Raw genomic sequence first — 230,686 nt, 5'->3', positions numbered from 1 at the left:
ATTTCATTCTGTCATCCTCGTATTAACGACGTTTTGCCATCATTTCATCGACGATCTCGCCCAGACGTTGCAATTTAGGCGCGGAAACATCACGTAGCATCAGCTCGGTATCCGGTAAACCAATTACTGATGACCAGACCGCGCGTCCCGCCAGGAACCCGGATGCGCCAGCTTCCATGGCGACCCTGACTGCGCGAGGGAACAGTTTTTCGTCCACACCGGAAGAGAGGATGACCCACGGCATATTGATATGCCCATTCAGGCGTTGTGAGGCGGTAAGAAGATCGGAACGTGCGCCTTTGCCGTAGAGCGGCATTTCAACTTTGTAAAGATCGGCGCCGCTGTCGCCCAGCTCTTTGGCCGCATCGATAATCGCCTGCTCGCGATCGAACTTGTCGCCGCAGCGCGGCGGACGTACAACCGGTTCGATAATGCTCAGCAAACCATTGGAGTGACATAATTCATTGAATTCTTTGACCATATTCAGACGCTGCTGCGCGTCTTCGTCGCTGCGCCACAGCACCAACAGTTTTAAGGCTTTCGCGCCGTCCCGTTTTACCGCCTGCGCATTAATTTTTTTATCAAGGACCACGTTATCAACGGGAATACCGTTGCCCGGGATGAAATCATCCGCCGCGACGATCATGGCGCAGCTTTTAGCGACCGCGTTTTGTTCTACGGCCTGGCGATAACAGAACTGCTGATCCAGCAGAACGGCAGAGGCATACGGGGAAAGAATTTTCGCCGCATTCACTTTGAAATCCGTCAGCACGCTATCGGCAACGGGTGTTTTCGCACCAGCAGCAGCAAACATTAAACGCATCGCCTCGCGCTGATCGACAGCCAGCATGGCAAACCCGCCGGACGCTCGCGTAATGTCTTTGATGGTGTAGTTGTTCATTCAATTTTCCTTTATACAGTCGTTACTTTTTTACGTTGGCGGTCAGCCCGGCGCTGATGCGCACCTGTTCCAGGATGGCGCTCCAGTCTTCCCGACCGCGGCCTGCGGCCCGCGCCAGGTTATAAACTTCACGGGAGGCGGCGCCGAGCGGCATCGGTACGTGCAGTTGATTGGCGACATCCAACGCGATGCCAAGATCTTTGTGCGCCAGATCGATCATGAAGGCGGGAGACAGATCTCCTTTCATCACTTTATTCGGCCAGGTGGTGGTGAAATGCCCTTTGCCTGCGGCAGTGCCGCTCATCACTTTTAAAGCCACGTCGAAGGAAAGCCCCAGCGCTTCACACAGCACGGCGGCTTCGGCGGAGAGCGCATTTAGCGCAATACTCATGTAGTTGTTGATCAGTTTTACGCGAATACCCATTCCCGGGCCGCCGGTGTTGACCAGCTCATTACCCATCGCCATCAGAACAGGGGTAGCACGCTCTACTTGCTCCGCCGTACCGCCTGCCAGCAGCAACAATGTGCCGGTAATCGCGTTGTCGGATGTCCGGCCTACCGGCACATCCATCATGCTGAACCCTTTGCTCTGCATGTCGGCAATCAGATTATCGGTTTGCAACGGATGAATAGTGGACATATCAATGACCAGCGCTTCACGGGAAAGAGTTTCACAAACGCCTTGCTCGCCAAACAAAACGGAACGAACCAGATCGCCGTTCGGGAGCATGGTGATAACAAATTCAGCGCCGATGGTTGCCTGAGCCGGGCTGCTTGCAGGTTGCGCGCCTTTGTCTACCAGACGCTGTACGGCGTCGGGATTAACATCGAAGACGCTGAGTTGATGGCCCTGCTTTAGCAGATTGCTCGCCATAGGGGAGCCCATCTGTCCCAACCCGATAAATGCTATAACTGCCATATCGTTCTCCTGAACACGGTGGTGTCATTTTTTGTCATTAATGAGCATTTTTCTGTCTGTTTGTGATCGTATTTGTAATTTATAGTCAAAAAATTGACAGCCGTCACTTTTTAAACATTTCGTGAAATTAAAATGAGCACATCGAAAATGCTTGAGGAATGACCATGGTTCGTATTGCTTGTGTAGGTATTACCGTGATGGATCGCATCTATTACGTGGAAGGATTACCGACAGAAGGGGGTAAATATGTGGCGAAGCGCTATACGGAAGTGGGCGGCGGGCCTGCGGCGACCGCTGCCGTGGCTGCGGCGAAATTGGGCGCACAGGTGGACTTTATTGGCCGTGTGGGCGATGACGACACCGGAAACAGCCTGCTGGCGGAACTGGAATCCCTGGGGGTAAATACCCGCTATACCCGCCGCTACACGCAGGCCATGTCGTCGCAGTCAGCGATTATGGTGGATGCCAAAGGAGAGCGGATTATCGTTAATTATCCCAGCCCGGATTTATTACCTGACGCCGACTGGCTTAACGACATCGATTTTTCGCAGTGGGATGTGGTGTTGGCGGATGTGCGCTGGCATGACGGCGCAAAACAGGCGTTTACGCTGGCGCGTCAGGCTGGCGTCATGACTGTTCTTGATGGCGATATTACGCCGCAGGATATTAGCGAGCTGGTGGCGTTAAGCGACCACGCCGCCTTCTCCGAGCCAGGGCTGGCACGCCTGACGGGGATGAGCGAAGCCATTGATGCGCTAAAAAAAGCACAAATGCTCACAAATGGACATGTCTATGTCACGCGAGGCAGTGAAGGCTGCAACTGGTTGGAAAAAGCGGCGGTACGCCACCAACCGGGTTTTACCGTGGAGGTGGTGGATACTACTGGCGCGGGCGATGTTTTTCATGGCGCACTGGCATTTGGCCTGGCAAGCGGATACGCCATCGAAGAGGCTGTCAGATTCGCCAGCGGCGTTGCCGCGCTGAAGTGTACGCGCCCGGGTGGCCGGGCGGGTATCCCTGATTGTGAGCAAACCCGATCTTTCTTGTCACTTTTTGTATAATATGAGCAGTAGGAAGCTTTTAGAGGAATGCTCATGAGTCTTACCGAACTGACCGGTAATCCGCGACACGATCGGCTGTTAATGCTAATTGATGAGCGCGGCTATATGAATATCGATGAGTTAGCCAGTTTGTTGGAGGTCTCTACCCAGACGGTTCGCCGCGATATTCGTAAATTAAGCGAGCAGGGGCTGATTACGCGTCATCACGGCGGCGCTGGCAGAGCGTCCAGTGTGGTCAATACCGCCTTTGAGCAGCGAGAGGTCTCCTGGACGCAAGAGAAAAAAGCCATTGCGGAAGCCGTGGCTGACTATATTCCGGATGGCTCCACGATATTTATCACGATTGGAACGACGGTTGAGCAGGTGGCGCGCGCGCTGCTCAACCATAATCATCTGCGCATTATCACCAATAGCCTGCGCGTCGCGCACATTCTTTATAATAACCCTCGTTTTGAAGTGATGGTGCCTGGCGGCACGCTGCGCCCGCATAATAGCGGCATTATCGGGCCATCCGCGGCGGCGTTTGTGGCGGGGTTCCGGGCTGACTATCTCGTCACCAGCGTAGGCGCGATAGAGAGCGATGGCGCGTTACTGGAGTTTGATGTCAACGAAGCCAGCGTAGTGAAAACCATGATGGCCCACTCGCGACATATTTTGCTGGCCGCCGATCATACGAAATACCATGCTTCTGCGGCGGTTGAGATCGGCAATGTGTCACAGATTACCGCTCTGTTTACGGACGAGTATCCCGGTCCGGCATTACAGAATTTACTTCAATCCCAGCAAATCGAAGTGGTTCAGGTGAGTCCTTCGCTGGACGACGCCGTTTCAGCGTGACAAGCGCCCTTGCGCCGGAGGGTCGCGTCAGCGCTTTATCCGGCCAATAAAACGGCGCTGTGATGCAGGCGATATTGAACATCGTCTGCGTTTCTATTGTCTTTTTGTTAATTGATTTATAAAGGGATACATAGTCAAACTTCTCCTTTCCCGCTACAGTTATTCATCCCCGGTTAGCAAGGAGAATGACATGCTCTACATCTTTGATTTAGGTAATGTGATTGTCGACATCGACTTTAACCGCGTATTAGGTGTGTGGAGCGATCTGAGTCGAGTACCGCTGGCTTCGCTGAAGCAAAAATTTACGATGGGCGAGACTTTTCACCAACATGAACGCGGTGAGATAACGGACGAAGCGTTTGCTGAAGCTTTCTGTCATGAAATGGCGTTATCGCTCAGTTATGAACAATTTGCGCACGGCTGGCAGGCGGTATTTGTCGGATTACGGCCCGAGGTGATTGCTATCATGCATAAACTGCGCGAGCAGGGGCATCGCGTGGTGGTGCTATCCAATACTAACCGACTGCATACCCACTTCTGGCCGGAGGAATACCCGGAGGTGCGCGCTGCCGCCGACCATATCTATTTATCGCAGGATTTGGGAATGCGTAAGCCGGAAGCGCGTATTTATCAGCACGTCCTGCAGAAAGAAGGTTTTTCCGCTGCCGATGCGGTCTTTTTCGACGACAATGCCGATAATATAGAAGGGGCCAACCAGTTGGGGATCACCAGTATTCTGGTGAAGGATAAAGCCACCATCCCTGACTATTTCGCGAAGCTGTTATGCTAAAAACCGTTCACCAAAAAGCTGGACGCCATACGCGCCCTGTTCGGGCCTGGCTCAAGCTATTATGGCAGCGTATCGATGAGGATAATATGACGACTCTGGCGGGAAACCTCGCCTATGTCTCATTACTCTCCTTAGTACCGCTTATTGCCGTCGTTTTTGCCCTTTTCGCTGCTTTTCCGATGTTTTCTGATGTCAGCATTCAGTTACGCCATTTTATTTTTGCTAACTTTATGCCAGCCACCGGAGACGTGATTCAGCGCTATATTGAGCAGTTTGTCGCTAATTCCAACAAAATGACGGCGGTGGGCGCCTGTGGACTGATTGTGACGGCATTGCTGTTGATGTACGCCATTGATAGCGCCTTAAACACTATCTGGCGCAGCAAACGCACACGGCCAAAAGTGTACTCTTTTGCGGTGTACTGGATGATCCTCACGCTCGGCCCGCTTCTCGCTGGCGTCAGCCTGGCGATCAGCTCCTACCTGCTTTCTTTACGCTGGGCCAGCGATCTGAATACGGTCATCGACAATGTATTGCACATCCTTCCGCTGCTGCTCTCGTGGATCTCATTCTGGTTACTTTACAGTATTGTCCCAACGACTCGCGTACCGAACCGTGACGCCCTTGTCGGCGCGTTTGTCGCAGCGTTGCTGTTCGAGGCCGGAAAGAAAGGTTTCGCGCTTTATATCACCATGTTCCCGTCATATCAGCTCATTTATGGCGTACTGGCAGTGATCCCTATCCTGTTTGTCTGGGTATACTGGACCTGGTGTATAGTCTTGCTTGGCGCAGAAATAACTGTCACTCTCGGGGAATACCGAAAACTCAAACAAGCCGCAGAACAAGAAGAAGCTGACCAACCATGATTGCATTAATTCAACGCGTAACCCGTGCCAGCGTCACCGTGGAGGACGAGGTGACGGGTAAAATCGGCCCAGGACTTTTGGTGTTATTGGGTGTCGAAAAAGAAGATGACGAACAAAAAGCGAATCGTCTGTGCGAGCGCGTGCTGGGATACCGTATCTTCAGCGATGCTGACGGCAAGATGAATCTGAATGTACAACAGGCTGGCGGCAGCGTGCTGGTGGTGTCGCAGTTTACGCTGGCGGCAGATACCGAGCGCGGTATGCGGCCAAGCTTTTCCGGCGGGGCTGCGCCGGATCGCGCGCAGGCGCTTTATGAATATTTTGTCGAGCGCTGCCGCCAGCAGGCGATAAACACGCAAACCGGACGCTTCGCTGCCGATATGCAGGTTGAGCTGGTTAATGACGGCCCCGTGACATTCTGGCTCCAGGTATGAGTCAGCTTCCGGCGTGGCCGCGGATAACAAGAGAGAGTACGGCTATGTATCACCTTCGAGTTCCGCAAACAGAAGAAGAATTAGAACGTTACTACCAGTTTCGCTGGGAGATGCTGCGTAAACCGCTGCACCAGCCGAAAGGGTCGGAACGGGATGGCTGGGATGCGTTGGCGCACCATCAAATGGTGGTGGACGAAGAAGGAAATTTAGTTGCAGTGGGCCGCCTTTATATCAATGCAGATAACGAGGCGTCTATCCGTTTTATGGCTGTACATCCCTCGGTACAGGATAAAGGGCTGGGGACATTAATGGCGATGACCCTGGAGTCTGTTGCCCGCCAGGAAGGCGTTAAGCGCGTCACCTGCAGTGCGCGCGAAGATGCGGTTGAGTTCTTTGCCAAACTCGGGTTTGTCAATCAGGGGGAGATTACTACGCCCACAACCACGCCAATCCGCCATTTTCTGATGATTAAACCGGTAGCATCGCTGGATGATATCCTGCATCGCGGCGACTGGTGCGGGCAGCTTCAGCAGGCCTGGTATGAGCACATTCCATTGAGTGAAAAGATGGGGGTGCGCATTCAGCAGTACACCGGGCAAAAATTTATCACCACGATGCCGGAAACCGGTAATCAAAATCCGCATCACACGGTGTTTGCCGGCAGCCTGTTCTCCCTGGCGACGCTGACCGGATGGGGACTTATCTGGCTGATGCTCCGTGAACGCCACCTGGGCGGGACGATTATTCTTGCTGACGCCCATATTCGCTACAGTAAACCCATTAGCGGAAAGCCAAACGCCGTGGCTGATTTGGGGTCGCTAAGCGGTGATTTGGACAGGCTGGCGCGGGGTAAAAAAGCGCGTGTCCAGTTGCAGGTTGAACTGTTGGGCGGCGAGACCGCCGGAGCAATTTTCGAAGGCATTTATATCGTACTACCTGCGAAACCGTTCGGCCCGTATGAAGAGGGCGGGAATGAGGAGGAGTAGCTGGACATATCCAACTACTCGATGAAGGCATCTGCTGGTAGTTTGAAGCGTTGTGTAAGCGCTTTAATATGATTAACCGTTAGTGCTCTGCGGCCATTTAAGATGTTGCTGACGTTCGATTTAGAACCAAGTTCGTTGGCAAGATCTGCTGCTTTGAGACCGTATTGATCCATGAGCGTTCGCAATACTGAAACGCCAGGGGGCGTTTTCTCCAGGTGTTGGTTGAGTGCTTTGAATTCCGGCGCATGTTTTTCGTATTCACTGATTCGGGCACAGAGCAATTCAAATAGTGGGTTTTCAAGATCGTCGTGGTCGACCAGAAACTCCACTAGCGCTAGTGCCCTGCGATACTCATTGTCATTTCGGTCTTCCCCCATCAGTGGGACGGTTTTTACCGCATCGCTGAAGGTATCAACGATCTTTTTTGCGCTGGTTGCATCCATCTGACGATGAGTTCTCATTCTTTATTACCCCGATAGTATGCGGTCAGTTTGTCATATTCGGCATGGGAAACGATATGTTTCACAAATATCTTATGTAACCTGAAATCTATGTAGGAAATGAGTCTCAGGCTGTTACCAGAAACATCAATCACCCACCATTTATCTCTGTACTTAAAATTATCCAGTGAAGGAATATACCGCTTCATCTCTTCAGGCTGAGTGAATGTTTTTTTCTCCAGAACATTCAGCAACTCAGTGAGAGCAAGCTCATGGTTTGGATACATGAGCATCGCTTCATTGAACGGTTTTCGGCTGATAACATGCACAATGTAGTTCCATTACAAAGTTTTCAACCTGAAAACAATTTAGCGCAACGTTATCCAGTTTTCAAGTTGAAAACAAAATTGAATTTTAGGTCATTTTGCCTGTTGATGGACTTACAACACGCCAGGCCACATCTCGCATGGCGCTTCGTGCCGCCTGGCTCACGCCTCCGAGCTGGAAAAAGCCATGGATGACACCGAGATAGCGCTGGCAAGTACATTCCACACCCTGTTCCTGGAACCGTTGATACAGGGCCTCGCCCTCATCGCGCAGTGGGTCGAATTCGGCAGTAATGATGTGCGTGGATGGCAGTCCGGCGAAGTCCTCACGCCAGAGCGGACTGGCTTCAGGATGCAGTGGATCGGTTCGCGGCATATACATCTCGTAGCCTGAAAGCAGCGTGTCACGCGTGATAATGTAATCCAGCCCATTACAGGTGTAGCTCGCAAACCTGGCGGTTGCGTCCAGCATGGGGTAGATCAGAATCAGCTGTGCAGGTTGCCATTGACGGGCGGCTTTCAGGCGTAGCGCGGTGACCAGCGCCAGATGCCCACCCGCGCTGTCACCAGCAAGCGTAATGTTCTCGCGATCTATCCCCAGTTTCTGGGCATATTTCCAGATAGTATTGGCTCCGGTTTCGGCATCGTTATGTGCGGCCGGGAAGGTGTGATCTGGTGCAAGTCGGTACTGTGCCGCAATCACGCGACAACGGCTGTAAAAAGCTAACTGCCTTAACTGGTTATCGTGAGTGGCAAAACCGCCGCTGACAAAGCAGCCACCATGATAATAAATGATGCAGGGTAATTTCCCTGTGGCATTGAGCGGCGAAACCACGCGAAACGTCATGGCATCGAGTTCAATATCTTCAACCTGGACGCGGGTTTCTGTTTCTCCTGCCAGTGTCGTGCTGGCGATGTAGCCCGCCCTCCGGTCATCAATATTCTGTTCGCGAGAAGAGGGGCGGCCCGCGGCGATAAACCCAGCGACCAGTTCGGCAATTCCTTTTTCCAGTGGCATATAACGCTCCTTTGACTGTATGTATGTACAGTTTATAACCTGGTTCGTTGGGGATGGAAAGTGGTGAAACGAGGGGATAATGATTCTGGATAGAGGTTCGCAAAAAATGGAATGCGGTTGGCGCTGGGTTTTTAATTTTTGTACTGTGAAACGATGATGCTATACGCCATTGACGTATAGATTATTTTCACTACTATAAGCCAATGGCGTATGGAATATGCAATTTATAGAAACGGAACTCTTTACTGAAGATGTTAAAAAACTGCTCGATGATGATGAATACCATAAGCTTCAGGTTTTTATGGCTCAGCATCCAGATTGTGGTGATGTCATTCAGGAAACGGGCGGCCTGAGAAAAATGCGCTGGGGAGCGCGAGGCAAAGGAAAGCGTAGTGGCGTGCGAATTATCTATTTTCACCGTAGTCAACGGTATGAGATTCGCTTGCTTCTGATTTATCAAAAAGGCATTAAAGATGATCTCACGCCGCAGGAAAAAGCGGTGCTTCGTATGCTGAATGAGAGGTGGTAGATGGATAAAGTGTTATTTGAGCGATTAACTCAAAGTATGTCTCAAATGAATGAAATCATTGAAGGGACCCGTGAACCTTCTCGTACCTTTCATATTGATGCAATGAAGATTAAAGAAATACGGCAGGCATCTGGGTTGTCGCAATCTAAGTTTGCAGAGCTGATTTCGGTCAACGTGGATACGCTGCGCAACTGGGAGCAAGGAAGACGTTCACCGACAGGGCCAGCCAAAGCGTTACTTCGCGCCATTGCCAACGACCCGAGAAACGTTATACAAGCATTGCGTTATTGAGCAATGATCCGGCTAACGTAGATTGCTAGCCGGTATACCAGAGAACTTATTCCCCTTCCCCCGGGAACAGGAACGGGTTGATGGAACTGCGGGCGAAGCCCTCCTGTTCCATGCGCGCGTCCAGCACCAGCGAGGCGAGGTCGTCGGCCACTGCTTCTACTTTCGGGTCTTTTTCCTGATAGAGAATCTTCAGGTAAGTCCCGCAATCGCCGCAGCTTTCGGCTTTCACCGCAGCCTGCTCATTTTCCAGCGACCAGTAGTGTAAGTCGCGGCTCTGTTCGCAGTTACTGCATTTTACGCGCACGACATGCCATTCGGTTTCGCACAGGTTACAGTGCAGATAACGCAGCCCCTGCGTGGTGCCGATCTGCACCATGCTGGAGACCGGCATCGAACCGCACACCGGGCAATACTGGCGCGCTTCACCGTATTCCGCGCGGGCTTTGCCTGGAATCAAGCTGGCCATTTGCGCCCAGTAAAGGGAGAGCGCGGCCCAGATAAAGGGGGCTTTATCGCTGCTGACGGAGGCAAAATCCGAGGCAAACAGCGCGCTGGCCATCTGCTCCAGCTCCTGCTCTGAGGCTTTCTCCAGGTTCTCGATCACCGCCAGCGCGGGGCCGCTCATCTCGGGTTTTAGCTCGGCAATTAACGAATGCAGCAGTTTTTGCCAGTGCTTATCACGCGGCAGCACGTGGATATCCAGCGGCGGCTTGCCCTGGTCGTTCGCTTCTTTAATACGTGCGGTCAGATCCATCTCCAGCGGATGGTCGTACAGCACCACTTCCTGCGCGTGCGCGATAAGCGCGGCAAAGCGCAGGTAATCGCCCAGCGGGTTATTTTCAGCCAGCTCGCGCAGACGTTCGGCGCGGCGGTTGTAGACGTTTTTGAGTCGGGGGAACAATAACGGCGGAATCATATCCGCCGTACGTTTCTCGCTCGACCCCAGCTCATCTTGCGGGATTATGCGAATACTCATTCAGTTTCTTTTTCCGTTGTCTTGCGGACTTCTCGGTACCAGCGCGGGTGATGTTTCTTCGCCCACGACCGGGTTACCCAGCCTTCCACCATCGCGGTAATGGTGCCTTTCACCCAAAGGGCGGCGTAGATATGCACCATGATAACCACAATTAACGCTACTGCGGCAAAAGAATGCAACATTAACGCGAATCGGATCACCGGGATTGAGAAAGCAGGCGCAAAGTACGGACGCCAGATAATTACCCCGCTCACCAGCAGCAGCACCAGGAAGATAATCGCCGCCCAGAATACGCATTTCTGACCGAAGTTATAACGCCCGGTGTCACCCACTTCCTCGTTGACGACGATCTTACGAATATTCTTCGCCCAAAAGATATCATCCCGATTGATTAGATTGTGGTGCCAATAACGGAAAAACATGATGATGAACGAGGCAAACATAACCACGCCCACAAACGGGTGCAGAATTCGCGCCAGTTGCGGGGTGCCCAGGATATGCATCAACCAGTTGAAGGATGGGAATAAAAAGCCCAGCCCGCTCACCGCCGCCAGCACGAAGCAGAAAGCGACGATCCAGTGGTTGATGCGTTCCGGCGCCGTATAGCGCACGATGGTGTCACGTCGTTTCATTTGCGCACCTCGTCTTTCTCTTCATGCAGGTTGTCATCTTCCTCTTCCGCGCGGTTCGGGCCGACGCCGACATAGTGGAAGACGCTGGCGGCAAAGGTCGCGGCAAAACCGAACGCGGCGAGCGGTTTCCAGACGCCTTTCCAGAACTTAACGGTTTCGCTGATTTCCGGGTTTTCCGGCAGACCGTGATACAGATTCGGCTTGTCGGCATGATGCAGCACGTACATGACATGCGTACCGCCTACTCCCGCCGGATCGTACAGACCCGCGTTGTCATAACCACGGGTTTTTAGTTCCGCCACACGCTCGCCCGCCAGCGTTTTCATATCCTCTTTCGAGCCAAAATGAATGGCGCCGGTTGGACAGGTCTTCACGCAGGCCGGTTCTTGCCCGACGGTCACGCGGTCAACGCACAGCGTACATTTATAGACGCGGTTGTCTTCCGGGTTGAGGCGCGGCACGTTGAACGGGCAGCCAGCGATACAGTAGCCGCAGCCGATACACTGCTCGGACTGGAAGTCGACAATACCGTTAGCGTACTGAATGATCGCCCCTTCCGCCGGACAGGCCTTCAGGCAGCCTGGATCGGCGCAGTGCATACAGCCATCCTTACGGATCAGCCACTCCAGTTTGTCGTTCTGTTCCACTTCCGAGAAGCGCATCACCGTCCAGGATTTCGCGGTTAAGTCCGCCGGGTTGTCATACACCCCGACGTTATTGCCCACTTCATCACGGATGTCGTTCCACTCGGAGCACGCCACCTGACACGCTTTACAGCCGATACAGGTGGTGACGTCGATGAGTTTCGCCACCTCTTCCTGGTGGTCCCGCGCCTGGGGCGCGGGGGTGAAACCGTTAGTGGCGGAACGACGAATGATGTCTTGCGATTGATAAGCCATAGGTCGTCTCCGTTACACCTTTTCCACGTTCACAAGGAAGGATTTAAACTCCGGCGTTTGCGTGTTCGCATCACCGACGAAAGGCGTTAACGTATTGGCGATAAAGCCTTTTTTCGCCACGCCTTCGTAGCCCCAGTGAATAGGAATACCGATGGTATCGATATCCTTGCCGTCCGCTTTCAGCGTGCGAATACGCTTGGTCACCACCGCTTTGGCTTTGATATAGCCGCGGTTCGAGGAGACCTTCACGGTATCGCCATGCGCGATACCGAGCTTATTCGCCAGCTTCTCGCCAATTTCCACAAACTGTTCCGGCTGGGCGATAGCGTTAAGCAACGCGTGCTTGGTCCAGTAGTGGAAGTGCTCGGTCAGACGGTAAGTAGTTCCGACATACGGGAACTTATCCGCTTTACCCAGCGCGTCGGCATCGTCTTTAAAGATACGGGCGGCAGGGTTAGAGATAACGTTCGGGTGCAGCGGGTTAGTGCCCAGCGGCGTTTCAAACGGCTCGTAGTGTTCCGGGAACGGCCCTTCCGCCATCTTATCGATAGCAAACAGGCGACCCATCCCTTCCGGCTGCATGATAAACGGTCCGACGTCGCTGCCGGGCGCGGCGGCGCTGTAGTCCGGAATATCCCATCCGGCCCATTTTCCGCCTTCCCATTTCAGTAGCTGACGTTTCGGGTCCCAGGGATTACCCTGCGGATCGGCGGAGGCGCGGTTATAGAGGATGCGGCGGTTAAGCGGCCATGCCCATGCCCAGCCCAGCGTGTTGCCGAGACCAGACGGGTCGGCGTTATCACGACGCGCCATCATGTTGCCTTCCGGCGTCCAGCTACCGGCGAAAATCCAGCAGCCGCTGGACGTCGTACCGTCATCGCGCAGTTGCGCGAACGAACTGAGTTGTTGGCCTTTCTTCACCACCACCGCGCCGGTTGCCGGATCGATAAGATCGGCCAGCGCTTTACCGTTACTTTCCATCGCCACTTCTTCAGAGGCGGGTTCGTATGGTTTGGTGTAGTTCCAGGTCATATTCAGCACCTGTTCCGGGTTGGCGCCGCCCTGTTCAGAGTACATCTTACGCAGGCGTAAGAAGATACCGGCGAGGATTTCGCCGTCGGTCATGGCAATTCCCGGGGCGTCCGCGCCCTTCCAGTGCCACTGTAACCAACGACCGGAGTTAACGATGGAACCATTTTCCTCGGCAAAACAGGTGGAAGGCAGACGGAACACTTCGGTCTGGATTTTTGCGGGATCAACGTCGTTCGACTCACCGTGGTTTTGCCAGAAGGTGGACGTTTCGGTGTTGAGCGGATCGATAGTCACCAGGTACTTCAGTTTGGAAAGCGATGCGACCACTTTGTTTTTGTTCGGGAATGAGGCCACCGGGTTAAAGCCCTGGCAGATATAGCCGTTGACCTTGCCCTGTTTCATCATCTCGAAGTACTGCAGTACATCGTACCCTTTGTCCCACTTCGGTAGCCAGTCGAAGCCCCAGCTATTTTCCGCTGTCGCTTTATCACCAAAGAAGGCCTTCATCATCGAGACGAAGAATTTCGGATAGTTGCCCCAGTAGTTGACCTGATCCTTCAACAATGGCTTCGGCGTATTGGCAGCCAGATAGGTTTGCAGGTCGGTCTGTTTTTCGCTCGGCAGCGTCAGATAGCCCGGCAGACTTTGCGACAGCAGTCCTAAGTCGGTCAGTCCCTGAATGTTGGAGTGACCGCGCAGGGCGTTAACGCCGCCGCCCGCCATCCCCATGTTACCGAGCAGAAGCTGGATCATCGCCATAGTACGGATGTTCTGCGCACCGATGGAATGCTGCGTCCAGCCCAGCGCGTACAGGAACGACGCTGTTTTATCTTTTGCGCTGGTTTCTGCAATGTACTCGCACACTTTCAGGAAGTCCGCTTTCGGCGTACCGCAGATATTTTCTACCATGTCCGGCGTGTAGCGTGAGACATGCTGTTTCAACAGATTCCAGACACAGCGCGGGTGTTGCAGTGTCGTATCGTGTTTGGCAAAACCGTTTTCGTCCAGCTCATAGTGCCAACTGGTTTTATCGTACTGACGCTTGTCGGCGTCATAGCCAGTGAACAGACCATCATCGAAGCCAAAATCTTCACGCACGATCAGGCTGGCATTGGTATAGGCCTCGGTGTATTCACGGTTGTATTTTTCGTTGGTCAGCAGATACAGCATCACGCCTGACAAGAAGGCAATGTCAGTACCAGAGCGTATTGGCGCATAGAAATCGGCCACCGACGCGGTACGCGTAAAGCGCGGATCGATCACAATCAGCTTCGCGCCGTTGTGAATTTTGGCTTCCATCGCCCAGCGGAACCCGACCGGGTGAGCTTCTGCGGCGTTACCGCCCATCACCACGACGAGGTTGGCGTTCTTGATGTCGACCCAGTGGTTGGTCATCGCACCGCGACCAAATGTTGGAGCAAGACTTGCTACCGTTGGTCCGTGTCAGACACGCGCCTGGTTGTCGACCGCGAGCATACCCAGCGCGCGGGAGAATTTTTGCGTTAAATAACCCGTCTCGTTACTGGATGCGGAAGCGCACAGCATCCCGGTGGTGAGCCAGCGGTTAACGGTAACGCCTTCGGCGTTCTGCGCCTGATAGTTGGCGTCGCGATCTTCCTTCATCAGTTTAGCGATGCGGTCAAACGCTTCTTCCCAACTGATTTGTTGCCACTTATCTGAACCCGGCGCGCGGTATTGCGGGAATTTCAGGCGGCTTTCAGAGTGGATAAAGTCCACCAGACCGGCCCCTTTCGGGCACAGCGCGCCACGGCTTACCGGATGATCCGGGTCCCCTTCGATATGGAAAATAGATGCTTTGGCGTTTTTCGCACCGTCGCCGAGGCTGTACATCAACAGCCCGCAGCCAACGGAACAGTAGGTGCAGGTGTTACGGGTTTCGCGGGTGCGCAGCAGTTTATATTGCCGTGTTTCCGCTAGCGCTACGCCGGGCGCGAAGCCCAGTGCCGCCGCCGTGGTGCCTGCCATACCGCCAGCGCAGATCTTAAAGAACTGCCTTCTGCTGACCTGCATGGTTTGCTCCTTGTTTCGACATTGTCACTTCTCTTTCACATTTCTCTATCCGAAACGCTCAGGGAGTGGTTGTTATTTTTCTTTGCGGACGGGCCCGCAAAGGTTCAGAATTGGATAAATTTTCCTCCATCCGGGAGGAGTTGTAACAGAATACCATAATGTTGGTGTGTGTGTTCTTATATGGTTAAAAGAAAGTGAACAATATACTGTCTGAAGAAGTCCTAAATGTGACTGATTTCACAATCTCACGCCAGTTGACTCTCTGGAAACGCGAGGATTTGCAGTCCCCCCAACTTGATGATGTTGCCGAGGAAGTGCCAGTGGCACTGGTGTATAACGGCATTTCGCATGTCGTTATGATGGCCTCTCCGAAAGATCTGACGCATTTTGCAATGGGGTTTTCTCTGTCGGAAGGGATCATTGACAGCCCGCGTGAAATCTATGGCATGGACGTTGTACCGTCCTGTAACGGACTTGAAGTGCAGATTGATCTTTCCAGCCGTCGATTTATGGGGCTGAAAGCGCGTCGTCGCGCGCTGGCCGGACGTACCGGTTGCGGCGTATGTGGCGTGGAACAGCTCAATGACATCGGTAAGCCGGTGCAACCGCTGCCGTTTAGCCAAACGTTTAATCTCGGTAACCTTGATCGCGCGTTAAAACATCTGAATGATTTTCAACCGACGGGTAAGCTGACGGGTTGTACGCACGCTGCGGCATGGGTCATGCCGTCGGGTGAACTGGCGGGGGGCCATGAAGATGTCGGACGCCACGTTGCGCTGGATAAACTGCTCGGCCGCCGCGCTACGGAAGGTGAGGAATGGCGGCAAGGCGCGGCGCTGGTTTCCAGTCGCGCGAGTTACGAAATGGTGCAGAAGTCCGCGATGTGCGGCGTTGAAATTCTGTTTGCCGTCTCTGCCGCAACGACGCTGGCGGTCGAGGTGGCTGAACGCTGCAATCTGACGCTGGTGGGGTTCTGTAAGCCGGGTCGGGCGACGATTTATACCCATCCGCAGCGGTTAATCGCAGACTAAAATAGTACCCTCTACATTTGCGTAAAATATATATTTTCTCAATTTTACAGCCTCTCTTGATAACGGAATCACGTATAGTGGCGAGGCCATACAGGTTTTAATCGTTTTTATGCTGGACCGCAGCTTATTCCAGCCATTCACGAGGCGCTTGCTACCCGGTAATACTTCGAACGAAAAAAGCGCCCCTGGGGCGCTCTTTTGGCAGTCGCTAACGACTTATTTGCTCAGTTTAGCGGTTATATGCACGCGATTTGCAGCGTGAAAAGCTTAGAACTCACGCTCAAGATGATAGCCATTATAGGTGTCGATGAGTTCGTTATAAGCTTTAACCACAGCCTCATAAGAACCATCTACCATATCGCCGCTGCCGCTATTGAGGTAGTCCTGCTCATGCGAGGTATACGCCACGTTATCGCGCACGCGCCGAATGCGTTTTTTCACCTTGCCCTGGAATTTTTCCAGCTCAGAAATAAAGCCAGGGAAGCTACGATGTTTATCTATATCAACGTTGATCTTCTCGTTTAGCTTCTGAGTATGCTCTTCAAAATCAGCGAGCTGTTTGCTTACTGCCGCCACATCAAAAGAATCATCAGCTACAGCGTCATTAAGCGTCTCGGCTTCCTGCATCGTCAAAAGCGTATAGTACTTAATGGATTTACCTTCTTTCTTCTCGGTCGCCTTAATTTCATTAGCCGCATGCTGCCCACTCATAATGGTAATCTCGGCGATATATTTCTTCGCAATGGGATCAAACTCATCGAACTGTTTTATAAACGTTTTATGGAACGCTTTAGCGCCAGCAAAGGCATCATCCTTGAAGTTATCTTGATCATAGTATTTATTCATACTATTGATTGTTTCAGCTAGTGGCCCAGCCGCATTAATAAATGCCAGAGCAGCACTATCCAGAGAGGCAAACGCCGGCTTTAATTCAGCCGCCGCCTTGATGTCTTTCCGGCAGTCCTGGATAAATGCAGGATACACAGGAACCAGCGGAGAGGGATCGTCTTCCTTACCGGTAGGGCCGGTGCGGAAATCGTCGAATGTGTTAGCATAACGATTTACAGCACGGTAAATATCTGCCTGGAGATTATTATAACAATCAATGTAAACATTCAGCTTTTGGTTAAGAACATCGTTCGCATCTGCGCTTTCCGCTGATGTGGGTTGTGTATTGCTCGCTGATGAGTCCGCACTCTGAGCTACAGGTTGTTCGTCCGCTTTTTTTTCATCACAAGCGCTTAGCCCGGCAGTCATCAGCATAGCGATAATAATTGATGATAACAAATCCTTTTTCATTAGAATAACCTATAAATAATATCATTGAAATTTACAGATTCATTTTAATGAAAAAAAACAGGTATGTGATTTATTCAACACAAAAAATACTTAATGCATATTTCATTATAATTAACATTATCAATATCAATGTGTTCGTTAAAATAAGAGAACCCCAACGTAAATATACAAAAGGCAATTAAATGAAAAGGAATTTATTATCCTCAGCGATAATCATTGCGCTAATGACCCTGGGCGCAACAGGATGTGATGACAATAATGTTAAAACCGAGGCGACGCCGGCCGCCAGCAGTCAGCCTGCGACGCCAGCGCCTTCTCAGACGCCGGAAACGCAATCTGGCGAAAGTCCAGCGCAGCCCTCAGCAGCGAAGCCAGAAACGGCAACTCAGCCCCCGGTGGCGAAACCAGAAACGCCAGCTCAGCCGGAGGTTGACGCTGAAGAAGTTTATAGTGAAAAAATGGATGTCTATATCGATTGTTTTAATAAACTTCAATTGCCCGTTCAGCACAGTCTGGCGCGTTACGCGGATTGGGTGAAAGACTTTAAAAAAGGTCCGACAGGGAAAGAGAGCCTGGTTTATGGCATTTATGGTATTACGGAGTCTTACATAACGAATTGCCAGAAAGAGATGAAACAGGTGGCCGCCTTAACGCCATTACTTGAGCCTATTGATGGCGTTGCCGTTAGCTATATTGATAGCGCCGCCGCGCTGGGTAATACCATTAACGAAATGGAAAAATATTATACCCAGGAAAACTATAAAGATGATGCCGGTGATGCTGCCAACTTACTGATTTAGTGTATGATGGTGTTTTTGAGGTGCTCCAGTGGCTTCTGTTTCTATCAGCTGTCCCTCCTGTTCAGCTACTGACGGGGTGGTGCGTAACGGCAAAAGCACTGCCGGACATCAGCGCTATCTCTGCTCTCACTGCCGTAAAACATGGCAACTGCAGTTCACTTACACCGCTTCTCAACCCGGTACGCACCAGAAAATCATTGATATGGCCATGAATGGCGTTGGATGCCGGGCAACCGCCCGCATTATGGGCGTTGGCCTCAACACGATTTTCCGCCATTTAAAAAACTCAGGCCGCAGTCGGTAACCTCGCGCATACAGCCGGGCAGTGACGTCATCGTCTGCGCGGAAATGGACGAACAGTGGGGATACGTCGGGGCTAAATCGCGCCAGCGCTGGCTGTTTTACGCGTATGACAGGCTCCGGAAGACGGTTGTTGCGCACGTATTCGGTGAACGCACGATGGCGACGCTGGGGCGTCTTATGAGCCTGCTGTCACCCTTTGACGTGGTGATATGGATGACGGATGGCTGGCCGCTGTATGAATCCCGCCTGAAGGGAAAGCTGCACGTAATCAGCAAGCGATATACGCAGCGAATTGAGCGGCATAACCTGAATCTGAGGCAGCACCTGGCACGGCTGGGACGGAAGTCGCTGTCGTTCTCAAAATCGGTGGAGCTGCATGACAAAGTCATCGGGCATTATCTGAACATAAAACACTATCAATAAGTTGGAGTCATTACCGATGATGCCTTTGCTAAAGGTAAGGCGCTGCATCAGACATTACTGAAGAATATCGAGGATTTTAAACCCGTCTCGGAAAAATATCATGAGGCTATTCAGGAAATAAATGACAGGCGGCAATTGACACAGTTGAAGAGAATAGAAGAAGCGGAAGGCAAAACATTTAACTATTATTCTCTGGCTGTCATGATTTCGGCAAAGCAGATCAACAAGGTTATTTCTGCCGATACCTTTGATGCCGAAGCGATGATGAAAAAAGTCGCGGAACTGGAAACAATGATTGCGCAATTGAAAGAAGTGAATACTGATGGCCGTAATTCTTCTTTCATCAGCTCTGCGGCTGATTATCAGCTACAAGCTAAAAAATATATTCGTCGCATCAGAGACAATGTTGAGTATTCTGATTTTGAAAAGAAACGGGTGCAGGACCCTGCAACAGGATGGATGGTTGCGGATTCTTATCCGGCGTCGTTGAGAAGTTATAACGAGATGGTGGATGATTATAACCGCCTGCGTTGAGTGACGGCACATTAACTGCGCACAGGCTGGCGCAAGTGCCTATAAAATTACGCGATAACGCCAATAAAAAGCGCCGATCAGGCGCTTTTTTCGTTCATGTATTCTTCATCAGGCAATATCCGTAAAAATAGCTGACGTAAACATTAACTAAAGAGAGTTATTAGAAAAACCAGTAATCTGAAGCTATCACAAGATGTTGACGTCACGCTGGAAGGTACTGGTAGTGTCATTGAGGATCGGCATTTATATGGAAAGCATTTATCCCCCTGATGCGAAAATTCTGAGCTACTTCAGCATAGGGCGGCCCAGCCTTCATCACTTATAGGGTGTCACGTCCAACTGTTCTGTAAGACGTTAATTAATACCTGCCAGCCGCAACAGTGCTGTCACTACCGCAGCGGCGATAATCACCACAATAAGCGGCATTTTACGCCAGGCTAAAAATACGGCGAAGCCAACCCCAAGAACGCGCGCCATTCCGGCAAAATGTTCGCCTTCGTAAAAGGTGGTCGCCAGCGCGACGGAGAATAGCAGCACCGTTGCCGCATCCGAGAGCAGCGCCTGTGAACGCTCAGACAGCGCCAGACGGCTGCCAAGTTTCGCGCCGCCGAGGCGCATCAAATAGGTTCCCGCAGACAAAAGAGCAATACCGATAATAAATAGCGTCATATTGCCCATTATTTTTTCCTCGCCAGTAGGCCAAGCAGCGAAAGCAACACCGGCAATCCGGCAGCCACAAAAGGAACGGCGGCAAGCGACAGCGCGGCGCCGCTGCAACCACGAATCAATGTGGTGCGGTTTTTAAACGCCGGGATCACCAGCGCCAGTAAGATTGCCGGGAATACGGCATCCAGACCGATGGTTTCTGGGGCCGGAAGCAGTTTGCCGACACCAGCGCCAATCAGTGTGCCAATCGGCCAGAATAGGGCGACGCCCAGACCGCATAGCCAGTAGGCGGCTTTACGTTGTTCGGGTGTTTTTTGCGACAGGCCGAACACCACGCTCTCATCATTCATAATATGGCAGCCGAAAAAGCTGGCGGCGCGGGTGCCAACCAAATCGCGCACCGTTACGCCAAACGGCACGTGGCGCGCATTCACCAGCAGTCCTGCCGCCGCCGCCGCTAACGGATTGCCGCCGCTGGCAACAATGCCGATAAACATAAATTCGGACGCGCCCGCCAGCACAAAAATAGAGAGGACAAACGGCACCCACAGTGGGAAACCGTAGGCCATCGCCAGTGAGCCATAGGACATGCCGACGACGCCCACGGCCAGGCACACTAAAAATATCGCTTTTATCGTGTCTCCCTTGAGACAGGAAAAATAGTGTTTCATCTTCTTTAGTCATATCGAACGAATTTTCATTATAATGAACGGAACAGATTTGCTTTACAAGACGAACATTTCGTTCGTTATAGTGAACGTTGGATGCTTTATGACACAACCTATTAGCGTCATTGCCAGAAGTCTGGTACGCGAACGCCAGCGAACCGGACTGTCGCTGGCGGAGATTGCGCGGCGCGCAGGCATCGCTAAATCTACGCTTTCACAACTGGAAGCAGGGAACGGCAACCCCAGCCTGGAGACGTTATGGTCGCTATGCGTCGCGCTCGACATTCCCTTTGCCAGGCTGCTGGAGCCGCAGGTACAAAAAACGCAGGTGATTCGCCGCGGAGAAGGCACCAAAGTGGTGGCGGAGCAGGCGCATTATCAGGCGATATTACTGGCGGCGTGTCCGCCCGGCGCGCGGCGTGATATCTATCTGCTGTTGACGCAGCCGGGGGCCGACCGGATCTCTCATCCGCATCCGCCGGGGTCGGTGGAGCATATTATTGTTACGCAGGGAAAAGCCCTCGTCGGCTTAACCGAGGCGCCGGAAGAGCTGGCGGAGGGCGATTACATTTGTTATCCCGGCGACCAGGCGCATATCTTTAAAGCGCTGGAACCGGATACTCAGGCTATCCTGGTAGCGGAGCAGAATTGAAATTGCCGGATGGCGGCGTAACCGCCTTATCCGGCCGACAAAAAATAAAACCGTAGGCCCGGTAAGCTTGCGCCATCGGGCACACGACTTACTGCAGATAGAACACCTCTTTTAGCTCTGCGCTGACCGGGCTGTTATCCGGATTCGCGGGCATAACGTCACGCATATGTTTCCACCAACGCTGGCAAACGTCGGTGCTGGCAACGGCGTTCCAGCGCTCCTCGGATTCAATCTCAACGGTGGCGAACAGCAGATTGCGCTCCTGATCGAGATAAATCGCGTAGTGATGCGCGCCGTGAGATTTTAATACGGCTTCCAGCTCCGGCCAGATTGGGTTATGACGACGCTGATACTCCTCGTGCGCGTCGGCATTTACCTGCATCACAAAGGCTTTGCGGATCATAACGCCTCCAGGTACAGCCCGCGAACTTCATCGCGGCTGGCGGTGCGCGGGTTACACGGCGCGCACGGGTCGGCGAGGGCTTTATCCAGCCAGCCTTCGATATCTTCTTTTGTGACGCCCAGCTTGCTGAAACCTTCTGGAATGCCGACGCGTTTGCTCAGCGTACGGATAGCGTTAATCGCTTCCTGACTTGCGGCTTCGTCAGACATACCGCGCGTCTCTACGCCCATCGCCTGTGCGATACGGGCAAAACGCGCGACGGCGTTCGGACGGTTAAAGTTCTCGACAATTGGCAGCAGGATAGCGTTGCAGACGCCGTGCGGCAGGTTGTGAGTTGCGCCCGGCTGGTGCGCCAGCGCGTGAACCAGCCCCAAACCGGCGCTGTTGAACGCCATACCCGCCAGGTACTGGCCGAATGCCATTTGCTCACGGGCTTCGAGGTTATGGCCATCGTCAACCGCTTTCGGTAGCCACAAATTGATTAAGCGAATCGCTTCCAGCGCGTTAGCGTCGGTAAGCGGATGCGCGCCAACGGAGACATAGGCTTCCACCGCATGGGTCAGGGCATCCATGCCGGTTGCGGCGGTCACAGACGCCGGGATTTCCAGCATGACGCTGGCGTCATCCACGGCAATATCCGGGATGATATTCGGGTCGATGATCACCTCTTTGACCTTACGGGCAGAGTCGATAATCACCGCGTTGCTGGTCATCTCGGCCGCGGTACCTGCCGTAGTATTAATCGCTACCAGCGGTACGCCGGCGTTTTTCACTTTGCCGACGCCGGAGTAGGCGGTGGAAGGGCCAGGGTTGGCGGTGAGGATTTTCACCGCTTTTGCGGTATCGATCGGGCTGCCGCCGCCGAAGGCGATAATGTAGTCACATTCTGCGCTCTGATACGCCGCAAAACCTTTCTGCACCAGCTCTTCTGTCGGGTTTGGGAACACCTCATCAAACAGGTGGTAAGACATTTGATGTTCATCCAGTGCGCTAAACAGGCTATCCAGCAGGCCCAGCTTTACCAGTTGACCATCGGTAACGATCAGCGCTTTGCCCCATTGCTTATTCGCCACGAGGTTCACCATATCGGCAATCGCTCCAGCGCCATGCAGGCTAATTTTTGGCAGTGCCAACATAAAGCTCATCACTATTCTCCTTAAAAAAATTCCCTGTTGCCCGATGGCGCTACGCTTATCGGGCCTACGGTAAAATGCGCACCGTCCTGTAGGCCGGATAAGGCAAAGCCGCATCCGGCGTTGAGTTGGGAGGTATCAGTACAGCGCTACGGCGCTGGCCAGCGGTGTCACACCAAAACGTTTGCCGAGTGCGACCAGTTCTTCGCGCGTGATGGTCTGCTTCATACCGCCCATCGAATAGATTTTGACTAATACCTCAGCGGATTTCTCTGCGGTATCTATCAAACCGAAGGTTTCATCCAGCGTAGGTCCGCTTCCGAACACGCCGTGGAACGGCCACAGTACCAGCGAATGTTTCTGCATTTCTTGCGCGGTAGCCTGGCCGATTTCATCGGTGCCTGGCACCATCCACGGCAGAATGCCGACACCGTCCGGGAATACCACCAGGCATTCGGTGCTGCCTTCCCACAGTTTGCGGGTGATCAGCGCAGTGTTGTTTTCCAGTACGTAGGTGAGGGCGATCAGGTTAGTCGCATGGCAATGCATAATGACGCGGTCTTTGCCGTGGGTGGCTTTGATGCGTTCGCAGTGGGAGAGGAAATGCGCCGGGAGTTCAGAGGTGGGTACCGCGTCGTGGGTTAAGCCCCACAGAATGTGGTAGCCTGCGCCGTCACTGTCGATTTTGACCACGCCTAAATTGGCTGCCGGATCGAGCTGCACGTTGCGGAAGAATTTGCCGGAACCGGTAACGATAAACGGCGTATTCGCCAGCAGCGGCATGGGTTGACTTAGCGCGATGTAGCGCGGTTTTTCGTGGAAATTAGCTGCAAACGGTGCGATATCGGCTTCATCCAGACGCAGCGTCAGGTTACCGCCATTACGTTCGTCCCACCCTTTCAGCCACGCATCAGACGTGGCTTTAATCATGCCCTGGACGAACCAGGAATCGGTAATATTTTGCATGTTCGTGTTCCCATTTATTGCCCGAAGGTTATTCGGGTCTTACGTAGGCCGGATAAGCGCAGCGCCATCCGGCAATCGTGTTTCATTTATTGCCGGATGGCGACGCGGGCGTCTTATCCGGCCTACAGATCAGGTGTCGCTGTCAGCTACGTTTGCTCAGGATCTCTTTTTCATAGACGCGAACGCTGTCCAGCCACTGGCTGCCAGCCGGCGTGTCGTGACGCTGGCAATACATTTCCCAGACGGCCTGCCACGGCAGAGATTTTTGCTCTTCCAGCAGCGCCAGACGCGCGGTGTAATCGCCGCTGGCCTCAAGCTGACGCAGTTGATCTGTGGGTTCCAGCAGAGCGCGCAGCAGCGCTTTTTTCATGTTGCGGGTACCGATAACCCACGCGGCGACACGGTTGATAGAGGCGTCGAAGAAATCCAGACCGATATGCACACGGTCGAACAGGTTATGACGGACGATTTCGCTGGCAATTGCCTGGGTTTCATCGTCCAGGAGTACCACGTGGTCGCTATCCCAGCGTACCGGGCGGCTGACGTGCAGCAGCAGCCGTGGCACATAGAGCATGGCGGCGGAAATTTTGTCGGAAATCACTTCAGTGGGATGGAAGTGGCCCGCATCCAGGCACAGCGCGGTCTGACGGCTGGTGGCGTAGCCCATGTAGAACTCATTGGAGCCGACGGTGTAGCTTTCCGCGCCGATGCCAAACAGTTTGCTCTCAACGGCGTCGATGTGGTGCGCCGGGTCGAATTTCTCGCTAATGACCTCATCCAGCGCTTCCAGCAGGCGCTGGCGCGGGGCTAAACGGTCGACGGTAATGTCTTTCATGCCGTCCGGAATCCAGATGTTCATCACCGACGGCGTACCGAGCTGCTCACCAAAGTATGCCGAGACGCGGCGGCTGGCTTTGCAGTGATCGATCCAGAACTGGCGAATTTTCGCGTCTGGATGAGAGAGGGTAAAACCGTCAGCGCTCAGTGGATGAGAAAAACAGGTGGGGTTGAAATCCAGCCCCAGCCGGTTCGCTTTCGCCCACTCCACCCAGTTTTTAAAATGCTCCGGTTTGATCTGGTCGCGAGCAACCGGCGTATCCGACTCAAGGTAAATGGCGTGTAGGTTCAGCCGTTTTGGGCCTGGGATCAGACGCAGCGCCTGTTCCAGATCGGCGCGCAGTTCGGTGGCGTTACGCGCTTTGCCCGGATAGTTGCCGGTCGATTGAATTCCGCCCGTCAGCGAACCTTCCGGGTTCTCGAATCCGGCAACATCGTCGCCCTGCCAGCAGTGCATGGAAACCGGCAGGCGATCGAGCTGGCGCAGCGCCTCCTCGACATCAATACCTACTGCGGCGAAACGTTGTTTTGCCAGTTCCCAGGCTTGTTCCAGTTGAGTGGTCATGCGCAAAGCTCCTTTGTCTGTCGTTTGGGTTGAAACTGCGCAACGTGGCGGGCAATTTCACTATCAGGATTAGGGATATAGGTTGTCAGGTCGTAGTTAGCGCTGACGACCTGACGGAAGTCATCGACGTTGTTTAATTCGTCGAGGGTCATAAGCTGAATACCAATATTGCCAAGGGTGGAGGCTTCAACCGGCCCGGCCATCACGCGAATGCCACATGCATCGGCGCACAACTGGTTGAGTAGCGAGTTTTGGCATCCGCCGCCGACAATATGCAGTTGGGTAAATTTTTCGCCGCGCAGATTTGCCTGTTCGTGCAGAATGTCGGCATACAACAGCGCCAGACTGTCGAAAATGCAGCGCGCCAGTTCGGCATCGCTGACGGGAACGGGCTGGTCGGTCTCGCGACAGGCTGCCTGGATTTCAGCGCGCATATCGTCAGGATTGATAAAGCGATCGTCATTCGGGTTAATCAGGAAACGGCAGGCCGGCAGCGCTTCTGTTTGGGCGATAAGCGCAGGCAGATCGGTAATGCGCCGTTCTTTCAGCACACGCTGGAGCAGCCACAAACCCATAATGTTTTTCAGTACCCGATAACGCCCTTCCGCGCCGCCTTCGTTGGTGATATTGGCGGCCAGCGCCTCATCAGTGGTGTAGGGCATTTTGCTTTCAAAACCCATCAATGACCAGGTGCCTGAAGACAGGTAAGCGCTATGTTTATTTGCCAGCGGAGAGGCAATAACGGCGCTGGCGGTATCGTGGCTGGCGACGGCTACCACCGGAATACGGTTGCCCTGCGGGCAAATCCAGTCGCCGATAACATTGCCAGGGTGCGAGGGGCGACCGAACCAGCTCTTTTTCGCGCCAGTCCACGCCAGCAGGGTATCGTCCCAGTCATCGGTATTGATATTGACCAACTGGGTGGTCGTGGCGTTGGTGTATTCCCAGTTCATTTCACCGGTCAGGCGGTAGCTGAAATAATCGGGCATCAGCAGCGCATGAGCGACCTGCGCCGTTAACTCAGGCTGTTGTTTCGTCAGCGCGCGTAGCTGATAGATGGTGTTAAACGGCAGAAACTGAATCCCGCTGCGGCGATAGATTTCGCTTTTGCCGATCTGGACCAGCGCTTGCGGCATGATGCCCGTGGTACGGTTATCGCGGTAGGAGACCGGCAGGCCGACACGCTGACCTTGTTTATCCAGCAGGACATAATCGACGCCCCAGGTGTCGATGCCGATGCTGTCGATAAGAATGCCTTCATTGCAGACTTTCTTCAGACCAAGACGGATATCCTTTTCCAGACTGTCGATGTCCCAGGTGTCAAACCCGTCTGTTTTTTGTAGGCAGTTCACAAAACGGTGAATTTCACGTAGCGTCAGGGTACGGTGTTTGCTGTCGTAACGCGCCAGCATCACGCGCCCGCTGGATGCGCCGAGATCAACCGCGACACAATGGCGAAAAGTCATAATCAGGTCCTTCTTAGAGTCATTGCGCACAGTCTAAAAAAGCCCTCAAAGACCTACCTTCTCGTTACTGACAGGAAAATGAGCCGCTGGCAACAAGGCAAAGATGAACGTGATAGCGTTCACAGTTTCTACTAATAGGCCGGTGTGATGTCGTCCGCATTTCCCGCTTTTTCCCGCCTTTTCTTGAAAAAAAGACCATGTTTGCGCGCTTTAGCGTCAAAAATTTAAGGTGAGGCCGATAACCCTTAATTACTATTCGGACATGTTGAATTCAGGAGGAAGCAACCATGACCGTACTGCATAGCGTGGATTTTTTTCCATCAGGTAAAGCGCCCGTGGCGATTGAACCTCGTCTGCCGCAAGCCGCTTTCCCTGAACATCATCATGATTTTCATGAAATCGTGATTGTGGAACACGGTACGGGCATTCATGTATTCAACGGGCAGCCGTATACCATCAGCGGCGGTACCGTGTGTTTTGTTCGCGATCACGACCGGCATTTATATGAACATACCGACAACCTATGCCTGACGAATGTACTGTGGCGTTCACCGGACGCCTTCCAGTTCCTGGCGGGGTTGGATCAATTGCTGCCGCAGGAGCAGGATGGTTACTATCCTTCTCACTGGCGGGTGAATCAGAGTGTGTTGCAGCAGGTGCGCCAGTTGGTCGGTCTGATGGAGCGCGCCGGAGACGGCATGGATGCGCCTGCCGTGGCGAATCGCGAAATTTTGTTTATGCAACTACTGGTGTTGTTACGCCGCAGTAGCCTGATGGAAGGCGCGACCAATAACGACGCCAAACTCAACCAACTGATGGCATGGCTGGAAGACCATTTTGCGGAGGAGGTCTGCTGGGAGGCGGTAGCTGAACAGTTTTCGCTGTCGCTACGCACGCTGCATCGTCAGCTTAAACAGCATACCGGGCTGACGCCGCAACGTTACCTTAATCGCCTGCGTTTGATCAAAGCCCGGCATTTATTGCGCCATAGCGATCATAGCGTGACAGAAATCGCGTACCGCTGCGGTTTTGGCGACAGTAACCACTTTTCGACTCTGTTTCGCCGAGAATTTAACTGGTCGCCGCGGGATATCCGTCAGGGACGCGATGCGATAATCCAGTAACGCGAACGCTATCAACGTTTTCGTCGCCAATATGCTGATAATTATACCCTTTAATACCGGATGGCGGCTGCGCCTTACCTGGCCTACGGCGGCGAGCGGTAGACAGAATAAGCGTAGCGCCATCCGGCAAGCATTCAACATGAGGTGCTGCGGTGGCAAATCAGTTAATCCTTTTGAAAAAAGATTTTTTTACTGATGAGCAGCAGGCCGTTACGGTTGCCGATCGCTATCCACAGGATGTTTTTGCGGAACATACGCATGAGTTTTGTGAACTGGTGATGGTCTGGCGGGGCAATGGCCTACACGTTCTTAATGAGCGCCCATACAGAATTACCCGCGGCGATCTGTTTTACATTCGTGCTGAAGACAAACACTCCTATACTTCCGTTAACGATCTGGTGCTGCAAAATATTATTTACTGCCCGGAGCGTTTGAAACTCAATGTAAACTGGCAGGCGATGATTCCCGGCTTTCAGGGAGCGCAGTGGCATCCTCACTGGCGGCTGGGCAGTATGGGAATGAATCAGGCGCGGCAGGTCATTAACCAGCTTGAACATGAGAGTAATGGACGCGATCCGCTGGCGAATGAGATGGCGGAATTGCTGTTTGGTCAACTGGTGATGACGTTAAAACGGCATCGCTACGCGACCGACGATCTTCCGGCAACCTCCCGAGAAACCCTGTTGGATAAATTAATTACCGCTTTGGCTAATAGCCTTGAGTGTCCCTTTGCGCTGGATGCGTTTTGCCAGCAGGAACAATGCAGCGAACGGGTGCTGCGGCAGCAGTTTCGCGCCCAAACCGGGATGACGATTAATCAATATTTACGCCAGGTCCGTATTTGCCACGCGCAGTATCTGCTTCAGCATAGCCCGCTGATGATTAGCGAGATTTCGATGCAGTGCGGTTTTGAAGATAGTAATTATTTTTCAGTGGTGTTCACGCGGGAAACCGGGATGACGCCGAGCCAATGGCGTCATCTCAGTAATCAAAGCGATTAACTGGCCATGCCTAAACCGACAATATTCGCCGCGATAATAATTACCACGCAGCCGAGGCTTAATACAGCAACGGGACGGCGGCCAGCATTTTTCCACTCTTTTAGCACCAGACCGACAAGCCCCCCGCACAGCACATAGAAGCTCATGTGCAGCATCCAGCTCATGTAGTCATATTGCGCTGGAATGCGCGCGTGACCCCAGGCATAGAAAAAGAACTGCAAATACCACATCAGACCGCCAAGCGCGGACAGCAGAATATTGCTGATAATCAACGGTCTTGCCAGCGAGAAGTCGGCTTTTATCGACAGATTTTGTACTTTTGCCAGGCGGATAAAACAGAAACCGAGGTTCACCAGCGCGCCGCCGCCCATAATCACCACGTAACTCGGCAGCGCGACATAGAGCGGGTCAACGCCAAGCGCGGCAGCAGCTTCATGCATCGGTTTCGCGGCGTTCATGGCAAAAGACATTCCCGCCGAGAAAATACCGCACATCACTGCCAGCAGAAGCCCTTTCTTCAGATTGAACTCCTCCGCTTTAATGCCCATTTTGCGTTCTTTTAACTGTCCGGCGCGCGTCACAATCCCGACGCCGATCAGCGCGACAAAAACGCCAAGTAGCGTCATGCGTCCCCCTTCGGTATGAATTAACACATCGAAGTTACCGTTGATGATAGGCGTCATCAGCGTGCCGACGATAAGCGTAATGCCGATAGCGATGCCGATACCCATCGACATGCCGAGATAACGCATGGTCAGGCCGTAGTTAATATTGCCGATGCCCCACATGGCGCCGAACAGAAAAACCGGTAAAAGGGTGGAGAGGTTAAACTGCCCATAATAGGCCCAGAAATCAGGCAGTAACAGAGCGCTAATTGTCCACGGCAGAATAAGCCATGAGACGATGCCGCCCACTGACCACATGGTTTCCCATGACCACTGTTTCACTTGCTTGAACGGGGCATAGAAGCAGGCTGCACTGGCCGCCCCTATCAAATGCCAGAAAATACCCATCGTAATCGCGTTACTCATGACATGTTCCTCATTATTTTTTATGGACGGGATACCCCTTCCGTTTGCATGAGTTTAAAAATTACGCAGCCTGGTAACCTTATAACGATTGCCGCCGTTGGGTGTATTCTGGCAATCAGCACGTTAATGAAGTGATTAACTTCACGTTTTAAAAAAGTCGGAGCGCATCGTGACCGTCTGGATGTTATTTAAATCAGTGGGTAATATTTGTTTTCTAAAATACCTTCATCATAACGACACGAAACGACTTAGCTGGCAACAATGCAAAGAAAACGCTGCGTGAGGTCACATAATGGGAATAGTCTGACTTACCGTTTGATAAAAGGGTAGTTATACAGTAATTATTTGGTTGTTTTATTTGTATTTACAATTTAAATATATTGAAATTAACGTTAGGAATCAATTAAATATAAATATAAGGAAATCCCTATATTGGCGTTGTTGATGGTGTTTTGATTTTTATTTTATATGACGAATATGAATTTCATTTATTTTATTTTGCTTTTTGAACATTATCCCAATTTTAAATTAAAGATCTTTGTCTATATTGTCGCCATTCACATTGCGTATTATGGTTGTAACGGTCTGACATGAAACAACGTTTTAATTTTAAATTAAATGGATTCTGTTATGAGAAAATCTCTTTTCTTACTATTACCTCTTGTTGTAACAAATGCGCATGCAGTATATGTCGATGTTCGTCATGAATATCTTGATGACAGTAAAGCTAACTATGACCGTGCGTATATTTCTCATCGGTTTGCGAATGGTGTTGGTTTTGCGATAGAAGCTATCTCAAAATCAGGCGGGGATGACACCAATAAAGCGTTTAATGACCTAGAAACACAGGGCAACGAATATACGATAAGCTACCAATTTAAAACCGGTGATGTCGCCTGGCAACCGGGTTTCGTGCTGGAAACAGGCAACGGTTACTCTACCTATAAGCCTTACTTCCGCGCGACGTGGACATTAAATGAAAGCTGGTGGGTTGGCGCGCGCTATCGTTTTGAATATGTACGCCGTTCTTCTGATATCCGTGATGATGATACCATCAATCGTATGGATGTCTGGGCGGGTTATAAATGGAACAACTTTGACTGGACAATCGAAGGAATTTATAAGAAAGCCGATAAATATGATCTTTACGATGGCGGCAAAGATAACTATGAATATAACTTCAGAACTGCCTATATTATTGACCAATGGTCGCCATTCGTTGAGGTAGGTAATGTTTCCGTCAATAGCAACAGCGATGAAAGACAAACCCGTTTCCGCGTGGGTATAGGCTACACATTCTAATCATTATCCCTGTTTATTATTTATTCCCTTTTCCGGCTACTTTATAGGTAGCCGGTTTTTTTTACCTGGTGATGACCTGCGGATAATTATTATCGCGCGTTGGCCGGATAAGACGCGAATCGCCATCCGGCAACGAGATGTGCAGGAAACTATGCGCTTACATGATGCCCAGTAGACGGGGTAAGAACAGTGTGATTTCCGGAATGTAGGTAATTAATAACAGAACGCCGATAATCGCGCCGTAAAAAGGCAGCAACGGTTTAATCACTTCCTCAACTTTGACCTTACCGACGCTCGCCCCGACATATAAACCACTGCCAACTGGCGGCGTAATGGTGCCAATCGCCAGGTTATAGATCATGATAATGCCGAAATGCACCGGATCGACGCCCAGTTTAGCCATGATTGGCAGCAGAATCGGGGTAAAAATCAGAATGGCCGGACCAATATCCATAAATGCGCCGATAATCAACAAAAAGACGGTAATGACTAACAGGATAACCAGTTTATTGGCGGAAATACCGAGGATCATATCGCTCAGCGCCGCAGGAATATTGGTGATCGACATCGAGAAGGACATCGCCGAAGAGGTTGCCAGCAGGAACATGATGACCCCGGTCATTACCACTGTCTGGAGCAAAATCGAAGGCAAATCCTTAATTTTCAGCGTGCGGTAAAACACCATCGTCAGCAATAACGTATACACCACGGCAATCGCGGAGGCTTCAATGGCGGTGAAAATCCCCTGCACAATGCCGCCGACAATAATCACGATCAGCAGCAGGCTGGGAATGGCCTCAACGGCAACTTTTAGCGCCATACCTTTTTGGACGGTGAAGAAAACCCGATAATTTCGACGCTTAGCGACCACCAGCGTGACCAGCATACAGCCAACGCCCCACAGCACTCCCGCGACCAGACCGCCGGCGAACAGAGCGGCAATCGATGTTCCCCCGCTTGCCAGCGCGTAAAGGATAAAAGCCGTGGTGGGCGGAATTAACATTCCCGTCGGCGCGGAGGCGATATTCACCGCGGCCGCAAAGCCGCGATCGTAACCTTCGCGCGCGCTCATCGGCACCATCACGCCGCCGATGGAGGTTGAGGCGGCAATCGCCGATCCGGAAATTGCACCGAACATCATATTGCCGACGATGTTGGTATAAGAGAGCGAGCCGGGCAGTTTGCCAGTAAACAGTTTGGCAAAATTGACCAGCCGGGCGGCAATTCCCCCGCTATTCATGATCACCCCGGACAAAACGAAGAACGGCACGGCCAGCAAGGCAAAACTGTCCAGGCTGGAGAACATTTTTTGCGCGGTGGCGAACATCGAAATATCGAAAGGCAGTACCAGCATCATGGTGCTGAAAGAGGCGATAACGATGCAGATCCCGATAGGCGCGCCCATGGCCAGTAAAACAACAAAGACGGCAATTAGCGTACAGGACGCAAAAATAGGGTCAATCATGTGATTTCTCCAGAGTGTGCTCAGTGGTATCCGTGGCGGAATGGATAGCTTTCAGGGCGTCAACGATATTCAGCAGCCCATAGAGGATGATCAGTACGCCCGCGCAGGGGAGCGCGTAATAAATTTTTCCCATCGGAATGCCCAGCGCAGGAGAGATTTGCAGCATAGAAATCGCAGAAATCTTTAAGCCGCCGATAATCAATACCCAAATGGAAAACGCGATAAAAATGACCTGCAGGATAATATCCCACCAGCCGCGAATCGTCGGCGACACCTTATCCAGTAAGAGAGTCAGGCTAATATGCTGTTTCTGACCGGCGACAAAAGCCATGCCCAGCATTGATACCCACACCAGGAGAAATCGCAGCATCTCTTCGGTAAGGGTGCTGGGAACGCCCAGAATGTAGCGGCTCACCACCTGCCAGCAGGCGATGCCAACCATTATCGCCAGCACCAGGCAACAGATAGCGCCCAGCAATAAATCAAGTCCTTTTCTGAATGTGTTCATCTTAATTTCCTGATTAGATTAATTTTTTGCTGTCTGGATACGTTGATACAGCCCGTAAAGCCGCGGTTTGTTTTTCAGACCGTCGTAAATAGGCTGTACTGCCTCCTGGAAGGGTTTTTTGTCGATCTCGTAGAATTCAACGTTGAAATCTTTTACCGCCGCCAGCCTGGTTTTCTCTATTTCCTTGTCCCATGCGGCTTTCTCAAATTCGATCGACGCCTTGATGGCGGCTTCGACGATGCGCTGCTGTTCCGGCGTCAGCTTTTCCAGCGTGAGGGTACTCATTAGCAGGATATCGGGAATGCGGGTGTGCATATCGTAGGTGTAATAACGGGCGACTTCGCCGTGGCGGGCGATGGTGAGAGCGAACTCATTGTTTTCCGCGCCGTCGAGAATGCCTTGTTGTAATGAGGTATAGACCTCCGCCTGGCTCATGGCGATAGGCGAAGCGCCCAGCAGTTTGAGGGTTTGGATCGCCGTCTCACTCTGCATGACGCGGATCTTTTTCCCGCGTAAATCCTCAATGCGTTTAATCGGCGCTTTGCTCATATAAAAATTACGCGCGCCGGAATCATACCAGCCTACGCCGATAAACCCCTGCGCGGCGGTGGACTGATAAACAGGCTCCATCACCTGCGGGTTATCCATTACGCGGTAGTATTCCTCGACGGTGGCAAACAGGTAGGGAAGTGAGAACACGCCGTACTCAGGCGAAAAACTCTCCATCAGCCCGGACGACACTTTAGTGATGTCGACGACGCCGACCTGCGTCAACTCCACCAGTTCGCGCTCGCCGCCAAGCTGTCCGTCCGGGAAGTACTGTACTTTGATATCGCCGCCCGTTTTCTCTTCCACTTGCTGCCCCAGGAAGTGCAACGCATCTTTTACCGGCTGGCTATTTTCAGCGTAGGCCAGGCGCAAAATGGTTTCGCCGTGGGAGAAGAAAGAGAGTGTGGAGAGTAAGGCCAACGTAGCCAGACGTATAAAACCAGGTTGCTTCATGATTCCCTCGCAATTGTAATAATTTACCGGGAATGTAATTGCAGTGTGAAATTATAACCTTCTTGATTTTGCCACCGCTGACAAAATTTGGCACCAAAAGAAAGATTTTGAAACCCTGTTTCACATTTCATGATTTCCAGGAATTCATCAACAGGCGGTTTCGGTTGGAGGCGTAAAAAACGGTTTTTTTCAGCGGATGCCGTAACGTTTATAACCCTGGAAAAAGTACGGCATTGATAATCATTTTCAATATCATTTAATTAACTATAATGAACCAACTGCTTACGCGGCGTTAACACTGTGCCGCTCGACAATAATGGAGATGATTATGAGTTATACACTGCCATCCCTGCCGTACGCTTATGATGCACTGGAACCGCACTTCGATAAGCAGACGATGGAGATTCACCACACCAAACACCATCAAACCTATGTCAACAACGCTAACGCGGCGCTGGAAAACCTGCCTGAGTTTGCCAGCCTGCCGGTTGAAGAACTGATTACTAAACTGGACCAGGTGCCAGCGGACAAAAAAACTGTGCTGCGTAACAACGCGGGCGGCCATGCTAACCACAGCCTGTTCTGGAAAGGGCTGAAAAAAGGCACCACTCTGCAGGGCGATCTGAAAGCGGCTATCGAGCGTGACTTCGGTTCCGTTGACAACTTCAAAGCTGAATTCGAAAAAGCAGCAGCAACCCGTTTCGGCTCCGGCTGGGCGTGGCTGGTGCTGAAAGGCGACAAACTGGCTGTGGTTTCTACCGCAAACCAGGATTCCCCGCTGATGGGTGAAGCCATTTCCGGCGCTTCCGGCTTCCCGATCCTGGGCCTGGACGTGTGGGAACACGCTTACTACCTGAAATTCCAGAACCGCCGCCCGGACTACATCAAAGAGTTCTGGAACGTGGTGAACTGGGACGAAGCAGCAGCGCGTTTCGCCGCTAAAAAATAATTTGCATTGCACGTCTGTAGAAGCGAGTCTGATGACTCGCTTTTTTTGTATCCGCGTAAGGAGCAGCAGATGCATTATCCGGTTGACGTGTTTATTGGCAAAATTCGTGACTATGACGGCAGCCGCCCGAGCGCTATCGCCAAGGTGCAAATCGACGGCGAACTCATGCTGACCGAGCTCGGTCTGGCAGGCGATCAGCAGGCCGAAAAGAAAATCCACGGCGGCCCCGACCGCGCGCTATGCCATTACCCCCGCGAACACTATGCTGATTGGATTCGCCAGTTCCCCGAGCAGGCGACGCTGTTTTGCGCCCCGGCGTTTGGCGAGAATCTGTCGACGAACGGAATGACCGAACACAACGTGTTTATTGGCGACATCTACCGCTGGGGCGAGGTGTTGATCCAGGTCACTCAGCCGCGCTCTCCATGCTTTAAACTTAATTTCCACTTTGCCATCAGCGACATGGCCCTCCTTATGCAGAACAGCGGAAAAACCGGCTGGCTGTATCGGGTCATTGCGCCAGGTAAGGTCTCCAGCGATGCGCCGTTGGAACTGGCGTCGCGTCTGAGCGATGTCTCGGTTCATGAAGCGGGTGTTATCGCCTGGTCTATGCCGTTTGATGACGAACAATATCACCGGCTGTTGAGCGCCGCCGGGCTGTCGGCGAGCTGGAGCCGCACCATGCAGAAGCGTCGTTTGAGCGGCAAAATTGAAGATAGCGCCAGACGACTGTGGGGGGATAAAACTCCGCCAAAATGAAAGGAAGGATTATGACTGAAGCTGAAAATGCGGTGGCGATCGTAAAAGAATTTTTGGTGGCCTCGATGATTCCCGATGCTGAACGCGCCGCAACGTATATGCACCCGGAGGTGAAAATTACCTTCACCGGAGGCCGGGCAATGGCTGGCGCGGCAGATATCGCGCAGTTTAACGGCGCTCGCTACAAGTGGGTGAAGAAGGCGCTGGGCGAGTTTGATGCGGTGCAGCATGATCATTACGTTGTGATTTATTCCAACGGTACGCTGTATGGGGAATGGCCCGACGGTCGCCCGTTTGCCGGTAATCGCTTTATCGATCGTTTCGAAGTGCGCGATGGCAAAATTACCCGGATGGACGTGTGGAACGACAGCGCCGAGTGGATTCTGGTGCCGGAAATCTCCCGGTAAATCTCGACGGCGAGATAAAAAATCGGCCTGCATTCGCAGGCCGATGGTTTTTAGGTTCGCTTGTACAGCGGTAGCCACAGCGTAAGCCGCAACCCACCCAGCGGGCTATCGTCAGCCTTCACCCAGCCGCGGTGCTGCTGCATGGCGCTTTCGACAATCGCCAGCCCCAGCCCGGTGCCGCCAGACTCGCGGTCGCGCGCCTCATCAGTGCGATAGAACGGACGGAAGATCTGCTCGCGGTCTTCAGGGCTGACGCCCGGCCCGTCGTCATCGACCGTGATCGTAATACCGTCTTTATCCACCGAGAAGCCGACTTCAATCTTCGTATGTGAATAGCGCAGCGCATTACGAACTATATTTTCCAGCGCGCTTTCCAGCGCGTTTGGGTTGCCATAGAGCGGCCACGGCCCCGGCGGATAATTTACCGTTAACGACTTGCCCATCTGTTCGGCTTCAAAGGCGGCGTTATCCAGCACTTCGCCCCATAGCTGATTGGCTTTCATCGTTTCGCTGACCAGCGCATTTTTCTGTTGGTTACGCGACATCACCAGCAGGTCATTGATCATGCTGTCCAGACGCTGCGCTTCGGTTTCAATACGCTCCAGCTCTTTGCTTTCGCCGCCACGACGACGCAGCAGCGCGGTACCCAGTTGCAGGCGCGTAAGGGGCGTTCGCAGCTCATGGGAGATGTCTGACAGCAAACGCTGCTGCGAGGTCATCATCCGTTCCAGCGCCGTCACCATCTGGTTAAAACTGGCGCCAGCGGCGAGGAACTCCTGCGGACCCGCCTCCAGCTCCGGATGCTGACGCAGGTTGCCTTGCGCCACTTCATCAGCCGCGTTTTTCAACTTACGCGCCGGTTTCGCCAGACTCCATGCCAGCCATAGCAAGAGCGGCGAACTGACCAGCATCGTGACAATGAGCAACAGAAGCGGGCGGTCAAACAGCAGATTAATAAAATCGGATTGCGAACTGCTGGCCGGTCGAATCAAGTAAAGCTGGTAATTATCCTCTCCGTCGCGAACGGAGAACGGCCCCACCATCTCTACGCGGCCATATTTTTTCTTCTGCGGATGATCGGCGTTATCCGCCTGACCAATGAAGTTACGAATGATCTGCATTTCGCTGCGTTCAGCGCCGATCACGCGTCCTTCAGAGGTCACCAGTAATAACCGCTGTCCAGGCGGCGCCCACTTATCGATCGCGCGGAACAGGCGACGCCACCACATCAGGTCGTTGGGCGGATCGTTCGCAAGTTCAGCTTCTACATGTTGCTCTATCATCAATCCCTGGCGCTGTTCGCTGTCCAGCAGCTCGGTCATCTGGCGTGAATCGAGCTTGGGCAACATCAGGACCAGCATTAGCACCAGCGCCAGCGTCAACCAGAAGATGGCGAAGATGCGCGCGGTTAAACTTCCTATCATGAAGCGGAAACCATCAGATAGCCGCGACCACGCAATGTTTTAAACCACGGGTGACCGTCTTTGCGTTCCGGCAGTTTGCGGCGCAGGTTAGAAATATGCATATCAATGGCGCGATCGAACGGCGTCAGGCGCTTACCCAGCACTTCCTGACTTAAATGTTCACGGGAAACCACCTGGCCGAGGTGTTGCGCCAGCAAATAGAGCAGGGTGAATTCCGTACCGGTCAGCTCCAGCGTTTGGCCATCGAAACTGGCTTCCTGGCGACCCGGATTAAGGCTTAGCGCATCGACTTCCAGCGTCGGCGAGCCGTTGTCGCTGCTCTGCTGCTGTTCGCTCCAGTGGGAACGGCGCAAAATAGCCCTGATGCGCGCTACCAGCTCGCGGTCGTTAAATGGTTTGGGTAAATAGTCGTCCGCGCCCAGCTCAAGGCCGAGAACGCGATCCAGCTCGCTGCCGCGCGCGGTCAGCATAATGACAGGCGTCTGGTGTGTCTGGCGAAGCGCTTTCAACGTATCGATACCGTTTTTCTTCGGCATCATGACGTCAAGCAAAAGTAAATCGATGCTGTCATCCAAAAGCTCAAGCGCCTGCTCGCCGTCGTGGGCCACCAGGACATTAAAACCTTCCATTTCGAGGAGCTCTTTTAACAGGGAAGTCAGCTCTCGGTCATCATCAACTAACAGGATTTTATTCATTGTTTACGTACCTCCGAGGCAGAAATTACGTCATCAGGCGTCGCTAATCCATGACTTTACGTTGTTTTACACCCCCTGACGCATGTTTGCAGCCCGAATCGTAAACTGTCTCTCGTTGAATCGCGACAGAAAAGATTTTGGGAGCAAGCGATGCGCAAAGTTACCGCTGCTGTTATGGCCTCAACGCTGGCATTCAGTTTTTTAAGCCACGCAGCTGAAGTTGTTACAAGCGATAACTGGCACCCCGGTGACGGGGCCACGCAGCGTAGCGCGCAAAATCATATGTTTGACGGCATAAGTTTAACCGAACATCAGCGTCAGCAGATGCGAGATCTTATGCAACAGGCAAGGCACGAACAGCCTCCTGTTAATGTTAGCGAAATGGAGACAATGCATCGGCTTGTCACCGCAGAAAAATTTGATGAAAGCGCTGTGCGCGCTCAGGCAGAAAAAATGGCGCAAGAGCAGGTTGCCCGCCAGGTCGAAATGGCCCGCGTGCGTAACCAGATGTATCGCCTGTTAACGCCGGAGCAGCAAGCGGTTTTGAATGAAAAGCATCAGCAACGAATGGAGCAACTGCGCGACGTGGCGCAATGGCAAAAAAGTTCATCGTTGAAATTATTGAGTAGTAGCAACTCACGTTCCCAGTAACAACCCTGTTTTCCTTGCCATAGACACCATCCCTGTCTTCCCCCACATGATGTGGGGGTTTTTTTTATCTCCAGTTTGTCATTCTGTTATTAGCTTACTGTTTTAAACCATCCGTTATACTACCGGCAGAAGATAGCGGGAGTATTTATGAATCAAACCTATGGACGGCTGGTTAGCCGGGCGGCTATCGCGGCAACGGCGATGGCATCAGCGTTACTTTTGATCAAAATTTTTGCGTGGTGGTATACGGGATCGGTGAGTATTCTGGCGGCGTTGGTGGACTCGCTGGTGGATATTGCCGCGTCATTGACGAATTTGTTGGTCGTGCGTTATTCGCTGCAACCCGCAGATGATGAACACACGTTTGGGCACGGTAAAGCGGAGTCGCTGGCGGCGCTGGCGCAAAGTATGTTTATTTCCGGTTCGGCGTTGTTTCTGTTTTTGACCAGTATTCAGAATCTGATTAAGCCGACGCCAATGAACGACCCCGGCGTGGGGATTGGCGTTACCGTCATCGCTCTGATATGCACTATTATACTGGTCACGTTTCAGCGCTGGGTGGTACGCAAGACCCAAAGTCAGGCGGTACGGGCGGATATGCTTCATTATCAGTCTGATGTTATGATGAACGGAGCGATTCTTATCGCGCTGGGGTTATCCTGGTACGGTTGGCATCGTGCGGATGCCCTGTTTGCGTTAGGTATCGGCATCTATATTTTGTATAGCGCGTTACGTATGGGGTATGAGGCGGTGCAGTCATTATTGGATCGCGCGCTGCCCGATGCGGAACGACAGGAAATTATTGATATCGTGACGTCATGGCCGGGAGTCAGCGGCGCGCACGATCTCCGCACGCGGCAGTCAGGGCCGACTCGCTTTATTCAGATTCATTTGGAAATGGAAGATAATCTGCCGCTCGTTCAGGCGCATTTTGTGGCTGACCAGGTAGAGCAGGCGATTTTACAGCGTTTTCCGGGTTCAGATGTCATTATTCATCAGGATCCCTGTTCAGTCGTTCCCAGGGAAGGCAGGAAGTTCGAGCTTGTATAATTGATTGTTAAAAAGTGAGCCAGGCCAGCATTTTGTGTATAAATTACCGCCATTTGGCCTGACCTGAATCAATTCAGCAGGAAGGGATTGTTATACTATCTGTATATTCGTTGGATCGTTTCGAAGTGCGAAATCGGCTTCCGGCAATAGATTTCATTTTGCATTCCAAAGTTCAGAGGTAGTCATGATTAAGAAAATCGGTGTGTTGACAAGCGGCGGTGATGCGCCGGGCATGAACGCGGCAATCCGCGGTGTTGTGCGCGCAGCGTTGACGGAAGGGCTGGAAGTCATGGGCATTTATGACGGCTATCTGGGCCTGTATGAAGATCGTATGGTTCAGCTTGACCGTTACAGCGTATCTGACATGATCAACCGTGGCGGTACTTTCCTCGGTTCTGCCCGTTTCCCGGAATTCCGTGACGAAAATATTCGCGCTGTCGCGATCGAAAACCTGAAAAAACGCGGTATCGATGCGCTGGTAGTTATTGGCGGCGACGGTTCTTATATGGGTGCAAAACGTCTGACTGAAATGGGCTTCCCGTGCATCGGTCTGCCAGGCACTATCGATAACGACATCAAAGGCACCGACTACACTATCGGCTATTTCACTGCTCTCGGCACTGTAGTGGAAGCGATTGACCGTCTGCGTGACACCTCCTCTTCTCACCAGCGTATCTCTATCGTTGAGGTGATGGGCCGTTATTGCGGCGACCTGACGTTGGCGGCGGCTATTGCTGGCGGCTGTGAGTTTATCGTGGTGCCGGAAGTTGAATTTAATCGCGAAGATCTGGTGGCCGAAATCAAAGCCGGGATCGCGAAAGGGAAAAAACACGCTATCGTCGCTATTACTGAGCATATGTGCGATGTTGACGAACTGGCGCACTTTATTGAAAAAGAAACGGGCCGTGAGACGCGTGCGACGGTGCTCGGCCACATTCAGCGCGGTGGTTCCCCGGTACCTTACGATCGCATTCTGGCTTCCCGTATGGGCGCGTATGCTATTGACCTGCTGCTGGAAGGCCATGGCGGTCGTTGTGTCGGTATCCAGAACGAGCAGCTTGTTCATCATGACATCATCGATGCGATTGAAAACATGAAGCGTCCGTTCAAAAGCGACTGGATGGAGTGCGCGAAAAAACTGTACTGATTGTTTTTGCGCGCCTGATGGCGCTACGCTTATCAGGCCTACAGGTTGCAGAAACGTGTAGGCCGGATTAGGCGCTAGCCGCCATCCGGCAATCCCTCAGATTTATTCCTCGAAGTTATAGCCAATCTTTTTTTATTCTTTAATGTTTGGATCTCTTTCTGGCACGCTTTGCTCATCACAACACAACATAAGCGAGTCGGGCGATGAAAAAGTGGGGCGTGGGGTTCACATTATTGCTGGCGTCAACCAGCATTCTGGCAAAGGATATTCAGTTACTTAACGTATCATACGATCCAACGCGTGAGCTGTACGAGCAGTACAACAAAGCGTTTAGCGCGCACTGGAAGCAGGAAACCGGCGACAACGTCGTGATCCGTCAATCGCACGGCGGTTCGGGTAAACAGGTGACTTCCGTTATTAACGGCATTGAAGCCGATGTCGTGACGCTGGCGCTGGCTTACGATGTGGACGCTATTGCGGAACGTGGTCGTATCGATAAAAACTGGATCAAGCGTCTGCCGGATAACTCAGCACCTTACACCTCCACCATCGTTTTCCTGGTCCGCAAAGGCAATCCAAAACAAATTCATGACTGGAACGATCTGATTAAACCCGGTGTGTCGGTGATTACGCCAAACCCGAAAAGCTCCGGCGGCGCACGCTGGAACTATCTGGCGGCATGGGGCTACGCCCTGCACCACAACAATAACGATCAGGCCAAAGCGCAGGACTTTGTCAAAGCCCTGTTTAAAAACGTTGAAGTGCTGGACTCCGGCGCGCGCGGCTCAACCAATACTTTCGTTGAACGCGGTATCGGTGATGTGCTGATTGCCTGGGAAAACGAAGCGCTACTGGCGACGAATGAACTGGGTAAAGATAAATTCGAGATAGTGACCCCGAGTGAATCTATTCTCGCAGAGCCGACCGTGTCCGTGGTGGATAAAGTCGTTGAGAAGAAAGGGACGAATGCGGTGGCGGAAGCGTATCTGAAGTATCTCTACTCGCCGGAAGGGCAGGAGATAGCAGCGAAAAACTTCTACCGTCCGCGCGATGCTGACGTGGCGAAAAAATACGACGATGCGTTTCCGAAGCTGAAGCTGTTCACCATTGACGAGGTGTTTGGCGGCTGGGCGAAGGCGCAAAAAGATCACTTCGCTAATGGCGGTACGTTCGACCAAATTAGCAAACGCTAAACCGTTTATAAACCCGGTAACGTATTATGTTACCGGGTTTTTTCTTTGCCACAATTTTGCGTTACTCTTCCCCGTCTATGGGTCACAGGGAACGCATATCATGAAAAAAACAGGCTACTTTTTACTGGCGGTGATAGTGATTGTCGCCGCGGCGGGCGTCGGTTACTGGAAATTTTCCGGCAATCCTGATGCATTACGGGAAATCGTGCTTGAACAATGCCTGCCCGATCAGTTACAGCATCAAAACCCAGCGCCTTGCGCGGAAGTCAAACCTCGCGCCGGCTATGTCGTCTTTAAAGATCGTCACGGTCCGTTGCAATATTTATTGATGCCCACCTACCGTATCAACGGTACAGAAAGCCCGCTATTGCTGGAACCCGCTACGCCCAACTTTTTCTGGCTGGCCTGGCAGGCTCGCGGCTATATGAGTAAAAAATACGGGCATGATATTCCGGATAGCGCGGTCTCGCTGGCGATTAATTCGCGGCTTGGTCGTTCACAGGACCATTTGCATATCCATATTTCTTGCATCCGTCCTGACGTTCGGGAACAACTGGATAACGATCTCACGCGTATCAGCACTCGCTGGCTTCCGCTACCGGGCGACCTGATGGGGCATGAATACCTGGCGCGCCGGGTAACCGAGAGCGAACTGGCGCAGCGTAGTCCGTTTATGATGCTGGCGGAAGAGGTGCCGGAAGCGCGCGATCATATGGGACGCTATGCGCTGGCGGTGGTACGCCAAAGCGACGACTCTTTTGTTCTGCTGGCGACCGAGCGTAATTTATTGACCTTCAATCGCGCATCGGCGGAAGAGATCCAGGACCATAGTTGCGCCATTTTGTCTTCCCGCTGATTTTCGTTACACCCCCTGCTCATTATCTTATTGATTCTTATCCCGGTTTAAAACTGGGGTAAGATCGTGTCTATAAAAATATGTGAAACCGATCAAAAGATATAAAGGTATACCTTTATATCTTTTGATGGTTAGTTACACTCTCTTCATAGCCTCCATAGATTGTCTGGTGGATGGCTTATATATAAAAACGTTTTTATTTCATGTAGTGACATCATTAATTGTTCACCAGATTTGCGCTGCTAAGCGTAAAGGAATATCAACATGAAACTTTCTATCGTGGAAAAAATCGGCTTCGGCGCGGGAGATATGGCGATAAACGTTGTGATTATCGCCATGCAGCTGCTCCTCGCCTATTTCTATACCGATATCTACGGCCTGAGCGCCGCTGATGTTGGCGTACTGTTTGTGGTTGTGCGGATGATTGATGCCATTATCGATCCGGCCATGGGGGTTCTGACCGATAAACTGAATACGCGCTGGGGGCGTTACCGCCCGTGGCTGCTGTGGTTTGCCATTCCTTTTGGTTTCGCCGTGTATTTGATGTTTATTACGCCTGATATGGCTTATATGGCCAAGCTGGCGTGGGCCTATGGCACCTATATTCTTATGACCCTGGTCTATACCGCGATCACCATTCCCTATATTTCGATGATTGGCGTGATTACCAGCGACCCCGTCGAACGGTTAAGCGCCAACGGTTATCGTTTTGTGATGACCAAGATTGCCGCTTTCCTGGTGACTATCGTCGTACCGATGCTTGCCGTCTGGCTGGGGCAGGGCAACAAGGCGCTGGGTTACCAGTTTTCGATGGGGCTGATGGGGGCGATGGGCGCCTTGCTGTTTATCTTCTGTTTTCTTACCACGCGTGAACGCAGCGAGCCGGAAATTACCTCGTTATCGGTGGGGAAACAGTTTAAGTATCTGTTACGCAACGATCAGTGGATTATTCTCGGCGTTGTTATTCTGCTGCTGATGTGCGGTTATGTTATTCGCGGTTCCGTTGCCGCTTATTACGCTAAGTATTATCTGAACGGCGGAGATAGTCTGATTTCACCCTTCCTGACCACCGGCGTCGTGGCCTCTATTTTAGCGATGATCGCCACCACCTGGATAACTAAATTCTGGGACAAAATTAAGATGTTCCGCTACACCCAGATTATTACCTTTATCCTGAGCGCTCTGATGTATTTCTCCGTCGGGCGTGAAAATCTTGTCCTCGCCTTTGCGTTCTATTTTCTTATTAATTTCTTCTGCGATATGCAAATGCCGGTGTTCTGGTCCTCTATCGCCGAAGCGGTGGATTACGGCGAAAAGAAAACCGGTCTGCGCGTTTCCGGGTTGGCGTTTGGCGGCATCCTCTTCTTCCAGAAGTTTGGGATGGGGATCGCGGGCGGGATACTCGGATTCCTGCTGAGCCACTTTGGCTATCAGGCCGATGTTGAACAGAGCGCGCGTTCGCTCACCGGTATTGCGCTGATGATGACGCTCATTCCGGCTCTGTTTCACCTTGTGGTTGGGCTGCTTATGAAAAAGTATCTGATTAATAATGAATATTATCGAGATATTCAGCTTGCCCTGGCGCAGAAACAGGCATAAGGAGGCGCAAATGAAGGCCATGAATAAGGTTTGGGTTATCGGCGATGCCTCCGTTGATCTGGTGCCGGAAAAACAGAACAGCTATCTGAAATGCCCCGGCGGAGCGTCGGCGAACGTGGGGGTATGCGTTGCCAGGCTGGGCGGAGAGTGCGGTTTTATTGGCTGTCTTGGTGACGATGACGCCGGCCGCTTCCTGCGCCAGGTTTTTCAGGATAACGGCGTGGATGTCACGTTTCTAAGGCTGGATGCGGACCTGACCAGCGCGGTGCTGATCGTCAACCTGACGGCTGATGGGGAGCGCAGCTTTACCTATCTGGTGCATCCGGGGGCTGATACCTACGTTTCGCCGCAGGACCTGCCGCCGTTCAGGCAGTACGAATGGTTTTACTTCAGCTCAATTGGCCTCACCGACAGGCCCGCTCGCGAGGCGTGCCTTGAGGGAGCGAGACGCATGCGAGAAGCCGGTGGCTACGTGTTATTCGACGTCAACTTACGCAGCAAAATGTGGGGGAATACTGATGAAATCCCTGAACTGATCGCCCGGTCCGCCGCACTGGCTTCTATCTGCAAAGTCTCGGCAGATGAGCTGTGCCAGCTCAGCGGGGCCAGTCACTGGCAGGATGCGCGTTATTACCTGCGCGATCTTGGGTGTGACACCACGATCATTTCGCTGGGGGCCGATGGCGCGCTGTTGATTACCGCCGAGGGGGAGTTCCATTTTCCCGCACCACGCGTCGATGTTGTCGATACCACGGGAGCCGGTGATGCTTTTGTCGGCGGACTGTTGTTCACCCTTTCCCGCGCAAATTGCTGGGATCATGCCCTGCTGGCGGAAGCCATCAGCAATGCCAATGCCTGCGGCGCTATGGCGGTGACGGCAAAAGGCGCAATGACCGCTTTACCGTTTCCTGACCAACTCAACACTTTTCTTTCCAGCCATTCGCTGGCACAAGCCATGACCGTGAAATAAGGAGTCATCATGCACGTTGATCGAAACAAAATACTGGGATGCCTGGTGGGCGCCGCCGCCGCGGACGCGATGGGAGCCGCGACGGAAGTACGCACCCAGCAGCAAATAAAAGACTATTTTGGCGGCTGGGTGACGACCTTTCAAAAACCGCCAGCGGACACGTTTGGCCGCTGCAACGAAGCGGGGATGTGCACGGATGATTTTATTCAGGCGAAGTACATCATGGATGCGCTGCTGCGCCATCAACGCCAGGTCAGCGACGAGGCGATGCGCGAGGCTTTCCAGCAGTGGCTGGATTACCCGTACTACGCCAACTTTACCGGCCCGACGACGCGTGCGGCAATGAAGGCAATATTCAATGATAACCGCGCCTCTTTACAGGGTGAGCTGGAAGGCGAGAAACAGTCGGTACAGATTATTAATAAGGGTAACGCGGAGGCAACGAACGGCGCCGCCATGAAGATTTGGCCAGCGGCGGTGCTGCACCCGGGTGATATTGACGCGGCGATTGAATGCGCGCTACAGATTTGCCGCTTTACCCATAATAACGTGCTGGCGATGTCCGGCGCAGCGGCGATGGCGGCGGCAACCAGCGAGGCGTTAAGAGCGCAGACCAATGCAGACAGCATTATTGCCGCCGGTATTTACGGTGCGCAAAGGGGCTATCTGCTGGCGCAGGAGCAAGGGGCGATGATGGTCGCCGGGCCTTCCGTTGCCCGACGCATTGAGCTGGCCGTAGATATCGGTAAACGTCATCGCCATTGGGAAACGGCGGTGGTGGAACTTGCTGATATTATTGGCTCCGGGCTGCACGTGAGTGAAGCGGTGCCGGCGGCCTTTGGCCTGTTCGCGTGTTGTCCGAATTCTGCCGTAGATGCTATTATCTCCGGCGTTAATATCGGCAATGATACTGATACTGTCGCCACCATGGTCGGGGCGATTTCCGGCGCATTCCATGGCGTGGAGGCTTTTCCCGCCGATTATTTAACGACTTTGGATCGTATGAATCATTTCGATTTGGCAGAACTGGCCAGGCAAATCGCAGGGTAGCGACTTCACCCTGCCGGGGACGGTAAAACGTCCCCTGCTGGCGAAGACGTGAGGTGCGCAGCTTGCAGGTTGATAAAACGAGCTTTACTCCGCTTTATAAGCAACTATTTTTTATCATCTGTCAGCAGATCCAGAACGGGTCTTTGCCTTTGGGTAGCCAACTACCGACGCAAAAAGAGATTGCCAGATCCTACAACGTCTCGCTGATTGTGGTTAAACAGGCCTGGAGCGAATTAATCAATGCGGGCATTATTTCCTCCCAGCGCGGAAGTGGTTCGGTGGTGTGCTCGGTGCCGGAAGGCGTGAGCTACGGGCACACGTTTCGCGGTATTACCCGCGATCTCCAGGACGCCAGCGTGGCGATTGAGAACCGTATTCTGGAAATCGCGCCGCGCCGCGCGCGCGACGCTCAGGCAGACGGCTTGAGCCTGCCCGCACAGCATCACTATCTCTATATTTCGCGTATTCGTTGCCTGAATAACCGCCCATTTAACCATGAGAAAATATATCTCGATCTCAGCTTCTTTCCCGGCCTGGAACTCACACCGCAGGCGCTGGAGCATACGTCGCTTTATTCGTTATTAAACGTCACAAGCGACTCGGCGATAGAAAAAGTTGAGGCGATTTTACCTTCCGCTGACCTGTGCGAAAAATTGCAAATCGCCGCCAATAAACCGCTGTTATCCGTCGCCAGACAGACGTTTCAGGCCGGGAAGGACAGCCCTTTTGAGTATTGCCGCTATTACGTGCTGTCTGAATACTTTGGTGAAATTCATTATCACTGATCTGTCCACTTAATCCTGCGATAACCCCACCATATCTGGCGTTTACCTGCCTGACTGTCCGTCGTATTCTTGCTGAAAAAATCGTCAGGAGACAGGTATGTCGCTCTGGTTGTCCCATCCTCTGTTCCTCCCGTCCATCATCGTTGGCGTTACTATCCTTCTGTGGGCGACTTCGCCACTGCCGGAGTTTATGACCGCACTGCTATTTTTTGCTGTGGCGATGGGACCAGGGAAAGTTCCTGCGCGGGCGGGGATGCTGTGATGTATCGCGCTGGCGGTGATACGCCAAAGCGATGGCTCTTTTGTCCTGCTGGCGACCGAGCGTAATTTACTGATCTTCAATCGCGCTTCTGCCGAGGAAATTCAGGATCATCAGTGTGATATCTTGAACCAACAGGTCATCAAATGACAGCTTGATATTGCATTAACGAATACCGTTTGGAGGCCGGACAAGGCTCTCGTGGCGCTATCCGGCAAAATCTGGCGATGGCGCGGGCGTTACCAGGCCGGTGGATCTGCGGGGTGGCTGTCATTTTCCAGATGCGGCGATTTAATAAACACGCCTTTCCAGGGTTTATCGCCGTTATTAATGAGATAATGCGCCTCCCCAGGTTCGCACTGTAAAACATCTCCAGTTTGCAGGATATGAGGTGTTCCTTCCAGATACAGGCACACTTCACCGCTTAGGGTATAAAAAATCTCACAAGCGGTATTATGGCGATGGTTAGGGAATGACTGCCCTGGTTGTAGTATGACGACGCCCATATCGCAGCCCGGCCCACGGATTAAGTATTTAGGGCCATTATCGCCAAAGCGGTATTCATGATTCTTCTCATTCGTTTTTTGCATGCTTATTCTCCTGTTACAGGCCTGGCGCTTTCCAGAGGGATGTCGTTAAGCCACCATCGACCAGCGCGCGTTGATCCTGATAAACGGCCTGCCATTTTTCTCTGGCCTGCTGATAGACAGCGAAATTTTCAGGATTAGGTTTATGCTCCCGATCCCAGCGCACTAGCTTTTCTCCCGTTTCCGCCAGCGATGGCCAGACACCCACGCCAACGCCTGCGGCAATAGCGCACCCTAGCGCGGTAGCTTCTTTGACGACAGGTACGTGAACGGTGAGTCCCGTAACGTCGGCAAGGATTTGGCTCCATAATTTGCCTTTAGATCCTCCGCCAGCAAAAACCAGCGAGTCGGCCTGTACGCCGGAAAACGCGGCAATTTGCTGTAAATTGCAGGCGGAAACAATGGCGGCATTCTCTTCCAGCGCGCGAAATAGGGTCGCTTTATTACACTTTTCAGGATCGATAGACAGATTGATAAACGACGGCGCGGCATGGTACCAGCGTTTAAAACGCATAACGTCAGAGAAGATGGGCATCACACCGTACGCGCCGGGAGGCACCCGGCTGGCCATATCTTCCAGCAGGGAATACGCATCAATACCTAACCTTTCAGCGATTAGTTTTTCCTCGGCGCAAAAGGCGTCGCGGAACCAACGCATCGTTAACCCAGTAAAAAAGCTAATAGACTCGGTTTGTACCATACCGGGGATCACATGAGGATTGATGCGAACGTTCATGTTTGGGTCGGTGACCGGCGCGGGAAGATTGACGACCTGTTGCCAGAAGGTTCCGCCCAGCACGGCCGTTTGCGCCGGGCGTACGACGCCCAGCCCCAGACAGCCTAACTGCACATCGCCGCCGCCAACGATGACCGGCGTACCCGCTTGCAGGTCGCACTGTTCAGCCGCTTTCTGTGAAATGTGACCGAGCAGCGTCCCGGTTTCTTTTACCGGCGAGAGAATGTCAGAACGCAGGCCCGCCATCTGTAACAGACTACGTTTCCAGTTGCGGGTCACCAGATCCAATAACCCCGTCGTGCCTGCGTTGGAGGGATCGACCGCCAGTTCGCCGCTGAGCATAAAGGCCATCCAGTCGCTGATCATAGTGACGGTTGACGCGCGATGATAAATATCCGGACGATGGTGGGCAAGCCAGAGCAGACGCGGAATAGCGCTGAGCGCCAGCGTTTGCCCGGAGCAACGATAAACTTCCTCCTCAAAGGTGTTATCGTGCAGCTCTTTTAATTCACTGACTTCGTGCGCCGCGCGGGCGTCAACATTAGCGCAGGCCCAAATTGGTTCGCCGTTACTGTCATAAATAACAATGCCTTCACGCATCGAGCAGGCCGATACGGCAGCGATAGCCGTTGCAGGGATGGCGGCTTTCTGTAGTGCCTGACGGATACACTGGCAAGCCAGTTGCCAGTTTTTGGCAAGATCAAACTCCATCGAACCAGGCACATCCGGCACGGCCAGATGCTGCCATTCCGCTTGACCGACAGCTATTTGCTTTCCTTGTAGATCAAAAATTACTGCTCTGACGCTACCGGTACCGGCGTCAAGAGCCATCAGGTAATGTCCTGATTCAGTATGGGTACAGAGTCGAGCCATTTTTTTATCCTCGGCTATTTTTACATCGTTACATAAAATCCTGTCAGTTATTGTTTATTGAATTGAGGTAAGTGTTATTTTATTTTTTTATTTTTCAATAATTTGAATTATTTTCCCTGCGGTTTTCTGATCGGTAACCAGTGCATTGATATAGTTACCGCGCATAGCGGCAATAATAGCTTCTGCTTTTTGTTCGCCGCCGGCGACGCCAATCACGGTTGGGATCGTGGAAAGTGAATTTAACTTCAGGCCAATTAATTCGTTATGGATTTTGATGTCTGGAATAATTTCGCCATGAGCATCAAAAAAATAGCCCAGAATATCGCCTACTGCGCCTTTGCGGCCAATCATGAGTTGTTCACCCTGAGTGATATAACCGGATTTTAAGATACTGGCTTGATCTTTCTGGTTAATTGCCCCAATCCCCACGATGGCGGCATCGGCAGCTTGCGCTGTGAGCATCACATCCCGCACGCTATTTTCATTGCGCAGCGTGCAGGCAATTTCCTGCGATGATGCGCGCAGCGGCGCGGGCATAATACTTACGCTACAAGCGGCATCAAGCTGGCCTATTCCGGTCATATACGGCCCCACGCCGCCGGATAACGTGACCAGTCGGATTTGTTGCGCCGAGATAAATCCGCTGAGGCGTTTTAATGTGGTCATCGTGGCTTCGCCAAAGCCGACGGCCAGCAGTTGCTGTGGCCGCAGTGACTCCATCAACATATGGGCGGCGCCGATTCCTAAGCGCAGACCAATATCGGCATCGGGTAATGCCGGCAGCACGCGGATATTCTGCAATGCGAAGTGGTTGCGCAAGGCATTTTCATACTCAAGACACCCTTCGAAGCGGGAGTTGATTTGTACGCGAATAATACCGGACTGATGCCCTTTCTCCAGCAGACGAGAAACCTTTAGCCGGGTTAGCCCCAGACGCTCGCTGATTTCACTCTGCGTCAATCCATCGTGATAGTAGAACCAGGCAATACGCGCCACCTGCTCTTCTTCGCACATTCCATAATCAGATACCAACGTATTATCGCTCATTGTCATAACCTGGCTTTACTTTGAACATTTCTAAATCATTAACACAATTGTTCAGTTATCACTCCGAAATAACCGTGATTAACGCCACAAAAACGCGCCAAATCTGAACATTTATCATCTAAAAATTCATTTATTCAGAAAACGTGATCTGGATGAGAGTTTTTTGACCAAATAACTACTACCGTTTTGAACAATTTCTTTTTCAAAAAACATTTGTTCAGTCCCGTCAGTCAACATTGAGGGAGCGGAGGCAACATGCAAATCAGTCACAATACTGCATCCCCTCTGATTTGTGTGCAGAACATTTATAAAAGTTATTCCGGCGTCGAAGTACTAAAGGGAATTGACTTTACTCTGCATGCGGGAGAGGTGCACGCATTGCTTGGCGGCAATGGTGCGGGTAAATCAACATTAATGAAGATTATTGCCGGTATAGTCCCGCCAGATGGAGGGACTATCGATATTGCTGGTGTGCGTTGCAGTCATTTAACGCCTCTGAAGGCGCACCAGTATGGCATTTACCTGGTTCCCCAGGAGCCTCTGTTATTTCCGAGTTTATCTGTGCGGGAAAATATCTTGTTTGGCTTGCAGGGACGTCAGGCCTCCACGGAAAAAATGCAGCAGCTATTAAAGGCGATGGGATGCCAACTCGATCCGGCGAGCGCTGCGGGTACGCTTGATGTTGCAGACCGCCAGATCGTTGAAATTATGCGCGGCTTGATGCGCGACTCGCGAATCTTAATTCTTGATGAGCCCACGGCGTCGTTAACGCCAGCCGAAACTGATCGGTTATTTACGCGTCTGCAAGAGTTGCTGAAAAAGGGTGTCGGAATTGTATTTATTTCTCATAAGCTACCAGAAATTAGACAGTTAGCTCACTGCGTTAGCGTGATGCGTGACGGTAAAATCGCATTATTCGGAAAAACGCATGACCTTTCTACCGACGAGATTATTCAAGCTATCACCCCGGCAACGCAGGGCGTCAGTCTTTCCGCGAATCAAAAGTTGTGGCTGGAATTGCCTGGCAGCCGCCCGCAGAACGAACGCGGCGCGACAGTATTAGCGCTGGAGTCACTGACGGGCGAAGGTTTTATGAATATCAACCTTGAGGTGCGGGCAGGCGAAATCCTTGGTCTGGCCGGGTTGGTCGGCGCGGGACGCACAGAACTGGCTGAAACGCTGTACGGTATTAGACCGGTCAATGCGGGGCGGATGCTGTTCAATGGTCAAGAAATTAACGCCCTGACAACCCAACAGCGGTTGCAGCTCGGCCTGGTCTATTTGCCGGAAGATCGGCAGTCATCCGGGCTGTATCTTGACGCTTCCCTGGCATGGAATGTCTGTTCGCTGACCCACAACCAAAAAGGATTTTGGATAAAGCCCCAGCGGGATAACGCCACCCTTGAACGTTACCACCGCGCGTTAAATATCAAACTCAATAATGCCGAACAGGCGGCGCGTACTTTATCCGGCGGTAACCAGCAAAAAGTATTGATTGCCAAATGCCTGGAGGCCTCTCCGCAATTACTGATTGTCGATGAACCGACCCGCGGTGTCGATGTCTCCGCCCGCAGCGATATTTATCAGCTGTTGCGCAGTATCGCGCAACAAAATGTCGCGGTGCTATTTATTTCCTCCGATCTGGAAGAGATAGAGCAGATGGCCGATCGCGTATATGTCATGCACCAGGGGGAACTGGGGGGGCCTGCGTTATGCGGCGAGGAAATTAACGTTGATACCATCATGCACGTTGCGTTTGGCGAACATGGTGCGTCGGAGGCAACATGTTGAAATTCATCCAAAATAACCGGGAAGCGACGGCACTGCTGGCAATAGTCTGTTTATTCGTGTTTCCTGGCGCGCTGGATAGTCAGTATTTGAGCGTGCAAACGCTGACAATGGTTTTCAGTAGCGCGCAAATTTTGATGCTGTTGGCGATTGGCGCGACGATGGTAATGCTCACCCGCAATATTGATGTATCGGTGGGCTCGACGACAGGAATGTGCGCGGTATTGCTGGGAGTGATGTTAAACGCCGGCTATAGCCTGCCGGTCGCCTGCCTGGCCACACTAATATTAGGAATTGTCGCCGGATTTTTTAATGGCGTACTGGTTGCCTGGTTGAAGATACCCGCCATTGTCGCCACTCTGGGAACGCTGGGCTTGTATCGTGGGATCATGCTGCTATGGACAGGGGGGAAATGGATTGAAGGATTACCCGCAGGCTTAAAGCAACTCTCTGCTCCGGTGTTTCTGGGAATTTCCGCAATCGGCTGGTTTACCCTGGTGTTAGCGCTGCTTATGGCCTGGCTCCTGGCGAAAACCGCCTTTGGCCGCAATTTTTACGCCACCGGCGATAACCTGCAGGGCGCCCGGCAATTGGGTGTCCGTACCGAGATGGTACGCATCATGGCATTTTCACTTAATGGCGGTATGGCGGCATTGGCTGGAATCGTGTTTGCCTCGCAGATTGGCTTCATTCCCAATCAAACCGGCACGGGGCTGGAAATGAAAGCCATCGCGGCCTGCGTATTGGGGGGAATTAGCCTGTTAGGCGGGTCAGGCACGGTCATCGGCGCTATTCTCGGCGCTTATTTTCTTACGCAAATCGATAGTGTGTTAGTGCTGCTGCGTATCCCCGCCTGGTGGAACGATTTTATTGCTGGCCTGGTATTGTTGGGCGTACTGGTATTCGATGGGCGGCTGCGTTGCGCATTACAACGCAATCTGCGCCGCCAGAAATATGCCCGTTTTATATCACCACCCACTCCACTACAGACGGAAGCAAAAACGCACGCACAACAGAATAAAAACAAAGAGGTGGCATGATGAATCCATGGCGACGCTATAGCTGGGAAATTGCGCTGGCAGCCTTATTGATCTTTGAAATTCTGGCTTTCGGTCTGATTAATCCACGTTTATTAGATATTAATGTCTTACTTTTTAGCACTAGCGATTTTATTTGTATCGGTATTGTCGCTTTGCCGCTAACAATGGTTATTGTCAGCGGTGGTATGGATATTTCATTTGGTTCTACAATCGGGCTATGCGCGATTACCCTGGGTGTGCTGTTTCAGCTCGGTATGCCGCTACCTTTAGCGATTATTATTACCCTACTACTTGGCGCAATATGTGGGCTGATAAATGCCGGACTTATTATTTATACCGGCGTAAACCCGTTGGTGATTACCCTGGGAACCATGTATTTATTTGGTGGTAGCGCATTATTGTTATCTGGTATGGCTGGCGCCACGGGTTATGAAGGTATTGGTGGATTTCCCACAGCGTTCACTGACTTTGCCAATATTTCATTTCTTGGTATTCCCATGCCGCTTATTTTTTTTCTTGTGTGCTGTCTGTTTTTCTGGCTGCTCATGCATCGTACGCATATGGGACGCAACGTTTTCCTGATTGGCCAGAGCGCCCGTGTCGCGCAGTACAGCGCGATCCCGGTGAATCGCACGTTGTATACCGTGTATGCCATGACCGGATGCGCCTCCGCGATCGCCGCCGTATTACTGGTTTCTTACTTTGGCTCCGCACGTTCGGATCTGGGCGCCTCTTTCCTGATGCCGGCCATTACGGCGGTTGTGCTGGGAGGCGCCAATATTTATGGCGGCTCCGGGTCGATTATGGGGTCCGCGTTGGCGGCGCTGCTGGTGGGATTTTTACAGCAGGGGCTACAGATGGCCGGAGTGCCGAATCAAATTTCCAGCGCATTGTCCGGTGCGCTTCTCATTGTTGTTGTCGTTGGTCGTTCCGTCAGTTTGCATCGTCACCAAATCCTTGAATGGTACTCACGCCGTCGCAATGCGCATCAGGCATGATTTCCTTTTGAAATTTATGGAGAAAAAAATGGCAAGACACAGCATTAAAATGATCGCCTTACTCACTGCGTTTGGTCTGGCATCTGCGGCAATGACCGTGCAGGCGGCAGAGCGGATTGCTTTTATTCCCAAACTGGTTGGCGTGGGCTTTTTTACCAGCGGCGGCAATGGCGCGCAGGAAGCGGGAAAAGCGCTGGGCATTGACGTAACTTACGATGGCCCTACAGAGCCCAGCGTCTCAGGCCAGGTTCAACTGGTGAATAACTTTGTCAATCAGGGGTATGACGCCATTATCGTTTCTGCCGTTTCGCCTGATGGCCTGTGCCCGGCGTTGAAGCGGGCAATGCAAAGAGGCGTGAAAATATTAACCTGGGATTCCGATACCAAGCCGGAGTGCCGTTCTTACTATATCAATCAAGGGACGCCAAAACAGCTCGGCAGCATGCTGGTAGAGATGGCCGCTCATCAGGTGGACAAAGAGAAAGCGAAAGTCGCTTTCTTCTATTCCAGCCCAACGGTGACCGACCAGAACCAGTGGGTGAAAGAAGCTAAAGCCAAAATTAGCCAGGAACATCCGGGGTGGGAGATAGTCACTACCCAGTTTGGCTATAACGATGCCACGAAATCGCTCCAGACGGCGGAAGGTATCATCAAAGCGTATCCCGATCTGGATGCCATCATCGCGCCTGACGCTAACGCTTTACCTGCTGCGGCACAGGCGGCGGAGAACCTTAAACGCAATAATCTCGCGATTGTTGGTTTTAGTACGCCGAATGTAATGCGCCCTTATGTTCAGCGCGGCACTGTTAAAGAGTTTGGCCTGTGGGATGTCGTCCAACAGGGAAAAATTTCCGTATATGTCGCCAATGCGTTGCTGAAAAATATGCCAATGAATGTCGGTGATTCACTGGATATTCCCGGCATCGGCAAAGTCACCGTTTCACCTAATAGTGAGCAGGGATATCACTATGAGGCAAAAGGTAACGGCATTGTGTTATTGCCGGAGCGTGTCATTTTCAACAAAGACAATATCGACAAATATGATTTCTGATAACTGTTATGTATCGACGGAGTAAAGAATGGCTGATTTAGATGATATTAAAGATGGCAAAGATTTTCACACCGATAAACCACAAACTAACACTTTGTTCGCATTAAAAGGCTGTGGCGCGCTGGATTGGGGAATGCAGTCCAGACTGGCGAGGATTTTTAATCCCAAGACCAGAAAAACGGTCATGCTGGCCTTTGACCATGGATATTTCCAGGGGCCGACAACCGGACTTGAGCGTATTGATATCAATATTGCGCCGCTCTTTGAATATGCTGATGTCTTAATGTGTACTCGCGGCATATTACGCAGTGTGGTACCTCCGGCAATCAATAAACCAGTCGTTTTACGCGCGTCCGGGGCGAATTCTATTCTCACTGAATTAAGCAATGAGGCGGTTGCGGTGGCGATGGATGACGCTGTGCGGTTGAATAGCTGTGCTGCTGCCGCACAGGTTTATATTGGTAGTGAGCATGAACATCAGTCGATTAAAAATATTATTCAACTGATTGATGCCGGGTTACGCGTCGGGATGCCAATAATGGCAGTGACCGGGGTGGGTAAAGATATGGCTCGCGACCAGCGTTATTTTTCACTGGCAACGCGTATCGCTGCGGAAATGGGGGCGCAAATTATCAAAACGTATTATGTCGATAAAGGTTTTGAGCGTATTGCGGCAGGTTGTCCGGTGCCGATTGTCATCGCCGGCGGTAAAAAACTGCCTGAACGTGAAGCATTGGAAATGTGCTATCAGGCGATTGACCAGGGGGCTTCTGGCGTAGATATGGGGCGTAATATATTCCAGTCAGAAGATCCGGTAGCCATGATTAAAGCGGTACATGCTGTCGTTCATCATAACGAAACAGCAGAGCGTGCTTATGAGCTGTTTTTGAGTGAGAAAAGTTAAATGAGATCGCTTCCCCATCTTTTACCGATGCGAGGAGATGGGGATGACTGTTATTTTATTTGGAATAATCAGGGGGTTAATGATGCACGTTACGCTGGTTGAAATTAACGTTCATGATGACAAGGTTGAACAATTTATCGATGTTTTTCGGCAGAATCATCTGGGCTCAATTAAAGAGCCGGGTAACTTGCGTTTTGATGTTCTGCAGGATCCGCAGGTGCTTACGCGATTTTATATTTATGAAGCCTACGTTGATGAACAGGCCGTCGCTTTTCACAAGACAACGCCACACTACAAAACTTGCGTGGAGCAGCTTGAACCGTTGATGACCGGTCCGCGGACAAAAAAAGTTTTTATGGGTTTGATGCCTTAAGGAGCGCTCATGAACAGCCAGTTTGCCGGATTAACGCGCGAAGCATGTGTGGCATTGTTAGCGTCATATCCGCTTAGTGTGGGTATTCTGGCAGGGCAGTGGATTGCGTTGCATCGCTATCTGCAACAGTTGGAAGCGCTAAACCAGCCGCTGTTGCATTTGGATTTGATGGATGGTCAATTTTGCCCGCAGTTTACCGTTGGGCCATGGGCAGTTGGGCAACTGCCGCAAACCTTTATCAAAGATGTTCATTTGATGGTAGCGGATCAATGGACGGCGGCGCAAGCCTGCGTGAAGGCGGGCGCACACTGCATCACGCTTCAGGCTGAAGGCGATATTCATCTGCATCATACGCTAAGCTGGCTTGGTCAGCAGACCGTGCCCGTTATTGGCGGTGAAATGCCGGTGATCCGGGGGATTAGTTTATGCCCGGCAACGCCTCTGGATGTCATTATCCCCATTCTGAGCGACGTTGAGGTTATTCAACTACTGGCAGTAAACCCTGGATACGGCAGTAAAATGCGCTCCAGTGATTTGCACGAGCGCGTGGCGCAGCTTCTCTGTCTACTTGGTGATAAACGCGAAGGTAAAATTATCGTTATTGATGGGTCGTTAACGCAGGATCAGTTGCCTTCGCTGATTGCACAGGGCATCGATCGTGTTGTTTCTGGTAGTGCGTTATTTCGTGATGATCGGCTGGTTGAGAATACGCGGAGCTGGAGGGCGATGTTTAAGGTTGCCGGGGATACTACTTTCTTACCCTCCACAGCATAAATGCCGGATGGCGGCTTTACCTTATCAGGCCTACATAAGCACTCGGCTGGTAGGCCTGATAAGCGCAGCGCCATCAGACATTGATTGGCAATTAAGCCTGTTTAGCAGCTTCTGCTGCTTTCACGATCACCGCGAAGGCGTCAGCTTTCAGAGAAGCGCCGCCTACCAGTGCGCCGTCGATGTCCGGCTGCGCGAACAGTTCGGCGGCGTTGGAGGCATTAACAGAACCGCCGTACTGGATAATAACCTGTTCAGCGATTTTCGCGTCAGCTTTAGCAATGTGGTCACGGATGAATTTGTGCACTGCCTGCGCCTGCGCAGGAGTTGCAGATTTACCGGTACCGATCGCCCATACGGGTTCGTAAGCGATAACCGCGCCTTCAAAGGCTGCCGCGCCCTGCGTTTTCAGTACCGCGTCGATCTGGCGTGCGCATACTTCTTCTGTTTTGCCCGCTTCGTTTTCCGCTTCGGTTTCACCGATGCACAGTACCGGCGTCAGACCTTGTTCTTTCAGTACGGCGAATTTTTTGGCGATCAGCTCGTCAGATTCTTTGTGATAAGTACGACGCTCGGAGTGGCCGATAATAATGTACTGCGCGCCGATATCCTTCAGCATTTCAGCCGAAGTTTCACCGGTGAATGCGCCAGACAGATTCAGATCAACGTTCTGCGCGCCCAGCATGATGTGGCTGCCGGCAGCAGCGCGTTTCGCCAGATCGATATACATTTCCGGCGGAGCGATTGCCACGTCGCAGCCTGCTACGCCCGTCAGTTCTTTACGCAGGTTAGCCACCAGTTCGTTTACCATGTGGCGGCTGCCGTTCAGTTTCCAGTTACCCATCACTAAAGGATGTCGCATTTCATTTCTCCACGCTTAGTCAGCGAATTAAGGAAGATGGCCGCTCGTCAGAGCAGCATGGTCTGTGAAACAGTATAGAGATTCATCCCCGGAAAGGCTTTGCTTTTTGTCATCAATTCGCCCCTTCCAGATTTTCAGATAACGTCAGCTTAATCGGTTCAACCGCGAAGGTCAGCCCCTTTTCGCCGTTATCTGCGACAACATAACGTACCGCGCCTTCGGTCTCGGCGTAATAGTGTTTACCTTTACCGGCGATAAGCATCTTTTGCAGTTTTTTCTGGCTTTGCTCTTTTGTCAGTAACGGGGCGACAGTGCGAATAATGGCGGCCATATATTCCAGCGCTTTCGCTTTCGCCGCTTTCTGTTCCGGCCCCTGAATGGGCAGCCAGGTAATCTGCATACTTTTCACTTTGAGCGTACCGCGCTCCAGCGCCGTGGAGGCATACAGATTTTCGTTAATCTTACTGGCGGCGCGGGTCAGATTCGCCTTATCGCGGCTATTCTCAATGGCGCGAAATTCATTGAGCGGCAGATCGGGATTCTGGCGGTTAAAGTTCTCACGAAACTGGCTAATAGAAAGATCAAAGGTTGGCGAGCCCGCCAGCAGATAGGGCGCTGTCGTGGTCGATGAAGAGAGCTGCGCGTGCGCCGTTATGCTGGCGGTGAGAGCAGAAAACAACAGTAAAAACAGAGTACATCCTGGCTTCATCAATCTTACCTTTCGTTAGGACTGCTCACGATTAAAACGATAACTGTCGGGCTTGTCAAAAGGGTAAACTGTAGCGGAAGGCAAAATATAAGGAACTTACATGACCATACAGCAATGGTTATTCTCATTTAAAGGGCGTATCGGACGCCGTGATTTCTGGATTTGGATCGGCCTCTGGTTTGCCGGGATGCTGGCGCTATTTTCGCTGGCGGGGAAAAACCTGCTTGATATCCAAACGGCGGCATTTTGCCTGGTGTGCCTGCTGTGGCCGACCGCCGCCGTCATGGTCAAACGTCTGCATGACCGGGGACGTTCCGGCGCGTGGGCGTTGCTGATGATTCTGGCGTGGATGCTGCTGGCCGGAAACTGGGTGATGCTGCCGGGGATGTGGCAGTGGGTCGTCGGGCGATTTATTCCGACGCTGATCCTGGTGATGATGCTTATCGATCTGGGCGCGTTTGTCGGTGTTCAGGGGGAAAATAAGTTTGGGAAAGCGACACAGGACGTGAAGTTTAAAGCAGAACCGTAAACGGGCGGTAAACCGTAATTTGCCCGGTGGCGCTGACGCTTACCGGGCCTACAGATTGGTGATGATTTGCAGGCCGGATAAGCCCCAGCCGCCATTCGGTAAAACATCACCAGTAATGTTCAGCCGTCATATGCCCCGGTCGGCGGCGCAGATGTTTAGTCATCTGTCGGGTCTCTTTCAGCAGTTGCTGCGTATCGCGCACCATCTGCGGGTTCCCGCACAGCATAACGTGGCTGGTCTCTTTATCCATCGGCAATCCAACGGCTTTTTCCAGCTCGCCGTTTTCAATGAGCGCTGGCACGCGTCCAGTAAGCGAGCCTGGCACGTTCTCCCGGCTGACCACCGTTTGGATGCGCAGCTTGCCTTCATAACGCTGTTGCAGTTCCAGCATTAGCGGCAGATAGCTTAAATCGGCGGCGAAGCGTGCGGCGTGGACTAAGACCAGATTTTTAAAGCGTGCGACATCCTGGCCATATTGTAGAATAGACAAATACGGGCCAATAGCGGTTCCGGTCGCCAGCATCCATAGCGTCTCGCAGTCAGGCACTTCATCCAGTACAAAGAAACCCGACGCGTCGCTGACCACTTGCACCTCATCGCCAGGTTTTAGCGCCGCCAGCCGCGGGCTGAGCTTTCCTTGCGGCACCGTCACCAGATAAAACTCTAAATTCGGATTGTCAGGCGCATTGACATAGGAATACGCGCGCTGAACGCGCTCGCCATCGATCTCCAGTCCGAGTTTGGTAAATTGGCCTGCAGTAAAAGGATTAATGGGGGCGTGAACGGTCAGGCTGAACAGTGCGTCAGTCCAGTTTTGCACCTTAGTGACTTTACCTGTTACCCAATCGGCCATGGTTTTCTCCTGTTCTGAATCGCTAACCTTATCTTCGTTCGTCAGGAGAAAGATTTCCAGCCCCGCGAGGCTGGAAGGCTCTAACTAACAAATGCGCTAGAGAATATGCGCCTGCACATCCGGATCTTTACGATCAAGATAGTGGATAGACTGAATGCGGCGGATGGTGCGTGATTTGCCGCGGATCAGCAGCGTTTCCGTCGTGGCAATATGGCCTTTCCGGCTAATTCCTTCCAGTAGATCGCCTTTCGTGATGCCGGTCGCGGAGAAAATAACGTTATCGCTACGCGCCATGTCGCCCAGGCATAACGCCTTGCCCGCTTCAATGCCCATTGCTTTGCAGCGCGCCAGTTCCTGTTCGCCAATGCGGCGGTTTTCTTCGCTGTTGCCTTTCACGTCATGGCGCGCCAGCAGACGCCCCTGCATATCGCCGTCCAGCGCGCGGATCACCGCTGCGGATACCACGCCTTCTGGTGCGCCGCCAATCCCGTACAGCACGTCGACTTCGCTATCCGGCATACAGGTCAGAATGGAGGCCGCGACGTCGCCGTCAGGAATGGCAAACACGCGTACGCCCAGTTTGGCCATCTCTGCGATGACCTCGTCATGACGCGGTTTTGCCAGAATGGTCACGGTCAAATCGCCAAGCGGTTTACCCAGCGCATCCGCGATGTTGCGCAGGTTATCCGCCAGCGGCAGATTGAGATCAATTGCCCCTTTGGCGCCCGGACCGACAATCAGTTTTTCCATATACATATCGGGCGCATTCAGGAAACAGCCTTTATCGCCGACCGCCAGCACCGCCAGCGCGTTCGCCTGACCCATCGCCGTCATGCGCGTGCCCTCAATCGGATCGACGGCGATATCTACCGCATCGCCGTGGCCGGTACCGACTTTCTCGCCGATATAGAGCATCGGGGCTTCGTCGATTTCGCCTTCGCCAATCACGATGGTGCCGTCAATGTTGACCTGGTTGAGCATGATACGCATGGCGTTGACCGCCGCGCCGTCCGCGGTATTTTTATCGCCGCGTCCCAGCCATTTGTAGCCAGCCAGCGCCGCCGCTTCGGTCACACGGGAAAATTCGATGGCAAGTTCTCGTCTCATAACAAACTCGTAGCAAAAAGGAGTGGCGCGCAGTGTAGCACAGGGGAAGGAGGGAATAATTGATGTGTGTGCGGAGTCGCCTCCGCACAAAGATTTTGCCGGATGGCGACCTTACTTGTCGTGCTCTTCCCACGCCATTGCGCGTTTAACTGCTTTCTTCCAGCCGCTGTAACGGTAGTTACGCTCGGTGGTTTCAATGCCGGGGCGGAATTCTCGCTCAATGACGGCTTTTTCCTGCAGCTCGTCCAGGTTCTGCCAGTAACCGACGGCCAGGCCAGCCAGATAGGCGGCGCCCAGCGCGGTCACTTCGCGCACTTCCGGGCGTTCCACCCGCGTGCCGAGAATATCTGACTGGAACTGCATCAGGAAGTTGTTGGCCACTGCGCCGCCGTCCACACGCAGAGCGTGCAGGCGGATACCGGAGTCGGCCTGCATCGCTTCCAGTACGTCGCGGGTCTGGTAAGCGATGGATTCGAGCGTCGCGCGGATAATGTGATTAGAGTTCACGCCGCGGGTCAGGCCAAAAATGGCGCCGCGGGCATACGGGTCCCAGTACGGCGCGCCCAGACCGGTGAAGGCCGGAACCACGTAGACACCGTTGGTATCTTTCACTTTCGTGGCGAAATATTCGGAGTCGAACGCGTCGCTGATGAGCTTCATTTCATCACGCAGCCATTGAATGGACGCTCCCGCCATAAACACCGCGCCTTCCAGCGCATAGTTGACTTCGCCGCTTGGGCCGCAGGCGATGGTGGTCAGCAGGCCGTTTTCCGATTTTACCGCTTTCTCGCCGGTGTTCATCAGCATAAAGCAGCCGGTGCCGTAGGTATTCTTTGCCATTCCTTCCTTTACGCACAGTTGACCGAATAACGCGGCCTGCTGATCCCCGGCAATCCCGGCGATAGGAATACGTGTACCGCCTTTACCGCCAATATTGGTCTGGCCGTAGACTTCGGAGGACTTACGTACCTGGGGCAGCATCGCGCGTGGGATATCCAGCACGTCCAGCATCTTATCGTCCCAGTCCAAATCATGGATGTTGAACAGCATGGTTCGTGAGGCGTTGGTGTAATCCGTAACGTGGACGCGGCCCTGCGTCATCTTCCAGATAAGCCAGGTATCCACCGTACCGAACAGCAGCTCGCCACGCTTCGCGCGTTCGCGCGAACCTTCCACATGGTCAAGGATCCATTTCACTTTAGTGCCAGAGAAGTACGGGTCGACGACCAGACCGGTATTGTCGCGGATGTAATCTTCCAGGCCGTCGCGTTTAAGCTGTTCGCAAATATCGGCGGTACGACGGCACTGCCAGACAATAGCGTTGTATATCGGTTTGCCGGTTTCACGTTCCCAGACGATCGCGGTTTCACGTTGGTTGGTGATACCGATAGCGGCAATCTGATCGGAACTGATATCGGCCTTAGCCAGCACTTCTACCAGCGTTGAGCTTTGGGACGCCCAAATTTCCATCGGGTCGTGTTCTACCCAGCCTGGCTTAGGATAAATTTGCTCAAATTCACGCTGTGATACGCTGACGATATTCGCGTCATGATCCATAACGACCGCGCGGGAGCTGGTGGTACCCTGGTCGAGCGCAACGATATATTTTTTTTCAGTCATAATTTTGTCCCGTAATCAGATTACAGCGAAGCATTTTGTTGTGTGGTCGCGGTGGAGTCCTTCTCTTCCACGACGCAGGTATCGCACGGCAAATGACGGCCAATAAATTTGCGATAAGCAAACGCGCCCAGAATGGCGCCGACGATGGGGCCAAACAGCGGCACCAGGAAGTAAGGAATGTCTCTACCGCCGGTAAACGCAATTTCACCCCAGCCGGCAAGCCCGGCGAACATTTTGGGGCCAAAGTCACGCGCCGGATTCATCGCAAACCCGGTCAACGGCCCCATAGAGGCACCGATAACGGCGATCAGTAAACCAATGAGCAGTGGCGCAAGCGGACCGCGAGGTACGCCGTTTCCGTCGTCGGTCAGCGCCAGAATCAGCCCCATCAGAATAGCGGTAATCACCATTTCAACCGCGAAGGCCTGCACAAAATTGATATGAGGATTCGGGTAAGTTGAGAAAATGCCTGCGAGATCGAGACTTTCAACGCTGCCACGGACGATATGGTGGGTTTGTTCGAAGTCCACAAAAAGATTGTAATAAAGCCCGTAAACTAACGCCGCTGCGCAAAAGGCGCCGGCAACTTGAGAAATAATAAAAGGAACAACTTTACGTTTGTCGAAACAGGCAAATAGCCAGAGTGCGATGGTCACTGCCGGGTTCAGGTGTGCGCCAGAAACACCTGCCGTCAGGTAGATAGCCATCGCTACCCCCAGACCCCAGATGACGCTGATTTCCCACTGTCCAAAAGTAGCTCCGGCAACTTTAAGCGCAGCGACACAACCCACACCGAAAAAAATCAACAACCCGGTACCGAGGAATTCAGCAATGCACTGGCCTTTTAAGGTTGATGTTTGACTCATAATCGGATCCTGAAGAGTATGTAATGATTATTGGTATGCGAGGAGGTCATGGACATCCACGATGCCCTGTAGGCACACTGTTAATTTATCGTTAACGAGCAAAAACGAGAAATATCGAAATCAAAATGTGTGTACTGCGTCAATAAAATGAGCGTTATCGCGCCATGAAGCGCATTTTGAGACAGCAGAAGAGAGTGAATTGAATCATTTCATTAACCAATATGTTAACACTTTTAAGTTATTGAATGAATGTTACCAGGAGATGGATGAAAATTGCTGCAAACCGCGATCTACGCGGTATGTCGCTGGACAGCGAGAGCGGGGCTTCATACAATCGACACTATATATTGTGCGCGTTTACGTGAAGCGTCGCCTTGCAATTCAGGAGAGGTAAGATCATGTCTTTAGAAGTGTTTGAGAAACTGGAAGCAAAAGTACAGCAGGCGATTGACACCATCACCCTGTTACAGATGGAAATTGAAGAGCTGAAAGAAAAGAACAACAGCCTGACGCAGGAAGTGCAGTCTGCACAGCATCAGCGTGAAGAACTCGAGCGTGAAAATAATTCTCTGAAGGAACAGCAGAGCGGCTGGCAGGAACGTTTGCAGGCGCTGCTTGGTCGTATGGAAGAAGTCTAATCCTCGTCATATTTCACGTTATGGCGGCGTTGGCTGCGTGCGTTCACCCCAGTCACATAGTGGCCTATGCTCCTGGGGATTCACTTACTTGCCGCCTTGCCCTGACGCGAAATCTATAGAGGATTTAGAATGCGGATACCGGTGGGCCGGATAAGGCGTAAGCTGCCATCCGGCAATCAGCGACAACGCATAAAAAAGGCGCCTTACGGCGCCTTTTTTGATCACTCGATATCAAGCGGGTCTTCGGAAAGGATAATCCCGGTGTTGTCGGCATAGAGATGATCGCCGGAGAAGAACGTCACGCCGCCGAAATTGACGCGCACATCGCTTTCCCCAATGCCTTCACCTGCGGCGCCAACCGGAATGGCGGCGATCGCCTGAATGCCGATATCCAGCTCTTCCAGATCGTCCACCTGACGCACCGCGCCATAGATAACCAGCCCTTCCCATTCATTTTGCGTGGCCAGACGCGCCAGCTCCGCATCGACTAATGCACGACGGACAGAACCGCCGCCATCGACCAGCAGAACCCGACCACGGCCATTTTGTTCGAGCAGATCGTACAGCAACCCGTTGTCCTCGAAACATTTTACCGTGATGATTTGTCCGCCAAACGACGACCGCCCTCCAAAATTAGAGAACAGCGGTTCCACGACGTTGACATCTTCCTGATAGATGTCACAAAGCTCGGAAGTATCGTATTTCATAGGCTTAACGTTCAGTTGCTGCGAGAATTTTTAGTATATCGCGCTAAGTATACTGTTGGCAAAATCATCAATTGTTAATTGATATTTGTCAGTTAAACGGCCCACTGACTTAAGAGTATCCCAATCACAAATAACAGGTTGGTTAACAACGCGCCTTTAACGGTACGTTCAAGCATCGGGCGCATTGCCGCAGGCTCCCTTTCGCGCATTACGTAGCGCGCTTGTTTAATGAGCAAGGGCGCGGCCAGAATAAACAACCATCCCCACGGACTGTGTAGCGAGAGCAGATTAAACAGCGCCAGACAGAGCAGCGCGCCTAGCAACAGGCAGGCGTGATAACGACGCGCGTTGACATCGCCCAGTCGTACTACAAGGGTGTTTTTGCCGTTCTCTCTGTCGCTATTAATATCGCGCAGGTTATTAATATTCAGCACCGCCGTCGCCAGTAAACCGCAGGCGGTGGCCGGGAGAATCAGCGCCGGAATCAGCGTATGCGCCTGGAGATACCAGCTCCCCATGACACTTAGCCAGCCAAAGAATACCAGGACAGAGATATCACCCAGCCCGATATAGCCGTAGGGCCGATTACCCACGGTGTAGGTGATGGCGGCGATAATCGACAGCCCGCCCAAAATCAGGAAGCCGACAAAATCGGTTAACGTATGGCACGCGACCGCCACCAGCGCCAGTCCGGAGATACAGATCAGCACGACGGTAATGATTAACGCCCGCTTCATCTCCTGTCGGGTGATGACGCCTTTTTGCATCCCCCGCAGCGGCCCGATGCGATCCGGTTTATCGCTGCCTTTGACAGCGTCGCCATAATCGTTGGCGAGGTTGGATAAAATTTGCAACAGCCCGGCGGTGATAAGGGCCAGCAGCGCGACCAGAGGATCGAAATAGCCTTGCCACCATGCCAGGGCCGTACCGACGATAATCGCCGCGAAGGCGAGGGGTAAGGTTTTGGGTCGTAAGCTTTCCAGCCAGGCCTGGGTGCGGCTAATTTGTTGTTGTTCAGTCATATTTAGCGCCAATAAAAATGGGGCTTTTCAGCCCCATCAACAGTGATGAAAATGCATTGGACGCGATTATAAGATAAAACGGCTTAGATCTTCATCTGCGACCAGCGCATCCAGATGTTTGCTCACATATTCCGCATCAATTGTGATGTTTTGGCCGTGCAGATCGCTGGCGTTATAGGAAATCTCTTCCATCAGACGCTCCAGTACGGTATGCAGACGGCGCGCGCCGATGTTTTCGGTGGTTTCGTTAACCTGCCAGGCGGCTTCGGCAATACGTTTAATACCGGAATCGGTGAACTCGATATTGACGCCTTCAGTTGCCATCAGCGCTTTATACTGCACGGTGACGGAGGCGTTTGGCTCGGTCAAAATGCGTTCGAAATCGCTGGTGGTCAGCGCCTGAAGTTCAACGCGAATCGGCAGACGGCCCTGCAGTTCCGGGATCAGATCAGACGGCTTCGCCACCTGGAACGCGCCAGAGGCGATAAACAGAATATGATCCGTTTTGACCATCCCGTGTTTGGTCGAAACCGTGCAGCCTTCTACCAGCGGCAGTAAGTCGCGCTGTACGCCTTCGCGTGAAACATCCGGGCCGGAGGTTTCGCCACGCTTACAAATTTTGTCAATTTCATCGATAAACACGATGCCGTGCTGTTCAACCGCGTCGATAGCGTCCTGTTTCAGCTCTTCCGGGTTGACCAGTTTAGCAGCCTCTTCTTCAACCAACAGTTTCATCGCGTCTTTAATTTTCAGCTTACGCGGTTTCTGTTTCTGACCGCCCAGGTTCTGGAACATAGACTGCAACTGGCTGGTCATCTCTTCCATGCCCGGAGGCGCCATAATCTCTACGCCCATCGGCGCGGCGGCGAGGTTAATCTCGATCTCTTTATCGTCGAGCTGGCCTTCGCGCAGTTTTTTGCGGAACGTTTGACGGGCGGCAGAAGGCTCCTGCTGCTGTTCGGCCTGGCCCCAGTTATTTTTTGCGGGTGGGATCAGTACGTCGAGAATACGTTCTTCCGCCAACTCTTCCGCACGATAGCGGTTTTTCTCGATAGCCTGTACGCGAACCATTTTCACCGCGGCATCGGTCAGATCGCGGATGATAGAGTCCACTTCTTTCCCGACATAGCCCACTTCGGTGAATTTGGTGGCTTCGACTTTAATGAACGGCGCGTTGGCGAGTTTTGCCAGACGACGGGCGATTTCGGTTTTACCGACGCCGGTCGGGCCAATCATCAGAATATTTTTCGGCGTTACTTCGTGGCGCAGCTCTTCATCAAGCTGCATACGACGCCAGCGGTTACGCAATGCAATCGCCACGGAACGCTTTGCGTTATCCTGGCCGATAATGTGTTTGTTCAGTTCGCTGACAATTTCGCGTGGGGTCATTTCAGACATGAGAGGTCCTTACGCTTTGGCGGTCAATTCTTCAATGGTGTGGAAATGGTTGGTGTAAATGCAGATATCGCCTGCAATATCCAACGCCTTTTCAGCAATTTCGCGCGCGCCGAGCTCGGTATTTTCCAACAGAGCGCGAGCGGCAGCCTGGGCATAAGGACCGCCGGAGCCGATAGCAATTAAATCGTTTTCAGGTTGCACGACATCGCCGTTACCCGTGATGATGAGCGAGGCGGTTTCATCCGCGACGGCCAGCAACGCTTCCAGTTTGCGTAGCATACGGTCGGTACGCCAGTCTTTCGCCAGTTCAACGGCGGCTTTGACCAGGTGCCCCTGATGCATTTCCAGTTTACGTTCAAACAGCTCGAACAGCGTGAATGCATCCGCAGTACCGCCCGCAAAGCCCGCAATGACCTTGTCGTTGTAGAGGCGGCGGACTTTCTTCACGTTGCCTTTCATTACTGTGTTACCCAGTGTGGCCTGACCATCACCGGCGATTACCACGTGGCCGTTACGGCGTACGCTTACTATTGTTGTCACGAGCAGACCCCTTGGTTACTAATGCTGAATTGCGGCCCCGTACGGCGTACGGGGCATAATGCAAGTATAGATGGGGGAGATTTTGAGGGTTTCAACCCCCGGTGGCGAGTCGAATGCAGTTTGTATGGCCCGCCATCTTCAGACGGTTAATGGTGCTGTCGGCATTTTCTTTACCTTTCACCGGCCCGATAACCACGCGATTCCAGCCGTTATTGGTGGTAATTTTGGAGTCAAAGCCTTCAAACGCCAGCTGAGCGCGGACGCTTTCTGCCTGCTCGGCGCCTTTGAATGAACCACATTGCACCATCCAGCGACGTTCATCTTTTTTCTCTGCTGTCGCCTTCGGCGCTTCAGGCGCGCGCGTAATGGGCGCGGCTTTTGGCGCTGCCGCGCTGGTATGCGCCGGCGTTTGCAGCAAATCCTGATAAGGTTGCTGCGAGGCCGTCTGCTTCGGCGGCTGACTTTGGCGCGCGGGTTGCGCCGGGGCGGACTGTACCGTGCGCGTTTGCGGCTGTTCGTTTACCCGCGGCTGCGTACGTGGTTGCTGAACAGGCTGCGTTTGAGCCCACTGCTGCTGCTGCGCCTGACGCTGGCGCTGTAGCGTTTGCTGGCGTTGTTCTGGCGTCTGCTCGTTCCACGGCACTTCGTTAAGTTGCGTCGGCTGCTGACGCATATCCGCCTGCATCTGTTCCAGGAGTTGACGCTGCTCGCTGGTGAGCTGATTCGGATTCATGACTTCGCCGCCGGCGGACGGTTCCGTTGGCGTACGCACGCCCGGCTGGCGACTTTCCAGCTCTTTGATGTAACGCCAGCGCTCTTCCGGTTTTGGCGGAAGCCCATTGCCGGTGACTTTCTGGTTTTGTAGCGTTTCGGACTCTTCTTTCTTATGGTGAGTAATGAAGTACAGACCGCCGATAAAGGTCACAAGGACGGCTGCCGCAATCGCGACCATTGCCGGCGAGACGGCAGGCATGTTGCTTTGCTTCTTCCGTGAGTTCCGTGAGGTGCTCTTTTTGCGCCGCGAAGGAGCCGGTTGGCCGCGACGTACATAATCTCGTTGTGCCACTATCGTTTCGCTGTATTTATTCGTTCGTCAGCCCGTCATGTTACTGAAGCGGCGGGCCTTTGACCAGACAGGTGAGTCTTAAAGCTATTTACTTTAGGGTAAAGCGCGCGTAGAACCGCGAATAATCAGCTCGCAATCCATTAAACGCGAGCCGCTGCTCACATTTTGCCCCTGCATCTGATCGAGCAACAACAGCATCGCCTCGCGACCAATGTCAAAACGCGGCTGCGCCACGGTTGTCAACGGAGGGTCGCAAAACTCGGCCAGCGCGATATTGTCAAAGCCGATAATCGACAGATCGTCAGGCACTTTCAGACCCTGGCGCTTGGCCCAGGAGAGGGCGCCCAGCGCCATTACGTCGCTATGACAAAAGACGGCGGTAGGCGGCAACGGTTGCTCAAGCAACTGCTTTAATGCGTTTGCCCCGGCTTCAAAGGTAAAGTCGCCACGGGCGATGTAATGCGGATCGACCACAATGCCACTGCGTCTTAATGCCTGTACGTAACCTTGTAAGCGATAGTGACAGAGCGGCATATCTTCCGGCCCCGCAATACAACCAATTCGCTTGTGGCCCAAATCCAACAGGTAGTTCATGGCATTGAACGCGGCGGTGAGGTTATCAATATGTACCGTCGGCAGTTCAAGCTCCGGCGCGAACTCATTCGACATCACCATCGGAGGCAAATTGCGCTGCTCCTCAACGCTGGCGTCAAAGGGCAGTCGGGAACTGAGAAGTACCATGCCGTCGATCTGTTTGGTGATGATGAGATTAAGAAAGGTTTTTTCTTTCTGGTTTTGATGGGCGCAATCGCCAATCAGCACCAGATACCCCTGTTCTGCCGCGGTCACTTCGATACCGCGGATAATTTCACTGAAGAAGGGATCGCAAATATCCGGGACAATCACCAAAATCGTACGGGATTCATTGCGTTTTACATTTCGCCCCATCGACTGCGGGAAATAACCCACTTCAAGCGCGGCCTGTTCAACCCGGCTACGGGTCGACTGGGAGACTTTATCGGGGTTCATTAACGCGCGGGATACGGTTGCCGTAGAGACTTTCGCCTTCAACGCAACATCCTTCATCGTAGCGGCAGTAACCTGCTTGTTCGATTTCACTCTTTCTCCTCGCCTGGGAACTGCTGGCGCAGATCTATCCCTGGTAACACTCATCGAAAACATTTTTATCAGATAGTGCGTGGAAGCGGTTACAGAATTTTCATAAAAAGTGTGATGGATCTTTAATTTTACGATCCGCCTCGCATCGTGAGGACTATCCTTCAATCGGATCGACGTCCAGAACCCATTTAACTTTCCGCGCTTCCGGGAGCGTATTGATCAACGCCAGCGTGCCGCTGATGATGTGTTGCAGGCGAATCCGTGAAGGATGCTGAAGTAAAATTTGCCAGCGATAGCGGCCGCCGCGTTTTGGCGCGAGGGCCGGAACCGGACCTAAGATCCACAGCTTATCGTCTGATAGCGGGCTGGCCTGAATCAGATTACGCAACTGTTGGAGAAAGACGGGCGCCTGCTGATTGTTATGATCCTCTGCGCGAATAATGACGTGGCTGGTCCACGGCGGAAGCTGGAGCGTTTGCCGTTCCGCCAGCGCCTGCTCCGCAAACGCATCATAGCCTTTATACAGTAACGTTTGCAGCAGGGGATGCTCAGGATGGTGCGTTTGGAGCACCACTTCGCCCTGTTTGCCCGCGCGCCCGGCGCGGCCGGAAACCTGAGTGTAGAGCTGGGCGAAGCGTTCCGCCGAACGAAAATCTGCGGAAAAAAGCGCGCCATCGACATCCAGCAACGCCACCAGCGTGACATCCGGAAAGTGATGGCCTTTCGCCAGCATTTGTGTGCCTATCAGGATGCGTGCTCCGCCGCGGTGAACTTCCGCCAGATGCTGCTCCAGCGCGCCTTTACGACTGGTGGTATCACGGTCGATTCGTGAGATCGGCACGCCGGGGAAGAAGGGCGCCAGCACCTGCTCCAGCTGTTCCGTCCCTAACCCAACCGGTAACATATGTGTGGAGCCGCAGGAGGGGCACTGACGCGGTACCGGACGCTGGCTGTCGCAGTGATGGCAGCGTAAATGATGCTGCGCCTGGTGCAGCGTGTAGTAGTGATCGCAACGCGGGCACTCCGCAATCCAGCCGCAGTCGTGGCAAAGCAGCGCGGGCGCGAATCCCCGGCGGTTAAGAAATAAAATTACCTGATTGTCGGCCTGGAGATGTTGGCGCATACGGGCGATAAGGGCGGGCGCCAGTCCCGCCTGAAGACGCTGGCCTTTTAAATCCAGCACATGCTGCAGGGCTGGGCGGGCGTTGCCTGCGCGCCGCGTCAGACGCAGCATCCGGTATTTTTTCTGCCGCACGTTGCATAGCGTTTCCAGGGCTGGGGTGGCGGAGCCGAGAATAATCGGGATCTGCTCGCTATGGGCGCGATACACAGCCAAATCGCGGGCATGGTAGCGCCACCCTTCCTGCTGTTTATAAGAGCTGTCGTGCTCTTCGTCGATGACAATTACGCCAAGATTTTTAAACGGCGTAAACAGCGAGGAGCGCGTGCCGATGACAATCGCCGCTTCGCCGTTTTTCGCTTTCAGCCATGCCGAAAGACGCTCGCTGTCGTTTAGCCCGGAATGCAGCACTTCCACCGGCGCGTTAAAACGTTCGCGAAAACGGGCGATCGTTTGCGGCGTCAGGCCGATTTCCGGCACCATCACCAGCGCCTGTTTGCCCTGGGCGAGGACGTTTTCCAGCACGCTCAGATACACTTCGGTCTTGCCGGAACCGGTTACGCCTGCCAGCAACCAGGCGGAGAAACCGTCCGACGCGCTGTGAATCGCGCCGACTGCTGTCGCCTGTTCGGTATTCAGCCGCAGGCGCTCTCCTGCGACGGCATAACGCTCCCGCCAGTCGGTAAACGCGGGCGCTTCACTGGCAAGCTCACAAAGCCCCTTACGCCGCAGCGTTTGCAGCGTGGCGTCAGTAAAATCAAGCTCGGCTACCTGATAGCGCCAGATCTTTCCTTGCCGTAGCGCCGCCAGCGCCTGTTGTTGTTTGGCGGAGCGTTTCAGGCTGTTGATGTCGACGGCTTGCCCCTCTTCGGTGGCGAACCAATACCACAGGGGCGCGTTGCTGGCTGGTTTTCCCTGACGTAATAAAACCGGCAGAGCGTGAAACAGAACGTCGCCGAGGGGATGGTGGTAGTAATCCGCCGCCCAGAGGAGTAAGCGCCAGATGGAGGGAGAAAAGATTGGCTCGTTATCCAGGATTTCAATGACCGATTTTAATTCATTGAGCGGCAATTCGCTGTGGTCGCTAACCGAGACGACAATGCCCACGCGCTCTTGCTGCTTGCCGAACGGCACGCGCACGCGGCACCCGGCTTTGGCGACCCCGCCTTCCGGCAGCAGGTAATCAAAGGTTCGGGGAAGCGGAACGGGCAAGGCAACGTGCGCGACGGACATAGCATCTTCCTGACTTGAAATTTCGTCGGGTAGTATACACATTACGATAAGGGAGCGCGGATCAGTTTGCATACGGTGGTCAAATTCTGTATGATTCGCCGCCTTTGGTGCGTGTTGTGAGCATCAAACCCTTTACTATTAACTTCGCGTGGTGTCTGGCGTTAGGGCTGGAAGAGCGACGCGGCCTTACACTGAGGTTCCCCATGAAAAAAGGTATTCACCCGAATTACGTAGAAATTACTGCAACCTGTTCTTGCGGTAATGTTATCAAAACCCACTCTACCGTGGGTCACGACCTGAACCTGGACGTGTGCGGCAAATGCCACCCGTTCTTCACTGGTAAGCAGCGTGTTGTTGATACCGGTGGTCGTGTTGAGCGCTTCAACAAGCGCTTCAGCATCCCTGGCAGCAAATAAGTTACCGCCAGAAAAAAAAGCGCCGCAGGGCGCTTTTTTTGTTTTCTAGGGATAACAGTATTTGTTCAGACACATTCTGTGATCCGTAATCGCTTTCATTACGCTTCCTGCCGTGAGTTTTAACGAAGGATTTATAGTCAGTCCCGCACTTTCCAGCCCCTTCGCTGTCCATTTATTGCAGGTATTGAGTATGCCGTAGCGGCCATTCGCGGCGTAAAACTGGCTATCGCCGTAAATTCCTTGTTTTAACGGAATCAGATTACCCTCTTCGTCACGCGCAAAGCTGCGGCCCAGATAGCGCATCAGACTGTTACGCTGGTTTGTGTGCAGGAGCAGTGATTTTATCTCGCTACCGGCGAAATAGCGTTCTGGTTTACCGGAAAAGGCGACGATGTGCATAACCGCGCCGGATGACCAGAACATGGCCTGGAGCGTAAGCGCGGTGGTTATTTCTTGTGACTGATAAAAGCCCTTATCGCCCCAGCCGATTTCATACCACTGCGTCTCCTGAGCGAACCGTTTTTTAAGCTGTGGCAGAACGGTATTAACATCATGGGCCGGCGCAATAATTCCCGTGTGCCAGCCATGACTGACGATATAGATTTCCGTCGGGGAGGGCTGTCCGCCTGTCGTAGGTTTTACGGCTTGTGGAAAGGTTGTGCAGCCATATAGCAATAAACTTATCCAGGCGATAAAGAGATTTTTCATGACATATCACCAGCAAAGGCGCGGTATGTTGTGGCGTTTGTCTAATGACGCTGCGCTTATCGGGTCGGTGCCGGATTGGTAATTCATTGATATTTTTGCATTCCTCTTCGAGGGCAATAAGGCGAATGTCATAACTACAATACGTTTTAACCATTCAGGCGGAAGTTAGCTTCCGCCTGTTTTACTTTTACTATCTCGCTTTATTTTTTAAACATCTGCTCTGGATCGATAATCAGCGCCCGATAACCCAGCATACCGGCACGGTTACTGTGTACTTTTAGCTCCAGCATCACATCCTGAGTACCGTCTTTGACTTCATCCAGAACGGAAACGATCGGTTTTGTACCGCTCATTCCCGCTGTGGCCGAGTACATGAACATCGTTTTGGTTTCCGGGCGATATTCCGTGACGGAAGTAATGGCGCTGTACCAGTCAAAACCGCGCTCTTTACCATATTCCCACATTTGGGAAACCGTCATATTTTTTTCGTCAATTTGATATTCCACGCCGCGGGAATATTTCATTGATGGCATGGCCGGTTGTTCCATGCCGCGCGCATCGCCGTTATCAAAGGCGGTCACGACGGTTTTACCTCCGGTGCTTTTGGATGGCACTAACCAACCGGTATGTTGTGTCCATGTCCAGTCAAATCCACCGTCGCAGTGGTGCGCTTCGCAGGTTAGCGGTTTACCGTTGCTGTCTACGGGTTTCAGCACTTTTTTCGCCAGTTCGCCTTTCCAGCCGGATGGATCGGAAAGTATCCATTTCACTTTTTTATCGCGACCAATTTTGATGATGGCAGACTGGTGGCGCGAGCTAATGATAATGCTGTCGTCGCGAGGATCGTAGCTGACGGAGTTAACATGCGCCCAGTTGCGGCCCGGGCCGGAGCCCGCGATATCGCCGAAGGGTTGTTTTGCAAGCTGCTCTTTGGTCATGACCTGACCGGAATGTTCGGCATCGACGCTCAAACATACCGCTCCCTGATCCATCGCCAGAATAACGTCGTCACGATAGGGGTCGAGGATTTTTGGCAGATCCCAGTAATCGACGGTATCGCCGTTCTGGTCAACTTCAAGAATATGATCACGCACAGTATTGATGGTGTATTTACCATTTAATGGATAATTTTCTTTTGCGACACGCAGCAGGTAGGTGCCTTTCGGCGTTTCGGTAATGGCGTGCGAAAAATCAATAAATCCTTTTGGCAGTCGTTTATCGGAAATAACGCGGCCTAAGAAATCATATTTAAAGTAACGTTGACCCTGGCCAAACATAAGATTGCCATCGTTAACCTGATGGAAGCCCATCATGGAACCAAAGCGCGTTATATCATCCTGGTTACGGAATTTATCAATATTCATATAGCCGCGAACATCGCCATTCGTATCGCTAATCCAGTTGATACCGGTATAATCCCAGTTCGCCGCGCCGCCTGCGACATGCATAATGTGGCCGGCTCTTGGCATCCCCGTTATATGGTTAAAAAGATATAAGCGGTTTTTAAGCGAGCTATCGACTTTAACCGGTTCTACCGTAGGAAGAACGGCAGTTTGCCCGGTAGTAGAGGGTAATGATACCGGTGCGGCGTAAATGGACCACGTATAAGTTTGTTTTTTACCTTCTTCAGTCCAGTCAACTTTAACTTTATTGACATAATCTGGATACAAGCCAAATACAGGTATGCCGTCATGGGTATTTATAGCCTGCGGGCCGACATCATAACTGATCGGGATGCCTTTTTCCCCTTTCCCTAAAACGGTAACCTTCACGTCCTGTACATTATGATTGGCTTTATTAATGATTGCTGTTAATGGGAAAACGCCGCCGTAGGGAGCGACATCGACCATACCTAATGGCCCTTCATGGACTGGAATGACATCTGCTGATGCGACCATTGGCCTGTTTGGGTCTAAAACGCCTGAGGCCAAAACGCTGCCGCTCAAACACAGGCAGCATAATACAGGTAAGACTTTCCTTGTAAATAACATATTTATTTCCCCATTCGATATTATCGATAAAATGAATGTATATTAACCTTCTTATTTATCGGAGATGAAAAAACATTTAAAAAAGTAAAACAATCCGCGGAGGGGAATAATGATGTTGGTCACAAATATGAGGTGTCCATAGTCTTTTTAACAATACTCATTGTTATACTATTTGTTCAGTAAATATATGGCGCTGTATTATTATTCATATGCGCTTTGCTACGTGAAACATTAAATAAATATTAGAAGTTTAAATATAATAAAATTATATCGGTTATAACATGCCGGGAATTTTTTCCAGGAAAATAACGAAGAGAAACTTATCATGTCTGACAAATTTATCCACCGAGGGTTATTCGGGAAGATGAACATTTAGAACAATGTCGGAGATAGCCGTGTACAAGGGGAATCGTTAAAAAAGCGCGGCCAGAGGCGTTCTGACCGCATGCTTTGCTATCAGTATTCCCACGTTTCCGGATCAATCCCCAACTCACGCATGATCTCTTTTGCCGCTTCCGGGATTTCATCGCTGCGCTCTTTTCGCAGATCGGCATCATCCGGCAAGGGTTGCCCGGTAAAGGCGTGCAGAAATGCTTCACACAACAGCTCGCTGTTGGTGGCGTGGCGCAGGTTGTTCACCTGACGACGCGTACGTTCATCGGTGAGGATTTTTAACACCTTCAGAGGAATGGAAACCGTAATTTTTTTGACTTGCTCACTCTTCTTACCGTGCTCAGCGTATGGGCTGATATATTCGCCGCTCCATTCAGCCATGAGATACTTAATCCTCTTCGTCATTAATATTGAGGTCTGAACCTGAGCCCGGACCATAATCGCGCGTAGTTTACCGTAGTGGCGCGGCCCTGACACGAAGTTAGCGGTCGCAGATGTGCGCTAATGCATATAATTTTAACGGCTATTTGCGGTTTGCTCAATCTATACGCAAAGAAGTTTAGATGTCCAGATGTATTGACGTCTATTGTGGTAGTGGTTAATCTGTGGCCTGACTTTCACCGACTCAGCCAGGAATATCTTCATATGACGCGTAAACAGGCCACTATCGCAGTGCGTAGCGGATTAAACGATGACGAACAATACGGCTGCGTTGTGCCGCCAATCCATCTCTCCAGTACCTATAACTTTACCGGTTTCAATGAGCCGCGCGCGCATGATTATTCCCGCCGCGGTAATCCCACGCGTGATGTTGTTCAGCGCGCATTAGCGGAACTGGAAGGCGGCGCGGGCGCGGTATTGACGAATACCGGCATGTCGGCGATTCATCTGGTCACCACCGTTTTCCTCAAGCCGGGCGATCTGCTGGTCGCGCCGCATGATTGCTATGGCGGCAGTTATCGTCTGTTTGACAGTCTGGCGACACGCGGCTGTTATCGTGTGCGGTTTGTCGATCAGGGCGATGAACGCGCCTTACAGGCGGCGCTGGAAGAAAAACCGAAGCTGGTACTGGTAGAAAGTCCAAGTAATCCATTGTTACGCGTGGTGGATATTGCGAAAATCTGTCGGCTGGCGCGCGAGGCGGGCGCAGTGAGCGTCGTTGATAACACGTTTTTAAGCCCGGCGCTGCAAAATCCGCTGGCGTTGGGTGCCGATCTGGTGTTGCATTCATGCACGAAATATCTCAACGGTCATTCGGATGTCGTGGCCGGCGTGGTGATTGCTAAAGATCCGGAAGTGGTCACTGAACTGGCGTGGTGGGCGAATAATATTGGCGTGACCGGCGGGGCGTTTGATAGCTATCTGCTGCTGCGCGGTTTGCGAACTCTGGTGCCGCGTATGGAGCTGGCGCAGCGCAACGCGCAGGCGATTGTGAAATATCTGCAAACCCAGCCGTTGGTGAAAAAACTGTATCATCCGTCGCTGCCGGAAAATCAGGGGCATGAAATTGCCGCGCGCCAGCAAAAAGGCTTTGGCGCAATGTTGAGTTTTGAACTGGATGGGGATGAGGAGACGCTGCGTCGTTTTCTGGGCGGGCTGTCGCTGTTTACGCTGGCGGAATCTTTAGGGGGAGTGGAAAGTTTGATCTCTCACGCCGCCACCATGACGCATGCCGGGATGTCGCCGCAGGCGCGTGCCTCCGCCGGGATCTCCGAAACGCTACTGCGTATCTCCACCGGTATTGAAGATGGCGAAGATTTAATTGCCGACCTGGAAAATGGCTTCCGGGCTGCAAACAAGGGGTAAACATGAGTGTGATTGCGCAGGCAGGGGCGAAAGGTCGTCAACTGCATAAATTTGGCGGCAGTAGTCTGGCGGATGTGAAGTGTTACCTGCGTGTCGCAGGCATTATGGCGGAGTATTCGCAGCCTGACGATATGATGGTAGTGTCCGCCGCAGGCAGTACCACCAACCAGTTGATTAGCTGGCTCAAGTTAAGCCAGACCGATCGCCTTTCTGCGCATCAGGTATTACAGACGTTACGCCGCTACCAGTGCGATCTGATTAGCGGGCTGCTTCCCGCCGACGCGGCAGATGATTTAACCAGCGCTTTTATTAGCGATCTGGAACGTCTTGCCGCCTTGCTCGACGGCGGCGTAACGGATGCCGTCTATGCTGAGATCGTCGGACACGGCGAAATTTGGTCGGCGAGATTGATGTCCGCCGTCCTGAATCAGCAGGGGCTGGATGCCGCCTGGCTGGACGCGCGCGCATTTTTACGCGCCGAACGCGCCGCACAGCCGCAGGTTGATGAAGGGCTATCTTATCCTTTATTGCAGCAGCTACTGGCGCAGCATCCGGGCAAACGTCTGGTCGTGACCGGCTTTATCAGCCGCAATCATGACGGCGAAACAGTCCTGTTAGGCCGGAACGGTTCCGACTATTCCGCCACGCAAATCGGCGCGCTGGCGGGCGTTTCCCGCGTGACCATCTGGAGCGATGTCGCGGGCGTTTATAGCGCCGACCCGCGCAAAGTGAAAGATGCCTGCCTGCTGCCGTTGCTGCGTCTGGACGAAGCCAGCGAGCTGGCGCGTCTGGCGGCGCCTGTTCTGCACGCCCGCACGCTACAGCCAGTGTCCGGCAGCGATATCGATTTGCAGTTGCGCTGTAGCTACACGCCGGATCAAGGGTCAACCCGAATTGAACGAGTGCTGGCTTCCGGGACGGGCGCGCGTATCGTGACCAGTCACGATGATATCTGTCTGATTGAGTTTCAGGTGCCAGCCAGCCAGGATTTCAGGCTGGCGCATAAAGAGCTCGACCACATTTTAAAACGGGCGCAGGTGCGTCCGCTGGCGGTGGGCGTGCATCGCGATCGCCAGCTATTGCAGTTCTGCTATACCGCCGAGGTAGCGGATAGCGTACTGAAACTCCTCGACGATGTCGGGCTGCCGGGCGAATTGCGCCTGCGACAGGGGCTGGCGCTGGTGGCGATGGTCGGTGCGGGCGTCACTCGCAATCCGCTACACTGCCATCGCTTCTGGCAGCAGTTGAAAGGTCAGCCAGTGGAGTTTACCTGGCAGTCGGAGGAGGGCATCAGTCTGGTGGCGGTGCTGCGTACCGGCCCAACTGAGAGCCTGATTCAGGGGCTGCATCAGTCTGTTTTCCGCGCCGAAAAACGCATTGGCCTGATGCTGTTCGGTAAGGGGAACATCGGCTCCCGTTGGCTGGAACTGTTTGCCCGTGAACAAAGCACGCTTTCCGCGCGTACTGGTTTTGAATTTGTGCTGGCGGGCGTGGTGGATAGCCGCCGTAGCCTGTTGAATTATGAAGGGCTGGACGCCAGCCGCGCGTTGGCATTCTTTGATGATGAAGCCGTTGAGCAGGACGAAGAGTCGCTATTCCTGTGGATGCGTGCGCATCCGTATGATGATTTAGTGGTGCTGGATGTAACCGCCAGTGCACAGTTAGCCGATCAGTACCTTGATTTCGCCAGCCACGGTTTTCATGTGATTAGCGCCAATAAACTGGCGGGCGCAAGCGCCAGCGATAAGTATCGCCAGATTCATGACGCGTTTGAAAAAACCGGGCGTTACTGGCTGTATAACGCCACCGTGGGCGCGGGATTGCCGATCAACCACACGGTGCGGGATCTGATTGACAGCGGCGATACGATTCTCTCGATCAGCGGGATCTTCTCCGGGACGCTATCCTGGCTGTTCCTGCAATTTGACGGTACGGTGCCGTTCACCGATCTGGTGGATCAGGCCTGGCAGCAGGGGCTGACCGAACCCGATCCGCGCGTCGATCTTTCCGGAAAAGATGTCATGCGTAAGCTGGTGATTCTGGCGCGCGAGGCGGGATACGACATCGAGCCGGATCAGGTGCGTGTAGAATCGTTGGTGCCGGCGCATTGTGAAGAAGGATCTATCGATCACTTTTTCGAAAACGGCGACGCGCTGAATGAACAGATGGTGCAGCGTCTGGAGGCAGCCCGCGAACTGGGGCTGGTGTTGCGTTACGTGGCGCGTTTCGACGCCAATGGCAAAGCGCGCGTCGGCGTTGAAGCGGTGCGTCCGGAACATCCGCTGGCGGCGCTGCTGCCGTGCGATAATGTCTTTGCTATTGAAAGCCGCTGGTATCGCGATAACCCGCTGGTGATCCGTGGGCCGGGCGCGGGTCGCGATGTGACCGCCGGGGCGATTCAGTCGGATATCAACCGTCTGGCGCAGTTGCTGTAATAAAGGCAAGTTCGTGAGCGAAGCGCCGGGTTGCGCTTCGCTCCCTCATCAATACGTTATGCAGTCATTCTGTAGATACTGATATACGAAGCGCCATCCGATTGCTGACGAAACATTATGGCGTGATGCTTTTTACATTCTCAACCCGGACATCCATCCGGGGGTAAGGAATATTGATGCCGTTTTCATCCATTGCTTCCTTGATATTTTCCAGAAGATCGTAGTAAGTACTCCAGTACTGAGCGTTGGGCACCCATACGCGAACATAGAAATTCAGGCTAGAGGGCGCAAGTTCGCCCAGGCGGACCGTAATATCGCGGGTTTTATCAATGCGATGATCTTGCTCAATAATACGATGTATCACGTTTTTTACGTCAGCAATACGGCTTTGGTAATCCACGCCAATAATCAGATCAATACGTCGATAGGGGTGTCGTGAATAGTTGATAATATTATCAGCAATAATTTTACCATTCGGGATGACAACTTCTTTGCTATCCGCAGTGAGCAGAGTGGTGGAGAAAATATGGACCTTTTCTACTGTGCCGATAACCAGGCCAATTTGTACAATTTCCCCGGCGCGGAAAGGACGCAGGGAGACAAGCAGTACGCCTGCGGCAAAGTTGGAAAGTGACCCTTGCAGCGCCAGGCCAATGGCTAAACCCGCCGCGCCGATAACGGCAATAATTGAGGAGGTTTCTATACCGACACGGCCAAGAGCGGCTACTGCCGTGAAAGCTATCGTGATGTAGCGAACCAGCGCGGAGAAAAAGTGGACAATAGTGGCATCCACTTGCCGCCTGAGAAGTAATTTTTCCAGCCCCCTCGATAGTAAGCGAGCTATTAACTTACCGATGAAAAGTAGAATGATGGCGGCAACAACATTCCAGCCAAAATGAATTACCGAGTCACTGTGCTCGGCCATCCATTTGATCGCGCCTTTAATTTTTGGAAATAACTCAAAACCTTCCATGTTTATCCTCTGTCAGCAGTATCCGCGGTATTAGCGGTAATAAAACGGTTCATTTTTGCCTGGATAATCGCCGCGCCGACGGGTGGCAGCAGTAACGCCCAGAATAGTGTCCAGCCGGTTCGTATTCCGCCATCTTCGTTTTTATTCGCCAGCAGAGCGCGGATTTCGTCGCTAAGCGTCAGACACAATATGGCTGTGCCAAACGGCATAATGGCTGACAGCCATCCCGCGCCACATGCGGTCATGAGTCGGGGCGAAGGCGCCACAAATTGCATTTCCCGGTGAATTCTGAAGAACCAATAAATAATATAAAATGGAATGAAAAAGCCCAATAATGCGACGACAAGGGGTTCTGCGCACTCAGGTCGCTGGGTTGATGAGAACCTTTTGGGCGGTGCAATATAGAAAAGTTCTTTTTTGAGCGGTAATAGTAGCAAAAGCGCGATAACCGCTAAAGTAATTACGATTATTCCTATATAAGGAATTGAGTATATAAATATAGACAGATAGCCAGCGATGATAAATTTGAACAGTAAGCAGAGGCTAAATAAAATAACAAATGTCTGAGCACTGCCGATAGCGCTGAAAAGCAGCATGGGGACTAACAGCGTTATGATCCCCATACCCAGATTAATTAAAAACTGCGCTATGATAAGCCTGACTACGTCAGACGGGCCATTTATGCAGAAGGAACAGACCACGCCAATGATTAACAGGAGCGCAACAAAGTAGAAGGGGTAACAATTTTTTATACGGCAGACAAACCAGCTGGCAACCATACCCAGGAGGTATCCCAGTTGGCCGCAAACGAGAATAACACCAATACGATCGGCTGGAATAGACAGTGATTTACTCCAAAAATAAACACCATACGACGATCCCAGCGAACTGATAAAAGAGAGCACCAAAAAGAAAAAAGTGATCCCCCAGAATCGATAGCTACTCAGGAGATCGGCGCAGGTCCATTTTTTATCTGACATTGACGGTAAAGTAATTTCCATATTTATCCCTTGTTTTCCATAGAAAATAAGAATGTATAGAACTATTTAAATTGATAATAAATATTGATTATGTGAATAACGTTTATAGCCGATCTTAACTTAAAACGAAGGGCCATTTTATAAAATAGTTCTATTCTTTTTCAGCGTATAAAAGCAGGATGTGAGGTGATTAAATCTATAGCGCCTTCTGAATGATAATCTGTGATTTTTTATGCGTGGCATTACATCATTGGGTTAAATGTGATTCCATTGTGAATTATATTTTTCCGTCAGAAAATACAGAATTTGCGTGACGCGTTTGGCGGAATAGTGGGTGCTTTGCTGGAATTCAGGTTGTTGCCATAGCCAGGTAACAAAGCGGCGACTGGCCGCCAGATTAACGGCGACACCTTGTTCTAAGTGGGAACCGGTTAACGAACAGACCATTTTGCGGTTGTGACCTTGCCCCCAGAGTTGCCACTGATTTTGCCACCATCCCTGCCATGTTTTGCCTAACAGTTGCCACTCTGCGCGGCAATCGTCATCGTTTATCTCTTCCTCAACGAACCACAGCGAGGAGAGACGCTGGCGAAACCGCTCCGCCCATGCCGTAATGACCGCGCCGCGCAAAAAACACTCATGGGCAATGATGTGTGTCGCGACATCAGGAAAGCGGTTTTTCAGCACCCGAAAATGACCATGCGCCGTAATGACCGGGCGAAGTATTGTTCCTTGCGCGTTACGTTTAAGCGCCGCCGGGCCATACTGAATCTCATCGAACTGACTTCGCTGTAAAAATTGCCGTTCTTTAATGGCGATACGGTGAATAATATCGCCCTTCTCGCCCTCGGGCGGCGCAATTCCTTTCCAGTGGTAATGCAAACTTTTTCCGGCAGACAGTAACGTGAAATTGCTGGAAAGGTGAAGAATATTGCCGCGAACAGCATCAAAACTGAATAAAAAGTACAATTGCTGGAAGGCATTCGCTCCCTGAAACGGTACGAGCAGCGGAATACTGCAAATCTGTTCCGGCGTTTCGGCGACATTCAGCGCGTGCTGTTTTGGCGTCCAGACTTTCTTACAGTACTGGCACTGAAGTCGCTGCGTTCCGCCGGGATTACGTCCATAACGAATCCATGTTTTTTGATAGCAGTCGGGGCAAAAGTGACCATGCTCTTTGGCATATTGCGCGATATAAGCAGACGCCCAGCGGCGAAATTCCCCCTCGTTGAAGAGCGGCGGATAACTGCCGCAGGCTCGACAATGCAATGCCGGATAACCCAGGCGATAGTCCGGCCACACATAATCCGGCGAGTCAGGCAGCCCAAGATTGCGACAACCAGCGCTTTTGCAGGCATTAATGGTGAACAGAGGCGGCATACATTTTACCAACGATTTTGGCAGGTCGTTGATTCTGCCTTCATAAAACGGTACGCGGGTGTGAGGACTCTCACATAAAAAAACCTTTCAGAACGTAACGTAGCGAATCTTTATATGACTGAAAGGGACTTATTTATGAAAGTAAAACTGCTTGCTGCCGGTATTTTGTTCACGCTGCCGTTCTGGGCCTGCGCCAAAGATGTCACCATTATTTACACCAACGATCTACACGCCCATGTGGAGCCTTATAAAGTACCGTGGATTGCTGACGGTAAACGCGATATTGGCGGTTGGGCCAATATCACCACGCTGGTGAAGCAGGAAAAAGCCAAAAATAAGGCGACGTGGTTTTTTGATGCCGGAGATTACTTTACCGGACCGTATATCAGCAGCCTGACGAAGGGTAAAGCGATTATCGATATTTTGAATACCATGCAGTATGACGCTGCCACTATCGGTAATCATGAGTTCGATCATGGCTGGGACAATACATTGTTGCAACTGAGCCGGGCGAAATTCCCTATCGTACAGGGCAATATTTTTTATGAGGACAGCAGTAAATCCTTCTGGGATAAGCCGTACACCATTGTTGAAAAAGATGGCGTCAAGATTGGCGTAATCGGCTTACACGGTGTCTTTGCTTTTAATGATACGGTATCCGCCGCGACGCGCGTGGGCATTGAGGCACGCGATGAAATTAAGTGGCTGCAACGTTACATTGATGAACTTAAAGGTAAAGTCGATCTGACCGTCGCGCTGATCCACGAAGGCACCCCGGCCCGCCAGTCCAGCATGGGGAATACCGATGTGCGACGCGCGCTGGATAAAGATATTCAGACCGCAAGTCAGGTAAAAGGGCTGGATATTTTGATTACCGGCCACGCGCATGTCGGTACGCCAGAACCGATTAAAGTCGGTAATACGCTGATCCTCTCAACGGACAGCGGCGGTATTGATGTGGGTAAACTGGTGCTGGATTACAAAGAGAAACCACACCACTTTACGGTGAAGAACTTCGAGCTGAAGACCATTTTTGCTGATGAGTGGAAGCCAGATCCGCAAACGAAACAGGTGATCGACGGCTGGAACAAAAAGCTCGATAAAGTCGTGCAGCAAACGGTGGCGCAGTCGCCGGTTGAGCTGACCCGCGCGTATGGCGAATCGTCGTCGCTGGGGAATCTGGCGGCGGATGCGCTGCTTTTTACGGCGGGGAAAGACACCCAGTTAGCGCTTACTAACTCTGGCGGTATCCGCAACGAAATCCCGGCTGGCGCGGTGACGATGGGGGCGGTAATCAGTACCTTCCCGTTCCCTAATGAACTGGTCACGATGGATTTAACCGGTAAACAATTGCGCAGCCTGATGGAGCATGGCGCTGGCTTAAGCAACGGCGTATTGCAGGTGTCTAAAGGGCTGGAGATGAAGTATGACAGCAGCAAACCTATCGGCCAGCGGGTTACCGTGCTGACGCTCAATGGCAAGCCGATTGACGATGCTACGGTTTATCACATCGCTACCAACAGCTTCCTTGCCGACGGCGGCGATGGTTTTGCGGCATTCACGGAAGGCCAGGCGCGGAACACCTCCGGCGGCTACTATGTGTCGAATGCGATAGTTGATTACTTTAAGGCGGGCAACACCATCACGGATGAGCAGCTCAAAGGAATGCGCGTTGCGGATGTGAAGAAGTAATTTCCCCTGCCGCGGCGCGTTCAGTGTCGCGGCGTGACATGAAGAAAATTCAACTTTGCTGAATATTCCTCATTCTTTGGCGTGATTTTTCAGTTGACGTCCTTCTGCTTTTCCGTCATTTTTACATCTGGACGTCTAAACGGATAGATGTTTACAACACAACAAATAATAACATGCGATTGATGAGGTAAGGTATGAGCTTTTTTCACGCCAACCAGCGGGAAGCCCTGAATCAGAGCCTGGCGGAAGTACAGGGTCAGATTAACGTTTCGTTTGAATTTTTCCCGCCGCGCACCAGTGAAATGGAGCAAACCCTGTGGAACTCCATCGATCGCCTGAGCAGTCTGAAACCGAAGTTTGTTTCGGTAACGTATGGCGCCAACTCCGGGGAACGCGACCGCACCCATAGCGTTATTAAAGGCATCAAAGAGCGTACTGGGCTTGAGGCCGCGCCGCACCTTACCTGTATTGACGCCACGCGCGATGAACTGCGCACCATCGCCCGCGACTACTGGAATAACGGTATCCGCCACATTGTCGCTTTGCGCGGCGATTTGCCGCCGGGCAGCGGTAAGCCGGAGATGTACGCCGCCGATCTGGTTGGTTTGCTCAAAGAGGTGGCCGATTTCGATATTTCAGTAGCGGCCTATCCGGAGGTACATCCGGAAGCGAAAAGCGCGCAGGCCGATCTGCTTAATCTGAAGCGTAAAGTGGATGCTGGCGCTAACCGCGCGATAACCCAATTTTTCTTCGATGTGGAAAGCTACCTGCGTTTTCGCGACCGCTGTGTTTCTGCCGGTATCGACGTAGAAATTATTCCCGGCATTTTACCGGTGTCTAACTTTAAACAGGCAAAAAAATTTGCCGATATGACCAATGTCCGCATTCCGTCCTGGATGTCACTGATGTTTGAGGGGCTGGATAATGACGCAGAAACCCGCAAGCTGGTGGGCGCTAACATTGCGATGGACATGGTGAAAATTTTAAGCCGTGAAGGAGTGAAGGATTTCCACTTCTACACGTTGAATCGTGCGGAAATGAGTTATGCCATTTGCCACACGCTGGGCGTAAGACCGGGTTTATAACCTCCAGCTCCCTGCCGGGAGCTTTATTACAACTCATATTGATCTACATCTCTGTAACTAAAAATATAAAAGGTATTAGCTATCGAATCTGTGGATTAATTCAACTATATCTATTTGCTCCTGGTGTATATCGTAACGGTAACACTTTAAAAGGGAGCTGAGATATGAGCACGACCGACGATACCCATAACACGTTATCCACTGGAAAATGTCCTTTCCATCAGGGGGGGCATGACCGAAGCGCAGGCGCAGGGACTGCCAGCCGCGACTGGTGGCCGAACCAGCTTCGCGTGGATCTTTTGAATCAACATTCCAACCGTTCTAACCCGCTGGGTGAAGACTTTGACTACCGCAAAGAGTTTAGCAAGTTAGACTACTCCGCCCTGAAAGGGGATCTCAAGGCGCTGCTGACCGATTCACAACCGTGGTGGCCCGCTGACTGGGGCAGCTATGTCGGTTTGTTTATTCGTATGGCCTGGCATGGCGCTGGCACCTACCGTTCTATTGATGGTCGTGGCGGCGCGGGTCGTGGTCAACAGCGTTTTGCGCCGCTTAACTCCTGGCCGGATAACGTCAGCCTGGATAAGGCGCGTCGTTTGTTGTGGCCGATTAAGCAGAAATATGGCCAGAAAATTTCCTGGGCCGACCTGTTTATTCTGGCGGGTAACGTGGCGCTGGAAAACTCCGGCTTCCGTACCTTCGGTTTCGGCGCCGGGCGTGAAGATGTCTGGGAACCGGATCTGGATGTGAACTGGGGCGATGAAAAAGCCTGGTTGACTCACCGACACCCTGAAGCGCTGGCAAAAGCGCCGCTGGGCGCGACCGAGATGGGCCTTATCTACGTTAACCCGGAAGGGCCGGATCACAGCGGCGAACCACTTTCTGCCGCCGCCGCTATTCGCGCTACCTTTGGCAATATGGGGATGAACGACGAAGAGACCGTGGCGTTGATCGCTGGCGGGCATACCCTCGGTAAAACCCACGGCGCGGCAGCGGCATCCCATGTAGGGGCCGATCCGGAAGCCGCGCCGATTGAAGCGCAGGGCTTAGGTTGGGCCAGCAGCTATGGTAGTGGCGTTGGCGCGGATGCTATCACCTCCGGGCTGGAAGTGGTCTGGACGCAGACGCCGACCCAGTGGAGCAACTATTTCTTCGAGAACCTGTTCAAATATGAGTGGGTACAAACCCGTAGTCCGGCTGGCGCTATCCAGTTTGAAGCGGTAGACGCGCCGGACATCATCCCGGACCCGTTCGATCCGTCGAAAAAACGTAAGCCAACCATGCTGGTCACCGACCTGACGCTGCGTTTTGATCCGGAGTTCGAGAAGATTTCCCGTCGTTTCCTTAACGATCCGCAGGCCTTTAATGAAGCCTTTGCTCGTGCCTGGTTCAAACTGACGCACAGAGATATGGGACCAAAAGCGCGTTACATCGGACCGGAAGTGCCGAAAGAAGATCTGATCTGGCAGGACCCGTTGCCGCAACCGCTCTATCAGCCAACGCAGGAAGACATTATCAACCTGAAAGCGGCGATCGCTGCATCCGGGCTTTCTATTAGCGAGATGGTTTCGGTTGCCTGGGCATCCGCGTCTACTTTCCGCGGCGGCGATAAGCGTGGCGGCGCTAACGGCGCGCGTCTGGCATTAGCGCCTCAGCGCGACTGGGATGTCAACGCCGTTGCGGCTCGCGTTCTGCCGGTATTAGAAGAGATCCAGAAAACGACGAATAAAGCCTCGCTGGCCGATATTATTGTGCTGGCGGGCGTGGTCGGTATCGAGCAGGCGGCCGCTGCTGCGGGTGTCAGCATCAGCGTACCTTTTGCGCCGGGCCGGGTGGATGCGCGTCAGGATCAGACCGACATCGAGATGTTCTCGCTGCTTGAACCGATTGCTGATGGATTCCGTAACTATCGTGCGCGTCTGGATGTGTCGACGACCGAATCGCTGTTGATTGATAAAGCGCAGCAGTTAACGTTGACCGCGCCGGAAATGACGGTACTGGTTGGCGGGATGCGTGTGCTGGGAACCAACTTTGACGGCAGCCAGAACGGTGTCTTTACCGACAGACCGGGCGTGCTCAGCACTGACTTCTTCGCTAATCTGCTGGATATGCGTTACGAGTGGAAGCCCACCGACGACGCTAATGAGCTGTTCGAAGGCCGGGATCGTCTGACTGGCGAGGTAAAATACACGGCGACCCGCGCCGATCTGGTGTTTGGTTCCAACTCCGTACTGCGCGCGCTGGCGGAAGTTTACGCGTGTAGCGATGCGCACGAGAAGTTTGTGAAGGACTTCGTCGCGGCATGGGTGAAAGTGATGAACCTGGACCGTTTCGATCTGCAATAATCTGACAGGTTAATTCGTCAGCGGCTGCTATTCGGTAGTCGCTGACGTTTTCCTCGTTTAATGCGAAAAATAACGAAAATGCCCCGTGACTTTCCAGTTAAATAATACATCTTCCTCCTGTGCTCCCGCGCCTATGTTATGCACAACCAGCGGCACCCCTTCAGGCGTGACGTTCAGGGATACCACGCCAATATGCGCAAGGCCGTTATCCAGTCGCCAGGAGACAATATCTCCCGGTTGATAATCGCTATATTTATCTGTCACCGGCAAAGCTTTGTTTTGACGCTGGAACCAGGTTTCCAGATTCGGAACGCGGCGATGGTCGATATTGCTGTCCGGGCGTTTCAGCTTCCAGTTATTCGGGTAGGCAGAGAAATGCGCCTGCATGTCTTCATGTACCCGTTTCTGTAAATCAACCTGCTGACTGCGCAGCGCGCGGATGACGACATCTGCACATACGCCACGCTCCAGCGGAAGATCGCCATTCGGATAATCCAGACGAACATAGGCAGCATCATAAAATAGCGTCTTACCTATTTGCGTCCCGGCACTTTGGGCGATTGCAGCATTAGTTTGCGCCTGAACGGTTATTGGTCTGGTATCAGAGCGTGGCGAATGATGAGAGATATGGCTAATAAAAAAAGCAGCAAGAATACCGATAAGCGCCTGTGCGAATTTCATCTTCTTCGTCCGTGAAGTGTGTCAGTACGTCATTTGACTTTCCGCGGAGAGAATGGTGCGTGATAAAAAAGTCTATTTCAGGACAAAATGGACTGATTCCAGGCTATGGAATACCTGATGATGGCGCTTCGCTTACCCGGCCTGGATGATTGGATAACAAGGCCAGATAAGGTGCCTGTGTCGATATTCGGCAACTGAATTCTGTTGGGTCAGCAAGCTGAAATACTCCTGACTATCGTCAGGAGTATTGCTCAGACCTTATTCCCATTCCTGCAAGAAGCGTTGACCGTACTGGTCGGCGACCAGCAGCGCGGCGTACACTTCATCCGGCGTTGCGCCGCCAGGCATGTTATGAATAGTTTCACCTTCTGCGTAGGAGGCTTCCGCGACGGTGCGCATCTTGGCCGGAATATCCTGTTTAATATCCAGTTGCGCCAGCGTAATCGGCAGGCCAACGGAATGGCACAGCGCCGCAACGGTTTCGATTTCTTCGACCGGCGCGTTTTCCAGCACCAGTTGCGTCAGCGTACCGAAAGCGACCTTCTCACCGTGATAATAGTGGTGCGCATCCGGAATCGCCGTTAAACCGTTATGAATCGCGTGCGCTGCGGCCAGACCGCCGCTTTCAAAACCGACCCCGCTCAGGTAGGTGTTGGCTTCGATGACGCGTTCCAGCGCTGGCGTGACGACGTGCTGTTCGGCGGCCAACATGGCTTTTTCGCCTTCTTCGATCAGCGTGTTATAGCATAGCTCCGCCAGCGCCAGCGCGGCCTGTGTACACTTGCCGCCCGCCATTGTGGTGGCGCCGCTGCGTGAGCAGGCGCGCGCTTCAAACCAGGTCGCCAGTGCATCGCCGATACCGGCTGCCAGCAGACGCGCCGGCGCGCCCGCCACTATCTGCGTATCGACAATAACCATATTCGGGTTATGCGGCAGCAGCAGATAACGGTCAAACTCACCGGCATCGGTATAAATAACCGAGAGTGCGCTGCACGGTGCGTCGGTAGAGGCGATGGTCGGCGCGATAGCGACCGGGACGTTCATAAAGTGCGCCAGCGCTTTGGCGGTATCCAGCGTTTTACCGCCGCCGATACCCAGTACGGCGCCACACTGACTTTTTTCGGCGACGGCGCGCAGCCTGTCGATCTCATTTTGCGAACATTCGCCGCCAAACGGGGCGATTTCTACTGACAAACCGGCATCCGTCAGGCTTTTGCGCAGCGTCTCTTCGGCAAATCCCAGCACGAATTTATCGCCCACAACCAGCCAGTTGTTCGCCATTGGTTTTAAATAATCGCCAAGACGCGCGATGACGTTTGCACCCTGAATATACTTACCTGGTGACTGAATAATGCGATCCATACATTTCTCTCCTACAGGTTCAGATTACCAAAAGCGTTTTTCCAGTCTTGCTCAAACTTCTCTATTGCCGACTCTACCGCAGGCGTATTGAGCATTTGTTGCGCTACATCTAAAGGAAGGGTAATCGCCTGGCAACCTGCCAGTAAGCAATCCAGCGCCTGCCGCGGCGTTTTAAAGCTGGCCGCCAGTACCATGCTGTCGGGCGCGTGATGTTCCAGTAGCGTTTGCAGCTCCTGAACCATACGAATGCCATCGCCGCCCTGCGCATCAACGCGGTTGACGTAGGGAGCGACATATTTTGCGCCCGCCAGCGCCGCCAGCAGGCCCTGCGACGCGCTGTAGACGGCGGTGCCCAGCGTCACGATGCCTTCTTTTTTCAGCAATTTAATCGCTGCAAGACCTTCGGCGGTCACCGGAATTTTCACCACAATGCCGGGGATGGCGTTATTCAGTCGTTTGGCTTCTTCCACCATCCCTTTCGCGTCGCGGCTCATGGTCTGCGCAAATAAAGTGCCTTCTTCGCCGATGGCGTTTTGCAGCCTGGGCAGCACATCCCAGATAGATTCTTTGCTGGCTGCCACAATGCTTGGATTGGTGGTGACGCCGGCAATCGGGAAAATGCGCGCCAGACGTTCAACTTCCGCCACGTTAGCGGTATCCAGATAGAGTTCCATAGTCTTTCCTTTACAGTTCAAGTTCATGTTGCAGCAGGCTGGCGATAGCGTCGGCGGAAGCGGCGTTAACCAGCGTGTTGCGGAATTCTTCGTGCATGATGCGGCGGGCCAGGCGCGAGAAAATACGCATATGCTGGTCGCCCGCGGCGTGTTTGTTAAGCGTCAGCATAATGATGAACTGCGCCTCGTCATCTCCCCAGCGTACCGGCGCGTTCAGGCGCGCCACGCTGATGGTGGACTGTTCGATATGTTCCGATTTGCTGTGCGGAATGGCAAAGCTAAAGCCCAGTCCGGTGGAGAATACCGCCTCGCGCGCCCATAGATCGGCTTCCAGTTTGCGCGGGTAGCGGCAGCGGCCCGCCAGCAGCAGATTGTCGGTCATGCCTTTAATCACTTCCTCTTTGCTGCGCCAGTCGCTATCAAGCGTTATGCATTGGGCGGTAACCAGCGGGGCATCCTGCTGCGACATGCGGAACTGCGCCAGCAGATGCTCCACCTCCAGCGAGGTGCGGCAGGCCATCGCCTGATTCAACAACTGGCGGCAGGCTCGGCTGTCGAGTTGTGCCATCCGCGCTTTGGCGGCGGGAATCGACGGCGCGCCCATGCTGATCTCGTCCAGCCCCAGACCTACCAGCAATGGCAGAACCGAACCTTTGGCCCCCAGTTCGCCGCACAGACCAATCCATTTGCCCTGACGATGTACCGCCTGCACCGCGAAATCCAACGCGCGCAGGAAGGCGGGATTCAGGCTGTTGTAGTGACGAGTGACTTTGGCGTTATCACGGTCTACCGCCAGCAGGTATTGTGTTAGATCGTTACTACCAATACTAAAGAAATCAATCTCTTCACAGCATTGATCGATGATGAACATCACCGACGGCACTTCCAGCATAATGCCGAGTGGGATCTTCTCATCGAACGGGATATGTTCATTACGCAGCTGCTGTTTGGCTTCCGCCAGCTTCTCTTTGACCCACAGAATCTCTTCCATAGAGGAGATCATCGGGATCATGATTTTCAGGTTGCCGTGGGCGGACGCGCGGAGGATCGAGCGTAGCTGGGTGGTAAACAGAGAAGCGTACTCTTCATAAATACGGACGGCGCGATAGCCGAGGAATGGGTTGGCTTCGGCAGGAATATTCAGATAATCAACGGGCTTATCGCCGCCTATATCCATTGTGCGCACAATAATGCTGCGTCCCTTTGCGGACTCCAGCGCCTGGCAAAAAATATTGTACAGCTCGTTTTCGTCCGGCGCGCAGGCGCGGTCCATATACAGCATTTCTGTGCGGAACAGGCCAACCGCTTCCGCGCCGTTACTAAAGGCCGCTTGCGCCTCGACGGAGTGCGCGATGTTGGCGGCGACCTCCATGCGGATGCCGTCAGCGGTGCGCGCTTCCTGGGTCAGCCAGATGCGCTGCTGTTCGCGCAGGGCGTCTTGCACGCGGGCTTCCTGCTGATAGTAACGAGTGACAGGCTCGTCAGGCGCAACGACAATCGCGCCTGCGTTGCCGTCAATATAAACCGTCTGCTGACGCCACGGTGTTAAGGCCTCAATCTCCACGCCAACCAGGGTGGGAATGTTGAATGAGCGGGCGAGAATCACCGTGTGCGAAGTGGTGCCGCCGCTTTTTAACAGCAGACCTTTGAGAAAGGTTTTATCCAGTTCGAGGAACTGGCTTGGCGTCAACTCTTCCGCCATACAGATAGATGGCCGGGTCAACTGGCCCGGCGCCGGAAAGCGCTGCTCACCGTAAATGTGTTGCAGTAACTGGAAGCAAACGTCACGAACATCCAGCGCGCGTTCCTGTAAATAGCTGCTGCTGGCGCGAGCGAACTCATTGCAGAAATGGTTCGCGCTTTCCACGATTGCCTGCGCGCAGCTTAAACCGCGCAGAACGCCGTCCAGTAAATGCTGACACAGTGAAGCGTCGCCTGCCAGTGAACGATGGGCTTCCAGAATCGCGCTGGCGGCACCGTCACTGTCGAGCTGACGAAACTCAATATGCTTTATCAACATCGCTAAGCCATTGTCCAGCGCGGCTTGTTCCGTTTCTGTGTCGTTGGCGGTCGGGAGTTCGCCGAGCGCATTGAGATCCAGGGAAGAGAGTGGCGTCAGTACGCCGCCCGCGCTGCCGCTACACACGCTACGGGCGCGGTAAATCTGCGGATTCAGCTGGGTCAACGACGCCGGAAGCGGCTCCAGTTCGCTGTTTTTAATCTCCGCCAGCGGCGCGTCGCAGAGTGGGAATTCATCGCGCAGCCATTGACTCAGACGCTGACAGGCAACCTGTTCATCGGCACCGGAAATCACCAGCTGACAGTGGTCGCCAGCCAGCGTGTCGGTGCCAATCAGCGCCAGCGCGCTTTTGGCGCTGCCTTTGCGATCGGTGCGCAGGTTGTGCCACTCAATTTGCGACGTGAAGGTATTACACAGCGTTTCTACGTGGCTTGCCGGGCGCGCATGTACGCCATTCGGCAGTTCACAGGTAAATTCCACAATCAGGGGCATTGCCTCTCTCCCATAACGATTCTCTCGCTACAGCATAAAAGGAGGTAGCCGGAATACGCCATGTGACAAATCTGTCAAAAGCTGGATAAATGTAATGTAGCGCAAAAAGTGCGAGTTGTCTCACAACTTAGCGTGGTAGCGCAGGTTTTACCTTTTTCAGAAGTTATGAAGCGGATCGCATTTTTATACTGATATTACAAAAATCCAGTAAATGGCCTTTTTATCCACTGTCTGCGCGACAATGGATTGCCTATTGTTTTCCGCAGTAACTTTATGGACATGGGCTTTATCCAGCCCGGGAGCGACTTATGAAAGAGTTGGTACAGATCCTGAAAAATACCCGCCAGCACCTGATGACCGGTGTTTCGCATATGATCCCCTTTGTGGTGGCTGGCGGAATTTTGCTGGCAGTCTCCGTCATGCTATATGGCAAGGGCGCCGTACCCGATGCCGCCACCGATCCGAATCTTAAAAAACTGTTTGATATCGGTGTCGCTGGGCTGACGCTGATGGTGCCTTTCCTCGCCGCATACATTGGCTACTCCATTGCCGAACGCTCCGCGCTGGCTCCTTGCGCGATTGGTGCCTGGGTGGGTAACAGCTTCGGCGCGGGCTTTTTCGGGGCACTTATCGCCGGACTTATCGGCGGGATCGTGGTGCATTACTTGAAGAAAATCCCGGTGCATAAGGTGCTGCGTTCTGTGATGCCTATTTTTGTGATTCCCATCGTTGGCACTTTTATCACCGCGGGCATCATGATGTGGGGGCTGGGCGAACCGATCGGTGCGCTGACAAGCAGCCTGACCCAATGGCTGCAAGGGATGCAGCAGGGCAGCATCGTGCTGCTGGCGGTGATCATGGGGCTGATGCTGGCTTTTGATATGGGCGGCCCGGTTAACAAAGTCGCTTATGCGTTCATGCTGATTTGCGTGGCGCAGGGCGTATATACCGTGGTGGCTATCGCCGCGGTGAGCATCTGCGTACCGCCACTGGGACTGGGGCTGGCGACGCTGATTGGCCGCAAGAATTTTTCTGTTGAAGAGCGCGAAGCCGGTAAAGCCGCGCTGGTCATGGGCTGCGTGGGCGTAACGGAAGGGGCGATTCCTTTCGCCGCTGCCGATCCGCTGCGCGTGATCCCATCCATTATGGTGGGCTCCGCTTGCGGTGCGGTAATGGCCGCGCTGTTTGGCGCGCAGTGTTATGCCGGTTGGGGCGGTTTAATTGTTCTGCCAGTCGTGGAAGGCAAGCTGGGTTATGTCGCGGCAGTCGCCGTGGGCGCGGTGGTAACGGCAGTCTGCGTTAACGTGCTGAAAAGCCTGACGCGTAAGAATGTGTCGCAAGTTGACGAAAAAGAAGACGACCTGGCTTTAGATTTTGAGATGAATTAAGCGAGGAATAAGCCATGACTAAAATTATTGCAGTAACCGCGTGTCCTTCTGGTGTTGCGCATACCTATATGGCGGCTGAAGCGCTGGAAAGCGCAGCCAAAGCGAAAGGTTGGGATGTGAAAGTGGAGACTCAGGGCTCGATTGGGCTGGAAAATGAACTGACGGCAGAGGATGTGGCGAGCGCCGATATGGTGATTTTGACTAAAGATATCGGCATCAAGTTCGAAGAGCGGTTTGCGGGTAAAACTATCGTTCGCGTCAATATCAGCGACGCGGTAAAACGCGCCGACGCCATTATGAACAAGATTGACGCCCATCTTTCGCAAACCGCGTAACGTTAAAATGCCCGATGGCGCAAGTTTATCGGGCCTGCTCACAGGCCCGATAAGAGATTTATGCCGCCATCCGGCGCTCGTGTCCACAGGAGCTCCTCATGACCCATCGTATTCAACGCCTCAAAGCCGCTCTGTTTCAGAATCACCGTGAAATTTCTCTGGAGCGCGCGCTGCTTTATACCGCCAGCCATCAGCAGACGGAGGGCGAACCGGTCATTTTGCGCCGCGCCAAAGCGACGGCGTATATCCTTGAACATGTTGAAATTTCGATTCGTGACGAGGAGCTGATTGCCGGAAACCGAACCGTTAAGCCGCGCGCGGGTATTATGTCGCCGGAAATGGACCCGTATTGGCTGCTTAACGAGCTGGATCGGTTCCCGACGCGTCCGCAGGACCGTTTTGATATCAGCGAAGAGGATAAGCGCCTCTATCGTGAGGTTCTATTCCCGTACTGGGAAAAACGGTCGATGAAAGATTTTATTAACGGGCAGATGACCGATGAGGTGAAAGCCGCCGTCAGCACCCAGATTTTTAGCATTAACCAGACGGATAAAGGGCAGGGGCATATCATTATTGATTATCCACGCTTGCTCAATAGCGGGCTGGGTGAACTGGCGGCGCAGATGCGCGCGCGCTGCGAGCAACAGCCGGAAAACGACTTTTATCAGGCCGCTCTGTTGTTACTTGAGGCATCGCAACGCCACATCCTGCGTTATGCCGTACTGGCGGAACAGCAGGCGGAGCGCTGCCCGGACGCTCGTCGTCGTCAGGAACTGCTCACCATTGCCGCCAATTCGCGGCATAACGCGCAGCACAAACCACAGACGTTCTGGCAAGCATGTCAGCTGTTCTGGTACATGAACATTATTTTGCAGTACGAGTCCAACGCCAGTTCGCTGTCGCTCGGGCGCTTCGACCAGTACATGCTGCCGTTTTATCAGACTTCGCTCACTCAGGGCGACGATCCGGCGTTCCTGAAAGAGTTGCTCGAGTCGCTGTGGGTGAAATGCAACGATATCGTGCTGCTGCGTTCCACCAGTAGCGCGCGCTATTTTGCTGGTTTCCCGACGGGTTACACCGCGCTGCTGGGCGGATTGACGGAAAGCGGACGCAGCGCGGTAAACGTGCTCTCTTTTCTCTGCCTGGATGCCTACCAGAGCGTGCAGTTGCCGCAGCCGAATCTCGGCGTGCGCACTAACGCGCTGATTGATACGCCGTTCCTGTTCAAGACCGCCGAGACCATTCGCCTCGGTACCGGCATTCCACAGATTTTCAATGACGAAGTGGTGGTTCCCGCGTTCCTTAACCGTGGCGTGTCGTTGGAGGATGCGCGCGATTATGCGGTGGTGGGATGTGTTGAGCTGTCGATTCCGGGCAGAACCTACGGGCTGCATGACATCGCCATGTTTAATCTGCTGAAAGTGATGGAAATCAGCTTGTATGAAAATGAGGGCAACGACACTCTTACTTATGAGGCGTTGCTGGCGCATATTCGCGCCAAAATCAGTCACTACATTACACTAATGGTAGAAGGCAGCAATATTTGCGATATCGGCCATCGTGACTGGGCGCCGGTGCCGCTGCTCTCTTCGTTTATCAGCGACTGCCTGGAGAAAGGGCGAGACATCACCGACGGCGGCGCGCGCTATAACTTTTCGGGCGTACAGGGCATCGGTATCGCCAACCTGAGTGATTCCCTTCATGCGCTCAATGGGCTGGTATTCGATCAGCAGCGCCTGAGTTTTGATGCGCTGCTGTCGATCCTGAAAAACAACTTCGCCACGCCAGAAGGGGAAAAGATCCGCGCCAGGCTTATCAACCGCTTCGAAAAATATGGCAACGACATTGATAATGTCGATAACATCAGCGCCGAACTGCTGCGGTATTACTGCAAAGAGGTGGAAAAATACCAGAATCCGCGCGGCGGCCAGTTTACGCCGGGTTCATACACGGTTTCCGCGCATGTGCCGCTGGGAGCGGTGGTCGGCGCGACACCGGACGGGCGTTTTGCCGGAGAACAGCTGGCGGATGGCGGCCTGTCGCCGATGCTCGGACAGGATATGCAAGGGCCGACGGCGGTACTAAAATCAGTAAGTAAGTTGGATAACACGCTGCTGTCGAACGGTACGTTGCTGAACGTGAAGTTTACTCCTGCGACTCTGGAAGGAGAGGCGGGACTGCGCAAGCTGGCGGATTTCCTGCGCGCGTTTACCCAGCTCAAACTGCAGCACATCCAGTTTAATGTGGTGAATGCCGACACATTGCGCGAAGCGCAGCTACGGCCTCAGGATTTTGCGGGGCTGGTGGTGCGCGTGGCGGGCTACAGCGCCTTCTTTGTCGAGCTGTCGAAGGAGATTCAGGATGACATTATTCGCCGCACCGCGCATCAGTTGTGAGGTTGTGGGGGCGCGCGATGAGGAGACCGCGCGTATCTTCAATATCCAGCGTTATTCGCTGAATGACGGGCAGGGGATTCGTACGGTGGTCTTTTTTAAGGGCTGTCCGCATACCTGTCCGTGGTGCGCTAATCCGGAATCTATCTCGCCGCGCATTGAAACGGTGCGCCGGGAAAATAAATGCCTGCGTTGCACGCCGTGTCTGCGGGATGCCGACGAATGTCCTTCCGGCGCGTTTGAGCGTATTGGGCGTGATATTACGCTGGATGAACTGGAACGCGAAGTGCTGAAAGACGACATCTTCTTTCGTACTTCCGGCGGCGGGGTGACGCTTTCTGGCGGCGAAGTGCTGATGCAGGCGCCGTTCGCCACGCGCTTCTTACAGCGATTGCGGCGTTGGGGCGTTCCTTGTGCTATTGAAACGGCTGGCGATACGTCGGCCAGCCGTCTACTGCCGTTGGCAAGGGCGTGTGATGAGGTATTGTTTGATCTGAAAATTATGGATGCGGAGCGGGCGCGCGAGGTGATCAACATGAATCTGCCGCGCGTACTGGAGAATTTACGGTTACTGGTTAGCGAGGGAATCACGGTGATCCCTCGTTTGCCGTTGATTCCTGGCTTTACGCTTAACGCAGAGAATCTGCAGTGCGCGTTAACATTGTTGAGATCATTAGGAATAAAGCAGGTTCACCTGCTACCGTTTCATCAGTACGGCGAGCCGAAATACCGGCTGCTTGGAAAATCATGGATGATGAAAGATATTCCCGCGCCGTCGGTGCAAGAGATCGCTCTGTTTCGGGAGATGACGGAGCAAGCAGGATTTCAGGTCACCACAGGAGGTTAATATGGCAATACCTGTACGGCATCTGGTGGCAGTGACCGCCTGCGTGAGCGGTGTAGCGCATACCTATATGGCAGCTGAACGGCTGGAAAAACTTTGCCAGCAGGAGAAGTGGAGCATCAAGATTGAAACCCAGGGGGCACTCGGTACAGAGAACCGCTTAACGGAAGAGGATATCCGCCGTGCCGATGTCGTGTTGCTCATTACCGATATCGAGCTGGCGGGCGTGGAGCGATTTACCCGGAGTCGCTATGTCCAGTCGGGGATCAGCGCTTTTTTGCGGGAGCCACAGCGGGTAATGAGCGCTGTGCGTAAACTCCTTTCCGCGCCGCAACATACCCACCTTATCCTGGAGTAATCTGCTTTTCCGTTAGCTGGCTGTGATACTGGCGGCGATACTCCGACGGTGAGCGTTCCGTATTTTTGCGAAACAGGCGGCAGAAATAGTTACTGTCGACAAAGCCGCAACGGTGCGCCACCTCTTTCACTTTCAGGTCATAGCCCTTCAGCAACGTTTTGGCGTGTTCCAGTCGCGTATGGTTCAGGTATTCGTTAAAGCCGATGGCCCCCGTTTTCTGGAACAGGTGCGAGAGGTAATTTGGCGAGATATAAAACGCTTGTGCTACCGATTCGCGCGTCAACGGCGCGGCGTAGCGTTCATCAATATACTCCCGAATGGCTTCAAAAAGCGCGCGGCTGCGGGAGGCGGTCTGGATTTGGCTGCCGAGCAGATCGCGGCAATGGCTTAGTAGGCTGGCGACAATCAATCTGGCCGTTTGCTGCTCTTGCGGCTGCATCTGCATCTCATTAAGCGTTTGTAACAGGAACGAGCCGATACGCGGGCCACGGCGCGCAACGTGCTGTTTCGTGAGGTTTTGATGCTGCTGACCGTCCCAGTGGACCACGCTGAAACCTAACTGCTGTTTGCCAAACAGAATGCTCAGGGTGGTGACGGGCGTTTGCCATTGCGGGATGTTCCAGCCGCCAGCCGGAACGTAGAGAACATCGCAAGGAATGAGCGGGGCGGTAATGCTCATGTCAGTAAGCTCGCCCTCCAGCACAATCTCCAGCCGCGGAAAATCCACCTGGTACGCCAGTTCCGGCGCTGGGCCGCTGGCGCTGGCAAAATAAATCTGGCGCAGCGGCAGCGGGCCGTTGATGAGACGGGAGAGAAGGTGGCTGACGTCGTGATACATGATAATCCCCTGCCGATCGCAAACAGAGGAAACAGTAACGTCGAAAACCGATGTCCTCAAGCAATTATTGCCGGATAGCGGCGCTTTGCGCCTTATCCGGACTACGGAAGAGAAGAACGCCAGGCCCGATAAGCGTTAGCGTTATCGGGCAACATACAGGCTATTGATTACCGACCTGATCGCCATACGGCAACGTATCATAATCAATCAGCGCGTTTTTCTTATACGGGTTGCCAATCCAGCGCGTGGTCTCTTTGAACTGCGGGTTGGTGATGGAACGCGTCGGGTCGTAGCCATCATAGGTCAGGCCCGCTAAGTCCGACCAGGTGTGGATAAGCTCGGAACTGCTGTACTTACGATCGACATCCTGTGAGAAGTCGCGCGGATGCGCTGCCTGCCATTTCTCTGAGGTCCACAGCAGGAACGGCACCGTATACATATGACGGGTTGGCGAATCTTCGTTTCGTCCCTGCGTCTTATGCGGCGGCGTGTCATACACTTCTTCACCGTGATCGGAGAAGTAAAGCAGGAAACCGTTCGGATCGGTCGCTTTATAGTCCTTAATCAGGCTGGCGACAACATAGTCGTTATACAGGTTCGCGTTGTCGTAATCGTTATACGACTCCAGTTCGTCGCTGCTTAATCCCGGCGGAACATGGTCGGTTTTACCATCAAACTTGCCCTGGTTTTCTGGATAGCGGAACTTGTATTTAATATGCGTTCCCAGCAGATGCACAATAATGAATTTTTTCGGCGCCGGGTCGGCTAACACCGCTTTAAACGGCGCCAGCACGTTGCTGTCATATTCGCGCGCGCTTTGAGTGCGCTGCTGGTTCATATAGAACTGCTTATCAGTCTGCTTGGAGAACACGGTCAGCATGGTATTACGCGCCGTCATCGTCTGCTGGTTAGTGATCCAGAAGGTTTTATACCCGGCCTGTTTCATCATATTCATCAGCGATGGCTTCGTCAGATACCAGTCCGGGTTCTTTTCGTCCGCGAACGTTAGCGCCTGTTGCAGGATCTCAATGGTGTACGGTCGCGAAGTTACCACGTTATTAAACACGGTCAGCCCGGGGTCGGTTTTATGCAGCGCGTCCAGTTCCGGCGTGGTTTCGCGCGGATAACCGTACAGACTCATACGGCCACGCTGGGTCGATTCGCCAATCACCAGTACCAGCGTGCGCGGCGCATCGCCGGAGTGGTCCTGGAAGTTAGCCAGCGGCGGCAGGGCATCGTTTTCATTCAGCAGTTTATTCAGCGAGGCGAGCTGTAAACGGTACTGATAGTAGCCAGTAATAAATTGCCACGGCGCGGCGGGTTCCATTCGTGATGCCAGGCTATCCAGCGTTTTCTCCATCGACTTATGCTTGATAAAGGTATTCATCGCGATGGGATGGAGGATCAGCCCGTACAGCAGGGCAAACGACACCAGATAACGCCAGGGGGATGGAATATAAACCGGGCGCAGACGTGTCCACAGCAAAATCGCCGCCACCGTATAAGCCAGCGCGACAAGAACAATTTTCAGACTGAAATATTGGCTTAAATATTCGCTGGCTTCATTGGCGTTGGTTTCAAACATCACAAACAGCACGCTTTGCGAGAACTCCTGCCCGTAGATTACGTAATAGCTCAGCGCCGCCAGCGAGGCGGCCCAGAGTACGACGCCAATAACGGCAGCAATAACCCGGATGCGGCCTGGAAACAGAAAGACCGGGATCAGCCACAGTGAGCTGTACAGTAGCGAATCCCGCAGACCGTTTGTCCCGCTGTATCCGGTGAGATAAATAATGGCCTGCAGGAGGGTGGAAAAGAACCAAAAGTAGAGCAGTGCCCAGCCCAGGGCTTTCCAGCTAAACGCGGGTTTAGTCTGGAGTAATGTGGATTGCATAATGAGAGCCTGTCTTTAATCGTAGCGCCAAACGTAACGCCTGAACCTTAAAAGAATCTGAAGCAAACCTGCTTTATGCCGCACGTTTTGCTAAGAAAGATTTACAAATGCATAAAATGCAGACAGGAATATATTGAAAAAATGACGAGGATGACAGCAGTATTTCATGCCGCCCCCACATAACTGCGTGAGAGCGGCTCTCTTTTTGCGTTAGCCGGTGTTGCGCATACCGGCGGCGACGCCCGCAATCGTGACCATCAACGCCTGTTCGACGCGAGGATCGGGCGATTTGCCCTGCTCTTCAGTCAGACGGGAACGATACAGCAATTCGGCCTGCAATACGTTTAATGGATCGGTATAAACGTTTCTTAACTGAATGGACTCCGCAATCCACGGTAAGTCGGCCATCAGGTGCGAATCGTTGGCAATCGCCAGCACCACTTTAATGTCTTCTTCCAGTAGGTCTCGTAGCTCTTTGCCCAGCGGCCAAAGCGTTTTCGCCACCAGGCGCTGATCGTAATAGTCGGCCAGCCACAGGTCGGCTTTCGAGAACACCATTTCCAGCATCCCAAGACGCGTGGAGAAGAACGGCCAGTCGCGGCACATGGCTTCCAGTTCGCTTTGTTTACCGTCTTCCACCACTTTTTGCAGCGCAGTACCCGCGCCCAGCCAGGCTGGCAGCATCAGGCGGTTTTGCGTCCAGGCGAAGATCCACGGAATCGCGCGCAGCGATTCGACGCCGCCAGTTGGACGACGTTTCGCCGGACGTGAGCCGAGCGGCAATTTGCCCAACTCTTGCTCCGGCGTCGCGGAGCGGAAGTACGGTACAAAGTCTTTATTTTCGCGCACGTAGCCGCGGTAGGTTTCACAGGAGATGACGGAAAGCTCATCCATAATATGACGCCAGCTGTCTTTCGGTTCCGGCGGCGGCAGCAGGTTTGCTTCCAGAATTGCGCTGGTGTAGAGCGAGAGGCTGCTGACGGTGACTTCCGGCAGGCCGTATTTGAAGCGGATCATCTCGCCCTGCTCGGTCACGCGCAGACCGCCTTTCAGACTGCCTGGCGGTTGCGAAAGCAGCGCCGCGTGGGCTGGCGCGCCGCCACGGCCAATAGATCCGCCGCGGCCGTGGAAGAGGGTAAGCTCGATGCCAGCTTTTTCACAGGTTTTGATCAGGGCGTCCTGCGCCTGATACTGCGCCCATGACGCGGCCATAACGCCGGCGTCTTTCGCCGAGTCGGAGTAGCCGATCATGACCATCTGCTTACCCTGAATCAGCCCGCGATACCAGTCGATATTCAACAACTGGGTCATCACGTCGTCGGCATTGTTCAGGTCGTCGAGGGTTTCAAACAGCGGCGCGACCGGCATGGCAAAGCCGATACCTGCCTCTTTCAGCAGCAGATGCACAGCCAGCACATCAGACGGCGTTTTCGCCATTGAAATTACGTAGGCGGCGATCGATCCTTTTGGCGCTTCGGCAATAACCTTGCAGGTTTCAAGCACTTCGCGGGTATCGTTGCTCGGCTCCCAGTTACGCGGCAGCAGCGGACGTTTGGAGTTCAGTTCGCGGATCAGGAAGGCTTGCTTGTCGGCTTCCGACCAGCTTTCGTAGTCGCCAATACCGAGGTAGCGGGTAATTTCGCCCAGCGCTTCGGTATGGCGGGTGCTCTCCTGACGGATATCAATACGCACCAGCGGTACGCCGAAACACTTCACGCGGCGGAGCGTGTCGAGTAACTCGCCGTTGGCGATAATGCCCATGCCGCAGGCCTGTAACGACTGGTAGCAGGCGTACAGAGGTTCCCAGAGCTGCTCGTTTTGCGTCAGCAGGCCAGCCGGTTTGGGCAGCTTCTCGCCTTTCAGACGCGCTTCCAGCCAGGACTGGGTCGCCATCAGACGGGCGCGCAATTTTTTCATCAGGTAGCGATACGGCTCAGACGCGCCTTCTTCGCCCACTAACGCCAGTAGCTCCGGCGTGGCGTCGACCATCGACAGTTCTGATACCAGAACATGAATGTCTTTCAGGAACAGATCGGTGGCTTTCCAGCGGCTTAACAAGAGTACGTGGCGGGTGATATCCGCCGTCACGTTCGGGTTGCCGTCACGGTCGCCGCCCATCCAGGAGGTAAAACGTACCGGCACAAAATCCACCGGCAATTTGTAGCCGAGATTTTCTTCCAGCTGTTCGTTCAGTTCACGCAGATAGTTAGGTACGCCCTGCCACAGGCTGTTCTCAACCACGGCGAAGCCCCATTTGGCTTCATCCACCGGGCTTGGACGCTGCTTGCGGATCTCATCCGTATGCCAGGATTGGGCAATCAACTGGCGCAGGCGACGCATCACCTGGTGGCGTTCGTAGTCGGCGATATCGGTATTATCAAGCTGTTTCAGACAGTTGTTGATTTCACCCATTTTGTGAATAAGCGTACGGCGGGTAATTTCTGTCGGATGGGCGGTTAGCACCAACTCCAGCGACAGCGACTCTACCGCTTTTTTGATGGTTGCGTCGTTGAGGTCCGGTTGGTTTTTCAGTTTGCGCAGAGTGCGGGCAATCACTTCCGGGTTGCTGGCGGCTTCGCCTTTTGGCGAAATGCTGTGGTATTGCTCGGCAGTATTGGCCAGGTTCAGGAACTGACTAAACGCGCGCGCAACTGGCAGCAGCTCGTCATTAGACAAATTTTGTAGCGTGGTGAGCAGCTCCTGGCGATTAGCTTCATTGCCGGCGCGTGAAGATTTGGATAGCTTACGGATTGTTTCTACGCGATCAAGAATGTGTTCTCCCAGCGCATCCTTGATGGTTTCTCCCAGCACCTTGCCGAGCATACTGACATTACTACGCAACGCGGAATATTGTTCGTTCATATGACCCCAGACACCCCATCTTTAATGTAATTGCCCTGTCTCTTTCATGCCACAGCGGCAGTGGCTGCGCTCGCCCGTATGCCAGTTCTGCGGAATGGGCTCGTTTGCCGCCTTGCTGTGACGTGAAATTTTTCGGGCTTTGCTTTTTAGCCGTCTTTTATAAAGCCACGTAAAACCCGTGGCGTCAATTACTGCGAAATCGGTTCAGCAAACGAAAAAATGGCGGTAATTTATTAAAGTTAATTCGCATCGTGCCAAATAAGAAATGCTTATGAACATGTGGCGTAGAGATGCCGGATGGCGCTGCGCTTATCCGGCCTACAAGACGGGGGAGGCCCGGTAAACATCGTGTCACCGGGCAATATGCATTAATGCCAGCAAAAATGGTGTACTACCTGGGTAATCAATTCCCGGGTTGGCTTAATAAAACGCGTTTCGAGATATTCATCCGGCTGATGCGCCTGATTGATTGAGCCCGGACCAAGCACCAGCGTTGGGCATAATGTCTGCATAAACGGCGCTTCAGTACAGTAGTTCACCACGTCGGTTTTCGTACCCAACAGTTTTTCTACTACTTCAACCAGTTGGTGGTCCGGTGGACACTCATAACCTGGAATCGGCGGATGTAATTCCGCCACCGTCAGGCGGCCCGGCCAGCGTTCGCTTACCGGGGTCAGCGCGTCGTTAAGCAGTCCATTAAGGTCGTTTAACGTCATGCCCGGCAGTGGACGAATATCCATATGCAATTCGCAGCAGGCGCAGATACGGTTTGAGGCATCGCCGCCGTGAATATGGCCCAGATTCAGCGTTGGATACGGAACGGTAAACGCCTCGTAGTGATACCGCGCTTTCAGCGAGTCACGCAGTTGCATGATATGGCCAATCGCATCGTGCATCAGTTCAATGGCGTTAACCCCACGCGCCGGGTCGCTGGAATGACCGGACTGCCCCAGGACGCGAACGACATTAGAGATATGCCCTTTGTGCGCGCGTATCGGTTGCAACGACGTCGGTTCGCCAATGATCGCGCAGTCCGGACGTAATGCCGTGGTTTCGGAAAAATAACGCGCCCCCGCCATGCTGGTCTCTTCATCGGCGGTCGCCAGAATGTAGAGCGGCTTTTTCAACTTTGTGACGTCAACGTCACGTAGCGCGTCCAGAATAAAAGCGAAGAAGCCTTTCATATCCGCAGTGCCCAGACCATAGAGCTTATTGTCGTGCTCGGTCAGCGTGAACGGGTCGCGCGTCCAGCGTCCGTCATCAAAGGGAACTGTGTCGGTATGGCCGGTCAGCAGCAAACCGCCCGCGCCATGTCCGGTGCTGGCGAGCATATTAAATTTGTTTCGCGTTCCTGGAACCGGTTGAACCTCTACGTTGAAACCAAGATCGCTGAACCAGCCTGCAAGCAAAGTGATTAAAGACGCATTACTTTGATCCAGGGATTCTTCGGTTGCGCTTATCGACGGTGTGGCAATCAAAGCGCGGTAAATCTCGATAAATGGCGGTAAAACGTTTTTCATTGTTGACACACCTCAGGTCATGATAGTATCAATATTCATGCATTAATTATGAATAAAAATACATTAACGTTGAGCATAAAGGAACCCGATGTTGAATACGCTGATTGTAGGCGCTAGCGGTTATGCGGGCGCAGAGCTTGTAAGCTACGTAAATCGCCACCCACATATGACCATAACCGCTTTGACCGTCTCAGCGCAAAGCAATGATGCAGGAAAGTTAATTTCTGATTTACATCCGCAGTTAAAAGGGATTGTCGACCTGCCATTGCAACCGATGTCGGATGTACGTGACTTTAGCGCAGATGTTGATGTGGTGTTCCTGGCGACAGCGCATGAAGTGAGCCACGATCTGGCGCCGCAGTTTTTACAGGCCGGATGCGTCGTATTCGATCTTTCCGGCGCGTTTCGGGTAAACGATCGCGCCTTCTATGAAAAGTATTACGGATTTACTCATCAGTATCCTGAGCTGCTGGAGCAGGCGGTGTACGGCCTGGCGGAGTGGAATGCCGATAAACTGAACACGGCGAATCTGATTGCGGTTCCTGGTTGCTATCCAACCGCAGCGCAGTTGTCGCTAAAACCGCTGATTGACGGCGGGCTTCTGGATCTGACGCAGTGGCCGGTAATTAATGCCACCAGCGGGGTGAGCGGCGCGGGGCGCAAGGCGGCAATATCGAACAGTTTCTGTGAAGTGAGTTTGCAACCGTATGGCGTGTTTACGCATCGTCATCAGCCGGAAATCGCCGCCCATCTGGGCGCGGAGGTCATCTTCACCCCGCATCTGGGGAATTTTCCGCGCGGGATTCTGGAAACCATTACCTGCCGCCTGAAAGCGGGAGTAACCCATGCGCAGGTCGCCGACGTGTTGCAAAAAGCCTATGGCGACAAACCGCTGGTGCGCCTGTATGACAAAGGCGTTCCGGCGTTAAAGAACGTCGTCGGGCTGCCGTTCTGCGATATTGGTTTTGCCGTCCAGGGCGAACATCTGATTGTGGTGGCAACCGAAGACAACTTGTTGAAAGGCGCAGCGGCGCAGGCGGTGCAGTGCGCTAATATTCGTTTTGGCTTCGCTGAAACGCAGTCTCTTATTTAAGGGTGAAATGATGAATCCATTAATTATCAAGCTGGGTGGCGTATTACTGGATAGCGAAGAGGCTCTGGAACGTCTTTTTACCGCGCTGGTCAACTATCGTGAGTCCCATCAGCGTCCGCTGGTGATTGTTCACGGCGGCGGTTGCGTGGTGGATGAGCTGATGAAAGGGCTGAATTTGCCAGTGAAAAAGAAAGATGGCCTGCGCGTGACGCCTGCCGATCAGATTGGCATCATTACCGGCGCGCTGGCGGGAACCGCTAACAAAACTCTGCTGGCCTGGGCGAAGAAACACCATATCGCCTCTGTTGGTCTGTTTCTGGGCGATGGCGACAGCGTAAACGTGACCCAACTCGATGAAGCGTTAGGCCACGTCGGGCTGGCGCAACCGGGGTCGCCGAAGCTGATTAACATGTTGCTGGAAAACGGCTTTCTGCCAGTGGTCAGCTCCATTGGCGTAACAGACGACGGCCAACTGATGAACGTCAACGCCGATCAGGCGGCAACCGCGCTGGCGGCGACGCTGGGGGCCGATCTGATCCTGCTTTCCGACGTGAGCGGTATTCTGGACGGCAAAGGCCAGCGTATCGCCGAAATGACGGCGTCCAAAGCCGAGCAGCTTATCGACCAGGGCATTATTACCGACGGGATGATTGTGAAAGTGAATGCGGCTCTCGATGCTGCGCGGGCGCTGGGTCGCCCGGTGGATATCGCTTCCTGGCGTCATGCGGAGCAACTGCCGGCGCTGTTTAACGGTACGCCGATTGGCACGCGTATTCTGGCTTAACTATTTGTTCGCCCGATGGCGGCTGCGCCTTATCGGTCCTGCGTGAACAGAAATTATAGGCCGGATAAGCGTAGCGCCATCCGGCAGTGAAATTCGAAGAATTTAAGGAAGTCTATTATGGCACTTTGGGGTGGGCGTTTTACACAGGCGGCAGACCAGCGGTTTAAACAATTCAATGATTCGTTGCGCTTCGATTACCGTCTGGCGGAGCAGGATATTGTCGGTTCTGTGGCCTGGTCTAAAGCATTGGTCACGGTAGGCGTACTGACTGCCGATGAGCAACGACAGTTGGAAGAAGCGCTGAACGTGCTGCTGGAGGAGGTTCGCGCGAATCCGCAGCAAATCCTGCAAAGCGATGCGGAAGATATCCATAGCTGGGTGGAAGGTAAGCTCATCGACAAAGTGGGTCAGTTGGGTAAAAAGCTGCACACCGGACGCAGCCGTAACGATCAGGTGGCGACGGACCTGAAACTGTGGTGCAAAGAGACGGTGAGGGAACTGCTTACCGCTAACCGCCAGCTACAGAGCGCGCTGGTGGAAACCGCGCAGGCGAACCAGGACGCGGTAATGCCGGGATATACCCATCTGCAACGCGCGCAGCCAGTGACTTTCGCCCACTGGTGTCTCGCGTATGTCGAAATGCTGGCGCGCGATGAAAGCCGCCTGCAGGACACGCTTAAACGTCTGGACGTGAGTCCGCTAGGCTGCGGCGCGTTGGCGGGAACGGCCTATGAAATTGACCGTGAACAATTGGCAGGCTGGCTGGGCTTTACGTCTGCGACCCGCAACAGCCTGGACAGCGTGTCCGATCGTGACCACGTACTGGAACTGCTTTCTGATGCGGCTATCGGCATGGTGCATCTGTCACGCTTCGCGGAAGATCTGATTTTCTTTAATTCTGGTGAAGCGGGCTTTGTAGAGCTTTCTGACCGCGTGACTTCCGGTTCATCGTTAATGCCGCAGAAGAAAAACCCGGACGCGCTGGAGCTGATTCGCGGTAAGTGCGGTCGCGTACAAGGGGCGCTAACCGGCATGATGATGACTTTAAAAGGTCTGCCGCTGGCGTATAACAAAGATATGCAGGAAGACAAAGAAGGGCTGTTCGATGCGCTCGATACCTGGCTTGACTGCCTGCATATGGCGGCGTTGGTGCTGGACGGTATTCAGGTGAAACGCCCACGTTGTCAGGACGCGGCGCAACAGGGGTATGCCAACGCCACGGAGCTGGCGGATTACCTGGTCGCGAAAGGCGTGCCGTTCCGCGAAGCGCACCATATTGTTGGCGAAGCGGTGGTAGAAGCTATTCGCCAGGGTAAGCCGCTGGAAGCGTTGCCGCTGGCCGATTTACAGAAATTCAGCCGCGTGATTGGCGACGATGTGTATCCGATATTGTCTTTGCAGTCGTGTCTGGATAAACGGGCGGCAAAAGGCGGCGTTTCTCCGCTGCAGGTGGCACAGGCGATCAACGATGCGAAGGCGCGCCTCGCGTTGTAGGCCTTATAAGCGTAGCGCCATCAGGCAATACTGCCCGGCCGAGCAAGCATCAGCGACGCCGGGCTTTTTTACGCGAAAAAAAAGCGGACCAGAGGTCCGCAAAAGTTCACGTTGGCTTTAGTTATTTCGGGTTCGAGAGATACCCTCTGAACGGGCGGTGTCTTCAAGGGTTAAACGAGAAACCGCTCCGTTCTGTGATGTATTATTAATCAGAAAGGTTGATAGGGATAATCGTTCGTTGCTATGCTACCTATCGCCATGAACTATCGTGGCGACGGAGGATGAATAATGAATATTCGTGATCTTGAATATCTGGTGGCGTTAGCCGAACATCGCCATTTCCGGCGAGCGGCGGACTCCTGTCACGTCAGCCAGCCAACCCTTAGTGGGCAAATACGCAAGCTGGAAGATGAGCTGGGCGTTATGCTGCTGGAGCGTACGAGCCGTAAGGTGCTGTTTACCCAGGCGGGCTTACTGCTGGTGGATCAGGCGCGTACCGTACTGCGTGAGGTCAAGGTGCTCAAGGAGATGGCAAGCCAACAAGGCGAGACGATGTCCGGCCCGCTGCATATTGGTTTAATCCCAACGATTGGTCCCTATTTGCTGCCGCTTATCATTCCAATGTTGCACCAGACTTTCCCGAAGCTGGAAATGTATCTGCATGAGGCGCAAACGCATCAGTTGTTAGCGCAACTCGATAGCGGCAAGCTTGACTGCGCTATTCTGGCGCTGGTGAAAGAGAGCGAGGCGTTTATCGAAGTGCCGCTGTTTGATGAGCCCATGATGCTGGCTATTTATGAGGATCATCCGTGGGCGAATCGCGATCGCGTGCCGATGTCCGATCTGGCGGGCGAGAAATTGCTGATGCTGGAAGATGGCCACTGTCTGCGCGATCAGGCGATGGGGTTCTGTTTTGAAGCGGGAGCGGATGAAGATACCCATTTCCGGGCGACCAGTCTGGAAACGCTGCGTAACATGGTGGCGGCGGGCAGTGGTATTACACTACTCCCCGCGCTGGCCGTACCGCAGGAGCGTAAGCGCGACGGCGTGGTTTATCTGCCATGCATTAAGCCGGAGCCGCGTCGTACCGTGGGGCTGGTTTATCGCCCGGGATCGCCGCTGCGTAGCCGTTATGAGCAACTGGCAGAGGCCATCCGTGGCGCAATGGATGGCCATTTCGACAAGGCGTTAAAACAGGCGGTTTAAGCCGTTCAACGCCGCAACCCGATAAGCTTCCGCCATGGTTGGGTAGTTAAAGGTGGTGTTAACGAAGTATTCGATGGTGTTACCGCCACCTTTCTGCTCCATGATCGCCTGGCCGATATGAATAATTTCGGCGGCGCGTTCGCCAAAGCAGTGAATCCCCAGAATTTCTTTGGTTTCGCGGTGGAAGAGAATTTTTAGCGTGCCGACGTTCATGCCGACGATTTGCGCTCGCGCCAGATGCTTAAACTGCGCGCGGCCCACTTCGTAAGGCACTTTCATTGCCGTTAACTGCTGCTCGGTTTTGCCGACAGAACTGATTTCCGGAATGGTATAAATCCCGGTGGGGATATCTTCGATAAGATGTGCGGTCGCTTCGCCTTTCACCAGCGCCTGCGCTGCAATACGCCCCTGATCGTAAGCGGCGGAGGCCAGACTGGGATAGCCAATCACGTCGCCCACCGCATAGACGTGCGGCAGGGCGGTCTGGTACATACTGTTGACTTTGAGCTGTCCACGGCTGTCTGTTTCCAGACCAATATTCTCCAGCGCCAGCGAATCGGTGTTACCGGTACGGCCATTAGCATAGAGCAGGCAGTCAGCCTTCAGTTTTTTGCCGGATTTCAGGTGCATGATGACGCCATCATCGCAGCCTTCGATTTTCTCATACTCTTCATTGTGGCGAATAACCACGCCGCTATTCCAGAAATGGTAAGAGAGAGAGTCGGACATCTCCTGATCGAGAAAGGCCAGCAGGCGATCGCGGGTGTTGATCAGATCCACTTTCACATCCATACCGCGGAAGATGGACGCATATTCGCAGCCGATAACGCCGGCGCCGTAAATAATAACGTGGCGCGGTTCATGGTGGAGACTCAGGATTGAGTCGCTGTCATAAATGCGCGGATGCGAGAAATCCACATCACTGGGATGGTAAGGACGCGAACCACAGGCAATAACAAATTTTTCTGCCGTCAGGGTTTCAACCGTGCCGTCATGGCATTCCAGCGCCAGGGTATGTTCGTCAATAAAATGGGCGTTGCCCTGCAAGATTTCACAGTGGTTACGCTCATAAAACCCCTGACGCATACGCGTTTGTTGATTAATCACGTTATCGGCATGATTAAGGATATCGGCGAAAGAAGAACGAAGGAGACGGGAGTGGTCGCTATAGAGCGGGTTTTGATTAAATTCAATAATGCGGCTGACGGCGTGGCGAAGGGCTTTGGATGGGATGGTGCCCCAGTGGGTACATCCGCCGCCAACGTTATGATAACGCTCAATCACCGCGACGCGTGCTCCTTGCTTAACCAGACCCATTGCAGCGCCTTCACCGCCGGGGCCTGACCCTATGACGACTGCATCATAATCCCAGGAATGTGGCATGGTATTACTCACCTGTTTTTATACATAAAATAAACACGATGATAACATTTGCCCAGCTTTAACCCAATTATCGTTGTGCTTTTTTGCGAAGCCGGAGCACAAACTGTCTGTAAACAATCATTCACAATCCAGTGTGAACCCGTTACTTTTATTCTCTGGTATAGTGCCGAATAAGGCATATGGAAGGATTCAGACATTGTGATGGGTGTTAGAGCGCAACAAAAAGAAAAAACCCGGCGTTCGCTGGTGGAAGCCGCATTCAGCCAACTGAGCGCTGAGCGGAGTTTTGCCAGCCTGAGTTTGCGTGAGGTGGCGCGTGAAGCGGGCATTGCGCCAACGTCGTTTTACCGTCATTTTCGCGATGTCGATGAACTCGGTCTGACGATGGTGGATGAAAGCGGTCTGATGCTGCGTCAGTTGATGCGTCAGGCGCGACAGCGCATCGCGAAAGGCGGCAGCGTCATTCGCACGTCGGTCTCCACATTTATGGAGTTTATCGGCAACAACCCCAACGCCTTCCGTCTGTTGTTGCGCGAGCGTTCCGGCACTTCAGCGGCGTTTCGTGCCGCCGTCGCGCGGGAGATTCAGCATTTTATTGCGGAACTTGCCGACTATCTGGAACTCGAAAACCATATGCCGCGCGCGTTTACTGAAGCCCAGGCCGAAGCGATGGTGACTATTGTCTTTAGCGCGGGCGCAGAGGCGTTGGACATCGGTGCTGAACAGCGTCGGCAATTAGAAGAGCGGCTGGTATTGCAACTGCGCATGATTGCGAAAGGGGCGTATTACTGGTATCGCCGTGAGCAAGAGAAAATAGCACATCATTCCGAATAACGTGAAGGACGAGTAATGAAACAGTCAGGTCAAGATAAAGGTACGCTGTTGCTGGCGCTCATCGCTGGCTTATCGATTAACGGCACATTCGCGGCGCTGTTTAGCGCTATTGTGCCGTTCTCCGTATTCCCGGTTATCTCGCTGGTGCTGACGGTATATTGCCTGCATCAGCGCTACCAAAATCGTACTATGCCGGTAGGTTTGCCGGGGTTGGCCGCCGCTTGTTTCATTCTTGGCGTTTTACTGTATAGCACCGTCGTGCGTGCAGAATATCCGGATATTGGCTCTAATTTCTTCCCGGCGGTGCTGTCGGTGATTCTGGTATTCTGGATTGGCTTTAAACTGCGTAACCGCAAGGAGGACACCGCGGAATAGTGTGCGAATGCCGGATGGCGGTATAACCGGCCATCCGACGTACATTTTACCTTGCGGTGAGTAATACCCCGCATTCCATATGATGTGTATACGGGAACTGATCGAATAGCGCCAGGCGAGACACCGTGTGCGTCTGGCTTAACGTTTCCAGGTTTTTGCACAACGTTTCCGGATTGCAGGAAATGTACAGAATACGTGGATAAGCCTGCACCATTTTTTCCGTTTCGCTGTCCAGACCGCTGCGCGGCGGATCGACAAAAATGGTTTCGCACTGATAGCCCTTCAGGTCGATCCCCTGCAGGCGGTTAAACTCACGAACGCCATTCATCGCCAGGGTAAACTCTTCCGCCGCCATGCGAATAATTTGCACATTATCAATATGATTAGCGGCAATATTGTACTGTGCGGCAGCGACGGACGGTTTGGCGATTTCGGTTGCCAGCACGCGGTTAAAATTGCGCGCCAGCGCTAAAGAAAAATTGCCGTTGCCGCAATACAACTCAAGCAGATCGCCTTTTGAGTCTTTCGTCACCTCCAGCGCCCACTCTAACATCTGAATATTCATGGCGGCGTTTGGCTGCGTAAAGCTGTTTTCGACCTGGCGGTAGATCATCTCTTTACCTGCCACAGGCAGACGCTCATCAATATAATCCTGATCCAATTCGATTTTGGTTTTAGTGGCCCGGCCAATCAGGTGTACGTTCAGACCTTGCGCGCGTAAAGCATCGCGTAACGCAGTGGCAGCTTCACGCCACTCTTCGTCCAGCTTCTTATGGTACAGCAACGACACTACCGCCTGGTTGCTCAAGGTCGTGAGATAATCCATCTGGAACAGCTTATGCCGCAGTGCATGATTATCGCGCACGCCGGCAATCATCGCCTTCATTAAGGTATTAATCAGTTGGCTGGCCGCCGGGAAGGTGTCAACGCGAATCCGGCTTTTGGTCTGCTGATCAAACATAATGTGGTACAGGTCATCGCCGTCATGCCACAGGCGAAATTCCGCACGCATACGATAGTGACTGACCGGCGAGCGAAATACTTCCGGAACCAGGTCAGAAAACGGCGCCATCATACTCTGCAAGCGCGCCACTTTTTCGGCTAGCTGCGCCTCATACTGTTCTGTCGGAAGATGTTCGGGGGTCATATCGCATCCTGAATAATAAAAGTACGCGGGGATTGTAGGGATTGCTCAGTGGATGTCCAGCTATTGATGATTTCTGATTTGTGATGCGCGGTCTGGACAGGGTGTTGTGACAGACGGTAGCATCCGTGGGCCGGTCCTGTGAGTTAATAGGGAATCCAGTGAAAATCTGGAGCTGACGCGCAGCGGTAAGGAAAGGTGAGATGAGAGCGTAAGCAGACACTGCCTCCGGCGGGAAGTCATCATTTCTGCTATCCAGTCAACGGATAGCCCTCCAAGCCCGAAGACCTGCCGGCTAACGTCGCATCTGGTTTTTCATCATCGCGTACTATCGATGAAGCCTGCGGCATCCTTCTTATATTGTGGATGCTTTACAATGATTAAAAAAGCTACGCTGCTGACGGCGTTCTCCGTCACGGCCTTTTCCGCTTGGGCGCAGGACACTAGCCCGGATACCCTGGTTGTCACCGCCAACCGTTTTCAGCAGCCGCGCAGCGCGGTTCTGGCGCCCGTTACCATCGTGACGCGTCAGGATATTGAACGCTGGCAATCGACCTCCGTAAATGATGTTCTGCGCCGTTTGCCTGGCGTCGATATTGCGCAGAGCGGCGGCGCCGGACAAAACTCCTCCATTTTCATTCGCGGCACCAACTCCAGCCATGTACTGGTATTGATTGACGGCGTGCGTCTGAATTTAGCAGGCGTGAGCGGGTCCGCCGATCTCAGCCAGTTCCCGGTGTCGCTGGTACAGCGCATTGAATATATTCGCGGTCCGCGCTCCGCTATTTATGGTTCCGATGCTATCGGCGGCGTAGTGAATATCATTACGACGCGCGATAACCCAGGCACAGAATTAACCGCTGGATGGGGAAGCAATAGCTACCAGAATTACGACATCTCGACGCAACAGCAACTTGGCGAAAACACGCGGGCGACGTTGATCGGCGATTACGAATACACCAAAGGGTTTGACGTGGTAGCGAAAGGCGGTACCGGGATGCAGGCGCAGCCTGACCGGGACGGCTTTTTGAGTAAAACGCTTTATGGCGCGTTAGAGCATACCTTTTCTGATCGCTGGAGCGGATTCGTGCGTGGTTATGGCTATGATAACCGTACCGATTACGACGCCTATTACTCGCCGGGCTCGCCGCTGATTGATACACGCAAACTTTATAGCCAAAGCTGGGACGCCGGGCTGCGCTTTAATGGCGAACGTATTCAGTCTCAGCTGGTTTCAAGCTATAGCCACAGTAAAGATTACAACTATGATCCGCACTATGGCCGGTATGATACCTCCGCCACGCTGGATGAGATGAAACAGTACAATGTTCAATGGACCAACAGTGTGGTCGTGGGGCACGGTAATGTTGGGGCGGGCGTAGACTGGCAGAAACAGACTACCACGCCAGGTACCGGCTATGTGCCCGAGGGATATGACCAGCGTAATACCGGGGTTTACCTGACAGGATTACAACAGTTGGGTGACTTCACTCTGGAAGCGGCGGCGCGCAGTGATGACAACTCCCAGTTTGGTCGTCATGGTACATGGCAAACCAGCGCCGGATGGGAGTTTATAGAAGGTTATCGCTTTATTGCCTCCTACGGAACCTCCTACAAAGCGCCTAATTTGGGCCAACTGTATGGTTATTACGGTAATCCGAACCTGAATCCTGAAAAGAGTAAACAGTGGGAAGGCGCATTTGAAGGGCTAACCGCTGGCGTCAGCTGGCGTATTTCAGGTTATCGTAACGATATTAATGACATGATCGATTATGACGATCATCTGCAAAAATATTACAACGAAGGTAAGGCGCGCATTAAAGGTATTGAGGCGACGGCGAATTTCGATACCGGACCGTTAACGCATACGGTCAGTTACGATTACGTTGATGCGCATAATGCGGTTACCGATACGCCATTACCCCGGCGTTCCAAACAGATGGCAAAATATCAACTTGACTGGGACGTTTACGATTTTGACTGGGGGGTGACATATCAATACCTTGGTTCCCGATATGATTCGGACTACTCCGCTTACCCATACCGGACGGTAAAAATGGGCGGCGTCAGTTTATGGGATCTTACGGTTGCATATCCGGTCACCTCACATCTGACAGTTCGTGGTAAAATAGCCAACCTGTTCGACAAAGATTACGAGACAGTTTATGGCTACCAAACTGCAGGACGAGAATACACCTTGTCTGGCAGCTACACCTTCTGAACCACGTCCCACCGTGCTGGTATTTGATTCCGGCGTCGGTGGATTGTCGGTCTATGATGAGATTCGGCGGCTCCTGCCGGATCTCCACTATATATATGCTTTCGATAACGTGGCTTTCCCCTACGGGGAAAAGAGTGAAACGTTTATCGTCGAGCGCGTTGTCGAGATTGTGACTGCGGTACAGCAGCGCTATCCCCTTTCACTGGCGGTGATTGCCTGTAATACCGCCAGTACGGTCTCACTTCCCGCATTACGTGAAAAGTTTGCCTTCCCGGTGGTGGGCGTTGTGCCTGCGATTAAACCAGCGGCGCGGCTGACCGCAAATGGCGTCGTCGGGCTACTGGCGACGAGAGCCACGGTCAAACGTCCTTATACTCACGAGCTGATTGCGCGCTTCGCCAATGAATGTCAGATAGCGATGTTGGGGTCGGCAGAACTGGTGGAACTGGCGGAAGCTAAACTACATGGCGACTCGGTATCGCTGGAAGAGCTGCGCCGCATATTACGCCCATGGCTACGAATGCCGGAGCCGCCTGACACGGTCGTTCTGGGGTGTACGCATTTCCCTCTATTACGGGACGAGCTTTTGCAAGTCCTGCCTGAAGGGACGAGGTTAGTGGATTCCGGCGCGGCGATAGCGCGTCGTACAGCCTGGCTGTTGGAACATGAAGCGCCGGATGCGAAATCAACCGATGCCAATATTGCTTATTGCATGGCAATGACGCCAGGAGCTGAACAATTATTACCCGTTTTACAGCGTTATGGCTTTGAAACGCTCGAAAAACTGGCGGTTTAATGGCGTTTTGGGTAAATACCAGGCACTTGAGAAATTATTTTAAATTTCCTCTTGTCAGGCAGAAATAACTCCCTATAATGCGCCACCACTGACACGGAACAACAGCACACAGGCCGCCGGGTCAGCGGGGTTCAGACCAGAACCTCACGGAGAAAAGCGAAAATAATCGCTTGACTCTGAAGCGGGAAAGCGTAATATGCACACCCCGCGCCGCTGAGAAAAAGCGAAGCGGCACTGCTCTTTAACAATTTATCAGACAATCTGTGTGGGCACTCGAAGATACGGATTCTTAACGTCCTCGGACGAAAAATGAATACCAAGTCTCAAGAGTGAACACGTAATTCATTACGAAGTTTAATTCTTTGAGCATCAAACTTTTAAATTGAAGAGTTTGATCATGGCTCAGATTGAACGCTGGCGGCAGGCCTAACACATGCAAGTCGAACGGTAACAGGAAGCAGCTTGCTGCTTCGCTGACGAGTGGCGGACGGGTGAGTAATGTCTGGGAAACTGCCTGATGGAGGGGGATAACTACTGGAAACGGTGGCTAATACCGCATAACGTCGCAAGACCAAAGAGGGGGACCTTCGGGCCTCTTGCCATCAGATGTGCCCAGATGGGATTAGCTAGTTGGTGAGGTAACGGCTCACCAAGGCGACGATCCCTAGCTGGTCTGAGAGGATGACCAGCCACACTGGAACTGAGACACGGTCCAGACTCCTACGGGAGGCAGCAGTGGGGAATATTGCACAATGGGCGCAAGCCTGATGCAGCCATGCCGCGTGTATGAAGAAGGCCTTAGGGTTGTAAAGTACTTTCAGCGGGGAGGAAGGTGTTGTGGTTAATAACCGCAGCAATTGACGTTACCCGCAGAAGAAGCACCGGCTAACTCCGTGCCAGCAGCCGCGGTAATACGGAGGGTGCAAGCGTTAATCGGAATTACTGGGCGTAAAGCGCACGCAGGCGGTCTGTCAAGTCGGATGTGAAATCCCCGGGCTCAACCTGGGAACTGCATTCGAAACTGGCAGGCTTGAGTCTTGTAGAGGGGGGTAGAATTCCAGGTGTAGCGGTGAAATGCGTAGAGATCTGGAGGAATACCGGTGGCGAAGGCGGCCCCCTGGACAAAGACTGACGCTCAGGTGCGAAAGCGTGGGGAGCAAACAGGATTAGATACCCTGGTAGTCCACGCCGTAAACGATGTCTACTTGGAGGTTGTGCCCTTGAGGCGTGGCTTCCGGAGCTAACGCGTTAAGTAGACCGCCTGGGGAGTACGGCCGCAAGGTTAAAACTCAAATGAATTGACGGGGGCCCGCACAAGCGGTGGAGCATGTGGTTTAATTCGATGCAACGCGAAGAACCTTACCTGGTCTTGACATCCACAGAACTTTCCAGAGATGGATTGGTGCCTTCGGGAACTGTGAGACAGGTGCTGCATGGCTGTCGTCAGCTCGTGTTGTGAAATGTTGGGTTAAGTCCCGCAACGAGCGCAACCCTTATCCTTTGTTGCCAGCGATTAGGTCGGGAACTCAAAGGAGACTGCCAGTGATAAACTGGAGGAAGGTGGGGATGACGTCAAGTCATCATGGCCCTTACGACCAGGGCTACACACGTGCTACAATGGCGCATACAAAGAGAAGCGACCTCGCGAGAGCAAGCGGACCTCATAAAGTGCGTCGTAGTCCGGATTGGAGTCTGCAACTCGACTCCATGAAGTCGGAATCGCTAGTAATCGTGGATCAGAATGCCACGGTGAATACGTTCCCGGGCCTTGTACACACCGCCCGTCACACCATGGGAGTGGGTTGCAAAAGAAGTAGGTAGCTTAACCTTCGGGAGGGCGCTTACCACTTTGTGATTCATGACTGGGGTGAAGTCGTAACAAGGTAACCGTAGGGGAACCTGCGGTTGGATCACCTCCTTACCTTAAAGAACTGTTCTTTGCAGTGCTCACACAGATTGTCTGATGAAAAACGAGCAGTAAAACCTCTACAGGCTTGTAGCTCAGGTGGTTAGAGCGCACCCCTGATAAGGGTGAGGTCGGTGGTTCAAGTCCACTCAGGCCTACCAGATTCGCTCCCGTGCTTTGTTGTGGCAAAGCTCGCATACTTCAGTATGCTTCGCTTCACCACGCCGCGCCCGGAAACGAATCAAAGGTAAGAGGTTCTGACTACACGATGGGGCTATAGCTCAGCTGGGAGAGCGCCTGCTTTGCACGCAGGAGGTCTGCGGTTCGATCCCGCATAGCTCCACCATCTCGTGAGTGTTTACGAAAAAATACTTCAGAGTGTACCTGAAAGGGTTCACTGCGAAGTTTTGCTCTTTAAAAATCTGGATCAAGCTGAAAATTGAAACACAGAACAACGAAAGTTGTTCGTGAGTCTCTCAAATTTTCGCAACACGATGATGAATCGTAAGAAACATCTTCGGGTTGTGAGGTTAAGCGACTAAGCGTACACGGTGGATGCCCTGGCAGTCAGAGGCGATGAAGGGCGTGCTAATCTGCGATAAGCGCCGGTAAGGTGATATGAACCGTTATAACCGGCGATACCCGAATGGGGAAACCCAGTGTGATTCGTCACACTATCATTAACTGAATCCATAGGTTAATGAGGCGAACCGGGGGAACTGAAACATCTAAGTACCCCGAGGAAAAGAAATCAACCGAGATTCCCCCAGTAGCGGCGAGCGAACGGGGAGGAGCCCAGAGCCTGAATCAGCATGTGTGTTAGTGGAAGCGTCTGGAAAGGCGCGCGATACAGGGTGACAGCCCCGTACACAAAAGCGCATGTGCTGTGAGCTCGATGAGTAGGGCGGGACACGTGGTATCCTGTCTGAATATGGGGGGACCATCCTCCAAGGCTAAATACTCCTGACTGACCGATAGTGAACCAGTACCGTGAGGGAAAGGCGAAAAGAACCCCGGCGAGGGGAGTGAAAAAGAACCTGAAACCGTGTACGTACAAGCAGTGGGAGCACAGGTTTACCTGTGTGACTGCGTACCTTTTGTATAATGGGTCAGCGACTTATATTCTGTAGCAAGGTTAACCGTATAGGGGAGCCGGAGGGAAACCGAGTCTTAATTGGGCGTTAAGTTGCAGGGTATAGACCCGAAACCCGGTGATCTAGCCATGGGCAGGTTGAAGGTTGGGTAACACTAACTGGAGGACCGAACCGACTAATGTTGAAAAATTAGCGGATGACCTGTGGCTGGGGGTGAAAGGCCAATCAAACCGGGAGATAGCTGGTTCTCCCCGAAAGCTATTTAGGTAGCGCCTCGTGAATTCATCTCCGGGGGTAGAGCACTGTTTCGGCTAGGGGGCCATCCCGGCTTACCAACCCGATGCAAACTGCGAATACCGGAGAATGTTATCACGGGAGACACACGGCGGGTGCTAACGTCCGTCGTGAAGAGGGAAACAACCCAGACCGCCAGCTAAGGTCCCAAAGTCATGGTTAAGTGGGAAACGATGTGGGAAGGCCCAGACAGCCAGGATGTTGGCTTAGAAGCAGCCATCATTTAAAGAAAGCGTAATAGCTCACTGGTCGAGTCGGCCTGCGCGGAAGATGTAACGGGGCTAAACCATGCACCGAAGCTGCGGCAGCGAACGTATCACCCAAGACAACTTTACGGAGTTGACGATTGACGGAGCGAAGCGACGTCAAAGCGTTCATTAAAGTCGAGTTGGCTTAGGGATACGTTCGTTGGGTAGGGGAGCGTTCTGTAAGCCTGTGAAGGTGTGTCGTGAGGCATGCTGGAGGTATCAGAAGTGCGAATGCTGACATAAGTAACGATAAAGCGGGTGAAAAGCCCGCTCGCCGGAAGACCAAGGGTTCCTGTCCAACGTTAATCGGGGCAGGGTGAGTCGACCCCTAAGGCGAGGCCGAAAGGCGTAGTCGATGGGAAACGGGTTAATATTCCCGTACTTGGTGTTACTGCGAAGGGGGGACGGAGAAGGCTATGTTGGCCGGGCGACGGTTGTCCCGGTTTAAGCGTGTAGGTGTGTGTTCCAGGTAAATCCGGTTCACTTTAACACTGAGGCGTGACGACGAGGCACTACGGTGCTGAAGCAACAAATGCCCTGCTTCCAGGAAAAGCCTCTAAGCATCAGGTAACATCAAATCGTACCCCAAACCGACACAGGTGGTCAGGTAGAGAATACCAAGGCGCTTGAGAGAACTCGGGTGAAGGAACTAGGCAAAATGGTGCCGTAACTTCGGGAGAAGGCACGCTGACACGTAGGTGAAGTGATTTACTCATGGAGCTGAAGTCAGTCGAAGATACCAGCTGGCTGCAACTGTTTATTAAAAACACAGCACTGTGCAAACACGAAAGTGGACGTATACGGTGTGACGCCTGCCCGGTGCCGGAAGGTTAATTGATGGGGTCAGCGCAAGCGAAGCTCCTGATCGAAGCCCCGGTAAACGGCGGCCGTAACTATAACGGTCCTAAGGTAGCGAAATTCCTTGTCGGGTAAGTTCCGACCTGCACGAATGGCGTAATGATGGCCAGGCTGTCTCCACCCGAGACTCAGTGAAATTGAACTCGCTGTGAAGATGCAGTGTACCCGCGGCAAGACGGAAAGACCCCGTGAACCTTTACTATAGCTTGACACTGAACATTGAGCCTTGATGTGTAGGATAGGTGGGAGGCTTTGAAGCGTGGACGCCAGTCTGCGTGGAGCCGACCTTGAAATACCACCCTTTAATGTTTGATGTTCTAACGTGGACCCGTGATCCGGGTTGCGGACAGTGTCTGGTGGGTAGTTTGACTGGGGCGGTCTCCTCCTAAAGAGTAACGGAGGAGCACGAAGGTTGGCTAATCCTGGTCGGACATCAGGAGGTTAGTGCAATGGCATAAGCCAGCTTGACTGCGAGCGTGACGGCGCGAGCAGGTGCGAAAGCAGGTCATAGTGATCCGGTGGTTCTGAATGGAAGGGCCATCGCTCAACGGATAAAAGGTACTCCGGGGATAACAGGCTGATACCGCCCAAGAGTTCATATCGACGGCGGTGTTTGGCACCTCGATGTCGGCTCATCACATCCTGGGGCTGAAGTAGGTCCCAAGGGTATGGCTGTTCGCCATTTAAAGTGGTACGCGAGCTGGGTTTAGAACGTCGTGAGACAGTTCGGTCCCTATCTGCCGTGGGCGCTGGAGAACTGAGGGGGGCTGCTCCTAGTACGAGAGGACCGGAGTGGACGCATCACTGGTGTTCGGGTTGTCATGCCAATGGCACTGCCCGGTAGCTAAATGCGGAAGAGATAAGTGCTGAAAGCATCTAAGCACGAAACTTGCCCCGAGATGAGTTCTCCCTGAGACTTAAAGTCTCCTGAAGGAACGTTGAAGACGACGACGTTGATAGGCCGGGTGTGTAAGCGCAGCGATGCGTTGAGCTAACCGGTACTAATGAACCGTGAGGCTTAACCTTACAACGCCGAAGATGTTTTGGCGGTTGAGAGACGATTTTCAGCACTGATTCAGAGTTGAGTACGCAATAATTTGCGCAGCAGCAAGGCGGCAAGCGAAGGAAAGGAAGGAGCATACAGAAGTATGTGACTGAGTTTACGAGCGCAGGCAACGCCGCTGATGCGATAAAGAATTGCGTACAGAGCACAAAGAATTTGCCTGGCGGCACTAGCGCGGTGGTCCCACCTGACCCCATGCCGAACTCAGAAGTGAAACGCCGTAGCGCCGATGGTAGTGTGGGGTCTCCCCATGCGAGAGTAGGGAACTGCCAGGCATTAAATAGAATGAAAGGCTCAGTCGAAAGACTGGGCCTTTTGTTTTATCTGTAGTCTGCCGGATGGCGGCTCCGCCTTATCCAGCCTACAGGGACGCGCCGATCCACCCTCAATATAACCACAAGCCTTCCCAACACAGATACGGTAAACTATTGCCGATTGAGTATCAGGAAAGCAGCCATGACCCACTCCCTAAAACCCTGGAATACCTTCGGCATTGATCATTGTGCAAAGCACATCGTATGCGCTGAAAACGAACAACAACTACTGAGCGCCTGGCAGCAAGCAACTCGTGAGGGACTGCCGGTTATGATCCTGGGTGAAGGAAGCAATGTTCTGTTTCTGGAAAATTACGCCGGCACCGTGATCCTTAACCGTCTGAAAGGCATTGAGGTCAATGAAACCGCGGACGCCTGGCACCTACACGTCGGCGCAGGCGAAAACTGGCATCAGCTGGTTCGCTACGCGCTGGACAACAACATGCCCGGCCTGGAGAATCTGGCGCTCATCCCTGGCTGCGTTGGTTCCTCGCCTATACAGAATATTGGCGCGTATGGCGTAGAACTACAGCGCGTCTGCGACTACGTTGACTGCGTTGAACTGGAAACGGGAAAACGTCTGCGTTTGTCCGCGGCGGAATGCCGTTTCGGCTATCGTGACAGTATCTTCAAAAATGAATATCAGGATCGCGTTGCGATCGTCGCGGTGGGTCTGCGTTTGTCAAAGCAATGGCAGCCGGTGTTGACCTATGGCGATCTTACTTGTCTGGACCCGAAAACGGTCACCGCGCAACAGGTGTTTGATGCTGTATGCCATATGCGCACCACAAAATTGCCGGATCCTAAAGTGAATGGCAATGCGGGCAGCTTTTTTAAAAATCCCGTTGTCGCAGCCGATATCGCTATGGAACTGTTAGAACGATTTCCCAACGCGCCGCATTACCCTCAGGCAGACGGCTCAGTGAAGCTGGCGGCAGGCTGGCTGATAGATCAATGTCAGTTGAAAGGCGTCACCATTGGCGGCGCTGCGGTGCATCGCCAACAGGCGCTGGTATTGATTAATGCGAATGATGCGACAAGTAAAGATGTGGTGGCGCTGGCGCATCATGTCCGGCAAAAAGTGGGTGAAAAATTTAATGTCTGGCTGGAGCCTGAGGTTCGCTTTATTGGTCGGTCCGGAGAGGTGAACGCTGTGGAGAGCATTGCATGAAAGATACTACCGTTCCCCTGACGCTGATCTCACTACTTGCCGACGGAGAGTTTCACTCAGGCGAGCAGTTGGGTGAACGGCTGGGAATGAGCCGCGCGGCTATTAATAAACATATCCAGACATTACGCGACTGGGGAGTAGATGTATTTACCGTTCCCGGGAAAGGATATAGCTTACCGGAACCCATCCAGTTACTGGATGCTGACCGTATACATAGCCAACTGGATAGCGGAAACGTGGCGGTATTGCCCGTTATCGATTCAACCAATCAGTATTTACTTGATCGAATTGGCGAGCTGCGTTCAGGTGATGCCTGTGTAGCAGAATACCAACAGGCGGGGCGTGGTCGTCGCGGGCGTAAATGGTTCTCACCGTTTGGTGCGAATCTATATCTTTCAATGTACTGGCGTCTGGAGCAGGGGCCTGCGGCGGCAATAGGCTTGAGTCTGGTCATTGGAATTGTGATGGCGGAAGTGCTGCGTGAACTGGGCGCAGATAAAGTTCGTGTGAAGTGGCCTAACGACCTCTACCTGCTGGATCGCAAACTGGCGGGTATTCTGGTCGAGTTAACCGGTAAAACGGGCGATGCCGCACAAATAGTGATTGGCGCTGGTATTAACATGGCAATGCGTCGCGTAGAAGAGGACGTGATAAATCAGGGATGGATCACACTACAAGAGGCCGGAATTACGCTCGACCGCAATATGCTGGCCGCAAAGCTGATTTATAAGTTACGTGCTGCGCTTGAGCTTTTTGAGCAAGAAGGACTTTCTCCTTATCTTTCGCGCTGGAAAAAACTGGATAATTTTATTGATCGTCCGGTAAAACTAATTATTGGCGACAAAGAAATATTTGGTATTTCTCGCGGCATTGATACTCAAGGCGCATTATTGCTTGAACAGGATGGCGTGATTAAACCCTGGATGGGCGGAGAAATATCGCTGCGAAGCGCCGAATAGTAAAAAAGGGGAGTCGGTGCTCCCCTTTTTTCTGTTATTTCCGCAATCTTACCTGTTCCACCGCATGGTTAGCGCTCTTAGTCATAATAAGGCTGGCACGTTCTCGCGTGGGTAAAATATTTTGTTTTAAATTCAACCAGTTAATTTCTTTCCAAAGCGAAGCTGCTGTATTAACAGCTTCTTCTTTAGATAATTTCGCATAATTGTGGAAATAAGAGTCAGGATCGGTAAACGCCCCTTCGCGGAATTTCAGGAAGCGATTGATATACCACGTCTGAAGAAGTTCTTCTGGCGCATCAACGTAAATAGAGAAATCAACGAAATCAGAGACAAATACATGGTGCGGATCGTGAGGATAATCCATACCGCTTTGTAAAACATTCAAACCTTCAAGAATCAATATATCAGGCTGAGCGACGGTTTTATCCCCTTCAGGAATAACATCGTAAATCAAATGAGAATAGACTGGCGCTGTCACGTTCGGTACGCCCGACTTGAGGTCAGAAACGAATTTCACCAGTCGGTGCATATCATACGATTCGGGGAACCCCTTTTTCTTCATTAACCCGCGTTCTTTCAACACCTGGTTTGGGTGGAGGAAGCCGTCTGTGGTAATCAATTCAACACGGCGGTGTTCCGGCCAGCGACTCAGCAACGCTTGCAGAACGCGTGCTGTCGTGCTTTTACCCACTGCGACGCTGCCCGCGATACTGATGATGTAAGGGATTCGCTGGCCGTTAGTGCCCAGAAACTGTTCCAGGACAGCCTGACGACGCAGATTTGAACTGATATAGAAATTTAGCAAACGGGAGAGAGGTAAATATATTTCTGCAACTTCTTCCAGCGATAAATCTTCATTAATGCCTTTTAACTGCGCGATCTCATCCTCGGTCAGGGTCATCGGCACAGAATCGCGAAGCGCAGCCCACTGGCTGCGATCAAACTGTAGGTAAGGCGTCATTAACGATTGCTCTTTTATACTCATAAGCATGTTTCTGGCTGCTATTGCTACATCAGTTCAGCGATGAACGAGGGCCATCCCTGACATGCAACGGCACGTCACATTTAAGTTAATTTGGACAATGGGCAGGAGGGTAACACCAGATGGGGAGGAATAATAAGAAAAAATCTCGCTGTGAAAGCTATCCCTGAGAAGCAATGTGACGAATATACCAGATACAGAAGATTGCTTTCTATCGACGGAACGTTGAAATGCCGCGTCGTATCCTGGTCAGACGGTCGGTAAAATGCCGAAAATTTATGCTCTCTTGTTTGAAATTAGAGCATTTTTGTCTCTTATAGCGCAAAATGTGAGCGATAGAACATTTTATGCAATTTTTTAGTTGCATGAGCACGCAGGTCTCCATAGAATGCGCGCTACTTGATGCCGACTTAGCTCAGTAGGTAGAGCAACTGACTTGTAATCAGTAGGTCACCAGTTCGATTCCGGTAGTCGGCACCATCAAGTCCGGTGGGGTTCCCGAGCGGCCAAAGGGAGCAGACTGTAAATCTGCCGTCACAGACTTCGAAGGTTCGAATCCTTCCCCCACCACCATTTTCGGCCGCGCGATGGCGCAGCCCGAGACGATAAGTTCGCTTACCGGCTCGAATAAAGAGAGCTTCTCTCGATATTCAGTGCAGAATGAAAATCAGGTAGCCGAGTTCCAGGATGCGGGCATCGTATAATGGCTATTACCTCAGCCTTCCAAGCTGATGATGCGGGTTCGATTCCCGCTGCCCGCTCCAAGATGTGCTGATATAGCTCAGTTGGTAGAGCGCACCCTTGGTAAGGGTGAGGTCGGCAGTTCGAATCTGCCTATCAGCACCACTTCTTTTCTCCTTCCTGTTTTTCTCTTCTGTTTATTAGCATTCAACAAGTCGGGCGTGTTGCCTGGTTGATGTGGTGATATCACCGATTTATCCGTGTCTTAGAGGGACAATCGATGTCTAAAGAAAAGTTTGAACGTACAAAACCGCACGTTAACGTCGGTACTATCGGCCACGTTGACCATGGTAAAACAACGCTGACCGCTGCCATTACTACCGTACTGGCTAAAACCTACGGCGGTGCCGCTCGCGCATTCGACCAGATCGATAACGCGCCGGAAGAAAAAGCGCGTGGTATCACCATCAACACTTCTCACGTTGAATACGATACCCCGACCCGCCACTACGCACACGTAGACTGCCCGGGGCACGCCGACTATGTTAAAAACATGATCACCGGTGCTGCTCAGATGGACGGCGCGATCCTGGTTGTTGCTGCGACTGACGGCCCGATGCCGCAGACCCGTGAGCACATCCTGCTGGGTCGTCAGGTAGGCGTTCCGTACATCATCGTGTTCCTGAACAAATGCGACATGGTTGATGACGAAGAGCTGCTGGAACTGGTTGAAATGGAAGTTCGTGAACTTCTGTCTCAGTACGACTTCCCGGGCGACGACACGCCGATCGTTCGTGGTTCTGCTCTGAAAGCGCTGGAAGGCGACGCAGAGTGGGAAGCGAAAATCATCGAACTGGCTGGCTTCCTGGATTCTTACATCCCGGAACCAGAGCGTGCGATTGACAAGCCGTTCCTGCTGCCGATCGAAGACGTATTCTCCATCTCCGGTCGTGGTACCGTTGTTACCGGTCGTGTAGAACGCGGTATCATCAAAGTGGGCGAAGAAGTTGAAATCGTTGGTATCAAAGAGACTCAGAAGTCTACCTGTACTGGCGTTGAAATGTTCCGCAAACTGCTGGACGAAGGCCGTGCCGGTGAGAACGTAGGTGTTCTGCTGCGTGGTATCAAACGTGAAGAAATCGAACGTGGTCAGGTACTGGCTAAGCCGGGCACCATCAAGCCGCACACCAAGTTCGAATCTGAAGTGTACATTCTGTCCAAAGATGAAGGCGGCCGTCATACTCCGTTCTTCAAAGGCTACCGTCCGCAGTTCTACTTCCGTACTACTGACGTGACTGGCACCATCGAACTGCCGGAAGGCGTGGAGATGGTAATGCCGGGCGACAACATCAAAATGGTTGTTACCCTGATCCACCCGATCGCAATGGACGACGGTCTGCGTTTCGCAATCCGTGAAGGCGGCCGTACCGTTGGCGCGGGCGTTGTTGCTAAAGTTCTCGGCTAATCGCTGATAACATTTGACGCAATGCGCAATAAAAGGGCATCATTTGATGCCCTTTTTGCACGCTTTCACACCAGAACCTGGCTCATCAGTGATTTTATTTGTCATAATCATTGCTGAGACAGGCTCTGTAGAGGGCGTATAATCCGAAAGGCGAATAAGCGTTTCGATTTGGATTGCCTCGCGATTGCGGGGTGAAAATGTTTGTAGAATACTTCTGACAGGTTGGTTTATGAGTGCGAATACCGAAGCTCAAGGGAGCGGGCGCGGCCTGGAAGCGATGAAGTGGATAGTTGTTGCCATATTGCTGATCGTCGCAATCGTCGGCAACTACCTCTATCGCGACATGATGCTGCCGCTGCGTGCGCTGGCCGTAGTAATTCTGATTGCTGCAGCGGGTGGTGTCGCGCTGTTGACGACAAAAGGTAAAGCAACCGTTGCTTTTGCCCGTGAAGCGAGAACCGAAGTCCGTAAGGTCATTTGGCCGACTCGCCAGGAAACGCTGCACACCACGCTGATCGTCGCTGCGGTTACCGCAGTTATGTCACTGATCCTGTGGGGACTGGATGGTATTCTGGTTCGCCTGGTATCCTTTATCACTGGCCTGAGGTTCTGAGATGTCTGAAGCACCTAAAAAGCGCTGGTACGTCGTTCAGGCGTTTTCCGGTTTTGAAGGCCGCGTAGCCACATCGCTGCGCGAGCATATCAAATTACACAATATGGAAGAGCTGTTTGGCGAAGTCATGGTGCCGACTGAAGAAGTCGTTGAGATCCGTGGCGGCCAGCGTCGCAAAAGCGAACGCAAATTCTTCCCGGGTTACGTTCTGGTCCAGATGGTCATGAACGACGCAAGCTGGCACCTGGTGCGCAGCGTGCCGCGTGTGATGGGCTTTATCGGCGGTACGTCTGACCGTCCGGCGCCGATCAGCGACAAAGAAGTCGATGCGATCATGAACCGCCTGCAGCAGGTTGGCGATAAGCCGCGGCCGAAAACTCTGTTTGAACCGGGTGAAATGGTTCGTGTTAACGACGGTCCGTTCGCAGACTTTAACGGCGTTGTCGAAGAAGTCGATTATGAGAAGTCTCGCCTGAAAGTGTCTGTTTCTATCTTCGGTCGTGCGACCCCGGTAGAGCTGGACTTCAGCCAGGTTGAGAAAGCGTAAGGCTGCGATCAAAAAAGCAGCGATCTAATCGTTGCATAGGGCGCGAAATTGACATACAATTTCGCGCCTTTTGTTTTTATGGGCCTTATGCCTATAAAGCGATATTTATCACGGGGAGCTTCTTTGAAGCGATACTACCCAATTCGAGGAATTTAGAATGGCTAAGAAAGTACAAGCCTACGTCAAGCTGCAGGTTGCAGCTGGTATGGCGAACCCGAGTCCGCCAGTTGGTCCAGCACTGGGTCAGCAGGGTGTGAACATCATGGAATTCTGCAAAGCGTTCAACGCAAAAACGGATTCCATCGAAAAAGGTCTGCCGATTCCGGTTGTTATTACCGTTTACGCTGACCGTTCTTTCACCTTCGTTACCAAAACGCCTCCGGCAGCTGTTCTGCTGAAAAAAGCGGCTGGTATCAAGTCTGGTTCCGGCAAGCCGAACAAAGACAAAGTAGGTAAAATTTCCCGCGCTCAGCTGCAGGAAATCGCGCAGACCAAAGCTGCCGACATGACCGGTGCCGACATTGAAGCGATGACTCGCTCCATCGAAGGTACTGCACGTTCCATGGGCCTGGTAGTGGAGGACTAAGAAATGGCTAAACTGACCAAGCGTATGCGCGTGATCCGTGAAAAAGTTGATGCGACCAAACAGTACGACATCAACGAAGCTATTGCCCTGCTGAAAGAGCTGGCCACTGCTAAATTCAACGAAAGCGTTGACGTTGCCGTTAACCTCGGCATCGATGCTCGTAAATCTGACCAGAACGTTCGTGGCGCGACTGTACTGCCGCACGGTACTGGCCGTTCTGTTCGCGTTGCCGTATTTACCCAGGGCCCGAACGCTGAAGCAGCTAAAGCTGCTGGCGCTGAGCTGGTAGGTATGGAAGATCTGGCTGACCAGATCAAGAAAGGCGAAATGAACTTCGACGTTGTTATCGCATCCCCGGATGCAATGCGCGTTGTTGGCCAGCTGGGCCAGGTTCTGGGTCCGCGCGGCCTGATGCCAAACCCGAAAGTCGGTACCGTAACGCCGAACGTTGCTGAAGCGGTTAAGAACGCTAAAGCAGGTCAGGTTCGTTACCGTAACGACAAAAACGGCATCATCCACACCACCATCGGTAAAGTGGACTTTGACGCTGACAAACTGAAAGAAAACCTGGAAGCTCTGCTGGTTGCGCTGAAAAAAGCAAAACCGAGCCAGGCGAAAGGCGTGTACATCAAGAAAGTTAGCATCTCCACCACCATGGGTGCTGGTGTTGCCGTTGATCAGGCTGGTCTGAGCGCATCTGCGAACTAAGATTAGTCTTTACGTGGGCGGTGATTTTGTCTACAATCTTACCCCCACGATTCTGTTGAAATATAACAGAGCACTATGCGAGTCATTTGAATTGCAGCAAGGCAGCAAGTGAGTGAATCGCCAGGAGCATAGTTAACTATGTGACTGGTGTGAACGAGCGCAGCTAACACAGCTGCGGTTCAAAGGACGAAGTCATAGAAAGAATTTGTTCGTTGGAGCCTGGCCTATCCAGGCCTCCGTCGAAGACCGCAGGCGTCTCGCAAGAGGCTTAATCCCCTGCGTAGACGGTGACAGAACGCTAAGATTATTTTTGATACTCTGGCTTGTTTCTGCTCACCGTATTAAGACGCTCTTCTCGTTGAGATGAGTGAAGTGAGTTCCGGAACATGAGTTCCGGCAAACATCCAGGAGCAAAGCTAATGGCTTTAAATCTTCAAGACAAACAAGCGATTGTTGCTGAAGTCAGCGAAGTAGCCAAAGGCGCGCTGTCTGCAGTAGTTGCGGATTCCCGTGGCGTAACTGTAGATAAAATGACTGAACTGCGTAAAGCAGGTCGTGAAGCTGGCGTATACATGCGTGTTGTTCGTAACACCCTGCTGCGCCGCGTCGTTGAAGGTACTCAGTTCGAGTGCCTGAAAGACACGTTTGTTGGTCCGACCCTGATTGCATACTCTATGGAACACCCGGGCGCTGCTGCTCGTCTGTTCAAAGAGTTCGCGAAAGCGAATGCAAAATTTGAGGTCAAAGCTGCAGCCTTTGAAGGTGAGCTGATCCCGGCGTCTCAGATCGACCGCCTGGCAACTCTGCCGACCTACGAAGAAGCAATTGCACGCCTGATGGCAACCATGAAAGAAGCTTCGGCTGGCAAACTGGTTCGCACACTGGCTGCTGTACGCGATGCAAAAGAAGCTGCGTAATCGCAGTTGTCTTTATCAAGCATTTGCTTACGTATAAACTTATTCTGATATTCAGGAACAATTTAAATGTCTATCACTAAAGATCAAATCATTGAAGCAGTATCCGCTATGTCCGTAATGGACGTTGTAGAACTGATTTCTGCAATGGAAGAAAAATTCGGTGTTTCCGCTGCTGCTGCTGTAGCTGTAGCTGCTGGCCCGGCTGAAGCTGCTGAAGAAAAAACTGAATTCGACGTAATTCTGAAAGCTGCTGGCGCTAACAAAGTTGCTGTTATCAAAGCAGTACGTGGCGCAACTGGCCTGGGTCTGAAAGAAGCTAAAGACCTGGTAGAATCTGCTCCGGCCGCTCTGAAAGAAGGCGTGAGCAAAGATGACGCTGAAGCACTGAAAAAATCTCTGGAAGAAGCTGGCGCTGAAGTTGAAGTTAAATAAACCAACCCTTCCGGTTGCAGCCTGAGAAATCAGGCTGATGGCTGGTGACTTTTTAGTCACCAGCCTTTTTGCGCTGTAAGGCGCCAGTAGCGTTTCACACTGTTTGACTACTGCTGTGCCTTTCAATGCTTGTTTCTATCGACGACTTAATATACTGCGACAGAGCGTACGTTCTGTGTAAATCGCAATGAAATGGTTTAAGCGTGATAGCAACAGGCATTGCGGAAAGTATCCATTTTCCGGTCAACAAAATAGTGTTGCACAAACTGTCCCCCGCAGGACAGATGGGTCGACTTGTCAGCGAGCTGAGGAACCCTATGGTTTACTCCTATACCGAGAAAAAACGTATTCGTAAGGATTTTGGTAAACGTCCACAAGTTCTGGATGTACCTTATCTCCTTTCTATCCAGCTTGACTCGTTTCAGAAGTTTATCGAGCAAGATCCTGAAGGGCAGTACGGCCTGGAAGCAGCCTTCCGTTCCGTGTTCCCGATTCAGAGCTACAGCGGTAATTCCGAGCTGCAGTACGTCAGCTACCGCCTTGGCGAACCGGTGTTTGACGTTCAGGAATGTCAGATCCGTGGTGTGACCTATTCCGCACCGCTGCGCGTAAAACTGCGTCTGGTGATCTACGAGCGCGAAGCGCCGGAAGGCACCGTTAAAGACATTAAAGAACAAGAAGTCTACATGGGCGAAATTCCGCTCATGACCGACAACGGTACCTTTGTTATCAACGGTACTGAGCGTGTTATCGTTTCTCAGCTGCACCGTAGTCCGGGCGTCTTCTTTGACTCCGACAAAGGTAAAACCCACTCTTCGGGTAAAGTGCTGTATAACGCGCGCATCATTCCTTACCGTGGTTCCTGGCTGGACTTCGAATTCGATCCGAAGGACAACCTGTTCGTGCGTATCGACCGTCGCCGTAAACTGCCTGCGACCATCATCCTGCGTGCGCTGAACTACACCACTGAGCAGATCCTTGACCTGTTCTTTGAGAAAGTCGTCTTCGAAATTCGCGACAACAAGCTGCAGATGGAACTGATTCCAGAACGTCTGCGCGGCGAAACTGCGTCGTTCGATATCGAAGCTAACGGCAAAGTGTACGTTGAAAAAGGCCGTCGCATTACCGCGCGTCACATCCGTCAGCTGGAAAAAGACGATATCAAGCATATCGAAGTTCCGGTTGAGTACATCGCAGGCAAAGTCGTCTCTAAAGACTACGTTGACGAATCCACTGGCGAGCTGATCTGCGCGGCGAACATGGAACTGAGCCTGGATCTGCTGGCTAAGCTGAGCCAGTCCGGCCACAAACGTATCGAAACGCTGTTTACCAACGATCTGGACCACGGCCCGTACATTTCTGAAACGGTACGCGTCGACCCAACCAACGATCGTCTGAGCGCGCTGGTAGAAATCTACCGCATGATGCGCCCTGGTGAGCCGCCGACACGCGAAGCGGCTGAAAGCCTGTTTGAGAACCTGTTCTTCTCCGAAGACCGCTATGACCTGTCTGCGGTGGGTCGTATGAAGTTCAACCGTTCTCTGCTGCGCGACGAAATCGAAGGTTCCGGTATCCTGAGCAAAGACGACATCATTGATGTCATGAAGAAGCTCATCGATATCCGTAACGGTAAAGGCGAAGTGGATGATATCGACCACCTCGGCAACCGTCGTATCCGTTCCGTCGGCGAAATGGCGGAAAACCAGTTCCGCGTTGGCCTGGTGCGTGTAGAGCGTGCGGTGAAAGAGCGTCTGTCTCTGGGCGATCTGGATACCCTGATGCCTCAGGATATGATCAACGCCAAGCCGATTTCCGCCGCAGTGAAAGAGTTCTTTGGTTCCAGCCAGCTGTCTCAGTTTATGGACCAGAACAACCCGCTGTCTGAGATTACGCACAAACGTCGTATCTCCGCACTCGGCCCAGGCGGTCTGACCCGCGAACGCGCAGGCTTCGAAGTTCGAGACGTACACCCGACGCACTACGGTCGCGTATGTCCTATCGAAACGCCGGAAGGTCCGAACATCGGTCTGATCAACTCCCTGTCCGTGTACGCACAGACTAACGAATATGGCTTCCTTGAGACGCCGTACCGTCGTGTGGTTGATGGCGTGGTTACTGACGAAATTCATTACCTGTCTGCTATCGAAGAAGGCAACTACGTTATCGCTCAGGCGAACTCCAACCTGGATGACGAAGGCCACTTTGTAGAAGATCTGGTGACCTGCCGTAGCAAAGGCGAATCCAGCTTGTTCAGCCGCGACCAGGTTGACTACATGGACGTTTCCACCCAGCAGGTGGTCTCCGTCGGTGCGTCCCTGATCCCGTTCCTGGAACACGATGACGCCAACCGTGCATTGATGGGGGCGAACATGCAACGTCAGGCGGTTCCGACTCTGCGTGCTGACAAGCCGCTGGTGGGTACCGGTATGGAACGTGCTGTCGCCGTCGACTCCGGTGTTACTGCAGTAGCTAAACGTGGCGGTACTGTTCAGTACGTGGATGCGTCCCGTATCGTTATCAAAGTTAACGAAGACGAGATGTACCCGGGTGAAGCAGGTATCGACATCTATAACCTGACCAAATACACCCGCTCTAACCAGAACACCTGTATCAATCAGATGCCATGTGTGTCTCTGGGCGAGCCGGTTGAACGCGGCGACGTGCTGGCAGACGGTCCGTCCACCGACCTCGGTGAACTGGCGCTCGGTCAGAACATGCGCGTGGCGTTCATGCCGTGGAACGGCTACAACTTCGAAGACTCCATCCTCGTTTCCGAGCGTGTTGTTCAGGAAGACCGTTTCACCACCATCCACATTCAGGAACTGGCGTGCGTGTCCCGTGACACCAAGCTGGGGCCGGAAGAGATCACCGCTGATATCCCGAACGTGGGTGAAGCTGCGCTCTCCAAACTGGATGAATCCGGTATCGTTTACATCGGCGCGGAAGTGACCGGCGGCGACATTCTGGTCGGTAAGGTGACGCCGAAAGGTGAAACCCAGCTGACGCCGGAAGAGAAACTGCTGCGTGCGATCTTCGGTGAGAAAGCGTCTGACGTTAAAGACTCTTCTCTGCGCGTACCTAACGGTGTCTCCGGTACGGTTATCGACGTTCAGGTCTTTACTCGCGATGGCGTAGAAAAAGACAAACGTGCTCTGGAAATCGAAGAGATGCAGCTCAAGCAGGCGAAAAAAGACCTGTCTGAAGAACTGCAGATCCTCGAAGCGGGCCTGTTTAGCCGTATCCGTGCGGTGTTGGTGTCCGGCGGCGTTGAAGCTGAGAAGCTCGACAAACTGCCGCGCGACCGCTGGCTGGAACTCGGTCTGACCGACGAAGAGAAACAAAATCAGCTGGAACAACTGGCTGAGCAGTATGACGAACTGAAACACGAGTTCGAGAAAAAACTTGAAGCGAAGCGCCGTAAAATCACCCAGGGCGACGATCTGGCGCCGGGCGTGCTGAAGATCGTGAAGGTCTATCTGGCCGTTAAACGCCGTATCCAGCCGGGTGATAAGATGGCAGGTCGTCACGGTAACAAGGGTGTTATCTCTAAGATCAACCCGATCGAAGACATGCCTTACGATGAAAACGGCACGCCGGTCGACATCGTACTGAACCCGCTGGGCGTACCGTCTCGTATGAACATCGGCCAGATTCTGGAAACCCACCTGGGTATGGCTGCGAAAGGTATTGGCGACAAGATTAACGCCATGCTGAAACAGCAGCAGGAAGTCGCGAAACTGCGCGAATTCATCCAGCGTGCCTACGATCTGGGCGCCGACGTTCGTCAGAAAGTCGACCTGAGCACCTTCAGCGATGATGAAGTGCTGCGTCTGGCAGAAAACCTGCGTAAAGGTATGCCGATTGCCACACCAGTGTTTGACGGTGCGAAAGAAGCGGAAATCAAAGAGCTGCTGAAACTGGGCGACCTGCCGACCTCCGGTCAGATCACCCTGTTCGATGGCCGTACGGGTGAACAGTTCGAACGTCCGGTAACCGTCGGTTACATGTACATGCTGAAACTGAACCACCTGGTTGATGACAAGATGCATGCGCGTTCTACCGGTTCTTACAGCCTGGTTACTCAGCAGCCGCTGGGTGGTAAGGCGCAGTTCGGTGGTCAGCGCTTCGGGGAGATGGAAGTGTGGGCGCTGGAAGCTTACGGCGCCGCCTACACCCTGCAGGAAATGCTCACCGTTAAGTCTGATGACGTGAATGGTCGTACCAAGATGTATAAGAACATCGTGGACGGCAACCATCAGATGGAACCGGGTATGCCGGAATCCTTCAACGTTCTGTTGAAAGAGATCCGCTCGCTGGGCATCAACATCGAACTGGAAGACGAGTAATTCTCGCTCAAACAGGTCACTGGTGTCGGGGTAAAACCCGACACCAGATTGTGCTAACTCCGACGGGAGCAAATCCGTGAAAGATTTATTAAAGTTTCTGAAAGCGCAGACTAAAACCGAAGAGTTTGATGCGATCAAAATTGCTCTGGCTTCGCCAGACATGATCCGTTCATGGTCTTTCGGTGAAGTTAAAAAGCCGGAAACCATCAACTACCGTACGTTCAAACCTGAGCGTGACGGCCTTTTCTGCGCCCGTATCTTTGGGCCGGTAAAAGACTACGAGTGCCTGTGCGGTAAGTACAAGCGCCTGAAACACCGTGGTGTTATTTGTGAGAAGTGCGGCGTTGAAGTGACCCAGACCAAAGTACGCCGTGAGCGTATGGGCCACATCGAGCTGGCGTCTCCGACTGCTCACATCTGGTTCCTGAAATCGCTGCCGTCCCGTATCGGTCTGCTGCTCGATATGCCGTTGCGCGATATCGAACGCGTACTGTACTTCGAATCTTATGTGGTTATCGAAGGCGGTATGACCAACCTGGAACGTCAACAGATCCTGACTGAAGAGCAGTATCTGGACGCGCTGGAAGAGTTCGGTGACGAATTCGACGCGAAGATGGGTGCGGAAGCTATCCAGGCCCTGCTGAAGAGCATGGATCTGGAGCAAGAGTGTGAAACTCTGCGCGAAGAGCTGAACGAAACCAACTCCGAAACCAAGCGTAAGAAGCTGACCAAGCGTATCAAACTGCTGGAAGCCTTCGTACAGTCTGGCAACAAGCCAGAGTGGATGATCCTGACCGTTCTGCCGGTTCTGCCGCCAGATCTGCGTCCGCTGGTTCCGCTGGATGGTGGTCGTTTCGCGACTTCTGACCTGAACGATCTGTATCGTCGCGTCATTAACCGTAACAACCGTCTGAAGCGTCTGCTGGATCTGGCTGCGCCGGACATCATCGTACGCAACGAAAAACGTATGCTGCAGGAAGCGGTCGACGCCCTGCTGGATAACGGTCGTCGCGGGCGTGCGATCACCGGTTCTAACAAACGTCCTCTGAAATCTTTGGCCGACATGATCAAAGGTAAGCAGGGTCGTTTCCGTCAGAACCTGCTCGGTAAGCGTGTTGACTACTCCGGTCGTTCTGTAATCACCGTAGGTCCATACCTGCGTCTGCATCAGTGCGGTCTGCCGAAGAAAATGGCGCTGGAGCTGTTCAAACCGTTCATCTACGGCAAACTGGAACTGCGAGGACTCGCCACCACCATCAAAGCCGCGAAGAAAATGGTTGAGCGCGAAGAAGCTGTCGTTTGGGATATCCTGGACGAAGTTATCCGCGAACACCCGGTACTGCTGAACCGTGCACCAACACTGCACCGTCTGGGTATCCAGGCATTTGAACCGGTACTGATCGAAGGTAAAGCTATCCAGCTGCACCCGCTGGTTTGTGCGGCATATAACGCTGACTTCGATGGTGACCAGATGGCTGTTCACGTACCGCTGACGCTGGAAGCCCAGCTTGAAGCGCGTGCGCTGATGATGTCTACCAACAACATCCTGTCTCCGGCGAACGGCGAGCCTATCATCGTTCCGTCTCAGGACGTGGTATTGGGTCTGTACTACATGACCCGTGACTGTGTTAACGCCAAAGGCGAAGGCATGGTGCTGACTGGCCCGAAAGAAGCTGAGCGTATCTATCGCGCAGGTCTGGCCTCTCTGCATGCGCGCGTTAAAGTGCGTATCACTGAATATGAAAAAGATGAAAACGGCGAATTCGTTGCGCACACCAGCCTGAAAGACACGACCGTTGGTCGCGCCATTCTGTGGATGATCGTACCGAAAGGTCTGCCTTTCTCCATCGTCAACCAGGCGCTGGGCAAGAAAGCGATCTCCAAAATGCTGAACACTTGCTACCGTATTCTGGGCCTGAAACCGACCGTTATTTTTGCGGACCAGACGATGTACACCGGCTTTGCTTATGCAGCGCGTTCAGGTGCGTCCGTTGGTATTGATGACATGGTCATCCCGGAGAAAAAACACGAGATCATTTCTGAAGCGGAAGCTGAAGTTGCTGAGATCCAGGAGCAGTTCCAGTCCGGTCTGGTAACCGCTGGCGAACGCTATAACAAAGTTATCGATATCTGGGCTGCGGCAAACGATCGTGTATCCAAAGCGATGATGGATAACCTGCAAACCGAAACCGTGATTAACCGTGACGGCCAGGAAGAGCAGCAGGTCTCCTTCAACAGCATCTATATGATGGCCGACTCCGGTGCGCGTGGTTCTGCGGCACAGATTCGTCAGCTGGCAGGTATGCGTGGTCTGATGGCGAAGCCGGATGGCTCCATCATCGAAACGCCAATCACCGCGAACTTCCGTGAAGGTCTGAACGTACTCCAGTACTTCATCTCCACCCACGGTGCTCGTAAAGGTCTGGCGGATACCGCACTGAAAACTGCGAACTCCGGTTATCTGACCCGTCGTCTGGTTGACGTCGCGCAGGATCTGGTGGTGACCGAAGATGACTGTGGTACGCACGAAGGTATCCTGATGACCCCGGTTATCGAGGGTGGCGACGTGAAAGAGCCGCTGCGTGACCGCGTTCTGGGCCGTGTGACAGCAGAAGATGTGCTGAAACCGGGTACCGCGGACATTCTGGTTCCACGCAACACGCTGCTGCACGAACAGTGGTGTGACCTGCTGGAAGCAAACTCCGTTGACGCCGTTAAAGTGCGTTCCGTTGTATCCTGCGACACCGACTTTGGTGTATGTGCGCACTGCTATGGTCGTGACCTGGCGCGTGGCCACATCATCAACAAAGGTGAAGCTATCGGCGTTATCGCGGCACAGTCCATCGGTGAACCGGGTACACAGCTGACGATGCGTACCTTCCACATCGGTGGTGCGGCATCGCGTGCGGCTGCTGAATCCAGCATCCAGGTGAAAAATAAAGGTAGCATCAAGCTCAGCAACGTGAAGTCGGTTGTGAACTCCAGCGGTAAACTGGTTATCACTTCCCGTAACACCGAACTGAAGCTGATCGACGAATTCGGTCGTACCAAAGAGAGCTATAAAGTGCCTTATGGCGCTGTCATGGCGAAAGGTGATGGCGAGCAGGTTGCCGGCGGCGAAACCGTGGCAAACTGGGACCCGCACACCATGCCGGTTATCACCGAAGTGAGTGGTTTCATCCGCTTCACTGACATGATCGACGGTCAGACCATTACGCGTCAGACCGACGAACTGACCGGTCTGTCTTCGCTGGTGGTTCTGGATTCGGCTGAACGTACTACCGGTGGTAAAGATCTGCGTCCGGCGCTGAAAATCGTTGATGCTCAGGGTAATGACGTTCTGATCCCGGGTACCGATATGCCTGCGCAGTACTTCCTGCCGGGTAAAGCGATTGTGCAGCTGGAAGATGGCGTACAGATCAGTTCTGGTGACACCCTGGCGCGTATTCCGCAGGAATCCGGCGGTACCAAGGATATCACCGGTGGTCTGCCGCGCGTTGCGGATCTGTTCGAAGCGCGTCGTCCGAAAGAGCCGGCAATCCTTGCTGAAATCGCAGGTATCGTTTCCTTCGGTAAAGAAACCAAAGGCAAACGTCGTCTGGTGATTACGCCGGTTGATGGTAGTGACCCGTACGAAGAGATGATTCCGAAATGGCGTCAGCTCAACGTGTTCGAAGGGGAACGTGTAGAACGTGGTGATGTGATTTCCGACGGTCCGGAAGCGCCGCACGATATTCTGCGTCTGCGTGGTGTTCATGCTGTGACGCGTTACATCGTTAACGAAGTCCAGGATGTATACCGTCTGCAGGGCGTTAAGATTAACGATAAACACATCGAAGTTATCGTTCGTCAGATGCTGCGTAAAGCGACCATCGAAAGCGCCGGTAGTTCCGACTTCCTGGAAGGCGAACAGGTTGAATACTCTCGCGTCAAGATCGCTAACCGCGAGCTGGAAGCGAATGGCAAAGTGGGGGCTACCTTCTCCCGCGATCTGCTGGGTATCACCAAAGCGTCTCTGGCAACCGAATCGTTCATCTCTGCCGCATCGTTCCAGGAGACCACGCGTGTCCTGACCGAAGCAGCCGTTGCGGGTAAACGCGACGAACTGCGCGGCCTGAAAGAGAACGTTATCGTGGGTCGTCTGATTCCGGCCGGTACCGGTTATGCGTACCACCAGGATCGTATGCGCCGTCGCGCCGCGGGCGAGCAGCCAGCAACACCGCAGGTGACTGCGGAAGATGCATCTGCCAGCCTGGCAGAACTGCTGAACGCAGGTCTGGGCGGTTCTGATAACGAGTAATCGTTAAATGGTGGAGGGGTATTTATCCCTCCACCAGCTTCATGCTGGATACCGAATTCCGGGTCGCTTGCCTACAAGGAAAGAAAATGCCAGCGATTATTTCATTAATCTATTTAATGTTTAGTCTTTTGGTATTTACAAAAAAGATAACCATTTCAAACGTTCTGTCCGCTTTTTTATTGTTTCTATCGTTATATATACTTCACCATAAATCATTACTTATATTTATTTATTGTCTTATTATTATTGTCGCCACCGCTATTCTTCATCGAGTCAAAACCAGCGCGGATAAAAAAGCCGTATTTTATTTTTCAATGCCATGCTGGCTCTTGGTTTTATCTGTAATTATAAATATTAATGAATAAATGAATTATTTTTCCATGACTCTTGTTTCTCGTATTATTGGTGAAAACTCACTATCACTGGTTATATGAATAAATTGTCCAGTTTTTGCATTATATTTTGCCATCGCACAGGGAAGACTATTACCGCCGTTAGCCATAACAAATTTTGCTTTTGTATTACGATAAATATTGACGCCAGGAATGGGGTCCTGACCGAATGTATAAGGCGTTGGGACACTTACATTATGTTTTTCTGAGAACCACTTTGGTAACTTCCCACCAAAACCATCAATCGGGGTGATGAATGTAGAAAATCCACAATACTCAAAATTGAAAGTTTTTTTACCATTGGGTTTGGTTTTTTCTGTAACATTGAGTCCAAATGCGACTTTAAATTTATCCCATAAATCTAAGTTATTAAAGTCTATTGGCTCGCCATTATAAAATACCTGCTGTTCATACATTAAATGATAAACCTGTTTTATTGGTTGTTTACGCGGGAAATTTTAAATCATTAAATGAAGCATTTAATTCCATTAAGGTCTTTGTTTTACCTTATTACAGGAATTATAAATATGATGTCATTTCTGGAATAAAAATAAAGTTAACAAGCTATTTATTTAATTGCTCACTAGTAGGGTATTTATGTATCCACCGGTTAATGCTTAATTTAGCATCTTTTAGCTGACAGCGATTGCAACGCTAAAAAACATGTGCTAATAATCATCATGTAAAATATGTAATGAAGTAAGCATGGAGCATTTAATTGTTATGATTCCACCATTAAATAGATATGTTCCCGCGCTTTCAAAAAATGAATTGGTTAAAACTGTTACCAACAGGGGCATTCAGTTTACAAGTTTTAATGGAAAAGATTATCCCTTGTGCTTTTTAGATGAGAAAACCCCTCTTCTTTTCCAGTGGTTTGAGCGGAATCCTGCTCGCTTTGGGAAAAATGATATACCTATAATTAACACAGAGAAAAACCCCTACCTTAACAATATCATTAAAGCAGCAACAATTGAAAAAGAACGTCTTATAGGTATTTTTGTAGATGGTGATTTTTTTCCAGGACAAAAGGATGCTTTTTCAAAACTTGAGTATGACTATGAAAACATAAAAGTCATATATAGAAATGATATTGACTTTAGCATGTACGATAAAAAATTATCAGAAATTTATATGGAAAATATTTCTAAGCAAGAGTCCATGCCAGAAGAAAAAAGGGATTATCATTTACTGCAGCTATTAAAAAAAGAATTGAGTGATATTCAAGAGGATAATGATTCATTAATTAAATCTTACTTACTGGATAAAGGCCATGGATGGTTTGATTTTTACAGGAATATGGCTATGTTAAAGGCTGGTCAGTTATTTTTGGAGGCGGATAAGGTTGGGTGTTATGATTTATCAACAAATAGTGGGTGTATATATCTCGATGCTGATATGATTATCACGGAAAAACTGGGGGGTATATATATTCCGGATGGAATCGCTGTTCATGTAGAAAGGATAGATGGCCGTGCTTCTATGGAGAACGGGATAATAGCTGTTGATCGCAATAACCACCCGGCTTTACTTGCTGGATTGGAAATAATGCATACTAAATTTGATGCTGATCCCTATTCCGATGGTGTATGTAATGGAATTAGAAAACATTTTAATTATTCTTTAAATGAAGATTATAATTCTTTTTGCGATTTTATTGAGTTTAAGCATGATAACATTATAATGAATACCAGTCAGTTTACGCAAAGTTCATGGGCTAGGCATGTGCAGTAGTGGAAATGGCAATAATCATGCTATTGAATACATAAAATATTGGCATAAACTATCAAGTTTCGGCGAAAAAATATTTTATGCTCAGTTTTCTCTACTACAGCCAACTTTAAAATCGCAGTGCTGTTCAGAACGGACATAAAAAAACGGGAGGTCGATAACAATCTCCCGTTTTTCGCATTACGTACTCGTTCGTGAAATACTAATGCGTTTACATACGGGTTCACCGCGTTTGCGAAGCGCGCCCCAGCCAACTGTCCCAGTCTTTCCAGACGGGCTGCAATCCTTGCGCGCTTAACGCGCTTGCTACTGTTTCAGGCCGACGGGCATCGTGGGGAGAAAACTGCTCCAGTTCCGGATGATCGTCAGCGTAGCCGCCGGGCTGCGTTTTCGAGAAGGCGCTGACGTTGTTGATTGCCAGAGGAATCACATGGTCACGGAACCAGGGCGATTCGCGGGTGGAGAGTGAGAGCTCAATTTCTGGCGCCAGTAAACGAAACGCGCAAATGGTTTGCACCAGTTGCTTTTCATCCATCACAGATGCGGGTTCCACACCGCCAGTACACGGACGCAGACGCGGGAAGGAAACAGAATAGCGACTCTGCCAATAGTGTTTCTGCATCCACAACAGATGCTCCGCCACCATATAGCAATCAACCCGCCAGCTGTCGGAAAGCCCGATTAGCGCGCCTAAACCAATTTTGTCGATACCTGCCCGGCCTAACCGATCCGGCGTTTCCAGCCGCCAGAAAAAGTCCTGTTTCTTTCCCTTCAGGTGATGCTGTGCATAGATTGCCTCATGGTAAGTTTCCTGATAAACCATCACGCCATCGATCCCCAGCGTTTTGAGCTCCGCGTAGTTTTCTTGCGACAAGGGCTGGACTTCCATCTGTAATGATGAAAATTGGCGACGAATGGCCGGGAGATGGCGGCGGAAATAGTCCATGCCGACTTTGGCCTGATGTTCGCCGGTGACCAACAGCAGATGTTCAAAACCCAGCTCACGGATAGCTGAGCACTCGCGGGCAATTTCAGCCTCATCCAGCGTCTTACGCTTAATGCGGTTGCTCATCGAGAAGCCGCAGTAGGTGCAGTCGTTGGCACAGAGGTTTGAGAGATAAAGCGGCACGTAGAAACTGACGGTGTTGCCAAAGCGTTGTCGGGTCAGCCTTTGTGCCCGCTGCGCTATCGGTTCCAGATAATCGGCGGCGGCGGGGGAGAGCAACGCCATCAAATCGTCCCGGCTAAGATGCGCGGCGTTCAGCGCGCGCTCCACGTCGGCGGCAGTTTTACCGTTGATGCGCAGGCGAATATCGTCCCACTCCAGTTGCCGCCAGCGGTCGGTGAAGGTTTTCATGCCAGGGCCTCCAGAAAGCCGGTGAGCGGGCTGGTGGCGCTGGCGTAGGTGCTACGATTCCCCGGCACCGCCTGACGCGCCAGTAATCCGGCTTCCACCGCCAGACGGAAAGCGGTTGCCATCATCACCGGATCGTCCGCCACGGCAATCGCCGTGTTGACCAGTACCGCATCAGCGCCCATTTCCAGCGCCTGCGCCGCATGGCTGGGCACGCCGATCCCGGCGTCGACCACCACCGGCACGGTGGCCTGCTGGATAATAATCTCCAGCATGGTTTTGGTTTCCAGCCCCTGATTCGAACCGATAGGCGCGCCAAGCGGCATCACCGCCGCGCAGCCGACCTCTTCCAACCGCTTGCACAACACCGGATCCGCGCCGCAGTAGGGCAGCACCACAAAACCCTGCTTCACCAGCGCCTCGGCGGCTTTTAGCGTTTCGATCGGATCCGGCAATAGCCAGCGGGCGTCCGGGTGGATTTCTAATTTCAACCAGTTTGTGCCCAGCGCTTCACGCGCCAGCTGGGCGGCGAAGATCGCCTCTTCAGCGGTTTTCGCCCCGGAGGTATTGGGCAGCAGCGTGACGCCCGCTTCAATGAGCGGCGCCAGAATCGCATCGTTGTGCTGGCGCAGGTCCACGCGCTTCATCGCCAGCGTCACCAACTGGCTGCCGGAGGCGCGAATCGCCTCGACCATCAGCTGCGACGAAGCAAATTTTCCGGTACCGGTGAACAGATGTGAATCAAACGTTTTGTCGGCAATACGTAACATATCAACCCCCTGCAATAACCTGAAAAAACAGGATCTGGTCGCCTTCCTGCACGATTTGCTGTTCCCACTGCTCGCGCGGCAGGATCTGCTGATTGAGCGCCAGCGCCGCGCCCGGTTTAAGCTGATTGAGTTGCGTGAGCAGCTCACTGACGGTTTGCCCTGCGGCGCACTGCATCGGTTCATCATTGAACTGAATCTGCATGTTGCCCTCCGCAGACCGGACAGCCGCTGGCACGACGCAGCGCCAGGCTGCGCCACTGGCTGGTTTTACCGTCAAACAGGCGTAGCTCGCCGCTTGGCGTTTCCATCCCGCTGAGTAATTTGATTGCCTCCAGCGCCTGCAAAGTGCCCATCACGCCAACAACCGGTCCGACGATACCGGCGGTACGGCAGTTGCGTTCAGGCTCGACATCGTCCGGCCACAGGCAGCGGTAACAGCCTTGTTCCCACGGTGGTGTGAGGACCATTAGCTGGCCGCCAAAGCCGACGGCGCTGGCGGAAATTAACGGAGTGTTGAGCGCCACACAGGCGGCGTTAATCTCCTGGCGCGTGGCCATGTTATCGGTACAGTCGAGCACTACGTCGGCGTGTGCTACCGCGTTTTTAAGCACATCGCCAGTCAGACGTTGTTGCAATACGATCAGCTTGCTACCGGGGTTGAGCTGCGCCAGCCGTAGTTTTGCCGCCTGCGCCTTCGGGTGGGCGATATCGTCGGTGGTGAACAGAATTTGCCGCTGGAGATTGCTCAAGTGAACATCGTCATCGTCTACCAGCGTTAGTTTGCCGATGCCTGCTCCCGCCAGATACAGCGCGGCAGGCGAACCCAATCCGCCTAAGCCGACAATCAATACATGGCTATTGAGCAACTTTTGCTGGCCTTCAATCGCGATATCGCCGAGCAGGATCTGGCGGCTATAACGCATAAAATCATGGTCATTCATCGCCGACTCCTGCGATTGCCAGCAGCTCTGCAGTGGCTTCACGCCAGTCTGCGGCCTGAGTAATAGCGCTGACCACGGCAATGCTGCCGACGCCGGTCGCCAGTACCGCCGGAGCGCGTTCAAGGCTGATGCCGCCAATTGCCACGGTCGGGTAATCCGCCAGTCGTTCAATATGACTGGCCAGCTGCGCCAGCCCCTGCGGGGCGGAAGGCATCTGCTTGGTTTGCGTGGGGAAGACATGACCCAGCGCGATATAAGAAGGCTTAGCGGCCAGCGCGACGTCTATCTCCATATCATTGTGGGTAGATACGCCCAAGCGTAAGCCCGCCGCCTGAATCGCTTTCAGGTCGGTGGTTTCAAGGTCTTCCTGACCCAGATGCACGCCGTAAGCGCGGTGCTTAATTGCCAGACGCCAGTAGTCGTTGATAAACAGACGGGCGTTATAACGACGCCCCAGCGCGATGGCAGCGATAACATCCGCTTCCACCTCTTCATCGCGCTTATCTTTGATACGCAACTGGATCGTGCGCACGCCCACCTCCAGTAGACGCTCAATCCATGCAACGCTGTCCACCACCGGGTAAAGCCCGAGACGGAACGGCACGGTCGGGAAATCAGGCTGATACATCAGACTTCCTCCCGCTTGAGATAGATTTCGCCGCCTTTGGCGCGGAAGTTTTCCGACATATCCGCCATGCCGACTTCAATGGCTTGCGCGGCGGCGTAATCGCGGACCTCCTGGCTGATTTTCATCGAGCAGAACTTTGGCCCGCACATGGAACAGAAGTGAGCGACCTTACCGGACTCCTGCGGTAGGGTTTCATCGTGATAAGCGCGGGCGGTGAACGGGTCGAGCGCGAGGTTAAACTGATCTTCCCAGCGGAATTCGAAGCGCGCTTTCGACATCGCGTTATCGCGGATCTGCGCGCCCGGATGTCCTTTGGCTAAGTCAGCGGCGTGGGCGGCGATTTTGTAGGTGATCAGCCCCTGCTTCACATCTTCTTTGTTTGGCAGGCCGAGATGTTCTTTCGGCGTCACGTAACACAGCATCGCGCAGCCAAACCAGCCGATCATCGCGGCGCCAATGCCGGAGGTGAAGTGGTCATAGCCCGGCGCGATATCGGTAGTCAACGGCCCTAAGGTGTAGAACGGCGCTTCGTGGCAGCTCTCCAGCTCTTCGGTCATGTTGCGCTGAATCATATGCATCGGCACGTGGCCCGGGCCTTCAATCATCACCTGCACGTCGTATTCCCAGGCGATTTTGGTCAGCTCGCCCAGCGTATGCAGCTCGGAGAACTGCGCTTCGTCGTTGGCGTCCTGAATGGAGCCGGGGCGCAGGCCGTCGCCCAGCGACAGGGAAACGTCGTAGGCGGCGCAGATTTCACAAATCTCGCGGAAATGTTCGAACAGGAAGTTCTCTTTGTGATGAGAAAGGCACCATTTCGCCATGATTGAACCGCCGCGTGAGACAATGCCGGTCAGGCGTTTGGCGGTCATCGGCACGTAGCGCAACAGCACGCCCGCGTGAATGGTGAAGTAGTCGACGCCCTGTTCGGCCTGCTCCAGCAGCGTGTCGCGGAACGCTTCCCAGGTAAGATCTTCGGCGATCCCGTTGACCTTCTCCAGCGCCTGGTAGATCGGGACGGTGCCGATCGGTACCGGGCTGTTACGCAGGATCCATTCGCGGGTTTCGTGAATATAGCGGCCGGTAGAAAGGTCCATTACCGTATCCGCGCCCCAGCGCGTCGCCCAGACCAATTTTTCCACCTCTTCTTCGATGGAGGAGGTGACCGCCGAGTTGCCGATGTTGGCATTCACTTTGACCAGGAAGTTGCGGCCGATAATCATCGGCTCGGATTCCGGGTGGTTGATGTTGGCGGGAATAATCGCGCGGCCCGCGGCGACTTCATCACGCACGAATTCCGGCGTAATGTTTTCCGGCAGGCGCGCGCCAAAGTTCATCCCCGGATGCTGGTGGCGCAGCACTTCACTGCGAATGCGCTCGCGGCCCATATTTTCACGGATGGCGATGAACTCCATTTCGGGAGTGACGATCCCATGGCGGGCGTAGTGTAACTGGGTGACGCGCTTGCCCGCTTTAGCGCGTTTTGGCGTCAGCAGGCCGGTAAAACGCAGATCGTCCAGGCCATCGTCGGCCAGACGTTCTCTGGTATAAGCCGAGCTACGGTCGTCTAATTCTTCGCTATCGTTACGTGCGTCAATCCATGGCTGGCGCAGTTTCGCCAGACCCTGCTGGACGTTAATCGCCACGTCAGGATCGCCATACGGCCCGGAGGTGTCGTACACCGGCACGGCTTCGTTCTCTTCAAACTGCGGGTTGTCTTTGCTGCCGCCGATGAGCGTGGGGCTAAGTTGAATTTCGCGCATCGGTACGCGAATATCATGCTGCGAACCGGTCACGTAGATGCGTTTCGAGTTGGGAAACGCGGTGCCTTCCAGCGTATCGATAAAATGCTGGGCTTTAGCGCGCTGCTCGCGGCGGGTTAACGTTGTTGTAGACATAGCTCATTCCAAAAAATTAAGGACGTGGCTTGTCAGACGACGGATGGAGTAATGGATGTGCGCCGCCTGTAAAGGCAGCAGCATAAAGCAGAATTACTCTTGTTCCCTTCGCAGGTATTAACCTGATCAGGTTCCGCGGATCCCGAATTAACGGTCTCAGCCTTTTCCACTTCATCCTTCGCGCTGCCTCTTCGTTGGCTTCGTCCGCTCACTCCATTCACTTACTTATGTAAGCTCCTGGAGATTCACCGACTTGCCGCCTTGACGCATCACGAACGCTTTTGTGGAAAATTAGCACTCCGACAAGATAACCGCCCCTCCGAAGAGGGGGCTGAAGTAAACTACCCGTTACTCGCGCAGAACTCAAGCGGGACGTTTGACTCTGGCGCCGTCGTGCATCGCGTCAAACACCAGCATAATCAGCTTGTCTTCCAGCACAAAGCGGGCTTCCAGCGCTTCGCCGATATCTGACAGAGCTTGTTGAAATTCGAGACAATTATCGTGATCGATGGCAGTTTCCAGGCTGGTGTCGTAATAATCCATAATGCGCTGCGTATTATCTTCCAGCAGCGGCCAGATTTTTGCCGCATGTAAAAGCTGACCGTTTCCTTCCAATTTATGGAGAATACGTTCATAAATACTGAAGTGCCCGGCGGAAAGGTAATCGACCAGGCTCTGACAAAAATTATCCAGCGCTTTTTCATTCAGCCGCATGTACGATTCTTTGCCAGGCTTAATGCCAACCAGGTTGTAGTAAGCCACGAGCAGGTGCTTACGTACATCCAGCCAGCGATCGACCAGTTTGTTGCTTCCGCCAACGCGCTCCGTCAGGTTTTCCAGCTGGTTTAGCATGATTGTCTCCGCAAGTTAGATAAAGGCTGCTCGCCATGAATGTAAAAATAATGTTAACAACATGCCAGTGAAGCAAAGGTAGTGCAAGAGCTATGGATCGTATAATTGAGAAATTAGATAGTGGCTGGTGGATCGTCAGCCATGAACAAAAATTATGGTTGCCGTATGGGGAATTACCACACGGGCTGGCGGCAAATTTCGATCTTGTGGGGCAGCGCGCACTCCGGATAGGTGAATGGCAAGGCGAGCCCGTCTGGCTGGTGTTACAGCATCGACGCCATGATATGGGATCGGTTCGCCAGATTATCGATCAGGATGCCGGGTTGTTCCAACTGGCGGGACGTGGCGTACAGTTGGCGGAGTTTTATCGGTCGCATAAATTTTGCGGCTATTGCGGGCACCCTATGCACCCGAGTAAAACCGAATGGGCGATGCTGTGCAGCCATTGCCGCGAGCGTTACTACCCGCAAATCGCCCCCTGCATTATTGTTGCCATTCGCCGTGAGGATTCGATCCTCCTTGCCCGGCACGTTCGCCACCGCAACGGCGTGCATACGGTACTGGCCGGGTTTGTTGAAGTCGGCGAAACCTTAGAACAGGCGGTCGCGCGAGAGGTAATGGAGGAGAGCGGGATTAAGGTGAAAAATCTGCGCTATGTGACTTCCCAGCCGTGGCCTTTCCCGCAGTCGTTGATGACCGCTTTTATGGCGGAGTATGACAGCGGCGAGATTGTCATCGACCCGAAAGAACTGTTGGAAGCAAATTGGTACCGTTATGACGATCTGCCGCTACTACCGCCACCGGGCACCGTCGCGCGCCGTTTGATCGAAGATACGGTGGCAATGTGTCGGGCTGAATATGATTGACATGTTACACTGGGCGCATCAACGCTAAAGGAATGTAAAAATGACCGAACTCAAAAACGATCGTTATCTACGTGCGCTGCTGCGCCAGCCCGTTGATGTTACGCCAGTGTGGATGATGCGCCAGGCGGGCCGTTATCTACCGGAGTACAAAGCCACTCGCGCTCAGGCGGGCGATTTTATGTCGCTGTGCAAAAATGCCGAACTGGCCTGCGAGGTCACTTTACAGCCGCTGCGCCGTTATCCGCTTGATGCGGCGATCCTTTTCTCGGATATCCTGACGATTCCGGACGCGATGGGCCTGGGGCTCTATTTTGAAGCCGGGGAAGGCCCGCGCTTTACGGCTCCTGTCACCTGCAAAGGCGATGTCGATAAGCTGCCCATTCCCGATCCGGAGGATGAACTGGGCTATGTGATGAATGCGGTACGGACCATCCGCCGCGAACTAAAAGGCGAGGTTCCGCTGATCGGCTTTTCCGGCAGCCCGTGGACGCTGGCGACTTACATGGTGGAAGGCGGCAGTAGCAAAGCCTTCACGGTGATTAAAAAGATGATGTACGCCGACCCGCAGGCGTTGCATCTGCTGCTGGATAAGTTGGCGAAAAGCGTCACGCTGTACCTCAACGCGCAGATTAAAGCGGGCGCGCAGTCGGTGATGATTTTCGATACCTGGGGCGGCGTGCTGACTGGCCGCGATTACCAGCAATTCTCCCTCTACTACATGCATAAAATCGTCGATGGCCTGCTGCGTGAAAACGACGGTCGCCGGGTGCCGGTAACGCTGTTCACTAAAGGTGGCGGTCAGTGGCTGGAGGCGATGGCGGAAACCGGCTGCGACGCGCTGGGTCTCGACTGGACGACAGATATCGCCGATGCGCGCCGTCGCGTTGGCCATAAAGTGGCGCTGCAGGGCAATATGGACCCCTCGATGCTGTATGCGCCGCCGGCACGGATCGAAGACGAAGTAGCGACTATACTTGCTGGTTTCGGTCAGGGAGAAGGGCACGTCTTTAACCTTGGACATGGCATCCATCAGGATGTGCCGCCAGAACATGCTGGCGCATTTGTGGAGGCAGTGCACCGACTTTCTGCGCAGTATCACAACTAAGGAGTTAGCATGGATCTCGCGTCGCTACGCGCTCAACAGATAGAACTTGCCTCATCGGTTTGCCGCGAAGATCGCCTGGACAAAGATCCGCCAGCGTTTATCGGCGGGGCGGACGTCGGTTTTGAGCAGGGGGGCGAGGTGACGCGGGCGGCGATGGTATTGTTGAAATATCCGTCGCTTGAACTGGTAGAGTACAAGGTGGCGCGTATTGCCACCACCATGCCGTATATCCCCGGCTTTCTCTCTTTTCGTGAATATCCTGCGCTGCTGGCGGCGTGGGAACAGCTCTCGCAAAAGCCCGATTTGCTGTTTGTGGACGGTCACGGTATTTCGCATCCGCGTCGGCTTGGCGTGGCCAGCCATTTTGGACTGTTGGTGGACGTGCCGACCATCGGCGTAGCGAAAAAACGGCTATGCGGTAAATTTGAACCACTTTCCGCCGAACCTGGCGCACTTAGCCCCTTAATGGATAAAGGCGAGCAACTGGCGTGGGTATGGCGCAGCAAGGCGCGCTGTAATCCGCTGTTTATCGCGACAGGGCACCGGGTCAGTACTGACAGCGCGCTGGCGTGGGTACAGCGCTGTATGAAAGGGTATCGCCTGCCGGAGCCGACGCGCTGGGCGGATGCCGTCGCTTCCGGGCGTCCGGCGTTTGTTCGTTGGCAAGAAATTCAGCGCTGATTCAGGTAAACTGCCGCTAATTTCCGATTCGAGATTCCATCATGTTACAAAACCCGATTCATTTGCGTCTGGAGCGGCTGGAAAGCTGGCAGCACGTTACCTTTATGGCCTGCTTGTGCGAGCGCATGTACCCGAACTACGCCATGTTTTGCAAGCAGACGGAATTCGGCGACGGACAGATCTACCGTCGCATTCTGGATCTGATCTGGGAAACCCTGACGGTGAAAGATGCAAAGGTCAATTTCGATAGCCAACTGGAGAAGTTTGAAGAGGCAATTCCGGCAGCTGACGACTATGATCTGTACGGCGTTTACCCAGCGATTGATGCCTGCGTCGCATTAAGCGAATTAATGCATTCTCGTCTTAGCGGCGAAACGCTGGAACACGCTATTGAGGTTAGTAAGACTTCCATTACTACGGTGGCGATGTTGGAAATGACTCAGGCTGGTCGGGAAATGACCGATGAGGAGCTCAAAACGAACCCTGCCGTTGAACTGGAATGGGATATTCAGTGGGAAATATTCCGACTTTTAGCCGACTGCGAAGAACGCGATATTGAACTGATAAAAGGGCTCAGGGCAGACCTGCGCGAGGCTGGTGAGAGCAATATCGGTATAAATTTTCAGCAATGACACCAGAAAACGTGATTTAACGTCTGATTTGTCGTGCCATAAGGCTTCCCTTATGCCCCCCGTCTGGTCTACATTTGGGAGGCGAAAAAAAGTGGCTATCGGTGCGTGTATGCAGGAGAGTGCTTTTCTGGCATTTCCGTCGCACTCGATGCTTAGCAAGCGATAAACACATTGTAAGGATAACTTATGAACAAGACTCAACTGATTGATGTAATTGCAGACAAAGCAGAACTGTCCAAAACCCAGGCTAAAGCTGCTCTGGAATCCACTCTGGCTGCTATTACTGAGTCTCTGAAAGAAGGCGATGCTGTACAACTGGTTGGTTTCGGTACCTTCAAAGTGAACCACCGTGCTGAGCGCACTGGCCGTAACCCACAGACCGGTAAAGAAATCAAAATCGCCGCCGCTAACGTACCGGCGTTTGTTTCTGGTAAAGCTCTGAAAGACGCAGTTAAGTAAGACGCGTAGCTGTGAACAGTTTTATCGAAGGGGCTCGTCAGCCCCTTTTGTCTGTCTGGCGTCGCGCGTTTCTGTTTTCTGGCGCGCTGTTGCTGACTGCCTGCAGTCATAACGCTTCACCGCCTCCGTTTACTGCCAGCGGCTTTGCCGGCGATCACGGCGCGGTGCGTATCTGGCGTAAAGATACGAACGATGAAGTCCATCTGCTTTCTGTTTTTAGCCCGTGGCATAGCGGCAGCACGACGACCAGCGAATATCGTTGGCAGGGTGATACGCTTTCGCTTATTGAACTCAATATTTACAGCAAACCGCCAGAACATATTCGCGCGCGTTTCGACGCTCATGGCGAACTCAGTTTTATGCAGCGTGAAGTCGGGGGGCAGAAGCAGCAGCTTTCCAACGATCAGATTGCCTTGTATCGCTATCGCGCCGAACAAATCCGTCAGACCAGCGACGCCTTGCGCCTGGGGCGGGTCATACTACGCCAGGGACGCTGGCACGCCGACCATACGGTAACCACCTGTGAAGGTGAAACGCTGAAACCGGATCTGGATTCCTGGGCAATAAGCCACATTGAGCGCCGCCAGAACCACTCATCGGTAGAGGTGAGCGTAGCATGGCTGGAGGCGCCGGAAGGATCGCAACTTTTGCTGGTGGCGAATTCAGATTTTTGTCACTGGCAGCCGCAAGCGAAAAGCTTTTGATGGAATATCGGATGGCGAAGCCGCCATTCGGCAAACATGCTTTACCAGTTTCCCATACCCATGTGACCGCCGCCGCGATGATAACCGCCGCCATAGCCGCCGCAACCGCCATAGCCCATTCCTGCGCCGCGTGGTATGCCAGCCTGCGCCATCGCGACATCCCGTTTCACGCGTTGCTCATCTAACTTCTGGCCTAATGACTCCATCTCTTTGGCAACCGCGTTAATTTTCGCAGTATCCGGCGAACTGGCGGTCAGTAGCGCGTTGTATTCATAACGTTTGGATATCAGTTGCTGGCGCAGCGCGCTGGTCTGCGTATAGTAATCATCATAAATCTTCTGCGCCGTCGCCTGCTGTTCCGTGGTTAACGGGCTACCTCCCTGTTGCCACATACCGTCATTGTTGCCCCAGTGATGCCCGGCGAAGGCGGCGCCGGAGCTCAGGGCCAAAAGAGAGAGGGCGATTAGCGCGATAGCTGATTTATTGTTCCGTTTCATTTTGCGTTCTCCTGTTGCTCATCTTATCCTCTCTCTTGCATCTTCCGTGCCAGGTAACTATTCCTTGTCGGGCAGCGAGTTAACCCGCCTCAGGCGGCAAAAAGCGAGTAAAAATGACTCGCATGACCCGCCTGGCGAGTCATTTTTACCCACTAGTATCCGAAAGGGTGTGCGACACCGCGCGGTTATGCGGAGCGAAGAATGGCATGATCTCTGCTTAAGTAAGGAAAATAAAAACGAGCCGGGGAAGCCTGTGAGTTTTATACGATTACATAAAGATGCCGCTGCAACGTGGTTGAGTCGACTGTTACCTGTGGCGATCTTCATTCTGGTGGGGCTATTTTCCATTATGGTCATTCGCGACTATGGCCGTGAGAGCGCTGCCGCCAGGCAGACGCTGCTGGAAAAGGGAAATGTACTCATTCGCGCTCTGGAGTCCGGCACGCGAGTAGGTATGGGAATGCGGATGCATCACGCGCAGCAGCAGACATTGCTGGAAGAGATGGCGGGTCAGCCAGGCGTGTTGTGGTTCGCCGTAACGGATGCGCAGGGGGTAATCATTACTCATAGCAACCCTGGCATGGTGGGCAAATCGCTCTATTCCGCATCTGAAATGCATCAACTAAACCCCGGGCCGCAGGAGCGTTGGCGGCGTGTCGACGTTGCTGCTAACGGCGAGACGGTGCCTGCGCTGGAAATTTACCGTCAGTTCCAGCCGCTTTTCGGTATGAGAGGTCACGGTATGAGGGGGCACGGCATGGCGCGTAGCGCCAATGACGACGAACCAGCGAAACAAACTATTTTTATTGCCTTTGACGCCAGCGAGCTGGCCGCGACACAGGCAAGGGAGTGGCGTAATACGCTGATTGTTTTGTCTGCGTTAGCGGCGGTGCTGTTGGCAACGTTACTGGCGTTTTTTTGGCATCAGCGTTATCAGCGCTCGCACAGAGAACTGCTTGATGCAATGAAGCGTAAAGAAAAGCTGGTGGCGATGGGGCATCTGGCGGCGGGCGTCGCGCACGAAATTCGTAACCCGCTCTCGTCCATCAAAGGGCTGGCGAAATACTTTGCCGAGCGCACGCCTGCCGGCGGCGAGTCGCATGAACTGGCGCAGGTGATGGCCAAAGAGGCCGACCGTTTGAACCGGGTGGTAAGCGAATTGCTCGAACTGGTAAAGCCCGCGCATCTGACGCTCCAGACGGTTAACCTCAATGATATTATTACTCACTCCCTGAATCTGGTCAGTCAGGATGCCCAAAGCAGAGAGATTCAGTTGAGGTTCACGGCGAATGAGACGCTTAAGCGTATTCAGGCTGACCCGGACAGGCTGACTCAGGTGCTGTTGAATTTGTACCTGAACGCTATTCATGCGATTGGCCGCCAGGGAACGATTAGCGTAGAGGCAAAAGAAAGTGGGACCGACCGCGTTATCATCACTGTTACCGATAGCGGGAAAGGGATCGCCCCGGATCAGTTGGAGGCGATTTTTACGCCTTATTTTACGACCAAAGCTGACGGGACAGGTCTGGGGCTGGCGGTGGTGCAAAATATCATCGAACAGCATGGCGGCGCGATTAAGGTGAAAAGTATTGAGGGTAAAGGCGCGGTCTTTACTATCTGGTTGCCAGTGATAGCGAGACAACAGGATTAACAAGGGTGATACGCGGAAAAATCGATATTCTGGTTGTGGATGATGATGTAAGCCACTGCACGATTTTACAGGCGCTGTTTCGGGGCTGGGGCTATAACGTCGCTCTGGCCTACAGTGGGCATGATGCGTTGGCTCAGGTGCGTGAGAAAGTCTTTGATCTGGTACTGTGCGATGTGCGTATGGCGGAGATGGACGGTATCGCCACGCTGAAGGAGATTAAAGCGCTCAATCCCGCCATTCCGATTTTGATTATGACGGCATTTTCCAGCGTGGAAACGGCGGTAGAGGCGTTGAAAGCCGGCGCGCTCGACTATTTAATTAAACCGCTGGATTTTGACCGTCTGCAGGAGACGCTGGAAAAGGCGTTGGCGCATACGCGGGAAACGGGCGCTGAATTGCCATCGGCGTCGGCTGCGCAGTTTGGCATGATTGGCAGCAGTCCGGCGATGCAACATTTACTGAATGAAATCGCGATGGTCGCACCATCAGACGCCACGGTATTGATTCACGGAGACTCCGGCACGGGTAAAGAGCTGGTGGCGCGGGCGCTACACGCCTGTAGCGCCAGGAGCGATAAACCGCTGGTCACGCTCAACTGCGCCGCGCTTAATGAATCGCTGCTGGAGTCTGAGCTGTTCGGCCACGAAAAAGGCGCGTTTACCGGCGCGGATAAACGTCGGGAGGGACGCTTTGTCGAAGCTGACGGCGGGACATTGTTTCTTGATGAAATCGGCGATATCTCGCCGTTAATGCAGGTACGTTTGCTGCGGGCGATTCAGGAGCGCGAAGTGCAACGCGTGGGAAGTAACCAGACGATATCTGTGGATGTTCGGTTAATTGCCGCTACCCACCGCGACCTGGCGGAAGAGGTGAGTGCCGGTCGCTTTCGCCAGGATCTCTATTACCGCCTGAATGTGGTGGCGATTGAAATGCCTACTTTGCGCCAGCGTCGGGAAGATATTCCGCTACTGGCAGACCATTTTCTGCGGCGTTTTGCCGAACGTAACCGAAAAGCGGTGAAGGGGTTTACGCCGCAGGCGATGGATCTGCTGATCCACTACGACTGGCCGGGCAATATCCGTGAGCTGGAAAACGCTATCGAGCGGGCGGTGGTGTTGCTGACGGGAGAATACATTTCTGAACGCGAATTGCCTCTCGCTATTGCCGCGACGCCGATAAAAACGGAATACAGTGGTGAGATCCAACCGCTGGTGGACGTCGAAAAAGAGGTGATTCTGGCTGCGCTGGAAAAAACGGGCGGCAACAAAACGGAAGCCGCCCGCCAATTGGGCATTACGCGCAAAACGCTGCTGGCTAAACTCAGCCGTTAGTTTTGCTCACGCTCAATGGCGCGCCAGCCGATGTCGTTACGGCTGAAGCTGCCGTCCCAGCGGATGTCGGTCATCAAGGCGTAAGCGCGTTTCTGCGCCTCAGCCACGGTGTGGCCCAGCGCGGTGGCGCACAGTACGCGACCGCCGCTGGTCAGCACACGGTCGTCATCGGCGAGTTTGGTGCCCGCGTGGAAAACCTTACCGTCAGCCACTTCTTCCAGCGGCAGGCCGTGGATCTCATCGCCAGTGTTGTAGTTGCCCGGATAACCGCCCGCGGCGATCACCACGCCTAATGAAGCGCGCTCGTCCCACTCGGAGGTTTTCTCATCCAGCTTGCCGTCGCAGGCGGCCAGGCAAAGATCCACCAGATCCGACTTCATGCGCAGCATGATCGGCTGGGTTTCCGGATCGCCGAAGCGGCAGTTGAACTCGATCACTTTTGGGTTGCCCTGCTTGTCGATCATCAGACCCGCGTACAGGAAGCCGGTATAGGTATTCCCTTCTGCCGCCATGCCTTTCACGGTTGGCCAGATGATCCGTTCCATGGTGCGCTGGTGGACTTCATCGGTCACCACTGGAGCCGGAGAGTAAGCCCCCATGCCGCCGGTGTTCGGGCCGGTATCGCCGTTGCCTACGCGTTTGTGATCCTGGCTGGTGGCCATCGGCAGCACGTGCTCGCCGTCGACCATCACGATAAAGCTCGCTTCTTCGCCGTCGAGGAACTCCTCAATCACGATACGGTGGCCCGCGTCGCCAAAGGCGTTGCCTGCCAGCATGTCATGAACGGCGGCTTCGGCTTCTTCCAGCGTCATCGCCACGATAACGCCTTTACCGGCAGCCAGACCGTCAGCTTTGATGACGATCGGCGCGCCTTTCTCACGCAGATAAGCCAGGGCTGGCTCAATCTCGGTGAAATTCTGGTATTCCGCCGTCGGAATCTGATGACGGGCGAGGAAATCTTTGGTGAACGCTTTGGAGCCTTCCAGTTGCGCGGCTCCTTCGGTTGGGCCAAAGATCTTCAGACCCGCCGCGCGGAACGCATCGACCACGCCGATCACCAGCGGCGCTTCCGGACCGACGATGGTCAGATCAATCTTCTCGTTCTGGGCAAAGCTCAGCAGCGCCGGAATATCGGTGACGCCGATAGCCACGTTCTGCAACGCGGGCTCCAGCGCGGTACCGGCGTTACCCGGTGCGACAAAAACGGTATCAACCAGCGGCGACTGTGCGGCTTTCCAGGCCAGCGCGTGTTCGCGTCCGCCGTTACCAATCACTAATACTTTCATGTTTCGCTCCATTAATGGCGGAAGTGGCGCATGTCAGTGAAGATCATCGCAATACCGTGTTCGTCGGCAGCGGCAATCACTTCGTCATCACGGATAGAACCGCCAGGCTGGATCACACAGCTCACGCCAACGGCGGCAGCGGCATCAATACCGTCACGGAACGGGAAGAACGCGTCAGAGGCCATCGCGGAACCTTTCACTTCCAGACCTTCGTCAGCCGCTTTAATCCCGGCGATTTTCGCGGAGTAGACGCGGCTCATCTGGCCTGCGCCTATGCCGATGGTCATATTCTCTTTGGCGTAAACAATGGCGTTAGATTTCACGAACTTTGCCACTTTCCAGCAGAACAGCGCATCGCGCAGCTCTTGCTCGGTCGGCTGGCGTTTGGAAACCACGCGCAGTTCAGCTTCGCTCACCATACCCAGGTCACGATCCTGAACCAGCAGGCCGCCGTTAACACGCTTGAAGTCCAGACCCGGCACACGCTGTGCCCACTGACCGCAGGTCAGAACGCGCACGTTCTGCTTGGCGGCGGTGATTTTCAGCGCTTCTTCGCTGGCGGATGGGGCGATGATCACTTCTACGAACTGGCGGGAGATGATGGCCTGCGCGGTTTCGGCATCCAGCTCGCGGTTGAAGGCGATGATGCCGCCGAAGGCGGAGGTCGGGTCGGTTTTGTATGCGCGGTCGTAAGCGTCGAGAATAGAGGTACTTACCGCCACACCGCATGGGTTAGCGTGCTTGACGATCACGCAGGCCGGCTCGTTGAACTCTTTCACGCATTCCAGCGCCGCATCGGTATCGGCGATGTTGTTATAAGAGAGGGCTTTACCCTGAACCTGGGTTGCGGTGGCAACGGACGCTTCTTTCACATTTTCTTCTATATAGAAGGCAGCCTGCTGGTGGCTGTTCTCGCCGTAGCGCATATCCTGCTTCTTAATGAAGTTCAGGTTCAGCGTACGCGGGAAGCGACCGGCGGCTTCTTTGCTCTCACCGTGGTAGGCCGGAACCATGCTGCCGAAGTAGTTGGCAATCATGCTGTCGTAGGCGGCGGTGTGTTCGAAGGCTTTAATCGCGAGATCGAAACGGGTGTCGAGGGTCAGAGAACCTTCGTTAGCATCCATCTCTTTAATAATGGCGTCGTAGTCGCTGCTCTTCACCACGATAGCGACGTCTTTATGGTTCTTCGCAGCAGAGCGCACCATGGTCGGGCCGCCGATATCGATGTTCTCTACCGCATCTTCCAGCGAGCAGCCTTCGCGTGCTACGGTTTCGGCGAACGGATACAGGTTAACGACAACCATATCGATAGGGGCGATGTGGTGCTGTTCCATAATGGCATCGTCCTGGCCGCGACGACCGAGGATGCCGCCGTGGACTTTTGGATGCAGGGTCTTTACGCGTCCATCCATCATTTCCGGAAAACCGGTGTAATCGGAAACTTCGGTCACCGGCAGGCCTTTTTCTGCTAACAGGCGGGCGGTGCCCCCCGTAGACAGCAGCTCCACACCGCGTGCGGAAAGTGCCTGGGCGAATTCGATGATACCGGCCTTGTCAGAAACACTGAGCAGAGCGCGGCGGACTGGACGACGTTGTTGCATGGTAAATCCCCTGGATTTGACGATTACAGAGAGCGTTAGCTGAATTTTTCGTGAAAAACTCAGCTAACGCCCCTTATGGGGTATTCTCATTTTGCGGCGACATTGTAACGAAAACGTTTGCGCAACGCTCGCGAATTTTTCTTTTTAAATTCTGGCCCCGCTTTTATCCCTGAAAGATCATTTGCAGAGTGAGAAGATCCAGGAGATGAACGCGCATTTTGTGGATAAGTCTGTGCGTAAATGGGTATAACCAGGGGTTTTGCTGGGGAATGCAGCAAACAGTCATTTTTCTGCAATTTTTCTATTGCGGTCAGCAGAGAACTCCCTATAATGCGCCTCCATCGACACGGCGGATGTGAATCACTTCACACAAACAGCCGGTCGGTTGAAGAGAAAAATCCTGAAATTCAGGGTTGACTCTGAAAGAGGAAAGCGTAATATACGCCACCTCGCAACGGTGAGCGAAAGCCGCGTTGCACTGCTCTTTAACAATTTATCAGACAATCTGTGTGGGCACTCGAAGATACGGTTTCTTAACGTCGCAAGACGAAAAATGAATACCAAGTCTCAAGAGTGAACACGTAATTCATTACGAAGTTTAATTCTTTGAGCATCAAACTTTTAAATTGAAGAGTTTGATCATGGCTCAGATTGAACGCTGGCGGCAGGCCTAACACATGCAAGTCGAACGGTAACAGGAAGCAGCTTGCTGCTTTGCTGACGAGTGGCGGACGGGTGAGTAATGTCTGGGAAACTGCCTGATGGAGGGGGATAACTACTGGAAACGGTGGCTAATACCGCATAACGTCGCAAGACCAAAGAGGGGGACCTTCGGGCCTCTTGCCATCAGATGTGCCCAGATGGGATTAGCTTGTTGGTGAGGTAACGGCTCACCAAGGCGACGATCCCTAGCTGGTCTGAGAGGATGACCAGCCACACTGGAACTGAGACACGGTCCAGACTCCTACGGGAGGCAGCAGTGGGGAATATTGCACAATGGGCGCAAGCCTGATGCAGCCATGCCGCGTGTATGAAGAAGGCCTTCGGGTTGTAAAGTACTTTCAGCGGGGAGGAAGGTGTTGTGGTTAATAACCGCAGCAATTGACGTTACCCGCAGAAGAAGCACCGGCTAACTCCGTGCCAGCAGCCGCGGTAATACGGAGGGTGCAAGCGTTAATCGGAATTACTGGGCGTAAAGCGCACGCAGGCGGTCTGTCAAGTCGGATGTGAAATCCCCGGGCTCAACCTGGGAACTGCATTCGAAACTGGCAGGCTTGAGTCTTGTAGAGGGGGGTAGAATTCCAGGTGTAGCGGTGAAATGCGTAGAGATCTGGAGGAATACCGGTGGCGAAGGCGGCCCCCTGGACAAAGACTGACGCTCAGGTGCGAAAGCGTGGGGAGCAAACAGGATTAGATACCCTGGTAGTCCACGCCGTAAACGATGTCTACTTGGAGGTTGTGCCCTTGAGGCGTGGCTTCCGGAGCTAACGCGTTAAGTAGACCGCCTGGGGAGTACGGCCGCAAGGTTAAAACTCAAATGAATTGACGGGGGCCCGCACAAGCGGTGGAGCATGTGGTTTAATTCGATGCAACGCGAAGAACCTTACCTGGTCTTGACATCCACAGAACTTTCCAGAGATGGATTGGTGCCTTCGGGAACTGTGAGACAGGTGCTGCATGGCTGTCGTCAGCTCGTGTTGTGAAATGTTGGGTTAAGTCCCGCAACGAGCGCAACCCTTATCCTTTGTTGCCAGCGATTAGGTCGGGAACTCAAAGGAGACTGCCAGTGATAAACTGGAGGAAGGTGGGGATGACGTCAAGTCATCATGGCCCTTACGACCAGGGCTACACACGTGCTACAATGGCGCATACAAAGAGAAGCGACCTCGCGAGAGCAAGCGGACCTCATAAAGTGCGTCGTAGTCCGGATTGGAGTCTGCAACTCGACTCCATGAAGTCGGAATCGCTAGTAATCGTGGATCAGAATGCCACGGTGAATACGTTCCCGGGCCTTGTACACACCGCCCGTCACACCATGGGAGTGGGTTGCAAAAGAAGTAGGTAGCTTAACCTTCGGGAGGGCGCTTACCACTTTGTGATTCATGACTGGGGTGAAGTCGTAACAAGGTAACCGTAGGGGAACCTGCGGTTGGATCACCTCCTTACCTTAAAGAAGCGTACTTTGCAGTGCTCACACAGATTGTCTGATGAAAAGTAAATAGCAAGGCGTTTACGCGTTGGGAGTGAGGCTGAAGAAATAAGGCCGTTCGCTTTCTATTAATGAAAGCTCACCCTACACGAAAATATCACGCAGCGCGTGATAAGCAATTTTCGTGTCCCCTTCGTCTAGAGGCCCAGGACACCGCCCTTTCACGGCGGTAACAGGGGTTCGAATCCCCTAGGGGACGCCACTTGCGCGGTAATGTGTGAAAGGCGTTGCCATCAGTATCTCAAAACTGACTTACGAGTCACGTTTGAGATATTTGCTCTTTAAAAATCTGGATCAAGCTGAAAATTGAAACACAGAACAACGAAAGTTGTTCGTGAGTCTCTCAAATTTTCGCAACACGATGATGAATCGTAAGAAACATCTTCGGGTTGTGAGGTTAAGCGACTAAGCGTACACGGTGGATGCCCTGGCAGTCAGAGGCGATGAAGGGCGTGCTAATCTGCGATAAGCGCCGGTAAGGTGATATGAACCGTTATAACCGGCGATACCCGAATGGGGAAACCCAGTGTGATTCGTCACACTATCATTACGTGAATACATAGCGTAATGAAGCGAACCGGGGGAACTGAAACATCTAAGTACCCCGAGGAAAAGAAATCAACCGAGATTCCCCCAGTAGCGGCGAGCGAACGGGGAGGAGCCCAGAGCCTGAATCAGCATGTGTGTTAGTGGAAGCGTCTGGAAAGGCGCGCGATACAGGGTGACAGCCCCGTACACAAAAGCGCATGTGTTGTGAGCTCGATGAGTAGGGCGGGACACGTGGTATCCTGTCTGAATATGGGGGGACCATCCTCCAAGGCTAAATACTCCTGACTGACCGATAGTGAACCAGTACCGTGAGGGAAAGGCGAAAAGAACCCCGGCGAGGGGAGTGAAAAAGAACCTGAAACCGTGTACGTACAAGCAGTGGGAGCACCCTTTGGGGTGTGACTGCGTACCTTTTGTATAATGGGTCAGCGACTTATATTCTGTAGCAAGGTTAACCGAATAGGGGAGCCGGAGGGAAACCGAGTCTTAATTGGGCGTTAAGTTGCAGGGTATAGACCCGAAACCCGGTGATCTAGCCATGGGCAGGTTGAAGGTTGGGTAACACTAACTGGAGGACCGAACCGACTAATGTTGAAAAATTAGCGGATGACCTGTGGCTGGGGGTGAAAGGCCAATCAAACCGGGAGATAGCTGGTTCTCCCCGAAAGCTATTTAGGTAGCGCCTCGTGAACTCATCTCCGGGGGTAGAGCACTGTTTCGGCTAGGGGGCCATCCCGGCTTACCAACCCGATGCAAACTGCGAATACCGGAGAATGTTATCACGGGAGACACACGGCGGGTGCTAACGTCCGTCGTGAAGAGGGAAACAACCCAGACCGCCAGCTAAGGTCCCAAAGTCATAGTTAAGTGGGAAACGATGTGGGAAGGCCCAGACAGCCAGGATGTTGGCTTAGAAGCAGCCATCATTTAAAGAAAGCGTAATAGCTCACTGGTCGAGTCGGCCTGCGCGGAAGATGTAACGGGGCTAAACTATGCACCGAAGCTGCGGCAGCGACACTATGTGTTGTTGGGTAGGGGAGCGTTCTGTAAGCCTGTGAAGGTGTGTCGTGAGGCATGCTGGAGGTATCAGAAGTGCGAATGCTGACATAAGTAACGATAAAGCGGGTGAAAAGCCCGCTCGCCGGAAGACCAAGGGTTCCTGTCCAACGTTAATCGGGGCAGGGTGAGTCGACCCCTAAGGCGAGGCCGAAAGGCGTAGTCGATGGGAAACGGGTTAATATTCCCGTACTTGGTGTTACTGCGAAGGGGGGACGGAGAAGGCTATGTTGGCCGGGCGACGGTTGTCCCGGTTTAAGCGTGTAGGTGTGTGTTCCAGGTAAATCCGGTTCACTTTAACACTGAGGCGTGACGACGAGGCACTACGGTGCTGAAGCAACAAATGCCCTGCTTCCAGGAAAAGCCTCTAAGCATCAGGTAACATCAAATCGTACCCCAAACCGACACAGGTGGTCAGGTAGAGAATACCAAGGCGCTTGAGAGAACTCGGGTGAAGGAACTAGGCAAAATGGTGCCGTAACTTCGGGAGAAGGCACGCTGACACGTAGGTGAAGTGATTTACTCATGGAGCTGAAGTCAGTCGAAGATACCAGCTGGCTGCAACTGTTTATTAAAAACACAGCACTGTGCAAACACGAAAGTGGACGTATACGGTGTGACGCCTGCCCGGTGCCGGAAGGTTAATTGATGGGGTCAGCGCAAGCGAAGCTCCTGATCGAAGCCCCGGTAAACGGCGGCCGTAACTATAACGGTCCTAAGGTAGCGAAATTCCTTGTCGGGTAAGTTCCGACCTGCACGAATGGCGTAATGATGGCCAGGCTGTCTCCACCCGAGACTCAGTGAAATTGAACTCGCTGTGAAGATGCAGTGTACCCGCGGCAAGACGGAAAGACCCCGTGAACCTTTACTATAGCTTGACACTGAACATTGAGCCTTGATGTGTAGGATAGGTGGGAGGCTTTGAAGCGTGGACGCCAGTCTGCGTGGAGCCGACCTTGAAATACCACCCTTTAATGTTTGATGTTCTAACGTGGACCCGTGATCCGGGTTGCGGACAGTGTCTGGTGGGTAGTTTGACTGGGGCGGTCTCCTCCTAAAGAGTAACGGAGGAGCACGAAGGTTGGCTAATCCTGGTCGGACATCAGGAGGTTAGTGCAATGGCATAAGCCAGCTTGACTGCGAGCGTGACGGCGCGAGCAGGTGCGAAAGCAGGTCATAGTGATCCGGTGGTTCTGAATGGAAGGGCCATCGCTCAACGGATAAAAGGTACTCCGGGGATAACAGGCTGATACCGCCCAAGAGTTCATATCGACGGCGGTGTTTGGCACCTCGATGTCGGCTCATCACATCCTGGGGCTGAAGTAGGTCCCAAGGGTATGGCTGTTCGCCATTTAAAGTGGTACGCGAGCTGGGTTTAGAACGTCGTGAGACAGTTCGGTCCCTATCTGCCGTGGGCGCTGGAGAACTGAGGGGGGCTGCTCCTAGTACGAGAGGACCGGAGTGGACGCATCACTGGTGTTCGGGTTGTCATGCCAATGGCACTGCCCGGTAGCTAAATGCGGAAGAGATAAGTGCTGAAAGCATCTAAGCACGAAACTTGCCCCGAGATGAGTTCTCCCTGAGACTTAAAGTCTCCTGAAGGAACGTTGAAGACGACGACGTTGATAGGCCGGGTGTGTAAGCGCAGCGATGCGTTGAGCTAACCGGTACTAATGAACCGTGAGGCTTAACCTTACAACGCCGAAGATGTTTTGGCGGATTGAGAAGACAACAATTTTCAGCTCAGATTCAGAGTCCGAAGGATTTTACGCTGAGACAAGGCGGCAAACGCAGCGACGGAAGGAGCATACAGAAGTATGTGACTGACGCCCGCAAGAGCAGCCAACGCCGTATCAGTGTAAAAGACACAGGACAGAGCACAAAGAATTTGCCTGGCGGCACTAGCGCGGTGGTCCCACCTGACCCCATGCCGAACTCAGAAGTGAAACGCCGTAGCGCCGATGGTAGTGTGGGGTCTCCCCATGCGAGAGTAGGGAACTGCCAGGCATCAAATAAAACGAAGGGCCCTGTCGGAAGACAGGGCCTTTTGTTTTATCTGTGGTCTGCCGGTGAGCACTCTCCTGAGGAGGACAAATCCGCCGGGAGCGGATTTGAACGTTGCGCAGCAACGGCCCGTAGGGTGGCGGGCAGGACGCCCGCCATAAACTGCCAGGCATCAGACAAGTGAAGAAGCCCGTCCGTCTGGACGGGCTTCTTTGCGTGTGTGGTAACTGTAAAAATGTAGGCCTGATAAGCGCAGCGCCATCAGGCAACCGGCACCGCCGGATGGCAGTTTCGCCTTATCCGGCCTGTATGCACTTATCAGGCAGCACCACTACTCACGGATAAATTAAATTCAACAATGGATACGGTTTCCCAAGATCGTCAACCTCCGAACGTCCCGTCACCTTAAATCCCATTTTCTTATAAAATCCAACAGCTTGTGTATTTTGCTCGTTAACATTGGTTGTCAACCCCGGCGCCAGTGTTAACGCATGTTCAACTAATCTCTTACCGATACCCTGACCACGCACGTCCGGATCGACAAACAGCGCATCCATATGTTCGCCGGTAAGCAGCATAAATCCTACCGGCTCATCCTGATCGGTCACGGCAACCCATAGTGGCGCTTCTGGCAGAAAATCGCTCACCAGTTCTTCCAGTTCGGCCCGATAAGCGTTTGACAGAAAATCGTGCGTGGCATCGACTGAGCGACGCCAGATCGCAATCAGTTTTTCCCCTTCCTCATGCCTTGAACGACGAATGTTAATCATCATCTTCACTCCTTTTTTGCTTACTTCTATTCTAATGCAAATGCTGTCGTGAAACTTTCTCACCTTGAACTTGCAGACTCGACATTCGCCTGATTTCTGAGTATCTTCAGCTATCTGGATGTCTAAACGTTTAAACGTATGTCGTGAGGTTATCAGGTTATGCCGATTCGCGTGCTGGACGAGCTACCCGCCGTCAATTTTTTACGTGAGGAGAATGTCTTCGTCATGACGACTTCTCGCGCATCAGGTCAGGAAATTCGCCCGCTAAAGGTACTTATCCTTAACCTGATGCCGAAGAAGATTGAAACGGAAAATCAGTTTCTGCGCTTGCTATCGAACTCGCCATTGCAGGTCGATATTCAACTGCTGCGGATAGATGCCCGCGAGTCGAGGAACACGCCAGCCGAGCACCTGAACAACTTTTACTGTAACTTCGACGATATCTGCGATCAGAACTTTGATGGGCTTATCGTGACCGGAGCGCCGCTGGGTCTGGTGGAATTTAATGACGTGGCTTACTGGCCGCAGATTAGGCAGGTGCTTGAATGGGCGAAAGATCACGTTACTTCGACGCTATTTGTCTGTTGGGCCGTTCAGGCCGCACTCAATATTCTGTATGGTATCCCTAAGCAGACCCGTACAGATAAACTTTCCGGCGTCTATGAACATCACATCCTTCATCCACATGCTCTGTTAACGCGTGGTTTTGATGATTCGTTTCTTGCGCCACACTCACGCTATGCCGATTTCCCGGCGGCGCTGATACGGGATTATACGGATCTTGAAATTCTGGCCGAAACAGAAGAAGGGGATGCGTACCTGTTTGCCAGCAAAGATAAACGTATTGCGTTTGTCACCGGTCATCCTGAATATGACGCTCATACGTTAGCGGGTGAATATTTTCGTGACGTTGAGGCCGGGTTAAATCCGGAGGTTCCGTACAACTATTTCCCGAAAAACGATCCGCAAAACATACCGCGCGCAACCTGGCGCAGCCACGGTAATTTACTGTTTACTAACTGGCTCAACTATTATGTCTACCAGATTACGCCATATGATCTGCGTCACATGAATCCAACCCTGGATTAATCTTCTGCTTCTGACGATCCTAAAGCGTTTCAGCATGTTGAATCAGGCACCTTCGGGTGCCTTTTTTATTTCCGAAACGCACCTCATCATGTAATTAAATTTAATTTATATTGTTATCAATAAGTTAACGCATAATTAAATTAAAAATGGAAATTGTTTTTGATTTTGAAATTTAATTGAGTAGTCTTAGTTGTGTTGAACGAAAAGCGCACAGTGATCCTTCGTTCGCATTGGGGATGTATCTGGATCAACAACGAGGAGCTGCATGATGAATCCACAGGCAACCACAACTGATGAATTAACCTTTACCAGGCCGCAAGGCGAGCTGGAAAAGCAAGTCCTGACCGCTGAGGCAGTCGAGTTTTTGACGGAGTTAGTCACCCGTTTTACGCCAAAACGCAATAAACTCCTGGCTGCACGTATCCAGCAACAGCAGGATATTGATAACGGTAAGTTGCCTGATTTTATTTCGGAAACCACTTCCATTAGAGAAAGTAATTGGCAGATTCGTGGTATTCCGGCGGATTTACAGGATCGCCGAGTAGAAATTACCGGGCCGGTTGAACGTAAAATGGTGATTAATGCCCTGAACGCAAATGTGAAAGTGTTTATGGCGGATTTTGAAGACTCGCTGGCGCCGGACTGGAATAAAGTTATTGATGGTCAAATCAACCTGCGTGATGCGGTGAACGGCACCATTAGCTATACCAACGAAGCCGGAAAAATCTATCAGCTCAAGCCCGATCCGGCCGTATTGATTTGTCGTGTACGCGGTCTACATCTGCCAGAAAAACATGTTACCTGGCGGGGGGAAGCCATTCCCGGCAGCCTGTTTGATTTTGCTCTGTACTTTTTCCACAACTATAAAGCGCTGCTCGCTAAAGGTAGCGGCCCGTATTTTTACCTGCCGAAAACGCAAGCCTGGCAGGAGGCAGCCTGGTGGAGCGAAGTCTTCAGCTACGCCGAAGACCGCTTTAACCTGCCGCGCGGTACGATCAAAGCGACCCTGTTGATTGAAACGCTTCCTGCTGTTTTCCAGATGGATGAGATTCTTCATGCGTTGCGTGATCATATCGTCGGTCTCAACTGTGGTCGCTGGGATTATATTTTCAGCTATATCAAAACGTTGAAAAATCACCCGGATCGCGTCCTGCCGGACAGGCAGGTGGTAACGATGGACAAACCGTTTCTGAGTGCCTACTCGCGCCTGCTGATCAAAACCTGCCACAAGCGCGGCGCGTTCGCGATGGGCGGTATGGCGGCGTTTATCCCGAGCAAAGACGTTGAACGCAACAATCAGGTCCTTGCCAAAGTGAAAGCGGATAAAGCGCTGGAAGCGAACAACGGCCACGACGGCACGTGGATTGCGCATCCCGGGTTGGCGGATACCGCAATGGCCGTCTTTAACGAGGTACTGGGCGAGCACAAAAATCAGCTGTTCATTACCCGTGATGAAGATGCGCCGATTACCGCTGAACAGTTACTGGAGCCATGTGAAGGCGAACGCACAGAAGCGGGAATGCGCGCCAATATTCGCGTGGCAGTGCAGTACATTGAAGCGTGGATCTCCGGCAATGGCTGTGTACCGATTTACGGTCTGATGGAGGATGCCGCGACGGCGGAAATCTCACGAACCTCTATCTGGCAGTGGATTCACCATGAGAAAACACTGAGCAATGGAAAACCCGTAACGAAAGCGCTTTTCCGCGAAATGTTGGCGGAAGAGATGCGGGTAATCCAGGACGAACTGGGCGAGCACCGCTACAGCAGCGGGCGCTTCGACGATGCCGCACGTCTGATGGAGCAAATCACCACCTCAGATGACTTAATCGACTTCCTCACCCTGCCGGGCTATCGCTTACTGGCTTAATTCACCACATAACAATATGGAGCATCTGCACATGAAAACCCGTACTCAACAAATCGAAGAATTACAGAAAGAGTGGACACAACCGCGCTGGGAAGGCATCACCCGCCCGTACAGCGCGGAGGAGGTGGTGAAATTACGCGGCTCGGTTAACCCGGAGTGCACGCTGGCGCAGCTCGGCGCCGCGAAAATGTGGCGGCTGTTGCACGGTGAAGCGAAAAAAGGCTATATCAACAGCCTTGGCGCGCTGACCGGCGGTCAGGCGTTGCAGCAGGCGAAAGCTGGTATTGAGGCGATTTATCTTTCAGGCTGGCAGGTGGCGGCAGATGCCAACCTGGCATCCAGCATGTATCCGGATCAATCGTTGTACCCGGCAAACTCTGTTCCGGCGGTAGTGGATCGGATCAACAACACTTTCCGTCGTGCGGATCAGATCCAGTGGGCATCCGGTATTGAACCCAACGATCCGCGCTATGTGGATTACTTCCTGCCGATCGTTGCTGATGCGGAAGCCGGTTTTGGCGGCGTTCTGAATGCCTTCGAACTGATGAAATCGATGATTGAAGCCGGTGCAGCGGCCGTTCACTTCGAAGATCAGCTGGCGTCGGTGAAGAAATGCGGCCATATGGGCGGCAAGGTGCTGGTTCCCACGCAGGAGGCGATTCAGAAACTGGTTGCTGCGCGTCTGGCCGCTGATGTGATGGGCGTCCCGACGCTGGTGATTGCGCGTACCGATGCGGATGCGGCAGATCTGATCACCTCCGACTGCGATCCCTATGACAGCGGTTTTATTACCGGCGAACGCACCAGCGAAGGTTTTTACCGCACCCATGCGGGCATTGAGCAGGCGATCAGCCGCGGTCTGGCGTATGCCCCGTATGCCGATCTGGTATGGTGCGAAACCTCTACGCCGGATCTCGAACTGGCGCGTCGTTTTGCCGATGCTATCCACGCGAAGTATCCGGGCAAACTGCTGGCCTATAACTGTTCACCATCCTTCAACTGGCAGAAGAATCTGGACGACAAGACCATTGCCAGCTTCCAGCAGCAGTTGTCGGACATGGGTTACAAATACCAGTTTATTACCCTGGCGGGCATCCACAGCATGTGGTTCAACATGTTCGACCTGGCGCATGCATACGCGCAGGGCGAGGGCATGAAGCACTATGTTGAGAAGGTTCAACAACCCGAGTTCGCCGCGGCGAAAGACGGCTACACCTTTGTTTCCCACCAGCAGGAAGTGGGCACTGGTTACTTCGACAAAGTCACCACCATTATTCAGGGTGGCGCGTCATCCGTTACCGCGTTAACGGGTTCCACCGAAGAATCGCAGTTTTGATTGATGCCCGGTGGCGCTGCGCTTACCGGGCCTACAGATAGCGTAGGCCGGATAAGCGAACGCGCCATCCGGCAGGACGTGGTGCCGGATGAGGGGAAAAAATGCCGCGTGGCCTGGAATTACTGATTGCTCAAACCATCCTGCAAGGCTTTGACGCGCAGTATGGTCGATTTCTGGAAGTGACTTCCGGCGCGCAGCAGCGTTTTGAACAGGCCGACTGGCACGCCGTCCAGCAGGCGATGAAAAGCCGTATCCACCTCTATGATCATCATGTGGGTCTGGTGGTGGAGCAACTGCGCTGTATTACCGATGGCAAAAGTACCGACGCGGATTTCCTTTTACGCGTTAAAGAGCATTACACCCGGCTGTTGCCGGATTACCCGCGCTTCGAGATTGCGGAGAGCTTTTTCAACTCCGTTTATTGCCGGTTATTTGACCACCGCTCGTTAACACCCGAGCGGTTGTTTATTTTCAGTTCGCAACCGGAGCGTCGCTTCCGTACTATCCCGCGCCCGCTGGCCAAAGACTTCTTTCCCGATCACGGTTGGGAGACGCTGTTGATGCGCATACTCAGTGATTTACCGCTGCGTCTGCCCTGGCAGAATAAAAGCCGGGATATCCGCTATATTATCGCGCACCTGACTGAAACACTGGGCGAGGACGCGCTACCTCGCTGCCATGTCCAGGTGGCGAATGAGTTGTTTTACCGTAATAAAGCGGCCTGGCTGGTAGGTAAATTAACCACACCTGACGGTACGCTGCCGTTTTTATTGCCGATTCATCGTACTGATGAGGGGGAACTGTTTGTCGATACCTGCCTGACCACCACGGCAGAAGCGAGCATTGTGTTTGGTTTTGCCCGCTCTTATTTTATGGTGTATGCGCCGCTGCCTGCCGCGCTGGTTGAGTGGTTGCGTGAAATCCTGCCGGGTAAAACCACTGCCGAACTGTATATGGCGATTGGCTGCCAGAAACATGCGAAAACCGAAAGCTACCGCGAATATTTATGTTATCTGGCTGAAAGCGATGAGAAATTCATTGAGGCGCCTGGTATCCGCGGCATGGTGATGCTGGTGTTTACCCTGCCAGGTTTCGACCGGGTATTTAAAATCATTAAAGACAAATTCGCCCCGCAGAAAGAGATGTCTGCCGCCCATGTGCGTGCCTGTTATCAACTGGTAAAAGAGCATGATCGCGTCGGTCGTATGGCGGATACCCAGGAGTTTGAGAATTTCGTACTGGATAAACGGCAAATCGATCCGGCGCTGATGGCGCTGTTACGACAAGAAGCGCCAGAGAAGATTACCGATCTTGGGGAACATATCGTCATTCGCCATCTCTATATTGAACGTCGCATGGTGCCACTCAATATCTGGCTGGAACAGGTAGAAGGCCAGCAGTTGCGCGATGCGATAGAAGAATATGGTAATGCGATTCGCCAGCTTGCCGCCGCTAATATTTTCCCCGGCGATATGTTGTTTAAAAACTTTGGCGTTACCCGTCATGGTCGCGTGGTGTTCTATGACTACGATGAAATTTGCTACATGACGGAAGTGAATTTCCGCGATATTCCGCCAGCGCGTTATCCGGAAGACGAACTGGCCAGCGAACCCTGGTATAGCGTCTCGCCGGGTGATGTTTTCCCGGAGGAGTTTCGCCACTGGCTGTGTGCCGATCCGCGTATCGGGCCATTGTTTGAAGAGATGCATGCCGACCTGTTTCGCGCCGATTACTGGCGCGCGCTACAGACGCGTATTAAAGAAGGGCATGTAGAAGATGTGTATGCCTATCGTCGTCGCCAGCGCTTTAGCGTGCGTTATGATATGAGGAAAACTTCATATTTATAAGCATCTTTCCCACAAGGATGTCCGGACACGGAATAGTTACTCTGATGAAAACCGTAAATTATGTATGATACACTGTAATTTAGGGAATTTAATGAGAAACAATGATGTTTGATATTCATGGTAAGAAATTAACTACACATGGTTATAATAAGTTTGTATTTATCGGCCTAATAATCTGCTCTGCTATATTTATAGCGATTGGTATTTTTTGTCTGACACTTATGAATATGCCAACCTCAAGAGAGGAAGCTGGAGGTGGTATTTATTTTACTGTTGAGCTAGGGGGGGTGAGTCCGATGATGCTGTTCTCACTCATTGGCGGCGGGCTAATCATCCTGGGGTTGGTTGCTGCAACAATAGCATTAATGCAAAAAAATGTCCCCACATTTACCATCACCGAAAAGGGTATTATTTGTAAATATAAAGGTAAAGAAACTCTTTCCCTTTTTAAGGACATTTCTGATGTTTATCTCTTTTCAGTGGGCAGAACCAGCTATACAGGTTCTATAAACTCTCTGGCATATAGAAAAAATAAAAGTGATGCCTGGACTTTGATTTCACCACGAAATTCAGGTTATGACAAACTAATCTCCACTTTCAGGAGCCTGTATTCAGAACAAAGAGTACAGGCATTACGTGCGCAACTGGAACATGGGGCTACATTAGAATTTAATTATGTAGATGCAAAGATGATCTGGTTTAAAAGGGCATTTTCGCTTAACGTTGCGGGCGCAGCAAATATAGATTCCTCACTGCAGAAGTTTTATCTGACTAAAGACAATATCATCAAAGATGATAAAAGCATCATTATCAACAAATCTGATAAGATTAACACCGCTAGCTGGGTTGATAATTTACATCTTATTGATAGAGACGGTAATAAAAAATTCTCAATGATGTTCCCGTCTATCATATCGGCAGATGTGTTTTGTACGCTATTACAGGAAGCCATCGATCGGGCGGAAATGTAATGTCTGGATTTTTTTGACTATTTAGCATTTTTTGCGGTGATGTGCGCCAGCCTGAGGGTAAGGCGCGCATCACCGCGCCCCACCATAGGCCAGCGTCACCTCTTTCGCCGCTTTAATCACCATGGCGCCAAGTTCGGTGACGCGATCGTCAGTAATGCGTGAGCAGGGGCCGGAAATAGAGAGGGCCGCAAACGGTTCGCGGTGTTCGTCATAAATACACGAGGCCACGCAGCGCAGACCGAGCGCATGTTCTTCGTCGTCAAAGGAATAGCCGCGCTTGCGTGTTTGGGCGAGGTCATCTTTCAGATGCAGCGGCGACACCAGCGTCGCATGGGTATAAGCGTGCAACCCCTTGCGGTGCAGCAGACTGGTAACCTGTTCCTCACTGAGCTGTGATAAAAACGCCTTGCCCGCGCCAGAGGCGTGCATGGGCAGCTTGCCGCCAATAGGGGCGGACATGCGCATCAATTGTGTGCACTGCACCTGGTCGATAATAATGGCCTGATGGTCGCTCTGGTCGAGTACGGCAAGGTTTACCGTTTCGCCGGAGTCCTCCATCAGCTTGCGCAAAATCGGATGGACAATCGCCAGCAGATTACGGCTCTGTAAGAAGCTGCTACCGACGATAAACGCGTGTGCGCCTACGGCCCAGTGGCCCAGCTCACCAACCTGGCGGACAAAACCCTGTTGCTGCATGGTGGTGAGTAGACGGTGAGTCGTGGAATTAGGCAAACCCGCCTGTTGCGCCAGTTCGGTCAGCGCGACGCTGCCGTTGGACTCGGCAATCCACTCCAGCAGCTTCAGACCACGGGTTAAAGACTGAACCTGCCCGGTTACGGGTGCAGTGGTAGCGGCAGGTTTTCTCCCGCGTTTCGCGGGAACAGGGGCAACCATGGCAGACTCCTTTTTCTGTATCGTGGAAATCATTTTCGTTTTATTCAATTATAATGCAAGAGTTCCTGAACTGATCGGATGAGTGACATCACAGGATGCCCGATGGCGCTGCGCTTATCAGGCCTACGCTTTGGGAGCCGCCAAAGTAATTTGTAGGCTGGATAAGGCGCTTGCGCCGCCATCCGGCAAAGCGACAGAAGTGGGTGGCAAGCTGAACATGTCTCATGTTGCCCGTTGTTCTCTTTTCCGCCAGCACGCTTTGTGCCAGTATGGCTCGTTACGTGGAGCGTTGTCGGGAGCGAGTGTGAGCAGCAAAGTTGAACAACTGCGTGCGCAGTTAAATGAACGTATTCTGGTGCTGGACGGCGGTATGGGCACCATGATCCAGAGCTATCGTCTACATGAAGAAGATTTCCGCGGGGAGCGCTTTGCCGACTGGCCCTGCGACCTGAAAGGCAACAATGACCTGCTGGTCCTCAGCAAGCCGGAGGTGATCGCCGCTATCCACAACGCCTACTTTGAGGCGGGCGCGGATATCATCGAAACCAACACCTTTAACTCGACAACCATTGCGATGGCGGATTACCGGATGGAATCCCTGTCGGCGGAAATTAACTATGCGGCGGCCAAACTGGCGCGCGCCTGCGCCGATGAATGGACGGCGCGAACACCAGAAAAACCACGCTTTGTTGCGGGCGTGCTTGGTCCAACTAACCGCACGGCCTCCATTTCGCCGGACGTCAACGACCCGGCGTTTCGTAATATCACCTTCGATCAGCTGGTGGTGGCCTACCGTGAATCCACTAAAGCGCTGGTGGAAGGTGGCGTAGATCTGATTCTGATTGAGACCGTCTTTGACACCCTGAATGCGAAAGCGGCGGTGTTTGCGGTGAAAGAAGAGTTTGAAGCGCTGGGCGTTGATCTGCCGATCATGATTTCCGGCACCATCACCGACGCCTCTGGTCGTACGCTTTCCGGCCAGACTACCGAAGCGTTCTATAACTCGCTGCGCCACGCCGAGGCGCTCACTTTTGGCCTTAACTGCGCGCTGGGGCCAGATGAACTGCGCCAGTACGTCCAGGAGCTGTCGCGGATTGCCGAATGCTACGTCACCGCGCACCCGAACGCCGGCCTGCCGAACGCTTTCGGCGAGTACGACCTCGACGCCGACACCATGGCGAAACAGATTCGCGAATGGGCGGAAGCGGGCTTCCTGAATATCGTTGGCGGCTGCTGTGGCACTACGCCAGAGCATATCGCCGCCATGAGCCGCGCCGTTGCCGGTTTGCCGCCGCGCCAGCTGCCGGATATCCCGGTCGCCTGCCGCCTTTCCGGCCTGGAGCCGCTGAACATTGGCGACGATAGCCTGTTTGTCAACGTCGGCGAACGTACTAACGTCACCGGCTCGGCCAAATTTAAACGCTTGATCAAAGAAGAGAAATACAGCGAAGCGCTGGATGTCGCCCGTCAGCAGGTAGAAAGCGGCGCGCAGATTATTGATATCAATATGGATGAGGGGATGCTCGACGCCGAAGCGGCGATGGTGCGTTTCCTCAGCCTGATTGCCGGTGAGCCGGACATTGCCCGTGTACCAATCATGATTGACTCCTCCAAATGGGAGGTTATCGAAAAAGGGCTGAAGTGCATTCAGGGTAAAGGCATCGTCAACTCTATTTCGATGAAAGAGGGCGTGGAAGCCTTTATTCATCATGCGAAGTTGCTACGTCGCTATGGCGCCGCAGTGGTGGTGATGGCTTTTGATGAGCAGGGGCAGGCCGATACCCGCGCGCGTAAAATCGAAATTTGCCGCCGAGCCTACAAAATTTTGACCGAAGAGGTAGGCTTTCCGCCGGAAGACATCATCTTCGACCCGAATATCTTCGCCGTCGCCACCGGTATTGAAGAGCACAACAACTACGCGCAGGACTTTATCGGCGCTTGTGAAGACATCAAACGCGAGCTGCCGCACGCGCTGATCTCCGGCGGCGTGTCTAACGTGTCCTTCTCGTTCCGCGGCAACGACCCGGTACGTGAGGCTATCCACGCGGTATTCCTCTACTACGCCATCCGCAACGGCATGGACATGGGCATCGTCAACGCCGGGCAACTGGCGATTTATGACGATCTGCCCGCCGAGCTGCGCGATGCGGTTGAAGATGTCATTCTTAACCGTCGCGATGACGGCACCGAGCGTTTGCTGGAACTGGCGGAGAAATATCGCGGCAGTAAAACCGACGAGGCTGCCAACGCCCAGCAGGCGGAATGGCGTAGCTGGGACGTGAAAAAGCGTCTCGAATACTCGCTGGTGAAAGGCATTACCGAATTTATCGAACAGGATACCGAAGAAGCCCGCCAGCAGGCCGCCCGCCCGATTGAGGTGATCGAAGGCCCGCTGATGGACGGCATGAACGTGGTCGGCGACCTGTTCGGCGAAGGGAAAATGTTCCTGCCGCAGGTGGTGAAATCCGCTCGCGTGATGAAACAAGCGGTGGCCTACCTGGAGCCGTTTATTGAAGCCAGCAAAGAAAAAGGCTCCAGCAACGGCAAGATGGTGATTGCCACCGTGAAGGGCGATGTGCACGACATTGGCAAGAACATTGTCGGCGTGGTGCTGCAATGCAACAACTACGAAATCGTCGATCTCGGCGTGATGGTGCCAGCGGAGAAAATCCTCAGAACGGCGCGTGAAGTGAATGCCGATCTGATTGGTCTTTCCGGGCTGATTACCCCGTCGCTGGACGAAATGGTCAACGTGGCGAAAGAGATGGAGCGTCAGGGCTTTACTATCCCGCTACTGATCGGCGGCGCAACCACTTCGAAAGCGCATACGGCGGTGAAAATCGAGCAGAACTACAGCGGTCCGACGGTCTACGTGCAGAATGCTTCGCGTACCGTGGGCGTGGTGGCGGCGCTACTCTCCGACACCCAGCGTGATGACTTTGTCGCCCGTACCCGCAAAGAGTACGAAACCGTGCGTATTCAGCACGCCCGCAAAAAACCGCGCACGCCGCCGGTCACGCTGGAAGCGGCGCGCGATAACGATCTGGCATTCGATTGGGAACGCTACACCCCGCCGGTAGCCCACCGTCTGGGCGTGCAGGAGGTGGAAGCCAGCATCGAAACTCTGCGCAACTACATCGACTGGACGCCGTTCTTTATGACCTGGTCGCTGGCAGGGAAGTATCCGCGTATCCTCGAAGATGAAGTGGTGGGTGAAGAGGCGCAGCGTTTGTTTAAAGACGCCAATGATATGCTGGATAAACTGAGCGCCGAGAAACTGTTGAATCCGCGTGGCGTGGTGGGCCTGTTCCCGGCGAACCGCATCGGCGATGACATCGAAATCTATCGCGACGAAACCCGTACTCATGTTCTGACGGTCAGCCACCACCTGCGCCAGCAGACCGAGAAAGTCGGTTTTGCCAACTACTGCTTGTCTGACTTTGTTGCGCCGAAACTGAGCGGCAAAGCGGACTACATCGGCGCGTTTGCAGTCACCGGCGGTCTTGAAGAAGACGCCCTGGCTGATGCTTACGAAGCGCAACACGACGACTATAACAAGATCATGGTGAAAGCGATTGCCGACCGTCTGGCGGAAGCGTTTGCCGAGTACCTGCATGAGCGTGTACGTAAGGTTTACTGGGGATATGCGCCGAACGAGAGCCTGAGTAACGACGAATTAATCCGCGAAAACTACCAGGGGATTCGCCCGGCGCCGGGTTATCCTGCCTGCCCGGAACATACCGAAAAAGGCACTATCTGGCAGCTACTGGATGTCGAAAAACACACCGGGATGAAGCTCACCGAATCTTTCGCCATGTGGCCTGGCGCGTCGGTCTCCGGCTGGTACTTCAGCCATCCTGAGAGCAAATACTTCGCGGTAGCGCAGATCCAACGCGATCAGGTGACAGATTATGCTTTTCGTAAAGGAATGAGCGTTGAGGACGTTGAGCGATGGCTGGCGCCGAACCTGGGTTACGATGCGGACTGATTCATAAAATCGTCACTTTTCCTTACAACATACAAGGCACTCATTGGGTGCCTTGTCTCTTTCTTACAATTAAACCCTTATACTGAAGGAAGGCTCTACGCTGAATTTGCCGGATGGCGGCGTAAACGCCTTATCCAGCATACCGTATTACGTATGGTAAGCCCGGTGGCGTGCAACGCCAGCAGGCCTTAACGCTTTGCGCCATCAGGCAATTTATCGCAAGTGAGCTTCAGGAAAACGTATAACGATAAGGAGAACCTGACGCCGTGTTAACTTTGCTCCATCTACTTTCTGCCGTTGCGCTGTTGGTATGGGGAACACATATCGTTCGTACTGGCGTAATGCGCGTGTTTGGCGCGCGTCTACGCACTGTCCTCAGCCGCAGCGTGGAAAAGAAACCGCTCGCCTTTTGTGCGGGTATCGGTGTTACCGCGCTGGTACAAAGCAGTAACGCCACCACTTTATTGGTAACGTCGTTTGTCGCCCAGGATCTTGTCGCCCTGACGCCAGCTCTGGTGATTGTGCTGGGCGCTGATGTGGGTACTGCGCTAATGGCGCGTATTCTCACCTTTGATTTGTCGTGGCTGTCGCCGCTGCTGATTTTTATTGGCGTGATTTTCTTTTTGGGACGTAAGCAGTCCCGTGCCGGGCAGCTTGGTCGCGTCGGTATCGGGCTTGGCCTGATTCTACTGGCGCTGGAGCTGATTGTGCAGGCGGTGACGCCGATCACTCAGGCTAATGGCGTGCAGGTCATTTTCGCGTCGCTGACGGGCGACATTATGCTGGATGCGCTGATTGGCGCGATGTTCGCTATTATCAGTTATTCCAGCCTGGCGGCGGTGTTGCTGACGGCGACCCTGACGGCGGCGGGGATTATATCGTTCCCGGTAGCGTTGTGCCTGGTCATCGGCGCCAATCTGGGATCGGGGCTGCTGGCGATGCTCAATAACAGCGCCGCCAATGCTGCCGCGCGTCGCGTAGCGCTCGGCAGCCTATTGTTCAAATTGATCGGCAGCCTGGTCATCCTGCCGTTTGTCCATCCGCTGGCGAATCTGATGGATGAGCTATCGCTACCGAAATCAGAGCTGGTGATCTATTTCCACGTTTTCTATAACCTGGTGCGCTGCCTGGCGATGGTGCCATTTGCCGAGCTGATGGCGCGTTTTTGTAAACGAATTATTCGTGATGAGCCTGAACTGGATACCCATCTGAAGCCGAAACATCTGGATGTCAGCGCGCTGGATACGCCAACGCTGGCGCTGGCTAATGCTGCCCGCGAGGTGTTGCGCATTGGCGATGCGATGGAACAGATGATGGAAGGGCTAAAAAAGGTCATGCACGGCGAGCCGCGTGAAGAGAAAGCGCTGCGCAAGCTGGCGGATGACGTTAACGTGCTCTACACCGCGATTAAGCTTTATCTGGCGCGAATGCCGAAAGACGAGCTGGCGGCGGAGGAGTCCCGCCGGTGGGCGGAGATTATTGAGATGGCCCTGAACCTCGAACAGGCGTCGGATATTATCGAGCGAATGGGCAGTGAGATTGCCGACAAGTCGCTGGCGGCGCGTCGGGCATTTTCAGAAGAAGGATTGAAAGAGCTGGATGCGCTTTACGATCAACTGCTCAGTAATCTGCAACTGGCGATGTCGGTCTTTTTCTCCGGCGATGTCACCAGCGCCCGTCGGTTGCGCCGCAGTAAACATCGCTTCCGTATACTTAATCGCCGATACTCACATGCGCATGTCGACCGCCTGCACCAGCAGAACGTGCAAAGCATTGAAACCAGCTCGCTTCATTTAGGGCTGCTGGGCGATATGAAGCGTCTTAACTCACTGTTCTGTTCGGTCGCCTATAGCGTACTGGAACAACCGGATCAGGACGAGGAACGGGGCGAGTATTAAGTGAAATGCCGGGTGGCGGCGTAAACGTCTTCCGGCCTACGGAGAACATGCGCGTAGGCCCGCCATTCGGCATTCAATGTGGCCTGGGATTAAAAGCGATGACCCGCTTCCAGCGCCACGGCCTCTTCGCCCGCTTTAAACACCCAGGTGGTATTCGGGCCGCCGAGAACCGCCTGGCCGTTGCTCACCTGAATCCAGTTACCTTCCGGCAAACCAATCACTGTCAGTTCCGGCGCGACCACCAGCAGTTCGCGAATACGCTGCTCGCGGGTCTCGCCCTTATGACCTTCCGGCAAGGCGTTAGTGAAGTGAGGATTAATTTGCAGCGGGAACAGATCCAGCGCGTCGAAACCGTTTGGATCGACGATCGGCATATCGTTGGTCGTGCGGATAGTCGGGCAGGCAAGGTTGGCGCCCGCGCTCCAGCCGATATACAGCGCGCCGCGTTTTACCCTGTCCGCCACCGGCGCCAGCAGCCCGCGTTCACGCGATTCTTTCAGTAGCTGGAAGGTATTTCCGCCGCCGACAATAATGATTTCCGCTTTCTCAATCGCCGCAAGCGGATCGGCGACACGATGAATCCCTGTGACGTTTATCCCTAATGGCGCAAGTACCTCTGCGGTTTTATCCGTGTACTCGTCCCATGTTTGCGTGACGCCGGCAAACGGAATAAACACGGCTGAACGTCGACCGTTCAATTGATTCGCTATCAGCGGCAGAGCGTGTTCCAGCCAGGCTTTACCCGGCAGCGTCGAGTTACTTAATAAAAGCAGTTCCATTACTTCTCCACCTCATCAGGAAATGTCAAAACGTAATAATGCTACCATTATCCATTTAATGTCTTACTGATATGGCTCATGATGTTACGCGTGTTACAGGCAACGCGCGGTCGCTAAAAGTGACGCCAGGCCAGATCTGCTATCTGGTATCGCCTGAAAAATTACAGGTATAATCCGCAAAATTATTTAACACGTTTAGAGACGAAAATGGCAAAACTGACCTTACAAGAGCAACTGCTACAAGCGGGATTAGTGACCAGCAAAAAAATGGCCAAAGTCCAGCGCACGGCTAAAAAATCACGCGTTCAGGCTCGTGAGGCCAGAGAGGCGGTGGAAGAAAATAAAAAGGCGCAACTTGAGCGTGATAAACAACTCAGTGAACAGCAAAAACAAGCGGTTTTAGCGAAAGAGTTTAAAGCTCAGGTTAAGCAACTTATTGAAATGAATAGAATCAATGTATCTAAAGGCGATATTGGTTTTAACTTCACCGATAATAACGTCATCAAAAAAATAGACGTGGATAAGCTCACTCAGACGCAACTGATTAATGGGCGTCTCGCGATTGCGCGTCTGGTTATCAATAACAGCGGTGAATGTGAATATGCGATTATTCCCGCGAGCGTCGCCGATAAAATCGCACAACGAGATGCGGACAGTATTGTCGTAAACAGTGCGCTGAGTCAGGAAGAGCAGGACGAAGATGATCCGTATGCCGATTTTAAAGTTCCTGACGATTTGATGTGGTAAGTCACATTCCCGACGTTTATGTAGAAAAATTTCTCAGAGAGTAAATATGCTGACCGACACATCTACCCGGCTTAATAAATATATCAGTGAAAGCGGCATCTGTTCGCGTCGCGAGGCGGACCGTTTTATCGAACAGGGCAATGTCTTTATCAACGGCAAACGCGCCGCCATTGGCGATCAGGTGGTCGCCGGGGATGTTGTTAAAGTAAATGGTCGGTTGATTGAGCCGCGAGAAGCGGATGATTTAGTACTGATTGCGCTGAATAAACCGGTTGGCATTGTCAGTACCACTGAAGACGGCGAACGCGACAATATTGTCGATTTTGTGAACCACAGCAAACGTATCTTCCCGATTGGTCGTCTGGATAAAGACTCGCAGGGGCTGATATTTCTGACTAACCACGGCGATCTGGTCAATAAGATTCTGCGTGCCGGTAACGATCACGAAAAAGAGTATCTGGTGACGGTGGATAAACCGATTACCGACGAGTTTATACGCGGTATGGGCGCTGGCGTGCCGATTCTGGGTACCGTCACCAAAAAATGTAAGGTGAAAAAAGAGGCGCCGTTTGTCTTTCGCATTACCCTGGTGCAGGGATTAAACCGTCAGATCCGTCGTATGTGTGAATACTTTGGTTATGAAGTGACGAAACTGGAGCGTACGCGCATTATGAACGTCAGTCTGAGCGGGATTCCGCTGGGCGAGTGGCGCGATCTGACGGACGATGAGCTGATCGATCTGTTTAAGTTGATTGAGCGTTCCTCTTCCGAAGCCAAACCAAAGGCCAAAGCGAAGCCGAAGACCACGGGTATTAAGCGACCGGTCGTGGCGATCGAAAAAAGCAATGAGAAAGCGCGCCCGGCATCAAGCGGTAAGCGCTTTACCTCGCCGGGACGAAAGAAGAAAGGACGTTAACGTCTGCCGCGCGTCGGCGTATTCGCCGACCAGGAGAATGACGCTTCCGTATCGGGTTTATACGCCTGCTTCTTCTTCAACTGGCGGGCTTTTTTCGCTTCAGCCTCACGCAGCGCCATCAGCTTATCGATGTACTCCTTTTTTACGCTGTTGGTCTCAGAATTGGTCAGCGGACGTCCGTGCGCAATACGGGCGCGGTCCAGCAACGTTTTCAGTTCGCGCTGTTCGCGCTCGGTCATCTCTTTTTGGGTAATGCGGGGGAGTGCCATACGGGTGCCCTCAGTTAGCCGATGCATTTAGTCTACGGCAATACGCAACGGGCGGATAGCGTGTAAGCCGGGTAAGCTTGCGCCACCCGGCAATATTTTAATTTACCTTTGCCGTTTCGCCCGATTTTTCAACAATCGGTTTCCCGGACCAGTAACCAGCCAGTAGTGACCCTGAAAGGTTGTGCCACACTGAGAACAGCGCGCCAGGCAGCGCTGCGAGCGGGCCAAAGTAGATTTTACCCAATGCAGCAGCAAGACCAGAGTTCTGCATCCCGACTTCGATCGCCAGCGTTCGACAGGTTGACTCATCAAAACCGAACAGACGTCCACCCCAGTAGCCGCCAAGCAGGCCAAGGGTGTTATGCAGGATCACCGCGATGATCACCATAAAGCCGACGGAGGCGATATGTGAAGCTGAACCCGCGACCACCGCGCTGATGATTGCCAAAATGCACACCATCGAGAATGCTGGCAGATAAGGTTTTACCACTTTCACTACGCGCGGAAACAGATGGTGAATCACCAACCCCAGCGTGATTGGAATGACCACAATCTGTAGAATGCTCAGCAGCATACCCATCACGTCGACTTGAATATGGGCATCGACGTACAGGCGCGTGAGTAGTGGTGTGGCGACCACGCCGACCAGCGTGGAGACCGATGAAATGGTGACTGAGAGCGCGACGTCTCCCTTCGCCAGATAGATCATTACGTTAGAGGCCGTGCCGCTGGCTACGCTACCGACCAGTACCATCCCGGCGGACAGATCTGGCGGCATCTTAAACAGCAACGCCAGCAGCCATGCCGCGAGCGGCATTACCAGATAGTGCAGGAATATCCCTGCGGCGACAGGGGCTGGTCGGGAGAGCACGCGTTTAAAGTCGTCAACGTTAAGATGGACCCCCATACCGAACATAATCAACATCAGTAGTGTCGCGACCCACGGCCCAACAGGAGTAAAGGTGGATGGTGTGTAATACGCAGTGAGAGAGAGCAGCAGCGCCCATAACGGGAACAGCCGGGTAATGACGGCGAGCATGTTGTTTTCCTTGCAAGTATGTTGTGTTTGTTATCAACGGGTCAGGATCGAGCCAGACCATAGTTATTGTTTATCGCGTGAAGGAAGATTATTCAAACAAATTACGCTCATGATCCAGTGTGGGCACGTGGCAGGCTGGATGACGCGCCTGCGTCGCCATCCGGCAACGCATTGCCCGATGGCGCTTACGCTACCGTATTAGAAATATATAGAGGTTCTGGTGGCGTAAAGAAAAGCGCCGGCATTGAAGAGAAGGAAGCTTTAACGCAGTGATAACTTATATTGTTTCACTTTGCTTTGGATTGTGTTTTTTAAACTAAAATAAGGCACCCAGGGCAATGCTGTGTTCCAGGGGCGAGGGGAACCATGAAAACAGACTATGCTTGCTCCGTCAGGTAATTTTCCATTACCTGTCCCATCGTATAGTTCAGGGTTAAAACCAATCATTTTTGGTGTTGCTATATTAGCTTTGTAACTAATAATTCTTCCGGGTAAGATGTTTTGCCATCTTTCAGCATCTTGACATATTCTGCCGATAAATCCTTGATCGCCATGATAGGGTGGGGTTCTTATGGCATTGATTTCCTTTTCAGGATTTTTCATAAATTCATCCCACACATTTTTTTTTGCGGGTGCAGGAATAAACATAATACCTGTTGCTGGCGCAACTGAAGCACCATGCTGAGAAAAGTCATTAAGTAATGTTATTTTTTTCATAGTTGTCAGAGGTTTAATATCTCCCACAATAACGCTATCTATATCAATATAGAGAATATCCTCATTACCAAGAACAGGATGCAGTGGATTGAAAAGTTCTAGTTTTGCCCACCATCCTGGCCAATCATACAAAAGAGGCGCTGTATTTACCCCTTTTATCTTTAGCGCATCTGTTAAACAAACAGAATCATAACCTTTGAGCTGCTTATGTAACCATTGAGCATGTTTTGTGGTGAAGTCTTTGCTTTGTCTGAGCACAGAAACAATAATCATTATATTCCCCGGTGAATATTAGGTGATTTTAGCCATGTTCCACTATATTTAATGTGCTTTATATTGCAACAAAATTAGTGTTCATATGGTTATCGAAGTTTAATTACATTCAAGATGTGAATGTAATTTATTTGTTTATAATGTTATTAATATATGTAATGTAAGTTGATAAATGTTTTAATGATTGTTTTGTCTTTTATATTTTCATGGGGATATATAAAATAAGAGTTGGGATGGGAGTGATCTTATTTCCCCTTTTTACTGCTCCCAGCTCTATATCAATTCCAAATTTGGAATTTAGCTTGCGATTAATCCATAATCCAGTTTTTTTCTGTTTTTTTGAACCATAGATATACATCTCATTTGCCAGACGCCACCAAAATAAAAAAATTACGACGGCGATTGTTATTGGCCTGCATAAGTAATCGATAGAATAAAAATTCATTACTGCGAATAATCTCATGTCGCCAGTATTCCCGTAATCCATTTCCTTTTTTAGATATGGAAAATAATAAGCAATGTAAGAGTTTGATTTTTTCTTCCTCCAATGAAGAAAGCTATCTTGTTAAATAAGTGTTATTATCGTAGGGGGGGCACGTATCAATTGGTAAAAATACTATAAGATGGTTTTTTATAATACTTCATTTGCTATGCAAACTGAACATTTGATGCTAACAAATAAATACTAACGGGTATTACTTAATTCAACACCGCCGGGCTTTATACCCGGCGAGAGATTCAGCAATCGTATTGCCAGCTACTGACTAAGGCATAAAGGTGGCTGGGGGAGTAGCGCCAGCTATCGTTTAGTCCGAGAAATTCAGCGCAAAACTCGCTGCAAAACAGTTTATCTTTGCGCTCCCGGTTATACAGCGCGATACCGAGCGCGCCCTGCCAGTCATAGCGTTTGCCGTTGTGTTTGCGGAAAAAGACTTCCACTTCCGGCAACGTGGCCTTTAACGGTAGCTTATCCCACTTATCGTCCGGTAACGGTATTATCTTTCCCCGCACGCCGCGATCGCGAAACGACGCGGAGTAGCACAGGTATTCATTACCGCCGTGTTCTACCGCCAGTTCACAGTGAGAGTAGATACCGCGCGTGACTTTGCGCGTGAGCCAGTCGACAAACCTGGCGATGCCGCGATACTCCGATCGCCCCTTATAGCAAGCGAGCCAGACGGTGGTTTGACTCATGGCTGCCAGCCTGATGAATAGTCGTAGTCGAGCACAGCCTCGATATCCCCCAGCGCTTCTACCGCCGCAATATGCCGCTGCGCGTTGGCAAACAGGCGCATGTCGTGATCCATAGTGACGGTTTCAAACTGCGCGGCGATGTCGTTGGTCAGTTCAATCAAACCGTTATTTTTGGTCTGCCACATTAACCCTGCCGGAATCTGCTTTGCCTGACCCATTCTGGTGAGTGACATTTGCTGAATACGGCTGTTAGCATCGCTGTGGAAATGGTTGCCGTCGATAACGATATAATCGGCGGTAACGGTGTCGCGCCGGGTTTTGATTTGCTGAATTTTGGCTGCTTTTATATCGCTAAGAACCATACGCATCTGAGTTTCATCAAATACCCATTCGCCTTTTTCCAGCTTATAAAAGTTACCTGGTGGTGGAGCAGTGACAAATGATAATGTTTCACTATTAACCCAGGTACGATTATTCGTGTTTGCGTATTCTTGCCATTGTTGTTCAGTAACTTCAATCAAATATTTTCTTTCTGGATAATTGTAGAGTTCTGTATCCATCCAGTCCAGGACAATAAATGATTGTGGATCATAATATGCGTATTTTGCCATTTTAATTTACCATGAAATTTTTACGAAACCAGGGGAGCCATTTGTGCCACTGGTATTTCCAAGATTTGTTAAGTCACTATTTTGATAATTAAATGGTGGAAGATAGGAGCCGCCAGCCCCTCCTGCACCATAGCCTGTCGCTGATGTAGGAGGTATCATATTTGCTTTATATCCTCCATTCGCTAATGATTCGGTTATAACTGTTCCTGGTTTCCCTCCGGCTCCATAAAGTGAGCCTTCACCGCTGTGTCCATAGTATAATTCTGCATATACAACCATTTCGTGCGAGGCATATGGCATAGGATGATCAACAAATTTAATATAAGGTTGAATATTTCTAGTATGGTAAATACTTTCGCCTCCAATTCCCCCAGCCGCAGTGATGTCTGAGAAGGAGGAACTACCGCCATCAAAACTCTTTCTATAGATAGTCGTTTGATCAGTCACTGTTCCTACTGATGTCGTCGGGGGATTTGACCAAAATGCTCCCCCACACCCACCAGCTCCAATTTTTACGGGAAATTGTTGGCCTGGAACTACATTAACAATACTGACAATTTGTTCTCCAGCGTGACCGCCACGCGCCTCGTAATTGATTGATTGAGACCCGCCAGCCCCACCGCCGCCACCGCCCATTACTTCGATAAATAGAGTCGTCACTCCATCTGGAACCGTAAATGTCCCATTTGTGGTAAAAAACTGCGTATGAGTATGGTTCGCCGGGGCCGCCGCGTTTGCCTTGTCCATCGCCGCCTTTACCGCACTGGGCGTTGCCGCCTCCGTCGTACTGGTACTGTCCGTCGCATTATTAAGTTTCACGATCCCTTTTTGCGTCAGCGTGCCGTCCGGGACGCCGGTAATCTGGTTCCAGACGTGAGTATGGTTCGCCGGAGCTGCCGCATTCGCCTTATCCATCGCCGCCTTGACTGCACTCGGCGTTGCCGCTTCCGTTGTGCTGGTGCTGTCCGTCGCACTACTAAGCTGAACAATTCCTTTTTGCGTCAGCGTACCGTCCGGAACGCCAGTGATCTGGTTCCAGGTATGCGTGTGATTACGCGCTTCCGCCATCGCCGCTTTCACCGCCTTTGGCGTGGCGGCTTTGGTTTCGTCATCGCTGTCAGTGGCGTTACTGAGCTGCGTAAAGCCTTTCTGCGTTAATGTCGCATCCGGGTGATTTGTCGAATGTTCATGCTCGTCCAGCCGGGCATCCACATAGTCGCGCGTCGCCAGCACGATGCTCGGATCGACCGTCAGCGTCACCGCCGTGGTGTTGGAGACCTCCATAATCAGGCGGATACAAACCTGCTTGCCGCAGCCACCCGGCAGCAGCGGTTTGTAGGATTCCGGGAATTTGCCGATGGCGATCAGCTCGCCCTCGTCGTCGAATACGCCCACTTCACGTACGTACCAGCCGCCAACATCCTCCGGCAGCACCAACTCGGCAATCAGCCAGTTAGGGTTATTCGGCGCAACGGTCAGCGTATTCATCTCGCCGCGCCAGACTTCGTGGCGTAAATTGGTCTGGCTGGCGGTCGGTTCATAATATTGTCCGCCGCCGTCGCCAACCGCTATCTTTTGCAGATGTATCTGTTTCTTATCCGCAAGGGCACTGGCGATTTTCGCCATTCCCCAGTCGGTCAGGAGGGTATAAAACTCATTATCCATAATTACTCCGGGTAAATAGATGTAATTTCAAGGCTCCATTGCCCTGTACCGAAATAGATCGGTTTAGTTTGTTGAACTTCCAGAACCTGGAAGGGTAAGACGGTCGTTATTTCTCCACCGTAAAGCGCGCTGCCGATAACAGGAATAGCGCTTTGGTTAATTATCCAGACAATTAACGCTTCCAGCTTTGAGCGCACGTTCTTATACTCATGAATAAGATCGACCAGGTTATTAAACAGATTTTCATCCATGCCCTGGTTAATTAGCTCAATTTCAACCTTAAAAAAATAAGCCTTACCGCCATACTCAAACCATTCGGAAATCGTGCCGGGTAAGGATAATATTTCCAGAACGCGGCGAACGGCCCAGGGAGTTCCTTTATATTTATGCAGTTCAATCGCCTGTTTAATTAACTCTCGTTTCTCCTGTTCATTGGCGGCAAATAGCCAGCCTTCAAGCCCCTGAACATGAAACTGCCCGGCCAACGAGGGCAATGCCGAGGCATCAACGATATCCACCAGATAGACCAGCAACGCCGTCAGGTCGATTTGCGCAAAGCGTTCGGCGGCGATATTTGCCAGAATTGAGAAACGTTCGTCGCTGGCCAGCGGCGGCGGCAGAAGCAGTTTATCCATCGCTGACTCCGGCAATCGTCACGTCAATGGCCGTGCATTCCGCCCATTCGTGCGCCTGTAGTACCTTTTTCGCAGGCATATCCAGCGCGACGTCGTAAACGCCATCCACTTGTAGCACTTTAATTATCTGGTTTGGCACAATGTCCTGGCCCAGCCGGGTTTGGCGCGAGCGCGTCCATGTATTAATCGCTTCACGCGCGGCGGCAAGCGTCGTCTCCTGATCGGTGGTGGTAAACAGCGTCAGCCGGGCGCGGATCTGATAAGCCACGCGCGGAGAACATTTAGCGCTCACCTTATCGGTTAGCGGGCGCTTTTTCTCTTTGCTCACCTCCTGTTCGATCTGGGCAAGAAGCTCCGGCCCCGGCAGACCGTTCAGGGTCAGCGGATAGAGTTCCACGCAGCCTTCTGCCAGCCCTTCATCCGGCCCCAGCACCGCCACGTCGATAATCGACTGGCTGACCGAGAGCGTATGGAAGCGATAGGCGCCATAGCTGCCCGCGTTGCTGAAACTTTCCGGCGCTAGCTGGATGCGTTTACGCAGCGCGTCGTCGTTCTCTTCGCCGCAGCCGCCACTTGAGGCCGTCAGATTGGTGACGCTGAGATCGTAATTGCCTACCCGATCCACCAGCGCGCTGATTTGCGCGGGTTGCCAGTTATTGCCGGATTCACCGGTTGCTACACAGGTTGCAGTTACCGCAACGCTCAGGCTGCCCGCAGGCAACACAACATCTTCGTCGGTGGCGAACATCACGCTATCCGACGCGCTGGCGCGAGTCCCTTGTGGAATCACCAGGTTACTTTTAGCCGCTTGAGTAACAGAAAACTGCAGCGTGGTTTTTGCCGCCTGAGCGGGCAGACGGTGAACGCCAACCAGCTCGCCTAAATAATCCAGCATGGGCGCGCGGGAATACGCGACCAGGTTTTGCTTCGCCGCCTCCTGGATGGCGATGCGGACAAGGTTTTCACGATAAGCAAACAGGTCAATGAGCAGCCGCTCAGCCTGCGCCGGGTAGAGTTTTTTACCGCTGGCTTCTTCATATTGCGCAATCATCTCGCTGGTGATTTGCGCGGGATCGCGGTCAATAAAGTCGGGTTCTGCTATCGCCATAACACCTCCGTTGAGTTAATTACGCCGTCTGCGGCGCGCCATTGCACGCGTAACGTCAGGTGTTCGCCGTCAATCGTCGGCGTCACCTTCAGCAACCGGCAGCGGGGTTCCCACATGCGAATCGCCTCCACCGATTCCCGAACAACGTGCGGAATAGCCCGCTCGATCGGGTAATCGATGTAGCGCCACAGATTGCTGCCAAAAAGCGGCCTGTGGGGATCGCTGCCGCGCGGCGTGCGCAGAATGATGTGTATTGCCTGATGAATATCATCCAGCCCGCAGACGTATTCTTCAGGACGTTGCAAGGCAGGTTGCCAGTGCAGGGTCGAGGGTCGTGTTTTCGTGTTCATGAGGCTATTTTCGCCTTCCGGCGGGGGGAGAGATATTAAAGCGCTTTAAGGAAATAATTGATGGCGGGGTCAGAATGTGTTTTGCCCGGCGGCGCTTCTGCGCTTACCGGGCCTGTGTTGATGCACATTTTGTTAAATGGCGAAGATCGCGTTTTACGTAAAGTTAAAATGAAATTGCTGTAATTTCACCTTTGCCTACAGAAGCGTAGTACCAGAATTCATCATTGATTTCTGCGTGCTTCATTTTTTCAACTGGAATCGTTTTCTGCCGTCCATTAACCGAGAGTGTGATCGAACCCGTTAGCTGCTCCCGGCTGATAATAGCGAAATCCCCGCGGGTGTTGCTATAAGCCGTCGTTTCATTGGAAAGGCTGTGCTTCGCTCCATTAGCGATTACAGAATAATCAAAATTGACTTTCTTTTTGAAAATAGCTTGTACATGATAATACTCGCCGTAAACAGCAGGATCATGGAATAAACCAAAATGACCACCGCTATTTTGCAACTTGACGAAATAATAGTCAGGGATGATAAACTTCTGTTTACCTGCCGCTATTTCTTTAGTAATGATTTTTTGTCTTACGATTTCCTGTCCGGCCGTTTTTTTATAACCGTTAAGCATCAATGAATAGGACCAAAGGAATACGATACCACAGAGGACAGTCACGGCAGCTACGCCTACGACTCCAGCCTTAACGCCGCTTTTCAACAGGGCGTAAGCGATGAAGGAGATAGCTAAAAGGAAAAACATAAACGTACCGTTCATAACCCGATCGGGGTAGGACGGCGACGCGAACATGATTAAGGAAGTGCCAATACCTATACATACGACTAACGCAGCGCAGATAAGGGACGTTTTATCAATTTTGGCGCGAATCTGCTTATTGAATATGACCAGTAAGACCAGCAATAACAAAACAACATAAGCTATCCAGATCAGCGCCAGATGGTTATGAACGCGTTCTGTTAAGTGAATGAAAATACGTTCAAAAATCGGCCTTCCATACCAGAATTCTTTGCCGCTGGCGCGGATGAAATTGCCCGGAGAAAGTATCAATACGCATGAACCTGCGATTGCACAGAGACTATAAACTATCTTATTGCGCGAAACAGATTTGTTTTGCCATAACTCGTATGCAATGGCCAGAACAGAAATAAGCGAGACGAAAGGTGAGACGCTTTCATTGGAACAGCCTGCCATAAAGCTTAGTAATGCAACCCACGGGCTGATCGCTTTACTGTTTTTTATTGTTATGGTGTAAAAGAAGAACAGCCATGCAACAACGAACAGATTCGTCCACAAATAATTCGCAGCACCAACGATCCAGAAAGTGGTTTGACCCAAATTCGGGTTCGAAATCCAGTAAGTGAAGAATATTAGTGGGAATAATAAGTAGTCGGATTTATTCCAGCGTAATGTACCTGAGGGTGTCTTCACAATGAAATAACAAAATACCAGTGTCGAAACGGCTGCGCTGATGGAATACACGAGTTGAGAACGTGTATACAGGATGAGTGCGCTGGTGTAATCAGCTATAATCCTGCCACTCCATGTCATATAATGATGAAAATGTGATTCCGGCGAAATTCCTAAAAGGTAATAGCGGTAATCATCAGAGTGAATGGGGGTATACCATTCAATAAGAAAAATGGCCAAAAAAGCCAGTAGTATCATCGCCGTTTTCGGTAATATCTTGAGCATAGTGTTCATTATTCCATCATTGTTTTTTTGTTTTTCACGATATAGCGGGGTCTTTGCTTCACCTCCGTGTAAACGCGTCCGATATATTCACCCATGATGCCTATGCCGATAAGCTGGATGCCGCCTAAGAAGAGAATCGCGGTCATAAGCGAAGGATAACCGGGAACAGGGTTTCCCCACATCAATTTATCAATGATCATCCACATGGCATATATCAGGGAGAGGGCAGAAACGCTCACTCCTATATACGTCCAGATACGCAAAGGGAAAGTAGAAAAACTTGTAATCCCCTCCAGCGCCAGGTTCCAGAGTTTCCAGCCATTAAATTTTGAGCTACCTGCGACACGTTCAGCACGGGCATATTCGACAACATCTGTTTGACCTCCAACCCATGAAAGTATACCTTTCATGAAAAGGTTACGTTCTGGTAATAGCTTGATATTTTCTACAATCTCGCGCGACATCAATCGAAAATCACCGACATTCTCTTCAATCTTTGGCGTACTGATTTTGTTATGCAGCCTGTAGAACCACTCAGCGCTTTTACGCTTCAGGTGGCCATCCGTTGAACGATCGATACGCTTAGCCAGCACCATTTCTGCACCAGCCTGCCATTTATTGATCAAATGTGGGATTACTTCGATGGGATCTTGTAAATCAACATCGATAGGGATCACCACATCTCCGGTCGCGTAATCCAATCCGGCAAAAAGTGCAGGTTCTTTACCAAAATTGCGGGTAAATGAGATCGGAACAACAAGAGGATCGGCAACAGCTAATGCGCTGATGATTGATTCAGTCGCATCGTGACTCCCATCATTAACGAAGATAATCTCAACGTTATAAGGTTTAAGTGAACTGTATTCTCTGACCGTTTTATAGAAAATAGGGATCGCGTCCTCTTCATTAAAGACGGGAACCACTAATGAAATTTTCATTTCTCATTCCTGAAAACAATGAATCTGGAATATAAAAATCCGCAAATAAGGCTAATTGCGGAAAATACAATGAGCGTAAAAATGGGAGGCATAGCACACTTGTCGCCTGTCCATCCCACGACGGCGCTCAGCACGCCCATAAAACCGACGTACAGCAAATAACGTCCGGTTGATACGCTGGCTCCAAAGGTAAACCGGGCGTTAGCGAAAAAACTAAAACTGACAGCGACAGCAAAGCCCGTTACGTTTGCCAAAGCCTGACTTGTTTGAAATCCATAGACGCAAAGGGCAAAGATAGCCCAGTGCAAAGCAGTATTAAGTACGCCTATCGAAACGTACTTTATAAATAATTTTATCATTATAGCAATCAAGAAGTTGTAATTCAGCGAAGTCTACCAGACAAAACTGAGAGGATCATTCCTGAACAGCAGATTTTATGTAAGCAGGGCGAAGTTAAAGTAAAAAATAGCGTTAGTTTTCCAATATACATATATGCAATATTTGCAGCGCAAAGTGATTACATTTTCATCGGAAATAGCGCGGGAAAAGGGCTTAATCACGTTGCGCTGAAATAAATATCCTCCAGCAATTTGCCCGGTGGCGCTTCTGCGCTTACCGGGCCGGTGTTTATGCACCTTTTGCAGGCTGGATAAGGCGAAGCCACCATCCAGCAATTTGCAGGTTAGTGAGAGTGGTGGTTGGAGTTGCCGCCGCTGTCCATCACTGAACCGCTGGCGTTAATGTTGCCGAGGATATTCACGTTGCCGGTAATCACCGCGCTGTTTCCGACGCCGCCGCTGCCTGCCATACCGCCAAGCCAGGTGAGTTTTTTCATCACGGTAACGTCGCCGGTAAAGGTGCTGAGCGGCGCATCGACGGTGACATTCAGCGCTTTAATGCCCGTATGGGGCGCTTCCACGTTGACATCTACCGCTTTGACGCCCACGGAGGTGGCCGCCACGTCTACGGTTTCTGATATCACCGTGACGTGCTGCGCCCTGACCTCTACTTGCGGTGAAGTAAGCTGCGTACGTTCCTTCACTTCAATGACGATTTTTTCTATGCCGCCGTTGATGGTGAGCTGGTGTAACGCACGGTCATATTCAAAGGCCGCGCCGTCGGAAAACTGCACGTAGCGCTTGTCGCGCGAGGCCAGCGGCGCGGTATCCACGCTGGAGTAGACCGCACCCAGCACCACACCGTCTTCGCCGTTGTCGTCGAGCAAAACCTCCACCTGTTCGCCAATATCCGGCAACCAGTAATCTTTGTTGTCCTGTGTGTTGCGTTGCAGCACCGCAAGCCAGTTACTGCGCAGGTTATCGCACTCCGGTAGAGTGACTCTGACGCGCACGACCGCCTCATCAATATCGCTGATAATGCCCGTCTGGCGGGTAACGCCTTTCATATTGTCTCCTTACTGGCTGGTTGCCGGTCCGCGTGAAATGTCGATTTCGGTAGTGTAGCCGCCGCTGCGCGTGAGTTTGTGCATGGATTTATCAATCAGCCACTGCCCGGAAAGTACGCCAAAATCGCTCAGTTCTATCTTGTTGCCCGCCGTCAACTGCGGGCAGCCCATCAAGCTGAGCGTGCCGGTCTGCTGGTATTCGTTGTGGCTGTCCAGCGCGGCATTGGCTTTAGCCTGCGCCGCGCCGGTATCCGGAGCGCGACTGTTGATCTTCAGGGTATCGGCGCTGGTCGCCGCACCGCGCACCGAGGTCTTTTCCTGGCTATCATGGGTATAAATAACCAGTTCTTTTTGCTTACTATTTTGATGCTGCACGGTGGCGTTTTTGTAGATCCGGTTGATGGTATCTTTGAACGTGTAGTGCGAAATATCCGTCCGCCTGAGCGTCTTCACCGGCGCCAGACAGCGCAGCGTCGGCAGATGCGAAAAGATCAGCTCCGTCGCCGTCACTTTCACGGTATAGCCATATTCACTCGCCAGCCGTTTGAGAAACGCTACATCGGTTTCGGCATATTGCGTGACCCGATCAATCGTCAGCGGCGCAATCTTGCCCGCCAGCGTTAAACCGTGTTTTTGCGCGATGCGACTGGCGATGGCGGAAAGCGTAGTCTCCTCAAAGCCCTGGCTGTTTTTGGTGCGTAGCGCTTTGCTGACCGAGGTGGCGATACCGTCGATATTGACCGTCGAAGGCGGCGCGCTGATATCAATTTTATCAATGATATAGATTCCGCAATCGAGCAGATCTTCGCCCTGGTAGCCCAGGCGCAGCGCCAGCGTGTCGCCTTTTCCCGGATACCATTCGTTTACCCAGCGCCCGGCGCTATCTTCCAGCGCAATGGCAATGACATCCGACTCGTTTTTAATACTGTCGCTGTAACTGATGCTGGTGACATAAGGCGCGATGTCGTAAGTGATCTCTTTATGTCCGTACCAAAGGGTAAAAATGGGCGTCAGGGTGGCGAACACCCCGCCGGATACCGTTATCTCAGCCATGGCGGTAGCTCCGGGGTAGTTTGCGTGACGCTGATAACCGGGATGATCAGCCGCACGCCTGACGGCAAAACCGGCATAATAGCGACGTGCGGATTGGCCGCGATGATGCGTTCGTAGGCCAGCGCATCGCCGTAATAGCGCCAGGCGAGATTATCCCAGCGTTCGCCGTCGGTGGTGACATGTTCAAGGTAGCGCATTACAGACTCCTCGTAATATCGGCGGCGGCAAGCTGGCTCACGTCAGGAGCGCTTGTTTGCAGCGTGCCGCGCGCCTGATTGACCAGCGTCGCGGCGCTGTCGTAAGTCGCTTCCGCGACGCTGCTGGTGATAGCGTCAAACAGCGATTCGGCGTGTTCGATAAGCGTGCCGGCATCGCCCGCGCATTCGCGGATCCCCGGCAGGCTGTCGATCAGTTCCTGCATTTTCGCCGCCAGCGCTTTCGGCAGCCCGGCCAGCGTTTGCAAATCCAGCGGCTGCTGGAACAGCGCGTCTATCGCGCTAATGGTTTTTTTCAGCGAATCGACGATATCGCCGCATTTTTCTTTCAGCGCTTTGGCTTCCTTCACCAGTTCTTTCGCCTGGGCGATCGTTTTTTTGATGTCATCAATGGCGTCGGCCACCTCATCCATCATCTCTTTGGCTTCACGCATACCCTCTTCAACGGCGCTCATCAGTTCATCGAACCAGGAATCGCTAACGTCGGGAAGCTCATCCAACATCTCGTCAATGTTCGGTTCCTGGGTGGTGATGGCCGGAGGCAGTAACGGGCTCTTCGGATCGCCGGTGTACTCCTGTAGCGACAGAGTGCCGCCCTGGGCAATGACGTTACCGTAAGGATCGGTGTGCTGGTGGGTAGCGGTCAGATCGGTAATCACGAACCAGCCGCGATAATCGCCGTTGCCGAACACCAGCGCCATCGCCTGGTGCGCGGTCATGGCTTCCCGCAGACGGTTCAGCTCGGTGGTCGGCTGGCAATACTGACTATGAAAGTTGAATTTCAGGGTGATTTTGTCCAGCTTATCGCCGATAAACTGCACGCCCGGTTTCCCTTCAATACGGGCATGGCTGGTATAATCCACGCCCATCGTGCTTTCAAATTCGTCCCAGTAAGCGACGACGTCAAATTCTATTTCGCCTAATACGGCATACATTATGCGTACTCCCGGCGCCGTTGTTGCGCCATGACATCGTTAATCATTCTCTCCAGCTCGCGTTTACTCAGCGACAGCACGTTGTTGATATCTTTGGCGGCATTCGCGCCGCTTCCCTGCACGGTAACCTGCGGGGAAAAGTGTACCTGCACGTTGCTTTGCGCGCGGGAGGGCAGCGTATAAGGTTTCCCGCCGGATTTGCCGGGAAGCGCGGCTGGCGTCGGCGGCGTGGCGGCGCTTTTCGTCTTCATAGACTGCGACGAGGCCATCGTTTTGGCCGAGGTTGTCACCGCTTTCACTCCCGATACCAGCGGCGCGCTGGCCTGTTGCGCGACCATTGTTCCGGCAATACCGGGGACGGCGGCGGCGACAGACGGCATTTCAGTGCTGATACCCAGCGCGCTTTTCGCCCAGTCGGGGATCAGCGCTTTTATCTTCTCAATCGCCCCGTTCAGGAAAGGAAGCGCATTCAGAATGCCGTTGATCAGGCTATCCAGAATATTGCCGCCAAATTCGCTGAAGCTGGCGGGGAGTTCAATGCCAAACCAGTCCAGTACGCTGGCGAAGGCGCGGTAAAACAGCCCCAGCGGCGACCAGTCGAGAATCAGACGCGTGACGCCTGCAATGCCTCCGTCAAAGGCGGTTTTGATACGCTCCCAGACTCCGGCAAAGAAACCGGAAATCGGTTCCCAGTAGCGATAAAGTAAGTATGCGGCGCCTGCGATAGCGGTGATAGTCAGGCCGACAGGGTTCATCAGCAGCGCCCGACCCAGCCAGATAAACGTCTGGCCGACCAGCCGTAGCCCTTTTATCAGGCCGTTTCCCAGCAGCATCGTCAGGCTTTTCGCACCGTTGCCAAACGATTTCAGAACCGATAGCGCGCGACTGCCTCCGCCCAGCGCCAGACCGGCTTTGACCTTCAGGAAGATATCGATCAGGCGAATAAACGGTGACGCAATGAGGTTTGCTCCCAGCCTGAGAATATTCAGCGCCCCGTTGAACAGCCAGATAACGCCAACGACTTTAGCGACCCCTTGCACCAGCGCCGGATTTTCCCGCAGCCAGGCGCTGAACTGCCGCACCAGCGGCGTGATGCTTTGCGCCAGTTCGCCAATGGCGGCCATCAGCGCCAGGCCGACGGTCAGCCACAGATCGTTAAGTGAAAGTTGTAACGCTTTGGTCTGTTCTCCGGGCGATGTCATTTTCGCGGCGAAGTCATCATCAATAAAATGTTGCCCCGCCGCCTGCATTGCGGAGGCTTTTAGCTGGCGATATTCGGCCATATTCGCCAGCATCGGGGCGAGAAAATCCCGCGTTTGCGCATCGCCGAACATCGCGCCGAGGTTAAATTTCTCCGTCATGGCCTGTAGCGCGTCGCCGCGCGCGGAAAGATCCTCAATCTTCATGGTTTGCCTGAAGGTGTCGAGGATCTGCGGGTTCATTTTCTCCAGTTGCATCTGCACAATGTGGGTCATCGCTTCCGTCACGCCGATCCCGTTTTGCTGATGTTCCAGCAGCGATCCCTGAAGATCCACGCCCTGGCGGGCAAACCAACTGTCCGTCTCTTTCGAGAAGGCGGATTTCAGGAAATGGTCGAAATTCGCTGCCGCCGCGCCTGCGTCAGGGGCGTTTTTCATGGCGATTTGCATCGTTGCGGTCAGTTCCGCAATGCCTTCTTTCCCCTGAGCGCCGGTTTTTCCGGCAAAGGCGTTAATCCACTGGGTTTGTTCTGCAACGGAGCCGCCGCTTTTTGCCACGCTGTACAGCATATTTTGCGCAAAACGGAAGTCGTCAGGGGCGATGTTCAGTTTGTCGCGAGTGGCCAGAGCCGCCTGCGCCCAGCTTTGCGCGCTGTCGCGGGAGGCGGTCGCGGCTTTGGCGATATCGGGCATGTAGCGGCTAAGATCCTGCAATGCGCTGACGCCGCCTTCGATCATCGTGGCGGCGGCGCTTTGCAGATCTTTTTGATCCTGATTGAAAGCAAGGCTCCAGTCGCGAATATTCAGGCTCAGGGCGTCCCGCGCGGTGTTATCCATGCCGCCTTTCGCCGCCATATCGACCATGTTGCCCTGAAATTCGTAAGGCAGCTTCCAGTCGGGAGTCTCAACGTTCAGGAGCTTGCCGAGTTGTCCGGCGAACGTTTGTGTTTTTTCCAGCAACCCGGCGCGCTGTTTATCGTTCTCTTCCCGGCGAAGGGCAGAGTTAGCGAGCTGTTGCGTAAGCCGGGTGATTTTTGTTTGCTCAAAGCTGAGCGTGTGCAGCGTGCTGGCGTTGAGTGAGCCGTAACGGGCTATTGCCTGCGTCAACGTCTCATTACGCGCCTGAAGCTGAGTAATAATGTCGTTGGCCAAAATAGTGTCTCGTATAAGTTGCCCGGTAACAGGCTGCTTGCCGGAAAAAGGACAGGGAAGGAGTGAACCGGGCTTGGGTCAGGAAACCCGCAGGCATTAAGCCTGCGAGTCGTATTCGTGTTTAATTTGCGCGCTGGCTTCGTCCAACCAGCAGGTAAAATCGTCAACCGACAGCGCGTCAATTTCACTGGGCGGAAAACGAAACCACCTCGCCAGCAGCGCCATTGCCTGCCACAGTTGCTGTGGGTTCTGTAGCCATGCTAAGCATGGCCTGAAATCGTTTCTGCAATGCCTGATAGTCCAGCAGATCCATTTCCGCCAGATCTTCGGTTACCAGCCCGGTCATAGCCGCCATCAGCGGCTCATCCCACTCTTCCGGTTTATCGCTGGCGCGTCGCGCGGCGCGCATATCTTTTACCTTCAGGCGACGTAATTGCAGAACGTCGATACGTTCCCCGGCGGCGGAGGTAAACGGAAATTGCAGGGTATATTTTTCGTTCATGGTGTAGTCCTTATTCGTCGTGTTAAATTCGGGGCCGTAGCCCCGAAGTAATTAACCGCCAATATTATTGCGGTAGGCATTTAATTGATCCGCGCCATTTACGCGGAAAATATTCGCCAGATAATCCAGTTCAAGAAGCGTTTCACCGTCAACCACCTGTTTAATATAAGTGCAGCCGAAGGCGCTGCTAAATTCCGGGTTTTCATTCTGTTTAAACGTTCCCAGCGGGTTCTTTTTAAACATTACGGTCATATGCGTCACCAGCGCTAACTGATCCGCTTTACCCTGCGAGTTATAACAATCGATACTGGAGCGGCACTGCAATGCCACCGCCTGCCACGGGTTTGCCGTTTTACGCATGACGTCGTGGTAAAACGAGTTCCATTTAATTTCACCTTCCAGTTTGTCAAAACCGGCAGGCAGTTCAATTTTACCTACCATCCCCAGCGCTTTATGCTCCTGCATAATCATGCTGATATCAGGCAGTTTAATTTCACTCGCGCGACCTAAAAGATTATTACCATCGAGATAAATATTGGCGTTGGTAATACGGTTAATTTGAATTTTTCCAGCCATTAGCGATTGCTCTCCAGAGAAACTAAATATTCAGAGGTAATTTCGGTTTCAAACGTCAGACGTTCCAGCGGCGGCGGCGGAGTGAATTTGTAGCTCAGCAACAGATGCCCGGCGGCCAGTTCAGTCTGTTCGTTACGCGCCGGGTCGTACCAGCATTCAAAACCCAACAGCGCGCCGTCGGCAATCAGCTTGCGGCCCCAGGTGTTCACCGATTCGGTTAGCGCGTCGATCAGCGCCTGGTTTATCGGCATATCCATATACTGCTGGCTGAAATAACGAATCGATTCGTTGATTACATCGCCGGTACGGCGCACGTTCTCAAAGTTACGCATATGAGTAACGGTCGGCCAGGCGGCGGTACGGTTGCCCCACAGGCGCAAACCGGAGCCATAGCTGTTGAAGATGGTGGTGATGCCGTTTTCATTCAGTTGATTCACTTCGCTTTGCGGATCGTCGATCATCGCTGACAGCGAGCGCTCTACGCCGGTAATGCCCTGAATTTCCTGATTGGAGTTGCTCCACCAGAAGCCTTTTTCCAGATCCACTTTGGCACGCAGGCCAGCGGCGCGGGAGGAGAGCGGCTCCAGGACTTCGCTGTCCGTCGCGCTGTCGTACACTTTAACGTGCGGATAGCACAGACGCGCGCGATCGGAACTGGTATTGAAGTTAATCGCCCCCTGCGGGCCGCGCCCTGCCAGAACCTGCTGGAAAGTCGTGCCGATGGGCGCATCAAGGTAGGTAATGGCTCCCAGCGCTTCTGCCTGAGCGATAAGCTTAACGGCGACCGAGTTTTGCGTACAAAAGACCGGCGCAATCAGGATCTTTGCGTAAAAACCAAACTGGTTCCAGGTGTCCTGTAACAGCTTCATGCCGGTACGGTCACCCGCGGTGTTTACCGCGCCAATAATATCGGCGGCAGTCACTTTGGTGGGGTCCGCGTAAGTATAATTTACATAGGCCTGAACGCCGGGTTTCAGGTTGGTCCCCATGCAGGTGATTTTACCGGTCAGCATATCAATGGTGTAATCGGTGCCTTTGATATAAGCGTTTCCGGCGTTCGTGCTGCGGCCAATGTTCATCGTTTGCACGGCCCCGTGCTTGAGTTGAATCTGACCGTTGTCATCAACCTTCACGGTTTCACTGGGAATGGTACTTTTGTGTACCGCCGGATTCAGCACGTTAATCACCACGACCGTCCCCGCGCCGTGATCGTAGATCGCCTTCAGCGCCTGCGGGATGGTGAAATTTGCCAGGCCTGGGCCAAACTGCGCCGCGTCGCTTTCAGAAAGGCACAGCGTCGGCTGGTTAACCGGGCCGCATGGCGCGGTGCCGATCAGACCAATAACCGCAGATTTAACCGCCTTAACCGGACGTGGGCCGGTTTCGATTTCAATGGTTTCGACACCGTGCAGGTAATTAGCTGCCATGAACAATTTCCTCTTCGTTAATTTCTACTTCTTGCGTAACCACTGGCACCAGGTGACGGCGGGCAATCATGGTGATTACCCACTCGTTATCTTCCGGCAGCGAGATTTCGCTATTGGGCCACAGTAAGACTTCCTGACCGTCGGCGAGCGTGACGCCGCTTGCCGGGCCACTGTAGATATATTTCATTGAATTTCCTCATAATTAACGATTGTCAGCAGGGGGGGGTTCTTGCTTTCCTGTTCCGCGATAAACAGGGTGCTGGCGGTCATATCCAGGGCGTAACGGCAGAAGTTTGCGGCGTCGCCGATATATTTTTCGCTTTCCAGCCAGAGCGGACGATCACAGTCGGGAAGTTCAATGCCCCCCAACGAGCGACGTAGACGATCCAGCGCGTTTATCGCGTCACTTATTTGCGGAACAATAACGGTGGCGGAAATCCGGATTAGTTGTTTTTGTACCGTGGCATCCGTATTTTCTGGTTCGGCAAAAACCGAACCGCAGTAGTGAATTAATACCGTTACCTGCTGTCCTGTTGGGATATATACTTTCGCATCGGTTGATGAAATATGTATATCCATATCAGGGTTTAATTCACGTAGTCTATTCGCCACGGTATGTATAACAGATAATGTTTCCATATACGGTTTTCCTTGATTTACCGGGAGAGATAATATTCTCTCTTCGTTATCGTTCAGACGTATTTTGATGTATCAGGCATCAGGCGTCTTTTAATCTCCTTTAGAGAAAAAAGTTAAAACAAATAAAAAATCCCCGGCGTATAAACGACGGGGATTTGTTTAATGGTTACCTCGTTGAATCAGTTCTATTTTGCTATATAGCGCATCCAGTTTTGCTTCCAGAACGGCCTGGCCGCGAAGATAATCCTCGCGGCGGACATAATGCAGCGGTAAATCGGCGCGAAATTCCAGAAATTCTCTCTCCAGCCTGGACCAGCCCGCTTCTGATTCGCGCCGGGCAGCTTCCAGTGCTTCAAAACGTTCATTCAGCCGTTTTTCAATTTGCGCCAGCAGCAATTTACCGGCAGCAAACATTAATCCAACAAAAGAAAGCAACAGGGAGATGACTTCCCAAAAATCGATACTGAGTTTCATTACTCCCTCTGATTAATGAATGCAGCTAGCCTGCCCCCATTGCAAATAACGGGGAGCATGTTGGTATAAAATCGCTTTGGGATAGTGACGATTCTCGCGCCAGTTTGCGGCGCTGCGCCCGGCGTTAACGCGTTCTACATGTTCAAACCAGATGGACGCATCTAACCCCTTTGCGGCGGCCAGCTTTTTATCTCTGTTAACCCAGCCTTGCCCGCCGTTATAGGCGCTCAGAGTGAAAGCCATTCGCTGGCAGCTATTTTTTGCTGACACGCTTTTCCACAACTGGCGGTCATACTGTACCAGCGCGCGTATCGCCCAGGCGGGATTAAACGGCTTGTTCTCGCGAAGCGCTGGGTACAACTGGCTTACCCATTTTGCCGTTGCGGGCATAAATTGCGCCATCCCCTGCGCGCCCGCCGGAGAAAGCGCGTCAGGCGCCCAGCCGGATTCCTGATGTAATTGCCCGGCAAAATCCGCAACGGGGGCGTTAAGCCCCCAGATTTCGCGCGCGGTACGAATCACTTCGTTTCGCCATTGCAGAGAAGCGCGCGGCGGTTCGGCAGCGTCGGCAGACAAGAAAGTCATAGCGCAGACCAGGCATACGTATTGATAACGCATCGTTACAGCCCCAGCGCGACGGCAAGGCAAATTGCCGCAACGATGATCGCGCGACGAATCATCGCAGCGGCGCAGCACAGCGATTCTTCCCACGGACAGAAGGAGTCGGGACGCGCCCAGGGGAAAAGACTGCGGTCGAGCCAGTAACCCAGCACCGCTGATAACGAAACCAGGCTGAGTTTATAGATGACGACCGGAATTTGCGCTGATGATGTCCAGCCGATAAGCGCAAACAGTACGACAGAGGCCATCAGCCAGCCGGAAAGTCGGGGAACAATAATTTTTCGCATACTCTATCTCCTGATAATTGAGAGAGAAGTATCGCTTTTCCCCATAGCGGAAGAACGAAAAGGGCTTTAATAAATAACTTTAAAAAATGTTTAGCGCATGGCGTCAAATGCCAACAAATAAACGAATAAATAAAGCTTTCGGGGCAGGGGGTAGAGGTTGCCTGCGGAGAGTCAGTATGTGTCTGCGGCAGGCTACGATGGCGGTATTGCTGCGTCATAATAATCTTTGATTAAAATTATCTTATTGATTTTTAAAGTCAGTTTAAAAATTCACGCGATCGTGAGGAAAGCGATCTTTTTGATCGAATGCAGAAAAAAATGCAAAAAATTAACTGTATATACATACAGTGTGCGCCGGGAGACCGGTAAAGATCAAGGGGTGAAAGTCCCCGACCATTGAAGGACCAGCAATCCACAGGGTCCCCGAGTCATGCGTTGTATACCGTGAGGTATGGGGCGAAGCGTTGACAGGGGTGTTGACAGGCCAGCCATTGAGCCACGAAATGTATATTAAATTCCCGGGTGCCGACGTTGTACTGTTTACGGAAGGCAACATCATAGGGTGCGTTACTGCGAGTGCCATATGGACCCGGCGGGGTCTGAGACCCTGGCATGTCAATACGATCTTTACGCGGGAACCGGGAGATCTCCCCTCTGACCATCTGCCAGTGCCGGAGATGGCCCGCACCGGGAAGGCGAGGAGCCGAAGCCGGTGATGTACGGAGAGGAGAAGTCGGACTCGCTCATAGTAGCTGCGAATCTGGCGAACAATCCGCAAGGAGCGGAGTCAGTGGAGCGAAGGAGCGGGGCCAAGGGAAACGCGGAACAGCCACACATGCGCCGGACGCAGAGCCGGGAAAGTATGTCACAGAGGCTGTCACGCGTGCGGGAAGCTGCGAAGCAGCGGAAGAAAGAACGGTTTACCGCATTGTTCCACCTCCTGACAGCAGAGGCACTGGAGAACGCATTCCTCTCCCTGAGCAGGAAAGCGGCTGCCGGAGTTGATGGTGTCAGGTGGAAGGACTACGCCGAAAACCTGAAGGTCAACATAGCAGATCTGCACCGGAGGCTTCATCAGGGTAGTTACAGGGCTCAGCCCGGCAGGCGGCACTACATCCCGAAAGCGGATGGAAAACAGCGCCCGCTCGGCATCGCCTCACTGGAGGACAAAATCGTCCAGTATGCGCTGGTTAAGATCCTGAATGCAGTCTACGAAAATGACTTTATGGGGTTTTCATACGGGTTCAGACCCGGGCGAAGCCAGCACAATGCGCTGGACGCACTGGCCACAGGGCTGGTTCGGACCAATGTAAACTGGGTACTGGATGCCGATATTAGTCAGTTCTTCGACAAGGTAAGCCATGAATGGCTAATCAGGTTCATAGAACACAGAATCGGCGACCAGAGGGTAATCAGGCTCATACGAAAGTGGCTCACAGCCGGGACCTCAGAGGAAGGAGAATGGCGGGCATCGGAGGAAGGCACCCCACAGGGTGCGGTTATCTCGCCGCTGCTGGCAAACATCTACCTCCACTATGTCTTCGATCTGTGGGCGCATCAGTGGCGACGCCGCCATGCCACAGGCAATGTGGTCATGGTCAGATACGCAGATGACATAGTCATCGGGTTCGACAAGCGAATCGACGCTCAATGCTTTCGTATAGCCATGCAGCGCAGACTGAAGGAGTTCGGACTCACGGTACATCCGAAGAAAACCCGACTGATGGAGTTCGGCCGCTTCGCAGCCGAAAACCGCGCCAGCAGGGGAAAAGGTAAACCAGAAACGTTCAACTTCCTCGGGTTCACGCATATCAGTGGGAAAGACCGTAGTGGCAGGTTCATGCTGATACGAAAGACACGCCGGGACAGGATGACGGCGACACTGAAAGCGATCAAGGACGGACTACGAAAGCGCTGGCATTACTCAATCCCCGAACAGGGAAAATGGCTCAGGAGAGTGGTTCAGGGATACCTGAACTACCACTCAGTCCCGGGCAACTATCCCATGATGCGGAAGTTCAGGATATACGTAACAGACCTCTGGCGACGGGCGCTGAGGCGCAGGAGCCAGCAGGATGATACGACATGGACGAAAGCAAACAGACTGGCAGCCGTATGGCTGCCGAAGGTTCGGGTTCTGCATCCATGGCCTGTGGAGCGGTTCACCGCCAGACACCCAAGGCAGGAGCCCGGTGCGTGAATAGCGCACGCCGGGATCTGTGCGGGGGGTACCCGGTAACGGGTATCCCTACCGCGACATTGTGTAAAATGATGACATCAGTGAAGGCTTACTTCACCTATAAAATAAATACATATTATAAATTGAAAGCAATATATACATTCTTTTAATTTATAATTAAATGCCGTTGATAGTAAATATTTATATATATATTTTGAATATATTGATAGGTAGTTATTGCACCGTTTTTTACGCTTCCCTTTTTGGTGCCGTCACGGGGAGCATGGTGCTGGATATGGAGATAAAATATGATTCAGAAATCAAAAGAAATGGTTCGGCTTCCGGAGATTATTAACGATCTGGCGTTTCATGCGTCGCAGGTGCTTATTGAAAGCATGAATATTGATAGCGCGTCAGCCGAAAATGCCGGTCAGGCAATTGCTGACAGAATGATGCGCAACTGGGGCGGGCAAAGCATTTATTTCCCCAAAGGTATCTCTGGTCGGGCTTCGGAACGGGATTATCAGATTTACAGCGAGTGCGATGGGCGTAATTATGCGGAGCTGGCCAAAAAGTACAATTTGACACTGCAGTGGATCTATAAAATCGTTAAGCGGGTCCACACGGAAAAACAGCACCAGCGGCGTATGCTGTAAGCGATATCGGGTATGGCGTATAGCGACAAGCGCTATACGCCGGGAGCAGCGACAGGCCGGATAAGGCGCCTGCGTCGCCATCCGGCAGCGTATTGCCTGATAGCGCTCACCCGCTGCCGTGTCAGGGCGATTATTCAAATAAGTTTTGATGTAGCTTTTGCACCACTTTCTCGGCATCGTCTCCCGGCACGAGGAAGCACAGATTGTGGCTGGAGGCGCCGTAACAAATCATGCGAATGTTGAACGGTTCCAGGACGCCAAACACTTCTTTACCAACACCGCAGGCTTTTGACAGGTTGTTGCCAATCAGCGCGACCAGCGCCAGTCCTTCTTCAACTTCGACCCGACACAGCGCGGAAAGCTCCATCAATAAGGATTGGGTCAGTAACGTATCGCCCGTGGAGGTGGAGCCGGTAGTATCCAGCGTCAGCGCGACGCTCACCTCCGAAGTGGTAATCAGATCTACCGAAATATTATGCCGCGCCAGAATGCCGAACACCTCTGCCAGGAAACCTCGTGAGTGCAGCATATTCAGGCTGTGCAGCGTCAATAGCGTTTGATTGCGGCGCAGCGCCAGCGCGCGGAACAGCGGCGGGTTTTGGGTTTTATTGCACACCAGCGTACCGCCCGCTTGCGGATCTTTACTGGAGCCAACGAAGACCGGGATATCGCTACGCACGGCCGGGAGTAAGGTGGCTGGATGCAGTACTTTTGCGCCGAAGGTTGCCATCTCCGCCGCTTCTTCAAAGTCGATTTCATCAATTCGCTGCGCGACGGGCACTACGCGCGGGTCGGTGGTGTAAATACCGGGCACATCTGTCCAGATATCAACCCGCGCGGCATGGAGCGCTTCAGCCAGCAACGCTGCCGTATAGTCGCTGCCGCCGCGGCCTAACGTCGTGGTGCGGCCTCTGCTTTCACTGCCGATAAAGCCCTGAGTAATGACCAACGTTTCGCTCAGGCGCGGGAGCAACTGCTGCGCGGCCAGTTCCGCAAGCGCTGCGACGTCCGGTTCCGCACGACCAAAGCGATCGCTGGTACGCATCACTTTGCGCACGTCGAACCAGTGGGCCTGTACGTCGCGTTCACGCAGGATCTCAACAAATAGCAGGGTAGACATCAGCTCGCCGTGGCTGACCAGTTCATCGGTCAGGGCTGCCGATGTCGCCAGCGATGCCGCCTCCGCCAGAATAGTGATGTTTTCCAGCAGGCGTTCAATCTCTTCGCGAATGACATTCGGATGACGCAGACGATCAAGGATATCGAACTGGATTTTACGGATGGCGTCGAGCGTAGCGAAACGTTCGCCGGGCTCCATCCCTTCGGCCAGCGCCACCAGCAGGTTAGTGATGCCGGCAGACGCGGAAAGCACGACTAAACGAACATTGGTGTCGGAAAGTACGATATCCGCGCTACGGTTCATGGCGTCAAAATCAGCGACGCTGGTACCGCCAAATTTGGAAACAACGATCTCTGTCATATCAACCTCGTGTCAGGAAATGAAAAACGCGACCATGGCACAAGGGCAGAACAGAAACCGGTGCAGGCGCAAATGCAAGTAACGTATTTATAAATAAAAGTTGTGGCCTGGACTGTCAACGTTGGGATTATGCGGATTTTTTATGCTGAGTTTAGGCTCAGTAACAGCGCTTATAACCCCGATACCCATTTGCCGCCTTTCTGCACCTCGAATTATTTAGGGTATATACTTTTTATCCTCATTCGACAGTGCCTGGGGCAACGGCACTAAAACAATCACACTTTTCTGTGACTGGCGTTACAATCGATCCCAGTCACAATTCTCAAATCAGAAGAGTATTGCTAATGAAAAACATCAATCCAACGCAGACTTCTGCCTGGCAGGCGCTCCAGAAACACTACGATGAAATGAAAGACGTTACGATCGCTGAGCTTTTCGCGAACGATAGCGACCGTTTCGCTAAATTTTCCGCGACGTTTGACGATCTGATGCTGGTGGATTTCTCCAAAAACCGCATCACCGAAGAGACGCTGGCAAAATTACAGGATCTGGCGAAAGAGACCGATCTGGCCGGCGCGATTAAATCCATGTTCTCCGGCGAGAAGATCAACCGCACCGAAGACCGCGCCGTGCTGCACGTGGCGCTGCGTAACCGTAGCAATACGCCGATCATCGTGGACGGCAAAGATGTGATGCCGGAAGTGAACGCCGTGCTTGAGAAGATGAAAACTTTCTCGCAAGCGATTATCTCCGGTCAGTGGAAAGGCTACACCGGTAAGGCCATCACCGACGTGGTGAACATCGGTATCGGCGGTTCCGACCTCGGCCCGTTCATGGTGACCGAAGCGCTGCGTCCGTATAAAAACCATCTGAACATGCACTTCGTCTCTAACGTCGATGGCACCCACATCGCTGAAGTGCTGAAGAAAGTGAACCCTGAAACCACGCTGTTCCTGGTCGCTTCTAAAACTTTCACCACCCAGGAAACCATGACCAACGCCCACAGCGCGCGCGACTGGTTCCTGAAAACTGCAGGCGATGAAAAACACGTGGCGAAACACTTTGCTGCGCTCTCCACCAACGCCAAAGCGGTCGGCGAATTTGGTATCGACACGGCCAATATGTTCGAGTTCTGGGACTGGGTCGGCGGTCGTTACTCGCTGTGGTCTGCCATCGGGCTGTCCATTATTCTGTCCGTCGGTTTCGACAACTTTGTCGAGCTGCTTTCCGGCGCGCACGCGATGGACAAGCATTTCTCCACCACTCCGGCGGAGAAAAACCTACCCATTCTGCTGGCGTTGATTGGCATCTGGTACAACAATTTCTTCGGCGCGGAAACCGAAGCCATTCTGCCGTACGACCAGTATATGCACCGTTTCGCCGCCTACTTCCAGCAGGGTAACATGGAATCCAACGGTAAATACGTTGACCGTAACGGCAACGCCGTGGATTACCAGACAGGCCCAATTATTTGGGGCGAACCAGGCACCAACGGTCAGCACGCGTTTTATCAATTGATTCACCAGGGTACTAAAATGGTGCCGTGTGATTTTATCGCCCCGGCTATCACCCATAACCCGCTATCCGATCATCATCAGAAGCTGCTGTCTAACTTCTTCGCGCAGACCGAAGCGCTGGCGTTTGGTAAATCCCGCGAGGTGGTTGAGCAGGAATATCGCGATCAGGGTAAAGATCCGGCGCAGCTTGAACACGTTGTGCCATTCAAAGTGTTTGAAGGCAACCGCCCGACCAACTCTATCCTGCTGCGCGAAATTACGCCGTTCAGCCTGGGCGCACTGATTGCGTTGTATGAGCATAAAATCTTTACGCAGGGCGTCATCCTGAACATCTTTACTTTCGACCAGTGGGGCGTTGAGTTGGGTAAACAGTTGGCTAACCGTATTCTGCCGGAGTTGGGCGATGATAAAGCTATTTCGTCCCATGATAGCTCTACCAACGGTCTGATTAACCGTTATAAAGCCTGGCGCGCTTGATGGCGCTGCGCTTATCCGGTCTACGTAATGCATAGCGTCTGTAGGCCGGGTAAGGCGTTTCGCCGCCATCCGGCAAAAAGAGAATAAGATAATAAAAAGGCCGATATTCACATCGGCTTTTTTTATAAGATAATTCCGCTTGTCCGTCTTTATCCCCACAATTTTATATTGAGCTTAATCCTAAAATAAGCAACAACCAGAAAATCACTCTGCGTTATTTTCAGATTATACGGATGCTGATGTCTTTTAGTTTAATTTTAACTTATTGATTTTATTTGTTTGTTAATTAAATAATGTAGGCGTTACTTCTTTAAAGTTTAATTATCCTAAAACCTCGCTGTTATTTCTCCCGGACATAATCCGCCTGCTTTGGTTGTGTATACTCGGTAGCGCCCGAAATTCTTTTGGGTAAATCTCCATTCATTCAATGAAGGGAAATTATGATGAAAAAAGTACTGTATGGCATTTTTGCCATAACCGCGCTTGCGGCGACATCTGTCTCGGCAGCCCCCGTTCAGGTGGGTGACGCGGCAGGGTCGGCAGCGACGTCGGTATCGGCGGGAAGCTCCTCCGCTACCAGCGTTAGCACCGTAAGTTCGGCGGTGGGCGTCGCGTTAGCGGCAACCGGCGGCGGCGATGGTTCCAATACCGGAACCACGACCACCACGACCACCAGTACCCAGTAGTATCGGTACGTTTAACCATAACCACACTCCGGTGTGGTTATTTTGCCCCTCTGGAGAAGCGTCGTGAAGCGACTCGCACTTATCCTGATTTGCCTGCTATTACAGGCGTGTTCGGCCACCACCAAAGGCCTGGGCGATTCACTGTGGGACAGTTTATTCGGTACGCCAGGCGTACAGTTAACGGATGACGATATTCAAAACATGCCTTATGCCAGCCAGTACATGCAGCTTAACGGCGGTCCTCAACTGTTTGTGGTGCTCGCTTTCTCGGAAAACGGGCAGCAGAAATGGGTGACGCAGGATGGCGCGACGATCGTGACGCAGCATGGCCGTCTGGTCAAAACTCTGCTCAGCGGCGACAACCTGATCGATGTGAATAATCTGGCGGCCGACCCGCTGGCGAAACCAGGACAGATTATCGATGGCGCGACCTGGACTCGCACCCTGGGCTGGACCGAACATCGCCAGGTGCGTTACGCCACCGCCCGCTCCGTTTTTACATGGCGAGGGACCGATAGCGTGAACGTCGGCAGTGAAGAGACCGCCGTGCGGGTGTTAGATGAAGAAGTGACGACCGATCAAACGCGCTGGCGTAATCGCTACTGGGTTGATAGCGAAGGCCAAATTCGCCAGACGGAACAGTATCTGGGCGCGAATTACTTTCCGGTGAAAACCACGCTGATTAAGGCGGCAAAATCATGATGAAAAGGACGATAAGCGCGCTGGCGCTGGCCTTTATCGCGTCATCCGCCTTTGCCAGCGGCACTGTTACCGTTTTTACCCAAGGTAATAGCGAGCCTAAAACGCTGACAGACGCTGAGCGTCTGCTCGATTTAGTCGGACAGCCGCGCCTGGCAACGAGCTGGTGGCCTGCGGCGGTGATAGGCGAAGAACAGGCGACCGTGACGGCGCGTCAACAGCAGCAGGAACTTCTCGGGCGACTGGCGGCGCTCAGCGCTGAGGAAGATGGCGATGCGGCGGCGATAAACACACTGCGCCGACAGATTCAGGCGGTGAAGGTGACGGGCAGACAATTAGTGAACCTTGATCCTGACGTGGTTCGGGTGAGCGAACGAGGTAACCCGCCGCTGCAAGGTCACTACACGCTCTGGGTCGGGCCGCAACCCACGCAGGTGACGCTCTTTGGCTTGATTAGCCAGCCGGGCAGCCAGCCGTTCGTCCCTGGGCGGGACGTCGCCAGTTATCTTGAGGGTCAGCGCTTACTCAGCGGCGCGGATCGTAGCTATGCCTGGGTGGTTTACCCTGATGGACGCAGCCAAAAAGCGCCGGTGGCTTACTGGAATAAGCGTCATATCGAGCCGATGCCCGGCAGCATTATTTTTGTCGGTTTTGCCGATTCCCTTTGGCGCGGCACGCCGGAGGCGATGAATGCCGACATTCTTCATACCCTGACGCAGCGGATACCGGAATAATGAAAAAAACACATCTGCTCAGCGTGCTGGCGCTGGGTATTAGCGCGGCCTGCCATGCCGAAACATATCCAGCCCCTGTTGGACCTTCACAATCTGACTTTGGCGGCGTGGGCCTGCTGCAAACGCCGACAGCGCGTATGGCGCGTGAAGGGGAGATGAGTCTGAACTATCGCGATAACGATCAGTACCGCTACTACTCGGCTTCGGTTCAGCTTTTCCCGTGGCTGGAAACCACGTTGCGCTATACCGATGTCCGTACGAAAAAGTACAGCAGCGTGGAATCATTCTCCGGTGACCAGACTTACAAAGATAAAGCGTTTGATGTGAAACTGCGGTTGTGGGAAGAGAGTTACTGGATGCCGCAGGTGGCGGTTGGCGCGCGCGATATCGGCGGGACGGGGCTGTTTGATGCGGAATATATTGTAGCGAGTAAGGCCTGGGGGCCATTTGATTTTTCATTAGGTCTCGGCTGGGGCTATCTTGGCACCAGCGGCAATGTGTCTAATCCTTTCTGTTCGTATAGTGATAAATTCTGTTCGCGTGATAACAGTTATAAAGAGGCAGGTTCCGTCGACGGTAGCGATATGTTTCACGGCCCGGCTTCGCTGTTTGGCGGCGTGGAATACCAGACCCCGTGGCAACCGCTACGCCTGAAGCTGGAGTATGAAGGCAATAACTATCAGCAGGATTTTGCGGGTAAACTGGAACAGAAGAGCAAGTTTAACGTCGGCGCCATTTACCGCGTCACCGATTGGGCCGACGTTAACCTCAGCTACGAGCGCGGCAACACCTTTATGTTTGGCGTTACGCTGCGCACCAATTTCAACGATTTACGTCCCGCGTATCATGACAATTCACACCCGCAATACCGACCACAGCCGCAGGATGCCATCCTGCAACATTCGGTAGTGGCTAATCAATTAACGTTATTGAAATATAATGCCGGTCTGGCGGACCCGAAAATCCAGGTCAAAGGCGATACGCTATACGTTACCGGCGAACAGGTGAAGTACCGCGACTCCCGTGAAGGGATCGTGCGCGCTAACCGGATCGTCATGAACGATCTGCCGGAGGGGATCCGCACGATCCGCGTGACGGAAAACCGCCTTAATCTGCCGCAGGTCACCACTGAAACCGATGTCGCCAGCCTGAAACGCCATCTGGAAGGCGAACCGCTGGGACATGAAACCCCGCTGGCGCAAAAACGCGTGGAGCCGATCGTGCCAGAGAGTACTGAACAGGGTTGGTATATCGACAAGTCGCGCGTTGATTTTCATCTTGATCCCGTGCTGAATCAGTCGGTAGGCGGCCCGGAAAACTTCTATATGTATCAGCTGGGCGTAATGGGAACTGCGGATCTGTGGGTCACAGATCATCTGCTCACCACGGGCAGCGTGTTTGCCAATATCGCCAACAACTACGACAAATTTAACTACACCAATCCGCCGAAGGACTCGCATCTGCCGCGGGTGCGTACGCATGTCCGTGAGTATGTGCAGAATGATGTTTATGTGAATAACCTACAGGCCAACTATTTCCAGTATTTTGGCAATGGTTTCTATGGGCAGGTCTACGGCGGTTATCTGGAGACCATGTTTGGCGGTGCCGGGGCGGAAGTCCTGTATCGCCCGGTAGACAGCAATTGGGCGTTTGGTCTGGATGCCAACTACGTGAAACAGCGTGACTGGCGTAGCGCGCAGGATATGATGAAGTTTACCGATTACAGCGTGAAGACCGGACATTTGACCGCATACTGGACGCCGTCGTTCGCCCAGGATGTGCTGGTGAAAGCCAGCGTTGGTCAGTATCTGGCGGGCGATAAAGGCGGTACGCTGGAGATCGCCAAACGCTTCGATAGCGGCGTCGTTGTCGGCGGTTACGCGACGATTACCGATGCGTCGCCGGATGAATATGGGGAAGGGGATTTTACCAAAGGCGTATATGTTTCCGTGCCGCTGGATATCTTCTCGTCCGGCCCAACCCGAAGTCGCGCGGCAATTGGCTGGACGCCGCTGACGCGTGACGGTGGTCAACAGCTTGGCCGTAAGTTTGGCCTGTATGATATGACCAGTGACAGGAGCGTAAATTTCCGTTAATACTCAGGCCGGATAAGGCGTTTACGGCGCTATCCGGCAAATTATCTTATTGAACAAAATATAAACATAAATAAAAAATATAGATGCCCGTCACATTTGTGCGTTATACAGAAACCTCGCCGCAGAGAAAGAGGGGGCTGTTATGATGCCATTATCGCGCTCACGTCTTGAGTTTATCGCCACGATTTTACAAAACGTACTAAATTTGGGGCTGCTTACCCTCGGTCTGATCCTGGTCGTTTTTCTCGGTAAAGAGACGGTTCATCTGGCGGATGCATTATTCGCGCCTGAGCAAGCCAGCAAATATGAACTGGTGGAAGGGCTGGTGATCTACTTTCTTTATTTCGAATTTATTGCGCTGATTGTGAAGTACTTTAAGTCTGGCCTTCACTTTCCGCTGCGCTATTTCGTGTACATTGGGATCACGGCGATTGTGCGTCTGATCATTGTCGATCATAAAACGCCAATGGATGTATTACTCTATTCGGCGGCGATCCTCCTGTTGGTTATCACGTTGTGGTTATGTAATTCGAACCGACTACGGCGAGAATAGGCGTCGCCACACCGTAACGGACGTATGGCGTGGCAATAAATTAGCCGCTGTCTATAACGCATAAAAAAAGCGCTCCGAAGAGCGCCAAAATACGACCATAAGTGGGGATAACATAACTTGAGGGCAGTGGCATTGCCCGTTGCCGGGCAGGTACTTCGATAAAACTTAACCTTTCACACCCCCTGCCGTCAGGCCGTTGACCAGCCAACGTTGCGCCAACAGGAACACCAGGGTGATAGGAATAGCTGAAAGGACGGCGGCGGCGGCAAAGTCGCCCCACAGGTAGTTTTGCGGGTTGAGATATTGCTGCATACCCACGGCCAGCGTATAGCTGTCCACATCGCGCAGTAACAACGAGGCGACCGGAACTTCGGTAATCGCTGCGATGAACGACAGAATAAACACCACCGCCAGAATCGGTACGGAAAGCGGCAGCAGCACCAGGCGAAACGCCTGCCACGGGGTTGCGCCATCCAGCGCGGCGGCCTCTTCCAGCGAACTGTCGATAGTTTCGAAGTAGCCTTTAATCGTCCAAACATGCAGCGCGATGCCGCCAAGATAGGCGAAGATCACGCCGCCATGCGTATTCAGACCGATAAATGGAATGTATTGTCCCAGGCGATCAAATAACGCATACAGCGCTACCAGAGACAAAACCGCCGGAAACATCTGGAAAATCAGCATCCCTTTGAGCAGTGTTGCTTTACCTGGAAAACGCATTCGTGCGAAAGCGTAGGCGCAGGTGGTGGAGAGCGCCACGATGCCGATGGCGGTAATACCGGCGATTTTCACCGAGTTCCACAGCCACAGCAGGACCGGGAAGGGAGGCGGCGTTACCCGACCATCCGCATGTTCCACGCTGAAACCCAGCGCCAGCCGCCAGTGTTCCCAGGAGATTTTATCCGGGATCAGGCTTCCGGTGGCGAAGTTCCCTTCACGTAGCGAGATAGCGATGACCATCAGCAGCGGGAACATAATCGCTGCGATGAAAATCAGCAGCCCCAGGTGCGTGATGAGGAGACGCAGTTTCTGAGATTTGGGTTGGACCATAGCCATTGTTATTATCTCCCTTAATCAAACTTCATACGCGTGGCTTTCAGGTTCACTATTGCCAGCGCGCCTACCAGCAGGAAGATCAGCGTGGCAATGGCCGCCGCCAGACCGAAGTCCTGACCGCCGCCGCCTTCAAAGGCGATACGGTAGGTGTAGCTGACGAGTAGATCGGTATAACCGGCAGGCGTGGTGGTGCCGAGACGGTCTGGCCCGCCGTTGGTCAATAACTGAATCAGGACAAAGTTATTAAAGTTAAAGGCGAAGCTGGCGATCATCAGCGGCGTTAGCGGCTTAATCAGCAGCGGTAAGGTGATCTTAAAGAAATTCTGAAATGGACCGGCGCCGTCCATTGCGGAGGCTTCGTACAGGTCATCCGGAATCGCTTTCAGCAGTCCCATGCACAGGATCATCATGTAGGGATAGCCCAGCCAGGTATTCACGATAATCACCATTGCCCGCGCGGTGTTGGGGTCGCTGAACCAGGCAGGTTTAATGCCGAACAGCGCGCTCAGCATCATATTGATTTCACCAAAGCTTTGGTTGAATAACCCTTTGAAAATCAAAATTGAAATAAACGACGGTACGGCGTAGGGCAGAATCAGCAGGACGCGGTAGATAGCTTTACCTTTCAGCGCTTCCCACTGTACGAGGCAGGCCAATACCATCCCAACCGCCACGGTTAACACCACAGTGAGGACCGAAAAGACCACGGTCCAGACGAAGATAGCGAAAAAGGGCTTCTGGATCCCTTCGTCGGTAAAGACGCGCGTAAAGTTTTTCGCGCCGATAGTAACGGTATAACCAGGACTGAGTTTTTCATCACCCCAGCTTCCGTCGGCGTTGATCGACTGATAATAACCGCTATCGTTGTTTGGCCGGTATTTTACGCCGCTCTGGTTATTGGTCAGCAGGCCGTCATCAGCCAGTGTGTACAGCGGACGGGTACCGGAAAACTGACGCAGCGAGCTCATAATCACTTTACTTTCATCCGGCAGGACGGCGGTTATCTGGTTCAACGCCAGACGGTTCTGGGTGATTATTCGCAGATTGGCGCGTTCGCCGCCCGGCAGGGCATCAGTCTCTTTCAGCTGTAATTTTTGTTCGCCGCCGAAGGAAAATGCGTCAGACAGGTAATGTTTGCCCGTTTCTCCGTCGGTGAGGGCCAGTTGCCACTCGTCGCCGGTCGGGTAAAGACCGAAGTTATAGGTTTTTCCTGCCTGATAAGAACGGTCCATCAGCACTTGCTGGGCGCGTTCAAAGGTGAGCTGGTTGGTGCTGCTGTAGTTAGTAAAGGCGATAGCGATGGTGCACACCAGCGGGAATAGCACAAACAGCCCCATGCCGGCGAGGCCAGGGTAAACGTAGCGCCAGGCGTAGGTTTTACGATTTGCGAAAATATACAGGCCAGCAGAGCTTAAAATCAGCGTCATGATGGCGAACAGATACTCCCCTTGTACGTACATTAAAACTACAAGGTAACCCACCAGCAGGCCCAGCAGACCAATTACTGACCATTTAAGCTGGTCGCTTTGCCACCAGTGTTTCTTTTTAATGACATCCATGGGGGTTTTCCTCTACAGCGTTGAAACTTCCTGGCCGGAGATGTGCCTGATGGCGCTGCGCTTATCAGGCCTACGGTGTGTTGTAGGCCGGATAAGGCATTTATGCCGCCATCCGGCACAGGCTCACGGCATTACTTAGTGATACGGCTTTGTGCATCTTTCAGCGCGGCATCCACGGTTTGACGGCCGCTGGCGGCGTTGATCACAGCCGTACGTACCGCATACCAGAAGGCGGACATCTGCGGAATATTCGGCATGATCTCGCCTTTCTGGGCGTTATCCATGGTGGCGGCGATACGGGGGTCTTTCGCTAACTGCTCCTGGAAAGATTTCAGCGCCACGGCGCCCAGCGGTTTATCTTTGTTCACCGCTTCCAGACCCTGATCGGTCAGCAGGTAGTTTTCGAGGAACTCTTTCGCCAGCTCTTTATTCGGGCTGGCAGCGTTAATCCCCGCGCTCAGCACGCCGACGAACGGTTTCGAGGGTTTACCTTTGAAGGTCGGCAGCAGGGTGACACCGTAGTTGACTTTGCTCTTGTCGATGTTCGACCATGCCCACGGACCGTTGATGGTCATTGCCGTTTCGCCTTTATTGAAGGCTGCTTCGGCGATGGAGTAATCGGTATCGGCGCTCATATTTTTGTTCTTGATCATATCGATCAGGAAAGTCAGGCCCGCTTTCGCGCCGGCGTTGTCGACGCCAACGTCTTTCACGTCATACTTGCCGTTTTCAAATTTGAACGCGTAACCGCCGTCAGCGGCGATCAAAGGCCAGGTGAAATACGGCTCTTGCAGGTTGAACATTATCGCCGACTTCCCTTTCGCTTTTAGCTCTTTATCCAGCGCCGGGATCTCTTCCCAGGTTTTCGGCGGGTTCGGGACGAGGTCTTTGTTATAAATCAGGGAGAGGGCTTCAACGGCGATGGGGTAGGCGATCAGCTTGCCGTTATAACGTACCGCATCCCAGGTGAACGGATAGAGTTTGTCCTGAAACGCTTTATCCGGAGTGACCTCCGCCAGCAGACCAGACTGCGCGTAGCCGCCAAAACGGTCGTGCGCCCAGAAGATAATGTCAGGACCGTCGCCGGTGGCTGCCACCTGCGGGAATTTCTCTTCCAGCTTATCCGGGTGCTCAACGGTCACTTTAATGCCGGTGTCTTGCTCAAATTTTTTACCGACCTCGGCCAGACCGTTATAACCCTTGTCGCCGTTGATCCAGATAACCAGTTTACCTTCTTCAATTTTGGCGAGAGCCGGGGCGGAAATCATCATCGTCGTAAGTGCGGATAATGCGAGGATGCCTACGCCAGTTTTAATCTTCATATCTCCCATCCTTTTTGGTGATGTACACAGAGGTGGTTTAACGGTCTCTAGTTTCTTTATACGACAACCTCTTTCCATCCTCCCTACCCCTACGCCCCACCCCGACTTTATGTGATCTGTGTTGCATAAATGTGAGTAATGCGTGCTGGCGCACACAAAAACACGCCGATTTTTGCGGGTGGCATCACGAAATTCCTTTTCTGTTCGCGCCCGTGGTCTCAGGCGCTGTGTCCTCATCCTCCCGCCTCCTCCCCCATAAAAAAGCCGGGGGTGGAGGATTTACCCCAGTCAGGGATCGCGCATAGTCAGGCCATCATGAATGTTGCTGTCAATGACAGGTTGTAACGAAGGGAGAAAGGCATGGCGAGCGTACAGCTACGAAATGTAACGAAAGCCTGGGGTGACGTGGTGGTATCGAAAGATATTAACCTCGATATCCATGACGGGGAGTTCGTGGTGTTTGTCGGACCGTCAGGCTGTGGTAAATCGACCTTGCTGCGTATGATCGCCGGGCTTGAAACCATCACCAGTGGCGACCTGTTTATCGGGGAAACCCGTATGAATGATATCCCGCCTGCCGAGCGCGGCGTGGGCATGGTATTCCAGTCTTATGCGCTCTATCCCCATCTCTCCGTTGCAGAAAACATGTCTTTCGGCCTCAAGCTGGCGGGCGCCAAAAAAGAGGTAATGAATCAACGCGTCAACCAGGTGGCGGAAGTGCTGCAACTGGCGCATCTGCTGGAACGTAAGCCAAAAGCGCTTTCCGGCGGTCAGCGTCAGCGCGTAGCGATTGGCCGCACGCTGGTGGCGGAGCCGCGTGTGTTTTTGCTGGATGAACCGCTCTCTAACCTGGACGCCGCGCTGCGCGTGCAGATGCGTATTGAAATTTCTCGCCTGCATAAACGTCTGGGCCGCACGATGATTTACGTCACCCACGATCAGGTCGAGGCGATGACGCTGGCCGACAAAATCGTGGTGCTGGACGCCGGTCGCGTCGCGCAGGTCGGTAAGCCGCTGGAGCTGTACCACTATCCGGCGGACCGCTTTGTCGCGGGCTTTATCGGCTCGCCGAAGATGAACTTCCTGCCGGTGAAAGTGACCGCCACCGCGATTGAACAAGTCCAGGTCGAACTGCCGAATCGCCAGCAAATCTGGCTGCCGGTCGAAAGTCGCGGCGTGCAGGTCGGCGCCAATATGTCTTTAGGCATTCGGCCGGAACACCTGCTGCCGAGCGATATCGCCGATGTCACCCTGGAAGGCGAAGTCCAGGTGGTCGAGCAGTTAGGGCACGAAACACAAATTCATATCCAGATCCCCGCCATCCGTCAAAACCTGGTTTATCGCCAGAATGACGTGGTGTTGGTAGAAGAGGGCGCCACATTCGCTATCGGCCTGCCGCCAGAGCGCTGTCATCTGTTCCGCGAGGATGGCAGCGCATGTCGTCGTCTGCATCAAGAGCCGGGTGTTTAAGGCCTCCATAAAAAAACGAAACGCAAAACCATTCGCAGTTTTAGAAGGTGGCAGCGTTTAAAGAAAAGCAATGATCTCAGGAGATAGAATGATGATTACTCTGCGCAAACTCCCACTGGCGGTTGCTGTCGCAGCGGGCGTAATGTCCGCTCAGGCAATGGCTGTCGATTTCCACGGTTACGCCCGTTCCGGTATTGGCTGGACGGGAAGCGGCGGCGAACAACAGTGTTTCCAGGCAACGGGTGCCCAAAGTAAATACCGTCTTGGTAACGAATGTGAAACCTATGCGGAACTGAAACTGGGCCAGGAAGTGTGGAAAGAGGGCGATAAGAGCTTCTATTTCGACACCAACGTCGCCTATTCGGTTAACCAGCAGAACGACTGGGAATCGACCGATCCCGCCTTCCGCGAAGCGAACGTGCAGGGTAAAAACCTGATTGAATGGCTGCCGGGCTCTACCATCTGGGCCGGTAAGCGCTTCTATCAGCGTCATGACGTACACATGATCGACTTCTACTACTGGGATATTTCAGGTCCTGGCGCGGGTATCGAAAATATCGATCTGGGCTTCGGTAAGCTTTCGCTGGCGGCGACCCGGTCTACTGAAGCGGGCGGCTCTTACACCTTCAGCAGCCAGAATATTTATGATGAAGTAAAAGATACCGCTAACGACGTCTTTGACGTACGTCTGGCTGGTCTGCAAACGAACCCGGACGGCGTACTGGAGCTGGGCGTTGACTACGGTCGCGCCAATACGACCGATGGTTATAAGCTGGCGGATGGGGCATCGAAAGACGGCTGGATGTTCACCGCCGAACACACGCAAAGCATGTTGAAAGGCTATAACAAGTTTGTCGTGCAATATGCCACCGATGCCATGACCACGCAGGGTAAAGGCCAGGCGCGCGGTTCCGACGGTTCTTCATCTTTCACTGAAGAATTGCCTGATGGAACCAAAATTAATTACGCCAATAAGGTCATCAATAATAATGGCAATATGTGGCGTATTTTGGATCATGGCGCCATCTCGCTTGGTGATAAATGGGATTTGATGTACGTCGGTATGTACCAGAATATCGATTGGGATAATAACCTGGGTACTGAGTGGTGGACCGTGGGCGTACGTCCAATGTACAAGTGGACGCCAATCATGAGTACCCTGCTGGAAGTCGGCTACGACAACGTGAAATCTCAGCAGACCGGCGATCGTAACAATCAATATAAAATCACCCTGGCGCAACAGTGGCAGGCGGGCGACAGCATCTGGTCGCGTCCGGCTATCCGTATTTTCGCCACCTACGCGAAATGGGATGAGAAGTGGGGCTATATCAAAGACGGCGATAACATTTCCCGTTATGCCGCAGCGACTAACTCCGGCATTTCCACCAATAGCCGTGGCGATAGCGATGAGTGGACCTTCGGCGCCCAGATGGAAATCTGGTGGTAATACGATGGTCATCTGACGTAACGAGGGGCGCAAGCCCCTCTGAAACATCAGGTCTGATGATGCTTGTAAGCCGAATAAGGCGCCAGCCGCCATTCGGCGATATGTTTGGGTTGGCGCGCTATTGCCTGGCTACCGCTGAACCCGCCTTATTGAGGTGAGAATAATGAAAATGAAGAAAAGTCTCGTCGCCCTCTGTTTAACCGCAGGGCTGTTCGCCAGCGTGCCGGGTATCAGCCTGGCGGAAGTGAACTATGTACCGCAAAATACCAGCGCCGCGCCCGCTATTCCTGCTGCTGCGCTACAGCAATTAACCTGGACGCCTGTAGATCAGTCAAAAACGCAGTCTACCCAACTGGCGACGGGCGGCCAGCGCCTTGACGTCGCCGGCATTACCGGCCCGGTCGCCGCTTATAGCGTTCCGGCGAATATCGGCGAGCTGACATTAACTCTGACCAGCGAGGTCAATAAGCAAGCCAGCGTTTTTGCGCCAAACGTGTTGATTCTTGACCAAAATATGACACCTTCGGCGTTCTTCCCCAGCAGTTACTTTACTTATCAGCAGCCGGGCGTCATGAGCGCAGACCGGCTGGAAGGCGTGATGCGCCTGACGCCTGCGTTGGGGCAGCAGAAACTCTATGTTCTGGTGTTTACGACCGAAAAAGATCTTCAGCAAACTACTACGCTGCTCGATCCGGCAAAAGCCTATGCCAAAGGCGTCGGTAACTCTATCCCGGATATTCCCGATCCAGTTGCTCGCCATACCACTGACGGCGTGGTGAAACTGAAGGTGAAAACCAACAGCAGCTCCAGCGTATTGGTCGGGCCGTTGTTTGGCTCGTCCGGTACCGGGCCGGTAACGGTAGGCAATACCGCCGCGCCGGTCGCTGCGCCAGCGCCAGTCGCGCCGAAGAAAAGCGAACCGATGTTGAACGATACGGAAAGCTACTTTAATAAAGCGATTAAGGATGCCGTAGCGAAAGGCGACGTCGATAAAGCGCTGAAACTGCTTGATGAGGCCGAACGTCTGGGATCGACATCTGCCCGTTCCACCTTTATCAGCAGTGTAAAAGGCAAGGGGTAATTGTTTCCCCACAGTGCTGATTTTGCAGCAACTGGTGCGTCTCCTGGCGCACCTTTTTTTGTCATTTCATGCGAATTGTTATTTTTTTGTTGCGCAACAGATCACTTAATTGTGATTGCGCCCCCCGTAATGTCTTTTCTGAGATACAATGACTTTAGGTTATGAATCGGAGAGTAAGGCATGTCACACCCTGCGTTAACGCGACTGCGTGCGCTGCGCTATTTTGATGCGATTCCTGCGCTTGAACCCCATTTGCTGGACTGGCTGTTGCTGGAAGATTCTATGACTAAACGTTTTGAGCAGCAGGGAAAGCGGGTAAGCGTGACGCTGATTCGGGAAGCGTTTGTCGGCCAAAGTGAGGTCGAGGAAGCATCAGGTTTACTGCCATCAGAATCCCGCTACTGGTTACGTGAGATACTGCTTTGCGCTGACGGCGAGCCTTGGCTTGCCGGACGTACCGTGGTACCGGAATCCACGCTGTGCGGACCTGAACAGGTCTTACAACATCTGGGTAAAACCCCGCTTGGACGTTATCTATTTACATCATCGACACTGACCCGCGATTTTATTGAAATTGGACGCGATGCAACGCTGTGGGGGCGCCGCTCTCGACTGCGGTTGAGCGGAAAACCGCTGTTGCTTACCGAGCTTTTTTTACCTGCATCGCCGCTGTACTGAGAGGAAGATAAAGATGGAGTGGAGTCTGACGCAGAGTAAGCTGCTGGCGTTTCACCGTTTGATGCGTACAGATAAGCCTATTGGCGCGTTGCTGCTGCTCTGGCCGACGCTTTGGGCGCTATGGGTGGCGACGCCGGGTATGCCTCAGCTGTGGATTTTGGCAGTTTTTGTCGCTGGCGTGTGGTTAATGCGCGCGGCGGGCTGCGTGGTGAATGATTATGCCGATCGTAAATTTGACGGACATGTAAAACGTACGGTCAACCGACCTTTACCCAGCGGCGCCGTGACAGAGAAAGAAGCGCGCAACCTGTTTGTGGTGCTGGTGCTGCTGGCGTTTCTGTTGGTGCTGACGCTGAACGCCATGACGATTCTGCTTTCCGTGGCGGCGCTGGCGTTGGCCTGGGTTTATCCCTTTATGAAACGCTACACCCACCTGCCGCAGGTCGTGCTGGGGGCCGCTTTCGGCTGGTCAATCCCCATGGCGTTCGCCGCGGTGAGCGAATCCCTGCCGTTGAGCTGCTGGCTGATGTTCCTCGCCAATATTCTCTGGGCGGTGGCTTACGATACGCAATATGCGATGGTCGACAGAGATGATGATATCAAGATAGGCATTAAATCGACGGCGATCCTGTTTGGTCGTTATGACACATTGATTATCGGGATTCTGCAGCTTGGCGTCATGGCGTTAATGGCGCTGATCGGCTGGTTGAATGGTCTGGGATGGGGATATTACTGGGCTGTGCTGGTGGCGGGCGCGCTGTTTGTCTACCAGCAAAAACTGATTGCGAACCGTGAGCGTGAAGCCTGCTTTAAAGCCTTTATGAACAATAACTACGTTGGCCTGGTGCTATTTTTAGGGCTGGCGATGAGTTACTGGCACTTCTGATGTCATGCCGGGCGGACCCGGCCTACAAAGCCAAAATTTTCAATACGTCATATCAGTTGCCCGATAAGCTTACGCCATCGGGCATTTCAGGCACTGGCTTACTCGCCCTGCGTCGCGCTTTCAATCGTCAGACGGACATCAGAGGTAATCAGATCGGCAAGCATCTGATATATCTTCATCGTTTCTGCCGGTTCGGCATCGCCCGTATCACTGATATAACCCTCATCCCGTAGCGTCAACACGAGTGAACTGAACACCGCTTTGTCGAAAAACTCCGGCGCGTTAATGCCGTGCAGGACAGACAGACGTTGCGCCACGGTACGGCTTTCTTTCTCCAGCGTACTGCGGTTGATGGACGGATTGGCGCTCAACAGCCAGAACGTAATGGCATAACGCTGTAGCGTTTCGCGCGCGCCTGCCGCCAGCAGTTGCAGCGTACGGGAATGCGTCGGGTTGATATGCAGTTCATCATCCTGCAGGGTAATTAGCCCCTGACGCTGCATTTCACTGGCCAGCGCGTCAATGACCGAGGCTAACTCCTCGCGCTCCCAGCGCAGGAACAGCTCCGCTTTTAACATCGGATAGAGCGCTTCAACATGCTGCTGCAACGCATCACGCGAAATGCGACGATGCTGGGTGATAATCGCCGCCATCAGCGAAGGCATAATCAACATATGCGCGATATTGTTACGATAGTAGGTCATCAACACCGCCTGCTCGCGCGGCAGAATGATGATATCGCCAATGGTGTCTTTCTCGACCTCAAACTTATTCATCTGCAGCGCGTGAGCGATAAGCTCGCCAGCGCTGGCGGCAGGAACGGTTGAGTCTGTGGAATAAGGGACATTGCGCATCAGATCGAGATAGCAATCAAGCTGCTCGGTGAGCTGCTCGCGGGTGAGCGAGCGCTGACGCGACGCTAACAGCGCGGTACAACACAGGTTCATCGCGTTTGCCGCGCCAGCGTTGTTAATACGCACCATCAGATCGGCGGCGATACTATTTACCGTCGGCGTCAGCCAGGCTGGGCGTATGGCCTCTATAGGGTCGATAGATTCGCGCCACTCCGGCACATGCTGGTTCAGGTACGTCATGAGCGGCATCGGTTCGCCAAAGTTAACGTAGCCCTGACCCAGATTGCGCAGCTTGCTCAAGCCTTTCAGCATCTGCGGCAGACTCTCTTTCTCTTTTGTCGCGCCGCGCAGCTCTTTCGCATAGGTGCCCACTTCCATGACGTGCTCATAGCCGATGTAAATAGGCACTAACGTAATTGGACGGGTACCGCCGCGCAGCATCGCCTGGATAGTCATCGACAGGGTGCCGGTTTTCGGATCTAACAAACGTCCGGTACGCGAACGTCCTCCTTCGACAAAATACTCAACCGAGTAACCGCGGCTGAACAGCTCGCCCAGGTATTCGCGAAAGACGGTGGAATAGAGTTTATTCCCCTTAAAGGTGCGACGAATAAAGAACGCGCCCAGACGACGGAAAATCGGGCCAGCGGGCCAGAAATTAAGGTTAATACCGGCGGCAATGTGCGGCGGAACCAGCCCCTGATGGTACAGCACATAAGAAAGGAGCAAATAGTCCATATGGCTGCGGTGACAGGGCACATAGACGATTTCATGCCCGTCGTGCGCCAGTTGGCGTACGCGCTCGGCGTTATGCACGTTAATTCCCTGGTAAAGACGGTTCCAGGTAAACCCCAAAATCCTGTCGGTCAAACGAATCATCTCGTAAGAGAAGTTCGCCGCGATCTCTTCCATCAGCGCAATGGCGTTTTGCTGCGCTTTTTCATGAGAGATTTTCTTACTGCGCGCTTCGTCTTCTACCGCGCGGGCGATCGCTTTCGAGGCCAGCAGTTTGTTAAACAGATCCTGACGGGCGGGCAGGCGTGGGCCAACCGCCGCCAGGCGCTGGCGAGCAAAGTGCATACGCGCCACGCGAGCCAGCTTCTGCGCGATGATTTTATCGGTGCCGTGTTCATCAGCCATGCGACGCAATGAGACGGACGGCGAGAATCGGACAAAGCTATCGCGACCCAGCCAGGAGATGGCAAAGAATTTCTGTACGCCGTTCAGCATACGTAAAGGCGGGTTATCTTCTCCCTTTTCACGACCCGGCGCGCGGCCAAACATCACGGAAACGGGCACCATCTGCACGTCCAAAGCCGGATTACTCCGATGCAGATCGAGATAATCGTGAAAAAGTTTCACCGACTCTTCTTTTGGCGTGTAATAGGTAAAGACACGCGGTCCGCCGTGAATAAATACATAGCGTGGCAACAGCGCGCCGTCGATCTCCAGCGGCTCCAGCGGATCCGGGAGATCGTGCGCCAGACATTGCGCCCGCAGCGTCAGTAAGTCCGCTTTTGAGTTGTATGGCAAGACATACATAATGGGGCGAGAAGTATCGAGCCCCAATTCCTGGGCGGGTTCCGCCGGAATAGACTTGCTTTTTACCAGTATGCTTAATGGTAAATTCAGTAATTTGTAGTAAATTCGTGGCCAGCCGGACATAAACGATGTAAAGCCTCTGGTTAATAATGCAAATGCGGTGCAAGGATATCAGAAAGTTTAGCGAATTTCTGTTGTATCCCGTCATACTTCGCGCTGCGTTACGGCAGTCCGAATCGTGCAGGGCAACCGTATAATGTCATTGACGTTAATAATGTAAAAAGGTTCTTTTGATGGCCAATAATACCACTGGATTCACCAGAATTATCAAAGCGGCAGGATATTCCTGGAAAGGATTTCGCGCCGCATGGACTCACGAAGCGGCGTTTCGCCAGGAAAGTATCGCGGTATTGCTGGGCGTCATCATCGCCTGCTGGCTGGATGTGGATGCGATTACCCGTGTGTTATTGATAGGTTCCGTTTTACTTATCATGATTGTTGAAATCCTCAACAGCGCTATTGAAGCGGTCGTGGACCGCATCGGTTCTGAATACCATGAGCTTTCCGGCCGTGCGAAAGATATGGGATCGGCTGCGGTGCTACTGTCTATTTTCGTTGCCCTGATGACCTGGGGCATCCTGTTATGGTCACATTTTCGATAAAGGTTCCAAATTTTATAAATCTCTTGTTTTTTGCGCCGTTTGTGGTTCCAAAATCACCTTTAACTGTATATACTCACAGCATGATTGTATATACACCCAGGGGGCGGAATGAAAGCGTTAACGGCCAGGCAACAAGAGGTGTTTGATCTCATCCGGGATCACATCAGCCAGACAGGTATGCCACCGACGCGTGCGGAAATCGCGCAGCGTTTGGGGTTCCGTTCCCCAAACGCGGCGGAAGAACACCTTAAAGCGCTGGCGCGCAAAGGGGTGCTTGAAATCGTTTCCGGCGCATCGCGAGGTATCCGTCTGTTACAGGAAGAAGAGGACGGATTACCGCTTGTTGGGCGTGTCGCGGCGGGTGAACCGCTTCTGGCGCAGCAGCATATTGAAGGCCATTACCAGGTCGATCCTTCACTGTTCAAACCCAGCGCCGATTTCCTGCTGCGCGTGAGCGGTATGTCGATGAAAGACATCGGTATTATGGATGGGGATTTGCTGGCGGTACATAAAACGCAGGACGTCCGTAATGGCCAGGTGGTTGTCGCTCGCATTGACGATGAAGTGACAGTAAAACGTCTGAAAAAGCAGGGCAATAAAGTGGAGCTGCTGCCGGAAAACAGCGAGTTTACACCGATAGTGGTGGATCTGCGCGAACAAAGCTTTACGATTGAAGGGTTGGCGGTAGGCGTCATTCGCAACGGGGAATGGTTGTAATCTCTTTTTAATCTCCTTGTAAGCCGTCATCCGGCAATCGTGCAGCCTGATGGCGCTGCGCTTATCAGGCCTACGGGAATGCAGTTCCTGAGATGATTAATTTGTAGGCCGGATAAGGCGTTACGTTGCCATCCGGCAATGCGCTCGTTTCGTTTAACTCCTTGTCAGGCTTTTCTCCATGCCGCTTTTTACCTCCTCTGATAAAGCTCTCTGGCATCTCGCGCTGCCGATGATTTTTTCTAACATCACCGTCCCCTTGCTGGGGCTGGTCGATACGGCGGTGATTGGTCATCTGGACAGCCCGGTTTTCCTGGGCGGCGTGGCGGTGGGCGCGACTGCCACCAGCTTTCTTTTCATGCTGCTGCTATTTCTACGTATGAGCACCACCGGCCTAACGGCGCAGGCATTTGGCGCCAAAAATCCGCAGGCGTTAGCCCGGGCGCTCATTCAACCGTTATTACTGGCGCTGGGCGCTGGCGTGATGATTGTGCTATTTCGCACGCCGCTTATCGAGCTGGCTTTACATATTGTCGGCGGGAACGACGCTGTCCTGGTGCAAGCGAGACGCTTCCTTGAAATTCGTTGGCTAAGCGCTCCCGCGTCACTGGCGAATCTGGTGCTGCTCGGTTGGCTGTTAGGCGTTCAGTATGCGCGGGCGCCGGTTATCTTGTTGGTCGTGGGCAATATCCTCAACATCGCGCTCGACCTGTGGCTGGTGATGGGGCTTCATATGAACGTGCAGGGTGCTGCCCTGGCGACGGTCATCGCAGAATATGTCACGTTACTGATCGGCCTCATGATGGTACGTAAAGTTCTCCATCTCCGCGGTGTGTCGCTGGATATGCTAAAACAGGCCTGGCGCGGCAACGTGCG

General features: G+C 52.8%; 204 protein-coding genes, 7 tRNA genes, 6 rRNA genes, 6 pseudogenes and 1 riboswitch (2 of these 224 running past the window's edge). Of the genes and pseudogenes, 119 read left to right on the top strand and 104 right to left on the bottom strand.

What is annotated here, in order from left to right:
• The 3 genes in view from yihS to yihU are tightly spaced (at most 22 nt apart) and all read right to left on the bottom strand, a layout consistent with a single transcriptional unit that may run on beyond the window.
• Positions 1–7 carry the 5' end (the start) of a sulfoquinovose isomerase gene (yihS, locus tag QEN31_RS22750; protein WP_000870946.1) on the bottom strand. Its footprint begins 1,235 nt before the window's first position, so only the first 7 of its 1,242 coding nucleotides appear in the window; its start codon is at positions 5–7; its stop codon lies off the left edge, out of view.
• 15 nt (positions 8–22) lie between these two features.
• Positions 23–901 (bottom strand): sulfofructosephosphate aldolase, encoded by an 879-nt coding sequence (yihT, locus tag QEN31_RS22745; RefSeq protein ID WP_001067421.1) that lies wholly within the window; start codon positions 899–901, stop codon positions 23–25.
• A gap of 22 nt (positions 902–923) precedes the next feature.
• A complete protein-coding gene (gene yihU / locus QEN31_RS22740) occupies positions 924–1,820 on the bottom strand; it encodes a sulfolactaldehyde 3-reductase (protein WP_000268253.1) in 897 nt (298 codons plus the stop codon).
• Positions 1,821–1,984: 164 nt separating this feature from the next.
• On the opposite strand from yihU, the gene QEN31_RS22735 reads away from it, so the two are divergent.
• The 6 genes from QEN31_RS22735 to fabY all read left to right on the top strand — a co-directional run bounded on the left by QEN31_RS22735 (position 1,985) and on the right by fabY (position 6,794).
• Positions 1,985–2,881 (top strand): sugar kinase, encoded by an 897-nt coding sequence (locus QEN31_RS22735; protein WP_001520529.1) that lies wholly within the window; start codon positions 1,985–1,987, stop codon positions 2,879–2,881.
• Positions 2,882–2,914: 33 nt separating this feature from the next.
• A complete protein-coding gene (locus QEN31_RS22730; protein WP_000059693.1) occupies positions 2,915–3,718 on the top strand; it encodes a DeoR/GlpR family DNA-binding transcription regulator in 804 nt (267 codons plus the stop codon).
• 190 nt (positions 3,719–3,908) lie between these two features.
• Entirely contained in the window at positions 3,909–4,508 is a 600-nt protein-coding gene (yihX, locus tag QEN31_RS22725; RefSeq protein WP_000965695.1) for a glucose-1-phosphatase, read from the top strand.
• Positions 4,502–5,374 carry a virulence factor BrkB family protein gene (locus QEN31_RS22720; protein WP_000921427.1) on the top strand — a complete coding sequence of 291 codons (873 nt, stop codon included), beginning with the start codon at positions 4,502–4,504 and terminating at the stop codon, positions 5,372–5,374. Before yihX ends, QEN31_RS22720 begins: the two co-directional genes overlap by 7 nt.
• On the top strand, positions 5,371–5,808 hold the full coding sequence (dtd, locus tag QEN31_RS22715; RefSeq protein ID WP_000560974.1) for a D-aminoacyl-tRNA deacylase: 438 nt from the start codon (positions 5,371–5,373) through the stop codon (positions 5,806–5,808). Before QEN31_RS22720 ends, dtd begins: the two co-directional genes overlap by 4 nt.
• 44 nt (positions 5,809–5,852) lie before the next feature.
• Entirely contained in the window at positions 5,853–6,794 is a 942-nt protein-coding gene (gene fabY, locus QEN31_RS22710) for a fatty acid biosynthesis protein FabY (protein ID WP_001518251.1), read from the top strand.
• A 14-nt stretch (positions 6,795–6,808) separates the two neighbouring features.
• Here fabY and QEN31_RS22705 read toward each other — a convergent pair whose 3' ends face one another.
• The 3 genes from QEN31_RS22705 to QEN31_RS22695 form a co-directional block, all read right to left on the bottom strand.
• Complete coding sequence (locus tag QEN31_RS22705; RefSeq protein WP_001259011.1) at positions 6,809–7,255, bottom strand: helix-turn-helix domain-containing protein; 447 nt, start codon at positions 7,253–7,255, stop codon at positions 6,809–6,811.
• On the bottom strand, positions 7,252–7,563 hold the full coding sequence (locus QEN31_RS22700) for a type II toxin-antitoxin system HigB family toxin (RefSeq protein WP_000558166.1): 312 nt from the start codon (positions 7,561–7,563) through the stop codon (positions 7,252–7,254). The genes QEN31_RS22705 and QEN31_RS22700 overlap by 4 nt, the downstream gene beginning before the upstream one ends.
• Positions 7,564–7,648: 85 nt before the next feature.
• Entirely contained in the window at positions 7,649–8,578 is a 930-nt protein-coding gene (locus QEN31_RS22695) for an alpha/beta hydrolase (protein WP_001127703.1), read from the bottom strand.
• A gap of 217 nt (positions 8,579–8,795) precedes the next feature.
• On the opposite strand from QEN31_RS22695, the gene QEN31_RS22690 reads away from it, so the two are divergent.
• Together QEN31_RS22690 and QEN31_RS22685 are read left to right on the top strand one after the other, a co-directional pair.
• On the top strand, positions 8,796–9,107 hold the full coding sequence (locus QEN31_RS22690; RefSeq protein WP_001159630.1) for a cytotoxic translational repressor of toxin-antitoxin stability system: 312 nt from the start codon (positions 8,796–8,798) through the stop codon (positions 9,105–9,107).
• A complete protein-coding gene (locus QEN31_RS22685) occupies positions 9,108–9,398 on the top strand; it encodes a helix-turn-helix domain-containing protein (RefSeq protein ID WP_000362050.1) in 291 nt (96 codons plus the stop codon).
• Between the two features lie 46 nt (positions 9,399–9,444).
• On the opposite strand, the gene fdhE is transcribed toward QEN31_RS22685, so the two are convergent.
• From fdhE to fdnG, 4 genes are read right to left on the bottom strand one after another with little or no spacing between them, the layout of a single operon-like run.
• On the bottom strand, positions 9,445–10,374 hold the full coding sequence (gene fdhE, locus QEN31_RS22680; protein ID WP_000027730.1) for a formate dehydrogenase accessory protein FdhE: 930 nt from the start codon (positions 10,372–10,374) through the stop codon (positions 9,445–9,447).
• Positions 10,371–11,006, bottom strand: a complete 636-nt coding sequence (gene fdoI / locus QEN31_RS22675; protein ID WP_000829025.1) for a formate dehydrogenase cytochrome b556 subunit — start codon at positions 11,004–11,006, stop codon at positions 10,371–10,373. Before fdoI ends, fdhE begins: the two co-directional genes overlap by 4 nt.
• Positions 11,003–11,905, bottom strand: a complete 903-nt coding sequence (fdxH, locus tag QEN31_RS22670; protein WP_000331361.1) for a formate dehydrogenase subunit beta — start codon at positions 11,903–11,905, stop codon at positions 11,003–11,005. Before fdxH ends, fdoI begins: the two co-directional genes overlap by 4 nt.
• A 12-nt stretch (positions 11,906–11,917) precedes the next feature.
• Complete coding sequence (gene fdnG / locus QEN31_RS22665) at positions 11,918–14,968, bottom strand: formate dehydrogenase-N subunit alpha (protein WP_010989087.1); 3,051 nt, start codon at positions 14,966–14,968, stop codon at positions 11,918–11,920.
• Positions 14,969–15,162: 194 nt separating this feature from the next.
• On the opposite strand from fdnG, the gene fdhD reads away from it, so the two are divergent.
• Positions 15,163–15,999 (top strand): formate dehydrogenase accessory sulfurtransferase FdhD, encoded by an 837-nt coding sequence (gene fdhD, locus QEN31_RS22660; protein WP_099949738.1) that lies wholly within the window; start codon positions 15,163–15,165, stop codon positions 15,997–15,999.
• A gap of 267 nt (positions 16,000–16,266) precedes the next feature.
• Here fdhD and QEN31_RS22655 read toward each other — a convergent pair whose 3' ends face one another.
• Positions 16,267–17,298: a YiiG family protein gene (locus QEN31_RS22655; RefSeq protein WP_000710966.1), complete on the bottom strand. Its 1,032-nt coding sequence runs from the start codon at positions 17,296–17,298 to the stop codon at positions 16,267–16,269.
• A gap of 182 nt (positions 17,299–17,480) precedes the next feature.
• On the opposite strand from QEN31_RS22655, the pseudogene QEN31_RS22650 reads away from it, so the two are divergent.
• The 3 genes and pseudogenes from QEN31_RS22650 to QEN31_RS22640 all read left to right on the top strand — a co-directional run.
• Positions 17,481–18,071 (top strand): annotated as a pseudogene (locus QEN31_RS22650) (DUF3829 domain-containing protein); the annotation flags it as partial.
• 55 nt (positions 18,072–18,126) lie between these two features.
• Positions 18,127–18,824 (top strand): IS1-like element IS1B family transposase gene (locus QEN31_RS22645; RefSeq protein ID WP_095033700.1). Its coding sequence is split into 2 segments (ribosomal slippage): positions 18,127–18,376 and positions 18,376–18,824, totalling 699 coding nucleotides; the frame shifts between segments, so codons are not numbered across the junction.
• Between the two features lie 15 nt (positions 18,825–18,839).
• Positions 18,840–19,358, top strand: a pseudogene (locus QEN31_RS22640) (DUF3829 domain-containing protein); the annotation flags it as partial.
• Positions 19,359–19,712: 354 nt separating this feature from the next.
• Here the strand turns inward: QEN31_RS22640 and QEN31_RS22635 are convergent.
• Positions 19,713–20,036, bottom strand: a complete 324-nt coding sequence (locus QEN31_RS22635; RefSeq protein WP_000527676.1) for an AzlD domain-containing protein — start codon at positions 20,034–20,036, stop codon at positions 19,713–19,715.
• A complete protein-coding gene (locus tag QEN31_RS22630) occupies positions 20,036–20,695 on the bottom strand; it encodes an AzlC family ABC transporter permease (protein ID WP_000683586.1) in 660 nt (219 codons plus the stop codon). The genes QEN31_RS22635 and QEN31_RS22630 overlap by 1 nt, the downstream gene beginning before the upstream one ends.
• A gap of 100 nt (positions 20,696–20,795) precedes the next feature.
• On the opposite strand from QEN31_RS22630, the gene QEN31_RS22625 reads away from it, so the two are divergent.
• Positions 20,796–21,344 (top strand): helix-turn-helix domain-containing protein, encoded by a 549-nt coding sequence (locus QEN31_RS22625; RefSeq protein ID WP_001517951.1) that lies wholly within the window; start codon positions 20,796–20,798, stop codon positions 21,342–21,344.
• Positions 21,345–21,432: 88 nt separating this feature from the next.
• On the opposite strand, the gene rhaM is transcribed toward QEN31_RS22625, so the two are convergent.
• The 5 genes from rhaM to rhaB form a co-directional block, all read right to left on the bottom strand.
• Positions 21,433–21,747 carry an L-rhamnose mutarotase gene (gene rhaM / locus QEN31_RS22620; protein WP_000619478.1) on the bottom strand — a complete coding sequence of 105 codons (315 nt, stop codon included), beginning with the start codon at positions 21,745–21,747 and terminating at the stop codon, positions 21,433–21,435.
• Positions 21,744–22,892: a lactaldehyde reductase gene (fucO, locus tag QEN31_RS22615; protein WP_000009249.1), complete on the bottom strand. Its 1,149-nt coding sequence runs from the start codon at positions 22,890–22,892 to the stop codon at positions 21,744–21,746. Before fucO ends, rhaM begins: the two co-directional genes overlap by 4 nt.
• Before the next feature lie 126 nt (positions 22,893–23,018).
• A complete protein-coding gene (gene rhaD / locus QEN31_RS22610) occupies positions 23,019–23,846 on the bottom strand; it encodes a rhamnulose-1-phosphate aldolase (RefSeq protein WP_001179685.1) in 828 nt (275 codons plus the stop codon).
• A 142-nt stretch (positions 23,847–23,988) separates the two neighbouring features.
• Positions 23,989–25,248, bottom strand: a complete 1,260-nt coding sequence (rhaA, locus tag QEN31_RS22605; RefSeq protein WP_000211470.1) for an L-rhamnose isomerase — start codon at positions 25,246–25,248, stop codon at positions 23,989–23,991.
• Positions 25,245–26,714 carry a rhamnulokinase gene (rhaB, locus tag QEN31_RS22600; RefSeq protein ID WP_000143970.1) on the bottom strand — a complete coding sequence of 490 codons (1,470 nt, stop codon included), beginning with the start codon at positions 26,712–26,714 and terminating at the stop codon, positions 25,245–25,247. Before rhaB ends, rhaA begins: the two co-directional genes overlap by 4 nt.
• A 287-nt stretch (positions 26,715–27,001) precedes the next feature.
• Between rhaB and rhaS the strand changes: the two genes are divergently transcribed.
• Together rhaS and rhaR are read left to right on the top strand one after the other, a co-directional pair.
• Positions 27,002–27,838, top strand: a complete 837-nt coding sequence (gene rhaS / locus QEN31_RS22595; protein WP_000217112.1) for an HTH-type transcriptional activator RhaS — start codon at positions 27,002–27,004, stop codon at positions 27,836–27,838.
• A gap of 152 nt (positions 27,839–27,990) precedes the next feature.
• Positions 27,991–28,839, top strand: coding sequence for an HTH-type transcriptional activator RhaR (gene rhaR / locus QEN31_RS22590; protein WP_000013290.1), 849 nt, complete (start codon positions 27,991–27,993; stop codon positions 28,837–28,839).
• On the opposite strand, the gene rhaT is transcribed toward rhaR, so the two are convergent.
• A complete protein-coding gene (gene rhaT, locus QEN31_RS22585) occupies positions 28,836–29,870 on the bottom strand; it encodes an L-rhamnose/proton symporter RhaT (protein WP_000063541.1) in 1,035 nt (344 codons plus the stop codon). The genes rhaR and rhaT overlap by 4 nt on opposite strands.
• Positions 29,871–30,488: 618 nt before the next feature.
• On the opposite strand from rhaT, the gene QEN31_RS22580 reads away from it, so the two are divergent.
• Positions 30,489–31,172, top strand: coding sequence for an oligogalacturonate-specific porin KdgM family protein (locus QEN31_RS22580; protein ID WP_000378721.1), 684 nt, complete (start codon positions 30,489–30,491; stop codon positions 31,170–31,172).
• Between the two features lie 157 nt (positions 31,173–31,329).
• On the opposite strand, the gene QEN31_RS22575 is transcribed toward QEN31_RS22580, so the two are convergent.
• The 3 genes from QEN31_RS22575 to QEN31_RS22565 are packed head-to-tail and all read right to left on the bottom strand — an operon-like array spanning position 31,330 to position 34,147.
• Positions 31,330–32,637: a TRAP transporter large permease gene (locus tag QEN31_RS22575; RefSeq protein ID WP_000566800.1), complete on the bottom strand. Its 1,308-nt coding sequence runs from the start codon at positions 32,635–32,637 to the stop codon at positions 31,330–31,332.
• Positions 32,630–33,145 (bottom strand): TRAP transporter small permease, encoded by a 516-nt coding sequence (locus QEN31_RS22570; RefSeq protein ID WP_001091413.1) that lies wholly within the window; start codon positions 33,143–33,145, stop codon positions 32,630–32,632. The genes QEN31_RS22575 and QEN31_RS22570 overlap by 8 nt, the downstream gene beginning before the upstream one ends.
• Before the next feature lie 18 nt (positions 33,146–33,163).
• Positions 33,164–34,147: a TRAP transporter substrate-binding protein gene (locus QEN31_RS22565; protein WP_000812819.1), complete on the bottom strand. Its 984-nt coding sequence runs from the start codon at positions 34,145–34,147 to the stop codon at positions 33,164–33,166.
• A 328-nt stretch (positions 34,148–34,475) separates the two neighbouring features.
• On the opposite strand from QEN31_RS22565, the gene sodA reads away from it, so the two are divergent.
• The 3 genes from sodA (at position 34,476) to QEN31_RS22550 (ending at position 36,262) form a co-directional block, all read left to right on the top strand.
• A complete protein-coding gene (sodA, locus tag QEN31_RS22560) occupies positions 34,476–35,096 on the top strand; it encodes a superoxide dismutase [Mn] (protein ID WP_000122635.1) in 621 nt (206 codons plus the stop codon).
• 69 nt (positions 35,097–35,165) lie between these two features.
• The gene (yiiM, locus tag QEN31_RS22555; protein WP_000559232.1) at positions 35,166–35,855 is read left to right on the top strand and encodes a 6-hydroxyaminopurine reductase; all 690 of its coding nucleotides are present in this window, start codon (positions 35,166–35,168) and stop codon (positions 35,853–35,855) included.
• A gap of 11 nt (positions 35,856–35,866) precedes the next feature.
• A complete protein-coding gene (locus tag QEN31_RS22550) occupies positions 35,867–36,262 on the top strand; it encodes a nuclear transport factor 2 family protein (RefSeq protein ID WP_000133444.1) in 396 nt (131 codons plus the stop codon).
• Between the two features lie 50 nt (positions 36,263–36,312).
• On the opposite strand, the gene cpxA is transcribed toward QEN31_RS22550, so the two are convergent.
• Positions 36,313–37,686 carry an envelope stress sensor histidine kinase CpxA gene (cpxA, locus tag QEN31_RS22545; RefSeq protein WP_000580402.1) on the bottom strand — a complete coding sequence of 458 codons (1,374 nt, stop codon included), beginning with the start codon at positions 37,684–37,686 and terminating at the stop codon, positions 36,313–36,315.
• Positions 37,683–38,381, bottom strand: coding sequence for an envelope stress response regulator transcription factor CpxR (gene cpxR / locus QEN31_RS22540; RefSeq protein ID WP_001033731.1), 699 nt, complete (start codon positions 38,379–38,381; stop codon positions 37,683–37,685). Before cpxR ends, cpxA begins: the two co-directional genes overlap by 4 nt.
• Positions 38,382–38,531: 150 nt before the next feature.
• Between cpxR and cpxP the strand changes: the two genes are divergently transcribed.
• From cpxP to QEN31_RS22485, 11 genes and pseudogenes are all read left to right on the top strand, one after another.
• The gene (cpxP, locus tag QEN31_RS22535) at positions 38,532–39,032 is read left to right on the top strand and encodes a cell-envelope stress modulator CpxP (RefSeq protein WP_001233463.1); all 501 of its coding nucleotides are present in this window, start codon (positions 38,532–38,534) and stop codon (positions 39,030–39,032) included.
• 147 nt (positions 39,033–39,179) lie between these two features.
• The gene (gene fieF, locus QEN31_RS22530) at positions 39,180–40,082 is read left to right on the top strand and encodes a CDF family cation-efflux transporter FieF (RefSeq protein WP_001077320.1); all 903 of its coding nucleotides are present in this window, start codon (positions 39,180–39,182) and stop codon (positions 40,080–40,082) included.
• Between the two features lie 184 nt (positions 40,083–40,266).
• Positions 40,267–41,229 carry a 6-phosphofructokinase gene (pfkA, locus tag QEN31_RS22525; protein ID WP_000591793.1) on the top strand — a complete coding sequence of 321 codons (963 nt, stop codon included), beginning with the start codon at positions 40,267–40,269 and terminating at the stop codon, positions 41,227–41,229.
• A gap of 203 nt (positions 41,230–41,432) precedes the next feature.
• Complete coding sequence (locus tag QEN31_RS22520; protein WP_000758717.1) at positions 41,433–42,422, top strand: sulfate ABC transporter substrate-binding protein; 990 nt, start codon at positions 41,433–41,435, stop codon at positions 42,420–42,422.
• Positions 42,423–42,522: 100 nt separating this feature from the next.
• The gene (locus tag QEN31_RS22515; protein WP_000750754.1) at positions 42,523–43,278 is read left to right on the top strand and encodes a CDP-diacylglycerol diphosphatase; all 756 of its coding nucleotides are present in this window, start codon (positions 42,523–42,525) and stop codon (positions 43,276–43,278) included.
• 264 nt (positions 43,279–43,542) lie between these two features.
• The gene (locus tag QEN31_RS22510) at positions 43,543–44,877 is read left to right on the top strand and encodes an MFS transporter (RefSeq protein WP_099949737.1); all 1,335 of its coding nucleotides are present in this window, start codon (positions 43,543–43,545) and stop codon (positions 44,875–44,877) included.
• A gap of 10 nt (positions 44,878–44,887) precedes the next feature.
• Positions 44,888–45,847, top strand: a complete 960-nt coding sequence (locus tag QEN31_RS22505; RefSeq protein WP_000646499.1) for an aminoimidazole riboside kinase — start codon at positions 44,888–44,890, stop codon at positions 45,845–45,847.
• Between the two features lie 9 nt (positions 45,848–45,856).
• Positions 45,857–46,897 carry an ADP-ribosylglycohydrolase family protein gene (locus QEN31_RS22500; RefSeq protein WP_000557889.1) on the top strand — a complete coding sequence of 347 codons (1,041 nt, stop codon included), beginning with the start codon at positions 45,857–45,859 and terminating at the stop codon, positions 46,895–46,897.
• A gap of 62 nt (positions 46,898–46,959) precedes the next feature.
• Entirely contained in the window at positions 46,960–47,682 is a 723-nt protein-coding gene (locus QEN31_RS22495) for a GntR family transcriptional regulator (RefSeq protein ID WP_001519915.1), read from the top strand.
• Positions 47,683–47,779: 97 nt separating this feature from the next.
• Positions 47,780–47,905 (top strand): annotated as a pseudogene (locus QEN31_RS22490) (hypothetical protein); the annotation flags it as partial.
• Between the two features lie 45 nt (positions 47,906–47,950).
• Positions 47,951–48,091: pseudogene (locus QEN31_RS22485) on the top strand (CDP-diacylglycerol diphosphatase); the annotation flags it as partial.
• A gap of 89 nt (positions 48,092–48,180) precedes the next feature.
• On the opposite strand, the gene QEN31_RS22480 reads toward QEN31_RS22485, so the two are convergent.
• From QEN31_RS22480 to lsrR, 3 genes are all read right to left on the bottom strand, one after another.
• Complete coding sequence (locus tag QEN31_RS22480) at positions 48,181–48,531, bottom strand: cupin domain-containing protein (RefSeq protein WP_001173080.1); 351 nt, start codon at positions 48,529–48,531, stop codon at positions 48,181–48,183.
• 13 nt (positions 48,532–48,544) lie between these two features.
• Entirely contained in the window at positions 48,545–50,137 is a 1,593-nt protein-coding gene (gene lsrK / locus QEN31_RS22475) for an autoinducer-2 kinase (protein WP_000113085.1), read from the bottom strand.
• Positions 50,138–50,224: 87 nt separating this feature from the next.
• On the bottom strand, positions 50,225–51,184 hold the full coding sequence (gene lsrR, locus QEN31_RS22470) for a transcriptional regulator LsrR (RefSeq protein WP_001283048.1): 960 nt from the start codon (positions 51,182–51,184) through the stop codon (positions 50,225–50,227).
• 255 nt (positions 51,185–51,439) lie between these two features.
• Here lsrR and lsrA point away from each other — a divergent pair, with 255 nt between their 5' ends.
• The 7 genes from lsrA (at position 51,440) to QEN31_RS22435 (ending at position 58,112) form a co-directional block, all read left to right on the top strand.
• Positions 51,440–52,975 (top strand): autoinducer 2 ABC transporter ATP-binding protein LsrA, encoded by a 1,536-nt coding sequence (gene lsrA, locus QEN31_RS22465; protein WP_001167250.1) that lies wholly within the window; start codon positions 51,440–51,442, stop codon positions 52,973–52,975.
• Positions 52,969–54,012, top strand: a complete 1,044-nt coding sequence (gene lsrC, locus QEN31_RS22460) for an autoinducer 2 ABC transporter permease LsrC (protein WP_000911134.1) — start codon at positions 52,969–52,971, stop codon at positions 54,010–54,012. The genes lsrA and lsrC overlap by 7 nt, the downstream gene beginning before the upstream one ends.
• Positions 54,009–55,010: an autoinducer 2 ABC transporter permease LsrD gene (lsrD, locus tag QEN31_RS22455; RefSeq protein WP_000981826.1), complete on the top strand. Its 1,002-nt coding sequence runs from the start codon at positions 54,009–54,011 to the stop codon at positions 55,008–55,010. Before lsrC ends, lsrD begins: the two co-directional genes overlap by 4 nt.
• A gap of 28 nt (positions 55,011–55,038) precedes the next feature.
• Positions 55,039–56,061: an autoinducer 2 ABC transporter substrate-binding protein LsrB gene (lsrB, locus tag QEN31_RS22450; protein ID WP_000090737.1), complete on the top strand. Its 1,023-nt coding sequence runs from the start codon at positions 55,039–55,041 to the stop codon at positions 56,059–56,061.
• A gap of 28 nt (positions 56,062–56,089) precedes the next feature.
• Complete coding sequence (gene lsrF, locus QEN31_RS22445) at positions 56,090–56,965, top strand: 3-hydroxy-5-phosphonooxypentane-2,4-dione thiolase LsrF (RefSeq protein ID WP_000774147.1); 876 nt, start codon at positions 56,090–56,092, stop codon at positions 56,963–56,965.
• Between the two features lie 82 nt (positions 56,966–57,047).
• A complete protein-coding gene (lsrG, locus tag QEN31_RS22440) occupies positions 57,048–57,338 on the top strand; it encodes a (4S)-4-hydroxy-5-phosphonooxypentane-2,3-dione isomerase (protein WP_001738619.1) in 291 nt (96 codons plus the stop codon).
• A 9-nt stretch (positions 57,339–57,347) separates the two neighbouring features.
• Positions 57,348–58,112 (top strand): epimerase, encoded by a 765-nt coding sequence (locus QEN31_RS22435; RefSeq protein WP_001088049.1) that lies wholly within the window; start codon positions 57,348–57,350, stop codon positions 58,110–58,112.
• Positions 58,113–58,203: 91 nt separating this feature from the next.
• Here the strand turns inward: QEN31_RS22435 and tpiA are convergent, their stop codons facing one another.
• Positions 58,204–58,971, bottom strand: coding sequence for a triose-phosphate isomerase (tpiA, locus tag QEN31_RS22430; protein ID WP_001216339.1), 768 nt, complete (start codon positions 58,969–58,971; stop codon positions 58,204–58,206).
• Positions 58,972–59,083: 112 nt separating this feature from the next.
• On the bottom strand, positions 59,084–59,680 hold the full coding sequence (locus QEN31_RS22425) for a YiiQ family protein (protein WP_000802242.1): 597 nt from the start codon (positions 59,678–59,680) through the stop codon (positions 59,084–59,086).
• Between the two features lie 100 nt (positions 59,681–59,780).
• Between QEN31_RS22425 and QEN31_RS22420 the strand changes: the two genes are divergently transcribed.
• Positions 59,781–60,209 carry a DUF805 domain-containing protein gene (locus QEN31_RS22420; RefSeq protein ID WP_000155237.1) on the top strand — a complete coding sequence of 143 codons (429 nt, stop codon included), beginning with the start codon at positions 59,781–59,783 and terminating at the stop codon, positions 60,207–60,209.
• A gap of 106 nt (positions 60,210–60,315) precedes the next feature.
• Here the strand turns inward: QEN31_RS22420 and fpr are convergent, their stop codons facing one another.
• From fpr to QEN31_RS22400, 4 genes are all read right to left on the bottom strand, one after another.
• On the bottom strand, positions 60,316–61,062 hold the full coding sequence (fpr, locus tag QEN31_RS22415) for a ferredoxin--NADP(+) reductase (RefSeq protein WP_000796300.1): 747 nt from the start codon (positions 61,060–61,062) through the stop codon (positions 60,316–60,318).
• Positions 61,063–61,158: 96 nt separating this feature from the next.
• Positions 61,159–62,169: a class II fructose-bisphosphatase gene (gene glpX, locus QEN31_RS22410; protein WP_001250625.1), complete on the bottom strand. Its 1,011-nt coding sequence runs from the start codon at positions 62,167–62,169 to the stop codon at positions 61,159–61,161.
• A 111-nt stretch (positions 62,170–62,280) separates the two neighbouring features.
• Positions 62,281–63,789 carry a glycerol kinase GlpK gene (glpK, locus tag QEN31_RS22405; protein WP_000136809.1) on the bottom strand — a complete coding sequence of 503 codons (1,509 nt, stop codon included), beginning with the start codon at positions 63,787–63,789 and terminating at the stop codon, positions 62,281–62,283.
• 20 nt (positions 63,790–63,809) lie between these two features.
• The gene (locus QEN31_RS22400) at positions 63,810–64,655 is read right to left on the bottom strand and encodes an MIP/aquaporin family protein (protein ID WP_000084285.1); all 846 of its coding nucleotides are present in this window, start codon (positions 64,653–64,655) and stop codon (positions 63,810–63,812) included.
• 398 nt (positions 64,656–65,053) lie between these two features.
• On the opposite strand from QEN31_RS22400, the gene zapB reads away from it, so the two are divergent.
• On the top strand, positions 65,054–65,293 hold the full coding sequence (gene zapB / locus QEN31_RS22395; protein ID WP_000051370.1) for a septal ring assembly protein ZapB: 240 nt from the start codon (positions 65,054–65,056) through the stop codon (positions 65,291–65,293).
• Positions 65,294–65,514: 221 nt separating this feature from the next.
• Here the strand turns inward: zapB and rraA are convergent, their stop codons facing one another.
• The 7 genes from rraA to priA all read right to left on the bottom strand — a co-directional run bounded on the left by rraA (position 65,515) and on the right by priA (position 73,498).
• On the bottom strand, positions 65,515–66,000 hold the full coding sequence (gene rraA / locus QEN31_RS22390) for a ribonuclease E activity regulator RraA (protein WP_000872918.1): 486 nt from the start codon (positions 65,998–66,000) through the stop codon (positions 65,515–65,517).
• Between the two features lie 92 nt (positions 66,001–66,092).
• Positions 66,093–67,022 (bottom strand): 1,4-dihydroxy-2-naphthoate polyprenyltransferase, encoded by a 930-nt coding sequence (gene menA / locus QEN31_RS22385; RefSeq protein WP_000139639.1) that lies wholly within the window; start codon positions 67,020–67,022, stop codon positions 66,093–66,095.
• Between the two features lie 66 nt (positions 67,023–67,088).
• The gene (gene hslU / locus QEN31_RS22380; protein ID WP_001293360.1) at positions 67,089–68,420 is read right to left on the bottom strand and encodes an HslU--HslV peptidase ATPase subunit; all 1,332 of its coding nucleotides are present in this window, start codon (positions 68,418–68,420) and stop codon (positions 67,089–67,091) included.
• A 9-nt stretch (positions 68,421–68,429) separates the two neighbouring features.
• Complete coding sequence (gene hslV / locus QEN31_RS22375) at positions 68,430–68,960, bottom strand: ATP-dependent protease subunit HslV (RefSeq protein WP_000208240.1); 531 nt, start codon at positions 68,958–68,960, stop codon at positions 68,430–68,432.
• Between the two features lie 91 nt (positions 68,961–69,051).
• The gene (gene ftsN / locus QEN31_RS22370) at positions 69,052–70,026 is read right to left on the bottom strand and encodes a cell division protein FtsN (protein WP_000068811.1); all 975 of its coding nucleotides are present in this window, start codon (positions 70,024–70,026) and stop codon (positions 69,052–69,054) included.
• A 93-nt stretch (positions 70,027–70,119) separates the two neighbouring features.
• Positions 70,120–71,145 (bottom strand): DNA-binding transcriptional regulator CytR, encoded by a 1,026-nt coding sequence (cytR, locus tag QEN31_RS22365; protein WP_000841337.1) that lies wholly within the window; start codon positions 71,143–71,145, stop codon positions 70,120–70,122.
• A 154-nt stretch (positions 71,146–71,299) separates the two neighbouring features.
• Positions 71,300–73,498, bottom strand: a complete 2,199-nt coding sequence (priA, locus tag QEN31_RS22360) for a primosomal protein N' (RefSeq protein WP_000109401.1) — start codon at positions 73,496–73,498, stop codon at positions 71,300–71,302.
• Positions 73,499–73,701: 203 nt separating this feature from the next.
• On the opposite strand from priA, the gene rpmE reads away from it, so the two are divergent.
• On the top strand, positions 73,702–73,914 hold the full coding sequence (gene rpmE / locus QEN31_RS22355; protein WP_000715284.1) for a 50S ribosomal protein L31: 213 nt from the start codon (positions 73,702–73,704) through the stop codon (positions 73,912–73,914).
• 45 nt (positions 73,915–73,959) lie between these two features.
• Here rpmE and QEN31_RS22350 read toward each other — a convergent pair whose 3' ends face one another.
• The 3 genes from QEN31_RS22350 to metJ all read right to left on the bottom strand — a co-directional run bounded on the left by QEN31_RS22350 (position 73,960) and on the right by metJ (position 77,387).
• Positions 73,960–74,622, bottom strand: coding sequence for a TIGR02117 family protein (locus QEN31_RS22350; RefSeq protein WP_000792787.1), 663 nt, complete (start codon positions 74,620–74,622; stop codon positions 73,960–73,962).
• A 200-nt stretch (positions 74,623–74,822) separates the two neighbouring features.
• Positions 74,823–76,613: an aryl-sulfate sulfotransferase gene (locus QEN31_RS22345; RefSeq protein ID WP_000899636.1), complete on the bottom strand. Its 1,791-nt coding sequence runs from the start codon at positions 76,611–76,613 to the stop codon at positions 74,823–74,825.
• 456 nt (positions 76,614–77,069) lie between these two features.
• The gene (metJ, locus tag QEN31_RS22340; protein WP_000852810.1) at positions 77,070–77,387 is read right to left on the bottom strand and encodes a met regulon transcriptional regulator MetJ; all 318 of its coding nucleotides are present in this window, start codon (positions 77,385–77,387) and stop codon (positions 77,070–77,072) included.
• A 264-nt stretch (positions 77,388–77,651) separates the two neighbouring features.
• Between metJ and metB the strand changes: the two genes are divergently transcribed.
• Together metB and metL are read left to right on the top strand one after the other, a co-directional pair.
• Positions 77,652–78,812 carry a cystathionine gamma-synthase gene (gene metB, locus QEN31_RS22335; RefSeq protein WP_000197217.1) on the top strand — a complete coding sequence of 387 codons (1,161 nt, stop codon included), beginning with the start codon at positions 77,652–77,654 and terminating at the stop codon, positions 78,810–78,812.
• Between the two features lie 2 nt (positions 78,813–78,814).
• On the top strand, positions 78,815–81,247 hold the full coding sequence (gene metL, locus QEN31_RS22330) for a bifunctional aspartate kinase/homoserine dehydrogenase II (protein ID WP_000110806.1): 2,433 nt from the start codon (positions 78,815–78,817) through the stop codon (positions 81,245–81,247).
• Between the two features lie 115 nt (positions 81,248–81,362).
• Here metL and mscS read toward each other — a convergent pair whose 3' ends face one another.
• From mscS to QEN31_RS22315, 3 genes are all read right to left on the bottom strand, one after another.
• Entirely contained in the window at positions 81,363–82,220 is an 858-nt protein-coding gene (gene mscS / locus QEN31_RS22325; protein WP_000398249.1) for a small-conductance mechanosensitive channel MscS, read from the bottom strand.
• Positions 82,221–82,222: 2 nt separating this feature from the next.
• Positions 82,223–83,221: a hypothetical protein gene (locus QEN31_RS22320; protein WP_000406820.1), complete on the bottom strand. Its 999-nt coding sequence runs from the start codon at positions 83,219–83,221 to the stop codon at positions 82,223–82,225.
• 234 nt (positions 83,222–83,455) lie between these two features.
• Positions 83,456–84,580, bottom strand: a complete 1,125-nt coding sequence (locus QEN31_RS22315; RefSeq protein ID WP_099949736.1) for a cytoplasmic protein — start codon at positions 84,578–84,580, stop codon at positions 83,456–83,458.
• Between the two features lie 135 nt (positions 84,581–84,715).
• Between QEN31_RS22315 and QEN31_RS22310 the strand changes: the two genes are divergently transcribed.
• From QEN31_RS22310 to katG, 3 genes are all read left to right on the top strand, one after another.
• A complete protein-coding gene (locus tag QEN31_RS22310; RefSeq protein WP_000865249.1) occupies positions 84,716–86,272 on the top strand; it encodes a bifunctional metallophosphatase/5'-nucleotidase in 1,557 nt (518 codons plus the stop codon).
• Between the two features lie 194 nt (positions 86,273–86,466).
• Positions 86,467–87,357, top strand: coding sequence for a methylenetetrahydrofolate reductase (gene metF, locus QEN31_RS22305; protein ID WP_000007508.1), 891 nt, complete (start codon positions 86,467–86,469; stop codon positions 87,355–87,357).
• 164 nt (positions 87,358–87,521) lie between these two features.
• On the top strand, positions 87,522–89,702 hold the full coding sequence (gene katG, locus QEN31_RS22300; RefSeq protein ID WP_000108103.1) for a catalase/peroxidase HPI: 2,181 nt from the start codon (positions 87,522–87,524) through the stop codon (positions 89,700–89,702).
• Between the two features lie 57 nt (positions 89,703–89,759).
• On the opposite strand, the gene QEN31_RS22295 is transcribed toward katG, so the two are convergent.
• The 4 genes from QEN31_RS22295 to ptsP all read right to left on the bottom strand — a co-directional run bounded on the left by QEN31_RS22295 (position 89,760) and on the right by ptsP (position 94,931).
• Positions 89,760–90,383 carry a DUF1287 domain-containing protein gene (locus QEN31_RS22295; RefSeq protein WP_000666689.1) on the bottom strand — a complete coding sequence of 208 codons (624 nt, stop codon included), beginning with the start codon at positions 90,381–90,383 and terminating at the stop codon, positions 89,760–89,762.
• Between the two features lie 258 nt (positions 90,384–90,641).
• Entirely contained in the window at positions 90,642–91,745 is a 1,104-nt protein-coding gene (gene gldA, locus QEN31_RS22290) for a bifunctional L-1,2-propanediol dehydrogenase/glycerol dehydrogenase (RefSeq protein WP_064239810.1), read from the bottom strand.
• Positions 91,746–91,756: 11 nt separating this feature from the next.
• Complete coding sequence (gene fsa, locus QEN31_RS22285) at positions 91,757–92,419, bottom strand: fructose-6-phosphate aldolase (RefSeq protein ID WP_000424866.1); 663 nt, start codon at positions 92,417–92,419, stop codon at positions 91,757–91,759.
• Positions 92,420–92,429: 10 nt separating this feature from the next.
• Entirely contained in the window at positions 92,430–94,931 is a 2,502-nt protein-coding gene (gene ptsP, locus QEN31_RS22280) for a phosphoenolpyruvate--protein phosphotransferase (protein WP_023245394.1), read from the bottom strand.
• A 308-nt stretch (positions 94,932–95,239) separates the two neighbouring features.
• Here ptsP and QEN31_RS22275 point away from each other — a divergent pair, with 308 nt between their 5' ends.
• The 5 genes from QEN31_RS22275 to QEN31_RS22255 all read left to right on the top strand — a co-directional run bounded on the left by QEN31_RS22275 (position 95,240) and on the right by QEN31_RS22255 (position 100,249).
• Positions 95,240–96,319, top strand: a complete 1,080-nt coding sequence (locus QEN31_RS22275) for a PTS fructose transporter subunit EIIC (RefSeq protein WP_064239809.1) — start codon at positions 95,240–95,242, stop codon at positions 96,317–96,319.
• A gap of 14 nt (positions 96,320–96,333) precedes the next feature.
• Positions 96,334–96,654: a PTS fructose-like transporter subunit IIB gene (locus tag QEN31_RS22270; RefSeq protein ID WP_000161258.1), complete on the top strand. Its 321-nt coding sequence runs from the start codon at positions 96,334–96,336 to the stop codon at positions 96,652–96,654.
• A 98-nt stretch (positions 96,655–96,752) separates the two neighbouring features.
• Positions 96,753–99,050 carry a formate C-acetyltransferase gene (locus QEN31_RS22265; RefSeq protein ID WP_064239808.1) on the top strand — a complete coding sequence of 766 codons (2,298 nt, stop codon included), beginning with the start codon at positions 96,753–96,755 and terminating at the stop codon, positions 99,048–99,050.
• Positions 99,016–99,894 carry a [formate-C-acetyltransferase]-activating enzyme gene (locus tag QEN31_RS22260; protein ID WP_000171727.1) on the top strand — a complete coding sequence of 293 codons (879 nt, stop codon included), beginning with the start codon at positions 99,016–99,018 and terminating at the stop codon, positions 99,892–99,894. Before QEN31_RS22265 ends, QEN31_RS22260 begins: the two co-directional genes overlap by 35 nt.
• Position 99,895: 1 nt before the next feature.
• Complete coding sequence (locus QEN31_RS22255) at positions 99,896–100,249, top strand: PTS fructose-like transporter subunit IIB (RefSeq protein WP_001007310.1); 354 nt, start codon at positions 99,896–99,898, stop codon at positions 100,247–100,249.
• Here the strand turns inward: QEN31_RS22255 and QEN31_RS22250 are convergent.
• From QEN31_RS22250 to argE, 4 genes are all read right to left on the bottom strand, one after another.
• On the bottom strand, positions 100,236–101,087 hold the full coding sequence (locus QEN31_RS22250) for a helix-turn-helix transcriptional regulator (protein WP_000274596.1): 852 nt from the start codon (positions 101,085–101,087) through the stop codon (positions 100,236–100,238). The two genes, QEN31_RS22255 and QEN31_RS22250, sit on opposite strands and share 14 nt — an antisense overlap.
• 160 nt (positions 101,088–101,247) lie before the next feature.
• Entirely contained in the window at positions 101,248–102,981 is a 1,734-nt protein-coding gene (locus tag QEN31_RS22245) for a phosphoethanolamine transferase CptA (RefSeq protein WP_001192092.1), read from the bottom strand.
• A 210-nt stretch (positions 102,982–103,191) separates the two neighbouring features.
• A complete protein-coding gene (gene ppc, locus QEN31_RS22240; RefSeq protein ID WP_001005548.1) occupies positions 103,192–105,843 on the bottom strand; it encodes a phosphoenolpyruvate carboxylase in 2,652 nt (883 codons plus the stop codon).
• Between the two features lie 368 nt (positions 105,844–106,211).
• Positions 106,212–107,363 carry an acetylornithine deacetylase gene (argE, locus tag QEN31_RS22235; protein WP_064239807.1) on the bottom strand — a complete coding sequence of 384 codons (1,152 nt, stop codon included), beginning with the start codon at positions 107,361–107,363 and terminating at the stop codon, positions 106,212–106,214.
• Positions 107,364–107,451: 88 nt separating this feature from the next.
• Between argE and argC the strand changes: the two genes are divergently transcribed.
• The 4 genes from argC (at position 107,452) to oxyR (ending at position 111,940) form a co-directional block, all read left to right on the top strand.
• The gene (argC, locus tag QEN31_RS22230; protein ID WP_000935332.1) at positions 107,452–108,456 is read left to right on the top strand and encodes an N-acetyl-gamma-glutamyl-phosphate reductase; all 1,005 of its coding nucleotides are present in this window, start codon (positions 107,452–107,454) and stop codon (positions 108,454–108,456) included.
• A 7-nt stretch (positions 108,457–108,463) separates the two neighbouring features.
• Positions 108,464–109,240 carry an acetylglutamate kinase gene (gene argB / locus QEN31_RS22225; protein ID WP_001575262.1) on the top strand — a complete coding sequence of 259 codons (777 nt, stop codon included), beginning with the start codon at positions 108,464–108,466 and terminating at the stop codon, positions 109,238–109,240.
• 117 nt (positions 109,241–109,357) lie between these two features.
• Positions 109,358–110,734 carry an argininosuccinate lyase gene (gene argH, locus QEN31_RS22220; RefSeq protein ID WP_001230051.1) on the top strand — a complete coding sequence of 459 codons (1,377 nt, stop codon included), beginning with the start codon at positions 109,358–109,360 and terminating at the stop codon, positions 110,732–110,734.
• 288 nt (positions 110,735–111,022) lie between these two features.
• Positions 111,023–111,940 (top strand): DNA-binding transcriptional regulator OxyR, encoded by a 918-nt coding sequence (gene oxyR, locus QEN31_RS22215; RefSeq protein ID WP_001025919.1) that lies wholly within the window; start codon positions 111,023–111,025, stop codon positions 111,938–111,940.
• Here the strand turns inward: oxyR and sthA are convergent.
• Positions 111,923–113,323 (bottom strand): Si-specific NAD(P)(+) transhydrogenase, encoded by a 1,401-nt coding sequence (sthA, locus tag QEN31_RS22210; protein ID WP_001120791.1) that lies wholly within the window; start codon positions 113,321–113,323, stop codon positions 111,923–111,925. The genes oxyR and sthA overlap by 18 nt on opposite strands.
• A gap of 198 nt (positions 113,324–113,521) precedes the next feature.
• Here sthA and fabR point away from each other — a divergent pair, with 198 nt between their 5' ends.
• Both fabR and QEN31_RS22200 read left to right on the top strand, forming a co-directional pair.
• Entirely contained in the window at positions 113,522–114,157 is a 636-nt protein-coding gene (gene fabR, locus QEN31_RS22205; protein WP_000971958.1) for an HTH-type transcriptional repressor FabR, read from the top strand.
• A gap of 15 nt (positions 114,158–114,172) precedes the next feature.
• A complete protein-coding gene (locus QEN31_RS22200) occupies positions 114,173–114,532 on the top strand; it encodes a YijD family membrane protein (protein WP_000813837.1) in 360 nt (119 codons plus the stop codon).
• Positions 114,533–114,578: 46 nt separating this feature from the next.
• Here QEN31_RS22200 and trmA read toward each other — a convergent pair whose 3' ends face one another.
• A complete protein-coding gene (gene trmA, locus QEN31_RS22195) occupies positions 114,579–115,679 on the bottom strand; it encodes a tRNA (uridine(54)-C5)-methyltransferase TrmA (RefSeq protein WP_000186970.1) in 1,101 nt (366 codons plus the stop codon).
• 114 nt (positions 115,680–115,793) lie between these two features.
• A riboswitch (cobalamin riboswitch) is annotated at positions 115,794–115,986 on the top strand.
• A gap of 66 nt (positions 115,987–116,052) precedes the next feature.
• Here trmA and btuB point away from each other — a divergent pair.
• The 9 genes from btuB (at position 116,053) to birA (ending at position 126,600) form a co-directional block, all read left to right on the top strand.
• The gene (btuB, locus tag QEN31_RS22190; RefSeq protein ID WP_064239805.1) at positions 116,053–117,897 is read left to right on the top strand and encodes a TonB-dependent vitamin B12 receptor BtuB; all 1,845 of its coding nucleotides are present in this window, start codon (positions 116,053–116,055) and stop codon (positions 117,895–117,897) included.
• A complete protein-coding gene (gene murI / locus QEN31_RS22185) occupies positions 117,842–118,693 on the top strand; it encodes a glutamate racemase (protein ID WP_000201804.1) in 852 nt (283 codons plus the stop codon). Before btuB ends, murI begins: the two co-directional genes overlap by 56 nt.
• Positions 118,694–119,072: 379 nt before the next feature.
• Positions 119,073–120,614 (top strand): 16S ribosomal RNA (locus QEN31_RS22180).
• Between the two features lie 69 nt (positions 120,615–120,683).
• Positions 120,684–120,760: transfer RNA gene (locus tag QEN31_RS22175), tRNA-Ile, on the top strand.
• Positions 120,761–120,869: 109 nt separating this feature from the next.
• Positions 120,870–120,945: transfer RNA gene (locus QEN31_RS22170), tRNA-Ala, on the top strand.
• Positions 120,946–121,127: 182 nt separating this feature from the next.
• Positions 121,128–124,119 (top strand): 23S ribosomal RNA (locus QEN31_RS22165).
• A 196-nt stretch (positions 124,120–124,315) separates the two neighbouring features.
• A 5S ribosomal RNA gene (rrf, locus tag QEN31_RS22160) occupies positions 124,316–124,431 on the top strand.
• Together the 16S, 23S and 5S rRNA genes with 2 tRNA genes alongside form the textbook arrangement of a ribosomal RNA operon.
• Positions 124,432–124,612: 181 nt before the next feature.
• Positions 124,613–125,641: a UDP-N-acetylmuramate dehydrogenase gene (murB, locus tag QEN31_RS22155; RefSeq protein ID WP_000149795.1), complete on the top strand. Its 1,029-nt coding sequence runs from the start codon at positions 124,613–124,615 to the stop codon at positions 125,639–125,641.
• Positions 125,638–126,600 (top strand): bifunctional biotin--[acetyl-CoA-carboxylase] ligase/biotin operon repressor BirA, encoded by a 963-nt coding sequence (gene birA / locus QEN31_RS22150; protein ID WP_000655746.1) that lies wholly within the window; start codon positions 125,638–125,640, stop codon positions 126,598–126,600. Before murB ends, birA begins: the two co-directional genes overlap by 4 nt.
• A gap of 34 nt (positions 126,601–126,634) precedes the next feature.
• Here the strand turns inward: birA and coaA are convergent, their stop codons facing one another.
• Positions 126,635–127,585, bottom strand: coding sequence for a type I pantothenate kinase (gene coaA / locus QEN31_RS22145; RefSeq protein WP_000023068.1), 951 nt, complete (start codon positions 127,583–127,585; stop codon positions 126,635–126,637).
• A 208-nt stretch (positions 127,586–127,793) separates the two neighbouring features.
• On the bottom strand, positions 127,794–127,967 hold the full coding sequence (locus QEN31_RS22140) for a hypothetical protein (protein ID WP_001621476.1): 174 nt from the start codon (positions 127,965–127,967) through the stop codon (positions 127,794–127,796).
• 19 nt (positions 127,968–127,986) lie between these two features.
• Here QEN31_RS22140 and QEN31_RS22135 point away from each other — a divergent pair.
• From QEN31_RS22135 to QEN31_RS22070, 14 genes are all read left to right on the top strand, one after another.
• A tRNA-Thr gene (locus QEN31_RS22135) sits at positions 127,987–128,062 on the top strand.
• A gap of 8 nt (positions 128,063–128,070) precedes the next feature.
• Positions 128,071–128,155, top strand: a tRNA-Tyr gene (locus tag QEN31_RS22130).
• A gap of 116 nt (positions 128,156–128,271) precedes the next feature.
• Positions 128,272–128,346, top strand: a tRNA-Gly gene (locus QEN31_RS22125).
• Between the two features lie 6 nt (positions 128,347–128,352).
• A tRNA-Thr gene (locus QEN31_RS22120) sits at positions 128,353–128,428 on the top strand.
• Between the two features lie 115 nt (positions 128,429–128,543).
• Positions 128,544–129,728 carry an elongation factor Tu gene (tuf, locus tag QEN31_RS22115; RefSeq protein ID WP_000031748.1) on the top strand — a complete coding sequence of 395 codons (1,185 nt, stop codon included), beginning with the start codon at positions 128,544–128,546 and terminating at the stop codon, positions 129,726–129,728.
• A 229-nt stretch (positions 129,729–129,957) separates the two neighbouring features.
• The gene (gene secE, locus QEN31_RS22110) at positions 129,958–130,341 is read left to right on the top strand and encodes a preprotein translocase subunit SecE (RefSeq protein WP_001275691.1); all 384 of its coding nucleotides are present in this window, start codon (positions 129,958–129,960) and stop codon (positions 130,339–130,341) included.
• 1 nt (position 130,342) lies between these two features.
• A complete protein-coding gene (gene nusG, locus QEN31_RS22105) occupies positions 130,343–130,888 on the top strand; it encodes a transcription termination/antitermination protein NusG (protein WP_001287521.1) in 546 nt (181 codons plus the stop codon).
• Positions 130,889–131,045: 157 nt separating this feature from the next.
• Positions 131,046–131,474, top strand: coding sequence for a 50S ribosomal protein L11 (gene rplK / locus QEN31_RS22100; protein WP_001085926.1), 429 nt, complete (start codon positions 131,046–131,048; stop codon positions 131,472–131,474).
• A 3-nt stretch (positions 131,475–131,477) separates the two neighbouring features.
• Positions 131,478–132,182, top strand: a complete 705-nt coding sequence (rplA, locus tag QEN31_RS22095) for a 50S ribosomal protein L1 (protein ID WP_001096676.1) — start codon at positions 131,478–131,480, stop codon at positions 132,180–132,182.
• A 419-nt stretch (positions 132,183–132,601) separates the two neighbouring features.
• Complete coding sequence (rplJ, locus tag QEN31_RS22090) at positions 132,602–133,099, top strand: 50S ribosomal protein L10 (protein ID WP_001207203.1); 498 nt, start codon at positions 132,602–132,604, stop codon at positions 133,097–133,099.
• Positions 133,100–133,165: 66 nt separating this feature from the next.
• A complete protein-coding gene (rplL, locus tag QEN31_RS22085) occupies positions 133,166–133,531 on the top strand; it encodes a 50S ribosomal protein L7/L12 (RefSeq protein ID WP_000028882.1) in 366 nt (121 codons plus the stop codon).
• Positions 133,532–133,848: 317 nt separating this feature from the next.
• Positions 133,849–137,877 (top strand): DNA-directed RNA polymerase subunit beta, encoded by a 4,029-nt coding sequence (rpoB, locus tag QEN31_RS22080; protein WP_000263105.1) that lies wholly within the window; start codon positions 133,849–133,851, stop codon positions 137,875–137,877.
• 76 nt (positions 137,878–137,953) lie between these two features.
• Positions 137,954–142,177 (top strand): DNA-directed RNA polymerase subunit beta', encoded by a 4,224-nt coding sequence (gene rpoC, locus QEN31_RS22075; protein WP_000653965.1) that lies wholly within the window; start codon positions 137,954–137,956, stop codon positions 142,175–142,177.
• 41 nt (positions 142,178–142,218) lie between these two features.
• On the top strand, positions 142,219–142,542 hold the full coding sequence (locus QEN31_RS22070) for a membrane protein (protein ID WP_001576436.1): 324 nt from the start codon (positions 142,219–142,221) through the stop codon (positions 142,540–142,542).
• 5 nt (positions 142,543–142,547) lie between these two features.
• Here QEN31_RS22070 and QEN31_RS22065 read toward each other — a convergent pair.
• Positions 142,548–142,894: pseudogene (locus tag QEN31_RS22065) on the bottom strand (cytoplasmic protein).
• A 380-nt stretch (positions 142,895–143,274) separates the two neighbouring features.
• Between QEN31_RS22065 and QEN31_RS22060 the strand changes: the two are divergent.
• Positions 143,275–144,303, top strand: coding sequence for a type III secretion system effector arginine glycosyltransferase SseK1 (locus QEN31_RS22060; RefSeq protein WP_064239882.1), 1,029 nt, complete (start codon positions 143,275–143,277; stop codon positions 144,301–144,303).
• 220 nt (positions 144,304–144,523) lie between these two features.
• Here the strand turns inward: QEN31_RS22060 and thiH are convergent, their stop codons facing one another.
• The 7 genes from thiH to rsd form a co-directional block, all read right to left on the bottom strand.
• Complete coding sequence (gene thiH, locus QEN31_RS22055; RefSeq protein ID WP_095112593.1) at positions 144,524–145,657, bottom strand: 2-iminoacetate synthase ThiH; 1,134 nt, start codon at positions 145,655–145,657, stop codon at positions 144,524–144,526.
• A complete protein-coding gene (gene thiG, locus QEN31_RS22050; RefSeq protein ID WP_000944083.1) occupies positions 145,654–146,424 on the bottom strand; it encodes a thiazole synthase in 771 nt (256 codons plus the stop codon). Before thiG ends, thiH begins: the two co-directional genes overlap by 4 nt.
• A 1-nt stretch (position 146,425) precedes the next feature.
• Entirely contained in the window at positions 146,426–146,626 is a 201-nt protein-coding gene (gene thiS / locus QEN31_RS22045) for a sulfur carrier protein ThiS (protein WP_001166830.1), read from the bottom strand.
• On the bottom strand, positions 146,607–147,365 hold the full coding sequence (locus QEN31_RS22040; protein ID WP_001749430.1) for a HesA/MoeB/ThiF family protein: 759 nt from the start codon (positions 147,363–147,365) through the stop codon (positions 146,607–146,609). Before QEN31_RS22040 ends, thiS begins: the two co-directional genes overlap by 20 nt.
• Positions 147,358–147,993 carry a thiamine phosphate synthase gene (gene thiE / locus QEN31_RS22035; protein ID WP_000284643.1) on the bottom strand — a complete coding sequence of 212 codons (636 nt, stop codon included), beginning with the start codon at positions 147,991–147,993 and terminating at the stop codon, positions 147,358–147,360. The genes QEN31_RS22040 and thiE overlap by 8 nt, the downstream gene beginning before the upstream one ends.
• Positions 147,993–149,888 (bottom strand): phosphomethylpyrimidine synthase ThiC, encoded by a 1,896-nt coding sequence (gene thiC / locus QEN31_RS22030; RefSeq protein ID WP_023250107.1) that lies wholly within the window; start codon positions 149,886–149,888, stop codon positions 147,993–147,995. Before thiC ends, thiE begins: the two co-directional genes overlap by 1 nt.
• A 363-nt stretch (positions 149,889–150,251) precedes the next feature.
• Positions 150,252–150,740, bottom strand: coding sequence for a sigma D regulator (gene rsd / locus QEN31_RS22025; protein ID WP_000934317.1), 489 nt, complete (start codon positions 150,738–150,740; stop codon positions 150,252–150,254).
• A gap of 92 nt (positions 150,741–150,832) precedes the next feature.
• Between rsd and nudC the strand changes: the two genes are divergently transcribed.
• The 6 genes from nudC to QEN31_RS21995 all read left to right on the top strand — a co-directional run bounded on the left by nudC (position 150,833) and on the right by QEN31_RS21995 (position 155,187).
• Positions 150,833–151,606 (top strand): NAD(+) diphosphatase, encoded by a 774-nt coding sequence (gene nudC, locus QEN31_RS22020; protein WP_020839714.1) that lies wholly within the window; start codon positions 150,833–150,835, stop codon positions 151,604–151,606.
• Between the two features lie 40 nt (positions 151,607–151,646).
• The gene (hemE, locus tag QEN31_RS22015; protein WP_000137625.1) at positions 151,647–152,711 is read left to right on the top strand and encodes a uroporphyrinogen decarboxylase; all 1,065 of its coding nucleotides are present in this window, start codon (positions 151,647–151,649) and stop codon (positions 152,709–152,711) included.
• A gap of 9 nt (positions 152,712–152,720) precedes the next feature.
• Positions 152,721–153,392: a deoxyribonuclease V gene (gene nfi / locus QEN31_RS22010; RefSeq protein ID WP_000362359.1), complete on the top strand. Its 672-nt coding sequence runs from the start codon at positions 152,721–152,723 to the stop codon at positions 153,390–153,392.
• A 41-nt stretch (positions 153,393–153,433) separates the two neighbouring features.
• Positions 153,434–154,024: a YjaG family protein gene (locus QEN31_RS22005; protein ID WP_000940091.1), complete on the top strand. Its 591-nt coding sequence runs from the start codon at positions 153,434–153,436 to the stop codon at positions 154,022–154,024.
• 186 nt (positions 154,025–154,210) lie between these two features.
• A complete protein-coding gene (gene hupA, locus QEN31_RS22000; protein ID WP_001044509.1) occupies positions 154,211–154,483 on the top strand; it encodes a nucleoid-associated protein HU-alpha in 273 nt (90 codons plus the stop codon).
• Between the two features lie 11 nt (positions 154,484–154,494).
• Positions 154,495–155,187: a DUF1481 domain-containing protein gene (locus QEN31_RS21995; protein WP_001083930.1), complete on the top strand. Its 693-nt coding sequence runs from the start codon at positions 154,495–154,497 to the stop codon at positions 155,185–155,187.
• Positions 155,188–155,228: 41 nt separating this feature from the next.
• On the opposite strand, the gene zraP is transcribed toward QEN31_RS21995, so the two are convergent.
• Entirely contained in the window at positions 155,229–155,684 is a 456-nt protein-coding gene (gene zraP, locus QEN31_RS21990) for a zinc resistance sensor/chaperone ZraP (protein ID WP_000828129.1), read from the bottom strand.
• A gap of 253 nt (positions 155,685–155,937) precedes the next feature.
• Between zraP and zraS the strand changes: the two genes are divergently transcribed.
• Positions 155,938–157,335, top strand: a complete 1,398-nt coding sequence (zraS, locus tag QEN31_RS21985; protein ID WP_001533549.1) for a two-component system sensor histidine kinase ZraS — start codon at positions 155,938–155,940, stop codon at positions 157,333–157,335.
• 5 nt (positions 157,336–157,340) lie between these two features.
• Positions 157,341–158,666 carry a sigma-54-dependent response regulator transcription factor ZraR gene (zraR, locus tag QEN31_RS21980; protein WP_064239884.1) on the top strand — a complete coding sequence of 442 codons (1,326 nt, stop codon included), beginning with the start codon at positions 157,341–157,343 and terminating at the stop codon, positions 158,664–158,666.
• Here the strand turns inward: zraR and purD are convergent.
• Both purD and purH read right to left on the bottom strand, forming a co-directional pair.
• Entirely contained in the window at positions 158,663–159,952 is a 1,290-nt protein-coding gene (purD, locus tag QEN31_RS21975) for a phosphoribosylamine--glycine ligase (RefSeq protein ID WP_000866771.1), read from the bottom strand. The genes zraR and purD overlap by 4 nt on opposite strands.
• Positions 159,953–159,963: 11 nt before the next feature.
• Positions 159,964–161,553 carry a bifunctional phosphoribosylaminoimidazolecarboxamide formyltransferase/IMP cyclohydrolase gene (purH, locus tag QEN31_RS21970; RefSeq protein WP_001187512.1) on the bottom strand — a complete coding sequence of 530 codons (1,590 nt, stop codon included), beginning with the start codon at positions 161,551–161,553 and terminating at the stop codon, positions 159,964–159,966.
• Positions 161,554–162,176: 623 nt separating this feature from the next.
• Here purH and QEN31_RS21965 point away from each other — a divergent pair.
• From QEN31_RS21965 to rrf (QEN31_RS21950), 4 genes are all read left to right on the top strand, one after another.
• A 16S ribosomal RNA gene (locus QEN31_RS21965) occupies positions 162,177–163,718 on the top strand.
• 170 nt (positions 163,719–163,888) lie between these two features.
• Positions 163,889–163,964 (top strand) — tRNA-Glu (locus tag QEN31_RS21960).
• A gap of 193 nt (positions 163,965–164,157) precedes the next feature.
• Positions 164,158–167,062, top strand: a 23S ribosomal RNA gene (locus tag QEN31_RS21955).
• 196 nt (positions 167,063–167,258) lie between these two features.
• Positions 167,259–167,374, top strand: a 5S ribosomal RNA gene (gene rrf / locus QEN31_RS21950).
• Positions 167,375–167,706: 332 nt separating this feature from the next.
• On the opposite strand, the gene QEN31_RS21945 is transcribed toward rrf (QEN31_RS21950), so the two are convergent.
• Positions 167,707–168,144 (bottom strand): acetyltransferase, encoded by a 438-nt coding sequence (locus QEN31_RS21945; protein ID WP_000973248.1) that lies wholly within the window; start codon positions 168,142–168,144, stop codon positions 167,707–167,709.
• Between the two features lie 156 nt (positions 168,145–168,300).
• Here QEN31_RS21945 and metA point away from each other — a divergent pair, with 156 nt between their 5' ends.
• From metA to QEN31_RS21920, 5 genes are all read left to right on the top strand, one after another.
• Positions 168,301–169,230 carry a homoserine O-acetyltransferase MetA gene (metA, locus tag QEN31_RS21940; RefSeq protein ID WP_001122767.1) on the top strand — a complete coding sequence of 310 codons (930 nt, stop codon included), beginning with the start codon at positions 168,301–168,303 and terminating at the stop codon, positions 169,228–169,230.
• Between the two features lie 268 nt (positions 169,231–169,498).
• Positions 169,499–171,100, top strand: a complete 1,602-nt coding sequence (gene aceB, locus QEN31_RS21935) for a malate synthase A (RefSeq protein ID WP_001069371.1) — start codon at positions 169,499–169,501, stop codon at positions 171,098–171,100.
• A 31-nt stretch (positions 171,101–171,131) separates the two neighbouring features.
• Positions 171,132–172,436, top strand: coding sequence for an isocitrate lyase (aceA, locus tag QEN31_RS21930; RefSeq protein WP_000857882.1), 1,305 nt, complete (start codon positions 171,132–171,134; stop codon positions 172,434–172,436).
• Positions 172,437–172,537: 101 nt separating this feature from the next.
• Positions 172,538–174,283: a bifunctional isocitrate dehydrogenase kinase/phosphatase gene (gene aceK, locus QEN31_RS21925; RefSeq protein WP_023250192.1), complete on the top strand. Its 1,746-nt coding sequence runs from the start codon at positions 172,538–172,540 to the stop codon at positions 174,281–174,283.
• 101 nt (positions 174,284–174,384) lie between these two features.
• The gene (locus QEN31_RS21920; protein WP_064239899.1) at positions 174,385–175,254 is read left to right on the top strand and encodes a hypothetical protein; all 870 of its coding nucleotides are present in this window, start codon (positions 174,385–174,387) and stop codon (positions 175,252–175,254) included.
• Between the two features lie 69 nt (positions 175,255–175,323).
• On the opposite strand, the gene iclR is transcribed toward QEN31_RS21920, so the two are convergent.
• Positions 175,324–176,148, bottom strand: coding sequence for a glyoxylate bypass operon transcriptional repressor IclR (gene iclR / locus QEN31_RS21915; protein ID WP_000226432.1), 825 nt, complete (start codon positions 176,146–176,148; stop codon positions 175,324–175,326).
• A gap of 304 nt (positions 176,149–176,452) precedes the next feature.
• Between iclR and metH the strand changes: the two genes are divergently transcribed.
• Positions 176,453–180,136: a methionine synthase gene (metH, locus tag QEN31_RS21910; RefSeq protein WP_099949734.1), complete on the top strand. Its 3,684-nt coding sequence runs from the start codon at positions 176,453–176,455 to the stop codon at positions 180,134–180,136.
• A 266-nt stretch (positions 180,137–180,402) separates the two neighbouring features.
• The gene (locus tag QEN31_RS21905) at positions 180,403–182,034 is read left to right on the top strand and encodes a Na/Pi cotransporter family protein (protein WP_000956811.1); all 1,632 of its coding nucleotides are present in this window, start codon (positions 180,403–180,405) and stop codon (positions 182,032–182,034) included.
• 89 nt (positions 182,035–182,123) lie between these two features.
• Here QEN31_RS21905 and pepE read toward each other — a convergent pair whose 3' ends face one another.
• Positions 182,124–182,813 (bottom strand): dipeptidase PepE, encoded by a 690-nt coding sequence (gene pepE, locus QEN31_RS21900; protein ID WP_000421783.1) that lies wholly within the window; start codon positions 182,811–182,813, stop codon positions 182,124–182,126.
• A 71-nt stretch (positions 182,814–182,884) separates the two neighbouring features.
• On the opposite strand from pepE, the gene QEN31_RS21895 reads away from it, so the two are divergent.
• The 3 genes from QEN31_RS21895 to rluF are packed head-to-tail and all read left to right on the top strand — an operon-like array spanning position 182,885 to position 184,476.
• Entirely contained in the window at positions 182,885–182,986 is a 102-nt protein-coding gene (locus tag QEN31_RS21895; protein WP_031608259.1) for a hypothetical protein, read from the top strand.
• Between the two features lie 34 nt (positions 182,987–183,020).
• Positions 183,021–183,560, top strand: a complete 540-nt coding sequence (locus tag QEN31_RS21890; RefSeq protein WP_001096724.1) for a DUF2058 domain-containing protein — start codon at positions 183,021–183,023, stop codon at positions 183,558–183,560.
• A 46-nt stretch (positions 183,561–183,606) separates the two neighbouring features.
• A complete protein-coding gene (rluF, locus tag QEN31_RS21885; protein ID WP_000954618.1) occupies positions 183,607–184,476 on the top strand; it encodes a 23S rRNA pseudouridine(2604) synthase RluF in 870 nt (289 codons plus the stop codon).
• On the opposite strand, the gene QEN31_RS21880 is transcribed toward rluF, so the two are convergent.
• The 27 genes from QEN31_RS21880 to QEN31_RS21750 form a co-directional block, all read right to left on the bottom strand.
• Positions 184,473–184,745, bottom strand: coding sequence for a DUF3811 domain-containing protein (locus QEN31_RS21880; RefSeq protein WP_001207628.1), 273 nt, complete (start codon positions 184,743–184,745; stop codon positions 184,473–184,475). The two genes, rluF and QEN31_RS21880, sit on opposite strands and share 4 nt — an antisense overlap.
• Positions 184,746–184,842: 97 nt before the next feature.
• On the bottom strand, positions 184,843–185,784 hold the full coding sequence (gene panS, locus QEN31_RS21875; protein WP_000881652.1) for a ketopantoate/pantoate/pantothenate transporter PanS: 942 nt from the start codon (positions 185,782–185,784) through the stop codon (positions 184,843–184,845).
• A 261-nt stretch (positions 185,785–186,045) separates the two neighbouring features.
• Positions 186,046–186,774 carry a hypothetical protein gene (locus QEN31_RS21870; RefSeq protein ID WP_023200869.1) on the bottom strand — a complete coding sequence of 243 codons (729 nt, stop codon included), beginning with the start codon at positions 186,772–186,774 and terminating at the stop codon, positions 186,046–186,048.
• A gap of 196 nt (positions 186,775–186,970) precedes the next feature.
• On the bottom strand, positions 186,971–187,261 hold the full coding sequence (locus QEN31_RS21865) for a hypothetical protein (RefSeq protein WP_064239901.1): 291 nt from the start codon (positions 187,259–187,261) through the stop codon (positions 186,971–186,973).
• A 251-nt stretch (positions 187,262–187,512) separates the two neighbouring features.
• Positions 187,513–187,968 (bottom strand): hypothetical protein, encoded by a 456-nt coding sequence (locus tag QEN31_RS21860; RefSeq protein ID WP_000084337.1) that lies wholly within the window; start codon positions 187,966–187,968, stop codon positions 187,513–187,515.
• Positions 187,965–188,579 (bottom strand): DUF4376 domain-containing protein, encoded by a 615-nt coding sequence (locus QEN31_RS21855; protein WP_064239902.1) that lies wholly within the window; start codon positions 188,577–188,579, stop codon positions 187,965–187,967. Before QEN31_RS21855 ends, QEN31_RS21860 begins: the two co-directional genes overlap by 4 nt.
• A gap of 6 nt (positions 188,580–188,585) precedes the next feature.
• Positions 188,586–190,244 carry a phage tail-collar fiber domain-containing protein gene (locus QEN31_RS21850; protein WP_064239903.1) on the bottom strand — a complete coding sequence of 553 codons (1,659 nt, stop codon included), beginning with the start codon at positions 190,242–190,244 and terminating at the stop codon, positions 188,586–188,588.
• A 2-nt stretch (positions 190,245–190,246) separates the two neighbouring features.
• A complete protein-coding gene (locus QEN31_RS21845; RefSeq protein ID WP_000359503.1) occupies positions 190,247–190,879 on the bottom strand; it encodes a phage tail protein I in 633 nt (210 codons plus the stop codon).
• On the bottom strand, positions 190,872–191,987 hold the full coding sequence (locus QEN31_RS21840) for a baseplate assembly protein (RefSeq protein WP_064239904.1): 1,116 nt from the start codon (positions 191,985–191,987) through the stop codon (positions 190,872–190,874). Before QEN31_RS21840 ends, QEN31_RS21845 begins: the two co-directional genes overlap by 8 nt.
• On the bottom strand, positions 191,978–192,337 hold the full coding sequence (locus QEN31_RS21835; RefSeq protein WP_001093501.1) for a GPW/gp25 family protein: 360 nt from the start codon (positions 192,335–192,337) through the stop codon (positions 191,978–191,980). The genes QEN31_RS21840 and QEN31_RS21835 overlap by 10 nt, the downstream gene beginning before the upstream one ends.
• A 163-nt stretch (positions 192,338–192,500) precedes the next feature.
• A complete protein-coding gene (locus QEN31_RS21830; protein WP_001095009.1) occupies positions 192,501–194,048 on the bottom strand; it encodes a DUF6056 family protein in 1,548 nt (515 codons plus the stop codon).
• Positions 194,048–194,977: a glycosyltransferase family 2 protein gene (locus tag QEN31_RS21825; RefSeq protein ID WP_000703634.1), complete on the bottom strand. Its 930-nt coding sequence runs from the start codon at positions 194,975–194,977 to the stop codon at positions 194,048–194,050. The genes QEN31_RS21830 and QEN31_RS21825 overlap by 1 nt, the downstream gene beginning before the upstream one ends.
• Positions 194,974–195,336 carry a GtrA family protein gene (locus tag QEN31_RS21820; protein ID WP_000593184.1) on the bottom strand — a complete coding sequence of 121 codons (363 nt, stop codon included), beginning with the start codon at positions 195,334–195,336 and terminating at the stop codon, positions 194,974–194,976. The genes QEN31_RS21825 and QEN31_RS21820 overlap by 4 nt, the downstream gene beginning before the upstream one ends.
• Positions 195,337–195,659: 323 nt before the next feature.
• Positions 195,660–196,382 carry a phage baseplate assembly protein V gene (locus QEN31_RS21815; protein ID WP_099949733.1) on the bottom strand — a complete coding sequence of 241 codons (723 nt, stop codon included), beginning with the start codon at positions 196,380–196,382 and terminating at the stop codon, positions 195,660–195,662.
• A 9-nt stretch (positions 196,383–196,391) separates the two neighbouring features.
• The gene (locus tag QEN31_RS21810) at positions 196,392–197,435 is read right to left on the bottom strand and encodes a phage late control D family protein (protein ID WP_023240324.1); all 1,044 of its coding nucleotides are present in this window, start codon (positions 197,433–197,435) and stop codon (positions 196,392–196,394) included.
• On the bottom strand, positions 197,423–197,632 hold the full coding sequence (locus QEN31_RS21805) for a tail protein X (RefSeq protein ID WP_001269716.1): 210 nt from the start codon (positions 197,630–197,632) through the stop codon (positions 197,423–197,425). The genes QEN31_RS21810 and QEN31_RS21805 overlap by 13 nt, the downstream gene beginning before the upstream one ends.
• Positions 197,632–198,585, bottom strand: coding sequence for a phage tail protein (locus QEN31_RS21800; RefSeq protein WP_000271431.1), 954 nt, complete (start codon positions 198,583–198,585; stop codon positions 197,632–197,634). Before QEN31_RS21800 ends, QEN31_RS21805 begins: the two co-directional genes overlap by 1 nt.
• Positions 198,585–200,936: a phage tail tape measure protein gene (locus QEN31_RS21795; RefSeq protein WP_064239906.1), complete on the bottom strand. Its 2,352-nt coding sequence runs from the start codon at positions 200,934–200,936 to the stop codon at positions 198,585–198,587. Before QEN31_RS21795 ends, QEN31_RS21800 begins: the two co-directional genes overlap by 1 nt.
• A gap of 96 nt (positions 200,937–201,032) precedes the next feature.
• Positions 201,033–201,161 (bottom strand): GpE family phage tail protein, encoded by a 129-nt coding sequence (locus QEN31_RS21790; protein WP_001185654.1) that lies wholly within the window; start codon positions 201,159–201,161, stop codon positions 201,033–201,035.
• Positions 201,121–201,438, bottom strand: coding sequence for a phage tail assembly protein (locus tag QEN31_RS21785; protein WP_001003639.1), 318 nt, complete (start codon positions 201,436–201,438; stop codon positions 201,121–201,123). Before QEN31_RS21785 ends, QEN31_RS21790 begins: the two co-directional genes overlap by 41 nt.
• Before the next feature lie 51 nt (positions 201,439–201,489).
• Positions 201,490–202,014, bottom strand: a complete 525-nt coding sequence (locus QEN31_RS21780; protein ID WP_000907494.1) for a phage major tail tube protein — start codon at positions 202,012–202,014, stop codon at positions 201,490–201,492.
• Positions 202,014–203,441: a phage tail sheath subtilisin-like domain-containing protein gene (locus QEN31_RS21775; RefSeq protein WP_023207279.1), complete on the bottom strand. Its 1,428-nt coding sequence runs from the start codon at positions 203,439–203,441 to the stop codon at positions 202,014–202,016. The genes QEN31_RS21780 and QEN31_RS21775 overlap by 1 nt, the downstream gene beginning before the upstream one ends.
• A complete protein-coding gene (locus tag QEN31_RS21770) occupies positions 203,431–203,628 on the bottom strand; it encodes a hypothetical protein (protein ID WP_020838445.1) in 198 nt (65 codons plus the stop codon). The genes QEN31_RS21775 and QEN31_RS21770 overlap by 11 nt, the downstream gene beginning before the upstream one ends.
• The gene (locus QEN31_RS21765; RefSeq protein ID WP_064239907.1) at positions 203,625–204,080 is read right to left on the bottom strand and encodes a Gp37 family protein; all 456 of its coding nucleotides are present in this window, start codon (positions 204,078–204,080) and stop codon (positions 203,625–203,627) included. Before QEN31_RS21765 ends, QEN31_RS21770 begins: the two co-directional genes overlap by 4 nt.
• Before the next feature lie 159 nt (positions 204,081–204,239).
• The gene (locus QEN31_RS21760; RefSeq protein WP_000777266.1) at positions 204,240–204,554 is read right to left on the bottom strand and encodes a membrane protein; all 315 of its coding nucleotides are present in this window, start codon (positions 204,552–204,554) and stop codon (positions 204,240–204,242) included.
• Positions 204,555–204,566: 12 nt separating this feature from the next.
• Positions 204,567–205,172, bottom strand: coding sequence for a lytic transglycosylase domain-containing protein (locus QEN31_RS21755; protein WP_001270438.1), 606 nt, complete (start codon positions 205,170–205,172; stop codon positions 204,567–204,569).
• Between the two features lie 2 nt (positions 205,173–205,174).
• Positions 205,175–205,462, bottom strand: coding sequence for a putative holin (locus QEN31_RS21750; RefSeq protein WP_001226440.1), 288 nt, complete (start codon positions 205,460–205,462; stop codon positions 205,175–205,177).
• Between the two features lie 712 nt (positions 205,463–206,174).
• Here QEN31_RS21750 and ltrA point away from each other — a divergent pair.
• Both ltrA and QEN31_RS21740 read left to right on the top strand, forming a co-directional pair.
• On the top strand, positions 206,175–207,662 hold the full coding sequence (ltrA, locus tag QEN31_RS21745; protein ID WP_023332914.1) for a group II intron reverse transcriptase/maturase: 1,488 nt from the start codon (positions 206,175–206,177) through the stop codon (positions 207,660–207,662).
• Positions 207,663–207,949: 287 nt separating this feature from the next.
• A complete protein-coding gene (locus tag QEN31_RS21740; RefSeq protein ID WP_000615248.1) occupies positions 207,950–208,297 on the top strand; it encodes a Mor transcription activator family protein in 348 nt (115 codons plus the stop codon).
• Between the two features lie 130 nt (positions 208,298–208,427).
• Here QEN31_RS21740 and lysC read toward each other — a convergent pair whose 3' ends face one another.
• Positions 208,428–209,777 carry a lysine-sensitive aspartokinase 3 gene (gene lysC, locus QEN31_RS21735; protein WP_064239908.1) on the bottom strand — a complete coding sequence of 450 codons (1,350 nt, stop codon included), beginning with the start codon at positions 209,775–209,777 and terminating at the stop codon, positions 208,428–208,430.
• A 344-nt stretch (positions 209,778–210,121) separates the two neighbouring features.
• Here lysC and pgi point away from each other — a divergent pair, with 344 nt between their 5' ends.
• The 6 genes from pgi to psiE all read left to right on the top strand — a co-directional run bounded on the left by pgi (position 210,122) and on the right by psiE (position 216,539).
• The gene (pgi, locus tag QEN31_RS21730; RefSeq protein ID WP_000790028.1) at positions 210,122–211,771 is read left to right on the top strand and encodes a glucose-6-phosphate isomerase; all 1,650 of its coding nucleotides are present in this window, start codon (positions 210,122–210,124) and stop codon (positions 211,769–211,771) included.
• Positions 211,772–212,214: 443 nt separating this feature from the next.
• The gene (gene yjbE / locus QEN31_RS21725) at positions 212,215–212,457 is read left to right on the top strand and encodes an exopolysaccharide production protein YjbE (protein WP_001804148.1); all 243 of its coding nucleotides are present in this window, start codon (positions 212,215–212,217) and stop codon (positions 212,455–212,457) included.
• A 63-nt stretch (positions 212,458–212,520) separates the two neighbouring features.
• Positions 212,521–213,159, top strand: coding sequence for a YjbF family lipoprotein (locus QEN31_RS21720; RefSeq protein WP_000824806.1), 639 nt, complete (start codon positions 212,521–212,523; stop codon positions 213,157–213,159).
• On the top strand, positions 213,156–213,890 hold the full coding sequence (locus QEN31_RS21715) for a capsule biosynthesis GfcC family protein (RefSeq protein ID WP_023226541.1): 735 nt from the start codon (positions 213,156–213,158) through the stop codon (positions 213,888–213,890). The genes QEN31_RS21720 and QEN31_RS21715 overlap by 4 nt, the downstream gene beginning before the upstream one ends.
• Positions 213,890–215,986 carry a YjbH domain-containing protein gene (locus QEN31_RS21710; RefSeq protein WP_023237615.1) on the top strand — a complete coding sequence of 699 codons (2,097 nt, stop codon included), beginning with the start codon at positions 213,890–213,892 and terminating at the stop codon, positions 215,984–215,986. The genes QEN31_RS21715 and QEN31_RS21710 overlap by 1 nt, the downstream gene beginning before the upstream one ends.
• Before the next feature lie 142 nt (positions 215,987–216,128).
• Positions 216,129–216,539 (top strand): phosphate-starvation-inducible protein PsiE, encoded by a 411-nt coding sequence (gene psiE, locus QEN31_RS21705; protein ID WP_000982749.1) that lies wholly within the window; start codon positions 216,129–216,131, stop codon positions 216,537–216,539.
• 165 nt (positions 216,540–216,704) lie between these two features.
• On the opposite strand, the gene malG is transcribed toward psiE, so the two are convergent.
• Together malG and malF are read right to left on the bottom strand one after the other, a co-directional pair.
• Positions 216,705–217,595, bottom strand: coding sequence for a maltose ABC transporter permease MalG (malG, locus tag QEN31_RS21700; protein ID WP_001252085.1), 891 nt, complete (start codon positions 217,593–217,595; stop codon positions 216,705–216,707).
• Positions 217,596–217,609: 14 nt separating this feature from the next.
• The gene (malF, locus tag QEN31_RS21695; RefSeq protein WP_000382573.1) at positions 217,610–219,154 is read right to left on the bottom strand and encodes a maltose ABC transporter permease MalF; all 1,545 of its coding nucleotides are present in this window, start codon (positions 219,152–219,154) and stop codon (positions 217,610–217,612) included.
• Between the two features lie 42 nt (positions 219,155–219,196).
• On the opposite strand from malF, the pseudogene QEN31_RS25495 reads away from it, so the two are divergent.
• Positions 219,197–219,337 (top strand): annotated as a pseudogene (locus QEN31_RS25495) (hypothetical protein); the annotation flags it as partial.
• Here QEN31_RS25495 and malE read toward each other — a convergent pair.
• Positions 219,286–220,476, bottom strand: a complete 1,191-nt coding sequence (gene malE, locus QEN31_RS21690; protein ID WP_000695415.1) for a maltose/maltodextrin ABC transporter substrate-binding protein MalE — start codon at positions 220,474–220,476, stop codon at positions 219,286–219,288. The pseudogene QEN31_RS25495 and the gene malE sit on opposite strands and share 52 nt — an antisense overlap.
• Positions 220,477–220,836: 360 nt before the next feature.
• On the opposite strand from malE, the gene malK reads away from it, so the two are divergent.
• The 5 genes from malK (at position 220,837) to ubiA (ending at position 226,038) form a co-directional block, all read left to right on the top strand.
• Positions 220,837–221,946: a maltose/maltodextrin ABC transporter ATP-binding protein MalK gene (gene malK, locus QEN31_RS21685; protein ID WP_000179176.1), complete on the top strand. Its 1,110-nt coding sequence runs from the start codon at positions 220,837–220,839 to the stop codon at positions 221,944–221,946.
• An 88-nt stretch (positions 221,947–222,034) separates the two neighbouring features.
• A complete protein-coding gene (locus QEN31_RS21680; protein WP_000973644.1) occupies positions 222,035–223,393 on the top strand; it encodes a maltoporin in 1,359 nt (452 codons plus the stop codon).
• A gap of 163 nt (positions 223,394–223,556) precedes the next feature.
• Entirely contained in the window at positions 223,557–224,474 is a 918-nt protein-coding gene (gene malM / locus QEN31_RS21675) for a maltose operon protein MalM (protein WP_000782497.1), read from the top strand.
• A gap of 180 nt (positions 224,475–224,654) precedes the next feature.
• Positions 224,655–225,152: a chorismate lyase gene (gene ubiC, locus QEN31_RS21670; protein ID WP_000019230.1), complete on the top strand. Its 498-nt coding sequence runs from the start codon at positions 224,655–224,657 to the stop codon at positions 225,150–225,152.
• Between the two features lie 13 nt (positions 225,153–225,165).
• Positions 225,166–226,038: a 4-hydroxybenzoate octaprenyltransferase gene (gene ubiA, locus QEN31_RS21665; RefSeq protein ID WP_000455249.1), complete on the top strand. Its 873-nt coding sequence runs from the start codon at positions 225,166–225,168 to the stop codon at positions 226,036–226,038.
• Positions 226,039–226,136: 98 nt separating this feature from the next.
• Here ubiA and plsB read toward each other — a convergent pair whose 3' ends face one another.
• The gene (plsB, locus tag QEN31_RS21660; protein WP_000017360.1) at positions 226,137–228,557 is read right to left on the bottom strand and encodes a glycerol-3-phosphate 1-O-acyltransferase PlsB; all 2,421 of its coding nucleotides are present in this window, start codon (positions 228,555–228,557) and stop codon (positions 226,137–226,139) included.
• Between the two features lie 170 nt (positions 228,558–228,727).
• On the opposite strand from plsB, the gene QEN31_RS21655 reads away from it, so the two are divergent.
• The 3 genes from QEN31_RS21655 to dinF form a co-directional block, all read left to right on the top strand.
• A complete protein-coding gene (locus QEN31_RS21655; RefSeq protein WP_000002900.1) occupies positions 228,728–229,096 on the top strand; it encodes a diacylglycerol kinase in 369 nt (122 codons plus the stop codon).
• A gap of 108 nt (positions 229,097–229,204) precedes the next feature.
• On the top strand, positions 229,205–229,813 hold the full coding sequence (gene lexA / locus QEN31_RS21650) for a transcriptional repressor LexA (RefSeq protein WP_000646079.1): 609 nt from the start codon (positions 229,205–229,207) through the stop codon (positions 229,811–229,813).
• A 178-nt stretch (positions 229,814–229,991) separates the two neighbouring features.
• Positions 229,992–230,686 carry the 5' portion of an MATE family efflux transporter DinF gene (dinF, locus tag QEN31_RS21645; RefSeq protein ID WP_001128103.1) on the top strand. Its footprint extends 631 nt past the window's final position, so 695 of the gene's 1,326 nt are visible here — the first part of the coding sequence; its start codon is at positions 229,992–229,994; the stop codon falls past the right edge of the window.

This window comes from Salmonella sp. SA15303, from assembly GCF_029962125.1.
In the GTDB taxonomy this organism is placed as follows: domain Bacteria; phylum Pseudomonadota; class Gammaproteobacteria; order Enterobacterales; family Enterobacteriaceae; genus Salmonella; species Salmonella enterica.
This window is presented reverse-complemented; position numbering and strand designations above follow the sequence as displayed.

Excerpts from the sequence above, each read along its gene's own strand:
- QEN31_RS21945 (WP_000973248.1), bottom strand. The coding sequence starts at position 168,144 with ATGATGATTAACATTCGTCGTTCAAGGCATGAGGAAGGGGAAAAACTG.
- rhaA (WP_000211470.1), bottom strand. The coding sequence starts at position 25,248 with ATGACCACTCAACTGGAACAAGCCTGGGAACTGGCAAAACAACGTTTC.
- QEN31_RS22565 (WP_000812819.1), bottom strand. The coding sequence starts at position 34,147 with ATGAAGCAACCTGGTTTTATACGTCTGGCTACGTTGGCCTTACTCTCC.
- QEN31_RS21815 (WP_099949733.1), bottom strand. The coding sequence starts at position 196,382 with ATGAAAGGCGTTACCCGCCAGACGGGCATTATCAGCGATATTGATGAG.
- QEN31_RS22720 (WP_000921427.1), top strand. The coding sequence starts at position 4,502 with ATGCTAAAAACCGTTCACCAAAAAGCTGGACGCCATACGCGCCCTGTT.
- psiE (WP_000982749.1), top strand. The coding sequence starts at position 216,129 with ATGATGCCATTATCGCGCTCACGTCTTGAGTTTATCGCCACGATTTTA.
- metA (WP_001122767.1), top strand. The coding sequence starts at position 168,301 with ATGCCGATTCGCGTGCTGGACGAGCTACCCGCCGTCAATTTTTTACGT.
- QEN31_RS21840 (WP_064239904.1), bottom strand. The coding sequence starts at position 191,987 with ATGGCGATAGCAGAACCCGACTTTATTGACCGCGATCCCGCGCAAATC.
- rhaM (WP_000619478.1), bottom strand. The coding sequence starts at position 21,747 with ATGATCCGCAAAGCCTTTGTGATGCAGGTAAATGCCGACGCGCACGAG.
- purD (WP_000866771.1), bottom strand. The coding sequence starts at position 159,952 with ATGAAAGTATTAGTGATTGGTAACGGCGGACGCGAACACGCGCTGGCC.
- rhaD (WP_001179685.1), bottom strand. The coding sequence starts at position 23,846 with ATGCAAAATATTACCGATTCCTGGTTCGTCCAGGGCATGATTAAAGCC.
- QEN31_RS22625 (WP_001517951.1), top strand. The coding sequence starts at position 20,796 with ATGACACAACCTATTAGCGTCATTGCCAGAAGTCTGGTACGCGAACGC.
- fsa (WP_000424866.1), bottom strand. The coding sequence starts at position 92,419 with ATGGAACTCTATCTGGATACCGCTAACGTGGCGGAAGTTGAACGTCTG.
- QEN31_RS21870 (WP_023200869.1), bottom strand. The coding sequence starts at position 186,774 with ATGATTATTGTTTCTGTGCTCAGACAAAGCAAAGACTTCACCACAAAA.
- QEN31_RS22420 (WP_000155237.1), top strand. The coding sequence starts at position 59,781 with ATGACCATACAGCAATGGTTATTCTCATTTAAAGGGCGTATCGGACGC.
- fdxH (WP_000331361.1), bottom strand. The coding sequence starts at position 11,905 with ATGGCTTATCAATCGCAAGACATCATTCGTCGTTCCGCCACTAACGGT.
- rplK (WP_001085926.1), top strand. The coding sequence starts at position 131,046 with ATGGCTAAGAAAGTACAAGCCTACGTCAAGCTGCAGGTTGCAGCTGGT.
- aceK (WP_023250192.1), top strand. The coding sequence starts at position 172,538 with ATGCCGCGTGGCCTGGAATTACTGATTGCTCAAACCATCCTGCAAGGC.
- QEN31_RS21710 (WP_023237615.1), top strand. The coding sequence starts at position 213,890 with ATGAAAAAAACACATCTGCTCAGCGTGCTGGCGCTGGGTATTAGCGCG.
- lsrB (WP_000090737.1), top strand. The coding sequence starts at position 55,039 with ATGGCAAGACACAGCATTAAAATGATCGCCTTACTCACTGCGTTTGGT.
- ubiC (WP_000019230.1), top strand. The coding sequence starts at position 224,655 with ATGTCACACCCTGCGTTAACGCGACTGCGTGCGCTGCGCTATTTTGAT.
- QEN31_RS22690 (WP_001159630.1), top strand. The coding sequence starts at position 8,796 with ATGCAATTTATAGAAACGGAACTCTTTACTGAAGATGTTAAAAAACTG.
- QEN31_RS22435 (WP_001088049.1), top strand. The coding sequence starts at position 57,348 with ATGAACAGCCAGTTTGCCGGATTAACGCGCGAAGCATGTGTGGCATTG.
- QEN31_RS22060 (WP_064239882.1), top strand. The coding sequence starts at position 143,275 with ATGGAGCATTTAATTGTTATGATTCCACCATTAAATAGATATGTTCCC.
- QEN31_RS21740 (WP_000615248.1), top strand. The coding sequence starts at position 207,950 with ATGATTCAGAAATCAAAAGAAATGGTTCGGCTTCCGGAGATTATTAAC.
- menA (WP_000139639.1), bottom strand. The coding sequence starts at position 67,022 with ATGACTGAACAACAACAAATTAGCCGCACCCAGGCCTGGCTGGAAAGC.
- murB (WP_000149795.1), top strand. The coding sequence starts at position 124,613 with ATGACCCACTCCCTAAAACCCTGGAATACCTTCGGCATTGATCATTGT.
- katG (WP_000108103.1), top strand. The coding sequence starts at position 87,522 with ATGAGCACGACCGACGATACCCATAACACGTTATCCACTGGAAAATGT.
- QEN31_RS21680 (WP_000973644.1), top strand. The coding sequence starts at position 222,035 with ATGATGATTACTCTGCGCAAACTCCCACTGGCGGTTGCTGTCGCAGCG.
- thiS (WP_001166830.1), bottom strand. The coding sequence starts at position 146,626 with ATGCAGATTCAGTTCAATGATGAACCGATGCAGTGCGCCGCAGGGCAA.
- QEN31_RS21800 (WP_000271431.1), bottom strand. The coding sequence starts at position 198,585 with ATGTATGCCGTATTAGGCGAAATAGAATTTGACGTCGTCGCTTACTGG.
- malE (WP_000695415.1), bottom strand. The coding sequence starts at position 220,476 with ATGAAGATTAAAACTGGCGTAGGCATCCTCGCATTATCCGCACTTACG.
- QEN31_RS21820 (WP_000593184.1), bottom strand. The coding sequence starts at position 195,336 with ATGATAAAATTATTTATAAAGTACGTTTCGATAGGCGTACTTAATACT.
- QEN31_RS21780 (WP_000907494.1), bottom strand. The coding sequence starts at position 202,014 with ATGGCTGGAAAAATTCAAATTAACCGTATTACCAACGCCAATATTTAT.
- QEN31_RS22350 (WP_000792787.1), bottom strand. The coding sequence starts at position 74,622 with ATGAAAAATCTCTTTATCGCCTGGATAAGTTTATTGCTATATGGCTGC.
- QEN31_RS21850 (WP_064239903.1), bottom strand. The coding sequence starts at position 190,244 with ATGGATAATGAGTTTTATACCCTCCTGACCGACTGGGGAATGGCGAAA.
- QEN31_RS22255 (WP_001007310.1), top strand. The coding sequence starts at position 99,896 with ATGGCAATACCTGTACGGCATCTGGTGGCAGTGACCGCCTGCGTGAGC.
- pgi (WP_000790028.1), top strand. The coding sequence starts at position 210,122 with ATGAAAAACATCAATCCAACGCAGACTTCTGCCTGGCAGGCGCTCCAG.
- ptsP (WP_023245394.1), bottom strand. The coding sequence starts at position 94,931 with ATGCCCCTGATTGTGGAATTTACCTGTGAACTGCCGAATGGCGTACAT.
- QEN31_RS21825 (WP_000703634.1), bottom strand. The coding sequence starts at position 194,977 with ATGAAAATTTCATTAGTGGTTCCCGTCTTTAATGAAGAGGACGCGATC.
- QEN31_RS21760 (WP_000777266.1), bottom strand. The coding sequence starts at position 204,554 with ATGAAACTCAGTATCGATTTTTGGGAAGTCATCTCCCTGTTGCTTTCT.
- QEN31_RS21655 (WP_000002900.1), top strand. The coding sequence starts at position 228,728 with ATGGCCAATAATACCACTGGATTCACCAGAATTATCAAAGCGGCAGGA.
- rplA (WP_001096676.1), top strand. The coding sequence starts at position 131,478 with ATGGCTAAACTGACCAAGCGTATGCGCGTGATCCGTGAAAAAGTTGAT.
- panS (WP_000881652.1), bottom strand. The coding sequence starts at position 185,784 with ATGCTCGCCGTCATTACCCGGCTGTTCCCGTTATGGGCGCTGCTGCTC.
- metL (WP_000110806.1), top strand. The coding sequence starts at position 78,815 with ATGAGTGTGATTGCGCAGGCAGGGGCGAAAGGTCGTCAACTGCATAAA.
- hemE (WP_000137625.1), top strand. The coding sequence starts at position 151,647 with ATGACCGAACTCAAAAACGATCGTTATCTACGTGCGCTGCTGCGCCAG.
- aceB (WP_001069371.1), top strand. The coding sequence starts at position 169,499 with ATGAATCCACAGGCAACCACAACTGATGAATTAACCTTTACCAGGCCG.
- QEN31_RS21770 (WP_020838445.1), bottom strand. The coding sequence starts at position 203,628 with ATGAAATATATCTACAGTGGCCCGGCAAGCGGCGTCACGCTCGCCGAC.
- coaA (WP_000023068.1), bottom strand. The coding sequence starts at position 127,585 with ATGAGTATAAAAGAGCAATCGTTAATGACGCCTTACCTACAGTTTGAT.
- fabY (WP_001518251.1), top strand. The coding sequence starts at position 5,853 with ATGTATCACCTTCGAGTTCCGCAAACAGAAGAAGAATTAGAACGTTAC.
- lexA (WP_000646079.1), top strand. The coding sequence starts at position 229,205 with ATGAAAGCGTTAACGGCCAGGCAACAAGAGGTGTTTGATCTCATCCGG.
- yihT (WP_001067421.1), bottom strand. The coding sequence starts at position 901 with ATGAACAACTACACCATCAAAGACATTACGCGAGCGTCCGGCGGGTTT.
- QEN31_RS21785 (WP_001003639.1), bottom strand. The coding sequence starts at position 201,438 with ATGAACGAAAAATATACCCTGCAATTTCCGTTTACCTCCGCCGCCGGG.
- gldA (WP_064239810.1), bottom strand. The coding sequence starts at position 91,745 with ATGGATCGCATTATTCAGTCACCAGGTAAGTATATTCAGGGTGCAAAC.
- argC (WP_000935332.1), top strand. The coding sequence starts at position 107,452 with ATGTTGAATACGCTGATTGTAGGCGCTAGCGGTTATGCGGGCGCAGAG.
- QEN31_RS21810 (WP_023240324.1), bottom strand. The coding sequence starts at position 197,435 with ATGGCTGAGATAACGGTATCCGGCGGGGTGTTCGCCACCCTGACGCCC.
- QEN31_RS22735 (WP_001520529.1), top strand. The coding sequence starts at position 1,985 with ATGGTTCGTATTGCTTGTGTAGGTATTACCGTGATGGATCGCATCTAT.
- argB (WP_001575262.1), top strand. The coding sequence starts at position 108,464 with ATGATGAATCCATTAATTATCAAGCTGGGTGGCGTATTACTGGATAGC.
- QEN31_RS22695 (WP_001127703.1), bottom strand. The coding sequence starts at position 8,578 with ATGCCACTGGAAAAAGGAATTGCCGAACTGGTCGCTGGGTTTATCGCC.
- thiE (WP_000284643.1), bottom strand. The coding sequence starts at position 147,993 with ATGTATCAGCCTGATTTCCCGACCGTGCCGTTCCGTCTCGGGCTTTAC.
- thiG (WP_000944083.1), bottom strand. The coding sequence starts at position 146,424 with ATGTTACGTATTGCCGACAAAACGTTTGATTCACATCTGTTCACCGGT.
- QEN31_RS22520 (WP_000758717.1), top strand. The coding sequence starts at position 41,433 with ATGAAAAAGTGGGGCGTGGGGTTCACATTATTGCTGGCGTCAACCAGC.
- QEN31_RS22635 (WP_000527676.1), bottom strand. The coding sequence starts at position 20,036 with ATGGGCAATATGACGCTATTTATTATCGGTATTGCTCTTTTGTCTGCG.
- glpX (WP_001250625.1), bottom strand. The coding sequence starts at position 62,169 with ATGAGACGAGAACTTGCCATCGAATTTTCCCGTGTGACCGAAGCGGCG.
- QEN31_RS22315 (WP_099949736.1), bottom strand. The coding sequence starts at position 84,580 with ATGCCGCCTCTGTTCACCATTAATGCCTGCAAAAGCGCTGGTTGTCGC.
- iclR (WP_000226432.1), bottom strand. The coding sequence starts at position 176,148 with ATGGTTGCCCCTGTTCCCGCGAAACGCGGGAGAAAACCTGCCGCTACC.
- rhaT (WP_000063541.1), bottom strand. The coding sequence starts at position 29,870 with ATGAGTAACGCGATTACGATGGGTATTTTCTGGCATTTGATAGGGGCG.
- birA (WP_000655746.1), top strand. The coding sequence starts at position 125,638 with ATGAAAGATACTACCGTTCCCCTGACGCTGATCTCACTACTTGCCGAC.
- cpxA (WP_000580402.1), bottom strand. The coding sequence starts at position 37,686 with ATGATAGGAAGTTTAACCGCGCGCATCTTCGCCATCTTCTGGTTGACG.
- fdhE (WP_000027730.1), bottom strand. The coding sequence starts at position 10,374 with ATGAGTATTCGCATAATCCCGCAAGATGAGCTGGGGTCGAGCGAGAAA.
- yjbE (WP_001804148.1), top strand. The coding sequence starts at position 212,215 with ATGAAAAAAGTACTGTATGGCATTTTTGCCATAACCGCGCTTGCGGCG.
- QEN31_RS21855 (WP_064239902.1), bottom strand. The coding sequence starts at position 188,579 with ATGGCAAAATACGCATATTATGATCCACAATCATTTATTGTCCTGGAC.
- QEN31_RS22005 (WP_000940091.1), top strand. The coding sequence starts at position 153,434 with ATGTTACAAAACCCGATTCATTTGCGTCTGGAGCGGCTGGAAAGCTGG.
- trmA (WP_000186970.1), bottom strand. The coding sequence starts at position 115,679 with ATGACCCCCGAACATCTTCCGACAGAACAGTATGAGGCGCAGCTAGCC.
- QEN31_RS22320 (WP_000406820.1), bottom strand. The coding sequence starts at position 83,221 with ATGGAAATTACTTTACCGTCAATGTCAGATAAAAAATGGACCTGCGCC.
- yihX (WP_000965695.1), top strand. The coding sequence starts at position 3,909 with ATGCTCTACATCTTTGATTTAGGTAATGTGATTGTCGACATCGACTTT.
- QEN31_RS22265 (WP_064239808.1), top strand. The coding sequence starts at position 96,753 with ATGACCCATCGTATTCAACGCCTCAAAGCCGCTCTGTTTCAGAATCAC.
- QEN31_RS22705 (WP_001259011.1), bottom strand. The coding sequence starts at position 7,255 with ATGAGAACTCATCGTCAGATGGATGCAACCAGCGCAAAAAAGATCGTT.
- cpxR (WP_001033731.1), bottom strand. The coding sequence starts at position 38,381 with ATGAATAAAATCCTGTTAGTTGATGATGACCGAGAGCTGACTTCCCTG.
- secE (WP_001275691.1), top strand. The coding sequence starts at position 129,958 with ATGAGTGCGAATACCGAAGCTCAAGGGAGCGGGCGCGGCCTGGAAGCG.
- tpiA (WP_001216339.1), bottom strand. The coding sequence starts at position 58,971 with ATGCGACATCCTTTAGTGATGGGTAACTGGAAACTGAACGGCAGCCGC.
- QEN31_RS22550 (WP_000133444.1), top strand. The coding sequence starts at position 35,867 with ATGACTGAAGCTGAAAATGCGGTGGCGATCGTAAAAGAATTTTTGGTG.
- QEN31_RS21830 (WP_001095009.1), bottom strand. The coding sequence starts at position 194,048 with ATGAACACTATGCTCAAGATATTACCGAAAACGGCGATGATACTACTG.
- QEN31_RS22040 (WP_001749430.1), bottom strand. The coding sequence starts at position 147,365 with ATGAATGACCATGATTTTATGCGTTATAGCCGCCAGATCCTGCTCGGC.
- QEN31_RS21845 (WP_000359503.1), bottom strand. The coding sequence starts at position 190,879 with ATGGATAAACTGCTTCTGCCGCCGCCGCTGGCCAGCGACGAACGTTTC.
- thiH (WP_095112593.1), bottom strand. The coding sequence starts at position 145,657 with ATGAAAACCTTCACCGACCGCTGGCGGCAACTGGAGTGGGACGATATT.
- fieF (WP_001077320.1), top strand. The coding sequence starts at position 39,180 with ATGAATCAAACCTATGGACGGCTGGTTAGCCGGGCGGCTATCGCGGCA.
- hslU (WP_001293360.1), bottom strand. The coding sequence starts at position 68,420 with ATGTCTGAAATGACCCCACGCGAAATTGTCAGCGAACTGAACAAACAC.
- metB (WP_000197217.1), top strand. The coding sequence starts at position 77,652 with ATGACGCGTAAACAGGCCACTATCGCAGTGCGTAGCGGATTAAACGAT.
- oxyR (WP_001025919.1), top strand. The coding sequence starts at position 111,023 with ATGAATATTCGTGATCTTGAATATCTGGTGGCGTTAGCCGAACATCGC.
- QEN31_RS21895 (WP_031608259.1), top strand. The coding sequence starts at position 182,885 with ATGGCTCATGATGTTACGCGTGTTACAGGCAACGCGCGGTCGCTAAAA.
- zapB (WP_000051370.1), top strand. The coding sequence starts at position 65,054 with ATGTCTTTAGAAGTGTTTGAGAAACTGGAAGCAAAAGTACAGCAGGCG.
- QEN31_RS22345 (WP_000899636.1), bottom strand. The coding sequence starts at position 76,613 with ATGTTATTTACAAGGAAAGTCTTACCTGTATTATGCTGCCTGTGTTTG.
- QEN31_RS22400 (WP_000084285.1), bottom strand. The coding sequence starts at position 64,655 with ATGAGTCAAACATCAACCTTAAAAGGCCAGTGCATTGCTGAATTCCTC.
- rraA (WP_000872918.1), bottom strand. The coding sequence starts at position 66,000 with ATGAAATACGATACTTCCGAGCTTTGTGACATCTATCAGGAAGATGTC.
- QEN31_RS21790 (WP_001185654.1), bottom strand. The coding sequence starts at position 201,161 with ATGGCGCTGCTGGCGAGGTGGTTTCGTTTTCCGCCCAGTGAAATTGAC.
- aceA (WP_000857882.1), top strand. The coding sequence starts at position 171,132 with ATGAAAACCCGTACTCAACAAATCGAAGAATTACAGAAAGAGTGGACA.
- lsrD (WP_000981826.1), top strand. The coding sequence starts at position 54,009 with ATGATGAATCCATGGCGACGCTATAGCTGGGAAATTGCGCTGGCAGCC.
- lsrR (WP_001283048.1), bottom strand. The coding sequence starts at position 51,184 with ATGAGCGATAATACGTTGGTATCTGATTATGGAATGTGCGAAGAAGAG.
- pepE (WP_000421783.1), bottom strand. The coding sequence starts at position 182,813 with ATGGAACTGCTTTTATTAAGTAACTCGACGCTGCCGGGTAAAGCCTGG.
- nudC (WP_020839714.1), top strand. The coding sequence starts at position 150,833 with ATGGATCGTATAATTGAGAAATTAGATAGTGGCTGGTGGATCGTCAGC.
- metJ (WP_000852810.1), bottom strand. The coding sequence starts at position 77,387 with ATGGCTGAATGGAGCGGCGAATATATCAGCCCATACGCTGAGCACGGT.
- QEN31_RS21880 (WP_001207628.1), bottom strand. The coding sequence starts at position 184,745 with ATGGCACTCCCCCGCATTACCCAAAAAGAGATGACCGAGCGCGAACAG.
- cpxP (WP_001233463.1), top strand. The coding sequence starts at position 38,532 with ATGCGCAAAGTTACCGCTGCTGTTATGGCCTCAACGCTGGCATTCAGT.
- fdoI (WP_000829025.1), bottom strand. The coding sequence starts at position 11,006 with ATGAAACGACGTGACACCATCGTGCGCTATACGGCGCCGGAACGCATC.
- rhaB (WP_000143970.1), bottom strand. The coding sequence starts at position 26,714 with ATGACTTTTCGCCATTGTGTCGCGGTTGATCTCGGCGCATCCAGCGGG.
- QEN31_RS22310 (WP_000865249.1), top strand. The coding sequence starts at position 84,716 with ATGAAAGTAAAACTGCTTGCTGCCGGTATTTTGTTCACGCTGCCGTTC.
- QEN31_RS21765 (WP_064239907.1), bottom strand. The coding sequence starts at position 204,080 with ATGGAAACATTATCTGTTATACATACCGTGGCGAATAGACTACGTGAA.
- glpK (WP_000136809.1), bottom strand. The coding sequence starts at position 63,789 with ATGACTGAAAAAAAATATATCGTTGCGCTCGACCAGGGTACCACCAGC.
- rplJ (WP_001207203.1), top strand. The coding sequence starts at position 132,602 with ATGGCTTTAAATCTTCAAGACAAACAAGCGATTGTTGCTGAAGTCAGC.
- QEN31_RS21835 (WP_001093501.1), bottom strand. The coding sequence starts at position 192,337 with ATGAACACGAAAACACGACCCTCGACCCTGCACTGGCAACCTGCCTTG.
- rpmE (WP_000715284.1), top strand. The coding sequence starts at position 73,702 with ATGAAAAAAGGTATTCACCCGAATTACGTAGAAATTACTGCAACCTGT.
- QEN31_RS22575 (WP_000566800.1), bottom strand. The coding sequence starts at position 32,637 with ATGATTGACCCTATTTTTGCGTCCTGTACGCTAATTGCCGTCTTTGTT.
- QEN31_RS21755 (WP_001270438.1), bottom strand. The coding sequence starts at position 205,172 with ATGCGTTATCAATACGTATGCCTGGTCTGCGCTATGACTTTCTTGTCT.
- thiC (WP_023250107.1), bottom strand. The coding sequence starts at position 149,888 with ATGTCTACAACAACGTTAACCCGCCGCGAGCAGCGCGCTAAAGCCCAG.
- QEN31_RS21865 (WP_064239901.1), bottom strand. The coding sequence starts at position 187,261 with ATGGATTACGGGAATACTGGCGACATGAGATTATTCGCAGTAATGAAT.
- purH (WP_001187512.1), bottom strand. The coding sequence starts at position 161,553 with ATGCAACAACGTCGTCCAGTCCGCCGCGCTCTGCTCAGTGTTTCTGAC.
- malG (WP_001252085.1), bottom strand. The coding sequence starts at position 217,595 with ATGGCTATGGTCCAACCCAAATCTCAGAAACTGCGTCTCCTCATCACG.
- QEN31_RS21860 (WP_000084337.1), bottom strand. The coding sequence starts at position 187,968 with ATGAGTCAAACCACCGTCTGGCTCGCTTGCTATAAGGGGCGATCGGAG.
- priA (WP_000109401.1), bottom strand. The coding sequence starts at position 73,498 with ATGTCCGTCGCGCACGTTGCCTTGCCCGTTCCGCTTCCCCGAACCTTT.
- btuB (WP_064239805.1), top strand. The coding sequence starts at position 116,053 with ATGATTAAAAAAGCTACGCTGCTGACGGCGTTCTCCGTCACGGCCTTT.
- QEN31_RS21805 (WP_001269716.1), bottom strand. The coding sequence starts at position 197,632 with ATGCGCTACCTTGAACATGTCACCACCGACGGCGAACGCTGGGATAAT.
- QEN31_RS22140 (WP_001621476.1), bottom strand. The coding sequence starts at position 127,967 with ATGGAGACCTGCGTGCTCATGCAACTAAAAAATTGCATAAAATGTTCT.
- lsrK (WP_000113085.1), bottom strand. The coding sequence starts at position 50,137 with ATGGCTCGACTCTGTACCCATACTGAATCAGGACATTACCTGATGGCT.
- QEN31_RS22070 (WP_001576436.1), top strand. The coding sequence starts at position 142,219 with ATGCTGGATACCGAATTCCGGGTCGCTTGCCTACAAGGAAAGAAAATG.
- sodA (WP_000122635.1), top strand. The coding sequence starts at position 34,476 with ATGAGTTATACACTGCCATCCCTGCCGTACGCTTATGATGCACTGGAA.
- QEN31_RS22260 (WP_000171727.1), top strand. The coding sequence starts at position 99,016 with ATGACATTATTCGCCGCACCGCGCATCAGTTGTGAGGTTGTGGGGGCG.
- lsrA (WP_001167250.1), top strand. The coding sequence starts at position 51,440 with ATGCAAATCAGTCACAATACTGCATCCCCTCTGATTTGTGTGCAGAAC.
- QEN31_RS22200 (WP_000813837.1), top strand. The coding sequence starts at position 114,173 with ATGAAACAGTCAGGTCAAGATAAAGGTACGCTGTTGCTGGCGCTCATC.
- plsB (WP_000017360.1), bottom strand. The coding sequence starts at position 228,557 with ATGTCCGGCTGGCCACGAATTTACTACAAATTACTGAATTTACCATTA.
- QEN31_RS22295 (WP_000666689.1), bottom strand. The coding sequence starts at position 90,383 with ATGAAATTCGCACAGGCGCTTATCGGTATTCTTGCTGCTTTTTTTATT.
- QEN31_RS22480 (WP_001173080.1), bottom strand. The coding sequence starts at position 48,531 with ATGCAAAAAACGAATGAGAAGAATCATGAATACCGCTTTGGCGATAAT.
- ubiA (WP_000455249.1), top strand. The coding sequence starts at position 225,166 with ATGGAGTGGAGTCTGACGCAGAGTAAGCTGCTGGCGTTTCACCGTTTG.
- dtd (WP_000560974.1), top strand. The coding sequence starts at position 5,371 with ATGATTGCATTAATTCAACGCGTAACCCGTGCCAGCGTCACCGTGGAG.
- yihU (WP_000268253.1), bottom strand. The coding sequence starts at position 1,820 with ATGGCAGTTATAGCATTTATCGGGTTGGGACAGATGGGCTCCCCTATG.
- murI (WP_000201804.1), top strand. The coding sequence starts at position 117,842 with ATGGCTACCAAACTGCAGGACGAGAATACACCTTGTCTGGCAGCTACA.
- nusG (WP_001287521.1), top strand. The coding sequence starts at position 130,343 with ATGTCTGAAGCACCTAAAAAGCGCTGGTACGTCGTTCAGGCGTTTTCC.
- argE (WP_064239807.1), bottom strand. The coding sequence starts at position 107,363 with ATGAAAAACGTTTTACCGCCATTTATCGAGATTTACCGCGCTTTGATT.
- fucO (WP_000009249.1), bottom strand. The coding sequence starts at position 22,892 with ATGAGCTTTATGTTGGCACTGCCAAAAATTAGCCTGCATGGCGCTGGA.
- mscS (WP_000398249.1), bottom strand. The coding sequence starts at position 82,220 with ATGGAAGGTTTTGAGTTATTTCCAAAAATTAAAGGCGCGATCAAATGG.
- metF (WP_000007508.1), top strand. The coding sequence starts at position 86,467 with ATGAGCTTTTTTCACGCCAACCAGCGGGAAGCCCTGAATCAGAGCCTG.
- sthA (WP_001120791.1), bottom strand. The coding sequence starts at position 113,323 with ATGCCACATTCCTGGGATTATGATGCAGTCGTCATAGGGTCAGGCCCC.
- QEN31_RS22500 (WP_000557889.1), top strand. The coding sequence starts at position 45,857 with ATGCACGTTGATCGAAACAAAATACTGGGATGCCTGGTGGGCGCCGCC.
- QEN31_RS21750 (WP_001226440.1), bottom strand. The coding sequence starts at position 205,462 with ATGCGAAAAATTATTGTTCCCCGACTTTCCGGCTGGCTGATGGCCTCT.
- rhaS (WP_000217112.1), top strand. The coding sequence starts at position 27,002 with ATGACCGTACTGCATAGCGTGGATTTTTTTCCATCAGGTAAAGCGCCC.
- rplL (WP_000028882.1), top strand. The coding sequence starts at position 133,166 with ATGTCTATCACTAAAGATCAAATCATTGAAGCAGTATCCGCTATGTCC.
- QEN31_RS21775 (WP_023207279.1), bottom strand. The coding sequence starts at position 203,441 with ATGGCAGCTAATTACCTGCACGGTGTCGAAACCATTGAAATCGAAACC.
- QEN31_RS22275 (WP_064239809.1), top strand. The coding sequence starts at position 95,240 with ATGAAAGAGTTGGTACAGATCCTGAAAAATACCCGCCAGCACCTGATG.
- QEN31_RS22685 (WP_000362050.1), top strand. The coding sequence starts at position 9,108 with ATGGATAAAGTGTTATTTGAGCGATTAACTCAAAGTATGTCTCAAATG.
- nfi (WP_000362359.1), top strand. The coding sequence starts at position 152,721 with ATGGATCTCGCGTCGCTACGCGCTCAACAGATAGAACTTGCCTCATCG.
- hupA (WP_001044509.1), top strand. The coding sequence starts at position 154,211 with ATGAACAAGACTCAACTGATTGATGTAATTGCAGACAAAGCAGAACTG.
- lsrC (WP_000911134.1), top strand. The coding sequence starts at position 52,969 with ATGTTGAAATTCATCCAAAATAACCGGGAAGCGACGGCACTGCTGGCA.
- malM (WP_000782497.1), top strand. The coding sequence starts at position 223,557 with ATGAAAATGAAGAAAAGTCTCGTCGCCCTCTGTTTAACCGCAGGGCTG.
- malK (WP_000179176.1), top strand. The coding sequence starts at position 220,837 with ATGGCGAGCGTACAGCTACGAAATGTAACGAAAGCCTGGGGTGACGTG.
- QEN31_RS22580 (WP_000378721.1), top strand. The coding sequence starts at position 30,489 with ATGGATTCTGTTATGAGAAAATCTCTTTTCTTACTATTACCTCTTGTT.
- QEN31_RS22655 (WP_000710966.1), bottom strand. The coding sequence starts at position 17,298 with ATGAAAAAGGATTTGTTATCATCAATTATTATCGCTATGCTGATGACT.
- rluF (WP_000954618.1), top strand. The coding sequence starts at position 183,607 with ATGCTGACCGACACATCTACCCGGCTTAATAAATATATCAGTGAAAGC.
- rpoB (WP_000263105.1), top strand. The coding sequence starts at position 133,849 with ATGGTTTACTCCTATACCGAGAAAAAACGTATTCGTAAGGATTTTGGT.
- QEN31_RS22245 (WP_001192092.1), bottom strand. The coding sequence starts at position 102,981 with ATGCAATCCACATTACTCCAGACTAAACCCGCGTTTAGCTGGAAAGCC.
- QEN31_RS21890 (WP_001096724.1), top strand. The coding sequence starts at position 183,021 with ATGGCAAAACTGACCTTACAAGAGCAACTGCTACAAGCGGGATTAGTG.
- QEN31_RS22510 (WP_099949737.1), top strand. The coding sequence starts at position 43,543 with ATGAAACTTTCTATCGTGGAAAAAATCGGCTTCGGCGCGGGAGATATG.
- pfkA (WP_000591793.1), top strand. The coding sequence starts at position 40,267 with ATGATTAAGAAAATCGGTGTGTTGACAAGCGGCGGTGATGCGCCGGGC.
- QEN31_RS22630 (WP_000683586.1), bottom strand. The coding sequence starts at position 20,695 with ATGAAACACTATTTTTCCTGTCTCAAGGGAGACACGATAAAAGCGATA.
- zraP (WP_000828129.1), bottom strand. The coding sequence starts at position 155,684 with ATGAAACGGAACAATAAATCAGCTATCGCGCTAATCGCCCTCTCTCTT.
- lsrF (WP_000774147.1), top strand. The coding sequence starts at position 56,090 with ATGGCTGATTTAGATGATATTAAAGATGGCAAAGATTTTCACACCGAT.
- QEN31_RS21920 (WP_064239899.1), top strand. The coding sequence starts at position 174,385 with ATGATGTTTGATATTCATGGTAAGAAATTAACTACACATGGTTATAAT.
- lysC (WP_064239908.1), bottom strand. The coding sequence starts at position 209,777 with ATGACAGAGATCGTTGTTTCCAAATTTGGCGGTACCAGCGTCGCTGAT.
- malF (WP_000382573.1), bottom strand. The coding sequence starts at position 219,154 with ATGGATGTCATTAAAAAGAAACACTGGTGGCAAAGCGACCAGCTTAAA.
- QEN31_RS22570 (WP_001091413.1), bottom strand. The coding sequence starts at position 33,145 with ATGAACACATTCAGAAAAGGACTTGATTTATTGCTGGGCGCTATCTGT.
- lsrG (WP_001738619.1), top strand. The coding sequence starts at position 57,048 with ATGCACGTTACGCTGGTTGAAATTAACGTTCATGATGACAAGGTTGAA.
- QEN31_RS21715 (WP_023226541.1), top strand. The coding sequence starts at position 213,156 with ATGATGAAAAGGACGATAAGCGCGCTGGCGCTGGCCTTTATCGCGTCA.
- argH (WP_001230051.1), top strand. The coding sequence starts at position 109,358 with ATGGCACTTTGGGGTGGGCGTTTTACACAGGCGGCAGACCAGCGGTTT.
- rsd (WP_000934317.1), bottom strand. The coding sequence starts at position 150,740 with ATGCTAAACCAGCTGGAAAACCTGACGGAGCGCGTTGGCGGAAGCAAC.
- ppc (WP_001005548.1), bottom strand. The coding sequence starts at position 105,843 with ATGAACGAACAATATTCCGCGTTGCGTAGTAATGTCAGTATGCTCGGC.
- QEN31_RS22505 (WP_000646499.1), top strand. The coding sequence starts at position 44,888 with ATGAAGGCCATGAATAAGGTTTGGGTTATCGGCGATGCCTCCGTTGAT.
- fpr (WP_000796300.1), bottom strand. The coding sequence starts at position 61,062 with ATGGCCGATTGGGTAACAGGTAAAGTCACTAAGGTGCAAAACTGGACT.
- QEN31_RS22730 (WP_000059693.1), top strand. The coding sequence starts at position 2,915 with ATGAGTCTTACCGAACTGACCGGTAATCCGCGACACGATCGGCTGTTA.
- QEN31_RS22515 (WP_000750754.1), top strand. The coding sequence starts at position 42,523 with ATGAAAAAAACAGGCTACTTTTTACTGGCGGTGATAGTGATTGTCGCC.
- QEN31_RS22270 (WP_000161258.1), top strand. The coding sequence starts at position 96,334 with ATGACTAAAATTATTGCAGTAACCGCGTGTCCTTCTGGTGTTGCGCAT.
- yiiM (WP_000559232.1), top strand. The coding sequence starts at position 35,166 with ATGCATTATCCGGTTGACGTGTTTATTGGCAAAATTCGTGACTATGAC.
- QEN31_RS22250 (WP_000274596.1), bottom strand. The coding sequence starts at position 101,087 with ATGTATCACGACGTCAGCCACCTTCTCTCCCGTCTCATCAACGGCCCG.
- QEN31_RS22425 (WP_000802242.1), bottom strand. The coding sequence starts at position 59,680 with ATGAAGCCAGGATGTACTCTGTTTTTACTGTTGTTTTCTGCTCTCACC.
- tuf (WP_000031748.1), top strand. The coding sequence starts at position 128,544 with ATGTCTAAAGAAAAGTTTGAACGTACAAAACCGCACGTTAACGTCGGT.